The following is a 210,000-nucleotide window of genomic DNA, read 5'->3' as shown; positions in this document are numbered from 1 at the left end:
AGCTTGGCACTGAACATTGAACCTACATGTGTAGGATAGGTGGGAGGCTTTGAAGGCGTGACGCCAGTTGCGCTGGAGCCGTCCTTGAAATACCACCCTTGTATGTTTGATGTTCTAACGCAGGCCCATGAATCTGGGCCGCGGACAGTGCCTGGTGGGTAGTTTGACTGGGGCGGTCTCCTCCCAAAGAGTAACGGAGGAGCACGAAGGTTGGCTAATCCTGGTCGGACATCAGGAGGTTAGTGCAATGGCATAAGCCAGCTTAACTGCGAGACGGACAGGTCGAGCAGGTACGAAAGTAGGTCATAGTGATCCGGTGGTTCTGAATGGAAGGGCCATCGCTCAACGGATAAAAGGTACTCCGGGGATAACAGGCTGATACCGCCCAAGAGTTCATATCGACGGCGGTGTTTGGCACCTCGATGTCGGCTCATCACATCCTGGGGCTGAAGTCGGTCCCAAGGGTATGGCTGTTCGCCATTTAAAGTGGTACGCGAGCTGGGTTCAGAACGTCGTGAGACAGTTCGGTCCCTATCTGCCGTGGGCGTTGGATGATTGAAGGGAGTTGCTCCTAGTACGAGAGGACCGGAGTGAACGAACCTCTGGTGTTCGGGTTGTCACGCCAGTGGCACTGCCCGGTAGCTAAGTTCGGAATCGATAACCGCTGAAAGCATCTAAGCGGGAAGCGAGCCCTGAGATGAGTCATCCCTGACCCCTTGAGGGTCCTAAAGGGCCGTTGGAGACCACAACGTTGATAGGTGGGGTGTGTAAGCGTAGCGATACGTTGAGCTAACCCATACTAATTACCCGTGAGGCTTAACCATACAACACCCAAGAAGTGTTCTAAGGCTTGTAGCAAATACGAACGAATTACTTACATCAGCTTTCTCAGATTGAAGATTTTGCCTGGCGGCAATAGCGCAGTGGAACCACCTGACCCCATGCCGAACTCAGAAGTGAAACGCTGTAGCGCCGATGGTAGTGTGGCATTCGCCATGCGAGAGTAGGACACTGCCAGGCACCCAATACAAGAAACCCCGCTCACTCGAGCGGGGTTTTTTATTGCCTGAAATTCACGTTATCCATCCATATCTGGTTGATTTACCACCACGATTGTATCGTTATACAACCTGATCAGCACAGGGCAGCTCCATGTTGACTATCCCATCTTCCAGCTGAATATCGATCTTGAAACCGAGCCGTTTGGCCAGATTGATCATGCCGCGATTGCTGGGCATGGTCATGCCAGAGAGCTGGCCTATGCCACGCTCTCTGGCGTAGCGCACGATCTTTTCCATCATCAACTTGCCGAGTCCTAGCCCTTTCAAGTCTGAGCGGACCAGGATGGCAAACTCCGCATCCGATTGATCCGGGCTGGCAATGGCTCGCACCACTCCCAGGATCTGCTGGCTGAAAGGGCCGTCCTGACCCACGGCGACGAAGGCCATTTCCCGGTCATAATCGATCTGGGTCATGCGGGCCAGCTCCTCATGCCCCAGCTCCCCCACATCGGCGAAAAAGCGTTTGTACCTGTCTTCATCAGACACCTGCCGCACGAACTGCTTGTGGGCGGGCTCGTCTTCGGGGCGGATGGGGCGCAGCAGCACATGACTCTGATCTTTCAGCCAGGCACCCTCTTCCAGCTCGGTGGGATAGGGGCGAATGGCCAGTGGCAGCACTTGTTGCCCTCGCTCTGCCAAGACGAGCCGGGCATCCAGGATCACCATCCCTTCGCCACAGGCCTGCAGCGGGTGCAGATCCAGTTCTTGTATCTCGGGGAAGGCCAGCAGCAGCTCGGAGAGCTGGCACAGCACCTGGCCGAGGGCGTCGATATCGAGCCGTACCGGACTGGCCTGCTCGCGGATCTTGCCATCCTTGAGGGCACCAATGATCTGGTAGCGAGCCAGTGCCTGGTTGAGGGGAGGAAGAGCCGCGACCATGTCGCGGGGCTCGGCGCCGGATTCCCCGAGCAGGATGACGGGGCCGAAGACCGGATCCTGCTGCAAGCGGATCCGTAGCTCCAGACCCCCGCTGCGGCGTGCCATGCGTTGTACCAGCAGCCCTTCTATGCGGGCGCCAGGATCATGCTGACGTACCCTGTCCAGAATGGCATCCGCCGCCTGGGCGACTTCCGCCGAGGTGCGCAGGTTCAGCATGACACCGTGTACATCGGATTTGTGGGCTATGTCGGGAGATCGCAGCTTCACCGCTACGGGGTAGCCAATCTGTTCTGCAGTCAGTGCGGCCTCGATGGCATCGGAAACGATCCAGGTCGCGAGGGTGGATAGCCCGGCTGCCTGCAAGATGGGATGGGCCAGGTGGGTGTCCAGCACCCGCTGCTGGCGGTCCAGCGCTTGCCCAAGGAGCTGCTGGCAGCGCTCGACATCGAGCCTGTTGCCCTGCAGGGAGGCCGGTGTTTCCATCAACTGTTTCTGGTTGCGGCGATATTCCACCATGTGCATGAAGGCCGTGACGGCGCTTTCCGGGGTGCGATAGGTCGGGATGCCCGCCTCGTTGAACAGGCGTCTCCCCTCTTGGGCGGAGTATTCGCCTGCCCAGTTGGTCAGTATGTTGAATCGTCTGGCCCTGGGATGCTGCTTGATGAAGTCGATCAGGTTGCTGGCGAGGGTGACACCTCGGGCGGTGAGGGACGGTGCATGGATCAGCAGGATGGCATCGGCACTGTCCCCTTGGAGCAGCGTCTCGAGTGCACTCTTGTAGGCCTCGATATCTGCATCGCTGCCGATGTCGAGGGGTGGCATCGCCAGCTTGCCTCCCCGAGACAGCAGTACGTCTGCGGCCATGTTGGCGAGACCGCGCCCGTTGGAGAGGATGGCGAGCCGCTCCCCCTTGAGGGTCAGGGAGTGGCTCAGGGTCTCGACAGTGGCAAACAGTTCGTGGGTATCCCGGACGCGCAGCATGCCAGCCCGGCGGATGGCGGCATCATAGACATTGTCGAGACCGTTGGCCGGGTCGTGCCGACCGCTCTTGAGGATCAGGATGGGTTTGTTACGCGAGGCGGCACGGGCGGCGGAGAGAAAGTGCCTGGCATCGTGCAGCTTGTCCATGTAGATCAGGATGGCGCGGGTCGTCCCGTCCCGGGAGAGCTGATCCAGCAGTTGGCCAAAGTCGATGTCGCAATGATCGCCCAGGGAGATGAAGGCCGAGAAGCCGATTTCGCGCTGCTTGGCCCAATCCAGGATGGTGGTGCTGACCGCTGCAGACTGGGAGAGAAACGCCACCTGTCCCGGAGTCGCTGCAATGGGGGAAAAGCTGGCGTTGATACCCTGCCCGGGGAGCAGCATGCCCATGCTGTTGGGGCCGAGCAGCCGGATGCCGTATTGCTGGCACAGATGCTTGAGCCGCAGGCGCTCGTCAGTGGAGAACTGGGCGGCCAGTATGATGGCGGCTCCGGTTCCTTTCTTGCCGAGCTCCTCGATGAGCGGCAGTACCCGTTCGCGCCGGGTACAGACGATGGCGAGATCGGGGGAGAGGGGAAGGCTCTCTATGTCCGGATAAGCGAGCACGCCAGCGATGGCCTGGCTGCGGGGGGCTACGGGTAGTATAGGGCCCTGGAACTGACCCGCCAGCAGGTGCCGGATGACCACATGGCCTGCCTTCTGCGGATCACTGGAGGCGCCGATGACGGCGATCGAGTGAGGTTTGAAGAGCCGATCCAGGCCGCTTTGTTTCATGGGCACTCCTCGTGGTGGCCCCCGGGGCGAGGGGGACGGATGGTGCCAGTCTAATACGCTTTGCGTGCGGGTTCTGTGACCGATTGCGGATCACGATCTGGCCAGTGCGCTGGCGCGCAGATAAAAGCGCAGCTCCCCCTGAATGCATTGCACCGTGGCGAGGTGCTTGTCCTGGAGATAGATCTCCTGCTCCCGATCGAGTTCATGGCGCTGGACCCCGAGGCTTTGCAGATATTCTGCGAACAGGATGGCACTGCGGATTTCGACAAGATGCTGGCTCACGCTCTATTCCTTGATGGTGGCTGGATGGTGCCGGCCAGTGTCCCCTCTTCTCCCCCACTTTCATACTGATACATTTGACACTCACCGTGGCTCTGACGCCTGTCGGATCAGCGAAGGCCTCCCTGGCCGCGTGCGGTGTCCCAGAAGGCGCGGATCAGCGGCTCTTCCAGCCGCTTCTTGAGCACGGCGATGCCGACGTCGAACGCCTTGAGCGCCGGTTTGGGCTCGACCACACGCACCTTGTCCCCCATGGGGCTGTGATCGATGACGGCGGCAGGCACGACACCCACACCGAAGCCGAGGGCCACCATGGCGACGATGCCCTCGTTGCCCGCCACTTCTGCATAGATGTTGGGAGCTATCCCCTTGTTGCGAAACCATTGATCACAGCGCTTTCGGGCCAGCCCCTGTTCGGAGAGGATCAGCGGCAGGCGCTCCCAGTCAGGTTCGCCCTGGGGGAACCACTGACCCTGCTGGGGGGCATTGCGGGGGGCGATGAACACCAGAGGGACTTGTTGCAGGCTGGCGAATTCCAGCTTGGACGAGAGCGCATCCGGCCTCGCTGCGATGGCGAGATCGGCTTCGTCAGCCAGGATCTTGTCCACTGCCAGTGCAGGGTCGCCGGTCTCCAGCTTGATCTCCAGTTGGGGATAACGGCGACGAAAGCGTTCCAGTACCTCGGGCAGCAGAAAGTAGCTGGCGGTGACCGAGCAGAACACCCGCAGCCGCCCTTGCAGCGGCTCGTCGCTGCGTTTGAGCTCCTGTTTGAGTTGGCGCCACTCCTGCAGCAAGGCACCGCCAAACTCCCGCAGCTTGTCACCAGCAGGGGTGAGCCGCACCGAGCGGTTGTCCCGCTCGAACAGCACGCAGCCGGTCTCCTGCTCCAGTCGCTGGATGGCGCGGCTCAGGGTGGAGGGGCTGACCGCCATGGCATCGGCGCTTTTGCCGAAGTGGAGGGAGTCGGCGAGGTGTAGAAACAGTTCGAGATTGCGAAGGTCCATCTTTTTATTCCTGCGGCGTTGTCAGGCGCCCTGTAGCACGATGGCTCGGCGGCGGGAGATTGCGGGAAATCACATTTCAATTCCTGCAACGTACTGTTTCGAATATATCAGTTCAGGCAATAAGTGTCCCGCGCTATAGTGGTTTCGACAACGCCGCTATCCGGCATGGAATCAATCGAACGGAGCAATCACCATGGCTAACTATTTCAACACCTTGAACCTGCGTCAGCAGTTGGCCCAACTGGGCAAGTGTCGTTTCATGCAGCGCGAAGAGTTCGCGGACGGCTGCAACGTGCTGAAGGGCAAGAAGGTGGTGATTGTGGGCTGTGGCGCCCAGGGCCTGAACCAGGGTCTGAACATGCGCGACTCCGGGTTGGACATCTCCTACGCCCTGCGCAAGGCCGCCATCACCGAGAAGCGCGCCTCCTGGCAGAAGGCCACCGACAACGGCTTCGTGGTCGGCACCTATGAAGAGCTGATCCCGACCGCCGATCTGGTGCTGAACCTGACTCCGGACAAACAGCACTCCGACGTCGTCAAAACCGTGATGCCGCTGATGAAGCAGGGCGCTGCGCTGGGCTACTCCCACGGCTTCAACGTGGTGGAAGAGGGGCAGCAGATCCGTTCCGACATCACCGTCGTGATGGTTGCACCCAAATGCCCGGGCACCGAAGTGCGTGAAGAGTACAAGCGTGGTTTCGGCGTACCGACCCTGATCGCCGTCCACCCGGAGAACGATCCCCAGGGTGAAGGCATGGCCATCGCCAAGGCGTGGGCCTCTGCTACCGGTGGCGACCGTGCCGGCGTGCTGGAATCTTCCTTCGTCGCGGAAGTGAAATCCGACCTGATGGGCGAGCAGACCATTCTGTGCGGCATGCTGCAGGCCGGTTCCCTGCTCTGCTACGACAAGCTGGTTGCCGAGGGCACCGACCCGGCCTATGCCGGCAAGCTGATCCAGTTCGGCTGGGAGACCATCACCGAGGCCCTGAAGCAGGGCGGCATCAGTCTGATGATGGACCGTCTCTCCAACCCGGCCAAGCTGCGTGCCTTCGAGCTCTCCGAGCAACTGCGCACCCTGATGCGTCCGCTGTTCGAGAAACACATGGATGACATCATCGCCGGCGAGTTCTCCCGCGGCATGATGGCTGACTGGGCCGAAGACGATGCCAAGCTGTTCGGCTGGCGCGAAGAGACCGGTAAGTCCGCCTTCGAGAATGCTCCTGCCTATGCCGGCAAGATCGCCGAGCAGGAGTACTTCGACAATGGCGTGGTCATGGTGGCCATGGTCAAGGCGGGTGTCGAGCTGGCGTTCGAAACCATGGTGGCCTCCGGCATCTATGAAGAGTCCGCCTACTACGAGTCTTTGCACGAGCTGCCGCTGATCGCCAACACCGTCGCCCGCAAGCGTCTGTACGAGATGAACGTGGTCATCTCCGATACCGCGGAGTACGGTAACTACCTGTTCGCCAACGCTGCCGTGCCGCTGCTGCGTGAGCACTTCATGCCGACCCTGCAAGCAGGGGACCTGGGCAGTGCCCGTGCCGAGAGCAAGGCGGTGGACAACCTGGCCTTGCTGGCTGCCAACGAAGCGACCCGCAACCACCCGATCGAGAAGATCGGCCAGACCCTGCGTGGTTACATGAAGGACATGAAGCGTATTGCCGTCGGCGGTTAAGCCTTCGCTGAGCGGCATCGGAAGGGGCGGGGATGACGATCCCCGTTACTGGCTGGCTTAGACACCCGGCCTGTCGTCCGGATGATGCAAACAGACCGATTGATAGCAATAAAAAAGCCCCACTCATCGAGCGGGGCTTTTGCATTCTGGAGGGCGGGAGAATCAGGCCTTCCAGGCTTTCCAGGTGTTGATCAGGCCGTTGGTGGAGCCGTCGTGGCTGGTGACGGCCTCATCGGTGCCCAGCTCCGGCAGGATCTTGTTGGCCAGCTGTTTGCCCAGCTCCACACCCCACTGGTCGAAGGAGAAGATGTTCCAGATTGCGCCTTGTACGAAGATCTTGTGCTCGTACATGGCGATCAGGGAGCCGAGGGTTTTCGGGGTCAGCTGCTTGAACAGGATGGAGTTGGTCGGGCGGTTGCCTTCGAACACCTTGAACGGCACCAGATCCTTGACCTGCTCCAGCGTCTTGCCGGCGGCCAGGAACTCGGCCTCCACCGCTTCCTTGCTCTTGCCGAAGGCCAGGGCCTCGGTCTGGGCGAAGAAGTTGGCCAGGAGCTTCGGATGGTGGTCACCGATGGGGTTATGGCTGATGGCCGGCGCCAGGAAGTCGCAGGGGATCAGCTTGGTGCCCTGATGGATCAGCTGGTAGAAGGCGTGCTGGCCGTTGGTACCCGGCTCACCCCAGATGATGGGGCCGGTCTGGTAGTCCACCGGATTGCCGTCGCGGTCCACGTACTTGCCGTTGGACTCCATGTTGCCTTGCTGGAAGTAGGCAGGGAAGCGGTGCATGTACTGATCGTACGGCAGGATAGCTTCGGACTCGGCACCATGGAAGTTGTTGTACCACAGGCCGATCAGGGCCAGCAGTACGGGCACGTTCTGTTCATAGGCGGCAGTGGCGAAGTGCATGTCCATCTCGAAGGCGCCTTGCAGCAGGGCCTCGAAGTGCTCGAAGCCGAGGGAGAGGGCGATGGGCATGCCGATGGCGGACCAGGAGGAGTAGCGGCCGCCGACCCAGTCCCAGAACTCGAACATGTTGTCGGTGTCGATGCCGAACTCGGCAACGGCCTTGCCGTTGGTCGAGAGGGCGGCGAAGTGCTTGGCAACGTGGGCCTTGTCACCGGCATGACCGAGGAACCAGTCGCGGGCGGTCAGGGCATTGGTCATGGTCTCCTGGGTGGTGAAGGTCTTTGAGGCCACCAGGAACAGGGTGGTTTCCGGATCGATCTTCTTGAGCGTCTCGGCGATGTGGGTGCCGTCGACGTTGGAGACGAAGTGCATCTCCAGGTGATTCTTGTAGGGGCGCAGGGCCTCGGTGATCATGACGGGGCCCAGATCGGAGCCACCAATGCCGATGTTGACCACGTGCTGGATGGCCTTGCCGGTATAGCCCTTCCACTCGCCACCGATGACCTTCTCGCAGAAGCCCTTCATCTTGGCCAGTACGGCGTTCACTTCCGGCATCACGTCCTTGCCGTCAACCTCGATGGGACGGTCGGAGCGGTTGCGCAGGGCGGTGTGCAGTACGGCGCGTCCTTCGGTCATGTTGATCTTGTCGCCGTTGAACATGGCGTCGATGGCGCTGCGCAGATCGGTCTCGCCAGCCAGGTTCACCAGCAGCTTGAGGGTCTCTTCGGTGATCAGGTTCTTGGAGTAGTCGACCAGGATGTCGCCACCGAAGGTGAGGGAGAACTTGTCAAAACGCTTGGGATCCTGTGCGAACAGATCCTTGAGACGCATCTCCTTGTTGGCTGCAAAATGGGCTTCCAGTGCCTGCCAGGCCTGGGTCCGGGTTGGATTGATATTTTTCATAGGATTATCAGTCTTCCAAGTTGTGTTTGAACCTTGCAGGCAAGGCTCCCGCCAAACCTTATTATGCGAGCATTATACCGGGCACTCCGTGCGCCCCGTGTAACAGAGCATTACCAATTGTCTGCAACGAGGGAGTGTACAACCAAAACAGTGCGATTATGAGTCACTCAGTACCCCGGGATCTTGCGTTCGCGCATGCTTGTTCGGGTTGAAAAGGCTTTCATTTCAAGGGGAGCGCGGCCGTGGCTCTGGAAAGCTGGCGTGACAGATCAAAGGGTATTCAACAGACGCTCATCGGACGGTTTTTTGAGCAGGCGCAAATGGTGGGCAACAGACGCTGGCTACCATATGAGCCGAATGGACGAGATCTCCCAGGGATGGCCAAGGTATGGAATCAATGGTGTGGAATGAGGAGATCGAGATGAAAGCCCTGTTATCCCTGTTTGCCCTGAGCCTGATCGCCACCGGCCTCATCGGTTTGCTGACCCTGACGCTGGCCAATGCGGCGCCGACGCTGGAGATCCGCGTGTTGGCGGTGATCGGAGCCGTGCTGGGGGGCTATGTGCTGATGCAGCCCCTGCTCAACCGGGTCGCATGTCGGCTGGGGTGAGAACGCAGTGCTATCTGGTGCGCAAGACCGGCCTGTGGCCGGTTTTTTTCATGTCACAGAAGGCAGAAACGACAGTGCCAGCCCGAAGGCTGGCACTGGAGAACGCACACCGAGGATCAATCCGCCGTCTTTTGCATGTGGACCACACGCTGGGGGAAGGGGATCTCGATGCCCTCGGCGTCGAAGGTGAGCTTCACCTTCTCGTGGAAGTCGAACCAGACACCCCAGTAATCACCGGTCTTGACCCAGGGACGCACCACGATGTTGACTGAGGAGTCGGCCAGCGCGGCAACGGCAATGGTGGCTGCCGGCTCCTTCAGGATGCGGGGCTCTTCGCTCACCAGCCGCTCCAGGATCTGTTTGGCCTTGCGGAGATCCGAGCCGTAGCCGATGCCGAAGGTCATGTCGACGCGGCGGGTATCCATGCGCGAGTAGTTGACGATGGTGCCGTTGAGGATGGCGGAGTTGGGCACTACCACCATCTTGTTGTCACCCGAGGTGAGGGTGGTGGTGAAGAGCTGGACCGATTGCACAACGCCATTGGTGCCTGCCACCTCGATGAATTCCCCAGCCTTGATGGGGCGGAAGATGATGAGCAGGAAACCAGCGGCAAAGTTGGAGAGAGAGCCCTGCAGCGCCAGACCGATGGCCAGACCGGCGGCACCGATAATGGCGACGAAGGAGGCGGTCTGCACCCCGACCCGGCCCAGGGCGGCGATCACTACGAACACCAGGATGGTGTATTTGAGGATGCTGCCGACGAAGTGGGTGACGGTGGTGTCCAGCTTGCGGGTCTGCATCACCTTGACCACGCCACCGCTGAGAAGGTTGGCGGCAATGTAACCGACCAGCAGGGTGATCAGGGCGGCGGCGATGTTGACCGCATACTCGATGATCAGTCCCTGGTTGTTGGTCAGCCAGGTCTGTGCTTCGGTAATGATCTCGGGTTCCATAGGATGTCCTGTTGGTGTGAAGATTTATGGCAGATGAATCTAACACTTGAGCGCGACAAGCTGGGTCGCATCTGGTGCTTGTCTCTTCTTTTGTGCCACAAAAAGCAAGGGAGGCCAAGGCCTCCCGTTTTCTCACAACCCTGCTGGCGCAGGGACGCTCGGCATGTGCGCACTCAGCTTTGCAGCTGCTGGCTGCGGATGAACTGCCACTGATCTTCAAACCCGGCGGTGGGGTTGATTGTGAGCTCGGAGCAGACGTGCATTGGTTGATGCGGTCTGCTGGCTCAGCTTTGCAGCTGCTGGCTGCGGATAAACTGCCACTGATCTTCAAAGCCGGCAGTGGGTTTGATTTTGAACTCGGAGCGGACGTGCATTGGTTGATGCGGTCTGCTGGCTCAGCTTTGCAGCAGCTGGCTGCGGATAAACTGCCACTGATCTTCAAACCCGGCGGTGGGCTTGATTTTGAACTCGGAGCGGACGTGCATTGGTTGATGCGGTCTGCTGGCTCAGCTTTGCAGCAGCTGGCTGCGGATAAACTGCCACTGATCTTCAAAGCCTGCAGTGGGCTTGATTTTGAACTCCGAGCGGACGAACTGGCTGATGCGGCCCTCGGTATAGGCCAGCAGCAGGTTGGCCAGCATGGTCTCGTCGAGCTGGAAGCCCTGGCCTTCCCGCAGCCGTTTCTCGCGCAGTACCTGCTTGATCTGGGTCTCCAGCTTGTCGAACAGAATGCTGATGCGATCCCGCAGCCGATCGTGTTCGCCCAGCAGGGCATCGCCATTGAGAATGCGGGTGATGCCGGGGTTGCGCTCGGCGAACACCAGCAGCAGCTGCAGTATGTGATGGCAGCGGGCCATGGTGTCCTTCTCTTCGGCCATGATCAGGTTGACCCGTGACAGCAGGGAATCCTCGATAAAGTCGATCAGCCCCTCGAACATCCTCGCCTTGCTGGGAAAATGCCGGTAGAGGGCCGCCTCGGACACGCCCACCTCGGCCGCGAGGCGTGCCGTGGTGATACGCTGGCCCGGGCTGGTTTCCAGCATGTGGGCGAGTGCCTGCAGGATCTGATCGCGCCGACTCTGTTTCTGGTTACTGCTTGCCATGGATTCCCCTAAAAAAAACAATGGCTTGATTCTATTATTTGGCACGTGCCCCAGGGGGCCGTGTGGTCTTGTTATTGACGACCAGAAGAACCAAACCCGCCTTCACCCCGTTCACTCTGATTGAATTCGTCGACCAGTTGGAAGCTGGCCTGTACCACCGGCAGGATCACCAGCTGGGCGATGCGCTCGCCAGGCTGCATGGTGAAGCTGTCGTTGCCACGGTTCCAGACCGAGACCATCAACTGACCCTGGTAGTCGGAGTCGATGAGGCCGACCAGGTTGCCCAGCACGATGCCGTGCTTATGGCCGAGGCCGGAGCGGGGCAGGATGGTGGCGCACAGACCCGGATCCTGGATGTGAATGGCCAGCCCGGTCGGCACCAGCGCGGTGTCACCCGGGGCCAGGGTCAACGGTGCATCCAGCAGGGCGCGCAAGTCCATGCCAGCGGAGCCCGGTGTGGCGTAGGCGGGCAGCGGGAAGTCGGTGCCGATGCGGGTATCCAGGATTTTCAGTTCAATTTGTGTCGTCATGAATCTTTTTCAATTGGATCGCCTGGCGATCGGGTGGTACTGCGGGAGCCTGCGGGTTCCCGGCATGTTCAATGGGCTCAGGGTCGATAATGGCGTGCAATCAGGGCGACAAGATGACGGGCCAGCGTCAGCTTATCGGCCAGGGGCAGGGCGGCTTGACCCCCTTGCCAGAAGACGGTCAGGGCGTTGTCATCGGCATTGAAGCCCTGGCCTGCACGGGACACATCGTTGGCGGCGATCATGTCCAGCCGCTTACGTCGAAGTTTGTCGAGGGCGTATTGTTCCACATCCACGGTTTCGGCGGCAAATCCGACGGTGAAGGGTTTGTCTGACAACGCCCCCACATCGGCGATGATGTCGGGGTTTTTGACCAGGGTCAGCTGCATTTGGTCGTTGTCGCCGGTCTTCTTGATCTTTTGCTCGGCCACCTGGGCGGGACGGTAGTCGGCGACGGCAGCGCAGCCGATAAAGAGGTCGCACTCACCGACCCGGCTCATCACCGCTTCGTGCATCTGCAGGGCACTCTCCACATCGATGCGGGTAACGCCGGCCGGGGTGGCCAGTGCCACCGGGCCGCTCACCAGGGTCACCTCCGCGCCCGCTTCGCGCGCGGCGCGGGCGATGGCGTAGCCCATCTTGCCGGAGCTGTGGTTGCTGATATAGCGCACCGGATCCAGCGCCTCGCGGGTCGGCCCGGCTGTGAGCAGCAGCCTGACGCCTGCCAGGAGTGGCTCGGCGGCGAGCTGCTGGCAGCAGCGTTCCACCAGTTCCAGGGGATCCAGCATCCGGCCCGGGCCCACATCGCCGCAGGCCTGGCTGCCGGAATCCGGCCCCCACAGCTGAATGCCGCGTTCGGCGAGGGTCTGGAGGTTGGCCTGGGTGGCGGCGTTGCGGTACATCTGCTGGTTCATGGCTGGCGCCAGGGCGACAGTCGCCGGGGTGGCAAGGCAGAGGGTGGTGAGCAGCTCGTCCGCCATGCCGGCGGCCATGCGGGCCATCAGGTTGGCGCTGGCGGGGGCGATCAGCACCAGATCGGCCCACTTGGCCAGTTCGATGTGGCCCATGCCCGCCTCGGCAGCCGGGTCCAGCAGACTGTCGGCCACCGGGTGGCCTGAGACGGCTTGCAGGGTCAGCGGGGTGATGAACTCCTTGGCGGAGCGGGTCATCACCACTCGCACCTCGGCCCCCTGATCTTTCAGGCGACGTACCAGTTCGGCACTCTTGTAGGCGGCGATCCCGCCACTGACACCCAACAGGATGCGTTTATCGGCCAATCTCATCTGCTGCTTCTCTTCCGGCTCACTCTGACTGGTCGGCTAAGATAGCACAGGCAATGGGTGGCGACAGAGGCTGACATGGGGGAGTTGTGGTCGGGCTCGCGGGATTCTTTGCTATGTTTTCTCTCAATAGCAATGAGGGAGAGACAAATGAGCATCAAGGAGTGGCCAGAAGAGGAGCGCCCGAGGGAAAAGCTGCTGCGCCGAGGGGCGGCGACGCTCTCCGATGCCGAACTGCTGGCCATCTTCCTGCGCACCGGGGTCAGTGGGTTGAGTGCGGTGGATCTCTCCCGCCAGTTGTTGCAGCAGTTTGGTTCCCTGCGGGCACTGCTGGGAGCCGAGCAGCAGGATTTTTGTGGCGCTCACGGGCTGGGACCTGCCAAGTATGCCCAGTTGCAGGCGGTGCTGGAGATGGGGCGGCGCCATCTGGCCGAACAGTTGCAACGGGGAGAGGCGCTCACCTCGCCAGGGCTCACCCGTGACTTTCTGCAAGCCCAGTTGCGGGATCGGGGGCGGGAGGTGTTCGCCCTGCTGCTGCTCGACAACCAGCACAGGGTCATCCGGTTTGTCGAACTTTTTTACGGCACCCTCGACTCGGCGAGCGTCTGGCCCAGAGAAATCGTGCAGATCGCGCTCAAACATAATGCAGCCGCCGTGATTCTGGCGCATAATCACCCGTCCGGCGTGGCCGAGCCCAGTCGGGCGGACCGCCAGATCACGGATCGGATCCTGGCCGCCCTGGCCCTGGTCGATATCAGAGTGCTTGATCACCTGGTGATCGGTGATGGCATCACGGTTTCTTTCGCAGAGCGTGGTTGGTTGTGACTGGGCTCTGGCACTGTATTAGTTGATCTTTGATCACGGATGCTGTATAAAATGCCGCCTTCTGTTTGCCCCGCAATCGAAGGCCAGCGGGGCAGATATTTGCTCGAGCAATGAAGTAAGATTTGGAGAGACTGACATGTCTAGAGTATGCCAAGTAACCGGCAAGCGCCCGGCAGTTGGTAACAACCGTTCGCACGCTAACAACGCTACCAAGCGTCGTTTCCTGCCGAACCTGCACACTCACCGTTTCTGGGTTGAGAGTGAAAAACGCTTCGTGAGCCTGCGCGTATCCGCAAAAGGCATGCGTATCATCGACAAGCGCGGCGTTGAAGTGGTTCTGGCTGAACTGCGTGCCAGCGGCGTTAAGGTATAAGGAATTAGATCATGGCTAAAGGTATTCGCGATAAGATTCGCCTGAACTCCAGCGCCGGTACTGGTCACTTCTATACCACTACCAAGAACAAGCGCACCATGCCCGAAAAAATGGAGATCAAGAAATTTGATCCCGTGATTCGTCAGCATGTGATCTACAAAGAAGGCAAAATCAAGTAATTACTTGGTTTCGCTGCAAAAACCCGGCCTCGTGCCGGGTTTTTTTATGGCTGGAATTCAGTACACTGCCGATTCGAAGGGAGGCTAGCCATGTTCAAACTGAGCCGCAAAGGCTGGAACAACGTGATCATCGTGGTCGTGTTGATCGTCATTACCCTGTTGCACCGGCTGGAGCAGGCCCAGCAGGAGAACAGTGCCAAACGCGCGCGTCCGCTGTTGCCGGAGAGTGCCGTGGTGCTGACCTGGCAGGGGCCGAGCTGGCAGATAGAGCGTATCGGCCAGGGCTGGCGCAGCGCGCCGGATCTGGGGCTTGGCAGCACCCAGCTGGCGGCCCGCATCGAGGCGTGGCAAGGCTGGCTGCTGCCCCCCGGCGAGCCCGTGCGCGGCACCCCGGTGACCCTCAAGATCTGGATCGCCGGACAGAGCGATCCGGTGGAAGTCGGGCTCTATCAGGACGACGGCAAGTTTGCCGCCCTGCTGCCCTCCTCGACCTGGCTCAGCTTGAGTCAGGCGCAATACCGTGACCTGATGCGTCCCATTCCCTGAACGAGAGATCGCCCATGCCTGAATTACCGGAAGTCGAAGTCAGCAGCCAGGGCATCTCCCCCTGGCTTACCGGCATCAAGGTGACCCGCGTGGTGGTGCGGGACGGCCGCCTGCGCTGGCCCGTGCCCGGCGAGATCCAGGAGCTGGTGGATCTCGTCATCCACCGCGTCAGCCGCCGCGCCAAATACCTGTTGCTGGAGACCGACTTCGGCACCGCCATCCTGCATCTCGGGATGTCCGGCAGCCTGCGGGTGCTGGACATCGGCACCCCGGCCGAGAAGCACGATCACGTGGATATCGAGCTGGCCAACGGCAAGCTGCTGCGGCTCAACGATCCGCGCCGTTTTGGCGCCCTGCTGTGGACCCGCGAACCGGCCGAGGCCCATGCCCTGCTCGTCAAGCTGGGGCCGGAACCCCTCACCGATGCCTTCCATGCCGATTACCTGCGGGAGAGGGCGAAGGGGCGCAGCACCGCCATCAAGCAGTTCCTGATGGACAACCACGTGGTGGTCGGGGTGGGCAACATCTACGCCAACGAGGCGCTCTATGCCGCCGGCATTCATCCCAGGCGGGCGGCGGGCAACATCAGCGCCGAGCGGCTGGGCACCCTGGTGAGCGAGATCAAACGGGTGCTGGCCGAAGCCATTCGCCAGGGGGGCACCACCCTCAAGGATTTCACCAGCGCCGACGGCAAGCCGGGCTATTTCGTCCAGCAGTTGCAGGTCTATGGCCGCGGGGGGCAGCCCTGTTTCCACTGCCATACCCTGCTCACCGAGGTGAAGATGGGCCAGCGAACCACGGTGTTCTGCTCCCACTGCCAACGCTGAAAGAGGGATTTTTGAGCCGGAACCGGCCAAGTTGTAAGAGAGTATTTCCGGTCTGTTGATGCGGCGTCAGCCCATGACTACTATCTCGCCAGTTCAGGCTGCGAGGTAATAAAATGACAGCTAAATCAATAGACTGGGAACAGTTATCCCGGCAGGGACACTATTGTGCCCACGATATGGCCCGCTTCCTCTATCCCGAAGACAGCGCCCGCAAGACCTTCAATCGCGGCAAGTTTTTGCTGCGCAGTCTGCTCTACCGTGCGCAGTTGAACCGGGTATTCGAGCTGTTCCAGAGCGCCCCCCTGCGGGCGCTTCCCGCCCGCCACCCCGAGCTGCTCGACAAGCCGATGCGCCCCTATCGCTTCGCCTGCTCGACGGTGAACCAGCGGGTCAAGATGGTGGAGGATCACTACCGCCTGCTGCTGGGCCTGTACCCCGAGCTCATCGACCCGCTCTATCTGGGGGAGGGGATAGTGCTGGGCCATTATCCCGATGGCGGCTGGCGCATCGTGCTGCGTCACGACGGCACCTTCCGCCGGGAGGCGGAGCTGGCGCTCTCCATCGTCAACGCGCGGGGGGAGCGACTCTACAGCTGTGCCTTCTCCCTGGCGGGCAGCGAACAGGAGCTGGCCCTGGTGATCGGGTCGGTGCAGGGGCCGGAGCCCTGTGTCGAGCAGCCCCAGGAGCAGGTGCGGGCATTGACCCGGGCGGGTCAGGGTCTGAGACCCAAGTCGCTGGTGGTGATGCTGGTGATGGCGCTGGCCGGGGCCATGGGGGCCCACCGGGTCTGTGCGGTGCGCATGAAGGCCCACATCTTCCAGGCAAGACGGTACAGCAAGAAGAAGAAAGCCTGCCTGCAGGCGGACTACGACGAGCTGTGGCAGGAGTTTGGCGCCCTCGATCAGGATGCCAACTTCGTGCGGCTGCAACCCGTGGTGCGCAAGCCGCTGGAGGAGGTGGCCGCCAAGAAGCGGGCCATGTACCGGCGTCGCTACGAGTGGCTGGACGGGCTGGAGCGGGCGATCCGCCAGCAGTTTGCCCACGGCTAGGCGTGCAGTGCGTTGATGCAACAAGGGCTACCCGCGGGTAGCCCTTGTTCGTTTCGGCCCATCAGGGGAGGGGATTAGCGCTGCTGCTTGGCGGCAATGGCCTGAGCCACCAGGGGGTCGACGAACTGGTGGATGTCGCCACCGTGCAGCGCCACCTCCTTCACCAGGGTGGAGGAAATGAAGGAGTTCTCCTCGGCCGGGGTGAGGAAGACGCTCTCCAGCTCCGGCATCAGGCGGCGGTTCATGTTGGCGAGCTGGAACTCGTATTCGAAGTCGGAGACGGCGCGCAGGCCGCGGATCAGCACGTTGGCCTGCTGCTCCCTGGCAAAATCCACCAGCAGGCCGGAGAAGCCCACCACCTTGACGTTGGGCAGGTGAGCCGTCACCTGCCGGGCCAGTTGAACGCGCTCCTCGAGATCGAACAGCGGCCGTTTGCTCGGGCTGTTGGCCACCCCGACCACCACCTCGTCGAACAGTCTGGCGGCGCGGCCAATGAGATCGGTATGGCCGTTGGTGATGGGATCGAAGGTGCCGGGATAGATTACCTTGTTGGTCATGCTGCTGATTCCTGAAACCGGAAAACTGGTCGCATTATAGGGGTTGTTGTCGGTTTGTCGCGACCGGGATGGCGCGGATTTCTGGCGCTGATCGGCGGCCGGGGTCGCACAAATCGGGGCCCCGTGGTGTCTTCGCTTGAGAATCGCCCTGCATCAGGCAAGAATACCCGCATCGCGCATCAAGCCTCCTTCGCTGGTGACAGGGAGCATAGGGATTTTTTATGAAACGTATTCTGGTAGTCCGCAATGACAAGATTGGTGACTTCATGCTGGCGTGGCCGAGCTTTGCCATGCTCAAGCGCTCCATGGAGTGTCATGTGACTGCCCTGGTTCCCGCCTACACGGCGCCCTTGGCCCGCCTCTGCCCCTGGATCGACGAGATCATCCTGGATCCGGGTGCCCGGGCCGACAAGGAGCAGCAACGCGCCCTGCTGGCGCGTATCAAGGCGGCCGCCTTCGATGCCTCCATCTGCCTCTTCTCCAACACCCGCAATGCCAAGCTGGTGTGGAAGGCGCATATTCCCTACCGGCTGGCCCCGGCCACCAAGCTGGCCCAGGTGCTCTACAACCAGCGCCTGGTGCAGCGCCGCTCCCGCTCCCAGAAGCCGGAGTACGAATACAACCTGGATCTGGTGCGCCGCTTCCTCGCCGATCAGCATCAGACCGTGGTAGAGCCACAGGGCCCCTACCTCGGCTTCGACCCCGAGAGCCTGCTGCAGGTGCGCGAGCAGGTCGCCGCCCGTCTCAGGCTCGACGCCAGCCGCCCCTGGCTGATGGTGCATGCGGGCAGCGGTGGCTCGGCCAACAACCTCTCCATCGAGCAGTACTCGCGCCTCATCATCAAGCTCAACCAGGCCTGTCCCGAGTTGCAGTGCGTGCTGACGGCAGGCCCGGGGGAGGAGGGGAAGGCGGAGCAGTTGGCGGCCGAACTGCTGGCCCATGGGGGCAACGGCTGGATCTATCGCTCCGACGAGGGGCTGCCGAAGTTCTGCCAGGTGATGGCCAACGCCGCCCTGTTCGTGGCGGGCAGCACGGGCCCCCTGCACATCGCCGCGGCCATGGACGTGCCGACCGTCGGCTTCTTCCCGGCACACCGTTCGGCGACGCCGCTGCGCTGGCGGCCGCTCAACGGCGAGGGGCGCCATCTGCCCTTCAGCCCGCCGGAAGACAGTGACCACCCGGAGGACATGAGCCAGCTCGATCCCAAGGCCATGGCGGCAGAGATCGCCCGCTGGGCCCCGCCCTTCTGGCGCGCCGAGCGCTGAGAGCGCACACAGAACATACAGACAGGGTCCCGCGGGGCCCTCTCTTGTATGGGGATGCGCCCTGCAGGCAGACCGGCCGACCGGGCGTGGCTCCCGACAGCCCATTGATGGGCCTGCCCGGGCTCCGGGCAGGGGAAACCTGTCGGTATAAGCCGGAGTCGGGTCATGTTGCCAATATCCATGCATTCGGCTTATAGCGGCCAGTTTTCGTCCGTGGCGCCCGGGTTTGCGCCGTGAGCGGCCCCGCGAGGGCTGCGCCCGCTCCATGGCAATGGGGTTCGCCCCTTGTCCCGCTGGAATAAGGGGTGAGTGATTAATGGGATGTTTGAGGCGCGATGCCCTATTTCGGCTGCTGGGGCTGCTGGCGAACCCAGAGATCGGCGTATTTGACGAAGGTGGAGTGGGCGGAGAGGATGGCCAGCAGCAGGCCCTGCTTGCCGTCGAGGAAACCGGCCTTGAGCAGGTACATCTTGAGGAAGCAGCCGACGGCGTGGACCAGTCCCTGGCCGAGGGATCCCTTCTTGCCGCGGGCGGTGCGCTGATCGGCCCATGCGCGGGCATAGCCGGCGGATTTGACCAGGTAGTGTTCCAGATCCCGGTAGGTGTAGTGGAGGAGGTCGCCCTGCAGGTTGACGATCTTCATGTTGGCGCGCACCTCCACCTTCTCGTGTACCAGCGCCTCGTTGTAGCCGGTCAGCGCCTTGGGGTAGAGGCGCAGCACCCGATCCGGGTACCAGCCGCTGTGGCGGATGAAGCGGCCGAACACCCAGGAGAGGCGCGGGATGGAGTAGATGGTGTCGCTGGCCGGGTTGGCCATGACCCCCTGGATGGCTTCCCTGAGTTCGGGGGTGAGCCGCTCGTCCGCGTCCAGCCACAGCACCCATTCCGACTGGACATGGGACTGGGCGAGGCGGCGCTGACGGCCGAAACCGGGCCAGGTGGTGTTGACGAAGAAGCGGGCGCCAAATTCGGCGGCGATGGCCGGGGTGTCATCCTGACTGCCGGAGTCCAGGATGACGATTTCATCCGCCAGGCCTTCGAGGGAGGCGAGGCAGGCACGGAGGTTGTCGGCTTCGTTCTTGACGATCAGGACGGCCGCCAGGGTCGGTTTTTTCACAGGCAAGGGACTCTTGTTGGTGCCCGGCGGGCGGGTCATGCTCGGATTGGCGCCCATTCTAGCCTAAAACCTCGCGCGGGGCATGACCCGAGGGCCCGGTGGGCCCGCTTTTGAATGCGGGGGAAGGGGGATCTCTGCTACCCGGCAGTCGGTGGCCCAGGGCACGCCGTGTCCGGGTCGAAGAGGGCCTCAGGAGGGATGCGCGGGGGAGCAGATCCTGCCAGGGAGGCGGTTTGCGGGAGCAGACGGGTATCTTCTGTTATTTCTTCGGCCTTTCTTGGGGCATAATCTCGCCCAGTAATGATCAACAGCCGGGCCAGTCCCGAGAGAAGACGCGCGATGAAGATATTGGTGATCGGCCCCTCCTGGGTCGGCGACATGGTGATGTCCCAGAGCCTCTACAAGGCGCTCAAGAGCAACCACCCGGGCAGCGAGCTCCATGTGATGGCGCCGGCCTGGTGCGTTGCGCTGCTGGAGCGCATGCCCGAGGTGGACAAGACCATCCCCATGCCGCTTGGCCACGGTGACTTCAAGCTGGGGGCACGCCGCCGCCTTGGCAAGCAGTTGGCCACGGAGCAGTACGATCAGGCCATCATCCAGCCCAACTCCATGAAGTCGGCCCTCATCCCCTGGTTTGCCAGGATCCCGGTGCGCACCGGCTGGAAGGGGGAGCACCGCTTCGGTCTGCTCAACGACATGCGCAGCAACAAGCAGGCCTTCCCGCTGATGGTGGAAGGCTATGTGGCTCTGGCCTACCCCAAGGGGCAGATGAAGAGTCGGGACGACATTCCCGCTATTCCCCATCCCTCCCTGCACGTGGATCTCATCAACCAGGGCAAGGCGCTGGAGCGGCTCGGCCTGAATCGTGCCCGCCCCGTGCTGGTACTCTGTCCGGGGGCCGAGTTCGGCCCGGCCAAACGTTGGCCGGAAGGGCACTACGCCGTGGTGGCGCAAAAGCACCTCGACGAGGGATGGCAGGTGTGGATCTTCGGTTCGGGCAAGGACGTGGACGTGGCCAACACCATCCGCGATCGGATCAACCCCCTGTCGCGCCCCAACTGCCACGTGCTGGCGGGCAAGACCAGCCTGCACGAGGCGATCGACCTGATGGCGCTGGCCGGTCGGGTCATTGCCAACGACTCGGGCCTGATGCACGTGGCGGCCGCCCTCAACCGGCCGCTGATCGGCGTCTATGGCTCCACCTCGCCCCTCTATACCCCACCGCTGGCGGACAGGGTCGAGATCGTCCACACCGACATCGAGTGCCGCCCCTGCTTCAAGCGCACCTGCAAGTTCGGCCACCTCAAGTGCCTGATCGAGCTAATGCCGGAACAGGTCATCGAGGCGGGAAATCGGCTGGAGCGTGGGGAAACGGCAGATCTGACCATAGTGCTGCAGCCGGTGGAATCCTCCGCTGCTGAACCAGGTAATAGCTAGCATGATCTACCGGTTGCTCTACAACCTGCTGATTCACCTGGGGTTGCCCCTGGCGTTGCTGGCGCTCTACAAGCCCAAAAAAGGCAAGCCAGGCTTCGGGGCGCGCTGGGCCGAGCATCTGGGACGATTGCCGCCGACCGGACAGGAGTCTCCCCTCTGGATCCATGCGGTGAGCGTGGGGGAGACCCTGGCCATCACCCCCTTCATCCGCGCCCTCAAGGCCGAGCGCCCCGAGCTGCCCATCCTGCTCACCACCACCACCCGCACCGGCGCTGAACAGGCGGCCAAGCTAGGGGATCTGGTGGTGCACCGCTATGCGCCTCTCGACTATCCCTGGGCCGTCTCGGCGTTTCTGAGCACCGTCAAGCCCCGCGCCCTCTGGGTGATGGAGACCGAGCTGTGGCCGAACTGGCTGGCGGCCTGCGAGGCACGGCACCTGCCAGTGACCATCCTCAATGCCCGCCTCTCGGAGCGATCCTGTCAGCGCTATGGTCGCTTCCAGGGCGCCTTCGATGCCCTGAGCCGCCCGCTGACCCACCTGCTCTGCCAGCATCAGGACGATGCGGATCGCTTCCATCGGCTGGGCATAGCGCGCAACCGGCTGGCGGTGACCGGCTCCATCAAGTTCGACATCCAGTTTGGCGACGAGGTACAGGCCAGGGGCCGCGCCCTGCGCCAGCAGCTGGGGGAGACACGACCTGTCTGGATCGCCGCCAGTACCCACCAGGGGGAAGACGAGCAGGTGCTGGCCGCCTTCGATCGGGTGCTCAAGGCACATCCCTCCGCCCTGCTCATCCTGGTGCCGCGCCATCCCGAGCGTTTCGATCGGGTGGCCGAGCTGTGCGCCCCCTACGGTTGCGTGCGGCGTACGGCGGGCAGTGCGGTCGGCGAGAGCGACAAGGTTTACCTGGGTGACACCATGGGCGAGCTGCCACTGATGCTGGCGGCGGCGGATCTCGCTTTTGTCGGTGGCAGCCTGGTGCCCGTGGGCGGTCACAACCTGCTGGAACCGGCGGCGCTGGGCAAACCCTGCCTGACCGGCCCCGTCTATTTCAACTTCAGCGACATCACCCGCCAGCTGGTGGCCCAGGGTGGGGCTGCCGTGGTGGCGGACGCCGAGGCGCTCGGCCACCGGGTGAGCACCCTGCTCGGCGATGCCCCTGCTCGCCGCGAGATGGGGGAGCAGGCCCGCGCCGTGGTGCTGCGCAACCAGGGGGCGCTGGCGCGCACCCTCTCCCATTGCCTCGCCAGCCTGGAAAGTGACGACTGAGGCGGGGCGGCGTGGTGGCCGCCCCGCCAGCATGTCTGCCAAACCCCGGGAGACAATCCGCGCCTCTTTCCTTTATGCTCTGCCCTTTGCCCCTGACCCTGTGATGCCCCGATGAACCGCGCTCCCCTGCTGTTGATGATACTGGTCACCCTGCTGGCCGCCGCTGGCTGGCTCTTCTCGAAAGAGGCGATTCGCGAACTGCCCACCGCCGCCTTTATCGGCAGCCGCTTCCTGTTGGCCGCCCTGCTGCTGTTGCCGCTCGCCTGGTTGCGCGAGCCGCCCCCCAATGGCTCACAACTGCTGCGTGCCGCCGGGTGCGGCACCTTGCTCGGGGCCAGCCTGCTGTTCTGGGTTACCGCCATCAGCCAGAGCGATGCGCTCGGCAGCGGCGCCTTCATCATGAGCGTGGCCACCCTGATGGCGCCGCTCGCCGCCTGGGCCACCTTCAAGGCCAGACCGGGCCGCCACTACTGGCTCACCCTGCCCGTCGCCGTGGCTGGCCTGCTGCTGCTCTCCAGCAGCACCCACTGGGGTGTGTCACTCTCCCTGTTCTGGTTTCTGGCGGCGGCCGCCACTCTGGGGGTCCAGCTCGCGGTGCACCGCCACTTCGCCCAGTCCATTCCCCCTACTTGGCTCACCTGCATCCAGTTGGCGGTGACCGGACTGCTCGGCACCCTGCTCTCCCTGTTGACCGAGCAGTGGCCCGCCAGCATCGGCACTGGCATCTGGGGCTGGTTTGCGGCCAGCGTCCTGATCGCCACCACATTGCGTTACTGGCTGCTCACCCACGCCCTGAGCCGGATGACCACGGCCCACGCCGCCCTGCTGATGTTGCTCGAACCGGTCTGGACCCTGATCTTAAGCACCCTCTTCTATGACGAACCGCTGGGCCCCGCCAAGCTGGCCGGCGTCGGCCTGGTGCTGGGCGCTCTGGTGCTCTACCAGCTCCCCCTGCTGCTGCGCAGCCGAAGGCTGAAGTCACCGGTCTAGCCTGCACCGGTGGGGGATGGATCAAAAAGAAGGAGAGGGTCTGCATGGCAGACCCTCTTTGCGTGATGGCACATGTCGGGCTCCCTTTGCTCGAGCCTGCCATCAGTCAGGCGGCTGAGCGCTGCGGGAAACGAGCATAAAAAAGCCCCCGGGTGGCGGGGGCTGGTGCATCGATGAGGGAGATCACTCGATGTTCTGGATCTGCTCGCGCATCTGCTCGATGAGCACCTTCAGCTCGACGGCGGACTGGGTCACCTCGGCGTTGATCGATTTGGAGCCGAGGGTGTTCGACTCGCGGTTGAACTCTTGCATCATGAAGTCGAGGCGACGGCCGCAGGCGCCACCCTTCTTCATGATCTTGTTGGTTTCGCTGATGTGCATCTCCAGACGATCCAGCTCTTCGGCCACGTCGATCTTCTGGGCCAGCAGCACGATCTCCTGCTCGATGCGGGCCGGATCCAGCTCCACCTTGGCTTCGGCCAGCCGGTCGGTGAGCTTCTGGCGCTGCCACTCGATGATCTGCGGCAGGTGGGCGCGCACCTTGGTGACTTCCACCTGGATGCCGGCCAGACGCTGCTCGATCAGCGCCTTGAGGTTGGCCCCTTCACTGGCGCGGGAGGCGAGGAAGTCGTCCAGGGTCAAGTCGAAACCGCCCATCAGTTCGGTGGCGACCGCGTCCATGTCCTGCTCGGCGGCGGCCATGACGCCCGGCCAGCGCAGCACGTCGACCGGGTTGAGTTGGCCCTGGCCCGCCTCTTTCATCACCCAGTTGGCGCTCTCGATGATGAGCTTGGCCAGCTCTTCATTGATGTGCAGCTGGCTGGCGGCGGCCTGGGCGGCCTCGAAGCGCAGGTTGCACTCCACCTTGCCGCGCTGCAGCTTGGCCCGGAAGCGCTCACGCAGAACCGGCTCCAGGCTGCGCAGTTGTTCCGGCAGGCGAATGTAGGTCTCCAGATAGCGCTGGTTGACCGAACGAATTTCCCAAACGGCTGTGCCCCAGTCGCCCTTGAGTTCCTTGCGGGCGTAGGCGGTCATGCTGTGAATCATTGATTGTTCCGGGCTTGATGAAGTGTGCGGCCAGTATACTCAGCCTGGCCTGCTCCGTCAGCCGACGAGGTGGTTTTAGCGGCTGATATTTGAGTAGCGATCGCTTATACTCCTGCGCCAATTCAGCCAGCCCAGAGGTCAGTCCCATGTCCCGTCCCAGCGATCGCAGCGCCGCCCAGGTGCGTCCGGTAACCATCACCCGCCACTTCACCAAGCATGCTGAAGGGTCCGTGCTGGTGGAATTCGGCCACACCCGCGTGCTCTGCACCGCCAGCGTCGACACCAGCGTGCCGCGCTTCCTCAAAGGCAAGGGGCAGGGGTGGGTCACTGCCGAGTACGGCATGCTGCCGCGCTCCACCCACTCCCGGATGAACCGCGAAGCGGCCTCCGGCAAGCAGAGCGGCCGTACCCTGGAGATCTCCCGTCTGATCGCCCGCTCCCTGCGCGCGGCGGTGGACTTGAGTGCCCTGGGCGAGCACACCATTACCGTTGACTGCGACGTGTTGCAAGCCGACGGTGGTACCCGCACCGCCGCCATCACCGGGGCCTGCGTGGCGCTGGTGGATGCGCTGAACTGGATGGTGGAGAAGGGGCTGATCAAACAGAGCCCGCTCAAGCAGATGATCGCGGCCGTCTCCGTCGGTATGTTCGAAGGGGAGGCCATCTGCGATCTGGAGTACATCGAAGACTCCGCCGCTGAGACCGACATGAACGTGGTGATGACCGAAGATGGTCGCATCATCGAGGTGCAGGGCACCGCGGAGGCCGAACCCTTCACCCACGAGGAGCTGCTGGCCATGCTGGCCCTCGCCAAGGGCGGCATCGCCGACATCATTGCGCTGCAGAAGCAGTCACTTGCATGATTTTAAAAACGCGGCATTGACCGCGTTTTTTTATACCCCACACAAGTAAACGACAAGCCAAGCAAGGAGCCAGAATGAAAGCCTACCAGCGTCAATTTATCGAGTTCGCCCTGGAGAAACAGGTCCTCAAATTCGGTGAATTTACCCTGAAATCCGGTCGTAAAAGCCCCTACTTCTTCAACGCCGGCCTGTTCAACAGCGGCCGCGATCTGGCCCGTCTCGGCCGCTTCTACGCCGCCGCCCTGATGGATGCCGGCATCGAGTTCGACGTGCTGTTTGGCCCGGCCTACAAGGGGATCCCCATCGCCTCCGCCACCGCGGTGCAGCTGGTGGAGCAGCACGACGTGGACGTGCCCTGGTGCTTCAACCGCAAGGAGGCCAAGGATCACGGCGAGGGTGGCAATCTGGTGGGCAGCCCGCTCAAGGGGCGCATCATGCTGGTGGACGATGTCATCACTGCCGGCACCGCCATCCGCGAATCCATGGATCTGATCCAGGCCAACGGCGCCTCCCTGGCTGGCGTGCTGATCGCGCTGGACCGTCAGGAGAAGGGCAAGGGCGAGCTCTCCGCCATTCAGGAAGTGGAGCGTGACTACGGCGCTCACATCATCGCCATCATCCAGATGAGCGACTTGATCCAGTATCTGGAAGAGAAGCAGGCCGAACAGCCGGAGCTGGCGGCGCAACTGGCCGCCATGAAGGCTTACCGCGCCCAGTACGGTATCTGAGCCGCCGCGTATACCGCGCAATAGTTGAAGGCGGCGCCCGTTTGTTCTCTGGCAGCAAACGGGCGCCGTTTTTCCATCTGCAAAAAGTGGATCATGTGGCTTGAGCTTACCCTTACAGTAAAGGTTAGGGTTTGCCAGTCGGCGTTTTGTGGTGCCGACGGGTTCCGGGGAGGAACAACATGACCACTCATCTTCAATCACCCATTCATCTGCAGTTGCCGCTGAGCGGCATGAGCTGCGCCAACTGCGCCGGCCGCATCACGACCGCCCTCAACAAGCTGGAGGGGGTCGAGGCGACCGTCAACTTCGCACTGGAGCAAGCCGCCATCGACCTTGCCAGCCCCGATCGTTTGCCGGCGGTGCTGGAGAGCATCAAGGCGCAGGGTTATGACTACGGCAGTGAGACCATATTGTTTCAAATCACCGGCATGACCTGTGCCGGTTGCTCGGCCCGCCTGAACAAGATGCTGGCGGCGCTGCCCGGCGTCATCTCCGCCGACGTCAACTTCTCCATCGAGCAGGCTCGTATCGTGCTGGTACCCGGGATGCAGACGCCAGCGGCCCTGCGCGAGCAGATCGAGGCCCTCGGCTTTGGCGCCCAACTGGCGCAGGGCTCGGCCAGCGGCCGCCGCCAGCAGTTGCTGGCGCGGGAAGCGCAGGAGGCCGCCAGCGCCCGTCAGGCGCAAACCCGGGTCATCGTCTCGGCGCTGCTTACCCTGCCGCTGCTGGTGGGGATGCTGGCCATGGCCGGGTTGTTCCCCTGGCATCTGCCCGCCTGGCTGGAGCTGCTGCTCGCCACCCCGGTGCAGTTCTGGATCGGGGCCCGCTTCTATCGCGGCGCCTGGCTCGCCATCAAGAACCGCTCCGCCAACATGGATGTGCTGGTGGCCACCGGCACCAGCGCCGCCTACTTCTACAGTCTCTATCTGTTGTTGACGCTGGGGATGGCTGCCAGCGGCCAGCTCTATTTCGAGGCGAGCGCCATCATCATTACCCTGATCTCCCTCGGCAAGTTGCTGGAAGCGCGAGCTAGACGCAGCACCCAGTCCGCCATTCGCGAACTGATGGCGCTGCGGCCGGAAACCGCCACCGTCTGGCGCGGCGAGCGCTGGCAGAGCGTCGCCATCGACGAGGTGCTGCGCGGCGACAGGCTGCTGGTGCTGGTGGGGGAGCGGGTGCCGGTGGATGGCAGAATAGTGAGCGGCGAGAGCGAGCTGGACGAGTCAATCCTCACCGGCGAGAGCCTGCCGGTGCCGCGCGGTGAGAGCGACAAGGTGCTGGGCGGCGCCATCAACCGCTCCGGCGTGCTGGAAATTGAAGCCACCACGGTGGGGGAGGACTCCAGCCTCAGCAAGATCATCGCATTGGTGGAGAACGCCCAGATGGGCAAGGCGCCGTTGCAGCAGCTGGTGGACAAGGTCTCCGCCGTGTTCGTGCCGGTGGTGATGGCCATCGCCCTGTTCACCCTGCTGGTATGGTACGCCATCACCAGCGACTTCGGTCAGGCGCTGCTGGCGGCGGTAGCCGTGCTGGTGATCGCCTGTCCCTGTGCGCTGGGGCTGGCGACGCCGGCGGCCATCGTCACCGGTACCGGGGTGGCGGCGCGCCACGGCATTCTGATAAAAGATGTCGATACCCTGCAGAAGGCCCACGCCATCAAGGCGCTCATCTTCGACAAGACAGGTACGCTCACTCAGGGCAGGCCCGTGCTGGCGAGCTGGAGCGGCAACGATGAGCAACTGCGCCTCGCTGCCGCTCTGCAGCAGGCGAGCGAACACCCGCTGGCGCTGGCCATGCGCGAGGCGGTCGGCAAAGAGGCGATGCTGCCCCAGCCCGACGCGGTCGAGGTGCGGGTCGGTGCCGGTATTGTCGGTCAGGTCGCCGGTCACGCAGTCGCCATCGGCAATGGATCCCTGCTGGCCCAGCTCGGTATTGAGGTGCCCGCGCAGGATCAACAGCCTGCCGACGGCGCGACCCGGGTCTGGGTGGCCATCGACGGCGTGGTGGCTGGCATCGCCGCGCTGGCCGATACCCTGCGCCCCGAGAGCCCGGATGCCATCGCCACCCTGCGCCAGCGCGGCATCGCCAGCTGGCTGGTGAGCGGAGATGCGCCGGCGCCGGTGGCCCATATCGCCGCCAAACTGGGGCTGGACGGGGCCTTTGACTCCGTGCTGCCAGCCGGCAAGGTGGAAAAAGTCGAGGCGCTGCGGGCGCAAACCCGCGGGCTGGTCGCCATGGTGGGAGACGGGGTGAACGACGCCCCGGCGCTGGCGGCGGCGGATGTGGGTATCGCCATGGGCTCCGGCTCCGACGTGGCGATGGAGACCGCCTCCATCACCCTCATGCGGTCTGATCCGCGGCTGGTGGCCGATGCCATCGACATCTCGGCGGCCACTTGGCGCACCATCCAGCAGAACCTGTTCTGGGCCTTCGTGTTCAACATCATCGGCATTCCGCTGGCGGCACTGGGTTACCTCAGTCCCGAGCTGGCGGGGGCGGCCATGGCCCTGAGCAGCATCACCGTCTTGAGCAATTCCCTGTTATTGAAGCGCTGGCAGCCCCGGGCGGGCAGCCTGCGTGCATCTGAATCCCAAAGGAGTCATTCATGAACATCAGCAAGGTCGCCAAGGCCACCGGCCTGACCGCCAAGACCATCCGCTACTACGAGAGCATCGGCCTCATCTCGTCGCCGGTCCGCAGCGACAATGGGTATCGCAGTTATACGGATGCCTCCTTGCGGGAGCTGCGGTTCGTCAAGCGGGCGCGGGAGACCGGCTTCAATCTGGAGGAGTGTCAGGAGCTGCTGGCGCTCTATCGGGACGAGCACAGAACCAGTGCCCAGGTGAAGAAGCTGGCCCAGGAGAAAATTGTCGATCTGCGCTCCCGCATCGCCGGTTTGCAAGCCATGCTCAGCGCCCTCGAGGAGGTGGTGAGCTGCTGTCACGGAGATGCGAATCCCCAGTGCCCCATCCTCGACGAGCTGGAGAAAGGGTGAGGGAGGGCTGCGCCATTCGACCCTGCAGAAAAGGGTCTGTCGGGGCCTGTGCGGGAGAGGACGCGCTGAGTGGCAGCTTAATAGCGGTCGATTGATTGTTGAGCAGGAAAGGGGAGTGTTAAACTGTGCGGCTCTTGTACAGGGAGTACCCAGTTGACACAGAGTGTGAAATATCAGGTGCGGCGGGCCATCATGGTCCAGCTCTATACCCACGCCTCCTTCAGCCTGCCTTGCCTGGGGCTGCTGGCGATCAGCTGGAGCCTGCTGTTCCACGATTACCTGCCGGCCAGCGAGTCGCTGGGCTGGCTCGGTCTGGTCCTGCTGCTGTTGCTGGGGCGCTGGTGGCATTTGCGCTGGCGCCAGCCCAGGCTGGCGGAGCTTCCGCTGCCGGTGCTCGAGCGCGAACTCTTTGTCGGGGTGACCATCACCTCCATCGTCTGGGCACTGGGCGTGCTGCTCTATATGGACAAGCTGCCCGACACCTATCGTGCCGCCATGATGATGCTCTCCAGCCTGATCCTGACCGGCAGCGCCATCATGCTGTTCGGCAGCCGTCGTACCCTCTATGGGGCCGTGCTGCCCCTCGGGTTTGCCATGTTGTTCGAGCTCAGTGGCGGCAACACCCAGGAGCGTATCGTCTCCTGCATGCTGGCGGGGTATCTGTTCGTCTTTCTGCCCACCCTGCTGCGGCGCCTGCGGCGGGATCAGGTGGCCTCTCTCTACCACAGTTTTTCCAATGCGGATCTGGTGGCCGAGCTGAAGGCGGTCTCCGAGCACCTCAAGCTCACGTCCCGCCTCGACGGTCTGACCGGCATCGCCAACCGGGCCCATCTCGACGACTCCCTGGCGCGCGCCTGGCGTCGCTGCCACCGTGCCAGGGCGCCTCTTTCTCTGGTGCTGGTGGATGTGGACTACTTCAAGCAGTTCAATGATCACTATGGTCATCAGGTGGGGGACCAGTGCCTGCAGCAGGTGGCGAGCCTGCTGGCCGAAGTGCTGCGGCGGGAAGACGATCTCGCTGCCCGTTACGGCGGAGAGGAGTTCGCCCTGCTGCTGCCCTGCACCACCTTGCAGGGGGCCATGCAGATCGCCGAGCAGGTGCGTACCTCGTTACGAGCCCTCGGCATTCCCCACCACAAATCCCGGGTCTCGGGGCGGGTCAGTTGCAGCTTCGGGGTGGCGACCCTGGTGCCGGATCAGCATCACTCCATTGCCGAGCTTATCCAGAAAGCGGATGCGGCGCTCTATCAGGCCAAGCATAATGGCCGGGATCGTATCGAAGTAGCCTTGATGGGTAAGGTTGCCTGAGTTTCACAAGACAGATTAAAGAGGTCGTCTATGCAATGTCATCGTATCGAAGAGCTGCTGGAACTGCTGCAGCCTGCCTGGATCAAGGAGCAGGATCTCAGCCTGGTGCAGTTTGTTGCCAAACTGGCCGAGGAGGCGGGATTTGACGGTCCCCTGTCCGCACTGACCGACGACATGCTGATCTACCACCTCAAGATGCGGGAATCCGACAAGCAGGCGATGATCCCGGGGCTGGCCAAGGATCACGTGCCCGACTTCAAGGAGGCCCTGCTCAAGGCCCGCGGCATCAAGTAATCCGGCCGTCACATCGCCATCAGAGAAAGGTTTCAAGAGAATCTGTGAAAAGGCGCATAGTCAACTGGCTATGGGCCTTTTTTGTTGCCTGAAATTGCGACGGGACTCGAACTATAGATACATTTAACCCACACAATTAGCAGGTTGTTTAAGATATAATCGCTTTCATAACAATATGAGTGGAGCGATGTGTTGCAATGGCCGACAAGGACAAGATCGACATCAAGGATGTGACCGGTGACGTCACCGGGACTTTCAATCCCAACACCTTCAAGGCGGGAGATGACAGGTTCAACCCCCGCAACCGCATCTATGTCCGCTCCCAGACCGGCTACTGGCAGCGGGTGCGCAAGGCCATGGGCTGGTTCTTCGTCGCGCTCTTTGTCCTCCTGCCCTGGCTGCGTTATGACGGCCGTCAGGCGGTGCTGTTCGATCTGGAGCACCAGCAGTTCCATATCTTCGGTGCCACCATCTGGCCGCAGGATCTCACCCTGCTGGCCTGGGTCTTCATGATCGCGGCCTTCGCCCTCTTCTTTGTGACCACCTTCCTGGGCCGGGTCTGGTGCGGCTACCTCTGTCCCCAGACGGTGTGGACCTTCCTGTTCATCTGGTTCGAGGAGAAGCTGGAAGGGGCCGCCAACAAGCGTCGCAAGCTGGATGCGGCGCCCTGGAGCGGCGAGAAGCTGGCCCGGAAGGGCGCCAAGCACCTGGCCTGGATCCTGCTGTCGCTGGGCACGGGGCTGACCTTCGTCGCCTACTTCCAGGATGTCTTCCACCTGGTGCCCGATTTCTTCACCCTGCAGGCGGGAGGCTGGGTTATCTTCTGGGTGCTGTTCTTTGCCGCCTGCACCTATGGCAACGCCGGCTGGATGCGCGCCATCATGTGTATCCACATGTGCCCCTATGCCCGATTCCAGTCCGCCATGTTCGACAAGGACACCTACATCGTCGGCTATGACAGCCAGCGTGGCGAGACCCGCGGCGCCCGTGGTCGCAAGGCCGATCCCAAGGCTCTGGGGCTGGGGGACTGCATCGACTGCGACCTCTGCGTGCAGGTCTGCCCGACCGGTATCGACATCCGTGACGGTCTGCAGTACGAGTGCATCAACTGCGGCGCCTGTGTCGACGCCTGCGACCAGACCATGGAGCGGATGGGGTATCCGAAAGGGCTCATCAGTTACACCACCGAGCACAAGCTGGCCCACAGTGAAACCCAGGTGGCGCGGCCCAAGCTGATTGGCTATGGCCTGGTGATGGTCGTCATGCTGGGGGTCTTCGTCTACAACGCTATGTCCATCATGCCCATGGGGCTCGACATCCTGCGGGATCGCAACCAGCTGTTCCGGGAAAACAGCGAGGGGCTCATCGAGAACACCTATACCCTGAAGATCCTCAACAAGACCCTGAACTCCCAGACCTACCGGCTGGATGTGGAAGGGCTGCCGGAGTACCAGTGGTTCGGACCCCGCGAGGTGACACTGAAGGCGGGCGAGATCTATACCCTGCCGGTGAGCCTGGCGGTGGATCCCTTCAACCTGAAGCGCCCCACTCTGGACGTCCAGTTCGTGCTCAAGCGGGAAGGCGCGGCGCCGGACGACAGCAAGGGGACCTTGCGCCAACCGAGCAAGTTTATCAGCAGGTTGTGACGGCAAGGCGCACCGCCATGCACGGCAACGGCAGACAGTGGTGATAGAATGGGGCGCAACAGCGCCCCTTTTCTATGGTGGATGACATGCGTTTCAACTATTCCGACCTCAATCCCGATCTCATCATGGATGCCATCGATCTCAGCGGCTTGCGCATCGACTCCGGCCTTATCGAGCTCAACAGTTACGAGAACCGCGTCTATCAGTTCCAGGATGAGGATCGCCGTCGCTACGTGGTGAAGTTCTACCGCCCCGGTCGCTGGAGCCGGGCACAGATCCTGGAAGAGCACGCGTTTGCCGCTCGCCTCTGTGAAGCTGAGATCCCGGTCGCCGCTCCCATTGCCTTTGCCGGCGAGACCCTGCTGGACCATCAGGGCTACCCGTTTGCCATCTGGCAGAGCGTCGGGGGGCGTCAGTTCGAGGTGGACAACCTGGACCAGCTGGAGTGGGTGGGGCGTTACCTCGGCCGCATCCACAGCGTCGGTGCCAGCCATGCCTTTCATCACCGGGTTCCGCTGGATGTGGAGAGCATGCTGCACGAGCCGCGTCAGTTGCTGGCGGCAGGCGAGTGGTTGCCGAGCGGGCTGGCCAAGTCCTTCTTCGGGGTGCTGGACGAGCTGATCCGGCACGTATGCGACGCCATGACCCTGGATGTGGCGCGCATCTCCCTGCATGGGGACTGCCACCCGGGCAACATCCTGTGGCGTGACGGCCCCCTGTTTGTCGACCTCGACGATTGCCGCACCGGCCCCGCCATCCAGGATCTCTGGATGATGCTGAACGGGGAGCGTCATGAGCAGCAGATCCAGCTCGATACCCTGCTGGCGGGGTATGAGGAGTTCATGGAGTTCGACCCGCGGGAGCTGGCGCTCATCGAGCCGCTGCGTGCCATGCGCATCGTCCACTACATGGCCTGGCTGGCAAGACGCTGGGAAGATCCCGCCTTCCCCCGCCACTTCTCCTGGTTCAACACCGAACACTACTGGCGCCAGCAGATTGCGACCCTGCATGATCAGATCGAGGCATTGAAGGCCCCGCCGCTCAGCCTGATGCCGCAGTGGTAGGGGTGTGAACCCGGCAGATCGCCACACCACGGGGCGTCCGCTGGTGGTGTTGCTCGTACCATTGCCACAGCGGCAAGGTGCCCGTGGGAGGCGGGATGGCGGTCCCGCCTGTCTGCCTTTGCCATTGACGGCACGAGGGTGAGGCAATAGGCTTGGACTGCTTCGGTTCGCCGGGCGTGCCTCACAGTGATCCCTTAACAGGAAACGTCATGAAAAAAGTACTATTTTTCCTCGCTGCCATGCTGATGATCCCCATGGTTCACGCCGCCCCGCAATTCAAGGAAGGTGTCAACTATGACGTGGTCAGCCAGACCGGCAGCACCCAGCCGGAAGTGATGGAGTTCTTCTCCTATTTCTGCCCGCACTGCGCCAAGTTCGAGCCGATTGCCGAGGATCTGAAGAAGAGCCTGCCGGAAGGCGTGCCGATGAAGAAGAACCCGGTGGCCTTCCTGGGCCGTGAAATGGGCCCCGAGATGCAGCGTGCCTACGCCGTCGCCAATCTGCTGAACGTGGAAGGCAAGCTGACCCCGGCCATCTTCGACAAGATCCACACCCAGCGCCAGATCCCCCAGAGCCGCGCCGACGTGAAGCAGGTCTTCGTGGACAATGGCGTGCCGGCCGAGGAGTTCGACGGTGCCGTCGACAGCTTCGCCGTCTCCGGCATGGTCTCCCAGTTCGATCGCAACACCGAGAGCTACAATGTGCGCGGTGTGCCGGCCTTCCTGGTGAACGGCAAGTACATGGTGAAAATCGAATCCATCACCTCCCAGGAACAGTTCAACCAGCTGGTGCAATTCCTGCTGGCGAAGAAAGACTGATCCAGACTGACCTCGTGAAAAAAAGCCCGCCGGTGCAAACCGGCGGGCTTTTTGTTTATCAGGGCCATGCAAGGCGGGCCTCAGATCTGGCAATCCCGCTGGCTGGGGGCCGGGCGAGGCAAACGGGTGCGGCGGCTGAGGGCCTCCGCCAGCCAGACCAGCAGCAGTATGGCCAGCAGCAGGGTGGCGGTCTGGTCGTAGCGGAACAGGCTGAGCGAGACATAGAGCTGCTGTCCCAGGCCGCCGGCGCCAACCACGCCGAGTATGGTGGCGGCCCTCAGGTTCATCTCGCCGCGATAGAGGCTGTAGGCCAGCCACTGGCGCGCCACCAGGGGGAACACCCCGTACCAGAAGCAGGCCGTAGGGCCGGCCCCGCTCAGCTGCAAGGCGAGGCGAGGGGCGGGATCCGCGTTCTCCAGGGTCTCCACGAACAACCGCGCCAGCACCCCGGTGGTGTGCAGGGTCAGCGCCAGTATGCCCGCCACCGGCCCCAGTCCGACCGCGATCACCAGCAGGCTGGCGAAGATGAGTTCGGGCACGGAGCGCAGCAGGTTGAACAGCAGCCGCAGCGGCCAGCAGTGGCGCGCGAGGCAGGCCAGCGGCAGGGCCAGCAGGGCGCTGAAGAGGGTGCTTAGCAGCGCCATCTGCACCGTATCGAGCAGGCCCATAGCCACTGTCTTGAGGAAGGGCCATGACCAGTCCGGTCGCAAAAACTCTCCCAGGAAGGTGCCCAGGCCCCCCAGTGAGAAGCTCAGCATGCGCCAGTCGAGCTGATACAGCGCGAGGACAGCGGCCAGCCCCAGGCAGATCAGCAACAGCAGGCCGGGGGAGCGGCTGTGGCGCAGCCAGGCGCTGAGGCCATCCGCGAGCGTCACCAGCAGGATGAAGGCCAGCAGCAGGGTCACCACCTCGCCACCGGCAAACATGCGCAGGGAGAGTTCGAGCTGCTGACCGAGCCCGCCGGCGCCGACGAAGCCCATGATGACGGAGGCGCGCAGGGCGCACTCCCAGCGGTAGACGGTGTAGGAGAGCAGTTCCTGACGCACCGCAGGCAGCACGCCGTACCAGAGCGCCTGCAGCCGGCCGCTACCGCCCAGCAGCAGGGCGCGGGCCGGTTGCAGGGCACCGCTCTCCATGATCTCGTTGTAGACCTTGGCCAGCATGCCGCCGTAGCTGACGGCGATGGCCAGGATGGCGGCGAGCGGCCCGAGCCCCGACAGACGCACGAACAGCAGCGCCCAGATGAGCTCGGGCAGGCTGCGCAGCACGATGGCGACGAGGCGCGAGAGGGCCCGCAAGGCGCCGCGCAGCGTGCTGGGCACCGGCCCCAGTTCGGCCAGCGACAGGGCGCGGGAGCCGAGCAGGGCGAACGGCACGCCGAGCAGCAGGGCGCCCGCCAGTCCCAATGTCGCCACCGCCAGACTCTCCAGGGTCGCGGTCAGGGTCAGGACGAGGAAGTCCCGATCCATGCGGGGCGGCCAGCTGGTGGCGAGGAAGTTGCCCATCTGCCGCCAGCTCTGGCCGTCGAACAGGCCGAGCCAGCCGTCGGCCTGTTGCCACAGGCTGTAGCCGATGAGCAGCAGCAACCAGGGCAGGGGATGGCGCCAGCGGCTAGTCAAATTGAACACGCCGCCGCCTCGTCATCACCGGCGTAGAGCTCGGCCAGCATGGCCGGGGTGACGGCCGCCGCCGGACAGTCGAACAGCACTCGCCCCTCCCGCAGGCCGATGATGCGGGGGAAACGGCCGAGCGCCAGCTCGACCGCATGCAGGTTGGCGATGAGTGTGCTGCCCCGGGCGCGGGCCTGTGCCAGCAGGGCATCCAGGCTGCCTTGGGCGAGCACGGGATCGAGGGCGGAGACGGGCTCGTCCGCCAGGATCAGATCCGGCTGCTGATAGAGCACCCGTGCGATGCCGACCCGCTGCAACTGGCCACCGGAGAGCTCGCCGCAGCGCTGTTGCCACTTGTCGGCGAGGCCGAGGCGCGCCAGCTCGGCTAGCGCGCCTTCGGGGTCGCAGGGGCGCAGCAGGGAGAGTAAGGAACGGCCGAGGGACCACTGACCGAGCCGGCCGGCCAGCACGGCGGTCACCACCTGCTGGGAGGCGGGCAGCGGCGGTTGCTGCCAGACCATGCCGATCCGGCTGCGCAGCCGCTGGCGGTCCCGGGTGGAGAGGGTCCAGGGATCCTGGTCCCAGAGGGTGAGCCTGCCTTCGCCGCGCAGCTCGGTGCCGAGCAGCCGCAGCAGGCTGGTCTTGCCCGCGCCGCTCGGCCCTATGATGGCCACGCACTCGCCTGCCGTTATCTGCAGGTTGAACGGCTGCAGGATGCGGCTCTGGCCGAGCCGCAATCCTTCCCCGTCCAGCGCGACGGCGATCACTTCAGCAGGCCGGCCTGGGTGGCGGCGGCTTCGATGCCCAGGTAATTCTCGGGCTTGGTCTCGATGAAGCGGGTAGCGCGTTGCAGCTTGAGGATCTCGGCCTGGGCGGGCACCGCCGGATCCAGGCTGAGGAAGGCTTGCTTGATCTTCTCTTGCAGGGCCGGATCCATATCACCGCGTACTGTCCAGTTGTAGTCAAAGTAGGTCGGGGTGGTCCAGATCACCTTGACCTTGGTGGTGTCGACCTTGCCCTCTTCCACCAGTTTCTCCCACACGGAGGCGTTGAGCGCACCGGCCGGCACCTTGCCGGAGGCGACCCAGGCGACGGTGGCGTCGTGGGCGCCGGAGAAGGCGACGTGGGCGAAGTCACGTTCCGGGTTGATGCCCTGCTCGGCCAGGAAGTGGCGTGGCATCAGGTGACCGGAGGTGGAGGAGGGGGAGCCGAACGCGAAGTCCTTGCCCTTGGTGTCGGCCAGGGTCTTGATGCCGCTGTCGGCATTGGCGATGAACTTGGAGGTGAACTGGGCATCTTCCTGACGCTGCACCAGGGGTACCACCTTGTCGGCACGGCGGTGTGCCTGCACATAGGTGAAGCCCCCGAGCCAGGCCATGTCCAGCTTGCCGGCGGCCAGCGCCTCGACCACGGCGGCGTAGTCGTTGACCGGCACGAACACCACCTCGCGGCCTGTTTTCTCGGCCAGGTAGTCACCCAGGGGGGCAAACTTGCGCTGCAGCTCGGTGGGGGCTTCGTCCGGGATGGCGGAGACCCGCAGCGGTTCGGCGGCGACGGCGCTCAGGCTGGCGAGCAGGGTGGTGAGGGCGAATATCCATCTGGAGGTCATGAGTGGTTCCTTGTGGTCTGGCGTTCGAACAAGCGAAAGGTCCGACGGGGGCCGGACCTTTCAGGTGAGTCATGGTAGGGGGCCATCGGCGCAGTGCGCAAGATGGGACACTCAAAAAGGCGTCTTATACCCCGACGTGGAAGGCCTGCTTGAGGTTGCGGATGAAGTCCGCGTCCCGGCACAGGGTCTTGCCCGGGCTGTCGGAGATCTTGGCAACCGGGCCGCCGTTGCACTCCATCAGCTTGAACACGATGTTCATCGGGCTGACGCCGGGCAGATCGCAGGTGAGCTTGGTGCCGATGCCGAAGCTGGTGTTGATGCGGCCGCGGAAGTGGCGCAGCAGCTCGACGGCCTTGTCGAGGTTGAGCCCGTCGGAGAAGACCAACGTCTTCTCGGCAGGGTCGATGCCGAGCCGCTGATAGTGGCTGATGGCTTTCTCGCCCCACACCACGGGATCACCGGAGTCGTGGCGCAGCCCCTGGTAGCGGCTCGCCAGCTCGAAGTCGAAGTCACGCAGGAAAGCATCCATGGTGATGCAGTCGGTGAGCGCGATACCGAGGTGGTTGGTGAATTCGTCCAGCCAGCTGGTGAGGGCGGCGCGCTGGCTGAGCTCCAGCGGGAAGCCGAGCTGCTGGTGGGCCTGGAACCACTCGTGAGCCTGGGTACCCACCGCGGGCAACCGGTACTTCTGGGCCAGCAGGTAGTTGCTGGTGCCGCGAAACGCCGGCAGCCGCTCCTTGAGGCGACCCACCACGGCGTCTTGTACCGCGAGGGAGAAGCGGCGACGGGTGCCGAAGTCGATGAGGTTGAACTCGCTCATCTCCTCCCGGCTCAGCTCCCGCTCCAGCTTGTCGATCTTCTGATCGAGCCGCTCCAGTGCCTGGCTGACGCCGAACTGGGGGTAGCGGAAGCGGTTACGCATTTCGCTGATGATGGCGAGTACCGGGATCTCCCACAGGATCACGTCCTGCCAGGGGCCTTCGACCCGCACATTGATGCGGCCATCCTGCTCGAACACCTTGAGCAGGGAGGCGTCCAGCGGCTTGCGGCGCAGGTGGTCCAGGTAGTCGGGCGTGAAGAAGGGGCGTTCGGCCAGAAAGTCGAGTTCGGACCGGGTCAGGCGCAGGGAGCCGGCGAGGCGCAGTTGTTCCTCGATCTGGCCCATCATGGGCAGCAGGTCTTCTTCGTTGCGGCTGTGGAACTCGGCGACGACGTCGGCATCCGGATAGCGATGGAACACCGCCTGCTGCATGTGCAGCTTGTAGGCATCGGTGTCGAGCAGGCTGTGGAGGATGGGAGGCATATCAGGCTCCTGTGATGAGTGCTGCGCGGGCAACGCACTCTGGCTGCATCTGTGACGGGTGGGCGCCGGTGTCGGGTGGGCAGTGGAAAATGGAAGGCATATCAGGCATCCAGCAGGCGTTGAATGTCGGCCAGGGTCTGGGCCAGCTCGGCGCCGGCCTCGAGCATCCGGGTGCGGGCCTGGTCGATTGTCTCGGGGGCGATGCCGCGGCAGGCGTCGAGGTGGACGATGACCCGGAAACCGGCGCGACGCAGTTGCAGCACGCTGGTCTTGACGCAGTAGTCGGTGGCGAGGCCGCCGACCAGCACGGTAGTGACGCCGCGGGCGTGCAGAAACTCGATAAGCCCGGTGCTGCGCCGCTCCGCCAGGTCGTGATAGCAGGCGCCATAGGGATGCAGGTCCGGCTCGACCCCCTTCCAGACGAAGAAGTCGTAGTCGATGGGGGCGGGCAGGCCGTCGAGCAGCTCGAACCCAGGTGTGCCGGGCACGCAGTGGGCCGGCCAGGTGAGATCGGCATTCGCCAGTGCAAGGGGTTGCAACATGGCGCCGGGTTCGGTCACCACCCAGGGGGCGTTCGCGGGGTGGGCATCCTTGCTGCCGATCCGCAGGCTGGCGAGGGTGGCCTGAGCGTTGAGGGCGGCCACTATCTCGTCCCCGCCCGCGACGGGCAGTTCATTCGGGCAGAGGGGGCTGAACCCCTTCTGCGCATCAATATCCAGGCTGGCGACGATTCCCATGGACGGCTCCTTCACATAGTATTCTTGTGATATTATCTACCAAACATTATTAGAAGGCGAGCAGGTTAACCGGGATGCCGAGAATGAGTCTGGATATGGTGGTGCTGCGGTTGCGCGAGGAGCGGCTCGAGCTGCTTCTCGAGACCCGGGATCGCCCCCCCTTTGCCCACTGCTGGCAGTTGCCGGCCCTGCGCATCGACGAGACCCGGGATCGGGATCTGGACGCGGCTCGCCATCGCCTGCTGGCAGAGTGGGGGCTGGAGCACTGCTACAGCGAGCAGGTCTGCACCCTCGGCAACCTGGAACGGGATCCCCGCGGCTGGTCCACCACCCTCGTCTATCTCTGTCTGGCGGATCCCGATGGGGGGGCGGTGCGCGGTCGCTGGCATCCTCTGGACGATCTGCCCGGCCTGCAACTCGCCTTCGATCACGGCCAGCTGGTCGCCATGGGGCTGGAGCGGCTGCGCATCAAGAGCCGTTACAGCACCCTGCCGCTGCATCTGCTGGGGGCAGAATTCACCCTCTCCGAGGTGCAACGGGCGTTCGAGATCGTCCTGCAGACCCCCATGAACACGGCCGCATTTCGCAAGCGGCTCCACCGTGCCGACATCCTGGTGGACACAGGGCGCAAGCGCACCGGCAAGCAGCGTCCCGCCATCCTCTACCGGCTGGAGAGCCCCTGCTGCGTGATGTTCGACCAGGTGATGAACGGAGCGGAAGCATGAAGGATGTCTGCGTGCACAAGGTGCTGGTGAGCGCGTGTTTGCTGGGTCAGCCGGTGCGCTACGACGGCCGGAGCAAGGGGATTGTCAGCGACTGGCTGAAGGCCCTCGGTGCCGAGGGGCGGGTGCTGGCCTTCTGCCCCGAGGTGGCGGGCGGTCTGCCGACCCCGCGTCCACCCGCCGAGCGGCAGGGGGAGAGGGTCGTGACCGAGGGCGGGCTGGATGTGACGGAGGCGTTCGATCGGGGTGCCCTGCTGGCACTCGAGCTCTGCCAAGCCCAGGGCATCCGCTTCGCCCTGCTGAAAGAAGGGAGCCCCTCCTGCGGCAGCGGTCGCATCTACAACGGCCGCTTCGAGGGGCAATCCGTGGCGGGCGAGGGCAAGACCACGGCCCTGCTGCGCCGCCACGGCATCGCCGTGTTCAGCGAGGATCAGCTGCCCGAGCTGGCGTCGGCGCTCTCCTTGGCGGTCAACGCCGCGGGTGCCTGAGCCTGCTGCCAGCCTTCCAGCATCTCGTCCTTCTCCTGCCAGCGCCGGTTCAGCCACTCCTGGAAGCCGCGTTTGAACTGCTTGTCGTTGAAGTAATCCCCCACCAGCTGCTCGTCCACCGGCAGCTCCTCGATCCGCACCCGGATGCGCTTCATCCGCCCCATCAGGAAGTCCTTGAAGGGGGTCTCGGGGTTGTCCGGGTAGCTGATGGTGACGTTGATCAGGCTGTCGAACTGATCGCCCATGGCCGCCAGGGTGAAGGCGAGCCCCGCCGCCTTGGGGGGCATGAGATGGCGATAGCGGGAGCGGGCGGCCTCGCGCTTCTGATCGGTGAAGCGGGTCCCCTCCACAAAGTTGATGACGGTGGTGGGAATGTGGCGAAACTTCTCGCAGGCGTTGCGGGTGGTCTCGATATCCTTGCCCCGCAGATGCGGATTTCTTAACAGAAACTCTCTCGAATAGCGGCGCATAAAGGGCATGTCCAGCCCCCAGCAGGCGAGCCCCAGCAGCGGGATGTAAATGAGCTCGTGCTTCATGAAGAACTTGGGCACCGGCAGCCGATTGCGAAACAGGTGGCCGAGCACCACGATATCGGTCCAGCTCATGTGGTTGCTGATGATGAGATACCAGCCATCCTTGCGCAGCCGGGTATTGTCCTCAATCTGCCAGTCTATGCGGGTAGTGAGGCGGATCACCAGGGCGTTGCAACTGAGCCACAGGCCCATGAAGCGATTGTTGAGCCGGCTGCAGGCGCGACCAAAGGCCGGTACGGGCAGCAGCAGTTTGGCCAGAGAAACCAGCAGGATCAGGCTGGCACACAGGGCGGTAAACAGTATGGTCAGGCCGGCGCTGATGAACAGCACCAGGGGGCCCGGGAGCAGGTTTGGCATGAGTGTCTTACTGCGTCTTGTCCGCCAGCAGCTTATCCAGGGTCTGGTCCTTCTCGTACCAGATCCCGTTCAACCACTGTTGAAACTCTTGTTGGAACTCGGGGTCATTGAAGTAATCCCCCACCAGATTGCGTTCGATCGGCAGAAAGCGGACCCGAACCTTGATCTCCTTGACCCGACCGCACATAAAGTCCCAGTAGCTGGGGACGCCGCCGGGATAGGCGATGGTCACATCCACCAGCTTGTGCAGTTGATCCCCCATGGCCGCCAGGGTGAAGGCGATGCCCCCTGCTCTCGGGTGCAGCAGATGACGATAGGGTGCCCCTTGCCTGTCGTGCTTGCCGACGGTGAAGCGGGTCCCTTCCACGAAGTTCATCACACTCACCGGCATATGGCGGAAACGGGTACACGCCTTGCGCGTGGTTTCTATGTCTTTTCCCCTCAGATGTGGGTGCTTTTCCAGAAATTTTCGGGAATAACGCCGCATGAATGGGAAATCCAGCGCCCACCAGGCCAGACCGAGAAAAGGTACCCAAATCAGTTCTTTTTTGAGGAAAAACTTCAGGAAGGGGATTTTTTGATTAAAAATCCGCTGCAATACCAGTATGTCGACCCAGGATTGATGGTTGGCAATCACCATATACCACTCATTCCGGCGCCCTTTGTCCACTCCGACCACATCGAAAGGGGTGCTGATGATGGTTTTCTGGATCAGATTGTTAAAACCTATCCAGTGGGTGGCACAGCCGTCCAGGAGGGTGTTGCAGAGACGTCGCCCCCCCTGGAAGGGCAGCAGCAGCTTGATGAGGCCAAGCAGCAGGACGGGGACAAACCAGAACAGGGTGTTGATGAAATAGAGCAGGGTCGAGAGGCTGCCGCGCAGTCGCTCTATCAGCTTGTTGGGCATGGTGGAATCCGTCTTCGTATCGGTGGATGGCAACCAAGTGGTCAGATCTGTTGCCATAATATCAGCCGGCCCACGACTAGACCATGGTGGCGCCCTTTCCGGGTCGGGTGGTGGTTGCTGCCGTTCCCCCGCTCACTGGCCCCCGCGCAGCCGCGACAACAGCCTATCCATGGCACGATAGCCCAGGGCTTCGATCAGATGTGCTCTCTCGATGGTGGCGTGCCCCGCCAGATCGGCGATGGTGCGCGATACCCGCAGGATGCGGTGCCAGGCCCGGATGCTGAGCCCCAGCTTCTGGATGGCACCCTCCAGAAACTCGGCATCCTGCGGTGATAAGCGGCAAATTTCTTCGATTTCACGGCTGTCCAGCAGGTTGTTGAGCTTGCCGTTGCGGGCCAGCATCCGCTCGCGCGCCCCCAGCACCCGTTCGCGTATCTGCTGGCTCGATTCCCCCCGCTCCGCCTTGCCGGTCAGGCTCCCCCTGGGCAAGAGCGGGACCTCTACCGTCAGATCGAACCGATCGAGAAAGGGGCCGGAGAGCTTGCCCAGATAGCGCAAGATCTGATCCGGGCTGGAGCGGGTCTGGCCGTCGCCATAATGGCCGCAGGGGCTGGGATTCATGGCTCCCACCAGCTGGAAGCGGGCGGGAAAATCCACCTGGCGGGCGGCACGACTGATGGTGATGTGCCCGGTCTCCAGCGGCTCGCGAAGGGAGTCGAGCACCTTGCGCTCGAACTCCGGCAGCTCATCCAGAAACAGTACCCCGTTGTGGGCGAGGGAAATTTCGCCAGGCCTGGGATGGGTACCCCCGCCCACCAGCGCCACCGCCGAGGCGCTATGATGGGGCGTGCGATACGGCCTGTGGTGCCAGTGGCCGGCGCGGGGGGTGAGGCCGCCGATGGAGTGGATGGCGGCGGTCTGCTGCGCCTCCTGTTCGCTGAGCGGCGGCAGAATGCCGGGCAGACGGCTGGCCAACATGCTCTTGCCGGTGCCGGGGGGGCCGATGAACAGCAGGTTGTGGCTGCCGGCTGCGGCGATCTCCAGCGCCCGCTTCGCCTGGGACTGACCGATCACGTCCTGTAGATCCGGCACGTCGGGCAGGGTCTCCGCGCTCTGGGGTTCCGGCAGCGGTAGTTCGTACTGGCCCGCCAGCCAGGCGGTGACCGCCAGCAGCTGGTGGGCGGTGCGCACCTCGGCATCCTGTATGAGGGAAGCCTCCGGACCGTTCTCCCGTGGGACCAGCAGGGTGCGCCCCGCGTCGCGGCAGGCGAGCACCGAGGGGAGCACCCCAAGCACGGGGCGGATCTCGCCGGTCAGGGCCAATTCCCCTAAAAATTCGTGATCGAGTAGGTATTTTGCAGGTATCTGCTTGGATGCGGCGAGAATGCCGATGGCGATGGCCAGGTCGAAACGGCCCCCCTCCTTGGGCAGATCCGCAGGTGCCAGGTTGACGGTGATGTGCTTGGCCGGAAATTCGAAATTGCCGTTGAGCAGGGCGCTGCGCACCCGATCCCGCGACTCCTTCACCGAGGTTTCCGGCAACCCCACCATGTTGAAGGCGGGCAGGCCGTTGGAGAGGTGCACCTCCACCGTGACTTGTGGCGCCGCTATCCCCAGGCTGGCACGGCTATAAACAACAGCTAATGACATAAATACCGTCCTTGGTTTGATGTATATGCTGGTTAACCGTTTTTTATTAGTTTTTTGTTCCAGTTGTCAGGTTTCAGAGCAGTTAAAATCAGAGTCTTGTCAGGTAAAAAGTGCTTGCCCAATAAAAATCACCGTGCTAGTTCTAATAGCCATTCGCGGCAAGCTCCGCTCCCATTTCACAGGATTTCCGGTTGTAACTATGAACATGGCCTCCCGTTTCGTCAGCATTATTGTGGTCCTAGTGGTGATTATTATCTCACCGCTCGGGGCTCGTTTGGCTGCACGGAACAAGGGATAGACCCACCACCGGACAGAACGAAACAAGCGACCCCCGAGCCTCACGGCCCGGGGGTTTTTTTTCGACCAAAGGACAGGATTTTCCACATGAACGGCGCGCAGTTTTTGGTACAGGCTCTCAAAAAACAGGGTGTGACCCAGGTGTTTGGTTACCCGGGCGGGGCCATCATGCCGGTCTATGACGCCCTGTATGACGGTGGCCTGGCCCATCAGCTCTGCCGCCACGAGCAGGGTGCCGCCATGGCTGCGGTGGGTTATGCCCGCGCTTCCGGTCAGGTGGGGGTCTGCATCGCCACCTCTGGCCCCGGCGCCACCAACCTGGTCACCGGCCTCGCGGAGGCACTGCTCGATTCGGTACCGCTGGTGGCCATCAGCGGCCAGGTGCCCTGCGCCGCCGTCGGTACCGATGCCTTTCAGGAAGTGGACGTGCTCGGCATGTCCCTTTCCTGCACCAAGCACTCCTTCATGGTGACTGACCCGGCGGATCTGGGACGGGTCATTGCCGAAGCCTTCGCCATCGCCACCGAAGGGCGTCCGGGCCCCGTGCTCATCGACCTGCCCAAGGATGTGCAACTGGCCGCCGTTCCCTCTCAAAGCCCGCTGTTTGCCGTGGAGGAACCCGCCCCCCTGAATCCGGCCGAACTGACGGTCGCCCGTACCCTGCTGGCCGGAGCTGAGCGTCCGGTACTCTACGTCGGCGGCGGGGTGGGCATGGCCAATGCCGAGCAGCAGCTGCGCGACTTTGCCGCCACCACGGGGATGCCGGCGGTCACCACCCTCAAGGGGATAGGTGCCCTCGACCCCGACAGCCCCGTTTATCTGGGCATGCTCGGCATGCACGGTACCAAGGCCGCCAACCTGGCGGTACAGCAGTGCGATCTGCTGGTGGTGGTAGGCGCCCGTTTCGATGATCGGGTGACCGGCAAGCTGGAGGAATTTGCCCCCGAAGCCAAGGTGATCCACCTGGATGTGGACGCCGCCGAGTTCGGCAAGCGCCGCGCCGCCGATGTGGGCATCACCACGGATCTCAAGCGTGTGCTGCCCGCCCTGGCGATGACGCTGACCCTCGACCCCTGGCGCGAGCACTGCGCCACCATGGCTCGGGAATACGCCTTCCGCTACGACCATCCTGGTCAGGCCATCTACGCCCCGGCCCTGCTCAAAGAGCTTTCAAGCCAGCTGCCTGACACCAGCGTGGTGGCCTGCGACGTGGGTCAGCACCAGATGTGGGTGGCCCAGCACATGCGTTTCACCAGCCCGCGCAACCACCTCTCCAGTGCCGGCCTCGGCACCATGGGCTTCGGCCTGCCCGCCGCCATCGGCGCCAAGATGTCGCGCCCCGATGACGAGGTGGTGCTGGTGAGCGGGGACGGCTCCTTCATGATGAACGTGCAGGAGCTCGGCACCATCCGCCGGGCCCGGCTCAAGGTGAAGATGGTGCTGCTGGACAACCAGCGCCTCGGCATGGTGCGCCAATGGCAGGAGCTGTTCTTCGACGGTCGCTACAGCGAGACCAATCTGTCCGACAACCCCGATTTCGTCGCCCTGGCTGCCGCCTTCGGCATTCCCGGCGAGACCATCACATGCAAGGAAGAGATAGGTCCGGCACTGGATCGCCTGCTGGCGAGCGAGAGTGCCTATCTGCTGCATGTGGCTATTTCAGAGGAAGAAAATGTCTGGCCCCTGGTTCCGCCAGGAGTCGCCAACCACAAGATGATGGAGCAACGCCCATGAACCAGCTCAATACCAGCACCCTGGAAATCCATGCCCAACCCAGACCCGAAGTGATGGAACGGGTGCTGCGGGTGGTCCGTCACCGCGGTTTCAATCTCTGCGCCCTCAACATGGAGCAGGATTGCCAACAGTTGCGGATCACGGTTACTGTCGAATCGGTACGTCCCATCCAGCAGTTGTGGAGCCAGCTGGTGAAGCTGGTGGATGTCTCCCGGGTCGATGCACTGGAACAGCAACCCCGGATCAGAGCTTAAGGAGCCAAGCCAATGTCACAGCCTTCCCAATCCGCCGCCCACCCCCAATACATCTGGTTCAACGGCAAGCTGGTCCCCTGGCAGGATGCCCAGGTGCATGTCATGAGCCATGCCCTGCACTATGGCTCCTCGGTGTTCGAGGGGGTGCGGGCCTATGACACTCCCAAGGGGACCTGCATCTTCCGCCTGCAGGAGCACACCCGACGCCTGTTCGACTCCGCCAAGATCTACTGGATGGACGTCCCCTACAGCGAGACCGAAGTGAATGAAGCCTGCCGCACCGTGGTGCGCGAGAACGGCCTGAAGAGCGGCTACCTGCGCCCGCTGGCCTTTGTCGGCAACGTGGGGCTGGGGCTGCATCCGCCGCTGGATGCCAAGGCCGACCTCATGGTCGCGGCCCTGCCCTGGGGCGCCTACCTCGGAGAAGAGGGGCTGAAAAACGGGGTGGATGTGTGCGTCACCTCCTGGAACCGGCTCGCTCCCAACACCATCCCGACCGGTGCCAAGGCGGGGGGCAACTATCTCTCTTCCCAGCTCATCAGCCGCGAGGCCAAGCGCAACGGCTTCGCCGAGGGGCTGGCGCTGGACGTGAACGGCTATCTGAGCGAAGGGGCGGGGGAGAACCTGTTTCTGGTGAAGAACGGCGTGCTGTTCACCCCGCCCGCCACCGCTGCCATCCTGCCCGGCATCACCCGCGACACCATCATGACGCTGGCGCGCGACTTGGGTTACGAGGTGCGCGAGCAGGCGCTGCCCCGTGAGGCGCTCTATGTCGCAGACGAAATCTTCATGACCGGCACGGCGGCCGAGGTGACCCCGGTGCGCTCGGTGGATCGGATGAAGGTGGGCGCCGGTTGCCGTGGCCCGGTGACCGAGCAGTTGCAGAACGCCTTCTTCGGCCTGTTCAACGGCAAGACCGAAGACAAGTGGGGCTGGCTGACGCCGGTCAACGACTGATGAGAGCTGGGAGGCGTCACGCCTCCCCGAGTCGCTTCCGGTGAAGGCTCCCCGAGGTGCCTTCACCAGGATCGATTCCCGATCCGCGAATCACACATTCATGTTGAAAGACAATGCGCCCCAGGGGCATTCAGGGAGTAGAGACAATGCCGAAGTTGAGATCCGCCACCACCACCCACGGACGTAACATGGCCGGGGCCCGCGCCCTCTGGCGTGCCACCGGCATGACCGATCAGGATTTCGGCAAGCCCATCATCGCCGTGGTCAACTCTTTCACCCAGTTCGTGCCGGGCCACGTCCACCTCAAGGATCTGGGCCAGCTGGTCGCCCGCGAAATCGAGGCGGCTGGCGGGGTCGCGAAGGAGTTCAACACCATCGCCGTGGATGACGGCATCGCCATGGGCCACGGTGGCATGCTCTATTCCCTGCCGTCCCGGGAGCTCATCGCCGACTCGGTGGAGTACATGGTCAACGCCCACTGCGCCGACGCCATGGTCTGCATCTCCAACTGCGACAAGATCACCCCGGGGATGCTGATGGCTGCCCTGCGCATCAACATCCCGGTGATCTTCGTCTCCGGCGGCCCCATGGAAGCGGGCAAGACCAAGCTCTCCGACCAGATCATCAAGCTGGATCTGGTGGACGCCATGATCCAGGGCGCCGACCCCAAGGTCTCCGATGCACAGAGCGATCAGATCGAGCGCAGCGCCTGCCCCACCTGCGGCTCCTGCTCCGGCATGTTCACCGCCAACTCCATGAACTGCCTGACCGAGGCACTGGGTCTCTCCCAGCCGGGCAACGGCTCCCTGCTGGCGACCCACGCCGATCGCGAGCAGCTGTTCAAGCTGGCGGGCCAGCGCATCGTCACTCTGGCCAAGCGCTGGTATGAGCAGGACGATGCCTCGGCACTGCCGCGCAACATCGCCACCAAGGCGGCGTTCGAGAACGCCATGGCGCTCGACATCGCCATGGGCGGCTCCACCAACACCGTGCTGCACCTGCTGGCGGCAGCCCAGGAGGCGGGTGTCGACTTCACCATGGCCGACATCGACCGCATGTCCCGCAAGGTGCCCCAGCTGTGCAAGGTGGCGCCTTCCACCCAGAAGTACCACATGGAAGACGTGCACCGCGCCGGCGGCGTGGTCGCCATCCTGGGTCAGCTGGAAAAAGCGGGCCTGGTGCACGGGGATACCCGCAACGTGCTGGGCACTTCCCTGGTGGAGCTGCTGGCCGAATATGACGTCAGCCGCAGCAATGACAAAGGGGTTCACGACTTCTACCGTGCAGGCCCTGCCGGCATCCGTACCACCAAGGCGTTCAGTCAGGATTGCCGCTGGCCCGAGCTGGATCTGGACCGCGCCGAGGGGTGCATCCGCTCCTTCGATCACGCCTACAGCCAGGAAGGTGGCCTGGCGGTCCTCGCTGGCAACCTCGCCCTCAACGGGGCCATCGTCAAGACCGCCGGGGTGGACGAGGAGAACCTCACCTTCCGCGGCCCGGCCCGGGTATTCGAGAGCCAGGAGAGCGCGGTGAGTGGCATTCTGGACGGCACGGTGAAAGCCGGTGAAGTGGTGGTGATCCGCTACGAGGGCCCGAAAGGGGGCCCCGGCATGCAGGAGATGCTCTATCCCACCACCTATCTCAAGTCCATGGGATTGGGCAAGGCGTGTGCCCTCATCACCGACGGTCGCTTCTCCGGCGGTACCTCGGGTCTCTCCATCGGTCATGTCTCCCCGGAGGCGGCCTCCGGTGGCACTATCGGTCTGGTGGAGGATGGCGACATCATCAACATCGACATCCCGGCCCGCAGCATGGTGCTGGAGGTGGCAGACAGCGTGCTGGCTGCTCGTCGCGCCGCCGTCTCTGCCCGTGGCTGGAAGCCGGTCGATCGTCAGCGCGAGGTCTCCTTTGCCCTGCGCGCCTACGCCATGTTCGCCACCAGCGCCGACAAGGGCGCGGTGCGCGATCGCACCCTGCTGGGGGAGTGAGAGAATGAACTGTCATGATATGGGCGCATTGCGCGCCCTTCGCCACGAGACGGGGGTATAAACCATGGTCTCTGCGGCGGATTATCTACGCAAGGTACTGCTCTCCCCCGTCTACGAGGCGGCGAGAGTCACCCCTTTGCAAACCCTGAAGAAACTCTCCGAGCGGCTCGGCAATCACGTCAGCCTGAAGCGGGAGGATCTGCAACCGGTTCACTCCTTCAAGCTGCGCGGCGCCTACCACAAGATCGCCACCCTGACCCAGGAGCAGAAAGAACGCGGCGTCATCGCCGCCTCCGCCGGCAACCACGCCCAGGGGGTCGCCCTGTCGGCCGCCAAGCTCGGCATCAAGGCGATCATCGTGATGCCCAAGACCACGCCGGACATCAAGATCGACGCGGTGCGCCGTCAGGGCGGCAACGTCATGCTGTTTGGCAACAGCTTCGATGAGGCCTACGGCGAGAGCCGCCGCCTCGCCGAGTTGGAGGGCTACACCCTGATCCCGCCGTTCGACGACGTCGAGGTGATCGCCGGCCAGGGCACCATCGGCAAGGAGCTGCTGGAGCAGGATACCCACCTCACCCACGTCTTCGTGCCGGTGGGCGGCGGCGGCCTGGCCGCCGGGGTGGCGGTCTACATCAAGCAGCTGCTGCCGGATGTAAAGGTGATCGGGGTGGAGGCGGAGGGGTCCGCCTGCCTCAAGGCGGCGCTGGCGGCCGGCGAGCCGGTCAATCTGGAGCGGGTCTCCCTGTTTGCGGACGGGGTGGCGGTCAAGCGCATCGGCGAGGAGACCTTCCGGCTGTGCAACCAGTATCTGGACGAGGTGGTGACCGTCTCCAACGATCAGATTTGCGCCGCACTGAAAGACATCTTTGATGACTGCCGCGCCATCGCCGAGCCGTCGGGGGCCTTGTCCCTGGCGGGACTCAAGGCTTACAGCGAGCGCGAGCAGGTGAAAGGGGGACGGATGGCGGCCATTCTGTCCGGCGCCAACGTCAACTTCCACAGCCTGCGCTACGTCTCCGAGCGCTGCGAGATCGGCGAGAAGCGCGAGGGCATGCTGGCGGTGACCATCCCCGAGCGCAAGGGGGCCTTCCTCGACTTCTGCCGTCAGCTGGGGCCCCGCATGGTGACCGAGTTCAACTATCGCTATGCGGACGCGGAGCAGGCGTCGCTGTTCGTCTCGGTGCGCCTCACCGGCGGTGACGAGGAGCTGGGCCAGATCATCGATCAGCTCGGCGGCAACGGCTATCCGGTGGTCAACATGACCGAGAGCGAGCTGGCCAAGAACCACGTGCGCTACATGATTGGCGGCCGCCCGGCCCGGCCCCTCGGTGAGCGTCTTTACAGCTTCAAGTTCCCGGAGCAGCCGGGGGCCCTGATGCGCTTCCTCGAGACCCTGGGCTGTCGCTGGAACATCAGCCTGTTCCACTACCGCAACCACGGCGCCGACTACGGACGGGTGCTCTGCGCCTTCGAGCTGCCGGACGAGGACGTGGCGGCTTTCCACGACTACCTGCACGAGATTGGCTACGGCTGGAAAGAGGTGAGCGAGGATCCCGCCTACCGGCTGTTCCTGGCGAGCCAGGGCAGTCAGTGAGCGGGGGCCATCCCCTTGCCAGATGAAAAACGAAGAGCCCGGCTCTTCGTTTTTTTATGGGCAACGCGCCGGCCCCCATGATTGGGGGCACGGTGGCTGATAATGTCGCCAATATCACACTCCTGAGTCCCTGGTCGTTTGAGGCTGGTTGCAGATGGGATAATCTGAATGCGGGGCTTGGGTTCAGGGCCCCGTCAGGGAAGAGAGACGCAGCAGCGTCATAACAATTCATTGCAGGGGCTCATCCATGAACAGATCTATGCTCGCCGTCCTGATCGGCGCTTTGATGGCAACAGGGACGGTGCAGGCTGCCGCCCAGGACAACACCTGGTATGTCGGCGGCAAGGCCGGCTGGTCAAATTATTACGGGGTGGATTACAACGCTCAGGTCGAAGAGCTGTTCGATGCGACCAAGGTGAACGAGAGCAGCGATGATCTCGGTCTGGGGCTGTTTGCCGGTTATCAGGTGAACAGAAACGTGGCGGTTGAGCTCGGCTATGACTGGCTCGGCAAGTATCAGGTGGACAAGCACTACTCGGGCAACGGGGTTGATTTCGCACTCGATGGCGAGGCCAAGGCCCAGATGGTGCAGGCCACCATGAAGATCATCCTGCCTGCAACCTCGGCACTGGATATCTACGGCCGTCTCGGGGGGGCCTATGCCTGGACCGAGAGCTCACTCAACGTCCGGGCCAGCGATGGCACCAGCAGCCTCTCCGAATCCCATGAGGGCAACAAATATCATGGTGCCGCCTTTGTCGGGGCGCTGGGGGTCGAATACGCCATCGACAAGGATTGGGCCGCCCGCCTCGAATACCAGTACACCACACCCCTTGGGAAGACTTCCCTCGACGAATCAGGCATCGAGATGGACAACGGCCTGCTGTCGGTCGGCATGCTCTATCGCTTCGGCCAGATAGGCGACGAGCCGGTGGCACCAACGCCTGCGCCCGAACCTGCGCCCGCCCCGGCCCCCGTGCTGGTGGAGAAGCAGTTCAGCCTGGATTCCGATGTGCTGTTCGAGTTCAACAAGGCGACCCTGAAGCCGGCCGCCAGTCAGGCCCTCGACAACCTGTTTGCCCAGATCCTGGCGGCCAATCCGAAAGACGGGGTGGCGACGGTGATCGGTCATACCGACCGCATCGGCTCGGAGGCCTACAACCAGTCCCTCTCCGAACAGCGTGCCCGCACGGTGGCGGATTATCTCATCGCCAAGGGATTGTTTGCCGACAAGGTGCGTGCCGAAGGGCGGGGAGAGTCTTCGCCCGTGACCGGGGGCAGCTGCCCGGATGGCGCCAAGGCGCAGATGATCGCCTGCCTGGCCCCGGATCGCCGGGTCGAGGTGCGCCTGACCGGGGTCTCCCAGGTCGCCGAATAAGCCATCTTTGCCTTGCTATTAAACAACGAGGGGGCCTTGGCCCCCTCGTTGTTTATGTGGGTGTGAGTCGTGACGTTTGCAGCCGCTTGGCGCAATGACTCACCATGATCAGCAGCAAGGCGCCGGGCAGCACTGTTTGCCAGAGGAAAGGCCAGGACTGGGTGGTGAGCAGGATCAACAGTGGATTGGCTCCGGCGGGGGGGTGGATCAGCCCCAGTCCCTGCATGAGTGCAATGGACAGGCCCACACCCAGCGCCAGCTTGAGTTCCATCGGTAGCGGTAGCAATTGCACCACCAATCCCACGGTGGCCGATAACAGGTGGCCTCCCAGCACGTTCTGCGGACGGGCCAGCGGACTGTCCGGCAGGGAGAAGAGCAGCACACAGCTTGCCCCGAACGGTGCCATCAACAGGGTTGACTGCCAGCTCATGTCCAGCCAGCCGAGCAACATTATGGCCAGGCAGGCTCCGAGCCCTGCCAGCCAGGCACTTCGCCATCGTCTTGTTTCCATCTCCTGTCTCCTTGTCTGTGCCGGATCACTTGATCCAGCCTGCGACATTAGGTAGACAGATCGGTGTACTTCAAGAGGAAATTCACCATGAGCGAAAAACGGCAGCAGCTGATGACGACAGCCTATCGGTTGTTCAATCGTCACGGCTTTCACGCCACCGGCATCGATCGCATCTGGGCCGAGGCAGGCAGTACCAAACGTACCCTCTATCGCCACTTCCCCACCAAGGATGCCTTGATCGAAGCGGTGCTGATGGCACGGGATGCGGAGTTCTTTGCCCTGCTCGATGCCAGGATGGATGGGGTATCGGGGCGGGAGGCCAGGTTGCTGGCGCTGCTCGATGGCTTTGCGGACTGGTTTGGCCGCAGCGACTTCTACGGCTGCAACTTCATCAACGCGAGCGCCGAGTTCTCCGATCCTCGCCACCCGGTGCGCAAGCTGGTGGTGGCCCACAAGCGTGCGTTGCTGAACTGGGTCAGGGAGGCCCTCGAATGCACCGAGGTGCAGGCCACCGGGTTATGCCTGCTGCTGGAAGGGGCCGTGGTGATGGCCCACAGCTATGAGCAGCCTCTGGCTCTGGAACAGGCCAGGGTGTTGGCGGAGGCCGTGCTGGCAGAGCCGCGCTAGTTCAGCTCCGTGGGGTCGATATCCAGACTCCAGCGCACCCGCTTGGTCTCGGGCCACCCCTCCAGCTCCGTCACCGCCCAGTCGAGCAACTGGGCCAGCGGTGCCCGGCTGGGCCCCTGCACCAGCAGCTGCATGCGAAACTTGCCCGCCTTGCGCTCCATAAAGCCGCTGATGGGCCCCAGCACCTGCACCTGGGGATAGCGGGCGCTGCGTAGGGTATCGGCGAGACGACTGAGGAACAGCTGTACCTCGTCGCGGCCGTTGGCCTCGGCCCGGAACAGTCCCTGATGGCTGAACGGTGGCAGCCCCAGCAGGCGGCGCTCTTTCAGCGTCGTGTCGGCGAAGTGGCCATAGCCGTTCTGGGTCAGATCCTGCAGCAGGGCGTGTTCGGGATGGTGGCTCTGCAGCACCACCAGCCCGGGTTTGCTGGCGCGACCAGCCCGGCCCGCCACCTGGGTGTAGAGCTGGGCCAGCTTCTCGGCGGCGCGAAAATCGGCGCTGAACAGGGCGCCATCCACGTCCAGCAGGCCCACTAGCGTCACGTCCGGGAAGTGGTGGCCCTTGGCCAGCATCTGGGTGCCGATCAGGATCTTGTACTTGCCCGCCTTGATGTCGCCGAGGTGGGTCTCCAGCTCCCCCTTGCGGCGGGTGTTGTCCCGGTCGATGCGCACCACCGGATATTGCGGGAACACGGTGCCGAGCAGTTGCTCCAGCTGTTCGGTGCCGACCCCGGAGCCGATGAGCTCGCTGCTGCCACACTCGGGACAGTGGTGGGGCAGCGGGCGCACGCTGTCGCAGTGGTGGCAGTGCAGTCGCCGCCCGGCCTGGTGCCAGGTGTACCAGGCGTCACAGCGCTCGCAGGCGGCACTCCAGCCGCACTGGTGGCAGATGAGTGCCGGCGCATAGCCCCGGCGGTTGAGAAACAGCATCACCTGGTTGCCCGCCGCCAGGTGCTCGGCCATCAGCTGTTCCAGCTGGGGGGAGAGCCCGGCCTGCAACCGCACGTTCTTGATATCCAGGATCACCTGGCGAGCGGTCTGGGCGTTGCCGGCGCGCCGGGTCAGGCTGAGGTGGTGATACTTGCCGCTGCGGGCGTTGTGCAGCGTCTCCAGCGACGGGGTGGCAGATCCAAGCAGGATGGGAATGCCGGCGCGATGGGCCCGCATCACCGCCAGATCCCGCGCGTGGTAGCGAAAGCCGTCCTGTTGCTTGAAGGAGCCGTCGTGCTCCTCGTCGATGATGATGATGCCGAGGTCCTTGAACGGCGTGAACACCGCGGATCGGGTGCCGATCAGAATGGCGGCACCACCGTCGCGGCAGGCGAGCCAGGCATCGAGCCGCTCCCTGTCGTTCATGGCGGAGTTCATTGCCACCACGGGTACGTTGAAGCGGCGGCGAAAGCGGTTGATGGTCTGGGGGGTGAGGCCGATTTCCGGCACCATCACCAGCGCCTGCTTGCCCGCCTTGAGCAGGGGCTCGAGGATGCTGAGGTAAACCTCGGTCTTGCCGGAGCCCGTGATGCCGTCCAGCAGGAAGGCACCGAACTTGTTGCTCTGGCTGGTGACGGCGGCCACCGCCAGCGCCTGCTCGCCGTTGAGGCGCAGCCCCTCACCCGGCTCGAAGCGGGTGGCCCAGTCGCCATCATGGCTCGGCTCCAGCGAGCGCTTCTCCAGCAGTCCCTTCTTCTCCAGCGCGGTGAGGGCCGCGCTCTGGATTTCCTCCTGTTTGAGGGCGGAGGGGGTCTGCGGCCCCTTGCGCAGCAAGGCGAGGGCCTGCTGCTGCTTGGCCGCCCGCTTGAGCTCGTTGAGGTCGATGGCCATGCCGGCCTCGGTGGCAAACCAGAACTCCAGCTCCCGATAGGCGGCGGGTTCCCCCTTGCGCACCAGCACCGGCAGGGCGTGGGGCAGTACCTCCCCCAGCGGGTGCTGGTAGTAACCGGCGCTCCAGGCCATCAGCGCCAGGATGTCGGGCCCCAGCACGGGGGCGCTGTCGAGCACCCTCTTCAAGGGCTTTAATTTGTTGCGGGGGACCTGGCTCTCGGTCGGGTGATCCACCACCAGACCGACCAGGGTCTGCGGGCCGAACGGGATCTCGACCCGGCAACCGGGGGCAGGCAAGGGCAGGGGAGAGAGATAGTCGAAATGACGGCGTAACGGCACCGGCACAGCCACACGAACCAGATCCAGCGTTTGGGAAGAATTCACCAGGGGTTGCCTATTTTTTCTGCGAAGCCACTTGCCTGATCTCAGGCGTTTCCTATATTATTCGCAGCCTTTGAAACTGTGTTCAACAATCGTGTGGTGTCCGACAAGAGATCGGATGGCGACACGGCCTGATAATTGAGGTTGTCCATGAAAGCTGGTATCCATCCTGACTACGTAGCCATCACCGCCAAGTGCTCTTGCGGTAACGTCATCAACACCTTCTCTACCATCGGTAAAGATCTGAACCTGGACGTGTGCTCCGAGTGCCACCCGTTCTACACCGGCAAGCAGAAAGAAGTTTCTAGCGGCGGCCGTGTAGACAAGTTCAACAAGCGTTTCGGTGGCTTGACCTCCAAGAAGTAATCTTGCTTCTGAAGAATTCTGAAAAAGGCGCCCATCGGGTGCCTTTTTTATTGGCCGCCATTCTGTAATTCACCGCTTTGCCCTATGGTGTTGGCTCAACCAAGGGAGAAGAGCCGATGCGCACATGTCTGGTGATGGGAGCTGCCGGGTACATAGGATCCTACCTGGTGCCTCATCTGCAGGGTCTGGGGTACAGGGTCATCGCCGGGGCCCGTCGGCCCTGCCGTCTGCCGGAGGGGGTGGCGTTTCGCCTCGCCGACAGCCTCAAGCCTGCCACCCTGCCCCCTGCGCTGGCGGGGGTCGACACCGTCTTCTATCTGGTACACGCCATGGGGGCGGGGGCCGGTTTTCACCGGCTGGAGCAGCAGGGAGTGAAGAACTTCGCCGCTGCCGCCCGTGCCGCCGGGGTGCGCCGCATCGTCTATCTCGGCGCCATCCAGCCCGAGCCCTGCAACAGTCGCCACCTCAACTCCCGGCGCTACTGTGGCGAGCTGTTTCGCAGCGCAGGGGTGCCCACGGTAGAGCTGCGTGCCGGCATCATCATAGGCCCCGGCTCGGCGGCGTTCGAGGTGATGCGGGATCTGGTGTACAACCTGCCCATGATGGTGACGCCCAAGTGGGTGCGTTCCCGCACGCCCCCCATCGCCCTCTCCAACCTCTTGCACTATCTGGGCGGGCTGGTGGAAGCCGACGGGGTGGATGGCCAGATCTTCAATGCGGCCGGCCCCGAGCTGCTCAGCTACCAGCAGCAGCTCCAGAAATTCGCCGCCCATATCGGCAAACGCTGCCCCATCATTCCGATCCCCTTTTTGAGCCCCCGGCTCTCCGCCTGGTGGCTGCAGTTCGCCACCTCGGTTCCCCAACCCATCGCCAAGGCGCTGGTGGGGGGGCTCAAGCACGACATCCCGGCGGATGACGGCCCTTTGCGCGCCCTGCTGCCCCAGCATCTGCTCAGCTTCGACGAGGCGCTGGCGGAGAGCCTGGCGCTGGAGCAGAGGCTCGGTGCCGAGCAGCACGGGGAGGAGACGCCCCTGGGTCTGCGCTGGCGTCATCCCGAGTATGGCTTCTACGACCGCACCGCCAGCGGGGAGGCGGATTGCCTCGCCGCCCCCGAGGTAGTGTGGCAGGTGCTGCAGCAGCTGGGGGGTGAGCAGCGCTACTTCTACATGAACGAGCTGTGGGTGGTGCGCGAATGGATGGATCATCTGATCGGCGGCCCGGCCCGGACCCGGGGGCGCACCAACCCGGATCGCTTCGTGAAGGGGGACATGCTGGACTCCTGGCAGATCCTCGGGGTGGATGAAGGACGCAGGCTGGATCTGCTGTTCAACATGAAGGCCCCCGGCGTCGGTCGGCTGGAGTTCAACATCCAGCCCCTGGAGTCCGGCCTGACCCGGCTGCGAGTGACGGCCCACTGGCATCCGCAGGGGGCCTGGGGGCTGGCCTACTGGCTCGCCATGCTGCCGTTCCACCTCTTCATCTTCCAGGGGATGACGGAGGCCATCGCCCGGCAGGCAGAGGCAAAAGCCGGCATTCCAGTCATGGATTGAAATCGAATTTATAACTAATTGGGTAGTTTTGGGTGGCATGGCATGCTACTGACTAGCCTGTCATTGCTATCCAGCGATATTTTATGCTGTGAAAGGGCGGGGGATTTCTTTATGATCCTCAGCCCTCGCCCGCTGGCGAGCCAACGCATCACTCATTCATTTCCGTATCGGGGTCCCCCATGTCCGATCAGCAGCACGATCTCCGCCAACAGGCACTCGACTACCACGCCCAACCCGTTCCGGGTAAAATCGCCATCGCCCTCACCAAGCCCGCCGAGACCGCTCGCGATCTGGCGCTGGCCTACAGCCCGGGCGTTGCCGAACCGGTACGCGAGATCGCCGCCAATCCGGCCGATGCCTACCGCTACACCGGCAAGGGCAACCTGGTGGCCGTCATCTCCAACGGCACCGCCATCCTGGGGCTGGGCAATCTGGGCCCGCTGGCCTCCAAGCCGGTGATGGAGGGCAAGGCCCTGCTGTTCAAGCGCTTTGCCGGCATCGACGCCATCGACATCGAGGTGAAGCACGAGACCAGCGCCCAGTTCATCGATACGGTGGCCGCCATCGCCGACACCTTTGGCGGCATCAACCTGGAAGACATCAAGGCCCCCGAGTGCTTCGAGATTGAAGAGGCGCTGATCGCCCGCTGCGACATCCCGGTGTTCCACGATGACCAGCACGGTACCGCCATCGTCACCGCCGCCGGGCTGCTCAACGCGCTGGAAGTACAGGGCAAGGAGATTGGCACCAGCCGCATCGTCTGCATGGGCGCCGGTGCCGCCGCCACCGCCTGCATGGATCTGCTGATCAAGTGCGGGGCTGCGCCGCACAACATCTTCATGCTGGACCGCCAGGGTGTGATCCACAGCGGCCGCACCGATCTGAACCAGTACAAGCAGCGTTTCGCCAACGACACCCCCCTGCGCACCCTGATGGAGGTGATCGAGGGGGCTGACGTCTTCGTCGGCGTCTCCGGCCCGGACGTACTGCCCGCCGAGGCGGTGGCCCTGATGGCCCCCAACCCGGTGATCTTCGCCTGCTCCAATCCGGACCCCGAGATCAAGCCTGCCCTGGCTCACGGAGTGCGCGGGGATCTCATCATGGGTACCGGCCGCTCGGACTACCCGAACCAGATCAACAACGTGCTCTGCTTCCCCTTCATCTTCCGCGGCGCCCTGGACGCGCGCGCCAGCCGCATCAACGATGCCATGAAGATCGCGGCAGTGGAGGCTATCCGGGCTCTGGCCAAGGAGCCGGTGCCCGCCGAGGTGCTGACCGCCGCTGGCGTGAGTGAACTCGCCTTCGGCAAGGACTACGTCATTCCCAAGCCCATGGATGCCCGCCTGCTGCCGCGGGTTGCCCGTGCCGTGGCGCTGGCGGCGGTTGCCTCCGGGGTGGCCCGCATCGAACTGCCAGGGGGTTACATGCTGGGTTGAGTCACGGCAAGCGCGCAAAAACAGAAGGGGCCCCCTGTCGGGGGCCCCTTTTTCATGGCGGAAGCGGGCAGCTTACTTGGTCTTGGGGGCAACCTTGACGGCCGGCGCCTTGGCGTGGGCAGCCTTGTGATGCTTTTTCACGACCTTGGTCTGGGTGGCGTGGGGAGCGGCGGCCTTGGTCGGGGTGGCGGCCATGGTGAAGCCGGAGGTCAGGGCGAAGACAGCGGCCAGAGTCAGGGGGATCAGCTTGTTCATATTCCAGTTCCTCGTTCGGTTTGATGACATGGAGCGTTTCTCCATGACTTCATCCTAGGGTTGTTCGACCTGCGGTTCAGTGAGCGACTGGTGACGGTTTGTATCCAAATGTACGGGCAGGGTCAGGCAGAAACGGGCACCGCTGCTGCTTGGCAGCAGTTGCACCTCGCCGCCGTGGTGGTGGGCGATGCTGCGCACGATGGCCAACCCCAGCCCGGCGCCGCCGGTGCGTCTGTCCCGGCTCTGATCCAGGCGCACGAAGGGCTCGAAGATTTGCGGGGCCAGCGCGGGATCGATGCCGGGGCCATCGTCGGCCACCTCCAGCAGATAGTCGTCCCCCTGTCGCGCTATACAGAGGCTTGCCTGGCTGGTGGCATGGCGCAGGGCGTTGCCGATGAGGTTCTCCAGCGCCCGGTCCAGCAATCGGGTGTCGCCGCGCCAGGGCAGAGCCATGGCAGGGCGCACGAAGTCGAGCCGCTTGTCCGGTCGCAGGGCCTGCCAGTCGGCCAGGCGGCTGCCGGCCCAGCTGCCGAGCTCCAGATCGCTGCATTGCAGCGGCAGTTCGGGGCGATCGAGCCTGGCATAGGTCAGCATCTCCTCGATGAGGGCATCGAGGGCGCCGAGGTCCCGCTCCAGCCCCTGCTGCTCCTCGGGTGAGGGAGGCTCGGCCAGCATGGCGAGGCGATAGCGCAGCCGCACCAGGGGGGAGCGCAGCTCGTGGGCGATGGCGTCGGTCAACTGCTTGCGACTGGCCAGCATGGCCTGCAACTGCTCCGCCATCTGGTCGAAGGTGCGGCCGACCCGGCCCAGGCTGCTGCCGGGCGGCAAACCGGTGCGACAGGAGAGATCCCCGTCGCCGACCCGGCGGGCGGTCTGTTCGAGCTGTTGCAGGCCGCGCCAGTGGGGGCGCAGCCAGAGCAGGATGGGCAGGCCGAGGGAAAGGCCGATGAGCAGCAGCAGCCCCACGTCCACCCAGTGCAGCTCGTGCAGGTAGGAGAGGTAGGGGACGGGGCCGACGATCAGCACTTTGTCGGTGTTCGGGATGCGCTGCAGGAAGGTGTCATCCTCCTCGACGATGACGATGTTGCCCGCCTCGAGGAAGGCCTGATCCTCGCTGGCCAGGGGCTGGTTGGCGAGGACGCCGATCTGCAGCGGCAGATTGAGCTGGCGGCTCTGCTCGCCGGTGCGGGTGGCCCAGTGTTCCGGCGGCAGCCGGGCCAGCTCGCCAGTGAGCAGGCCGAGGGAGCCTTGCATCATCCGCTCCAGATAACGGTCCCCCGCCCGCTCTGCACTGACCTGATAGACCAGCCCGATGAGCAGAATGGCGAGGGTGAAGCAGCCTATCAGCAACAGATAGAACTGGATAAACAGGCGTCGCATGGGGGCTCTCCTCTTGCCTGGATTGCGTCTGGACATTGCCTTGTTGCCCCTCATCCCCAACCCTTCTCCCGCAAGGGGAGAAGGCTGAGTGCATCAAGGTCATTCGGCGGGGCTTATTCCCAGGCCTGGGGCACCAGCAGGTAACCTTTTTGGCGCACCGTCTTGATCCAGATCGAGTTGTTGCTGTCATTCCTTGGCTTCTGGTGTGCAGGCGTGTGAGACACCAGCTCATTCCCAAGCCTGGGGTACGAGTAGATAACCCTTCTGGCGCACCGTCTTGATGCGGGTCGGGTTGTTGCTGTCATCCCCGAGCCGGCGGCGCAGACGGGAGATGGCCACGTCCATGCTGCGATCCTGGCCGTCGTAGTCGCGCCCCCGCAGGCTGCGAAACAGCGCCTCCCGCCCCAGGATCTGGCCCGCGTGGCAGGCCAGCTCCCACAGGAGGTCGAAATCGGCGGTGGAGAGGGGAATGCTCTCCCCATCGAGGCGCACGTCCCGACCCGGGCCGTCTATCTGGAGGCGGCCGAACTGCAGGCGCTGGGGCGGGGTGGCGGGGACCACGGCCTGCTGGCTCTGCCCCTGCTGGCGGAATTGGACTCGTAGCCGGGCCAGCAGCACCGGGGGGGGCGTGGTCTTGAGGATGTAGTCGTTGGCCCCCAGCTCCAGGCTCAGGATCTGGTTCATGTCGCTGTCGAGCGAGGTGAGCATGACGATGGGGCCGGCAAAGCGCGGGCGCAGATCCCGGCACAGGGAGAGGCCATCCTGCCCCGGCAGCATGATGTCGAGCAGCACCAGATCCGGCTGCTCGGCCAGGGCCCTGTCGAGTGCCCGGTCACCCCGGGTCTCCAGCATCACCTCGATGTCGTGGCGACCGAGCCAGCTGCTGATGAGCTGGCCTATCTCGGGATCGTCTTCAACAAACAGAACGCGTGGCATGGTGGCGTGGTTCCCCGGTCATGGCGTGAGTGGGCGTGTCGCCAGCATAACGGCTGCGTCCGCGCTCTGCACCGGGATAACTAATCAATACGGGGGTTTTTGCCCCTTCTCCCGGGGGGATGGGGGGCAGAATGAACCGGTTGGCATCGGGCCGCCCCACTTGTCCCGTGGCGGGTCGGTCCGATGAGGCAGGATCCGTGCCCTTCAGTGGCCATAGCGGCTCCGGCTGCCATGGGGCAGCCGGGGAACCGCCCGGATCAGCCGCTCTTGCGCTTCAGGTACACCCCGGCTTCCATGTGGTGGGTCCAGGGGAACTGGTCGAACAGGGCGAAGCGGGCGATCTCGTGGGTTTCACCGAGCACGGCCATGTTGGCCTGCAGGGTCTCGGGGTTGCAGGAGATGTAGAGGATGTTGTCGTAATCCTGCACCAGCTTGACGGTGGCGTCGTCCAGACCGGCCCGGGGCGGGTCGACGAAGATGGTGTTGCACTGGTAGGCGCGAAGATCGACCCCCTTGAGGCGGTTGAACTCCCGCTCGCCGCGCATCGCCATGGTGAACTCCTCCGCCGACATGCGCAGGATGATCAGGTTGTCGACACCGTTGGCGGCGATGTTGAACTGGGCGGAGTCCACGCTCGGCTTGGCGATCTCGGTGGCCAGCACCTTGCGAAAGTTCTGCGCTAGGGCGATGGAGAAGTTGCCGTTACCGCAGTAGAGCTCCAGCAGGTCCCCCTCGCTCCCCTTGGTCACGTCCAGGGCCCAGCCCAGCATCTGTTCGTTGATGGCGGCGTTGGGCTGGGTGAAGCTGTTTTCCACCTGCTTGTAGACCAGCTCGCGCCCCTGCACGGTCAGGCGTTCGATGACGAAGTCATCCCCCAGGCAGATCTTCTGCTTGTGGGCGCGGCCAATCAGTTGCAGCTCGAACCCCTTGGCACGCAGGTCGGCCTGCAGCGCCTCGGCGGCCTGCTGCCACTCGGCTTCCAGCTTGCGGTGGTAGAGCAGGCTGACGCAGATCTGGCCGGACTGGGTGGAGAGATAGTCGATCTGGAACAGCTTCTTGCGCAGCACGGGGTGCGGGCGCAGCCTGGCCAGCAGCACAGGCATCAGCCGGTTGATGAGCAGGCTGGCGGTGGGGAAGCTGTCGACCCGGATAATCTCCTTGGTGGCCGGTGCATACATGCAGTGGAAGAGGTCGTCCCCCTCATGCCAGATCCGGAACTCGGCGCGCATCCGGTAGTGCTCGGCGGGAGAGGCGTGCAGCTCCAGCGCAGGCGGATTGAAGGGGGCGAACAGCTGGGTGAGGCGATCGCGCTTCTCGTCGAGCTGGGCCTGGTAGTCGGCAGGAGTCCGTCTGCCCTGGGCGTCGGCGGAAGATGGCTGGGATTGAGTCATGGATACCTCGCATGCACCGGGTTGAGCCGGGGAAAGACCGGGGGAAGGCCGCAGCCAACCAAAGGGTGGGGATTTTAAAAGGCCGTTGCGGATTGTCCAAGTTTTTTGTGGTCAAGAAGTGGCCAGTCGGGCCGATAACCGATCCACCACTATAGGCGGGAGAGTAATGATGCAAATTGATGGCATGGGCGCAGCCCAACCCAAGGGAGTGGGCATTGCTCCCAAATCGCCTCAACAGACGGAGTCGAAAACGGCGGACAAGGGGGATGAGGTCTCCCTGAACAAGCCCCCGAAATGGGCCCAGGTGCTGATCCAGCAGGCGCTGCAATTTGCGCTGGAGATCAACGGCCAGGGCTACAAGGCACCCAAGGTGCAGGAGCCCCAGGAGATCACCCCGGAGACCCTGTTCGATTTCCAGTCGGTGGCGGACAACGTGTTGCAGTTCGTCACCGGGCGGATAGGCGCGGCCCGTGCGGACGGCAAGTCCGACGACGACCTGACCAAGATGATGGAGCAGGCCCGCAAGGGGGTGGACAAGGGCTTCGGTGACGCCAGGAAGCAGCTCGGTGACTGGGCGGACAACGAGGACATCAAGACCGGCATGGATCAGAGCTACAAGCTGATCCAGAAGGGGCTCGACGAGTTCGAGAAGGAGTTCTTCGGCAAGGTGTCGACCACGGATCTGGGGGATGCCAGGATGGCCAGCCGCCAGCAGGCCCTCCTCGAGATCGAGACCCGGGACGGGGACAAGGTGATGCTGCGCTTCAGCGACAGCTGGCAGTTCAAGTCCCAGAGCGACGGGGGCGGCAGCCAGTTCAGCCTCAAGTCGAGCCAGAGCTTCGACTTCTCCCTGGAGGGGGATCTCGACAGTGCCGAGATGGATGCCATCGGCACCCTGGTCAAGGGGCTGGACGAGCTGGCCGGGCAGTTCTTCAAGGGGGGCGACGGCAAGACCCTGGCGGACGGGCTGAACGGGCTGCAACTGGATGACAGCCAGCTGGTCTCCTACTCCTTCAAGCTCAAGCAATCGGCCAAGTTGAGTCAGACCTACCAGGGGGCCAGTTCCCTGCAGGAGAGCCTCAAGCCCCTGGCGGACTACCTGCCGAGGCTCAGCCGGTTGCAGCAGCAGGCCGACGCCCTGCTGCCCCCTTCCCAGCAGGAGGCGCTGACGCCCACCGTGCTGGCGGCGCGGGGTCAGGACGGGGCGACCCAGGGGGCAGGCTTCATGGGCTTCAACCAGCGGATGCTGGAGGCCATGCGACTGCTTGGCCAGCAGATGGCGACCGGCTAGTCTGGCGACGCCCCCGTGATGCCGGCGGGGGCGGGGTGTTTGCCAGCCCGTCCCCGGGCTGGCACACTGCCCTTTTCCCCAGCCCGGCGATGCCATGAACCCCAAGAAGCCAAGAGACAAGCGCGAGCTCTGCTACCCCTTCATCTTCGAAACCCAGTTTCAGTGCGACTACGAGATCGCCACCGACGAGCTCTGCTGCCAGGTGGGGGCCGTGCTCTCTCATCTGATGCCGGATGAGGATACCCGGCCCGTGATGGCGGATCTGGCGACCCTGCAGCGGCTCATCTACAACCTCAACGGCTCGGTGCGGGGACGGCTCGGCATCTTCGAGGAGGATCTGGACTGGCTGAAGGGGCGGTACGATCACTACAACGAGGCGAGTCGCGGCCGGGTGACCGGCTTCGTGCTGCCCCAGGGGCCCCAGCCCATTCCCACCCTGCACCTGTGCCGCTGTGGCAGCAAGAAGGTGGTGCGTCTGCTGGTACGCCTGGAAGAGAGCGGCGTGCGCTTCGATCCCATCCTCTATCGCTTCGCCAATCTGCTGGCCAACTTCTTCTTCGTGCTCACCGTCTACCTCAAGCAGGCGTGGGATGTGACCGAAGTCCCCTATGTCAGCATCAACTACTGATGAAGAGATGATGTTTGATGTATTCGTCGCATCACACATGGCGACGTAGGGCTATCGGATCGAAAAACAGAGATGAGGCAGCATCCGCCACTTCGGTGGGTGCAGGCATAAAAAAACCGGTGCCCCGAGCGCCGGTTTTCTATTGCCGCGATCCCTAGCTCGACAGCAGTACCCTGGCCGAGTTGGCCGGGATGGTGAGCTGCACCTCCCCCTGCACCACCTCGAACTTGTCGCCGTTGAAGGCGTCGGTGAAGCGGCTGGCGGGGCTGGCGGTCTGCCACAGGGGCAGGCTGATGGTGCGCGGCTCCGTGGGGTGGCGGTTGCAGGCGACCACCACCTGATCGCTTTGCAGGGTACGGGCGAACACATAGCTGTGAGGGCCGGCGTAGAGGGTCTGGATGTCTCCCCGACGCAGGGCCGGGCGCTGGCGGCGCAGCTGGATCAGGCGGCGATAGTGGTCGTGCAGCACGTGATCCCAGTCGGTGGTATCCCAGGGGAAGCAGCGGCGGCAGTCCGGGTCGTTGCCGCCGGAGAGCCCCACCTCGTCGCCGTAGTAGATGGAGGGCACGCCGATGTAGGTGATGAGCAGGGTGGCGGCGAGTCGCATCCGCTGCTTGTCTTCTCCCAGCAGGTGCAGGAAGCGGGCGGTGTCGTGGCTGTCCAGCAGGTTGAACTGGGCCAGCTGGTTCTTGAACGGAATATGGGCCCGCGCCAGCTTGAGCCAGTGATCCAGCTCGGTGGCGCTGATCTTGATGGGGTGATAGGCGATGTCCTGCCCCGCCAGGAAGGCGCGGATGGGGTGGGCGAAGCCGTAGTAGTTCATGGCGCCGTCCTCCTGATCCCCCTGCAGCCACTGGCTCGCCTCGAAGAAGTGCTCGCCCAGCACGTAGGCGTCCGGATTCTCCTGCTTCACCGCGCCGCGAATGGCGCGTACATGGCCGCGATTGCCCTCGGCAGTGCCCCGCTCCCCCAGCATGTGGATGACGTCGAAGCGCCAGCCATCGATCTGGTAGGGGGCGCGCATCCAGTAGCGCAGAATGGCGTTGTCTGCCCGATAAACGGCGTCCTGCACCTGTTCACTTGAGAAATCCAGCTTGGGCAGGCTGCGGATCCCTTTCCAGCTAACATAATCCCCTTCCTGATCGAAGGTGTAGAAGCTGCGCCAGGGGGAATCCGGGTTGCTCTGGGCGCCCAGCGGCGGGCAGAACCAGGGGTGCTCGGTGGAGGTGTGGTTGACCACCGCATCCAGGATGATCCTCATGCCGCGCTGGTGCAGGTTGCGGGTCAGCTCGGCAAACTGGGCATTGGTACCGAGGTGCGCATCCACCTTGAAGTAGTCCTGAGTGTCGTACTTGTGGTTGCTCGGCGAATCGAAGATGGGGTTGAGGTAGAGCGCCGTCACCCCCAGGGATTGCAGGTAATGCAGCTTGGCGTCGATGCCCGCCAGATCCCCGCCGTAGAATTCACAGGCGCCGTGCCCCTCTTCGTGGCGGCTGACCGGCTCGCCCCAGGCCTTGCTGATGACCGCCTTGCCCCTGTACTCGTACTCGTGATGCTTGACGCTCAGCGACGGGTCGCCGTTGCAGAAGCGGTCGGGGAAGATCTGGTAGAACACCTGATCCTGCACCCAGGCCGGGGGCTGGTGATGGCTGTTGAAGCGGAAATGCTGCTCCCGCGGCGGCATGGCGGCGCTGACGCCCGCCCCGTGCAGCCACCACTGCTCCTCGTCGGTGAGGCACTTGAAGCAGTAGAGGTGGATCTCCTGCCCCCTGGCCAGCGGCAGTTCGACCTGCCAGACCTGAAGCCTGTCCCGGGTGGCGACCGGCGTCATGGCGACCAGATACTCCTCGTTGTCCGGCTCGTGGCGCAGCCACACCTCGCGGATGGGGGCGTCCAGCTCGCTGAACAGGGTGAGCTGCAGGGTGTCGGCACTCTCTTTGAACCAGGGTGCCGCCTGGGGGTGAAACAGGAAGGGATGGGTCATGGTATCTACTGTGTCAGAGAGGCTCAGGAGTGGGGGATGGGCGCAGGCCATCTTATCCCGTCCATGGGCGTGTGTATGTGACGACCGGCCAGAATGAGACGGTGCTTCCGGCTTGGCTGGGCGGTCTGCCGTGACGCGATTGGGTCAGCAAATCGGCAAGGGCGTTGCCCTGTTCGTGCAGCTGTTCGAGCTGATCCGCCAGAATGAGACGGGGATCCGGCTCCTGCTGATCGGCCGTTGTACATCTACTGGGTCAGCAAATCGGCCAGGGCGTTGCCCTGCTCGTGGAGCTGCTCCAGCTGATCCGCCAGGCTGGCGGGATCCAGCCCCAGCTGGTCAGCCAGGGTTCTGGGGAAACGGGCGATGATGGCCTGGGCCGGTACGCCGGCCTGCCAGGCGAAGGAGACGAAGACGGCGAGCCGGATGAGCACGGCCTCCTTGCTGACCGGATCGTGGGAGAGGGGGTCGAGCTGCTGGGCGATGGCATCCACGAAGGCGGGCGACAGGTTCCAGCGCCGCGCCAGCTCTGCGCCGAGCTGGGCATAGTCGTAACCCAGCATCTCCCGCTGGGCATCGACCCGGCTGCTGCCTTTCTCGATGGCCAGATTGATGAGCCCCGCCTCTTCCGGCAAGGTGCTCTGGATCAGCAGCTCGCCGATGTTGTGAATGAGGGCGCAGGTGAAGGCGGTCTCGGGATCCACCGAGGTGGTCTGCTGGGCCAGGGTGCGGGCTATGGTGGCGACCTGGAAGGTCTGGGTCCAGAAGTGGTGCTTGTCGAAACCGGGGGGGGCCTTGAAGCTGCTGATGATGCCGGAGGCGACCACCACGGAGCGCAACCGGTTGAAGCCGAGCCGGATCACCGCCTGTTCGATGGAGGTGATTTCATTGCCACGGCGCAGGGCGGCGGAGTTGGCCATCCGCAGTACCTTGACGCTGATCACCTGGTCCATGGCGATCTTGGCCGCGATCTCGTCGATGCGGGCATTCTCGTCGTTGAAACTCTGCATCAGCTCGTGCAGCAGTTTCGGAATTGTGGGCAGTTGCTTGATCTTGCCAAACAGGCGATCCATCGACATGGCTGAGGCAGCCTCCATTGCTAACAATGCCTCATATTGTGCCACAGCCTGGCCAGTTGTTCCTGCTGGCGAGCGGTTTTGTGAGCCCTAGTACACCCAGTCTTGCAGTCTGTATTCCAAACGGTGCCGTTTTCCCTGGAGGATCAGGGTCTGGGTGGAACCGCTCAGTGTGGCCCCCTCCGTCAGGGTGGCGAGCACGGCCTGCTCTATCAGATCGAGTTCGGGGGGGCAGGCCATGGCGGTGCTGCCGAGGCTGGTGACCCAGAGCTTGTTCCCCTTGAGGTGACCCTGGCCGAAGTAGCGGTTGCAACCGGCGATGCCGTTGACGGTGAAGTGCTCACCGATCTCGATGTCGGGGGGATTGCTGCGGCGGCTGGCGATGGCCTGGCCATCCAGCCGATCGAGCACCCAGTGATGGTGTTGCAGGTCTTGCGAGGCAAAGCGGGGAGCACTGCTGCAGGCGCTGAGCAGAAGCAGGGCGAGCAGCAGTAGCAGGTATCTGGGCATTGAAGGGGCTCCGGTGGTGGGTATGACAAGCATACCCGTCCCCGGGCCCGGGCGGCAGGGCGAGGGGGGAGGAGCCCGACCGCTTCTGTCGCCCCGGGGGAAGAGGGGGTGTCGGCAAATGGCAACACCCGCCCCGAGCGAACCTGTCTACCGGTTGCCCATGGCTCCCCTGGCCGTTTCAGTCCGCAAACAGGCGCTCGGCATAGCGGGCGAGGCCCGAGGCCACCGAACCGAAGTCATCACCCCCCTCCAGCGGTACCTTGGGCAGTTTCTGCTGGATGAAGGCCTTGATGAGGGGGGAGCGGGCACTGCCGCCGGTGACGAAGACCCGGTCAGGCTGCACGCCTGCCGCCAGGATAGCCTCGTCCATCAGCTCGCCAATCTTCTCCAGCAAGGGGGCGGAAGCACTGGCCAGCTGGGGGCGGGTGAGTGCCGCCTCCAGCCCTTTTTCCAGCTCGTTCAGGGTCTGGTGATTGTGCTCGTGGTCGGAGAGGGCGATTTTGCCCTGCTCGGCGCGCCACACCAGTTGATGGCTCAGCTTGTGGGCCCGCAGGCTGGCGAGGCGCGGGAGCTTGCTGCCTGGCTGGCTGTCGAGCTGGAGATCCTGCAACTGGCGGGCGGTATCCAGGCTGTAGAAACGGCTCTGGGCACTGACGTCATTGATGGCGGCGGCGTCCCAGAACAGGGGATGGGGCAGCGGCTTGCCGGTCTTGAGGGTCTCGTGCATGCCGAGCAGCGGCATCATGCCCTCCACGGTCAGGCGGATGTCGAAGTCGTTGCCCCCGATGCGCTGGCCGCTGTGACCGAGCAGATCGCCGCTGCGATCCAGCTGGTCACGGTGGCTCGGGCCCATGCGCAGTACGGAGCAGTCGGTGGTCCCGCCCCCGATGTCCACCACCAGCACCACCGCATCCTCGGTGAGGCGCGCTTCGAACTCGAAGCCGGCGGCCACCGGCTCATAGAGGAACTCCACCCGCTCGAACCCGGCGAGGCGTGCCGCCTCGCTCAGGATGGCGATGGCCTGGCGGTTGCTCTCTTCCCCCGCCAGTCCCTGGAAGTTGACCGGTCGGCCGATCACCGCCTGGCGGATGGTGCTGCCCGTCTGCTGCTCCGCCTCCCGGCGCACGTGCAGCATCATGGCGCAGACGATGTCCTCGAACAGGGCGATCTGGGGAGCCTTGAGGCCATAGGCCCCGAGAAAGGATTTGGGGGACTTGATGTAGTAGCCCTCGTCCGGCTCTTCCAGATAGCGCGCCAGCGCCGCACCGCCGAAGCTCAGCTCGTCGATGAGTCCCTCTTCGCGCATCTGGCGGCGCACCGCCTGGGCCCGGGTCACCACGGGACCGCGCAGCTTGAGGTATTCGCTCTGCTGGACGGGGGCCAGCCCTTCGGCCAGGAGGCCTGCGATGGCGTCCCGGTGGGGGGCGTGCAGGGTGGAGGGAAGGTAATGGGAACCGGAGAGGGTCAGCAGCCTGGGGCTGCCCTGTTCCATCACGGCGACGGCACAGTTGGAGGTACCGTAATCAAATCCGATGAACATGCTGGCCAGACTCCTGTACAAAAAAGGGCTGGTAGCCTACCCGATGCCGCCGGGTCTCACAACCCGGCGGCGGGATCAATGGCGTGGCGACAACGCCTCAGGGATCACTCCACTTCGTTGTCAGAGCGGCCCTGGCTCTCGATGGCCTGGATGTTGCTGAGGGTGGTGTCGGCGATGGCGTGCAGCGCCTCCCGGGTCAGGAAGGCCTGGTGACCGGTGAACAGCACGTTGTGGCAGGCAGACAGGCGGCGGAAGACGTCGTCGGTGATCACCTCGTTGGACTTGTCCTCGAAGAAGAGGTCTTCCTCCTCCTCGTAGACGTCCAGCCCCAGGGCGCCGATGCGGGCAGTCTTGAGGGCCTCGATGGCGGCGTTGGAGTCGAGCAGGCCGCCCCGGCTGGTGTTGATGATCATCACCCCGTCCTTCATCTTGGCGAAGGCCTCCTTGTTCAGCAGGTGATAGTTCTCCTTGAACAGGGGGCAGTGCAGGCTGATGACATCGGACTGACGGAATAGGGTGTCGAGATCCACGTACTCGGCGCCCAGATCGATGGCCGCCTGGTTCGGATAGGGATCGCTCACCAGCAGGCGCATGCCGAACCCCTTGAGGATGCGCAAGGTGGCGATGCCGATCTTGCCAGTGCCTATGATGCCGGCGGTGCGGCCATGCATGTTGAAGCCCACCAGCCCCTCCAGGGAGAAGTTGGCGTCCCGGGTGCGCTGATACGCCTTATGGATGCGGCGGTTGAGGGTCATCATCAGGCCCACCGCATGTTCGGCAACGGCCTCGGGGGAGTAGGCAGGCACCCGCACCACCTTGAGTCCCAGCTCCTTGGCGGCGGCCAGATCCACGTTGTTGTAACCGGCGCAGCGCAGGGCGATGACCCTGGTGCCGTACTGCGCCAGCTCGGTCAGCACTTCGCGGTCGGCATCATCGTTGACGAACAGGCAGACCACGGGGAAGCCGTGGGCGAGACGGGCCGTCTTGGCCTCCAGCCGCACGTCGAAGAACTCCAGATCGAAACCGTACTGGGCGTTGGCCTGGTGGAAATGTTCTTTGTCGTAGCTCTTGGTACTGAAAACGGCGACTCTCATGGTGCGCTCTCCGTAGATAATGATGTGGTTAAATTACAACAAATAGTGACCGTCATCACGGGATAAGTGGTGCTGTTTCAACCCCAGGGCATGATGGGAACGGCACTGACCGCACTCTTGTACGAACCATCCACCAACTTGGTGCTGTAAGTCAGATAGACAAGGGCATTGCGCTTCTCGTCGTAAAAACGCACCACCTTCTGCTCCTTGAACACCAGCGAGGTGCTGACGTCGAACACCTCTTCCCCCGCCTTCAGCTTGGCGGGCAGGGTGATGGGGCCGATCTGGTGGCAGGAGAGGGAGGCGTGGGAGGGATCTTCCGCCAGCCCAAGGCCACCCTTGACGCCGCCGGTCTTGGGGCGGGCCAGATAGCAGGCGACACCGGCGATTTTAGGGTCGTCGAACGCCTCCACCAGGATCTTGTGGTTGGGTCCGAGCAGCTTGAAAGCGGTGCTCACCTCGCCGACGGGATCGGCCTTGTCGGCCAGCACCGGGCCGGCCATCAGAGCCCCCAGCAGCAGGGGCAGGGTGCGAGCAAGGGTCTGAAGATGTCTCATGGTCTCTCCTGTTGGCCTCCCTCAGAAAGGGATGCCCAAACGACGATAGAGGCTGGCCAGCACCCAGGCGGGGCCTACCAGCAGAAATTGCAGGTCGGTAAGAAAGGAGGGGCGTTTCCCCTCGATATGGTGACCGACGAACTGGGCTATCCAGAACAGCACGAACCCGATGAGGGCAGGCCACAGCAGCGGCCCCTGCCAGACGTGGCAGAAGGCCAGCCCCAGGGCGGTCAGGGCCGTCATCCCCGTAAAGATCGTCAACGACAGCCGCAGGTAGAAGACCAGCACCGGGATGGCCGCCAGCTCCGCCCAGTTGAGGGACGCTGGCAGGGGACCTGCGGGCAGGCACCAGAGCAGTGCCAGGATGCAGAGGTAGATGCCTGGCACCGCCACCTTGTGGATGGCCACATTGACGGGGTGTTGATGGCTCTGGCCATAGTCGCGAAACCAGTCATCCAGTCGTTTCATGGCACCTCCCTGGTGCGCGTATTGAGGCCGGGCGACCTCGCGTTCCTGTGCGTCTGCGGCGGGCTGCGCCCACCGGATGGGATGATCCGAGGCTGATCACGCTCCCGGCGGTGGATATTCCCAACGCCGGAGGCGGTGTCCGTTCACGCTCGCAGCGGTGGATATTCTCAACGCCGGATATCGTGTCCGTTTACTCCTGCGACGGTGGATATTCCCAATATTGGGCCGGAATGCTTTTGAGCAAGGGGGTCATGTCGGGATTGGGCAGGGCGATGGTGACTCTCTGCTCCAGATTGGCGCTGGCCAGGGCCTCGCGGATCTTGGGGTTCTCCCGAAAGAACGCCATGAAGCTGCCGTCGGCATAGGCACGCTCGAGGCCGGTCTGGATCGCCTTGGCCAGCTTCGGCGACTCCGGGCTGACGAAGAAGAACTCGGCGAAGGGGTAGCGGATCAGCAGGTGCTGATCGATCACCAGGTTGGGATATTGTGCCGCCAGCTCGCTGCGTTCGGCGAAGATTTCCACCAGACCACGGGGGAAGAAGTCCAGCTTGTCGCCGTCATTCATCAGGCGAAACAGGTTGCTGTAGCGCCCGGCATAGGTGGGAATGCCTGCCAGTTCCAGGATCTTGTTGTCGGCCCAGCCCACCCCCTGTGCGGCTTTCAGTTTCTTGAGGTCTGCCAGGGTGTTGATCTGGTTGAACCGCTCCTGGGCATCGGCGTGGATGAAGGAGAGGCGCAGCCCTTCCAGGCCACGAAACAGCGGGATTGGTACTGCGGTGAGGGAGGATTCCAGCGCGCTGGAGGTACCCATCCAGAACACATTGATGACCTTGCCCTTGGCAAGCGCCTGCTGGAGGCTGTACTGGTTGAGATTGAGGTCGACCCGCTCCAGCTTGTAGGGCTGCCCGGCGTGGTTGAGCGCCAGTTCCAGCAGCTTGAGCTGGTATTCGTTGTCGAGATCGTTGATCGGTCGGCTGGGGACCTTGACGGTGAGCGTCTGTGCTTGTGCCAGCAATGGCAGGCACAAGCACAGCCTGATGAGCCATTTCACGCTTTGATCTCCTGTAGGATCCGGGACTTGCCCGGAGTCTAACAGAAGTTGTCACGCTCTTGCTGTGAAAGGGGCCGGGGATCACCCGGCCGCGTCATCTTCGGGCATGGCTTGCCCTGTGCCCGGCTCGTACCGAGGCCGGGCTTGTTCGCCGCATCAGGCGACGCGACGGAACACGTGAGTGTCGTTGAATTCCTTGGTGCTCTGGCATTCAACACAGAAGCGGGACTCGGGACGGGCCTGCAGCCGCTTGAGAGAGATCTCGTCGCCACAGGATTCGCAATAGCCGAAATCCCCTTCATTGATCCGCTTCAACGCCCCTTTCAGCTTGCGCAGGTGCAACTTGTCGTGCTCGATGCGGTTCAGCTCCAGGCGACGGGCCTCCTCGACACTGGCACGGTCAATTTCATCCGCCATCTCGTTGGTATCGGTGGCGATAGCCTGGCTGGCCTGGGAGTTGAGACGTTCTTCGAGCTCAAGGATTTGTCGCTCGATCTGGCCTTTGTAGAAGGTCAGTTGGTCTTCTGTCATGAAATCACACATACGGTTTGCTACCAGTCAGTTTCCCAATGTTACCCATTGATGGGGGCTGTCTGTCGTCAGACCAAGCCCTTGTATCCCGTTTTGCACCAAATCCATGCAGGAGAGTGCAAATCAGGGCGGGCCTTGTACCAAAAAAATGCAGACATGCAAAGGAAATTGGATAAGGAGTGTGCGCCCTTGCAAAGAAATGGGCCTTCTCCGACAGGGTCTGACTGAGTATCGAACGAGATCCCGCCGCCGTTGGCATCGAGCTTGCAGTGGGCTGATCGTGACACAAAGTGTTTAGTATTTGGTGCCGCGCTGGTCATTATACAGGCCGTTGTTTATAGTTTTTTAAACACCGCTGCTTGACAAAGGCCTTTATCACGGGCTTTTATGGTGTGGTCGATTACATTTTTTTAACAAGGGTGTTCCTTATATTAGACACCCTTGACAATGGCAACCGTAAAGTCGGGGTTTAACATGGACAGTATCAAGGGCTGGATGGAGAGCAATCGCATCACGGAAGTGGAGTGCCTGTTTCCGGATTTCACCGGCAATGCCCGAGGCAAGATCATTCCAGCCAACAAGTTTCTGCGCGAGGGGGGCATGCGGCTGCCCGAGGTCATCTTCACCCAGACGGTGACTGGCGAGTACCCGGATGACGACAGCATGATAGACCCGCTGGAGCGGGACATGCAGCTCTATCCCGATCCCAACACCATTCGTTTCGTACCCTGGGCGCTGGAGCCCACCGCCCAGGTGATCCACGACTGCTTTGACGTCAACGGCAAGCTCATCGACATCGCTCCCCGCTCCGTGCTGCGCCGGGTTCTGTCATTCTACGAGAAGCAGGGCTGGAAGCCGGTGGTGGCGCCGGAGCTGGAGTTCTACCTGGTGACCCGCAACGAAGATCCCGACTATCCACTGGTGCCGCCGGTGGGCCGCAACGGCCGCCCGGAAACGGCCCGCCAGTCGTTCAGCATCGATGCGGTGAACGAATTCGACCCCATCTTCGAGGACATGTACGACTACTGCGAGGCCCAGGAGCTGGAGGTGGACACCCTGATCCACGAATCCGGTGCCGCCCAGATGGAGATCAACTTCCTGCACGGGGATGCCATCGATCTCGCCGACCAGGTGTTTCTGTTCAAGCGCACCATGCGCGAGGCCGCCCATCGCCACGGCATCTATGCCACCTTCATGGCCAAGCCCATGAGCAACGAACCGGGTTCCGCCATGCATATCCACCAGAGCCTGGAAGACATGGATGGCAACAACCTGTTTGGTACCAGCGAAGGGGGCAACTCCGATCTGTTCATGCACTTCATCGCCGGCCTGCAGAAATACACCCCGGCAGTGACCGCCCTGCTGGCGCCGAACGTCAACTCCTACCGCCGCCTCACCTTTGGCGAGAGTGCGCCGCGCAACGTGCAGTGGGGTGTGGAAAACCGCACCTGCGGCCTGCGGGTCCCCTTCTCCGAACCGAGTGCACGCCGGGTCGAGAACCGCTTCGCCGGGGCCGATGCCAACCCGTATCTGGCCCTGGCCGCCACCCTGGCCTGCGGCTACCTCGGCATGCTGGAGAAGCTCGAACCCATGCAGGAGATGAAGGCGAGTGCCTATGACCTGCCCTACAGCCTGCCCCGCTCGCTGGAGGAATCGCTGAGCCACCTGGAGCAGTGTGAACCCATCAAGGACATGCTGGGGGAGCGCTTCATCCGCGCCTTTGTGGCCGTCAAACGCAAGGAGTACGAGACCTATTTCGGCGTGATCAGCCGCTGGGAACGGGAATTCCTGCTGCTGAACGTCTGATCTGTCCCCGGGGGAGGCGAGGCCTCTCCCCGTCATATCGCAAGCAAGGGGCCGAAGGCCCGTCTGGCGGGGGCGCCCGCGACCCGGAAGGCACCGAGTAAAGGTGAGGCCCGCTCTCGCAATGGAGAGGGGGGTCACCTGCAATCAACTGGCGACGATGTTCGCCCCATGGAAAGGCATCGAGCAGGCAAGAGAGTGCCAGCCCCGTGAATGGCAGTGACCGGGCAGGCCACCCGTGCCCTCATGAATGGCGACAAGATTCGCCGAATCGAAGGAACCGAGGAGCAAGCAATGCAGCACACCACCCGTGAGTGGCAGCAACTGGAAGCCAGCCATCATCTGCATCCGTTTACCGATTTTCAGGCCCTGAACAAGAAGGGCAGTCGCATCATCACCAAGGCCGAAGGCGTCTATCTGGAAGACTCCGAAGGCAAGCGCATTCTGGACGGGATGGCAGGTCTGTGGTGCGTCAACATGGGCTACGGCCGTCAGGAGCTGGTAGATGCCGCCACTCGCCAGATGCAGCAGCTACCCTACTACAACCTCTTCTTCCAGACCAGCCACCCTCCTGCTGCCGAGCTGGCAACCCTGCTGGCCGAGATCACGCCTTCCCACCTCAACCACGTCTTCTTCACCGGCTCGGGCTCGGAGTGCAACGACACCGTGCTGCGTATGGTGCGCCACTACTGGGCCAGCAAGGGACAACCTGACAAGCAGGTGATAATCAGCCGCCACAATGCCTATCACGGCTCCACCGTGGCGGGGGCCAGTCTGGGGGGCATGAAGGGGATGCACGCCCAGGGCGGCTTGCCCATTCCCGGCATAGTACACATCGACCAGCCCTATCACTTCGGTGAGGGAGAGGGCATGAGCGCCCACGAGTTCGGTCTGGCCCGTGCCCGCCAGCTGGAAGAGAAGATCCTGGCACTGGGGGTGGACAAGGTAGCCGCCTTCATCGGCGAGCCTATCCAGGGTGCGGGGGGGGTCATCATTCCGCCCGAGAGCTACTGGCCCGAGATCCAGCGCATCTGCGACCAGTACGGCATCCTGCTTATCGCCGACGAGGTGATCTGCGGCTTTGGCCGCACCGGCCACTGGTTTGCCAGTGAAGGTTTTGGCATCAAACCCGACCTCATGTGCCTAGCCAAGGGCATTACCTCCGGCTATCTGCCGATGGGCGCCGTGATGGTGGGGGACAGGGTAGCCAGGGTGCTGGTGGAAGAGGGGGGGGAGTTCAACCATGGTTTCACCTATTCCGGTCATCCGGGAGTTATGGTGATTTCTGGTGTACGGAGGGATAGAAGGAGTGGCGTATCCTGCTGATTGATTCCTGCAAGAATCTCAATCAACAGAGCGGATACGCCATGAAACATTCTACCCTCACTGTCCTGCCACAACCAGAAGGCAAGCCCGGCGACATGCTCACCGAGCTGCTACGCGCCGGAGCCAGGGACCTGATTGCACACGCTGTGGAGGCGGAGCTCGCCATCATGCTTGAGCAGCATCGAGAGTTGCGACTCCCTGATGGCCGCCAGGCGGTAGTGCGCAACGGGTATCTGCCCCAGCGGACTATCCAAACCGGCATCGGAGACGTTGAAATCAAAGTGCCCAAGGTACGCGACCGCAGCGGCTCCGGTATCAACTTCACCAGCACCCTGCTGCCGCCCTATCTCAAGCGCTCCCGCAGTATCGAGGAGCTGTTGCCGTGGCTCTACCTCAAGGGGATATCCAGTGGGGACTATCAGGAGGCCCTCTGTGCGCTGCTCGGCGACCAGGCCAAGGGGCTGTCAGCCAACACCGTCTGCCGGCTCAAGCAAGGTTGGATTGATGAGCACCAGCGGTGGCGACAACGAGACCTGACCAAGTCTCGCTATGTCTACTGGTGGGCCGACGGGATATACAGCAACGTGCGCATGGATGACCGGCTCTGTTTGCTGGTCATCATCGGGGTGACCGAGCACGGGCGCAAGGAGCTGGTTGCGGTGGAGGATGGTCACCGGGAGTCAGAGACAAGCTGGACGGAGGTGCTGATGGGACTGCGAGGCAGAGGGCTCACCCTCAGTCCCAAGCTGGCCATCGGGGATGGGGCACTGGGCTTTTGGAAGGCGCTGGCCAAGTGCTACCCGGACACAGCCCATCAGCGCTGCTGGGTTCACAAGACAGCGAATGTCTTGTCGGTGCTGCCCAAGTCGGTACAGCCCAAGGTCAAGGAGGCGCTGCATGATATCTGGATGGCCGAGACGAGAGAGGATGCTCACAAGGCGTTTGATCGCACCCTGACCCGTTTTGAAGCGAAGTATCCAGGGGCCATGGATAAACTGGTTAAAGACCGGGATGAACTGCTGGCGTTCTATGATTTTCCGGCGGAGCACTGGGTCAGTATCCGGACGACTAACCCGATAGAGTCAACGTTTTCGACGGTCCGGTTACGCACCAAGCGAGCGAGAAACTGTGGTTCACGGGAGACCACGCTGGCGATGGTTTATAAGCTGCTGGAGTCGGCCCAAAAGAACTGGAAGCGGCTCAAGGGATTTGCGCTGCTGACGTTGGTGGTAAACAACGTGAAGTTCAAGGACGGAATACAGATGCAGGAAGAGTCAGACAGGAACGCCGCCTGACTCCATACACCACATTTGACAATAACTCGTCATCCGGTCGCCTGCGCCGTGGCCATTGCCAACATCCAGCTTATGCAAAGGGAGAGCATAGTTAAGCGAGTTCATGATAGTATCGGCCCCTATTTGCAGCGCCGCTGGGCTGAGCTGGCGGACCATCCGCTGGTGGGGGAAACCCGTGGAAAAGGCCTGGTCGCCGCGCTGGAAATAGTGCAGGACAAGCAGACGAAACGTCGCTTCCCGGCCGAGCTCCATGCCGGGATGACCTGTCGGGAGTTCTGTTTTAACAATGGCTTGGTGATGAGGGCTGTCGGCGATACCATGATCATATCGCCCCCCTTGGTGATCACCGAGGAACAGGTGGATGAATTGGTCAAACTGGCCAGGCTCAGTCTGGACCTGACGGCTGCAAAGCTGCGGGAATAGGCGGGAACCGGGCAGGTTGGCTTACGCATACAATTTGCTTAGGAGACAAGGACTATGTCTTTTAAAAAGGGAATGATGGCTGCTTCCGTGGCGCTGGTCATGATGAGTACCGGGGCGATGGCCGACGAGAAGGTGCTGCACGTCTACAACTGGAGCGACTATATCGCGCCGGATACGCTGGAAAACTTCCAGAAGGAGACGGGCATCAAGGTGGTCTACGACGTGTTCGACAGCAATGAAGTGCTGGAAGCCAAGTTGCTGGCAGGCAAGTCGGGCTATGACATCGTCGTACCGTCCAACCCCTTCCTGGCCAAGCAGATCAAGGCAGGTGTCTTCCAGAAGCTGGACAAGTCCAAACTCTCCAACTGGCAGAACCTGGACGTCGACCTGCTCAAGGCGCTCGAACCGAGCGATCCGGGCAACCAATACTCCATCCCTTACCTGTGGGGCACCATCGGCTATGCCTACAACGCCGAGAAGGTGAAGGCCGTGCTGGGGGCCGATGCCCCGGTGGACTCCTGGGATCTGGTGTTCAAGCCGGAGAACATGGCCAAGCTGAAGGAGTGCGGTGTCTCCTTCCTCGACTCGCCGACCGAAATGCTGCCGGCCGCCCTGCAATACCTGGGCTTCAAGCCGGACAGCCAGAAGCCGGATGAGCTGAAGAAGGCAGAGGAGCTGTTCCTCTCCATCCGTCCCTATACCGCCTATTTCCACTCCTCCAAGTACATTTCGGATCTGGCCAACGGCAACCTGTGCGTGGCAGTGGGTTACTCCGGTGACCTGCAGCAGTCCAAGGCGCGTGCCGCCGAGGCCAAGAACGGTGTCAGCCTGACTTACACCATTCCGAAAGAGGGGGCAGGCAGCTTCTTCGACATGATCGCCATCCCGGCGGATGCCAAGAACGTCGAGGCGGCCCACACCTTCATCAATTACCTGATGAAGCCGGACGTGATCGCGAACATCACCAACGTGGTGCAGTTCCCGAACGGCAACAAGGCGGCCACGCCGCTGGTGGACGAGGCGATCCGTACCGACCCGGGTATCTACCCGACGCCGGATACCCTCAAGAAGATCTACACCTTCCCGGATCTGCCGGCCAAGGTGCAGCGTCTGATGACCCGCAGCTGGACCAAGATCAAGTCAGGCAAGTAAGAGTGACGAGTACCCCTCCCGGTCCGCAGTTCGGCCGGGAGGGTGGTGACCACCCGACAGGTTGGACGGCGCGTATGGATGCGCGACTGGCAAAATCACACAAATGAGGACTGATAAGTGCACATGACCAAGATGGCAACGCTGGCCCTGACCCTGGGGTTTGCAAATCTGACCCAGGCAGCCCCTGTGGTTCATTTTTACAACTGGTCCGATTATATCGGCGAGACCACCCTCAGTGACTTTCAGCAGAAGACCGGGATCAAGACCGTCTACGACGTGTTTGACTCCAACGAGACGCTGGAAGGCAAGCTGCTGACCGGACGCACCGGCTACGATCTGGTCGTGCCCTCCAACAATTTCCTGGCCAAGCAGATCAAGGCGGGGGCCTTCCAGAAGCTGGACCTCACCCTGCTGCCAAACCTGAGCAACCTGGACCCCATGCTGCTCAAGCAGCTCGAGAAGGTGGATCCGGGCCATCAGTACGCCGTGCCCTACCTCTGGGGTACCAACGGCATCGGCTACAACGTCGACAAGATCAAGGAAGTGCTGGGTGTCGACAAGATTGACTCCTGGGCGACCATTTTCGAGCCGGAAAACATGAAGAAGCTCTCCCATTGCGGCGTGGCCTTCCTCGATTCGGCGGACGAGATGATCCCGGCGGCCCTCAACTACCTGGGGCTCAACCCCAACAGCCATGAGCCGGCGGATATCAAGCGGGCCGAAGAGCAGCTGCTCAAGGTGCGCCCCTATGTGGCCTACTTCCACTCCTCCAAGTACATCGGTGACCTCGCCAACGGCAACATCTGCGTGGCGGCGGGTTTCTCCGGCGACATCCTGCAGGCGGCGTCCCGGGCCGAGGAGGCGGGCAAGGGGATCAAGATTGCCTACAGCATCCCCAAGGAGGGTGGCAATCTCTGGTTCGACATGATGGCGATCCCGGCCGATGCCACCAACGTGAAAGAGGCTCACGCCCTGATCAACTACATTCTCGAACCGCAGGTCATCGCCAAGGTGAGCGACTATGTGGGTTACGCGAACCCGAACATCAAGGCGGGAGAGTTCATGGACAAGGCCGTTCGCGAGGACGAGTCAGTCTATCCCCCCCAGGCGGTGCTTGAGCGTCTGTATGTGCAGGAAGCACATCCCCGTTCGGTGCAGCGCCTGATCACCCGGAGTTGGACCAAGATCAAATCCGGAACCTAACCTTGGTGCCCATCCCGGGGCGCCAGATTGTATTGATGGATCGGCCCAGGCCGGAATCACCTTTGGGAGTTTGGTAATGGCGATAGCCTCCAGTGCCTACAAGAAAGCCCTCGAGGGCAGCCAGCAGCGTAAAGAAGTGCTGGTCAAAATAGACAGGGTAAGCAAGCAGTTCGACGAAACGCTGGCGGTCGACAACGTGTCTCTCAACATCCACAAGGGCGAGATCTTCGCCCTGCTGGGTGGGTCCGGCTCCGGCAAGTCCACCTTGCTGCGGATGCTGGCCGGGTTCGAGCGACCCACGGAAGGACGGCTGTTCCTCGACGGCGTCGACATTACCGACATGCCGCCCTATGAACGCCCCATCAACATGATGTTCCAGTCCTACGCCCTGTTCCCCCACATGACGGTGGCCCAGAACATCGCCTTCGGCCTCAAGCAGGATGGCCTGCCCAAGGCGGAGATCGATGCCCGGGTGGAAGAGATGCTCAAGCTGGTGCAGATGACCCAGTACGCCCGCCGCAAGCCGCACCAGCTCTCCGGTGGTCAGCGTCAGCGGGTGGCCCTGGCCCGTTCCCTGGCCAAGCGTCCCAAGCTGCTGCTGCTGGACGAGCCCATGGGGGCGCTGGACAAGAAGCTGCGCTCCACCATGCAGCTCGAGCTGGTCGAGATCATCGAGCGGGTGGGCGTGACCTGCGTCATGGTGACCCACGATCAGGAAGAAGCCATGACCATGGCCGAGCGGATCGCCATCATGCACCTCGGTTGCATCGAGCAGATCGGCAGCCCGATGGATATCTACGAGACCCCGGCCAGCCGGCTGGTGTGCGAGTTCATCGGCAACGTCAACCTGTTTGACGGCCTGCTGGTGGAGGATGAGCAGGACCACGCCATCATCGCCTGTGCGGATCTGGAGCAGCCCATCTATGTGGGTCACGGCATCAGCTCCCGGGCGGAGAACAAGAAGGTCACCTATGCCCTGCGTCCGGAAAAACTGCTGATGAGCCTGCAAAAGCCGGAAGAGATCGAGCATCCGGACTTCAACTGGACCAAGGGCGAGGTTTATGACATCGCCTATCTGGGCGGCCATTCCGTGTATCACATCCAGTTGCCCTCGGGCAAAATCGTTCAGGCTTTCATCGCCAATGCCGAACGCCACGGCAAACGGCCGACCTGGGATGACCAGGTGTTCCTCTACTGGGAAGATGACAGCGGCGTGGTGCTGCAATCATGAAGGCATTGAGACGACTCAAACAGGTGGGAGGGCGGCAGCTGGTCATCGGCATCCCCTTCTTCTGGCTGTTCCTCTTCTTTCTGCTGCCCTTCATCATCGTCGTGAAGATCAGCTTCGCCGAAGCGGACGTGGCCATCCCGCCCTACACGGACGTGGTGAGCTGGGCAGACAATCAGCTCACCATACTGCTCAACCTGGGCAACTACCTGCTGCTGCAGGAGGATGAGCTCTACATCGCGGCTTATCTGGGGTCCCTCAAGATAGCCCTGGTCAGCACCCTGCTCTGCCTGTTGATCGGTTATCCCATGGCTTACGCCATTTCGCGGGCCAACAAGGAGACTCAGACCGTTCTATTGCTGCTCATCATGATGCCGACCTGGACGGCGATCCTGATCCGGGTATACGCCTGGATGGGGATCCTCAGCAACAACGGCCTGCTCAACAGCGTCCTGCTGGGCATCGGGGTGATCGACGAACCGCTGCAGATCCTCAATACCAACCTGGCGGTCTATATCGGCATCGTATACTCCTACCTGCCGTTCATGGTGCTGCCGCTCTACGCCAACCTGGTCAAGCACGACCAGAGCCTGCTGGAGGCGGCCTCCGACCTGGGTGCCCGCAACCTGACCCGGTTCTGGCAGATCACGGTGCCACTCTCCAAGAACGGCATCATCGCCGGTTGCATGCTGGTCTTCATCCCGGTGGTGGGCGAGTTCGTCATCCCCGAGATGCTGGGTGGTCCGGAGACCCTGATGATCGGCAAGGTGTTGTGGCAGGAGTTCTTCAACAACCGTGACTGGCCGGTGGCCTCCGCCCTGGCGGTGGTGATGCTGGCGGTGCTGATCATTCCCATCATCCTGTTCAACCGCAACCAGGCCAAAGAGCTGGAGGGCAAGGCATGAGACGTTTCGGTTTTGCCAAGCTGATGCTATGGCTGGGTCTGCTGTTCATCTACCTGCCCATGATCATCATGGTCATCTACTCCTTCAACGCCTCCAAGCTGGTGACGGTGTGGGGAGGCTGGTCGCTCAAGTGGTACTTCGGCCTGCTCGACAACAAACAGTTGATCGGGTCCGTGTTCCGCTCCCTGGAGATCGCCTTCTACACCGCCATCGCGGCGGTGGCGCTGGGGACGGTGGCGGCCTTCGTGCTGACCCGGATCCCTCACTTCCGTGGCCGGACCCTGTTCGGCGGCATGGTGACGGCGCCGCTGGTGATGCCCGAGGTGATCACCGGTCTCTCCCTGCTGCTGCTGTTCGTGGCCATGGCCCAGCTGGTGGGTTGGCCCGCGGAGCGGGGCATGCTGACCATCTGGATAGCACATACCACCTTCTGTACCGCCTATGTGGCGATCGTGGTGTCGGCGCGGCTGCGGGAGCTGGATCTCTCCATCGAGGAGGCGGCCATGGACCTGGGTGCCAAGCCCTGGAAGGTGTTCTTCCTGATCACCATCCCGATGATAGCCCCGTCGCTGGCGGCGGGTGGCATGATGTCGTTCGCCCTGTCGCTGGATGATCTGGTGCTGGCGAGCTTCGTCTCCGGCCCGGGTTCGACCACCTTGCCGATGGAAGTGTTTTCGGCGGTGCGCCTCGGCGTGAAGCCCGAGATCAACGCCATCGCGAGCCTGATCCTGCTGTCGGTATCCCTGTTCACCTTCGGTAGCTGGTATCTGATGGCCCGGGCGGAGAAACGCCGCCGTGCCGAAATCGCCATGACCACCCAGATGCAGGCAGTTGCCTGACCTGCCCCGTGATAAGATCCGCATTCCCCCATCCGTCAGGAGAATGGAATGCGGATCTCCCTCTTCATCGGCCAGAGCGCCGAACTGAACCCAGAGCAGGCCCCCGGCCTCATCAGTGCCATCCACAAGCAGCCTGCCGACGCCCCTCTGTGGTGCGATTTCCTCGGCCTTCGCGGGGATGAGCAGAGCGACAGACGCCATCATGGCGGCCCGGATCGGGCCCTGCACCATTACCCTGCGGAGCACTACGCCTGGTGGAAAACCTGGCAAACCGCGCTGGGGCTGCCTGTACCACGCACACCCTGGCAGCCTGCCGCCTTTGGCGAGAATCTCTCTGGTTCGGGGCTGACGGAGGCGCAGGCCTGCATCGGCGATGTCTATCGACTTGGGGAGGCGCTGATCCAGATAAGCCAGCCCAGATCCCCCTGTTTCAAGCTCAACCAGCGCTTTGGCTATGGCCAGCTCTCCCAGGTGATGCAGCTGAGTGGCCGCTGTGGCTGGCTGCTGCGGGTGCTGGAAGAGGGAAGGGTGGAGCCGCAGGGGGAGCTGACACTGGTGGACAGACCCTACCCTGAGCTGACGGTGAAGCGCACCGCCGACATCCTGTTCAACCAGGTTCGCAACAAGGAAGACCTGCAACTGCTGCTGGAGAACCCGGCGCTCTCTCCCAATTGGCGCCAGCATGCGGCTCATTGGCTGGAACATGGAGTGGTGGCGGATTGGAGCCGGCGTTTGCTGGGGCCGACCGAGTTCAGGTTGCCTCGACAGGGCTGAAGGCAGGCGGAAAGATGCCTTGTGGCGATTTTTGCTGCGACTCGCTGAATTATTGAGCGTAAAGCCGTTTTTTTAGAGTGAATGCAAAAAAAGGCTTGTGTCGGGTCGGGGCTTTCGGTAAATTCTCGCCCCGCAGACATCGGTGTGTAGCGCAGCTTGGTAGCGCACTTCGTTCGGGACGAAGGGGTCGGAGGTTCGAATCCTCTCACACCGACCACATTTGAAAAGGCCGCTCAATGAGCGGCCTTTTCGCATTTGGTCTGTTGAAGAAAAGCTGACATTTCCATTGTCGATTGCTGTTCCTGTTCCTGCTCCGATCCCCCTCATTTGCCCAACTAAAAGGGCCACCGCTCGGTGGCCCCACTGGTGGAGTCTGATCCTGACTCCGGCACTCTAGATTGTGACAATCTCGTTATGGGTCTTGTCGATGGTGCCCTCCTTGCGCCCCAGGCGCTCATTCAGATATGCCAGTGTTGATGCCGCAATGCCTTGAAACCGTGTTGGGTTTGCAGGGCCGCATGCTTGGGGTACTCACTAATGAAATGTGCTATTCCCTCCATCAGTTGTGAACGCAGCGAAGACACGGGCTCATGCCAGGCTTGCAGGCAGAGATGACCAGGGATCAGCTGCTCTCGATACGCTTCCAGCAGTGATTCCGGCCAGGGCTCGATATGGGAATCGTGACGCAGTAAATAGTGGGCGGCGGGTTCACGGGCATAGATGAACTGAACTTGGGCCAGGTCGCGTTGGCTTAGCGTTTGGCTGCCGATATGGCAAGTCAGATATTTCCCCGTCTTCAGATTCAGGAAGTGACCGCGTTGCCGACAGGCAATGATGCGATACCAGGGCAGGGGTGAACAGAGAGAATACCCCTCCAGCTCCTGTTCCAACCAGTGACGGCACTCTGGGGTCTGCACTTCTTCGCGCATGGCCTCAAGTCGTGTCAGCAAGGCTCTGGATGGTTGGGTAGCCAGTATCGCGCTCATCGTCTGCAATCCTCCCTCTGCACAGAATCCCGACTTTCAGTATGGACCCTGAGCGGAGGAGGGGGTAAGAATTCTAATGATTAAAATCAGCTTAGAAGCGCACTTTTTATGCAATAAAAACCATTAGCCGACGAGGTAGGTGCCCGTGCCGAAGGCGATGTGGGTGCCCTCTTCGTTGTGCAGCTCCATGCGGGCGACCGCTACCTTGCTGCCTGCCCGGATGATGTGGGCGGTGGCGATGAACTCGTTGCCGCGACCGGGACGAAGATAGTCCACCCGCAGATCGATGGTGCCAAGCCGCGAGAAGCGCTCCTTGAGATAGCTGGGGGAGAAGTCCTCCAGCTCGTCGATGCAGGAGGCGGCGACTATCATGCCGCCCGCCACATCGAGCAGGCTGGCGGTGACGCCGCCGTGCAGTATGTTGTGGAAAGGGTTGCCGATGAGCTTCTGTTCCATCTTGATGCGCAACTCCACCTTGTCGAAGTCGTAGTGGGTGACTTGCATGCCGATCAGCTTGTTGAAGGGCATCCTCTCGGCGAACAGGTTGGCTATGCCACTGAGCGCCATCTTCTTGAGCATCTGTTTCATTCCTTCAGTCCGCCCTGTCATCAAAGCCGAGTAAAAACTCCAGCCAGTCTGCAACACTTCCTTAACACTCGCAATGGCAGGTTTATTGTGGGCGGCGGCTGCTTTAGAATGGCGACCCCAAAGGAGAGCCCATGACCGTCATTGCCGAAACCCTGCCTGACCCTCAGCCAGAGAATCCCCTTGCCCTGTTGCAGGCGGTGTTTGGCTATCAGCAGTTTCGGCCGGGCCAGCTCGAGATCATCGAGCAGATAGTGGCGGGGCGCGATGCCCTGGTGCTCAAACCCACCGGCGGCGGCAAGTCGCTTTGCTACCAGATCCCGGCGCTGCTGCGACCCGGGCTCGGTGTGGTGGTCTCCCCCCTCATCTCGCTGATGAAGGATCAGGTCGACACCCTGCGCGCCAACGGCGTGGCGGCGGTCTACATCAACTCGGCACTGAGCCGGGAAGAGATGATCCAGAACTTCGCCGCCATGCGCCGGGGCGAGATCAAGCTGGTTTATGTTTCCCCCGAGCGTTTGCTGCAGCACGAGTTCATGGACCGGTTGGCGGAGCTGCCCCTCGGCCTGTTCGCCATCGACGAGGCGCACTGCGTCTCCCAGTGGGGGCACGATTTTCGGCCGGAATACGCGGCGCTGGGACGGCTCAAGCAGTGGTTCCCCCAGGTGCCGGTGGTAGCGCTCACCGCCACCGCCGACGAGGCGACCCGCTGCGACATGCTGCACCGGCTGGAACTGAACGATCCCTTCATCCACACCGCCAGCTTCGATCGGCCCAATATCCGCTACAGCCTGGTGGAAAAGTTCAAGGCGGCGGAGCAGCTGCTGCGCTACGTGCAGAGCCAGAAGGGCAACTGCGGCATCGTCTACTGCTCCAGCCGCAATCGGGTGGAGGAGGTGGCCGAGCGGCTATCCCGTCACGGCTGCAAGGCGGCACCCTATCATGCCGGTCTGCCGCTGGAGCTGCGTCAGCAGACCCAGGAGGCCTTCCTCAAGGATGACATCGAGATCGTGGTGGCGACGGTGGCGTTCGGCATGGGCATCGACAAGCCCAACGTGCGCTTCGTGGTGCACTACGACATTCCGAAGAACATCGAATCCTACTATCAGGAAACCGGCCGTGCCGGGCGCGACGGCACCCCGGCCGAGGCGCTGCTGCTCTACGATCCCGCCGACATCGGTCGGGTTCGCCGGCTGCTCGACAACATCGAAAACCCACAGCAGTTGCAGGTGGAGCAGTACAAGCTCAACGTGATGGCGGCCTTCGCCGAGGCGCAGACTTGCCGCCGTCAGGTGCTGCTCAACTACTTCGGCGAGTACAACGACAAGCCGTGCGGCAACTGCGACATCTGCCTCGATCCGCCCCAGAGTTATGACGGCACCGAAGATGCCCAGAAGGCGCTCTCCTGCGTCTGGCGGGTGGGACAGAATTTCGGGGTCGGTTATGTGGTGGAGGTGCTGCGCGGATCGCTGAACCAGCGCATCAAGGATCACGGTCACGACAAGCTGTCGACCTACGGCATCGGCAAGGATCAGAGCCACGAATACTGGATGAGCGTCATCCGCCAGCTGATCCACAAGGGGTTGCTGACCCAGAACATCACCCGCAATCTGGTGTTGCAGCTGACCGAAGCGGCTCGACCCGTGCTGCGTGGCGAGATGAAGCTTGAACTGGCAGTCCCCCGCCTGCAGCCCATCTCCAGTCGCAAGGAGAAGCGCAACGGCCTGCTCGACAACGCCAACTATGACAAGCGGCTGTTCAAGGAGCTGCGCGCCCTGCGCAAGCAGATCGCCGAGGATGAAGAGGTGCCGCCCTATGTGGTGTTCAACGACGCCACCCTGGTGGAGATGGCACAGCTCATGCCGATGACCGAGGAGGAAATGCTGGCGGTCAACGGTGTCGGTCACCGCAAGCTGGAGCGCTTCGGTGAGGCCTTTATGGACCTGATCATCGACTACTGCCGCCGGTAGGGTCGGCCCTGGTAGACCTTGTCATCGACCGCAGCAGGCCCAGGCCGGTAGGCTGGCACAACAAACAGTGGAAAGGCGCCCGTTGGTCGGCGCCATGCATTATTTGAGGTTGGCGTAATAGGCCGCCAGATTCTCCATGTCCGCCTCGGTCAGCATCGCCATGAAGGGAACCATCAGTGGCTCGGTACGGGAACCCTCCTTGAACGCCTTCATCTGCTTGAGCAAATAGGCCTGGTTCTGGCCCGCGAGGTGGGGGTAGGTCGGGACGCTCGCCTTGCCATCCGCGCCATGACAGGCGGCACAGACCACGGATTTGGCCTTGCCTGCGTCTATGTCGGCCGCCTTGGCCTGATGGCCCCAGGCAAGCGCCAGCAGGGGCAGGGTATAGACCCACTTTTGCATCGTCTTCTCCTTGAAATGAATAATCGTGATCGCCTGTTAGCCTCGACGAGCCAACGGCGGTATAAAGAGTGACACGAGCATACGCAGGGACAACCCCCATCACCATGAAATTGATCAACACTTTTGCCACCGAACTCCCCTGGGCTTGCGAGCCTGTTGCCCCGCAGCCGCTGCATGGCCCCAGATTGCTGCATCTGAACCGTGCGCTGCTTGGTGAGCTGGGGCTCGGGGAGGTGAGCGAGGCGCAGTGGCTCGCTTGTTGCGGCCAGGGGCAGCCCCTGCCGGGCATGCAGCCGGTGGCTCAGGTCTATGCGGGCCACCAGTTCGGCGGCTACAGCCCGCGTCTCGGGGATGGCCGCGCCCTGCTGCTGGGGGAGCAGCTGGCGCCTGATGGCAGCCGCTGGGACCTGCACCTCAAAGGGGCGGGCAAGACGCCATTCTCCCGCTTCGGCGACGGCCGTGCCGTGCTGCGATCCAGCATTCGCGAGTACCTGGCTTCCGAGGCGCTGCATGCCCTCGGCATTCCCACCACCCGGGCTCTGGTGCTGCTGGGCAGTGACGAGCCTGTCTACCGGGAGCAGGTGGAGAGCGGGGCGACCGTGCTGCGCACCGCGCCGAGCCATCTGCGCTTCGGTCACTTCGAGTATTTCGCATGGAGCGGACAGGGGGAGAAGATCCCGGCCCTCATCGACTATGCGCGGCGTTACCACTTCCCCGAGCTGACCGATGGCGCCGAGCTGTTTGCCGAAGTAGTGCGCCGCACCGCGCGGCTCATCGCCAAGTGGCAGGCGGCGGGGTTCTGTCACGGGGTGATGAACACCGACAACATGTCCCTGCTCGGGCTGACCCTGGATTACGGCCCCTACGGTTTCATCGACGCCTATGTGCCGGACTTCGTCTGCAACCACTCGGATCCGGATGGTCGCTATGCGCTGGATCAGCAGCCTGCGGTCGGATACTGGAACCTGCAGAAGCTGGCACAGGCGCTGGCCGGCCATGTGGATGGCGACGCGCTCGCGTCGGCCCTGGCCCAGTACGAGCACCAGTTGATGTTGCACTACTCCGAGCTGATGCGCGCCAAGCTGGGGCTGGCGGTGTGGGAAGAGGAGGATCCGGCGCTGTTCCGCGAGTTGTTCCGGCTGCTGGCGGCGCACAAGGTGGATTACCACCTCTTCCTGCGACGTCTCGGTGAGGTGACGCGAGAGGGAGCGTGGCCCGCCCGCCTGCTGGCCCTGCTGCCCGATCCTGCCGTCTGGCAGGGGTGGCTTGAGGCCTATCGGGCGCGCCTCGCCCGGGAAGGGAGCGTGGATGGCGTGCGCAAGGGGCAGATGGACGCTGTCAATCCCAAGTATGTGCTGCGCAACGCCCTGGCCCAGCAGGTGATCGAGGCGGCAGAACAGGGCGACATGGCGCCGTTCGAGCGGCTGTTTGCGGCCCTGCAGCACCCCTATGATGACCAACCCGAATACGAGGGTCTCGCCACCCCGCATCCGGGCTGGTATTGCGGGGGCGAGCTCTCGTGCAGCAGTTGAGGAGCAACGGATGAACTGGCATATCACGCAGACAGACAGGGAAGCCGGGGTGGTGATGCTGACCTGCCCGTGCCTTGACTGGGACAGCTTCCCGACTCTGGCCGAGGCCCTGTTGCAGGAGTGGGAGCTAGCGGCACTCGAGCGGGAGTGGGGGGCGGATCGCCACAGCTGGCTGCTGGAGTTTGAAGGCAGCCGCTTTCGGCTCGAGTACGAACATTACAGCGGCTGCTGGCTGGCGGCGGTGCAGCCGGACGACGCGGAGGCGCTGCTCTGGCTGGCTCGGCAGTCCCGGGAGTGAGCTTGGCGTGCGATGCGAGTCAATCTCTTGAGATAACCGCATAAAGATTGAACTATCAATTTTGGGGCGTATAATCTCGCCCCTTGATTATCGCCATGGTGGCGATATGGGTTCCCTAACCCCATTAACCAAAAAGGTCACAATATGAACCTGACTCCGGCTCAGTACCAGACGGCACTGATGCGTCTCTCGTTGTTCCACATCCTGATCATTGCCAGCAGCAACTACCTGGTGCAGCTGCCGATCACCATCTTTGGCTTCCACACCACCTGGGGTGCCTTCAGCTTCCCGTTCATTTTCCTGGCCACCGATCTGACGGTGCGGATCTTCGGCGCAGGCCTGGCGCGCAAGATCATCCAGACCGTGATGCTGCCGGCATTGACCGTGTCCTACGTGCTCTCGGTGCTCTTTTTCGAAGGGAGCTTCCAGGGGGTGGGCAATCTGGCAGAGTTCAATCTCTTTGTTGCCCGGATCGCGTTAGCCAGCTTTATGGCCTATCTGGTGGGCCAGTTCATGGACGTGGTGGTGTTCAACCGCCTGCGCCTGTTGAAAGCTTGGTGGGTGGCACCGGCAGCCTCCACCCTGTTCGGCAATCTGGTGGATACCATCGCCTTCTTCAGCATCGCCTTCTGGCGCAGCACAGATCCCTTCATGGCCGAGCACTGGGTCGAGATCGCGACCGTAGATTACGTATTCAAGTTGCTGATAAGTCTGGGGTTGTTTGTGCCGCTTTACGGTGTGCTGCTGCGCTATCTCAGCCGCAAGCTGGTGGGGGAGGCCGGATTGGCTGGCCTGCAAGCTGCTACGCGACAAGCCTGATGAGATTGACCACCCCCATGGGTGGTCAATTTTTTTGTGATCTTCACAAATAAGGCTTGCACAGTTAAATGAGAATGATTATTGTTACCTTGTTTTCCGGGAAAGACTTCATTCGTTCCAACGTGATGGACTTCTTGTGAAGGCACGACATTGCTCACATTGCTTCCAGTTAAGGGGCCAGTAGTTTACTGGCCCTCTTTTTTTTGCGTCTTTTCCGCCATCAGCGGGCATAAAAAATGGGAGCCAGGGCTCCCATTATCACTCAGCGCTGTTTACTCGATGTCGAGGGCATCGGGGGAGAGGATCACCCCTGTGGTATCGGCATAGAGGTGGTCATCCGGCAGGAAGGTGACGCCGCCGAAGTTGACCGGCAGATCGGTTTCCCCGATATCCTTGCTGTCGGCGCCCACCGGAATGGCCGCCAGGGCCTGAATGCCGATGTCGAGATCTTCCAGGATATCGACCTCACGGACGCAACCGTAGCAGACGATCCCTTCCCACTCATTTTCCGCCGCCGTGGTGGCGATCTCGCTGTCGATCAGGGCACGACGCATGGAGCCGCCACCGTCGATCAACAGCACGCGACCAACGCCGTTCTCCTTGACCAGTTCACGGATAAGACCGTTCGATTCGAAGCACTTGACCGTGGTGATGACGCCGCCGAAAGAGGCGCGGCCGCCGAAGGAGCAGAGCATGGGTTCGAGTACATCCACCATGTCCTGATAGATGTCGCACAGTTCTGAAGTGTTGTATTCCATTGTGTCAGATCCACCGCTGGAAACAGGTGGATCCAGTATAAGGAGTGGGGTTGGCATTTCAACGACTATTCCTTGCCCAGTGGCGGGAAATGCCGTTTTTGCGCGAAAGCGGCCCCGCGCCATGGCAGGCGCCGCAGACGGTCAGCCTCGGGCCCTAGAGCAGAAACAGGGTCGCCAGCCCCAGGAAGATGAAGAAGCCGCCGGTGTCGGTGATGGCGGTGATCATCACGCTGGCCCCCACCGCCGGGTCGCGCCCCAGCCGACTCATGGTCATGGGGATGATGACCCCCATCAGGGCCGCCACCAGCAGGTTGAGCATCATGGCGAGCGTCATCACCGCGCCCAGCGCCGCATCCTGATAGAGGATGTAGGTGGCCACCCCCATGGTGCCGCCCCACACCAGGCCGTTGATCAGGGCCACCCCCAGCTCGCGCCACAGCAGGAAGGAGACATTGCCGGTCTGGATATGCTGCAGCGCCAGCGCCCGCACTATCATGGTGATGGTCTGGTTGCCGGTGTTGCCGCCGATGCCGGCGACGATGGGCATCAGGGCCGCCAGCGCCACCAGCTGGGAGATGGTGTGCTCGAACAGGCCGATCACCCGCGACGCCACGAAGGCGGTGCAGAGGTTGATGGCGAGCCAGGCCCAGCGGGTCTTGACCGCCTTGGAGACGGGGGCGAACACGTCTTCTTCCTCGCTGATCCCCCCCATGCGGCGCAGGTCGGTGTCGCTCTCTTCATAGACCAGGTCCACCACCTCGGCGACGGTGAGCCGTCCCATCAGCTTGCCCCTGGCATCCACCACGGCGGCGGAGACCAGGTCGTCCCGCTCGAAGGTGCGGGCGGCGGCCTCGTCGTTGTCTTCCGGATCGAAGGTGACCGGATCCTTCTCCATCGCGTTGCTCACCAGGGTTTCGGGCTTGTGCAGCAGCACGGCGGTGAGGAGCAGCTCCCCCTGCAGCCGGTTGCGCCGATCGGTGACGAACAGCTTGTCGGTGTTCTCGGGGATCTGGCCGCGCAGGCGCAGATAGCGCTGGACGGTGGCCAGGGTCACGTCGGGCCGCACCGTGATGAGCTCGAAGTCCATCATGGCGCCGACCGTGTGCTTGCCGTAGCGGATCACCTCGCGCACCTTGTCCCTGTCCATCGGCGCCATGGAGGTGAGCAGCCGTCCCATCAGGTTGCGGGGCAGGTACTGACCCAGGTAGATCTGGTCGTCGATGTCGAGGGTGCTCAGGGCGTGCAGGAGTTCTTTGTCGCTCATGCCGCTGATGAGGCTGTCCCACACCGTCTCCGACGCCTCTACCAGGATCTGGCCGTGCTTGTCTGCATCCACCTGCTGCCACAGCACATGGCGCTCGTCCGGCGGCAGGGATTCCAGCGCATCGGCGATATCGGCGGCGGGCAGGCTGTTGACCAGCCGGGTCAGCTCGCTGGTCTGGTCCCGAAGCTCTGCGTCCTGCTCCCCTTGCGGGTCGAGCAGGCTCTCGGTGAGGGCGTCATCGGCCAGCAGCAGCGTGAGGATGCGGGCTCTGTCGTGTTCACGCTGTTTGGCGCTGTTCTTGGGGGGGAGGGACATGAAGCAGAATTCCTGAATTCGGTGGTCCGGCTGACACACCCCATAGGATACCAGACTCAAAACAAGAGGTTATGACAGTAAATGCAGAAAAAGAAACGCCACCCGAGGGTGGCGTTGGAATGGATGCAGCGATCAGGCCGAGGCCAGGGCCACGTCTGTGGCGCCTCCTTGCCCGAACCAGGCAAGCTGGTCGGCCAGGGTCACCACCGAGCCCACCATGATCAGCGCCGGACTCTCGACCCCTACCGCCAGCTCGGGCAGCTCATCAAGGGTGCCGCGAATGACCCGCTGGCAGGGCTGGGTGCCGCGCTCGATCAGCGCCACCGGGGTGTCGCCTGCCTTGCCGTGGGCCAGCAGCTGTTCACGGATGGTGGTGCAGGATGAGAGCCCCATGTAGAAGACCAGCGTTTGCCGATCTTTGGCCAGCAGCGGCCAGTCGAGATCCCGGGCACCCCCCTTGCCGTGGGCGGTGACGAAGCGCACGCTCTGGGCGTGGTCGCGGTGGGTCAGCGGAATGCCGGCGTAGGCGGCGCAGCCGCTGGCCGCCGTGATCCCCGGCACCACCTGAAAGCCGATGCCAGTGCCGACCAGTGTCTCCAGCTCCTCGCCGCCACGGCCGAAGATAAAGGGGTCGCCCCCCTTCAGCCGCACCACCCGCTGTCCCTTCTTCGCCTCCTCCAGCAACAGCTGGTTGATCCCCTCCTGCGGCACGCAGTGGTTGCCCGCCTGCTTGCCGACGAAGATGCGTTTGGCGTCGCGGCGCACCAGCGCCATCACCTCGTCGGAGACCAGCCGGTCATAGACCACCACGTCCGCCTGCTGCATCTGGCGCAGGGCGTGCAGGGTGAGCAGACCCGGATCGCCAGGGCCGGCACCGACCAGCACCACCTCGCCAGCGCTCTGGCTTTCGTCGGCAAACAGATTGTCGGCCAGCTGGTGGGCAGAGGCGCTATCCCCCCGAGCCAGCGCCTGACCGAGCCGATCCGCCCCGAGCAGCCGTTCCCAGAAGCGGCGCCGCTCGCCCATGCTGGCGAAGCGGGTCTTGACCCGCTCCCGCAGGCTGCCGGCGAAGGCCGCGACGGCACCCAGATGCTGGGGCAGCAGGGCTTCGAGTTTCTCCCGCAGCAGTCGGGCCAGCACCGGGGCCTTGCCGCCGGAGGAGATGGCCACCATCAGCGGCGAGCGGTCGATGATCGACGGCATGATGAAGCTGGAACGTTTCGGGTCGTCCACCACGTTGGCAAAGATCCGCGCCTGATTGGCGCTCTGGTAGACCAGGGCGTTCACCTCGCGCCTGTCGGTGGCGGCCACCACCAGCCACTTGCCCGTCAGCTGTGCCGGCGCGAATTCACCGGCCAGCCACTCGATGGTTCCGTTGGTAGCCAGTTCCGCCAGCTCGGGATCGAGCTCGGGGGCGACCACGGTGAGCTGGGCACCGGCATCCAGCAGCAGGCGCGCCTTGCGCTCTGCTACCTCGCCGCCGCCGACCAGCAGCACAGGTTTGTTGTCGAGTCGGCAAAAGATAGGCAAGTAGTCCATGGGGCCTCCTGATCAGGCGGTTTGGGTCTGGCTGGTGGTGGCGCTGGCGTCTATAGCCGCGACCGGGCGCTCCGCCTTGGGGGTGGCATACCAGTAGCCGAGGCCCATGAAGAGGGCGCCGGAGACTGTGTTGCCCAGGGTCACCCACAGCAGGTTGTGGCCTATGCCACCCAGGGTGTAGGCATCCGAGTGGGCGCCGAACCAGGAGAGGGCGAACAGTGTCATGTTGGCGACCGAGTGCTCATAGCCGGAGGCGATGAAGGCCAGCAGGCACCACCAGATGGCGATGAACTTGGCGGCACCCTCGGTGCGCAGCGCCATCCAGATGGCGAGGCAGACCAGCCAGTTGCAGAGCACCCCCTTCATGAACAGGGTCAGGGCCGGAGCCTGGGTCTTGGCCAGCGCCACCTTGTGGGCCAGGCTGCCCGCGTCCGGCAGCAGGCTGCCGCCGTAGGAGTAGATCAGCGCGACGAAGATGGAGCCGAGCAGGTTGCCGGCCCAGGTCTGGGGCAGGATGCGCAGCAGATCGGCCATGGCGATCTTGCCGGTCTTCACCCCGAAGGTGAGGAACATGGTGTGGCCGGTGAACAGCTCGGAGCCTGCGATGATGACCAGGGTCAGGGCGATGCCGAAGGTGGCCCCCATCACCAGCGGACGCACGCTGGCATCCACCAGGTTGCCCAGGGTGAAGATGAGGATGATGCCAAGGCCCACATAGGCCCCCGCCATGGCGGAGCTGAGCCAGAAGCCGAGCTTGTCGCTGCGCTCGAAGCGGTTGATGCGGGCCGCGTTGGCGGCGCACTTGTTGATGGTGTCGGTATACATATGGATTCTCTTTAGAGGGGCCGCCCACGGGCAGCCCTGACTGTTTTTTAACCCCCTCCCTGCCTCCCCCTTGTCAAGGGGGAGGGGCTTTTTGCTCCCTCCCCTGTGAAGGGGAGGGCCGGGGTGGGGTCTGGTGTTAGACGGCGACCCAGACCTGCTGGTCGCGCACTTCAACGGGGTAGCTCTGTACCGACATCTCAGGGTTGTCGAAACAGTGGCCGTCGCTCAGGCGAAAGCGCTGCTTCTTGAGCGGGCTGGCCACCCAGAGCTCGCCGTCGTGTTCGCAAATCAGGCCCCGCGACAGCACGTTGGCGGCGAAGAAGGGATCCCGGTTGTCGATGGCGAACACCTCGGCGGCCGCGCTCGGGCGGAACAGAGCGATCTGACGACCCTCGATCAGGGCGCAGACGCCGGTGCCCGGCAGGATGTCGTTGAGTTGGCAGGCAAGTTTCATCATTTGGTTTCCACCTCGATCTGGTAGACGGGGATGCGCTCGGCCGGAGTGGCGGGTCTGTGCTGGTCGCGCTCGGCGACGAACTGGACGTCCGGATCGCGCTTGTCGCTGTTGATGAAGTGGCTGAAGCGCTTGAGCGCTTCCTCTTCGTTGAGGGTGCGCGACCATTCGCACTCGTAACTGTCGATGAGGGTCTGGATATCGCGTTCCAGCGTCTCGGCCAGTCCCAGCTTGTCGTCGACGATCACCTCGCGCAGGTAGTCGACGCCCCCTTCCAGATTGCCGAGCCAGACCGAGGTGCGCTGCAGTTTGTCGGCGCTGGTGACGTAGAACATCATGAAGCGGTCGATCAGCTTGATCAGGGTCTCGCGGTCGAGGTCAGACGCCAGCAGGTCGGCGTGGCGCGGCTTCATGCCGCCGTTGCCGCCCACATAGAGGTTCCAGCCAGCATCGGTGGCGATGATGCCGACGTCCTTGCCCTGGGCTTCCGCACATTCGCGGGTGCAGCCGGAGACGCCGAACTTCATCTTGTGCGGGGTGCGAATGCCCTTGTAGCGGTTCTCGAGGAAGACCCCGAGGCCGACGCTGTCCTGTACGCCGAAGCGGCACCAGGTGCTGCCGACGCAGGTCTTGGCCATGCGCAGTGCCTTGGCGTAGGCCTGACCGGTCTCGAAGCCCGCTGCCAGCAGCTTGCGCCAGATGGCGGGCAGATCATCCTTCTGGGCCCCGAACAGGCCGATGCGCTGGGCGCCGGTGATCTTGGTGTAGAGCTTGTAGTCGCGGGCCACTTCGGCCACCGCCAGCAGCCCTTCCGGGGTCACTTCACCACCGGCCATGCGCGGGATGACGGAGTAGCTGCCGTCCTTTTGCATGTTGCCGAGGAAGATATCGTTGGTGTCCTGCAGCGGGATATTGCGCGGGCTCAGCACATGCTCGTTCCAGCAGGAGGCGAGGATGGAGGCGACGGTCGGTTTGCACACCTCGCAGCCATAGCCCTGGCCATGTTTGGCCAGCAGCTCGTCGAAGCTCTTGATCCCCTCCACCTTGACCAGATGGAACAGCTCCTGACGGGAGTGGGGGAAGTGGGCGCAGAGGTGGTTGTTGACCTCGATGCCCTGCTTCACCAGTTCGGCGTTGAGCACCTGACTGATGAGCGGCACACAGCCGCCGCAGCCGGTACCGGCCTTGGTGTGCTGCTTGATGGCTGCCAGGGTGGTGTGGCCCTCGGCCACCGCCTTGGCGATGTAGCCCTTGGAGACGTCGAAGCAGGAGCAGATCTGGGCGGTTGAAGGCAGGGCATCCACCCCCAGGGTCGGCTTGGCACCGGCGTAGGCGGGCAGGATCAGGGTATCCGGGTGGCTCGGCAGCGGCAGGGCATTGAGCATCATCTGCAGCAGGTTGCCGTAATCTTCCACGTCACCCACCAGCACGGCGCCGAGCAATCGGCTGTTGTCCTCGCTCACCACGATCTTCTTGTAGACGCCGGCCTGATCGTCCTGAAACACATAGCTGTGGCTGCCCGGGGTGCGGCCGTGGGCATCGCCGATGGAGCCGACGGAGACGCCGAGCAGCTTGAGCTTGGCGCTCATGTCAGCCCCTTCGAAACGGCTGTCGCCGCCGAGCAGATGGTCGACGGTGATCTGGGCCATCTTGTAGCCCGGCGCCACCAGCCCGAAGAAGCGGCCCTGCCAGGCGGCGCATTCGCCGATGGCATAGATGTCGGGGTCTGAGGTGAGGCAGTGATCGTCGATGACGATGCCGCCGCGCTCGGCGATGGCGAGATCACCGTAACGGCCGAGGGTATCTTGCGGGCGAATGCCGGTGGAGAAGACCACCACATCCACTTCCAGCTGGCTGCCATCGGCAAAGGCGAGGCGGTGTTTCGCCTGCTCACCGCCATGCATCAGGATCTCGCTGGTGCTCTTGCTGGTGTGTACCTGCACGCCCATGGATTCAATCTTGCGGCGCAGCAGCTGGCCGCCCTGACCGTCGAGCTGCTCGGCCATCAGCACAGGAGCAAACTCCACCACGTGGGTTTCGAGACCCAGCGCCTTGAGGGCACCGGCGGCCTCGAGGCCAAGCAGACCTCCCCCGATCACCACCCCGCTCTTGCCGCTCTTGGCAGCGCTGCGGATGGCTTTCAGATCCTCGATGGTGCGATAGACGAAGCACTCGTGGTGCTGACTGCCCTGGATGGGCGGCACCCAGGGGTAGGAGCCGGTGGCCAGCACCAGCTTGTCGTACTCGACCACAGTGCCCTTGTTGGAGTGCACTTCGCGGTTGGCCCTGTCGATTTTTTTCACCGCTTCGCCGAGCAGCAGGCGGATGCCGTGCTTGTCGTAGAAGCCGGGTTTGACGAGGGAGAGATCTTCGCTGGTGTGATGGGAGAAATAGGAGGAGAGATGGACGCGATCGTAGGCGGGACGGGGTTCTGCACCGAAGACGGTGATCTCGTAGCGGCCCGGATCGGCCCGCTCGATCAGCTCTTCGATGAAGCGGTGCCCCACCATGCCGTTGCCCACAACGACCAGTCTGACTTTGCTCATAGTTGCCTCAAGTTTGGAGTAATAAAACATCATTCTGGGGCTAGGCTACCCAGTCGGCAGGGGTGGGCGATTGATGCAAATCAAGTGTCTATTTATATATCTCCTCAGGGGTAATTCGAGAAAATTCAACACTATACAAAAATAGGTATACCAGTTAATGATTTCTGGGCTGGCTCGGGGTGAGGGATGGTGGAGGGAAAGCCCGGTTTACCCACGGCCGGGGAGTGAAAACTTATGTCGGAAAAAGGCCGGTCTCGCACTGGGCGAGACCGGCATCAGCTGAACAAGGTGGCGCGTCAGGCGATATGGCGGCGGAACATGGCGAGCGCCAGCGACAGGGTGACGCCGGCGATGGCGAGCAGGGGCCAGAGCAGGGGCCAGGCCGCCGACCAGCCGAGATCCTTGAGGAAGACCCCCTTGAGCAGCAGGATGAAGTGGCTGAGGGGATCCACGGCCGCCAGCCACTGGAACAACAGCGGCATGTTCTCGATGGGGGAGACATAGCCCGAGAGGATCACCGCCGGCACCATGAAGGAGAAGACCCCGAGAAACGCCTGCTGCTGGGTCGAACAGAGGGACGAGACGAAGAGCCCTATCCCCGCCAGCGCCAGGCCGTAGCAGACCATGCCCGCCATCAGCAGCGTGGTGCTGCCGCCAAACGGCACCTGATAGAGGAAGCGGGCCGCCAGCGCGACTATGGTGCCCTGGCCCACCGCCACCAGGATGCCGGGCACCGCCTTGCCCGCCATGATCCAGCCCGCGGTGAGGGGGGAGACCAGCAACTGGTCGAAGGTGCCCTCTTCCCGCTCCCGCGCCACCGACAGGGCCGTGACGATGAGGCAGCCTATGGTGGTGATGATGGCCACCAGGGAGGGCAGTATGTGCCAGCTGAACTCTATGTTGGGGTTGTAGAGGTGGCGCACCGTGAGCTCCGGCGGCCCCTTGCCCTCGCTCTGCCAGCGGGCGATCACCTCATTGATGTAGCCCGCCGCCACCTGACCGCCGTTGGATCGGCGCCCGTCGATGATGAGCTGCAATTTGGCCTGCTCGCCCCTGGCCAGCCGGCGGGAGAAATCCTGGGGGATGATGAGGCCGATCAGGGCCTGCTGCCCCGTGATGGCCTCTGTCATCCCCGCCTCGCCCTTCACCGGAATGATGGTGGTGAAGGCGGGCATGTGGGTGAGGCGCTCGATGAGCTCCCGGCTCTGGGCCCCCCCATCCTGGTCGTAGATGGCGAGCGTGTTGCCGGTCACCTCCAGGGTGGCGGCGAAGGGGAACAGGGCGGTTTGCAGCAGCACCGGCATGATGAGCAGAAAGCGTCCCTGGGTATTGCCCATCAGGGCCTGCAACTCTTTTCGGATCAGCCACCAGAGTCGGATCAGCATGGGTTACTCCAGAGTGCGCCGCGTCTTGCGGGCGGTCAGGGCCAGCCAGAAACCGGCCAGCAGCAGCAGACAGAAACCGTTGACCAGCAGGATCGAGAAGACGCTGCCCGCCTGATAGAGGGTCTGCAGGGAGCTCGCGAAGTAGCGGGCCGGAATGAGGTGAGTGATGGCCCGCAGCAGCGGTGGCATGCTGGCGATCTCGAACACAAAGCCCGAGAGCATCATGGCCGGCAGAAACGCCGCCGTCAGGGCGGCCTGGGCGGCGTTGAACTGGCTGCGCATCACGGTAGAGAGAAAGAGCCCGAGCCCGAGGGCGCTGCCGAGAAACAGGGTGGTGAGCACGAACAGGGTGATCAGCGAGCCGCGCCAGGGCACCCCCATCACGGCCACCGAGAAGAGCAGGCAGATGAGCATGGCGGCGATGCCGAGCCCGTAGTAGGGCAGCAGCTTGGAGAGCAGCAGCTCTGTCCTGGTCACCGGGGTGGCGAGCAGGGCCTCCATGGTGCCGCGCTCCCACTCCCGGGCCACCACCAGGGAGGTGAGCAGGGCGCCTATGATGGTCATCACCACGGCGATGGAGCCGGGCACCAGGAAGTTGCGGCTCACCAGGGCCGGGTTGAACCAGGCGCGGCTCTCCACCGCCACCGGCAGGGAGGTCCCTTCCCTGACGAGCCACCCCTGCCAGATCCCCTGCACGTAGTGGGTGACGAAGTTTGCCGTGTTGGGTTCGGAGCCGTCGGTGAGCAGCAAGACCCTGGGGGTGCTGCCGCCCTGGCCCGCCATGGCGCGGGAGAACCCCTCGTCGATCACCAGCAGGCCGCGGATCTCGCCGCGCTCCAGGCTCCCCAGCAGCGCCGCCTTGCTCGGGCCGCCGTGGATCTCCAGCGCCGTGGAGCCGCGCAGGGCCTGCTCCAGCCGCACCGCCGGGGCGCCGCCGTCGGTGCGCCAGATGCCGAGTCGCAGGTGGTCCACGTCCAGGTTGATGGCGTAGCCCATCACCACCAGCAGCACCACGGGCATGATGAAGGCGATGAGGATGCTGCTGGGGTCGCGCACGATTTGCAGGGACTCCTTGTGGCACAGGGCCAGCAGACGGCGGCGGTTGATGCTCATGCGTCCTCCTCGCTGGCCTGCTCGACTAGCGTGATAAAGGCCTCTTCCATTGTTGGCAAAGAACAGGTCGGCAAGGAGCCGGTTGGCAAAGAGGTCGCCGCCTCTTTGGCGGCCAGCCCCTTGAGATCGTCCGGGGTGCCGAGGGCCAGCAGCTTGCCGCGATAGATGAGGGCGATGCGGTCGCAATACTCCGCCTCGTCCATAAAGTGGGTGGTGACCAGCACGGTGACGCCGTGGTCGGCCAGCGCGTTGATGTGCGACCAGAACTCGCGCCGGGTCACCGGATCGACCCCGGAGGTGGGCTCGTCGAGAAACAGCAGCGGCGGCTCGTGCAGCAGGGCGCAGGCGAGTGAAAGACGCTGGCGCAGGCCGAGCGGCAGGGATTCCGCCTTCTGATCGAGCCAGGGGGTGAGGGCAAAGGCAGTCACCATGGCGTCGATCCGCGTCTGCTGGTGGCGGCCGAACAGGCCGTAGATACCGGCGAAGAAGGAGAGGTTCTGGGCCACGGTAAGCTGCTTGTAGAGGGAGAACTTCTGCGCCATGTAGCCGAGGCGCTGACGCGCCGCCGAGGGGCTGTGGGCCAGATCGATGCCGGTCACCAGCGCCTGCCCCTCGCTCGGGCGCAGCAGGCCGCACTCCATCTTGAAGGTGGTGGACTTGCCCGCTCCGTTGGGGCCGAGCAGGCCGAAGATCTCGCCGCGGCGCACCGCAAAGCTGACATCATCGGTGGCGGCAAAATCGCCGAAGCGCTTGGTGAGGTGGCGCGCCTCGATCACCGCCTCGGGGGAGACCCCCTGCGGCAGTTCGGCTTCCCGCATCCCGGCTGCCAGACTCGACTCCCCGCCGGGGCCGCCGCCGAGCAGGTCGATAAAGGCATCCTCCAGCCGGGGCTGGGCCGGTTGAAAGGCGCCGTTGGCCAGTTGCAGCTCCGCCAGCGGTGGGGGCGTCATGCCCGGGTGCAGCAGCAGGCGAACCCGCTCCCCCGCCACCGCGCCATCCATCACCGACGGGTGAGCCAGTGCCCGGCGCAGCAGGGCGCGTCGCTCGCGGCCATCCAGCTGCCCCGCCTCCAGCAGCCAGCAGCGGCTGGCCATGGCCCCCATCAGATCGGCCGGGGTGCCGCTGGTGCGCACCTCGCCATCTGCCATCAGCAGCACGTGGTCGCACAGCTCCGCCTCATCGAGATAGGCGGTACTCCAGAGCACCGTCATCCCCCCTTTTGCCAGCTCGCGTACCATCTGCCAGAGGGCGCGGCGGGAGATGGGATCGACCCCGACCCCGGGTTCGTCGAGCAGCAGCACATCCGGGGTGCCGAGCAGGGCGCAGGCCAGCCCGAGTTTCTGCTTCATCCCGCCAGAGAGCTTGCCGGCTGGCCGTGCGGTGAAGCGGGCAAGATCGGTGAAGGCGAGCAGCCGCGCGAAGGTGGGCGTGCGTTCGGGCTCCAGTACACCGCGTAGGTCGGCATAGAGGGTGAGGTTCTCCAGCACGCTGAGATCTTCGTAGAGGCCGAACTGCTGGGGCATGTAGCCGAGGCGCTGACGCAGCAGATCCCCCTCGCTCACCGGATCCAGCCCCAGCACCCGGATGGTGCCCGCTTCCGGGATCAGCAGACCGGCCAGCAGGCGCAGCAAAGTGCTCTTGCCGGCGCCGTCGGGGCCGACCAGCCCGGTGATGCCGCCAGCCGGAATGGTGGCCGAGATGGCGTTGAGGGCGACCCGCTCGCCAAAGCGTTTGGTGAGCCCCTCAAGGGAGATGGCGCAGCTCATGGCGCCAGCCTGACGGTGACCGGCATCCCCTGGCGCAGGGCCGGGTCGGGATCCTGCACCACGATGCGCAGCCGGTAGACGAGGTGGGTGCGAAGATCCGGCGTCTCCACCGATTTCGGGGTGAACTCGGCGGTCGGCGAGACAAAGCCCACCACCCCGTGATAGGGCTTGTCCGGCCGCGAGTCGGTGGTGAGGGTTACTTTGGCGCCGCTCGGGAAGTGGCCGAGCCAGGGCTCCTCCACATAGGCGCGCACCCAGACTGGCGCAGTCAGGGAGAGGTTGAAGGCGGTCGCTCCACTCTGCACCATGCTGCCGTTCTCGATGGCGCGACTGATGATGATGCCATCGCTGGGGGCGGTCAGGTTGGCATCTGCCAGCGCCAGTTCGGCACTGGCGAGCGCCGCTTTGGCCCCTTCCAGTTGGGCATCGGACTGGGCAATCTCTTCCGGGCGGTAGCCGGTTTCGAGCTGGGCGAGCTGTTCGCGGGCGGAGCGTACCTGCGCCTGGGTCTGATCCCGCTGGGAGCGGGCAGTATCGAGCTGACCGCGGGAGATGGCGCCGGTGGCGGCCAATGCGCTCTGGCGGCGCCACTGTTGGTCGGCTTCCAGCGCAGCGGCTTCGGCGGCGGCCAGTGCGGCTCGGGCGCGGTCGGTCTCTTCGCTGCGATAGCCTTTGTGGATCAAGGTGTTGGCGGCAGTGAGCGCGGCCAGATTGGCGCGGGCGCTGTCGCGGCTGTGGGTGAGGGGAACCGGATCGAGGCGGGCCAGCAGTTGACCGGCTTTTACCCTATCCCCCTCATCAACCAGCACCTGATCGACGCGGCCGCCGACCCGAAAGGCCAGATTGACGTCGCGAATATCGACGTTGCCGTAGAGGATGGAGCCGTCAGCCGGGCGCCCCTGCCACCAGAGGTAGCCACCGATAACGGTTAGCAGCAGGGCCACGATTGCAATGGGTTGTTTCATGCTGCTTCTCCTTGAGGATGGCTCTGCCACCAGAGGTCACCACCGAAAACGGCCAGCAGCAGAGCTAGCATCGCGATGGGTTGTTTCATGCCGTTTCTCCTTCCTTGATGCCGGTGGGGCGCAGGCCGCGCAGGGCCCATACCAGTCGCTGTCTGGCGGCCTCGGGGTTGTCTATCTGGCTGAGAAAGGGGGCGGCCTGTTCGGGCAGCCAGCCAAGCTGGCGACCGCTGCCGGCGATCACCAGCGGCAGGCCGACCGACCCCATGATGAAGATCATCAGCTGGAGCGGGTGACCCGCGACCAGCGACCCTTCCGCCTGTGCCATCCGTACCTGCTCGATCAGCAGCAGGGGATGACGGCGCGGCAGGCTGAGCAGAAAGCGCTGGGCCGCCCCTTCACCCGCCAGGGCATCGCCAAAGAGGTGGTTGATGAAGCCGCGCTGGCGCGCCACCAGCCCGATCAGCGCCTCCATGGTCGCCTCGAACATGGCGATGGCAGAGGAGTAGGAGCCTTTGGCTGCCACCGCCTTGAGCTCGTCATAGAGGGGGGCGTACCAGAGCTCCACCAACTCGTCGATAAAGGCGTCGCGGTTGCCGAAGTGGTAGACGAAGGAGCCGAGGTTCACCTCGGCCGCCGCCGCCAGCTCGTGCACCGTCAGGCCGCGCAGCCCTTTCTCGGTGGCGATGGCGAGGCCGCTATCGAGCAGTTTCTGACGGGTGGGGTGCATCTGGCTGGCGCTCCTTGTGTATGCATTTTGTACGCAATTATACGACCGTATAAAAAATGCGGAAGCGGGCAGCAGGATCTTTTTGCCCGCAATGTGATCCGCCCCGCTCTAAGGGGCCGTGATCCCCGTCCGGCAGGGGGAAGGATCCATCGCTTGTGCCCAAGCCACGGGCATGTCGGTGTGATGGGGTGGTGAAAGGCGCTTCTGGTCCCGGGTGCGGGCGCCCGGGCCACAAGGGGCCTGTGATGGAGCCGGGCGCTGCCTGACCCGGATCAGGGGGTGTCGGTGGCCCCGGTGTGGTAGGGGGGCCGGGCACAGGTGTCCCGTATCAGGGCGCGCAGCCAGCGGTGGCCCGGATCGGCATCCTGACTGGGGTGCCAGAGCAGGGCGACCCGGATCCCTGGCAGAGCGAAGGGCAGGGGCAGGGTGACCAGATCGCCGAGCAGGCTGGCGCAGTGCAGGCGCGGCACCGTCGCCACCAGATTGCTCTCCCTGACCAGGGCCAGCGCCGTCGCAAACCCGGGAACCAGGGTGGTGATGGTGCGCCGCTTCCCCTGGCCTGCGAGGATCTCGTCGATGAGGCTGTGTGGCTGGCCCCGGCGGGAGACCAGCACGTGGCGGGCGGCGGCATAGCGCGCCACGGTCAGGGTGCCGTCGCAGAGGGGGTGGTCCGGGTGCACCACGGCGACGAAGTGGTCCTGGAACAGGGCCTGGGTGCGCAGCTCGGGGGCCGTGGTGGCGCCGATGACCCCGGTCTCGAAGTCCAGCTCGCCACGGCGCAGGGGGCCGCTCTCCTTGTCGGGTTTGGCCAGAAAGTGCAGCCGCACCCCGGGGGCCTCGACGGCGAGGCGCGCCAGCAGGGCGGGGCCTACCGCCTCCACGAAGCCGTCGCTGGATCGCAGGCGGAAGGTGCGCTCCAGGCTCGCCGGGTCTACTTCCTGCTGGGGGCGCAGCACGGCCCGGGTCTCCTGAACCAGGCGGGCGACCTCATCCCGCAGGATCTGCGCCCGAGGTGTGGGGATCAGGCCGCGTCCCGCCCGCACGAGCAGCGGATCCCCCGTGGTCTCCCGCAGCCTTGCCAGGGCCCGGCTCATGGCGGAAGCACTCAGGCCTAGCCGTCTGGCGGCGCCCGCCACACTGCCCTCTTCCAGCAGGGCATCCAGGGTGATCAGCAGGTTGAAATCCGGGGTCATGGTCGTCTCCTCGCAGGCGGCGCCTGACGGGCCGACCCCTTCATGATACGCGAGTTGCCGTCTCTTCATATGGCGTCTGGTGCAACTATAAGCTGCAATCCGTGCGTCTTCCGCCTTGTCACTACCCCCGCTAGCCTGGGTGCATCATCACTTGCCGGAGAGACTGCCATGTCCACACCACTTCTTGTTTCCCCTCCCGTGACGCGCCGTCTTGGTCTCGCGGGGCTCGGGCTCGCCACCCTGCTGCCCATGCTGGCGGGCAGCATGGCCAACCTGGTGCTGCCTGCCCTGGGGCAGGACTTCGGCGTGCCCTTCGCCAGCCTGCAATGGGTGCTGGTGGCCTACCTGCTTGGGATCACCAGTCTGACGGTGGTGGCGGGCCGGCTCGGGGATCGTCTGGGGCGGCGTCGCCTGCTGCTCTGGGGGACCGGGGTCTTTGCGCTGGCTTCCCTGCTGTGCGCCCTGGCCCCTTCCATTGGCTGGCTCATTGCAGCTCGCACCCTGCAAGGGGCGGGTGCGGCCTGCATGCTGGTGCTCTCGCTGGCCATGGCAGGAGAGCTGGTGCCGCCAGCCCGACGGGGCTGGAGCATGGGATTGCTCGGCACCCTGTCGGCCTGCGGCACGGCGCTCGGCCCCTCCTTTGGCGGCCTGTCGATCGGCGGATTTGGCTGGCAGGCTCCCTTCCTGCTGCTGCTCCCCCTGACGTTGCTGGCGCTGGGGTGTGCCTGGCGGGATCTGCCCCGGGATGAGGCGGGCTCTGCCGAGGGAGGCCTCCCGCTCACCAGTCTGTTGCTGCTGGTGACGGCGCTGCTCTGCTACGGGCTGGCACTGACCCGGGGCAGCCCGCTCGGGGGCTGGCCGGGGATAGGGGCGCTCGTCGCCATGGTGCTCTTCGTGCGTGCCGACTCGGGCGCCCGTCGCCCCCTGCTGCCCCTGGCGCTGTTGGGGGCGTCCAGGCGAAGAGGCGGGATCATCGCCAGTGCGCTGGTGGCCAGCGTCATGGTGGCGACTTTGCTGATCGGTCCTTTCTACCTGCACGGCGCCTTTGCTCTCGACATGGGGACGGTGGGGCTGATGATCTCCATGGGCCCCCTGCTGGCGGCGCTGTCCGGCATGCCCGCTGGCTGGTTGGTGGACAGGGTGGGGGCGACCCCTGTGGTGCGCCTCGGCCTGGGGCTCATGGTGGTGGCCGCCGTCTTGCTGGCCTTGCTTGACAGGGCGCTCGGGCCCCTCGGCTACCTGCTGCCCATCCTGCTGCTCACCGCCGGCTATGCCCTGTTCCAGACCGCCAACAACAGCGCCGTGGTGGGGGAGGTGGAGGGGGCGAGCCGTGGCGCCGTGGCCGGGCTGCTGACCCTGTCGCGCAACCTGGGCCAGCTGACGGGGGCGGCGGGACTGGGGGGCCTGTTCGCCGCCCTGGCGGGGCGGCCCGATCTCGCCCTCGCGACGGCGGACGAGCTGGCGTTTGCCACCCGGGTCACCTTCGCCCTGACGGCCTTGCTGCTGATGAGTGCGCTCTGGCTGGCGGGAAGGGAGGAGCGTGCCGTGCAGGGTGATGTGGCCCGGGACGGCTGCGAGTCGGGAGAACGCTGAAAACGAAGACGCCTCCACAGGGGAGGCGTCTTGCTATGGGGTTGAGCAGGATAGTAAACCGCTCAGCACCTCGTTATCGATCAACCTGTTACAGAATGAAGCGGCTCAGATCCTCGTCTTCAATCAGCTTGCCGAGGTGGGCGTTGACGTAGTCGGTGTTGATGACGAAGGTCTCGCCGGACTTCTCGGAGGCGTCGTAGGAGATGTCTTCCATCAGCCGCTCCATCACGGTGTGCAGGCGGCGGGCACCGATGTTCTCGGTGCGCTCGTTGACCTGCCAGGCCGCTTCGGCCAGACGGCGGATGCCATCCTGGGTGAACTCGATGTTGACCCCTTCGGTGGCCATCAGCGCCTTGTACTGATCGGTCAGGGAGGCGTTCGGCTCGGTCAGGATGCGCTCGAAGTCTTCGGTGGTCAGGGCGGTCAGCTCGACCCGGATCGGCAGACGGCCCTGCAGCTCGGGGATGAGGTCGGACGGCTTGGCGATCTGGAAGGCACCGGAGGCGACAAACAGGATGTGATCGGTCTTGACCATGCCGTGCTTGGTGTTGACGGTGCAGCCCTCGACCAGCGGCAGCAGGTCGCGCTGAACCCCTTCACGGGAAACGTCCGGGCCCGAGCTCTCGCCGCGCTTGCAGATCTTGTCGATCTCGTCGAGGAAGACGATGCCATTGTTCTCGACGGAGGCGATGGCCTTCTGCTTCAGCTCTTCCGGGTTGACCAGGCGGGCCGCTTCCTCTTCGATCAGCGCCTTCATGGCCTCCTTGACCTTGATCTTGCGCTTCTTCTTCTGGTTCTGGCCCAGGTTCTGGAACAGTCCCTGCAACTGGTTGGCCATCTCTTCCATGCCCGGCGGGGTCATGATTTCGACACCCATGGGGGAGGCGGCCAGATCCAGCTCGATCTCTTTGTCATCCAGCTGACCTTCCCGCAGTTTCTTGCGGAAAATCTGGCGGGTGTTGGAGTTGTCGGCTTTCTCTTCCTCACCCCAGCTGTTGCGCGGGTTGGGCAGCAGGGCGTCGAGGATGCGCTCTTCGGCGGCTTCCTCGGCGCGGTATTTCATCTTCTCCATCTCGGTCTCGCGCACCAGCTTGATGGCGACATCGGTCAGATCGCGGATGATGCTGTCCACTTCCTTGCCCACATAGCCCACTTCGGTGAACTTGGTCGCTTCCACCTTGATGAAGGGGGCGTTGGCCAGCTTGGCCAGGCGGCGGGCGATCTCGGTCTTGCCGACACCGGTCGGGCCGATCATCAGGATGTTCTTCGGGGTCACCTCGTGGCGCATCTCCTCGGAGAGCTGCATCCGACGCCAGCGGTTGCGCAGGGCGACGGCGACCGCGCGCTTGGCGTCGGCCTGACCAATGATGTGTCTGTCCAGCTCGTGGACGATTTCTCTCGGGGTCATCTCGGACATGATGGCGTTCCTGTATCCGGGGCGGGCAGGGCCCACCCCTTGGAAAATGGGGTTTGGCTGGCGGCCTTATTTGGCGGCCCTATTTCGCCGACTTATTTAGCTGAATAATCCAGCACTTCGATGGTGTGGTTGCCGTTGGTGAACACACAGATGTCGCCCGCAATCTTGAGGGACTTCTCGACAATGCTCTTGGCGTCGAGCTCGGTGTTCTCCAGCAGGGCGATGGCGGCGGACTGCGCAAAGTTGCCGCCGCTGCCGATGGCGATGAGATCGTGCTCCGGCTGCACCACGTCACCGTTGCCGGTGATGATGAAGGATTTGTGCTCGTCGGCGACGGCCAGCAGGGCTTCGAGGCGGCGCAGGGCGCGATCGGTGCGCCAGTCCTTGGCCAGCGCCACGGCGGCGCGCTCCAGGTTGCCCTGATGGGCCTGCAGTTTGGCTTCGAAGCGCTCGAGCAGGGTGAAGGCGTCGGCGGTGCCGCCGGCGAAACCAGCCAGTACCTTGCCGTTGTAGAGGCGATGAACCTTGCGGGCGTTGCCCTTCATGACGGTGTTGCCAAGAGAAACCTGGCCATCGCCACCGATGACGACCTGACCGTTGCGGCGAACTGAAACTATGGTAGTCACTTTACTTACCTCGCTTGAGCCGAATGACGGCCTGACTGTGCATGGAGGAAAAGATGGGGATGGCAAAACGGCTTTTCAAGCCTGTGCCGAGCACGGATCGCGGAGGAGGGATCGGGTGGGCGCGGGATGGCGCCAAAAGAAACAGGGCCAGGTGTTGCCACCCGGCCCTGTGCATGAACGCGGCGATCACCCCTTCTTGGGGATGCAGCCGCTGATGCCCGAGCCCTGCAGCTTGCGGTTGGCCGCGTCGGCCGCCGCCTTGCCGTTGAAGGGGCCCACCATCACCTTGTAGACGGCGCCACCGGCCCCGTTCACCACCTGCAGACTGGAGGAGAGCCCGGCGGTGAAGGCGATGCGCGCCTTGAGGGATTCTGCGGAATCCTGGGAGCGTAGGGCGGCACACTGCATCATGTAGCGGCCGCCGTCGGCGGCTGCGGTCTGTGCAGTCTGGGTCGCCGCCTTGGCCCTGGCGGCCTCGGCACGCTCCCGCTCCAGTTCGGCGCGGATCTCCCGCTCCATCCGCTCACGCTCGGCCTTCTGGTCGATCACCTGCTCCCGGGCGCTGGCGACCGGGGCGCCGGTGGCCGGCTTGGTCGGCTGCACCGGTTGCGGCTGATACGGCTTCACCTGACCGATGGGGGTCCCCGGCTGGGGAATGTCGGTCGCGACCGGCTTGGGCAGCTTCTCCGGTTGCAGGGTCATGGTCTCGGCGGGCGGGGGCGGCAGCACGCCCGGCTGGGGCGGCGGCTCTATGATGTCCACCTGCTTGTTCTCCAGCCGCTCGATGTAGCTCCACTTCTCCTGGGGCAGGGTATTGCCCTGTGCCTTGGGTTTGTTGGCCTTCACCTGCTCTTCGATGGTGGGGGCATCGGCGCCCTTGCCGTTGATGAGGTAGAGGAAGGCGCCGAAACCGACGACCAGGGCCCCGGCCAGCAGTGCCGGGATAACAGGAAAGCGGCGAGGGGCCGCTTTCTTGATGTTACGGCCACCCGCCCGTCGTCTCGGGCTGTTGCCGACGTAATCCCGGGTCGCCATCTATTACATGCGCTCCAGGGTGTGGATGCCCAGCACGCCCAGGCCCAGCTTGAGCACCTTGGCGGTGGCGGCGCACAGCAGCAGACGGCTCTGGCGGGTCGCTTCGTCCACGCCGTCCTTGTTGATCGGGCAGGCTTCGTAGAAGGTCATGAAGTTGCCGGAGAGCTCGTACAGATAGGTACAGAGCAGGTGCGGCATCCCCTTGTCCGCCACGCCGTTGACCGCGTCGGAGAACTGGATCAGCTTCTGGGCCAGGGTCTCTTCGGCGTCTTCGCTCAGGACCACCTTGCCGCTCAGGGTGTCGGCATCGACGCCGGCCTTGCGGAAGATGGACTGGATGCGGGTGTAGGCGTATTGCAGGTAGGGGGCGGTGTTGCCTTCAAACGACAGCATCAGATCCCAGTCGAAGATGTAGTCGGTGGTGCGGTTCTTGGAGAGATCCGCATACTTGACCGCGCCCATGGCGATGGCGTGCACCACCTGGGCCTTCTCTTCGGCAGAGAGGTCGCTGTTGCGGCTCTCCAGCAGGGCGCTGGCGCGCTCTTCCGCTTCGTTCAGCAGGTCAACCAGCTTGACGGTGCCGCCGGAGCGGGTCTTGTAGGGACGGCCGTCCTTGCCCAGCATCATGCCGAAGGCGTGGTGCTCGAGGGGAACGGACTCCGGCACATAGCCTGCCTTGCGGGTGATGGTCCAGGCCTGCATCAGGTGCTGGTGCTGACGGGAGTCGATGAAGTACATGACCCGGTCGGCGCCCAGGCTCTCGTAACGGTATTTGGCGCAGGCGATGTCGGTGGTGGTGTAGAGGAAACCGCCGTCGCTCTTCTGGATGATGACGCCCATGGGCTCCCCATCCTTGTTCTTGAACTCGTCCAGGAAGACCACGGTGGCCCCTTCGCTCTCGACTGCCAGCCCCTTGGCTTTCAGGTCGGCAACGATCTGCGGCAGCATGTCGTTGTACATGGACTCGCCCATGATGTCCTTGTTGGACAGGGAGATGTTCAGACGGTCGTAGTTGCGCTGGTTCTGCTCCATGGTCATGTCGACCAGCTTCTTCCACATGGTGCGGCAGTACTCATCGCCACCTTGCAGTTTCACCACGTAGTTGCGGGCGCGTTCGGCGAAGGCTTCGTCTTCGTCGTAGTGACGCTTGGCCTGGGTGTAGAAGGCTTCCAGGTCCTTGAGCTCCATGTCGGAGGCGTGCTCGTTGGCCATCTTCTCCAGATAGGCGATCAGCATGCCGAACTGGGTGCCCCAGTCGCCGATGTGGTTGGCACGCACCACCTTGTGGCCCAGGAATTCGAGGGCGCGGGCGGCCACGTCACCGAGCACGGTGGAGCGGATGTGGTGCACCGCCATCTCCTTGGCCACGTTGGGGGCGGAGTAGTCCACCACCACGGTCTGCGGCGCCGGCAGCTTCACGTTGGCGTTGTCGGAGGTCACCATGGCTTCCACCTGACCGGCCAGCCAGCTCGGGTCGAAGAAGAAGTTGATGAAGCCGGGGCCGGCGATCTCGACCTTGGCGATCAGATCGGAGGCAGGCAGGTGCTCGATGATGGCAGCGGCCAGCTCGCGGGGATTCTTGCGGGCCGGTTTGGCCAGCAGCATGGCCAGGTTGGTGGCCAGGTCGCCGTGAGCCTTCTCCTTGCATCGGTCTACTTGCACCCGGGCTTCCAGGTCGGCGGGCAGGACGCCTGCGGACTTGAGATTGGCTACCGTTTGTTCAAGTAGATGATGAATATGCTCTTTCATAACTGACCACCGAGGTTGCGCGTCGAAAAGTGACTGACTGGATAAGGGCGTGAATTTTACCCGCATCGGGCCGAGAAAACTATAGGAACGGCCCGCACCCGTGGGCGTGGCGGATATTTCACTGCATTTTCCACCACATTGCAGGATATTGATTTGGGTTAAGTGGTGGTTATCCATTTCTACTGCATAACGAAACGGCTTGTCCAGGCTATTTTCCCCTGATTATGACAGGGTTATTTATACCGATTCGGTCTGAATGATCCCGCTTCCCGTGGCGGTCGTATCCTTTGAGGACGCCGTTGGAGGATGATTCCCATGACACTGGTACTGTTTCCACTCTCCGCTCACCTGCTGCCTGGCGGCATCATGCCGCTGCGCATCTTCGAGCCCAGATACCAGCGCATGATCGCCGAGTCCCGGGAGCGGGAGTTCGCGCTCTGCATGCTGGACCCCCGCCAGCCCGACGCGCTGCGCAACATGTACCCCATCGCCACCCGGGTGCGCATCATCGATTTCGATCTGCTGCCCGATGGTCTGCTCGGCATCACGGTGCTCGGGGTGGAGCGGGTGCGCATCACGGATCTCTGGCAGGAAGAGGACGGTCTGCGGGTCGGCGAGGTGGAGCCCCTTCCCCCCTGGCAGAGCGGCAGGCTCCAGGCGGATCAGCACTCCCTGGCCAAGGCGTTGCAGGATGTGTTCAACGACTATCCGGAGTACGCGGCCCTCTATCCGGAGCCGGACTGGGAGGATGCGAGCTGGGTCGCCCAGCGCTGGCTGGAGGTGCTGCCCATCCCGGTGGAGCAAAAACAGTGGCTGGTGGCGGCCAAGGACAACCAGCCCACCCTCTCCCTGCTGAGCGGTCTGCTGGTCGCGAGCCATTGAATTCCCCTTCCCGGTGATCCTTTTTCCTCGCTCACCGTATTGGGGGTGAACACCACACGCGAGGGATGGCGCAATGGCATATACTGGCCAACCACAATCGGCTCCACGCAGGACATCGCCCCCCATGGACAACCCAGACGGCGACCTCACATCTTTGCTGGTCCGGGTGGCCGAGCGTGCCGACAAGGCTGCCTTCGCCACCCTGTTCCACCACTTCGCGCCGCGCATCCGCAGCTACGGGCTGCGCCACCTCGGCAGCGAAGCCAACGCCATGGAACTGGTGCAGGAGACCATGCTGCTGGTCTGGCAGAAGGCACGGCTCTATCACCCCGACAAGGGCGCCGCCACCACCTGGATCTACACAGTGATGCGCAACCAGAGCTTTGACATGCTGCGTCGCCGCCGCGCCAGCAAGGAGGAGCTCTGCGCCGAGGAGATCTGGCCGCTGCTGGAGTTCCGGGCCGAAGAGGAGCACCTGAGCGGCGGTGAAGACGCGGTGCTGACCCGCCAGATGGCCCACTATGTCGCCACGCTGCCGGAGCCGCAGCAGCAGGTGGTGCGCGGCATCTACCTGCAGGAGCTCTCCCAGCAGGAGCTGGCCGACCGGCTCGGCGTGCCCCTTGGCACCATCAAGTCCCGGCTGCGGCTGGCACTACAGAAACTGAAGGAACAAGTGGAGCAAGGCCATGATTAAGACCCATCCGACTGAACCCATGCTGCGCGCCTTCGCCGCCGACGAGCTGCCTCTGCCGCTGGCCGTCGGTGTCTCCGCCCATTGCGAGTTCTGCCCCGAGTGCGCCGCCCGGGTGAAGGAATTTGAAGAGGCGCTGGCGTGCCAGCATCTCGCCCCTGACGCGCCGGACGAGGCGCTGCCCGCCGGATTCGATGCCATGCTGGCGGGCATACTGCAACAGCCGGTGGCGACGGAGGCGGCGCTCGCCCTTCCCGAGAGCCCGAGGCCAGAGCTCAGGGTGGCGGGTCACAGTTACCGGCTGCCGCGGGCATTGGCACGGCATCATGCCCCCAGGTGGCGTCATCTCGGGGCCATCCGTCAGGTCAGCCTGCCCCTGGACGAGATGGGGGCGCGGGCCAACCTGCTCCACATCGAGGCGGGGGGGCGGATCCCGGAGCACACCCACAAGGGATATGAGCTGACCCTGCTGCTGGCGGGCACCATCGAGGATGGCGACACCCGCTATCAGGTGGGGGATTTCATCTGGCGTGACGCCAGCCACGCCCACAGCCCCCGTACCCCGGACGGCTGCCTCTGTTACACGGTGCAGGATGCCCCCGTGCAGTTCACCAAGGGGTTGTCACGGCTGCTCAACGGCATCAGCCAGCACCTCTATTGAGTTGGGTCACGGCTGCCCGGTGATCGCGGGCTGCCGCGCGACTGAGGCGGTATAACGGCATGAAAAAAGGGACCCTCGGGTCCCTTTTGTGTTGCTTGGGGGCGAAGCCCATCAGGCCACGAAGACCAGGTAGACGACGAAGGCCAGCAGGAAGCGGTAGATGGCGAACGGGATGAAGTCGAGACGACGGATCAGCGCCAGGAAGGTCTTGATGGCGACCATGGCCACCACGAAGGCGGTGACGAAGCCCACCGCAAACATGGGGAAGTCCGCCATGGAGAGGAAATCGCGGCTCTTGTAGAGATCCAGGCCGCTGGCCGCGATCATCATGGGTACCGCCATGATGAAGGAGAATTCCGCTGCCGCGTGGCGGCTGATGCCCATCAGCATGCCGCCGCTGATGGTGGCGCCGGAGCGGGAGAAACCGGGCCAGAGTGCCAGGCACTGGAACAGGCCGATGCCGAAGGCCTGCTTGTAGCTGATGTCGTCCAGGGTCTCCGCGGTCACGGCGGGGCGGAACTTTTCGGCGATGATGAGCAGGATGCCACCAGCCACCAGGGCATACATCACGGTTTCCGGCCCGAACAGATTGGCCTTGATCCAGCTGTGGATAGCCAGCCCGACGACCACGGCAGGCAGCATGCCGAGGATGACGTGCACCAGGGAGAGGGTCGCGTGGCCCGGGGTCGGTTTCTGACCGAAGTGAATGCCGATGAGCCCGAACAGGCGGCGCCAGAACATGACGACCACTGCCAGGATGGAGCCGAGCTGGATCACCACCTCGAAGGTGGCGGCCTTGGGTCCTTCAAACCCGAGGAGGTGGCCGACGATGATCATGTGGCCAGTGGAGGAGACGGGGAGGAACTCGGTCAGGCCTTCCACTATGCCCAGCACAAAGGCGACGAACAGGGCGTAGGATTCGGTCATGGTGCAGATCTCTTGGTTATGGGGTCTGGATAAAATCACCCCGAACGGGTCGGGGCGGCCAATGATGGCGGAAAATCGCGCGGGCAACCAGTGAATATTGGGGATTTCAGCGCCCTGTTCCGGCCGGAAAAGGGCGCTGGCGGACCATGCAGGGCGCGGCTTGCCACATGCTGTCAGAAGCCATGACGGCCCCGTCACGTTCTGACAGTTCAGTCACGCCAGTTGACCTCTGTTTTATGATCTCTTTGTGCTGTCAGGCCAGTATGGACAGGATTTTCTGTTGAAGATCATCGTCCAGGGGGGGCTGCCCCAGGGCGTCGACGGCGCTCGTTATCTGTTGGGGATGGCTGGCGCCGATCAGGGCGCAGCTCACCACGGGGTCGCGCAGCACCCATTGCAGTGCGAGTTGCGACAGGGACTGACCCCGTTGCAGGGCCAGTGCATGCAGGGCGCGGACGGTGGCGAGCTTCTCCTCGGTGATCTGGTCCGCCGTGAGGAAGAGGCTGGCACTGGCGGCGCGGGAATCCGCGGGAATGCCCGCCAGGTAGCGATCGCTCAGCAGCCCCCCCGCCAGGGGCGAGAAGGCGACCACCCCCATGCCGTGCTCCCGGCAGGCCGGCAGGGTGTCGGGCTCAATATCGCGTTGGAACAGGGAGTATTTGAGCTGGTTGACCAGGCAGGGGGTGCCGAGCTCTGCCAGCCGGGCGGCAGCCTTGGCCGCGAGCGGGGCCGGGTAGTTGGAGAGGCCGATGTAGAGCGCCTTGCCCTGGCGCACCATCAGGGCCAGGGCCTGGCAGGTCTCCTCGAGCGGGGTGCGGGGATCCGGCCTGTGGTGATAGAAGATGTCCACGTAGTCGAGGCCCAGACGGCGCAGGCTCTGGTGCAGGCTGGCGAAGAGGTACTTGGCGCTGCCGCCATCGCCGTAGGGGCCGTCCCACATCACGTAGCCCGCCTTGCTGGCGATGATGAGCTCGTCCCGATAGGGAGCCAGGCTCCTCTTGAGCAGCGTGCCGAAGGTCAGTTCGGCAGATCCCGGCGGCGGCCCGTAGTTGTTGGCGAGATCGAAGTGGGTGATCCCCAGATCGAACGCCTGGTGCACCATGGCCTTCGCGGTGGCGGGATCGCTCCCGGCGCCGAAGTTGTGCCAAAGCCCGAGGCCGATGCCGGGCAGGCGCAGGCCGTGGCGGCCCGCCGGTCGGTAGGGCTGGCGCTGGTAGCGGTCGGGGGCGGCGAGGTAGTTGTCATCCATCACGGTGCGGTTCCTTGGGCTGGTGTGCAATGAGGAGCGACGTGCCCTGCGGCGGGCCTCACCCCGGCTGATTCGGTGGTGCCATCGGGGCCGGGGCCGCCATGACGTGGCGGCGCGCCCGGGCCCCTTCGTCTGCCCGAGCGGGGCTGTCAGGGGGCAGGAATAAAGCGATAGCGGGTCTGGTGGCGATAACGCTGCCCCGGCAGCAACCAGGGATCGCCGAGGGCGGGCCGGTTCGGGCTGTCGGGCAATTGCTGGGCCTCCAGGCAGAAGCCGTCGTAATCCCGGTAGGGTCGGCCCTGACGATCCGGTGTGCCGGTCAGCCAGTTGCCGCTGTAGAACTGCAGGGAGGGCTGGTTGGTGTAGACCGCCATGGCCAGCTTGCCATCCCCCGAGATCACCCGGGCGGCCCATGGCTGATTGGACCCACCAAACGGCTCATCAGCAGGCTCAAAATCGCTGTTGTTGAGCAGAAATGCGTGATCGTACCCCTTGGCCAACTGCTGCTGGGGGTGGTCCAGCCACGCCTGGCCGATGGGGCGGGGGGCGCGCAGATCGAAGGGGCCTTCCACCGGGGCGATGGCCAGCGGCAGGCTCTGGTCATCCGTGGGCAGGTAGCGGTCGGCGTCTAGGCTGATGGTGTGGTGGCGGATGTCGCCACCGCCATCCAGGTTGAAGTAGGCGTGGCTGGTGAGGCTGACCGGGCTGGGGGCGTCCGTGCTGGCGCAGAAGTCGACCACCAGATCGCACTGCTCCAGCCGATACTCCAGGCTCACCCTCAGATTGCCGGGAAAGCCCTGATCCCCCGCCCGGGAGAGGAGCGCCAGCTTGACCCTGTCCGCCTCCTGCTCCTTGATCTGCCAGGTGCGGCGATGGAACCCGTCGCGCCCGCCGTGCAGGCAGTTGGCCCCCTGGTTGGCGTCCAGCGTCCAGCACTGGCCTTCCCGCTCAAGGCGGGCGCCGCCGATGCGGTTGGCAAAGCGCCCCGCCACGGCCCCCAGCCATACCTGCTGGGTGAGGTAGGCCTCGTCGGCGCAGCCCAGCAACACCTCCCGCCGCTCTCCCGCCACCGGCAGGGTGAGGGAGGTGAGGGTGGCCCCGTATGTGAGACCGCGCAGCCGCAGTCCCTCCTCGTTTTCCAGCTCGAATCTCATCATGGTTTGCGGTTCCCCGTCGTGATCCCGTCGCCCCCTGCCGACGTCGCGAGTGCCGGGCAGGGGGCGTCACCCGTTGTCAGGCGTGCGTTACAGTCTGCCGGCCCCTGCGCTGGCACGGCAGACGTAGCAGTCCGCCTTGAGGCCGAAACGGGCCGGGTATTCCGCCTCCACCACGGCGATCACCTCGGCCACCTTCTCGGGGCGCAGCAGGGCGACCACGCAGCCGCCAAAACCGCCGCCGGTCATGCGCACACCGCCTTCGCTGCCGAGCCGGGCCTTGATGATCTCCACCAGGCCGTCGATGGGGGGCACGGTGATCTCGAAGTCATCGCGCATGGCGGCGTGGGACTGGCCCATCAGCTCGCCGAGGCGCACCAGATCGCCCTGTGCCAGCGCATCGGCCGCCGCCAGAGTGCGGGCGTTCTCGCCGACCACGTGGCGGGCACGGCGATAGCAGGCCTCGTCCAGACCGGCCTTGCCCGCTTCCAGCGTGGCCAGATCCAGGTCGCGCAGGGCCTTGACCCCGTAGTGACGGGCGGCGGTTTCGCACTGCTGGCGACGGGTGTTGTATTCGCTGTCCACCAGGCCGCGGCGCACGTTGGAGTTGACGATGAGCACCGCCAGATCGGTGGGCATGGGGATGAGCCGGGTCTCCAGGGAACGGCAATCGAGCAGCAGGGCGTGATCCTGCCTGCCGCTCGCGGAGATCATTTGATCCATGATGCCGCAGTTGCAGCCGACGAACTGGTTCTCTGCCTGCTGGCCGTTGAGGGCGATTTCCGCCTGGCTGATGGCCAGCCCCTGGGCCTCCTTGAAGGCCTGGCCGATGGCTACCTCCAGGGAAGCGGAGGAGGAGAGACCCGTCCCCTGAGGCACGTTGCCGGAGACCACCAGATTGAGGCCGCGCAGGGCGTGGCCCCGTGCCTGCAGGTGTTTCACCACGCCGCGGATGTAGTCGCTCCAGCGCTGGCTGGGGTGGTGCTCGATGGGTTGATCGAGACTGAATCGGTCGCGCTGGTTGTCGTAGTCGGCGGCGATCACTTCGACCAGGTTGTCGCCGCGCAGGCCGATGGCGACGCAGGTCTCGTAGTCGATGGCGCAGGGCAGCACGAAGCCGTCGTTGTAGTCTGTGTGCTCGCCGATGAGGTTGACGCGGCCTGGAGCCCGAACCAGCAGGTCGGGTTGTTGCTCAAACTGCTCGGCAAACACGGCGCTGACGCGCTGGCTCGGGGTCATAGGGCCTCCTCGTTGGCCTGGTTCTGGTCGTTGTAGTGGATGGGACTGAGGGCACGCAGCCGTTCGGCCGCCTGTTCCGGGGTGAGATCGCGCTGGGTTTCGGCCAGCATCTCGAAGCCCACCATGAATTTGCGCACCGTGGCGGAGCGCAGCAGGGGCGGATAGAAGTGGGCGTGCAGTTGCCACGCCTCGGGGCAGTCGGAACGGGGCGGGGCGAAGTGCCAGCCCATGGAGTAGGGGAAGCTGCACTGGAACAGGTTGTCGTAGCGGCTGGTGAGCTCCTTGAGCGCGATGGCCAGGTCCTGTTGCTGTTCCCGGGTGAGATCCAGCATGGAGGGGACATGGGCCTTGGGCAGCAGCAGGGTCTCGAACGGCCAGGCTGCCCAGAAGGGCACCACCGCCAGCCAGTGGGCCGTCTCCACCACGATGCGGGAGCGATCCGCCAGCTCCCGCTCCACATAGTCCAGCAGCAGGGGGCGGCCGTGTTCGGCCAGCCAGGCGCGCTGGTGCGCCTCTTCCCGGGCAATCTCGTTGGGCAGGAAGTCGCTGCCCCAGAGCTGGCCATGAGGGTGCGGGTTGGAGCAGCCCATGACGGCGCCCTTGTTTTCAAAGACTTGCACCCATTCCCACTGGTCAGAGAGCTCGGCCACCTGGTCCATCCAGGTGGTGATCACCCCTTCGATGGCGGGCAGGGGCAGCTCGGGCAGGGTCTTGCCGTGATCCGGCGAGAAGCAGATGACCCGGCTGGTGCCCCGGGCGGCTTCCAGCTTCAGCAGGGGATCCGGCGCCGCGTCAGCGGCCGGGGTGTCCTGCATCAGGGCGGCGAAGTCGTTGGTAAAGACGAAGGTGCCCTGATAGTCGGGGTTGATATCGCCGGTCACCCGGGTGTTGCCCGCACAGAGGAAGCAGTCGGGATCATGGGCCTGGCTCGGCGCCTGGCTCACCTTCTCGACCTGGCCTTGCCAGGGGCGCTTGGCCCTGTGAGGGGAGACCAGCACGTACTGGCCGGTGAGCGGGTTGAAGCGGCGGTGGGGGTGATCAACGGGGTTGAACATCATCACTCCAGTGTGTGAGTTGAATACATCCGAAGGCGCAGGCCAGGGCCTACGCCTCGTAACCATTGGGGTTGGCGGACTGCCAGCGCCAGCTGTCGGCGCACATGGCAGCGAGATCCCGGCTGGCGTGCCAGCCCAGTTCCCGAGCGGCCTTGGCGGGATCGGCCCAGCACTCGGCGATGTCGCCGGGGCGCCGTGGCTCGATCCGGTAGGGAAGGGGCCGACCGCAGGCAGCCTCGAACGCTGCGACCATCTGCAACACGCTCTGGCCCTGGCCCGTGCCCAGGTTGTAGGCGTGGACACCGCCCCGTCCGGCGCAGTGTTCCAGAGCCTTGACGTGCCCTTCGGCGAGATCCATCACATGGATGTAGTCGCGCACCCCGGTGCCGTCGATGGTTGGGTAATCGTTACCAAAGACCGAGAGGCAGTCGCGCCGGCCGATGGCGACCTGGGTCAAAAACGGCATCAGATTGTTGGGGATGCCCTGGGGATCCTCCCCCAGAGTGCCGGACTCGTGGGCGCCGACGGGGTTGAAATAGCGCAGCAGGGTCATGCTCCAGTGGGGCTCGGCCCGCTGCAGATCCTCGAGGATCTCCTCGATGATCAGCTTGGATCGGCCATAGGGGTTGGTGGCGCTGCGGGGGAAATCCTCCCGGATCGGGGTGCTGGCGGGATCGCCGTAGACGGTGGCCGACGAGCTGAACACCAGATTGCGTACCCCGGCCCGTTTCATCGCCTGCAGCAATACCAGGGTGCCGCTCAGGTTGTTCTCGTAGTAGTCCAGCGGGATGCGGGTCGACTCGCCGACCGCCTTGAGGGCGGCGAAGTGGATCACGGCGTCGATGTGCTGCTCGCTGAAGATGCGATCCAGCAGGGCCGGGTCACGGATGTCCCCCTCGTAGAAGCGGGGCTCGCGCCCGCTGATGGCGGCGACACGGGTCAGGACGCCCGCCTTACTGTTGCAGAGGTTGTCTACCACCACGGGCTCCATGCCTGCGGCCTGCAAGGCCAGACAGGTGTGGCTGCCGATGTAGCCGCAACCGCCGGTGACCAGTACTTTCATCCGTTGTTCCACCCTCAACTCCTCGCATCAGGAAAGCCTGAGCAGGAGTCTAGCCGAGGGGCTGACGGGCAAACTGTGAGCTGCTTAACAAATATGTGTAAACGATTACACTTGTTTTCATCGACCAATGTGGCAAGTTCTGATTTTTCCCCCTGTTATCAGTGACATTGAACGGTATAATGCGGCCAGTTGCAGCGTGAAATAAGTGAAAACAGCATGAGCACCATCAAGGATGTCGCCCGTTTGGCCAATGTGTCAGTGGCAACGGTTTCACGGGTGATGAACAACTCACCCAAGGCCAGTGCCGCCTCCCGCGAGGTGGTGCTGAAGGCCATGGCCGAGCTGGGCTATACCCCCAACGCCAACGCGCGGGCCCTGGTCAGCCAGACCTGTGACACCATGGGAGTGGTGGTGGGCGACGTGGCGGATCCTTTCTTCGGCGCCCTGGTCAAAGGGGTCGCTGCGGTGGCAGTGGAGCAGGGCTTGCACCTGTTGATGGGTAATGGTTTTCACCGCGCCCAGCAGGAGCGGGAGGCCATCGAGTTGCTCATCGGCAAACGCTGCGAGGCACTGGTGGTGCACAGCAAGGCGCTCGGCGACGAGGAGCTGGTCGACTACGCCCTGCGCGCCCCCGGCATGGTGCTGATCAACCGCGACATTCCGAGTCTGAGGGGGCGCTGCATCGCTCTCAACAACCGCCAGGGTGCGGCGACTGCCACCCGTCATCTGCTGGATCTCGGCCACCGCCATATCGCCTTCCTGAGCTCGGATCACGCCATCGAGGATGCGCTGTTGCGCCACCAAGGCTATCAGGATGCCCTGGCGGAGGCGGAGGTCTTCGCCGATCCCGAGCTGGTGGAGAGCGGCATGCCCAATGAAGAGGGGGGCGAGCGCGCCATGCTCAACCTGCTGGCCAAGGGGTTGCCCATCACGGCGGTGGTGGCCTACAACGACGCCATGGCGGCAGGGGCCATCTCTGTGCTGGCGGACAACGGCCTCAAGGTGCCGGAAGAGGTGTCGGTGGTAGGGTTCGATGACATCATCTACGCCAGATACCTGAGACCCAAGCTCTCCACCATGCGCTATCCCATCGAGCTGATGGCGGCCCAGGCGGCCAAGCTGGCGCTGCAACTCGCCGCAGGGGAGAGCGAATCGGTGCAGAGCCGCATCTATACCCCCACCCTGATCAACCGCCATTCGGTCGCTCCCGTCAGGTCCTGATCGCAGCGCTTGCGCCCCGTCGGCGCAAGCGCTGCACCTGGCGAACCCGTACTGCAGCATATAAAGCGCCCCCATAGCTCAGACGATAGATAGCTCAGAGCATGGCTAGCGCAGACCATAAAGGACTGTCTGAGGAGTGACAACGGTCCCCTCACGCTCCCTGCCTGCCGAACTCGGCAGCTCTTCCCGCTCGTCTGTCACGAGCCCCTCTCCCCCGGCCTGCCGAGCCTCACTTCCGGCCAGATCCTGCCAGACGCCCGTCATGGCTTTTCTCTGCGCCGGGCAGGGCGATCGTGGCCTCTGCACGCTCCTTCGAGAGGCCCGGCTGCGTGCCCGGAACCGGGTTGAGGCGCTCCAGCGCCTGATGAGGCGAGGGGGGCGCGATGTCGGGTCTTTGCCATGGCTTGCTCCGCTGGCTCGGCCATTGCCTCCCGGTTTCACACTCCCGGGCATCTTTTGCCCTTCCGAAGGTTCGCTTTTTCCCCCGTGGGGTCATTTACCCGGATTTATCCGATTTTTACTCCGTTTTACTTAACAAAATGAGTGTAATCGTTTACATCTGTGTGAGCGGGATCGCCGATCACCGGGCAAAACTCTCCTACACTGCAGTGGTTTTCAGCGTGAATGCAGGGAGAAGTGAAGCATGCTCAGGGAGATAGTGGCCCGTCAGGATTGGCAGACCCAGGGGATCACCGCCGTGAACCGGTTGCCAGCCCATACCCCCTTGTCCAGTTGGCGCAGTGAAGGGGAAGCCAGGATGGGGGGGTTGTCACCTTCCCGCCTGCTGCTGGACGGCGAGTGGCAGTTCTCCTGGTTCGAGGCCCCGGAGCGGGTGCCGGAGCAGTGGCTGGTGGAGGATCTGCCGGATGCCTGTCCCATCAAGGTGCCGGGCAACTGGCAACTGGCTGCGGCCTACCCGGGGGCGCGGCCCGTCACGGATGTACCCATCTACACCAACATCAAATACCCCTTTCCCTGCGACCCGCCCCGGGTGCCTGCCGAGAATCCCACCGGTTGCTACTCCCGCGAGTTCACCGTTGCTGCGGACTGGCTGGCCGAGGGGCAGACCCGGATCATCTTCGACGGGGTGGACAGCGCGTTTCACCTCTTCTGCAACGGCCGCTGGGTCGGTTACTCCCAGGACAGCCGGCTGCCGGCGGAATTCGATCTGACCCCCTTCCTTCAGGTCGGGGCCAACCGCCTCGCCGTCCTGGTGCTGCGCTGGTCTGACGGCTCCTATCTGGAAGATCAGGACATGTGGCGCATGAGCGGCATCTTCCGCTCAGTCAGCCTGCTGCACAAACCGGCCCGTCATCTGATGGATATCCGGGTGACGCCCGAGCTCGACGCCTGCTACCGGGATGCCCTCCTCAAGGTTGAATTGCAGGCGGCCAACGGAGCCGGTCTGTCGGTGGAGGCCAACCTCTATGATGGCGACGAGCGGGTGGCGACCCTGCGCCAGCAGATTGGCACCCAGGCCATCGACGAGAAAGGGGTGTATGACGATCGCGCCGAGTTGTGGCTGACGGTAACGGCGCCACACAAGTGGAGCGCCGAGACCCCGCACCTCTATCGCCTGACCTTGACTCTGCTGGACGAGCAGGGAAGCGTCCTCGAGAGCGAGGCCCATGACGTGGGCTTTCGGGCGGTGGAGATCCGTGGCGGCCTGCTGCGGGTCAACGGCCAGCCCCTGCTGATTCGTGGTGCCAATCGCCATGAACACCATCCCGCCACGGGTCACGTGGTGACCCCGGCCGACATGGAGCAGGATCTGCTGCTGATGAAGCGGCACAACTTCAACGCGGTGCGCTGCTCCCACTATCCCAATCAACCCGAACTCTATCGCCTGTGCGACCGGCTCGGCCTCTATGTGGTGGACGAGGCGAACCTGGAGACCCACGGCATGACCCCCATGGGGCGGCTGGCGCGGGATCCCGCCTGGAGCAACGCCTTTCTGGAGCGGGTCACCCGTATGGTGGCCCGGGACTTCAACCACCCCTGCATCATCATCTGGTCCCTGGGGAACGAATCAGGTTATGGCCCGGCCCACGACGCTATGTATCGCTGGGTGAAGGGGGCTGATCCCAGCCGCCCGGTGCAGTACGAAGGGGGCGGGGCCGACACCCCGGCCACCGACATCATCTGCCCCATGTATGCCCGTACCCATCAGGATCAACCCTTCCCGGCGGTGCCCAAGTGGGCACTGGCCAAGTGGATCGGCCTGCCGGAAGAGACCCGGCCGTTGATCCTGTGCGAATACGCCCACGCCATGGGCAACAGCCTGGGGGGCTATGCCCATTACTGGCAGGCATTTCGCGATCATCCGCGGCTGCAGGGTGGGTTTGTCTGGGATTGGGTCGATCAGGGGCTGGACAAGCAGGCCGACGATGGCCGCCATTTCTGGGCCTATGGTGGCGATTTCGGCGACACTCCCAACGATCGCCAGTTCTGCTGCAACGGCCTGCTGTTCCCCGATCGCACCCCCCATCCCTCCCTGTTTGAAGCCCGGCGTGCCCAGCAGCCCTTTGTTCTTACCCTGCAGGGTCGCCAGCCGCTGACGGTGGAGATCCGCAGCGAATACCTGTTCCGCGAGACGGATAACGAGACTCTGCAGTGGCGTCTGTGTGAAGACGGCGTGGTGGTGAGCCAGGGTGAATGCCCGCTCGCGCTGGCCCCCCGGGGGAGCGTGACGCTGACCCTGCTGGAGCAACTGCCGGCCTTTGCGCCGGGGGCGCTCGCCTGGCTGGATCTCGCCATCGTGCAGCCCACCGCCACGGCCTGGGCCGGAGCGGGTCACGAGGTGGCTCGCCAGCAATGCCTGTTGCCCGCGCCCCTGGCGCTGCCGTCGGCCTGCCTGGCGGTCAGCCTGACCGAGCAGCGCGATCACTGGGTGCTTGGCGCCGCAGATTCCCTGTGGCAGCTCGACAAGGCCAGTGGTCGCATCGTCAGCTGGCAGAAGCAGGGCCGCGAGCGGCTGCGCGACGCCATCGCCGATCATTTCTATCGGGCGCCGCTCGACAACGATATCGGCACCAGCGAGGCGGATCACGCCGATCCCAACGCCTGGATTGCCCGCTGGCAGGAGGCCGGACTCAATGATCTGCAGCACCGCTGTCTCGGCCTGGAGGCGAGTCCGGAGCTGGGTCTCATCACGGCGCACCACGGCTACTTCGTGGGTGACGAACCGAAGATCCTGACCCGCTGGCATCACAGGGTGGACGGGGAGGGCGCCATGCACCTCGCCATCGAGGTGGAGGTGGCCGCCGACATGCCCTCCCTGCCGCGCATCGGTGCCCGGCTCTGGCTGGCTGATGAACCGGCCGAAGGTGCCCCGGTGAGCTGGCTGGGGCTTGGCCCCCACGAGAATTACCCGGATCGCCGGCTCGCCGCCGATCTCGGTCGCTGGCAATTGCCCATCGAGGCGTTGCACACCCCTTATGTCTTCCCGACCGACAACGGACTGCGCTGCGATACCCGCGCACTGCAACTGGGGGATCTGGCGGTGGAGGGGCGCTTCCACTTCAGTGTCAGCCGCTACAGTCAGCAGCAGCTGGCCGAAGCCCGTCACCAGACCGATCTGGCGGCCCTGGGGGGCACGCACCTGTGCCTCGATGGCTTCCACATGGGGGTGGGAGGCGACGACTCCTGGAGCCAGAGCGTGCGGCCCGAGTTCTGGCTGTTGCCGGGGCGTTATCAGTGGCACTGCCGTCTGCGCTAGCCGGACCCGCCGTCGCGAGATGGCGAGACTCAAAGGCGGTTTCTCACGTAACTATTTAATTTTTAACAATATTACGGCTATGTAACAGAGTGTAAACGTTTTCATTTTGTTGCCAGGATCACAGACCGCCTCACAACAAACTGATTACATTAGGCTGGCGCCAGCTCAAACGGTGTACAGCATTCCCTACAAAAAACAGATAGAGATCGGAGCATAACAATGAAAAAACTCACGACAGTTGCCACCTTGCTGATGGGACTGATGGCGGGAGCCCAAGCCCAGGCCGATACCCGTATCGGGGTCACCGTCTACAAGTACGACGACAACTTCATGGCCGTGGTGCGCAAGGCCATCGAGAAAGAAGCGGCGGCCACCCCGGGTGTGGAACTGCTGATGAACGACTCCCAGAACGACCAGTCCAAGCAGAACGACCAGATCGATGTACTGCTGGCCAAGGGCGTGAAGGCCCTGGCCATCAACCTGGTTGACCCGGCGGCGGCCCCTGTCGTGATTGAGAAAGCCCGTGCGGACGAGATCCCCGTGGTCTTCTACAACAAGGAACCGAGCGCGGCCGACCTGGCCAGCTATGACAAGGCCTACTACGTGGGCACCGACTCCAAGGAGTCCGGCATCATCCAGGGCCAGCTGATCGCCAAGCACTGGAAAGCGCACCCCGAGTGGGATCTGAACAAGGATGGCGTCATCCAGTTCGTGCTGCTCAAGGGTGAGCCTGGCCACCCGGATGCGGAAGCACGCACCACCTACGTCGTCAAGACCCTGAACGATGGCGGCATCAAGACCGAGCAACTGCACATGGATACCGGTATGTGGGATACCGCCATGGCCAAGGACAAGATGGACGCCTGGATCTCCGGTCCGAACGCCAACAAGATCGAAGTGGTCATCGCCAACAACGACGGCATGGCGATGGGCGCCGTGGAATCCCTGAAGGCCCAGGGCAAGACCGCCATCCCGGTGTTCGGTGTTGATGCCCTGCCGGAAGCCCTGGCCATGGTCAAGAGCGGTGCCATGGCTGGTACCGTGCTGAACGATGCGGCCAACCAGGCCAAGGCCACCTTCGAGCTGACCAAGAACCTGGCCGAAGGCAAGCCGGCCGGTGAAGGCACCAACTGGAAGATCGACAACAAGGTCGTCCGCGTTGCCTACGTGGGCGTAGACAAAGACAACCTGTCCCAATTCGAGTAATTCCTCCCCTCAGGGCAAGGGAGATCCCCTTGCCCTCTTTTCAACCAGATGTGATGGCTGATATGACAACACGGCAACAATCAGAATGGCTGTTGGAGATGATTGACGTCAGTAAGAGCTTTCCTGGCGTCAAGGCACTCGATAATGTCAATTTACGGGTCCGTCCTCATTCTGTGCATGCGTTGATGGGCGAGAATGGCGCAGGGAAGTCCACGCTGCTCAAGTGCCTGTTCGGCATCTACGAGAAGGATCAGGGCAAGATCTTCTTCAAGGGACAGGAGATCAACTTCACCTCGTCCAAAGAGGCGCTGGAGAATGGCGTTTCCATGGTGCACCAGGAGCTGAACCTGGTACTGCAACGCACCGTGATGGACAACATGTGGCTCGGCCGCTATCCCACCAAGGGACTGTTTGTCGACCACGGCAAGATGTATCAGGACACCAAGCATATCTTCGAGGAGCTGGACATCGACATCGACCCCAGGGTCAAGGTCGGCACCCTGTCGGTTTCCCAGATGCAGATGATCGAGATTGCCAAGGCATTCTCCTATGACGCCAAGATCGTCATCATGGACGAACCCACCTCCTCCCTGACCGAGAAAGAGGTCAACCACCTCTTCAAGATCATCAACAAGCTCAAGGAGAAGGGGTGCGGCATCGTCTACATCTCCCACAAGATGGAAGAAATCTTCCAGCTCTGTGACGAGATCACCATATTGCGGGATGGCCAGTGGGTGGCGACCCAGCCCCTCAAGGGCATGACCATGGATCAGATCATCGGCATGATGGTCGGCCGCGAGCTCACCCAGCGCTTCCCGGAAAAAACCAACCAGCCCAAAGAGGTGATCCTCGAGGTCGAGCACCTGACGGCCAAGAACCAGCCTTCCATCAAGGACGTGACCTTCAACCTGCACAAGGGGGAGATCCTCGGCATCGCCGGTCTGGTGGGGGCCAAGCGCACCGACATCGTGGAGACCCTGTTCGGCATCCGCGATCGCAGCGAAGGGACCATCAAGCTGCACGGCAAAGAGGTGGCGAACCACAACGCCCACGAGGCGATCCAGAACGGCTTCGCCCTGGTGACCGAGGAGCGCCGCTCTACCGGGATCTATTCACGCCTCGACATCGCCTTCAACTCCCTGATCGCCAACATGGACAACTACAAGGGATCCATGGGGCTGCTCAGCGACAACAAGATGAAGAGCGATACCCAGTGGGTCATCGACTCCATGCGGGTCAAGACACCGACCCAGCAGACCCAGATCGGCTCCCTCTCCGGTGGCAACCAGCAGAAGGTGATCATCGGTCGCTGGCTGCTGACCCAGCCCGAGATCCTGATGCTGGATGAACCGACCCGGGGTATCGACGTCGGCGCCAAGTTCGAGATCTACCAGCTCATCCTGGAGCTGGCGAAGAAGGACAAGGGCATCGTCATCATCTCCTCCGAAATGCCGGAACTGCTCGGCATCACGGACCGCATCATGGTCATGAGCAATGGCCGGGTCGCGGGGATCGTCAACACCAAAGAAACTGACCAGAGCGAGATCCTGCGCCTGGCATCTCTGTACCTATAAAGACAGGAAGACATTATGGAGTCGGCTAAAAATTTCAATCTGATGCAGGCGCTCAAAGAGAACGGCATCTATGTGGTGTTGCTGGTGTTGCTCATGATCATCGTGATCAAGGAGCCCTCCTTCCTCAGCCTCACCAACCTCAGCAACATCCTGACCCAGTCCTCGGTACGGGTCATCATCGCCCTCGGGGTGGCGGGCATCATCATCACCCAGGGTACTGACCTGTCGGCCGGTCGCCAGGTCGGCCTGGCAGCGCTGATCGCGGCCACCATGCTGCAGGCCCTGACCAACGTCAACAAGGTCTTCCCCACCCTGGGGGAGGTGCCCATTCCGGCGGTGATCCTGCTGGTGTGCGTGGTGGGGGCCCTGATTGGTCTGGTCAACGGCCTGATTGTCGCCTACCTGAACGTGACGCCCTTCATCACCACCCTGGGCACCATGATCATCGTCTACGGCATCAACTCCCTCTATTTTGACTCCGTGGGGGCTTCCCCGGTAGCCGGGTTTGATCCTCGCTTCTCCAACTTTGCGCAGGGCTTCATCCGGATTGGCGGGTTCAAGCTCTCGTACCTGACCTTCTATGCGGCCATCGCCAGCGTCTTCGTCTGGGTGCTGTGGAACAAGACCCGCTTTGGCAAGAACATCTTCGCCATCGGTGGCAACCCGGAAGCGGCCAAGGTGTCCGGCGTCAACGTCGCCGTCAACCTGGTGGTCATCTATGCCCTGGCCGGTGTCTTCTACGCCTTCGGCGGCATGCTGGAAGCGGGGCGGATCGGCAGTGCCACCAACAACCTCGGCTTCATGTACGAGCTGGATGCCATCGCGGCCTGCGTGGTGGGGGGCGTTTCGTTTGCCGGCGGTGTGGGAACTGTCGCGGGTGTGATCACCGGCGTACTTATCTTCACGCTGATCAACTATGGTTTGACCTACATCGGTGTCAGCCCTTACTGGCAGTTCATCATCAAGGGCGGCATCATCATCCTGGCGGTAGCCCTGGACTCCATGAAGTACGCCAAGAAGAAATAAGCATTGGCAGGGAGGGCCGGGTCATCCCGGCCCTTTCTCTTTGGAGGGACCCATACCATGGCATTCAAAGTCAAAATCAACGTACTGTTGCTGCTCGCCATTCTGGTCACCATCGGTACCGCCTGGTTCAGCGTCAACCATTTCATCAGCGGCTACATCCGCATCCAGGCCACCCAGAACATCAACGAGCAGATCACCCTGGTCAGGGAGAAGCTGGCGGGTGACATCACCCAGAAGGTGCTGCTGGCCGCCAACCTGAACCTCGGGGTGACCAGCGTCAAGAAGGCGCTGCAGGAGACCGGCTTTCACAACATCGTCAAGCTCATTGGCGACATGGCATTCGACGCGAACGGGGTCATCGACGACAAGGCCAGGGTTGACGCCCTGCGCAAGCTGATCCCCGCCGCCAACAACCAGATCACCGTCAGCCCGCTGGAGCAGCTGGACGGCAAACCCGTCATCTCCATCCTGGTGCCGCGCGGTGCAGACTCCGCCTACCTCTACTACCTCGACATGAGCGAGTTCAAGACGCTGCTGACCAAGGTAAGCGGGGAAGGGCGTTACTTCTCCCTCACCGACAGTCAGGGACAGGTGCTCTACAGCAGCAAGCCCCAGGGAGAGAGCGAGAGCCGCCCCAACAAGCTGGATATTCGCGGCAGCGAGTGGACCCTGACCGGTTATGTGGATCTCGACTATATCCGGGCCATGACCCAGGCGCTCAACGGCAAGATCACCCTGGCCCTGCTCGGGGTGGCGGCGCTGGTACTGGCCCTCTCCATGGTGGCCCTCAACCTGGCCTATAGACCCATCCTCTCCTTGCGCGACCTGGTGCAGGAGCTCTCCCAGGGCAATGGGGATCTGACCCGCCGGCTCACGGTGACCAGCAAGGATGATCTCGGCCAGATCTCGGCGGGCATCAACCGTTTCATCGAGCAGTTGCAGAGCATGATGGGGGAGGTGAGACAAGCGAGCGGCCAGCTCAATGAAGGGATATCGGCATTGGCGAGGCAGACGGGGTCAGCCCAGGGCCTGCTGGCGGAGCATGTGCGGGAGACCGAACAGGTGGTCACCGCCATCAACGAGATGAGCCGTACTGCCGTCTCGGTATCGGAGAGCGCGGCCAATACTGCCCAGCTGACCGGCCAGAGCCAGCAACTGGCCAACCAGTCGCGTCAGGTGGTGGATCAGGCCATGGCCAGCGTCACTGCGCTGGTGACGGAGGTGGAGACCACGGCACACTCCATCGAAGCCATGCAGCAGGATGTGCAGCAGATAGGCTCGATTCTCGGGGTCATCGGTGGCATCGCAGAGCAGACCAACCTGCTGGCCCTCAACGCCGCCATCGAGGCGGCCCGGGCCGGGGAGCAGGGGCGGGGGTTTGCGGTGGTGGCGGACGAAGTGCGCTCTCTGGCGGGACGCACCCAGAAGAGCACTGCCGAGATCCAGACCATGCTGACCCGGCTGCAACGGGGCACCCAGACCGTGGTGGCCGCCATGGGCAACACCCGGCAGAGCTGCCAGGATGCGGCGGAAAACACCAGCAAGGTGAATGCGTCGCTGGATCTGATGGCGGGAGAAGTGGTGGAGATCAACGATCTCATCAGCCATATCGCCACGGCCGCGGAGGAGCAGAGTGCCGTCGCCGAGGAGATCAATCGCAACATGAGTGCCATCGCCGAGGTGATCACCCAGCTCAAGGGGAATGGCGAGCGCACCGTGGACAGCTCAAACGCCATGCAGCGCACCTATGACAGGCTGCGGGAGATAGTGGGACACTTCCGGCTGGAATAGCGCCGGCTGGGCGAGTCCCGGTTACCCTGGCCAGCAATGCCGTGATCGGGGTGACCCATCAGCGGGTAGACGTGAAAAATACCCAAAAAAGATGGGGGCGACTTGCGTCGCCCCCGATAGTCTTATCGCTCATATCCTTGAACGAAGTTGCTCCCTGCAATCCCTGACTATACCTCTTCCTTTAGGTTTCCCCTTCCCAATCCTTTGGGGTGTCCTTTAGCCATCATGGCCTGACGAGTCATCCGTTCCCGTCGCACTTTCTCCGTCCTGGGAGGTGTCCTTTACCACATCCTGTGGTGAGTCCATTTGCCCAACCCTGGCAGCCAGTCTTCCTGACCGACTTCATTGCGTCCGTGCAGGAGTAACTATAAGGATTTCGCGCAGGGCGACAATGACATGCTGAAAAACGTTTTATTCAAACTGGTTTCCCGCGAAAGGATAATGAAGTTATCTTTTTTAAAATCATGGTTTTAATGATCTCTCATGCTGTTTTTTTACGCGCATCTTCCGACTATGGCGAGAATTTTGTTGGCACTTTGCTTACGCAGTCGATAGCGAATGTCTCACAAGGCGTTTAACTGCGGTTCAGAATCCGGGGAGACCGGTCAGTGTCGATCGCAGATGAGGGTGGAGGAGGGCAACGGGCATGATGCAGGTGGCGTGGTCCGGATCCCATTCAGGAGATAAAGGAGGTAAAGGAGGGAAAGCTGAGATGACCCAAGAGGAGATCGCCTCCCCTTGGGCGAGAGGGTCAGGGATGCTGGCTGCCACCGTGCCATTGGCATAGGTAGGCGGGGACCAGCATCTGGGGTGCCTGGTCAACGTGACAGACCACCAGCGGCATGGCGGGGGCTCCCTGGGCATGCACCAGGGCCGGTGTCATGGGCAGGACCAGGGCGATGAGCAGAAACAGCGACGGGATCTTCATGGTTATCTCCTTGGTGACGGGAACGAATGTAACAAGCATCACTTTTTGAGTTAAGGCGAACCCGAAATCGGCGCAAGGTGACTGAAAAAATTCAACTAATGAAAAAACTTTGAATCCCGGTTGCACTCCGGTCGGTGAAAAAGCCGCCATCAGGATGCGTGCAAAATGCATATCCATATAAAAGAGATAGTGCACACGACTTGGCAATGAGGCTCGCCATCTGGCCCGGGCAGGCCGCCATGATCTGGGACAATAGATGGATTATTCAGCGATAAAGGAGCAGGTGATTATTTATGTGAGAGCAAACGGGATGATAAGCGAGGATAAATTCAAAGGTGGGTGAAGTTTATTCAAAAAATGAGCGATTTGATTTTAATGTAATGATTTATTTGATATTTTTTATTGGTGACTATCCATTTGTGGATATCATGGATGAATGGAATTGCGTTCTTTGTGGAATATATTGGGGATTTATTGCGTATTTATGCCGGATGGAGGGTGAGGGAAATGTCAGATATGTAAACTCCATCATAAATTAACTTCTGAATTTATGCAGTCTCGGGTGAATGTGATCAATGTCCAAGTTTGGTGGAGTTGCCAGACCTAATCTCTGCGTCGAAAGGCAAGGGCAGGATAGAACACAAGCCGAGTACCCTACATAAAGAATATCCCGCCTTAGCCACGAGCCTGAATAGAAGGAATCTATTCAATCACTCGCAGGGACCACTGCTAGACGGAATATCATCATGAGCAAATTTTATGTAGGTTCTGAATGTACAGATCTAGTTATCACCTGACACCGGCCTCAAACCGGTGTCTTGTTTACGCTACTTTAGTGCGCACTTCCTTCGGTATCAATTTCAGACCCTTCTTGAACATGCTGTAGGGGGTCTGACCCTCCATCATCCTGCCCTGATGTGGCCGCTGGGTGTTGTAGTGTCCCAGGTAGCTATCCAGGTCTGTCTGCATCTGTTCTACCGACTCATACCAGGTCGTTCTCCCCTTGATACGGAAGTGTTCATCCAGCAGGGTGCGATGTAGCCGCTCGATAAAGCCGTTGCTCTGCGGCCTGCGTACCTTGGTGGTCCGGTGCTCAATCCCCTCCAGTTGCAGGAACAGCTCGTAGGGGTGATGGTCAGGGCGCCCGCAGAACTCGCGCCCGTTATCTGACAGGATGGTATAGACCCGCGCCTCGTGAGCCTCGAAGAACGGCAGGACCGTTTCGTTGAGCACATGGACCGAGGTCACCGGCAGCTTGCTGGTGTAGAGCCGTCCCCAGGCGTGGCGGCTGTAGCAGTCCAGTACGGTTTGCAGATACACCTTGCCCACCCCCTTGAGTGCGCCGACGAAGAAGGTGTCGACCGCCACCAGTTCCCCGGTGTAGTGAACCTCAATTTGGCGTTCGCGAAACTCGGGGCTGAAGCGCTCGAGCAGGCGGATCTGCTCGTCATTGAGCTCAATCGTCTGTTCCCTGTGGGTTTTCTCGAGGCGCAACAAGCGGTCATGCTTGGAGAGCAAGTCGTGACGTTGCCACACGCCACGCACACCGCCCGCACTGACGTTGATGCCTTGCAGAGCCAGTTCTTGCGCGACCCGCAGCGGGCCATGGGTTGGTCTGGTGAGAGAGTAATCGAGGATAGCCTGTTCAATCTCGGGAGCGACCCGGTTGGGATGCGCCCCTTTACAGCCGGGTAGTTTGTCGAGCAAGCCCTCGGCGCCATAGGTCTGATAGTTACGGCGAATTTCGTAGAACTGCTGACGGCTGTAGCCGATGAGCTTGCAGGCTTTGCTGACGTTATTGAGCTCTTTGGCGAGCTCTAGCAGGCTGAGTTTGCGACGTGCTACTTTCTCGTTGGTGGTCATACGGTGACTCCGGATAACACGGTAGGGGTACCGTTTTGTTATCCGGTTTGAAGCCGTATGACCACTCCCTTTTGTGGGCAACTGTCAGGTGAATACCATCTCCATACATTCTGAAGTTGGCCAGTTGCGCCGTGTCATGTTGCACCGCCCCAACCTCAGTCTGAAGCGTCTGACCCCTTCCAACTGCCAGGATCTGCTGTTTGACGACGTCCTGTCCGTGGAACGTGCCGGTCAGGAGCACGACAAATTCGCTCAGGTACTGCGCGATCAGAATGTCGAAGTCTTCCTCCTGACCAATCTGCTGGCGGAAACCCTGGACGTGCCGGAAGCCAAAGCCTGGCTGCTGCAACACCAGGTCTCCGACTATCGCCTCGGCACTGCCCTGGCCAACGACGTGCGCTGCTTCCTGGCGGACATGCCTCACCGCGAGCTGGCCCGCATCCTCTCCGGCGGCCTCACCTACTCCGAGATGCCCTACAGCGGCGTCAACATGGTGGTCGGCATGCATGCCCCGACCGATTTCATCATCGAACCGCTGCCCAACCACCTCTTCACCCGCGACACCTCCTGCTGGGTCTATGGCGGCGTCTCCATCAACCCCATGGCCAAGGCTGCCCGTCGTCGCGAGACCAACCACGTGAAGGCCATCTACCGCTGGCACCCGCATTTTGCCGGTCAGGAGTTCATCAAGTACTTCGGTGACGAGGAGCGCGACTACGACAACTCCACCATCGAAGGGGGCGACGTTCTGGTCATCGGCCGTGGCGCCGTGCTCATCGGCATGTCCGAGCGCACCACGCCGCAAGGGGTGGAGCATCTGGCCCGCAGCCTGTTCAAGCACGGTCAGGCCAAGCAGGTCATCGCCATGGAGCTGCCGAAACACCGTAGCTGCATGCACCTCGACACCGTCATGACCCACATGGATGTCGACACCTTCTCCGTCTATCCGGAAGTCATCCGCAAGGATGTGAACTGCTGGAGCCTGACCCCGGGCGGTGCCACCGGGATGAACATCAAGGAAGAGGGTTACTTCGTGACCGCTATCGAGAAGGCGCTGGGGGTGGATCAGCTCAGGCTCATCACCACCGGCGGCGACAGCTTCGAGGCCGAGCGGGAGCAGTGGAACGACGCCAACAACGTGCTGACCGTGCGCCCCGGCGTGGTGGTGGGTTACGAGCGCAACACCTACACCAACGAGAAGTACGACAAGGCCGGCATCACTGTGCTGCCCATCCCGGGTGAAGAGCTGGGACGTGGCCGCGGCGGCGCCCGCTGCATGAGCTGCCCGATGGAACGCGACGGCATCTGACAAGACGGCGTGGCGCCGGCAGAGGCTGGCGCCACACACACCAGAATTCGAGAGTAACACCCATGAAAAAACCAACTGTCGTCGTCGCCCTGGGGGGCAATGCCCTGCTCCGCCGCGGTGAACCTCTGGAAGCCGACATCCAGCGCAAGAACATCGCTACCGCCGCCAAGACCATCGCCCGCATCGCCGAGGATTACAACGTGGTGCTGGTGCACGGCAATGGCCCGCAAGTCGGCCTGCTGGCCCTGCAGAACAGCGCCTACACCAAGGTCTCCCCCTATCCCCTGGATGTGCTGGGTGCCGAGTCCCAGGGCATGATCGGTTACATGCTGATCCAGGAATTGAAGAACCTGATGCCGAGCCGCAACGTCACCGCCCTGCTGACCCAGGTGCAGGTCGATCCCGAGGATCCGGCGTTTGCCAACCCGACCAAGTTCATCGGTCCCGTCTACGAAGAGGCGGAAGCCCGCACCCTGGCTGCCGAGAAGCACTGGGTGGTCAAGGCCGACGGCAAGTTCTTCCGCCGCGTGGTGCCGTCCCCGCTGCCCCAGCGCATCGTCGAAGGCGACGCCATCGAAACCCTGATTGCCCAGGGTCACCTCATCATCTGTACCGGTGGTGGTGGCATCCCGGTGACCTGGGATGGCCAGAGTCTGACCGGCATCGAGGCCGTCATCGACAAGGACATGTCTGCCGCCTACCTGGCCAAGCAGATCAAGGCCGACGCCCTGCTGATCCTGACCGACGCCGATGCAGTGTATCTGGATTGGGGCAAGCCGACCCAGCGTCCGCTGCGGGTCACCAGCCCGGACGAGCTGGCCGGGGTCAAGTTCGATGCCGGCTCCATGGGGCCCAAGGTCGAAGCCTCCTGTGAATTCGTCAAGGCGACCGGCGGCATGGTCGGCATCGGTTCCCTGGAAGATGGCCTCGCCATCCTCAAGGGGGAGGTCGGTACCAATATCGTCGCCACCCATACCGTCAATGCCTGAGCCAAGGCTCTGGTCTGAACAACTGCGTAGTCAATGACACTGCCAAATTGGTCTGAACAAAGATAGAGAGAACTCATCATGGCTTTTAATCTGCGTAACCGTAACTTCCTGAAACTGCTGGACTTCACCCCTCGCGAAATCCAATACATGATTGACTTGGCCATCGACCTGAAGAAAGCCAAATACGGTGGCTATGAGCGCAAGCATCTGGTCGGCAAGAATATCGCCCTGATCTTCGAGAAGACCTCCACCCGCACCCGCTGTGCCTTCGAAGTGGCGGCCTTCGACCAGGGCGCCCAGGTCTCCTACCTCGGCCCGAGCGGTTCCCAAATCGGTCACAAGGAGTCCATGAAGGACACCGCCCAGGTGCTGGGCCGAATGTATGACGGCATCGAATACCGCGGCTACGGCCAGGAGATCGTCGAAGAGCTGGGGGCCCACGCCGGTGTGCCGGTCTGGAACGGCCTGACCAACGAATTCCACCCGACCCAGATCCTGGCCGACTTCATGACCATGCTGGAGCACGGCAAGGGCAAACGTCTGGATCAGATCAAGTTCGCCTACCTGGGTGACGCCCGCAACAACATGGGCAACTCCCTGATGGTGGGTGCCGCCAAAATGGGCATGGACATCCGCCTGGTGGCGCCGAAAGCCTTCTGGCCGGAAGAGGAGCTGGTTGCCACCTGCCGCCTCATCGCCGAAGAGACCGGTGCGCGCATCCACCTGACCGAAGACGTGAAAGAGGGTGTGCTGGGTGCCGACTTCCTCTACACCGACGTCTGGGTCTCCATGGGTGAAGCGAAGGAAGCCTGGGATCAACGGGTGAAACTGATGACCCCGTATCAGGTCAACATGGACGTCATCAACGCGACCAAGAACCCGGATGTGAAGTTCATGCACTGCCTGCCGGCGTTCCACAACGACGAGACCACCATGGGCAAGGAAGTGGCCGACAAATATGGCATGAAGGGCCTGGAAGTGACCGAGGACGTGTTCGAATCCGAGCACAGCATCGTGTTCGACGAGGCGGAAAACCGGATGCACACCATCAAGGCAGTGATGGTGGCTACGCTGGGCGACTGACGTCGTCAGTGGTGCCGGGGGGTGACCCCCGGCTTTTCAACCATGTGACAGCGGCATAATACCTCCAACCCTACGACCCGCAGCCTGCATGGATACCACACCCACAGAAGGAAGCTGGACCATGACCAAATTCAAGTTCCCGTCAGCCTACACGATACTGTTTGTGCTGATCGCCCTGGTGGCCGCCCTGAGCTGGATAGTGCCGGCCGGCAAATACGAGATGACCATGAACGAGGCCCTCGGCAAGGAAGTGCCGGTGGCCGGTACCTACAAACTGGTGGATGCCAATCCCCAGGGGATCGTCGACGTGCTGCTGGCACCCATCGACGGTCTCTACAACCACGACACCTATGAGGCTGGCGCCATCGACGTCTCCCTCTTCATCCTGATCATCGGTGGCTTCCTTGGCATCGTGACCAAGACAGGTGCCATTGATGCAGGTATCGAGCGCGTCACCGATCGCCTGCGTGGCCGTGAAGAGTGGATGATCCCGATCCTGATGGCGCTGTTCGCCGCAGGGGGCACCATCTACGGCATGGCGGAAGAGTCCCTGCCGTTCTACACCCTGCTGGTGCCGGTGATGATGGCCGCCCGCTTCGACCCCGTGGTCGCTGCCGCGACCGTGCTGCTGGGGGCCGGTATCGGTACCCTGGGCTCCACCATCAACCCGTTCGCCACCGTGATCGCCGCCAACGCGGCCGGCATCTCCTTCACCGACGGCATCTGGTTGCGGGTCGCCATGCTGGTGGCCGGCTGGCTGACCTGCGTGGCCTATGTGATGCGTTACGCCAAGATGGTGCGAAGCGATCCCAGCAAGTCCCTGGTGGCCGACAAGTGGGAAGAGAACCGAGCCCACTTCCTCGGCAACAAGAGCGACCAGATGCTGGAGTTCACCACCACCCGCAAGATTGTGCTGGGCATCTTCGTCGCCGCCTTCGCCGTGATGATCTACGGGGTGGCCGTGCTGGGCTGGTGGATGGCGCAGATCTCCGGCGTCTTCCTGGCTGCCGCCATCATCGTCGGCGTCATCTCACGCATGAGCGAGGAGGAGCTGACCTCCAACTTCATCGACGGTGCCCGCGATCTGCTCGGCGTGGCCCTCATCATCGGTATCGCCCGCGGTATCGTGGTGGTGATGGACAACGGCATGATCACCCACACCATCTTGCACAGTGCAGAGGGGATAGTGACCGGCCTCTCCACCATCGTCTTCATCAACGTGATGTTCGTGCTGGAAGTGGTGCTCTCCTTCCTGGTGCCCTCTTCCTCCGGTCTGGCGGTGCTGACCATGCCGATCATGGCGCCGCTTGCCGACTTCGCCAACGTGGGCCGCGAGCTGGTGGTCACCGCCTACCAGTCCGCCTCCGGCCTGGTGAACCTGGTGACCCCGACCTCCGCCGTGGTCATGGGGGGGCTGGCCATCGCCAAGGTGCCCTATGTGCGCTGGCTGAAGTGGGTGGCCCCGCTGCTCGGCATGCTGACTGTGCTGATCGTGCTCTGCCTGAGCCTGGGTGCCGTGCTGGCATGAATGCCGACAGACATAGGGACAACAACGGGAGCCTGGGGCTCCCGTTTTTTATGACAGGCAAGGCGGGGCGCCCGGGCTCTCCCGTGGTCTGTCTCCTTGCCGCGCGGGCAACAAAAAGGCGACCCCGGGGTCGCCTTCTGGCATCCAGCAGGGGTCAGCGGGCGTTTTCCAGGGTGCGCACCACGGCGGCGTGAGCCTGGCGGGTTCGGCTGATGTGGCGCGGGGCGATCAGTACCACGTCGTTGCCGGCCACGGCCCCCAGGATCTCGGGATTGGCGTTGCGATCCAGCAGGCGAGCCACCACGGTAGCGGCCCCCGGGGTGGTATGCACCAGCACCATCTGCTGGTTGTGGACCACGGCGCGCACCATGTCGTGGATGGAGCGGGTGCTGCCGGCGGGCTCCAGCTGCTCGTCCACCAGGGTGTAGACCTTCTTGCCGTTGGCGTTCTGGGCCTTGGCGACCCCGAGACGGCGCAGCAGGCGGGAGATGGTGGACTGGCTGATGTCCGCAAAACCGCGGGCGGAGAGCTCGCGGCGGATCTCCTCCTGGGTGCTGTAGCAGTGCTGGCCGATGATCTGGCGGCAGGCGTCGAGCTGGGCCAGGTCGGACTCTGGTTCTGCTGGGCGGCTGAGGGTGTTGACCATGGCGACTTCCTTTGGCGATGAGCGATGGCGGTCTCGCCCAGTCTGTCGTTCCGGCTTTTCATAGCGAAAAACACTAATGAGGAGCACTCAAGCAGGGGATGAGCGAGGTATATCCATTACGGGATGGCAAATTATAACCAAAGGGGGAATAAGTGATGTGACAGGGTTCAAAAATGGGCCCGATGGGGCCCACATGGATATCTTTTGTCGGCAGGAAATCAGTAGCGTTCGCTGACGATGTCCTGGGTGAAGGACTTCTCGCAGTATTTGCACTTCATCCGCACCGCCCCTTTCACCTCGCGCACCCGGAAGTAGCTTTCCACCGGTTCGTTGTGGGAAATGCAGTTGGAGTTGGGGCAGTGGAAGACCCCTTCGATGAACTCCGGCAGCGCCAGTTGGTGCTTCTTCACCACCACGAAGTCTTCGATGATGTTGACGGTCGCCTTGGGGGCGAACAGGGCAAGCTGGTTGGCCTGCTGCTCGGTCAGACGGGTGTTCTCGATCTTGATGAGATCTTTCTTGCCGAGGGCGCCGGATTTGAGGTTGAAGCCGACGGTGATCCGCTCCTGGGTCTCGATCAGCTGGAATAGCTTGAGGATCTTGATGCCCTGGCCGGCGGGGACGTGGTCGATGACGGAGCCGTGGCGGATGGCTTCGACTTGCAGTTGGTTCTTCTCGGACATGATGTTCCCCTTTCCCTTAGACGGTTTCGTTCAGTACCAGTGCCAGCAGTGCCTGGCGGGCATAGACCCCGTTCTCCGCCTGCTGGAAGTAGTAGGCGTGGGGGGTCTTGTCGACGGCGACCTCGATCTCGTCAACCCGGGGCAGGGGATGGAGGATCTTCATGGTGGGCTTGGCCCCTTCCAGGGTCGCCAGCTCCAGCACGAACTTGGCAGCCATGTGCTTGTACTCGGTCTCGTCGAAGCGCTCCTTCTGGACGCGGGTCATGTAGAGGATGTCGAGCTCCGGCATCACCTCTTCCATGGTCTCGTGCACGCTGAAGCGGATGCCCTTCTCTTCCAGCTCCTCGCAGAGGTAGTCCGGCATGGCCAGCGCCTCCGGCGAGATGAAGAAGAAGCGGCAGTTGAACAGGCTCAGGGCCTGGGCCAGGGAGTGGACGGTGCGGCCGTACTTCAGGTCACCGACGAAGGCGACGTTGAGGCCGTCCAGCTTGCCTTGGGTCTCGTGGATGGAGAAGAGGTCGAGCAGGGTCTGGGTGGGATGCTGGTTGGAGCCGTCACCGCCGTTGATGACCGGCACCCGGGAGAACTCGGAGGCCAGACGGGCTGCCCCTTCCTTCGGGTGGCGCATCACCACCGCATCGGTGTAGGAGCTGATGATCTTGATGGAGTCGGCCAGAGTCTCGCCCTTCTTGGCGCTGGTGTTGCCGCCGTCGGCGAAGCCGATGATGTTGCCGCCCAGGCGCTGGACCGCGGTCTCAAAGGAGAGACGGGTGCGGGTGGAGGCTTCGAAGAAGCAACTGGCGACCAGCTTGTCTTTCAGCAGGCGGCTGTCGGGTTCGGCCTTCAACCGCTGTGCGGTGGCGACCACCAGTTCCATGTCGGACCGGGTCAGATCCGAGATGGAGATGACGTGTTTGTTATAGAGTGGATTGGTCATCGTCTGCATTCCCTTTGGCATCAATGAAGGTTTTTCCGGCACAAAAAAAAGCCCCTGAAACAGGGGCTCTTTTCAAAAAAAACGGGGGATCTGTGGGACGGGAACCGGAAACAACGGGGCCGCTCTGGTGCGCTCCACCCGTCTGCAAGGCTGCTTTTTTCATCAAAAACGGCATTGTCCTGTCCCGACCTTTTTCAAAACCGCACCGATTATAGGGCTGGTTTTTGAATTGTCAAAAATTTATTTCAGAGGCAGGATTTGCCTAGAAAAACGTTTGAGTGTCGCGAACGGGTCGACAAATCCAGAGTGCGTGTTGCGCCTGCAAGGGGGCGCCATCGGCGGCCATGCTGCGCAGGTAGCCGAGCCTGTGGTGCCCCTCCAGCAGGCAGTAGGGATGGGGCAGGGGGTGACCGTCCGGGTAGCAGGTTCCCGGGGCGGTGGCGAGGACGATGACAGGCTCGGACCAGGTGCCTCGGCGCAGCATGTCATCGCCGAGCCAGGAGCGGCGCACGTAGCGGTTGCTGCGCAGCATCTCGCCCCAGCGATCGATCACCTCCATGTGGCGGGAGTCTATCTGCTCGATAATCTGCGCGGTGGGCCAGTGCTCGCACTCGAACTGGTGGCTGGCGAGATCGATAAAGCTCCAGTTGGATTCAAAACCGCGCCAATGACGGTAAATCCACTGGGCGAGCACATTGGAGGGAATGGAGGGCACCAGGGGAGAGACTCTGTCCAGATAGTCGGCCAGGGTCTCCGTCTTGCGCTCATCCCGGAAGTTGAGGGGCGCAAGCTGTTGCAGCAGTCGGTAATTGAGCATGGGCAGCCTCCCTGAGCCTGGTTTCACCCTACCCCCATTTGTGTCCCATTCCTACCCCGTCGGGGCTGCAAATACAGCAGCTTACCCCCGCTCCTTGTTGGAATTGCGGGGATCTGCTCGTCATTTGTTCGATCGCATCGAAAGTAAGAAAAAAAGCCTTTACCTTTGACCTCCGCTTTGTATACTACGCCTCGTTTGTTGCAGGGGCGTAGTTCCAATTGGTAGAACAGCGGTCTCCAAAACCGATGGTTGCGGGTTCGAGTCCTGCCGCCCCTGCCATTTTTCAGAAAGGCCAGCTCATTGAGCTGGCCTTTCGCATTTTCGGCGTTTGCCACCGCCTCCCTTAGCCTCTTTTTCCCCGCTTCGCCGCTGCCATTTCTGCCAATGGAGGCCGCTTTTCCCCTGTGCTACACCTTGCTTCCTGCCAGATGGCGCCCTCAGGCGCATCGCATCCGGCGGGCCCAAGGCGCTTCAACAAGGAGAGAGCGATGAACAAGGCAGTGGATACGCGTCACCCCCATGCCCATGCCGGTGGCTGGGTCCCCCGGGATCAGGCCCATGTGGCGCGCTGGGTACAGCGGCTGCGTCAGGCGGTCACCCGCCAGCCTCGCCCGCTGGTGGCCCCGATCGCCGGATTGAAGGCGCTGGTGGAGCAGGATCCCCTCCTGCATCAGCAGGCCCAGGGGATGTTTGACGAGGCGTGGCAGCATGAGCACAGCACGCCGCTCGGTCAGGTCCAGGTGCACAGCTTCGATGAGTTCCTGCAGCTGCTCAACGGCATCATGACCACGGCCCCGGAAGCCTATCAGAATGTGCAGACCCAGGAGCCCGCCGGGCTGATCGGATTCCCCATCAATGCCCTGCTCAACTGGCCCATGGCGACGGCCGCCGGGTACGACTTCTTCGCCAATGCGCTGGTGAACCAGCAACTGCGCAAGATCCTCGGCTACTGGGCCGATTTCCTGCAAGGTCCCGCGTCCCGCTATGTGCTGACCGAGTCGGTGAGCCCCCTGGATCGCCAGACCCTGATCGTCCCCTGGCTCGGGGAGGTGGCGAAACGGGAGATGGTCAAGGTGGCGCAGGGGGCGCTCGGGGCCGGCGACAACCCCACCCCAGAGCGCTTCGAGGGGATCTTCCACACCGCGCCGGGAGAGGAATACGAGGGCTTCGCCAGCTGGGACGACTTCTTCACCCGCCGCTTCTGCCCCGGCGTGCGGCCGGTGACGGCCCCGGACGATGACAGCGTGATCGCCAACACCTGCGAGTCGGCCCCGCTGCAGGTGGTGACCGGGGTAAGGCGGCAGGACGCCTTCTGGCTCAAGGGGCAGCCCTATTCTCTGGACAACCTGCTGGACTTCGACCCGCGCGCCGCCGCGTTCGAGGGGGGCACCCTCTATCAGGCCTTCCTCAGCGCCCTCAGCTATCACCGCTGGCACAGCCCGGTGAGCGGCACGGTGCGCTCGGTCAAGGTGGTCAACGGCAGCTACTACCTGGCCAACCGCCACCAGGGTTTCGACAGCCCGGCGGGGCCCGACCCCAGCGCCCCGAACCAGTCCCAGCCCTTCCTCACCGCGGTGGCGACCCGGGCACTCATCTTCATCGAGGCGGACAACCCCAGGATCGGCCTGATGTGCGTGGTGCCGGTGGGCATGGCGGAGGTGTCGAGCTGCGAGGTGACGGGGCAGCCGGGGCAGCGGATCGCGAAGGGGGAGCAGCTCGGCATGTTCCACTTCGGCGGCTCCACCCACTGCCTGCTGTTTCGCCCCGGTGTCGAGCTGGCGTTCGACTTCTACGGCCAGCAGCCGGGGCTGGAGGCGACCAACCTGAGGATCAACACGGCGCTGGCGCGGGTCAAATAACCCAGCTGCCGGACAGTAAAGGCCGCCCTTGAGGCGGCCTTGTTGTTGTGAATCCCTCAGGGTTGTCGTTGCAGCAGGAGATCCAGATAGGCGCCTTCGATCAACCGGGAGGGTTCGATACCGAGACGCGCCATGATGTCGTGAGCTTCCTGCATCCCCACCTCGCGCGGTTCGTCATCTTCCAGCACCACTTCCAGTTCGAGGAAGTGACCCAGCCCTTCAACCCGGTCGAGATGGATCCGGGTTCTGCCCACCAGAAACAGGGTCCGCTGTTTTCGCACTCTGCCAATCTGGCCGCAAGCCAGGGTGAGCGTTTCCCGCAGCTTGTCCGGCTCGTTCGTTGGCGTGATGTGGTAGTAGCTCTCCTTCGGACCCTGTTGATCAGGCCTGCGGTAGAAGATGAGCTGGCCTGCCGACGGGGAGAGCGTCCGCAATTTGAAGCGGCCCGATTCACAGCGAAAGAAGGTATCATCCTGGGCGATGTCGACGGGGCCCTTGTCGGCGATGGCCGCAGCTTTGGAGATAAGGTCATCGACCCCGACTATGCGGGCTTTGATCTCGATATTTCGTGGCATGGCAGCGGGTTCTCCTTGAAAACGGGATACCCAATCTAGCACAGCCCACGTTGCCGAGAGGGGGGCAACAGGGGGAGCACCAGTTCGGTTCCTGATGGATGCTCAACCCTGCCCGCCAACCCTCTTTCAGACGCCTGAAACCGCCCTCAAGAGACAGGTCAGCGGGTGCTGACCTGCTCTGCCGGTGCCTGCCCGTCATCCGCGATATGACCTCATGGCCGCCTTAGGGCGGCCTTGTGGTGCCTGCGGGTGTCAGCATGGAATAGTGAACAGTCTGTTGCTGGTAGTGCGTTCTGTTGTTGATAGATGAAAAAATATCAGGATTCACTAAAGACCGTTCATCATTGTGCCGATAGAACTACCAAGATGGGGGTATTCCCGGCCCCCGGCTACCACAAGGATTCGTTGTCATGACTCTCTCGTTGCGCGGCAAGCTGCTCGCGGCCAGCCTGGGGGTAGTGCTGCTGATGGCAGCCCTGCTCGGTATTGTCGCCTTCCACACCCTCAAATCCCGCACCCTTGACACCATCCAGAGCGAGGCGGTCAACTACGGCCACGCCCACTCAGTGGCCATCGGCAACTGGCTTGAGGATCGCAAGCACGCGGTCGACGCCCTGGCCGCCGTCATTGCGCGCGACCCCGACACGGCCCTGGTGCCCCACCTGTTGCAGACCCGCACCTCCGGCGGTTTCGGCCTCACCTATTTTGGTTCGGCGCAGGGGGAGATGACCCGCCACGATCCCGCCCTCAACACCGCCAACTATGACCCCAGGGCCCGCCCCTGGTACCAGAACGCCGACAAGGCGGGCAAGCTCATCGTCACGTCGCCCTATGTCAGCGTGACCATGCAGCAGATGGTGGTGACCCTGGCCGAGCCGGTGAGCCACCAGGGCCGGGTGATCGGGGTGGCAGGGGCGGATCTCTCCCTCGACGCCCTCATCGACGAGGTGCTGGCCATGAAGGTGCAGGGAGAGGGCTACGCCATGCTGCTCGACCGCACCGGCCTCATCGTCGGCCACCCGAACAAGGAGCTGGCGCTCAAGCAGGTGGCGGAGCTGGATCCCGGTCTCACCGGGGCGGCGCTGGATGCGTGGAGCCGCGACGGCGAACTGCACGGCGCCAACCTGAACGGGCGCGAGGTGCTGCTCTCGGTGCAGGGAGTGCCCGGCACCGACTGGCTGCTCGCCATGGTGATGTACAAGGAGGTGCTGGAGGCGCCGCTCGCCTCCCTGTTGTGGCAACTGGTGGGGCTGACCCTGGTGCTGCTGCTGGTGTTCGGTGCCCTGCTCATCGCCATGTTCAACTACCTGTTCGCGGATCTGGGGCGGGTCTCCAGGGCGCTTGCCGACATCGCCCACGGGGAGGGGGATCTCACGGTGCAGATCGCCACCCGCAGCCAGGATGAGGTGGGGCAGCTGGCCCAGAACTTCAACCAGTTCGTGGCGCGACTGCACGGCATCGTCAGCCGGTTGCGGGACGTCACCGTCGAGCTGGCGGCCCAGTCCCGCACCCAGGCGGCGGGGGCCGAGGCCCGCAGCCAGCGGGTGCGCCAGCAGCAGGACGAGATCGTCATGGTGGCCACCGCGGTGACCGAGATGGCCTCCGCCACCCAGGAGATCGCCGGCAACGCCGAGTTTGCCGCCAACACCGCCGGTGATGCGGTGCGCCTCGCGGTGGCCGGCCAGTCCCAGGTCGGCCAGAGCCAGCGCAGCATCACGGGGCTGGCGGGGGAGGTCTCCGACGCCAGCCAGACCATCCACGAGCTGGATGGCCACGCCCAGCAGATCAGCGGCATTCTGGCCACCATCAGCGGCATCGCCGAGCAGACCAACCTGCTGGCCCTGAACGCCGCCATCGAGGCGGCCCGGGCCGGGGAGCAGGGGCGCGGCTTTGCCGTGGTGGCGGATGAGGTGCGGGTGCTGTCGCGCCGCACCCACGACTCCACCGCCGAGATCCAGCAGATGATCGAGGCGCTGCAGCAGACCACCCGCAAGGCGGTGGGCGGCATGGAGACCAGCCGCCAGCTGGCGGGCACCAGCGTGGAGGACGCCGAAGCGGCGAATCTCAGCCTGGGCAGGATCAACGAGGCCATCGGCGCCATCAGCGACATGGCGACCCAGATCGCGGCGGCGGCCGAGGAGCAGACCTCGGTGACCGGCGAGATCAGCCGCAACACCGAGAATATCCGCCACGTCTCCCAGGCGCTGGCGGCCCAGGCTGGCGAAGAGGCCGCCCAGGCGGCCCAGCTCAAGTCTCTCACCGAGCGGCTGGAGCAGGAGATCGGGCGCTTCCGGCTCTAGGCTGCGACCCGGATGTGACAAAGGCGACCCCGGGGTCGCCTTTATTCATCCTGTGTATGGATATTAATTCGTCATGCACCCGCTGAATAATGCCGGGTCCTGGCCCTGCAACGGGTGCAGGCAGAGGCTCAGAGGGGCTTGATGTAGCTGTAGAACTCGTTGTCCCGCTGGTAGCCGTGCCCTTCGTAGAGGGCCTGAGCCTGCCGGTTGTCGGTGGCGGTGCTCAGCATCAGGAAGGCGGCGCCCGTCTCCTGGCCGTGGCGATCGGCCCGCGCCAGCAGCGCCTGGGCCACCCCCTGCTGGCGGGCCGCCGGCGCCACGAACAGATCGTACAGCAGCCAGACGGGCTTCAGGGCGAGGGAGCAGAACAGGGGATAGAGGTGGGCAAATCCCAGCACCTCTCCCGCCTCGCTCTGGGCCACGAAGAGCACCGACTCCCCGGCGGTGCAGCGCTCCAGCAGGAAGGCTTCGGCGGCCTCGGGCCGGGCAGGCAGCCGGTAGAACGCCCGGTATTGCACGAACAGGGGGGTGACCAGGGGAATGTCCCCGGGGGTGGCCTGGAAGATCCTCATGGGGCGTTCCCCGCCGGATCCTGGCTGACCCAGATCAGCCGGTCGGTGGCAAAGCCGAGCCCCCGGGCCCGCTCGACCAGGGCCTCTACCTTCTCTTTGGGGGGATGGGGCGTGCGGGAGAGGATCCAGAGGTACTGGAGGTTGTAACTGCTCACCAGGGAGAGCTCATAGTCCGTCGCCAGCACGTTGTAGCTGCCGTAGAAGGGGCCGAAGAAGCTCACCTTGAGGCGCCCCTCGTCGCTGTCACCCACGAAGTAGGCGCGCCCCTCGGCCTCGCGCCACTCCCCCTGTTCGTCCTGCCCCCGGTTGATCACCCTGACACCACCGTCATCCCGCAGGCTGTAGGTGGCGGTGACCCGGTTCAGGCCGCGCTCGAAACCGTGATCGAGGCGGGCCACCTCGTACCAGGTGCCCAGGTAGCGGTCGAGCTGGAAGGGCTTGACCACCTGGTGTCCCGGTGGAATGCCGGTGCAGGCGGTGGCCAGCAGGGTCAGAACGAGCAGGATCAGTGTGCGCATGTCATCCCTCCACGATACGCAGTTGTCCCGAGCGGAAGCGTGCCGCGTGTTCGCTCGGGGTGTTGCCAAAGAAGCGTTTGTATTCGCGGCTGAACTGGGAGCCGCTCTCGTAGCCTACCTTGTCCGCCGCCACCCCGGCCTTGAGGCCGTCATGCAGCATCATCAGCCGCGCCCGGTGCAGGCGCAGGGTCTTGATGTACTGCAGGGGCGAGGTGGCGGTGGCCGCCTTGAAGTGGTGGTGGAAGGCCGAGACGCTCATGTTCGCCTCCCGGGCCAGCTCCTCCACCGTCAGGTTCTCGGTAAAGCGCTGCTCCATGATACGCAGCACCCGGGCGATCTGGCTCACCTGGCTGTGACGGCTGGCCATGGCCAGCAGGGCGGGGGCCCCCCCTTCGTGCAGGGCGTGGAACAGGATTTCGCGCACGATCTGGGGCCCCAGCACCCGGGCGTGGAGCGGCTTGTCCATCACGTCGATGAGGCGCTCCACCGCGCAGAGCATGGTCTCGGAGAGGGGCACGGAGACGACGCCGCGACCCGGTTCCGCCGGGGCGGGGGCCGCGTCCCCCATCTCCAGCAGCAGGGCCTGCAGCGCCGCCACGTCGATCTCTACCGAGAGCCCCACCAGAGGGGATTCGGGGGAGGCGAAGCACTCGCACTCGCAGGGCAGCGGCAGGGTCATCATCAGGTAGTGCTCGGGGTCGTAGCGGAAGGTGAAGTCCGAGAGATAGCCCACCTTGTGCCCCTGCAGGATGATGATCATGCGCGGGCGGTAGAGCACCGGGATGCGGTCGTGATGCTCCGTGGTGTAGATGAGGTGCACGCCGGGCACGGGGGCGGCGGTGATCCCCGGGTGGGGAGCCAGGGCGGCGAGTCGGCTGGCGAGGGCGGACTGATGGGTCGCCGCGATGGGCTGATTTGTACTCATTTATCCAGGCTCAGTAGAAATAGGCAATAAATCGGCAGAAAGCTCCCTTGATGGTAGGGGGTTATAAGAGAAAAATGCAACCCATACCTTACCGACTACGACCACCCCGGGAGATCCCATGAACAACTTCATCCTGCACACCCCCACCAAGGTGCTGTTCGGCAAGGGCCAGGTGGCCCAGCTGCGCGGCCAGATCCCCAGCGACGCCCGCATCCTCGTCACCTACGGCGGTGGCAGCGTGGTGCGCAGCGGCCTGCTGGACCAGATCCGCCGCGAGCTGGCCGGCCTGACCCTGTTTGAATTTGGCGGCATCGAGCCCAACCCTACCTACGAGACCCTGATGGGCGCCGTCGAACTGGCCCGCGCCGAGAAGATCGACTTCCTGCTGGCAGTGGGTGGCGGCTCCGTGCTGGACGGCTCCAAGTTCATCGCCGCGGCCGCTCACTACGATCCGGCCAGGGATCCCTGGCACATCCTCGAGACCGTCGGGGGCGAGGTGGCCTCCGCCATTCCCCTGGGCAGCGTGCTGACCCTGCCAGCCACCGGTTCCGAGATGAACATGGGCGCCGTCATCACCCGCAAGAGCTCTGGGGACAAGCAGCACTTCTTCTCGCCCTTCGTGATGCCGCGCTTCGCCGTGCTCGACCCCGTGCTCACCTACACCCTGCCCGCCCGTCAGGTGGCCAATGGGGTGGTGGATGCCTTCATCCACACCCTGGAGCAGTACCTCACCTACCCGGTGGATGCCAAGGTGCAGGATCGCTTCGCAGAAGGGCTGCTGCTGACCCTGGCGGAAGAGGGGCCCAAGGCGCTGGTGGAGCCGGAAAACTACGACGTGCGTGCCAACATCATGTGGAGCGCCACCCTGGCGCTGAACGGCCTGATCGGAGCCGGCGTGCCCCAGGACTGGGCCACCCACATGCTGGGCCACGAGATCACCGCCCTGCACGGTCTGGACCACGCCCAGACCCTGGCGGTGGTGCTGCCCGCCCTGCTGCAGGCCAAGCGCGAGCAGAAGCGCGCCAAGCTGCTGCAATACGCCGAGCGGGTCTGGGATCTGCGCAGCGGCAGTGACGAGGCGCGTATCGACGGTGCCATCGCCGCCACCCGCGATTTCTTCGAGCGGATGGGGATCAAGACCCGGCTGCGGGATTACGTGGCCGACGCCCGGATCGACGCCCTGCTGGCCAAGCTCGAAGAGCACGGCATGACCGCCCTGGGTGAGCACGGCGACATCGACCTGGCCCAGAGCCGGCATATTTATGAGGCTGCCTGGTAAGCAGAGCACGCCTGAACCGGGCCCAAGGCCCGGTTGCACCAGGGGGCCCGAACCCGCCAGCAGGCGGGGACGCGGCCCCCTGATCGTTGCAAAATGGTTACTTTTTCCCTTTTCATCTCATCAGATGAGCCAACGGCAGATTTCGTAAGAACAAAAAACGCTAAGGTAGAGGCCGGGTTAAACATTTTTTTTGACTGGTTGGATCACTTTTTTTAGCGCTTTTTGCTGGTATAAGCCCCTAATTTGGTTTGTTTTTTTTAATCATGGTCCGGGATGGGCTGAATTCTGTACCCGCCCGCCCGGGGCCGTGGTTGTAATAAAACTCCAAAATTTGATACTAATCACCCTCGCGCCTGAAAAGCGGGGGCCTGACCGTGACAGGAGGTCGAGGTGAAGCCTGCTGATTTTCATAACAAAGGGCCCGTGACCTGCACTTTGATCATGCCTTGTCCCCTCAGACATGAGAGACTTGGCGATGATTGTTTATTAACCATCAGGGAATAGTCATGCAGATTGGAATACCGAGAGAGAGTCTCGCCGGTGAGACCCGGGTCGCAGCGACCCCGGCCACTGTCGAGCAGCTGAAAAAGCTCGGCTTCGAGGTTGCCATCGAGGCCGGTGCCGGCCTACGAGCCAGCTTCGATGATGCCGCCTTCGAGGCTGCCGGTGCCAGCGTGGTACCGAACGTCTGGCAAGCCGACCTTGTCTTCAAGGTCAACGCGCCGACCGAGGCCGAAATCGCACAAATTAAGGATGGTGCCACCCTGGTGAGCTTCATCTGGCCCGCCCAGAACCCCGAGCTGGTCAAGAAGCTTTCCGAGCGCAACATCAATGTGATGGCGATGGACATGGTGCCGCGGATCTCCCGTGCCCAGTCCCTCGACGCCCTCTCTTCCATGGCCAACATCGGTGGCTATCGCGCCGTCGTGGAAGCCGCGCACCAGTTCGGTCGCTTCTTCACCGGCCAGATCACCGCCGCCGGTAAAGTTCCGCCCGCCAAGGTGCTGGTCATCGGTGCCGGTGTGGCCGGTCTGGCCGCCATCGGGACCGCCGGTTCCCTCGGTGCCATCGTGCGTGCCTTCGATACCCGTCTGGAAGTGGCCGAGCAGATCGAGTCCATGGGTGGGGAATTCCTCAAGCTGGACTTCGGCGGCGAAGATGGCGCTTCCAGCGACGGTTACGCCAAGGTGATGAGCGAAGAGTTCATCAAGGCCGAGATGGAGCTGTTCGCCCAGCAGGCCAAGGAAGTGGACATCATCATCACTACCGCCCTGATCCCGGGCAAGCCGGCACCCAAGCTCATCACCAAGGAAATGGTGGACAGCATGAAGCCGGGCTCCGTCATCGTGGACATGGCGGCCCAGGCCGGCGGCAACTGCGAATACACGGTACCGGGTGAACTGCATGTCACCGACAACGGCGTCAAGGTGATCGGTTACACCGATCTGCCGGGCCGCCTGCCTGCCCAATCCTCCCAGCTCTACGGCACCAACCTGGTGAACCTGATGAAGCTGATGTGCAAGGAGAAGGACGGCAACGTCGCCATCGACTTCGAAGACGTGGTACAGCGCAACATGACGGTGGTCCAGGCCGGTGAAGTGACCTTCCCGCCCCCCGCCATCTCCGTCTCTGCCGCCCCGCAGAAACCCGCTGCCGCCAAACCGGCCGCCAAGAAGGAAGAGGCCAAGCCCTCCAACAAGAAGTTCGTGTTCGGTGCCCTCGGCATCGCCGCCTTCGGTTGGGTGGCCGCCGTGGCGCCTGCCGCCTTCCTCTCCCACTTCACCGTCTTCATCCTGGCCTGCGTGGTCGGTTACTACGTGGTGTGGAACGTCTCTCACGCCCTGCACACGCCGCTGATGTCGGTCACCAATGCCATCTCCGGCATCATCGTGGTCGGTGCGCTGTTGCAGATTGGACAAGGGTCGACCCTGGTCACCGTGCTGGCCTTTGTCGCCGTGCTGATTGCCAGTATCAACATCTTCGGTGGCTTCACCGTCACTCAGCGCATGCTGAAGATGTTCCGTAAGGATTAAGGGGGTTTAACGTGTCTCAAGGACTGGTAACAGCATCCTATATCGTTGCCGCCGTGCTCTTCATCCTCAGTCTCGCGGGACTGTCGAAGCAAGAAACGGCCAAGCATGGCAACCTGTTCGGTATCGCGGGGATGGCCATCGCCCTGCTCGCCACCGTCTTCAACCCGGAAACCAGTGGCGTCCACTGGATCATCCTGGCCATGGCCATCGGTGGCGCCATCGGCGTGCGTCTGGCCCTCAAGGTCGAGATGACCGAGATGCCCGAACTGGTGGCCGTGCTGCACAGCTTCGTGGGCATGGCAGCGGTGCTGGTGGGCTTCAACAGCTTCATCGATCTGCACCCCTCCGCCCCCGCTGAAGTGGTGGTCTCTGTCGGCTCCAACCTGGATGCGACCCTGGCAGCCGCCCGGGCGGCGTTCGAGCAGGCGGCAAGCGTCGCCCAGGTCGAGCACCTCTCCGGCGCCATGCTGAACATCCATCTGGTGGAAGTGTTCCTGGGCGTCTTCATCGGTGCCGTGACCTTCACCGGTTCCGTGGTGGCGTTCGGCAAGCTGCGTGGCCTCATCTCTTCCAAGCCGCTGATGCTGCCGCACCGCCACAAGCTGAACCTGCTGGCCGTGGTGGTCTCCATCGCGCTGATGATCCACTTCGTCAACGCCGGTGGCTCCACCTTCGCCCTGCTGGTGATGACCCTGATCGCCTTCGCCTTCGGCTGGCACCTGGTCGCCTCCATCGGTGGTGCGGACATGCCGGTGGTGGTCTCCATGCTGAACTCCTACTCCGGTTGGGCGGCGGCGGCGGCGGGCTTCATGCTCTCCAATGACCTGCTGATCGTCACCGGTGCCCTGGTGGGTTCCTCCGGTGCCATCCTCTCCTACATCATGTGCAAGGCGATGAACCGCTCCTTCATCTCCGTGATCGCCGGTGGCTTTGGCTCCGACGGCGTGGCCTCCACCGCCGAGCAGGAGCTGGGCGAATACCGCGAGACCAACGCCGAAGACGTGGCCGACATGCTGAAGAACGCCAGCTCCGTCATCATCACCCCGGGCTACGGCATGGCGGTGGCGCAGGCCCAGTACCCGGTGGCCGAGATCACCCAGAAGCTGCGTGATCGCGGCGTCAAGGTGCGCTTCGGCATCCACCCGGTGGCCGGTCGTCTGCCTGGTCACATGAACGTGCTGCTGGCGGAAGCGAAAGTCCCCTATGACATCGTGCTGGAAATGGACGAGATCAACGATGACTTCGCCGACACCGACGTGGTGCTGGTGATCGGTGCCAACGACACCGTCAACCCGGCCGCCATGGAAGATCCGGGCAGCCCCATCGCCGGCATGCCGGTGCTGGAAGTGTGGAAGGCGCAGAACGTCATCGGCTTCAAGCGCTCCATGAACACTGGCTACGCCGGTGTCCAGAACCCGCTGTTCTTCAAGGAGAACACCCAGATGCTGTTTGGCGATGCCAAGGCCAGCGTCGAGGCCATCCTGAAGGCGCTGTAAGCGTTGACCGGATGAGACAAAAAGGGGGCTTCTGCCCCCTTTTTTTATGACCAGGGTGGATGACCGTGGCAGGGAACAGACAGACGGTGGTGCCTGCCTGTCCGGACTGACTGACGAGCCCTGGCTCAATTAAAGTTGAGCAAAAGCACCAAAAAACCACCTTGAAGGCCTCTCATGGGGCCTTTTTGTCATTTTCGTCGTGATTTTGCTCACATTTTGTGGTGTTGTCTCACCAGTCGGGCATAATGCCCGCGCAAAAAGCGGATTTGCTCAATTTTATTTGAGTCCGCTTCGAATATCCTTACCCAACGTTGACCGGATGACCCCATGACCGAGGTAGCCCCCTTGCGCGACGCCAGCACACTGACCGATGAAGAGCGCCATCTGATTGCCAGCTTCGAGCCTGCGGTGGCGGCGCTGTCCGCCCTGTTTGGCCCGGGCTGCGAGGTGGTGCTGCACGCCTTTGACAGTCTGCACGCCTCCGTCATCAAGATTGCCAACGGCCACATCACCGGCCGCCAGGAGGGAGCGCCGGTCACCGACTTCGCGCTCGACAAGTTGCACAGTGCCGCCGGCAGCCAGTGGAGCAGCTATTTCTCCCGCACCCGGGAGGGCTCCCTGCTGAAATCCTCGTCCATCACCATCAGCAACCGCGAGGGCAAACCCATCGGCATGCTGTGCGTGAATTTCAGCCTGGACACGCCCCTTGGCAGCCTGCTCGACACCTTTGCCCCGCCCGCAGTGCCCCCTGCCCACGGCACCGAGACCTTCGCCAGCTCGGTGGATGATCTGGTGGCGCAGGTGATCGCCAAGGTGGACAGGGATCCCGGGCTGGGCAGCAGCGTGCGCAACAAGGCGATCGTGCACCGGCTTTACGACATGGGCATCTTCGAGATCAAGGATGCCGCCCAGCTGGTGGCCGAGCTGCTCGGCATCTCCCGCCATACCGTTTACCTGCATATCCGCAATCACAAGGCGGAACTGGCCGAACAACAATGACGAGCCCGCACGCGGGCGTCATGAACATGAGACACATCGCAATGAACGCACAATGGACCGACTTTATTACCCTGCTCAAGCGTGAAGTGGTGCCGGCCCTCGGCTGCACCGAGCCCATGTCGGTCGCCTTGGCGGCGGCCAACTGCCGCAAGCTGCTGGGGCAGGTACCGACTCGCACCCGCGTCTGGGTCAGCGGCAATCTGTTCAAGAACGGCATGGGGGTCGGGGTGCCGGGTACCGGCATGATCGGCCTGCCGGTGGCCGCCGCCGTCGGCATCACCGGTGGCAACCCGGATGCCGGGCTGGAGGTGCTCAAGAGCCTCACGCCGGATCAGGTCGAGGCGGCCAAGGGGCTGCTGCCCACCATAGAGGTGGATGTGAAGGATGTGCCCGACGTGCTCTACGCCGAGGTGCTGGCCGAAGTGGAGGGGCACAGCGCCCGGGTGGTGATCTGTACCGACCATACCCGCATCGTGCTGATGGAGAAGGATGGCGAGGTGCTGATGGTGCAGGACAGCGCCCCCGGGGTGCAGATCCAGCCAGCCAAGGCCGGCAAGCCCGCCATGACCCTGAAGGAGATCGTGGCCTTCGCCCTGGAGGTGCCGCTGGCCGAGATCGACTTCATCCGCGAGGCGGCCACCATGAACCAGGCGCTGGCGGACGAAGGGCTGCAGGGCTATGGCCTGCGCATCGGCAAGATCCTCACCGACCAGGTGGAACGCAAGCTGCTTTCCGACGATCTGATGACCCTGGCCATGCGCCTGTCGTCTGCCGCCTCCGATGCGCGGATGGATGGCGCCATGCTGCCCGCCATGTCCAACTCCGGTTCCGGCAACCAGGGCATTGCCGCCACCATGCCGGTGGTCGCCGCCGCCCGCTTCCTCAAGGCCGATGACGAGCAGCTGGCCCGTGCCCTGGTGATGAGCCACCTGGTGGCCATCTATATCAAGGCCTACCAGAACAAGCTCTCCGCCCTGTGTGCAGCCAGTACCGCCGCCATGGGATCGGGGGCCGCCATCACCTGGCTGCTGGGGGGCCAGTTCGAGCAGATCAGCCACTGCATCAACAACATGATTGGGGATGTTTCCGGCATCATCTGCGACGGCGCCGGCAGCGCCTGCTCCATGAAGGTCTCCACCTCCACCTCGGCGGCGGTGAAATCCTCGCTGATGGCCATCAACAACCTGCGCGTGCCCCAGAGCGAGGGGATCGTCTCGGACGATGTGGACCAGACCATCGCCAACCTGGGTCGCCTCTCCAGGGAGGGGATGCTGGATACCGACATCGAGATCATCAACATCATGCGGGCCAAGCAGCAGGGTAAGCACCAGTGACCCCGGAGTGCCGCCGTCGGCCATAAAAAAACCGGAGCCAGTGGCTCCGGTTTTTCATTGTCCGTTCGCTACTCAGCCGCGACCGAGACGGTTGTCTGGGTAGTTCTTGGCCAGCACTTCTCGGGCATGCTGGGCCAGGGTCGGCATCTTCAGCGTGTCATAGGCGTTGACCATGATTTCCAGCGCCTTCTCGGTCTCCACCGTGTCGGGATAGGTCTCGACGATCAGCTTGGCGCGGTTGGCGGCGGCGATCAGGGCGTCACGCTTGACGTAGTACTCGGCTACCCCCAGGTCATAGCGGGCAAGACGGTTCTTCAGGCCGATCATGCGGGCACGGGCATCGGCTGCATAGCTGCTGTTGGGGTAATTCTGCAGCAGGGTCTTGAAGTCCTGGAAGGCCTGACGGGCGTAGGAGGGGTCCTTGTCATCCCGATTGATGCCGAGGAAATCCTGGAAGAAGTTGTAATCCGCCGCCATGTTGGTCAGGCCGCGCATGTAGAAGACGTAATCGATGTTCTTGTGCGCCGGGTTCAGGCGGATAAAACGGTCGATGTTGGCGATCGCCTGGGCGGTATCATCCTGCTTGTAGTAGGCATAGATGAGATCGAGCTGAACCTGGTTGGAGTAGGCGCCGAACGGGTAACGAGAGTCCAGCGCTTCCAGCAGTTCGATGGCATTGAGGTAGTTGCCGGTATCCAGTTTGATGCGGGCTTTCTGGTACAGAACTTCCGGCGGTTCGTCGGGAACCTTGGGTTTGGTGCTGGAACAGCCAGTGATCAGGGTAGCGACCAAGGCGAGCGACATCAGCAGGTGAGACTTCTTTCCCATCAACAACATCCGGTCCATTTCCACGAAATTGGCAAAGTATCCGTTATGCTTGGCTAAAAGAAAAGCTAGAATACCCGGATTATTTCGAATTGATACCCCCGCTCAAGAGACCATACATGAGCCAGCATATTGAACTGACAGGCGAATTTCAGGATCACCAATTCGGGCAACGACTCGACCAGGCCCTGGCCGAATTGTTTCCCGACTACTCCCGGACCCGCATCAAGGAGTGGATTTTACAGGACAGAGTGACCCTGGACGGTCAGGTTGCCAATACCCCGCGCGAGAAAGTGGTGGCCGGGCAGCAGGTACATGTGAATGTGGAACTGGCAGACGACACCCGCTGGGATGCCCAGAACATCGAGCTGAACATCGTCTATGAAGATGAACACATCCTGGTGATCGACAAGCCGGCCGGCCTGGTGGTTCACCCGGGCGCCGGTACGCCGGACGGCACCGTGCTCAACGCCCTGCTGCACCGCTACCCCGGCATCGCCGAGGTCCCCCGCGCCGGTATCGTGCACCGTCTGGACAAAGACACCACGGGGTTGATGGTGGTGGCCAAGACCATTCCCGCCCAGACCCACCTGGTGGAAGCCCTGCAGGCACGCCAGATCACCCGTGAGTACGAGGCGATTGCCATCGGTCACATGACCGCCGGCGGCACCGTCGATGCCCCCATCGGTCGTCACCCGACCCAGCGTACCCACATGGCCGTGGTGCCCAACGGGCGCGAGTCCGTCACCCACTACCGGGTGCACGAGAAGTTCCGTGGGCACACCCGTCTGCGGTTGCGGCTGGAGACCGGTCGTACGCACCAGATCCGTGTCCACATGGCCCACATCAAGCATCCGCTGGTGGGGGATCCCGCCTACGGCGGTCGTCTGCGTCTGCTGCGCAACGCCACCCCCGAACTGACGGAGGCCCTGCGCGGTTTCCACCGTCAGGCGCTGCACGCCACCATGCTGAAGCTGGCGCACCCCATCACGGGTGAAGTGATGGAGTGGCACTCCCCCACGCCGCAGGACATGGTGGCGCTGATGGAAGTGCTGCGGGCGGATACCCTGGCCAATCCGGACGATCTGGTCTGGAACTGATCCCGGGGGTGGCCTTGCGACGATTCCTGCCGTAACCTGCCCTCCATGATCTGATGCGGGGCCCCTTGACTGGTTGCAGCCAAGGGGCCCCGTTTTCATATGAACGAAAGGAGCCACAGATGAACTGGATCGCACCCGACTGGCCCGCACCGGGCAATGTCAGGGCTCTCTCGACCACCCGGGACGGCGGCATCAGCGAAGGGGTCTTTGCTGGTCTTAACCTCGGGGCCCATGTGGGCGATGCACTGGCCAGGGTCGAGGCCAACCGCGCCCGACTGCAGCAGGTGGCGGGGATCCCCGGCACTCTCAACTGGCTCAACCAGGTACATGGCATCGCCGTCCATCCGGTGAGCGACCGTTATGAGCGCGCACCGGATGCCGATGCCGCCTGTGCGCATGAGACGGGGCAGGCCTGCATCGTGATGACTGCCGACTGCCTGCCGGTGCTGTTCTGCGATCGGGCAGGCACCGTAGTGGCGGCGGCCCATGCCGGTTGGCGCGGACTGCAGGGGGGCGTATTGGAGGCAAGCATCGCCGCCATGGGCTGCGAGCCTGGCGAGATCCTGGCCTGGCTGGGCCCGGCCATCGGTCCCGCCGCGTTCGAAGTGGGTGGCGAAGTGCGTGAGGCCTTCATGGCGGAGCAGGCCGAGGCGGCGGCTGCGTTCGCCCCTTCGTCCATCGAGGGGAAATGGCTGGCGGATATCTACCAGCTGGCCCGACTGCGCCTCGCCCGCGCCGGTGTCACCGCCATCTATGGCGGCGAATACTGCACTTTCAGCGACAGCGAGCGCTTCTACTCCTATCGCCGCGACGGGCAGACGGGTCGCATGGCCTCCCTTGTGTGGCTGGAAAAATAGCCGAAGAGGCGCTCGCGAGTGGCCGCATGCGCCTCTTCACTCCTTGGTGATGGCCCTTTGGCGACTATGTCTTGCTGCCGAGCAGGCTCAGGGTGCAGGCTGCCATTGCGAGGTCGTTTTCCCTCGGTCACCGCTATTGAGGAAAAAATAAACAGTCACCCCTTGAAATTGCCCTTCAAGACCACATCTTCCTTGTCAGAAAGCGATGTTGTTGCCGCGCATGCGGCGTCTGTCTTGAAGGGGGAGTGCAATGCGCCTCGATCGCCTGACCAGCAAATTCCAGATTGCCATTTCCGATGCCCAGTCTCTTGCACTGGGTCGTGACCACCAATTCATCGAACCCGTCCATCTGATGAGCGCCTTGCTCAATCAGGACGGCGGATCCATTCGTCCGCTGCTCACCTTGACCGGGCTCGACATCAATACCCTGCGCTCGCGCCTCGGCGAGGAGCTGGATCGCCTGCCCCGCGTCAGCGGGGTGGAAGGGGACGTACAGCTCTCCAACGGCCTCGGCCGCCTGCTCAACGTCTGCGACAAGCTGGCCCAGCAGCGCAAGGATCAGTTCATCTCGTCCGAGCTGTTCGTGCTGGCGGCCCTGGACGAGAAGGGGACGCTGGGCGAGCTGCTGCGTGCCCAGGGGCTGACCAAGGAAAGACTCGAGGCAGCCATCGACAAGGTCCGTGGCGGCAAGAAGGTGGAGGATGCCAACGCCGAGGAGAATCGCCAGGCGCTGGAGAAGTACACCATCGATCTCACCGAGCGGGCAGAACTCGGCAAGCTCGACCCGGTGATCGGCCGGGATGACGAAATTCGCCGCACCATCCAGGTGCTGCAACGCCGCACCAAGAACAACCCGGTGCTGATCGGTGCCCCCGGCGTCGGCAAGACCGCCATCGTCGAGGGGCTGGCCCAGCGCATCATCAATGGCGAAGTGCCGGAAGGGCTCAAGAACAAGCGGGTGCTGTCGCTCGACATGGGGGCCCTGGTGGCCGGTGCCAAGTATCGCGGCGAGTTCGAGGAGCGGCTCAAGGCGGTCCTGAACGATCTCGCCAAGGAGGAGGGCAGCGTCATCCTCTTCGTGGACGAGCTGCACACCATGGTCGGCGCCGGCAAGGGCGAGGGTGCCATGGATGCGGGCAACATGCTCAAGCCCGCCCTGGCCCGCGGCGAGCTGCACTGCGTCGGGGCCACCACCCTCGATGAGTACAGGCAGTACGTGGAGAAGGATGCCGCGCTGGAGCGCCGTTTCCAGAAGGTGCTGGTGGAGGAGCCCTCGGTGGAGGACACCATCGCCATCCTGCGTGGCCTGAAGGAGCGCTACGAGCTGCACCACCATGTGCAGATCACCGACCCCGCCATCGTCGCGGCGGCCCAGCTCTCCCACCGCTACATCGCGGATCGCCAGCTGCCTGACAAGGCCATCGACCTCATCGACGAGGCGGCGGCCAGCATCCGGCTCCAGATCGACTCCAAGCCGGAATCCCTGGACCGGCTCGAGCGGCGCATCATCCAGCTCAAGCTGGAGCAGCAGGCGCTGATGAAGGAGGACGATGACGCCAGCCGCAAGCGCCTCGATCTGCTCAATCAGGAGCTGACGGAAAAAGAGCGGGAATACAACGAGCTGGAAGAGGTGTGGAAGGCCGAGAAGGCTGCCCTCGCCGGGACCCAGCACATCAAGGCTGCACTGGAGCAGGCCCGTCAGGATCTCGATGTGGCGCGCCGCGCAGGGGACTTGGGCCGCATGTCCGAGTTGCAGTACGGCCGCATCCCGGAGCTGGAGAAACAGCTGGATCTCGCCACCCAGGCTGAGATGCAGGAGACCAGCCTGCTGCGCAACCGGGTCACCGACGTGGAGATCGCCGACGTCCTGGCCCGCTGGACCGGCATTCCGGTGGCCCGCATGCTGGAAGGGGAACGGGAGAAGCTGCTGCGGATGGAAGATCAGCTGCACAGCCGGGTGATCGGCCAGGAAGAGGCGGTGGACGCCGTCTCCAACGCCATTCGCCGCTCTCGTGCCGGGCTGTCCGACCCGAACCGCCCCATCGGCTCCTTCCTCTTCCTCGGCCCCACCGGGGTGGGCAAGACCGAGCTGTGCAAGGCGCTGGCGGAGTTCCTGTTCGATACCCAGGATGCCATGGTGCGGATCGACATGTCCGAGTTCATGGAGAAACACAGCGTGGCCCGTCTGGTGGGGGCGCCTCCGGGATACGTGGGTTACGAGGAAGGGGGGTATCTCACCGAGGCAGTGCGCCGTCGCCCCTATTCGGTGATCCTGCTGGACGAGGTGGAGAAGGCGCATCCCGATGTCTTCAACATCCTGTTGCAGGTGCTGGACGATGGCCGCCTGACCGACGGTCAGGGGCGTACCGTGGACTTCCGCAACACCGTGGTGATCATGACCTCCAACCTCGGGTCTGATCTCATCCAGGAGCACCACTCCGAGAAGGATTACGACGAGATGAAGGTCATGCTGATGGAGGTGCTGAGCCGCAGCTTCCGGCCGGAGTTCATCAACCGGATCGACGAGACCGTGGTGTTCCACCCGCTCGGTGAGGAGCACATCAAGTCCATTGCCCGCATCCAGCTCAAGAGCCTGATGAGCCGTCTGGAGTCCCAGGGCTTCGAGGTGGAGGTGAGCGAGGAGCTGCTGACCAAGCTGGTTCATGCCGGGTTCGATCCCGTCTACGGGGCGCGCCCCCTCAAGCGGGCGATCCAGCAGAAGGTGGAGAACCCGCTGGCCCAGGCCCTGCTCAGCGGTCGGGTCATCCCTGGCAAGACACTGCGGCTGGGGGCCGACAGCAACGGCCTCACCATGACCCAGTAATGGGATTGTCGATGAAAAGCGCAGGCCTCGTGCCTGCGTTTTGTTTTCAGGGTGATTGAGATGCTGACGTTTTCCGTTTTGGTGGATGATGATGTTCATCTACCCGGCTGCCTGCCTGAAAAGGGACTGTCGTTGCTGTTGGAGTGCGATGGACTCAAGGTGCTGTTCGACAGTGGTCGGGGCCGGGCGCTGCGGCACAATGCCGAGGTGATGGGGGTAGATCTTGGCTCTCTCACCCATGTGGTGCTGTCCCACGGTCATTACGACCATGTGGGAGGCATCGGCTCCCTGCCCGTCTATTCCGATCCTATTCCATTGATCGCTTGTCCGGATGTGTTCAATGAGCGGGGCTACTTCCTGCCGTTGCTGCCCCGACGCTACAACCTCTACCGCCTCTCGGGCGACCTGGATCCGCGACAACTGGCGACGAGAGGGCTGCTCCCTCACTGTTCAGCTGAGCCGGTCTGGCTGTCCGAGCGGCTGGTGTTCCTGGGAACCATACTGCGACGGGAGCAGGCCAAATCCTCCTTGCTTGGTTACATGGTGCGGGGCGGGCGGGTGGAGAAAGACCTCATCAGCGACGACTCGGCGCTGGCCTACAAGAGCGAGCAGGGGCTCATCGTCTTTATCGGCTGCGGTCACGCCGGGGTCGAGAACATCATCGAGTGTGCCAAGGAGGTGTGTGGCGACGAGCGGATCCACGCCGTCATCGGCGGCCTGCACCTGAAGTTTTCCGGCACAGAGCGGGCGGTGGCGCTCGGAGCCTATCTGCAGGAAGAGGCGGTGGAGCGGTTGTTTGCCTGCCACTGCACCGGCAGCAGAAAGGCGGGGCTGCCGCGCCAGCACCAGATCGGGGCGGGTTTTGAGCACAGTTTTTCGGCGTAAAAAAAGCGGCAATCCGAAGATTGCCGGGAGGAATGTATTCGATGCGATCTGACGTGGGTTGAGCGGATCGCAGGGGCAAGCCCCAGGGTCGGCAGGCACAGTCAGCGACCATGCCCGCCTTACAGTCAGTCGGGATACGCTCTCCACCCCGGCTGACCAGCTTCGCTATCGCGTCTGTCCCGCGCCGTGTTGCCGCGATAGGAGGACAGAGGCAATCAAATCAATTCGTTACAGCATGTCCGCAATGGCGGCCTTCATCTCGGCCGGCCAGACGCCGACCTGGACCTGACCGATGTGCTCTTTTTGCAGCAGCAGCATGGCCAGACGGGATTGGCCGATGCCGCCGCCGATGGTTTGCGGCATCCGTGCTGCCAGCAGATCCTGATGCCAGTCGTACTGCAGGCGATCTTCGTCCCCGGTGATGGCGAGCTGGCGGCGCAGCGCCTCTGCGTCCACCCGGATCCCCATGGAGGAGATCTCGAAGCTGTCTTCCAGCACCGGGTTCCACACCAGGATGTCACCGTTCAGACCCGCCAGCCCGAGCTCGCTCTCGCTGCTCCAGTCGTCGTAGTCCGGGGCTCGCACGTCGTGGCGTTCGCCGTGGGAGAGGGCGCCACCGATACCGATGAGGAAGACCGCTCCCAGCTCTTTGGCGATGGCGCGCTCGCGTCCCTTGGCATCGAGGTCCGGGTAGCGGGTCAGCAGCTCTTCACTGTGCAGGAACTGGATATCCGCCGGCAGGAAGGGGGTCAGGTCGTGCTCGGCACAGACCGCGCGCTCGGTGGCCTTGATGGCGGCCCAGATGCTGCGCACCGTCTCCTGCAGATAGGCCAGATCCCGGCGCTCGCCCGGCATCACCTTCTCCCAGTCCCACTGGTCGACGTAGACGGAGTGAATGGGGCTGAGACGATCCTCGTCCGGACGCAGTGCCTTCATGTGGGTGTAGATGCCTTCACCCGGGCCGAAACCGAAGCGACCCAGGGTCTGGCGCTTCCACTTGGCCAGGGAGTGGACCACTTCATAGCTGTGCTCCGGCAGGGTTTTCACCTTGACCTGCACTGCATGCTCGCAGCCGGAGAGGTTGTCCTGGGTGCCGTCACCGACCCGGCTCAGAATGGGGGCTTGTACCTCCATCAGGCCGAGTTGCAGTGCGAGTTGGCGGGAGAACATCTCTTTGACGAAGCTGATCTGCTGTTGGCTGCGGATATAGTGCTGTTTCATGCTGAATTACCTGTCGTGAATCCGTTGAATGCGGTGATTCTTCAACAGAATGCCAACTAAATTCAATATTCGATAATTGAAATAGGCTTTGTGTGTTTTTTTCTTCAAAATAAGCCATCAATTAATGATGAATCATTAAAAGGAGCGCAAAAAAGTGTCAGAAAATTATCGGATCGATAATCTCGATCAGGCCATCCTCTCCGCCCTGATGGAGAATGCGCGCCTGCCTTACGCCGAGCTGGCCAAACAACTGCTGGTGAGCCCGGGCACCATCCACGTGCGGGTAGAGAAGATGAAGCAGGCGGGCATCATCGAGGGAACGCGGGTGCAGGTGAACCCCAAGAAGCTGGGCTACGACGTCTGCTGCTTCATCGGGATCAACCTCAAGAGCGCCAAGGATTACCCGTCGGCCCTGGCCAAACTGCAGGCGCTGGACGAGGTGGTGGAGGCCTACTACACCACGGGCCACTACAGCATCTTCATGAAGGTGATGACCCGTTCCATCGACGAGTTGCAGACGGTACTGATCCACAAGATCCAGACCATCGACGAGATCCAGTCCACCGAGACGCTGATTTCGCTGCAAAACCCGATCCTGCGGGATGTGAAGCCCTGAGTCGGGTGGTCTGAGGGGGGCGTAGAGATCCCTCTCCCGTGCGAGACCCTGTTCGCGCAGCAGAATGCGACCCTGTGGGAGATGACACCCTGAACGGTGGATCAGGGTTCGATATAGGGGATGCCGTATTTGTCGTAGAGGGCTTTGAGCCGGCCGTCCCGCTTCATGTGCAGCAGTTCGGCATCATAGGCGGCCATCAGGGCCGGGGTGTCGGCATCGGCCCGGGAACGGGTCCAGGCATTGAAGTAGGGGCTGGTCTTGAGGGGTTTTGGCAGGTAGTCGAGCTTGCCTTCCAGTCCCTCCTCTCTTATCTGGGTGAAGGCGGTGACCAGGGACATGGGCACCACGTCGATACGACCGGCAATGAGTTTTCGCAGTTGCAGCTGGTTGATGGGGATCTCCTGGAAGTGATAGCTCGGGTCTGTCATGGCTGCCGCGAGCTCGGGGGTATAGGAGAAATCCCGGGTGACACCGATACGCCAGGGTTTGAGATCCGTCAGATGGTCATAGTGGATCAGGCCTGCGGACTCCTTGCGTATGAAGAAGTGCCAGCTATGGAGCATATGGGCCTGTTTGGGGTAGAGCAGATAGGCCTCCCGCTCCGGTTTGTAGGAGTGGGCCAGCAGCAGATCATAGAAGCCGCTTTCGGCATTGCGGGTGAGCCTGGCTCCCGAATCGATGAGCTCAATCCTGATGGGGGTATGGAGCGTGCCGAAGATGGCGGTGACGAGATCCACATCCAGCCCGCGAGGGTGTCCTTGTGCATCCAGCCACTTGAGAGGGGGCTCCTGGATGCCACCAATGACCAACTCCCTAGCTGACAGCCAGCAGGGCAGCAGAAAGCAGAATACGAGCAAGCGTCGCACGTTACATCTCCTGAGCACTCGGGACGGGGTCGCATCCGGCAGGGACTGTGACCGGCACCTATCTAACTAGAGACGACCACGGATGGCAAACCCTGAAATGGGGAGGGGACAAACGAACGGTGCCGGTGGGAGGAGGGCGGCGCTGCCTCGACAGGCCGCCCCGTGGCAGAGTCGGGCGGGATGGACCAGCCACTCGCCGGCTGTGGGCGGGAGGGTAGTCGGCATGAAACGTGTGCGAGGTGGCCTGACTCAGGTTGCCTGACACTGTTTCATCTGGGTGTTGAGGGCCTGCATCACCTGACGACGGCTGATGATGTCCGTCACCTTGCCTCCCTCCATTACCGGATAGACCTTGGGTCTGGCCCCGGCCATCTGGCGGGCGAGATCAACGATGTTGTCATCAGGAGAGACGAACAGCGGGGTCCGGCTCATCAGATCTTCGACCAGAGTACGGGTGTCGCAGTGATAGCTGCCCGTGAGCAGGGCGGGAATGCAATCCTGCTCGGAGAGAAATCCGACGAGGTGCTGATGGTCATCCAGTACCGGCAGGCCCCCCAGGTTTGCCCGATGGAGTCTGTCCAGCGCCTCGGCCAGACCGAGGCCGGGGTGCAGTGAGTGGGTCAATGGCTGCATATGATCGCGAATTTGTAGCATGATGGTGGCTCCATGGGGGTCGATGGGACCACTATGCCCGGTGGCCATGACAGGGGGCCAATGGGTTTTGCCTAGGACATCGATAGGTCATGGCCGATGAATGGGCCCTCCGTGCGATCCTGAATGGATCGGGGAGGGCGACAACCACAAGGAGAGGGTATGCGTGCATTGGTAACGGGCTGTGGCCGTCGCCTGGGATTCTATCTGTGCGAACAGCTGGTGGCCGCTGGCTGGCAGGTGACGGGCAGCTATCGCAGCGAACGGCCCGAGCTGGATCGTCTGCGAGACGTGGGCGTCGAGCTGGTACAGGCGGACTTCACCCGGGAAGAGGAGGTGGGCGCCGTGGTGACGGCGCTGGCGGCCCATGAGGATCTTGCCCTGATCATCCACAATGCCTCCGCCTTCGAGCCCCAGGCGGCGGATCCTGCGGTGCAGCTGGCCCAGTTTGATCAGTTCTACCGGGTACACATGGCGGCTCCCTTCCAGCTCAACCGGGCGCTGGCGCCCGCCCTTGCCCGCCAGCCCAACGGGGGCATCATCCACATCACCGATATCTACATCCATGCCCCGGCGCCCCAGTTTGCCGCCTACGTGGCCACCAAGGCGGGAGCCCATTCCCTGGCCATGAGCTTTGCCCGCGAACTGGCACCCGCCGTGCGGGTCAACACCATAGAGCCTGGCCCCATCCTGTTTCTCGACGAGCACGGGGATGACTGGCGCCAGCAGGTGCTGGCGAAGACGCCGCTGGCGCGGGAAGGGGGTCTGGAGCCCATCTGGCAGGCGGTACAGATGCTGATGAAGAACGACTACATGACCGGGGCCAGCATCCGGGTGGACGGGGGGCGCGCCCTCGCCGTCATCTAGGGCAAGGCGGGCCGCCATGACATGAGGCGCCTTTGGGCGCCTCATGTGTGTGAACGGCTCAAGGGTGCCGGATGGCGGCGTGCCGGGAAGGGGGGCCGGGGTGGCCGTTGCCGGGAAGCAGGGCCTCGTCTTGCTGGCAGAGATGGATGGGGGCCTGACCGATGCGCTGCTTCGCAAACACCTTGCTGCCCGGCAGGCCGAGGGTCACCTTGCCGGAGTCCACACTGCCGCCCTGATACATCTCCGCCAGCAGATCCCCCAGGTAGGCATCCACCCCGGCCTCGGCGAAGTCATCCCGTTCGCCGCAGGCCAGTATGTCGATGTCCAGTGGCCTGTCCGCCACCTTGCACAGGGGGTTGTTGCGATCCCGGCCATGAGCCAGCTCCATGGTGACAAACTCGGCCTTGAGCTGGACGGGGGAGAGGTCGCTCTGGACGACGAACAGGCAGTTGAGGAAGTCGTGGCGCGAATGCATGCACACGGGCTTGGTCTGGATGACGGAACTCAGGTGAAGGCGACCAAAGCGGGCCAGCAATTCGGCGACGGCCTGACTGACGTGCAGGGCGGGGTCGAGATTGGATCCAATGCTACAGAGGTAAAACATGCTTTCCATTCCTTGGGTTGGGCTCGTCTGAAATATATACGCAGCTCACGGTTATGGGATTCACTATGAATTAACATGTCGTTATCTGTTGTGATCCAACGCTGATTGGCAGAAAGGAGGTTTGCATGAGCGTAGAAATGAAATGGGCACTGTTGGCCGCGTCAGGGGCCCTTGCTATGATCATTGTCATCTGTGTGGCGTCCGTCGGCCTGGCGTGAATCCGGCCTCGGTGAGCAATCAAACCGGCTTTATGGCCGGTTTTGCTTTTTGGGGCAGTGCGGATATGCTGGCTCCCCCATGACGAATCGAGACCGCAGAAGATGACCAAGGTTCGGCCCCGCTCCCTGCTCCAGGTAGTACTGATGGGCTTCGTGCTGGTGCTGATGCCCCTGGGGGGCATGATCTGGCACGACAGTCAGGCTCTCTCCCACCTGGGCCAGCTCACCAGCGACGAGATGGAACGTGCGGTGCGGGACACTCGCCGGGCGACGCTGCTCTCCACCCAGGCCATCGATCTGGAGCGCACCCTGCGCCGCTATGCGGTCCTGGGTGATGATCGCATCCTGGCCAGCTATCGGCAGCAGCTGGTGCGCTACCGGGAACTGCTCGCGACCCATCAGGACTCCATTCCGGATGCCGAGGTCTACGGAGATCTCGAGGCGACGTTGGTCTGGCTCGACGGCCTGCAGGATCTGCGCAAGGCCAGGCAGGAGGCGACCAGCCCCCGTTTCACCGACTTCAACGAACTGAACCAGCAACTGGAAGTGGTCACCCGCAGCCAGGTGGATGATCACGTGACCCGCATGCGGGGCGCCATCGTGGAGCTGAAGCAGCAGATCTGGTGGGTCAGCGGCTTCGTGGTCGGGCTCAGCCTGCTGCTGGTGTTGCTCTTTACCTACCTCATCATCCACCCGGTACGTCAGATTGAGTCGCGGATCCTGAGTCTGGGCGCAGGTGTCGAGCCGGATCAGCGCCCGGTGGATGGCCCGGCCGAACTGGTGCTGCTGGGGGAGCGGATCAGCTGGCTGCACGACAAGCTCAAGGAGCTGGAACAGCAGAAATACCAGTTCCTGCGCCACGTATCCCACGAGCTGAAAACCCCCCTTGCCGTGCTGCGGGAGGGGGCTGATCTGCTCTCGGAGCAGCTGGTGGGGCCCCTCAACGGGGATCAGCAGGAGATCTGCCAGATGCTGGAGGAGAACAGCCGCCGTCTGCAGACCCTGATCGAGCGGCTGCTCGACTTCAATCGCCTCAGCCAGCAGGAGGTGTTCACCCTGTCCGAGGTGCCCCTGGCGCCCTTGTTGTCAGACTTGTCCGAAGAGTACCGGCTCGCGCTGGAATCCAAGCAAATCAGTGTACACTTGCCGCCCGAGCCCATCAGCCTGCGGGCAGAGCCCTACCGCCTGCGACTCATCCTCGACAATCTCTTTTCCAACGCGGTCAGCTATGGCGCCAGGGGCGGACAGATCTGGATCCGCGCCGGGGCGGGAGCGGGCGGCGGCTGGCTGGAGGTGGCCAACGAAGGGCCTGTCATCCCGCCAGACGAGCGGGAGCGCATCTTCGAGCCCTTTGAACAGGGCAGCATAGTGCGCCAGGGATTGCTGAAAGGCTCCGGCATGGGCCTCTCCATTGCCCGTGAGTCTGCCATGAGTCTGGGCGGCGAGCTCAGGCTGATCGAGGATGCCCAGGCGGATGTCTGTTTCCGGCTGGATTTGAACGTGCGCCCGAGCTGACGGGCGTGGCGGCGACCCCGCAGGTGCGGGTGGCGCCTTGACACCGAATATTGAGAGGAGCGGGCAGGTGCCTGTTTCCCACCAGGATCTGAAGTGACATTCAAGATGAAACGATTTGTGATTCCCGTATTGATGATAGGCCTGCTCGCTGGCTGTTCCCTGCTGCCTTCTACCAGCCTCACCGAGCCTTCCCAGGAGGCGATCGCCAGGCGGATGGAGTTTGCCAACAAGGAGATGCAGGTGCGCCTGCAATACTCGGACTGGCTGCTGGCCAGCCATCCCCAGCAGCGGATGCAGGAGCGCCAGCGACTGGCCGGCGCCACCGACCTCGAGAGCCGGGTCAGTCTGGCCATGGTCAACACCCACCCGTCCGAATCGGTGGCCAGCCGCCGGGCCGGGCTGGATCAGCTGAAAGCTCTGTTGCCGGAGCTCGGTCTCGATGCCCAGGCCTTCCTGCGCAGCTGGATCGCCCTCGGGGAGGAGCTGCTGGTGCGAGACAGCCGCCGCGACGATCAGAGTCAGGAGGTGAAGCGTCTGCGCCAGCAGATAGAGCAGCTCTCCGCCATCGACGAGCAGCTCAACCAGCGTAAGCTCAATGGGGGAGGTCAGCCATGACAGCTCCGGACCGCGCCGCAATGATCGCGTTTTTCGCCAAGAGGAGGTGAGAGCATGAGCCGTATTCTGCTGGTGGACGATGATGCCAGCCTGCTCAAGCTGATGAGCATGCGCCTGCGCAGCCAGGGTTACGAGGTGGATACCGCCGACAGCGCCGAAGGAGCGCTGGACAGGCTGCGCCAGCAGCGGGCCGACCTGGTGCTGAGCGATCTGCGCATGGGGGGCATGGACGGGCTGGCGCTGTTCGAGCGGATCCAGTCCCAGTGGCTCGGCATGCCGGTGATCATCATGACCGCCCACGGCACCATTCCCGACGCCATCCAGGCGACCCGCTCCGGGGTGTTCAGCTTCCTCACCAAGCCCATCGACAAGGACGAGCTGCTGGTCACCATAGAACATGCTCTCAGCCTGACCCGTCCGAAGCAGCAGCAGGAGTGGCAGTCCCTCATCCAGACCCGCAACCCGCAGATGGAGCAGTTGCTGATCCAGGCGAGCAGCATCGCCACCATGGACGTGCCCGTGCTGATCCTGGGCCCCTCCGGCGCCGGCAAGGGGGTGATGACCCAGGCGCTGCACCAGGCCAGCCACCGCCGCGACAAGCCGCTGCATACCATCAACTGTGCGGCTCTGCCCTGGCCCGCGCTGGACTTGCAGCTGTTTGGCGAGGATGGCCAGTCCGGCCTGTTTGCCGAGGCCAAAGGCGGCACCCTCTTCCTCGACGAGATAGGGGATCTGTCGGAGTCACTCCAGGCCAAGTTGCTCCAGGTGCTGGCGGAGTATGGTCAGGGTACCCCCGAGGTGCGGGTCATCAGCTCCAGCCATCAGGATCTGGTGACCGCCATGGAAGAGGGGCGTTTTCGCGAGGATCTCTTCTACCGCCTCAACGTGGCCAACATCACTCTGCCGCCTCTGAGCGCCCGCAGCGAGGACATCCCCCTGCTGGCCCGTCAGGCGCTGGACGATTACCGCAACCGTCACCCCGATTGCGCCGCCCTCGGCTTCTCGCCGGAGGCGCTGGCCCTGCTGGCCGCCGCGGCCTGGCCGGGCAACGTGCGCCAGCTCTGCGGGGTGGTGGAGCAGCTCGCGAGCCTCTGCTGCAGCCCGGTGATAGGCGCGGCCATGGTGGAGTCGGCCCTGAGTGGCGGCGGTGGCGGCATTCCCTCGTTCAACGAGGCGCGGGCCGAGTTTGAAAAGGAGTACCTGATCCGGCTGCTGCGCACCACGGAAGGCAATGTGACCCTGGCGGCCAACATGGCGGGGAGAAACCGCACCGACTTCTACAAGCTATTGAATCGGCACGGCATCGAGGCGGCCAACTTCAAGTCGAAGGGATAGAAGGGATAAATGACAGAGGGGCGGCCCGTCGATGACGGGCCGCCCCTCTGGTTTCCGACCGAATCGGTTACCTTGTCAGGCTCAGGCTCAGGCTCAGGCTCAGGCTCAGGCCGGGTCGCTGACGCCGTCGGTGGAGAGGGTCTTCTGGGAGAGCCAGAGGCCGCTCGCCTTCATCAGATAGCCAAACAGGGCGCCGATGATGAGGGAGGGCAGAATGAGCCGCCACTCGCCTGCGGCGCCGAAGGTGGCACAGCAACCGGCGAAGGTGCCGGGAATGTAGGCGAGCCACTGCTGCCTGGCCTGCACGCACATCAGGGTGGCCACCACCCCTGTCATCAGATAACCCGCCATGCCGGCCCCCCACCAGGTCTCCCCGTGGATCAGCAGGAGTGCCCACAGCATGCCGGTGGTGTTGCACAGCAAGGTCTGTAACAGCGCCTTGTAACCGCCACTCGAGGCGAAGTAGCTGGTGCAGCCGAGGAAGCCGACCCAGGAGATGAGACCGAGTGCGGCGGCCAGTCCACCCCAGACGGCGGAGAGGATCCCGGTCGTGATGGCGATGGCGAACAGTGGGCTCATGGCGTGACTCTCAGTGGTTGAATCCGGAAAAGGAGGCAGCCTACTCCGCGGTGGAGCGGCAGCAAGCGGGGGCCGGATTGTGTGTGATCCCGGTCACTCTTTGCAACTCTGGAATACGCTTGCGCTCGCGAAAAAAATTCATTGGAGGCGCCGCAGACCTTGTTCCATAGTTAGAGGCCCTGTCCTGCTCATGGAGTGAGTCTGATGGTGCCAAACGTGATCGTTCCTCTGCTGGTGTTCGTAGTGCTCTTCCTGGCCGGTACCATGGCCAAGGCACTGCCCCTTTACCAACTCATGTAATTCTGTGTGAAATAAAACTCGGCCGGGGCGGGTCTTATGGTTGTCAACCTCATCGTCCCGGGAGTTTTTTCATGTTGATCAAGCGCCGTACTTCTCATCACCCCACCGAACAGGATGTCACGCCGGAAACCGTCTATCAGGATCGTCGCCGCATTCTGAAAGGGCTGGGCCTGGGCGTCGGTGCCGCCACCCTGGCGTTTCCGGTGAAGGCCAGCCTGCTGGATCTCTTCGCATCGGACAAGCCGGCCACCGTGGCCCCCACCAGACCCCTCGACATCCGTGCCGCGACCCGACCAGAGGGATTGATCCTCACCCCGGAGGAGAAGGCCACCACCCACAACAATTTCTACGAGCTGGGGACCGACAAGGGGGACCCGGCCCGCAACGGCCATTACCTCAGGCCCGAGCCCTGGACCCTGAAGGTGGAAGGGGAGGTGGCCAAACCCTTCACCCTGGATGTGTGGGATCTCATCAACAAGAGCACGCTGGAGGAGCGCATCTATCGGCTGCGCTGCGTGGAGGCCTGGTCCATGGTATTGCCCTGGAGCGGCATTGCGCTGGCGGATCTGATCCGCCGTGCCGAGCCCACCAGTCGCGCCAAGTTCGTGGCCTTCGAGACGCTCTATGATCCGGAACAGTTGCCGGGGCAGGCCTCCCGTGCCCTGGGGGGCGGCATCGATTATCCCTATGTGGAGGGCTTGCGCCTCGACGAGGCCATGCACCCCCTCTCCTTCCTCGCCATGGGGCTCTATGGCAAGACCCTGCCCGCCCAGAACGGGGCTCCCATCCGGCTGGTGGTGCCCTGGAAGTACGGCTTCAAGAGCATCAAGAGCATCCTCTCCATCCGCCTGGTGGAGGAGATGCCCCCCACCACCTGGAACCTGCTGGCCCCCAACGAATATGGCTTCTACGCCAACGTCAACCCGAACGTGGATCACCCGCGCTGGAGCCAGGCGAGCGAGCGTTTCATCGGCGAGGGGGGCATCTTCGGGGCCAAGCGCCAGCCGACCCTGATGTTCAATGGCTACGGCGACGAGGTGGCGTCCCTCTATCAGGGGATGGATCTGCGTAAATGGTATTGAGACTGACGCTCTGCCCGACTGATCTCTTGCCTCCTTTTCCCCTGGTGGGAGAGGGGATGAGAAGTGGGAAAAACATGACGGGAGCTGCAATATGATGCCGAGACTGAAAACAGCCCATGTCAACGGCTTGCGGGCGCTGGTGCACTTTGGTTCGATCGGCTTTTTGCTCTGGCTGGGCTATGCCGTGCCAGCCGGGCTGCTGGGGGGGGATCCGGTCCAGGGGCTGACCCATTACCTTGGCAAGGGGGCCCTCCACCTGCTGTTGCTGACCCTGCTGGTGTCGCCGCTCGCCAAGCGCTGGCGCCAGGGGCAGCTCATCAAGTTGCGCCGCCCCCTCGGGCTCTGGTGCGCCGCCTGGGCGTCCCTGCACTTCATGGTCTGGCTGGGGCTGGATCTGCAGTTCGACTGGGGGCTGATTGGCGGCGAGCTGGTGAAGCGCAGCTACATAGTGGTGGGCATGGTGGCGCTGCTGCTGTTGCTGGCGCTCGGCATCACCTCGATCCCGGCCCTGTTGCGGCGCATGGGGCCTGCCTGGCAGAAGCTGCACAACTGGATCTACGGGGTGGCTCTACTGGTGCCGGTACACTACTGGTGGTCGGTCAAGAGCGGGTGGCAGGAGCCCCTCATCTATCTGGTGCTGGCCTGCGCCCTGCTGTGGCCACGGCGAGAGAAGCTGCTGCGCCCCTGGCGTAGGCGAGCGCAAGTAGCCGGGAGGGGGGCGGCGCAACAGCCGTCACGCCCATAGCAAAAGAGGCCTATTCGGCCTCTTTTTTGGTGATCTCGCCGGTGTTGGCATCGACCTGCAACTGGACGCGCTGATCGTCGGCATTCAGGGTATCGACCTCGAATTTGTCCCCTTCCAGCTCCACTTCCCGAATGTCGTGATACCCTTGTGCCAGCAACAACTTGACCAGTCCGGCCATGTCGAGACGTGTCTGCGCCGCCCAGCCAAAGGTGGAAAAGAGGCACAAGATCAGCAGGATACTGCGTGGGATCATATTCATTCCGGATTCATGGCTGGCACACTATAAACGGCATTATGTTAGGTTTTGAGAGATGAATCACCCATGAATAGCGCGCTGCCCCTGCTTGGATTGCTGCTGCCGATGCTGGTTCAGGCGGCCCAGCCGAACGAGGCCTTGCTGCAACAGGCGGTCAGCGAGGGGCGGGTCCGTCCTTTTCATGATCTGATGGCGGTGGCCTCCCGCCTGCCGGTGCGGGTGCTGCGGGTCGATCTGGGTGAGGAGGATGGCGTCTGGCTCTACGAGCTCAGGCTCATCGACGAGGAGAACAGCGTCATCAAGGTGGGCTACCGGGCTGACAACCTGGAGATGGTGTGGCTCAAGGGCCACCATCTGGAACGCCTGTTCGCTCCGCGCCCGCCCCCGGAAGAGGAGTAACGGCGTGAGTCCGTGAACCTACCGTCGTCCGGTTCGTCCCCCCAACCGTTGCCGGTGCCGGCACAACTCTGTTTTGGATACCCATGTATGCGCATTCTGATAGTTGAAGATGAAAAGATCCTCGCGGGCCAGCTGGCGGAACAGCTGCGTCTGTCCGGTTTCGTCACCGATCTCTGCCACGATGGCAACGAGGCGGGCTTTCTCGGCGAGACCGAACCCTATGACGCCATCATCCTGGATCTCGGCCTGCCCGGTCGCGACGGCCTGAGCGTACTGAAGGAGTGGCGCAGCAAGGGGATGGACACCCCGGTGCTGGTGCTGACCGCCCGTGGACAGTTGCACGAGAAGATTGAAGGGCTCAACGCCGGGGCGGACGACTACCTCACCAAGCCCTTCCAGGTGGCGGAGCTGGTGGCGAGGGTGCAGGCGCTGGTGCGCCGGGCGGCGGGGAACGCCAGCTCCATCCTCGAGATCGGTGGCGTGCGTCTCGACATGGCGGCCTCCCAGGTGTGGTACGAAGGGACCCCCATCAAGCTCACCGCCCACGAGTTCCGGGTGCTGGGCTACCTGATGCAGCACAGGGGCAAGGTGGTGTCCCGCAGCGAGCTGATCGACCACATCTATGCCCAGGATTTCGATCGCGACTCCAACACCGTGGAGGTGTTCATCGGCCGCATCCGCAAGAAGACCCACGCCGATCTCATCGAGACGGTGCGCGGCCTCGGTTACCGGATCAACGAATGACACCCTCGCAACCGATGGCGGGGTGGGTTGAATGAGGCTGGTACGCACCCTGCGAGGTCGGCTGGTGGTGATCGCCATGGTCTGGTGCGGTCTCTTCCTGTTCGCCACCGGCTTCAGCCTGCAGACCATGATGCGCAACTACTGGCAGGAGGCGGAGGCCGATGGCCTGCGCCTGCAGCTCTACGATCTGCTCTCCCGCCTCGAGATCCAGCCGGACGGCATGCCGGTGGTCACCGAGCCCATGGCCGATCCCCGTTATCGCCAGCCCTACTCCGGCTACTACTGGCAACTGGAGCTGGGGGAGACGGTGGTCAGTCGCTCCCGCTCCCTGTGGGATGCCCATTTGAGCGCCCACGGCCTGAAGTCGGCCTTCGGCGATCCGGATCTCTTTGTCGGCAAGGGGCCCAACAAGGAGCCCCTGCTCATCATGACCCGTACCGTGCTGCTGCCGGGGTCTGATCGGGTCTTTACCCTGGTGATGGCCAAGGACAGCAGCGCCCTGACCCAGACCCTGAAGAAGACCCGCATCAGCCTGTTCCTCGGCCTCGGCTTCGCCGCCACCGGCCTGGTGCTCGGCTTCATGTTCCAGATCCTCTACGGCCTGCGCCCGCTGCACCTGCTGCGCCGCGAGCTGAGCCGCGTCCATCAGGGTCATCAGGAGGGGTTCCGGCTGCGCTACCCCCTGGAGATCCAGCCGCTGGTGGAGGACATCAACCGCCTGCTGCACCACTATGGCGAGCTGCTGCAACGAGCCCGCTCCCACACCGGCAACCTGGCCCACGCCCTCAAGACGCCGCTCAGCATCATGCGCAACCAGGTGACCCAGTTGCCGCCGGAGGATCAAGCCGCCCTCGGCGAGCAGCTCGACCAGATCCAGCGCCACATCGACTACCACCTCGGCAAGGCGCGAGTGACCGGCGCCGCCAAGATCCTCGGGGTGTCGACCCCGGTGCGGGCCCGGGTGGAGTACATCTGCCGCGCCTTCTCCCGCCTCTATCCCGGCAAGACGGTGGACTTGCAGGTGCCGGTCAATCTGGCGGTCGGGGTGGAGGAGCAGGACTTCGACGAGATGGTGGGCAACCTGCTGGAGAACGCCTTCAAGTGGTCCGCCAGCGAGTTGCGCATCTCCAGTGCCGAGCTGGGGGGCTGGATCACCCTGCGCATCGAGGACGACGGCCCCGGCATGAGCGAGGATCAGATCGCCAAGGCGGTGCTGCGGGGGGTGCGCCTCGACGAGAAGGTGCCGGGCTCGGGCCTTGGCCTCAACATCGTCTCGGATCTCGCGGAAGCCTATCGCGGCAGCCTCATCATGGGACGGGCCGAGCTGGGGGGGCTCGCCGCTTCCCTCTCCCTGCCCAAGGTGGCCAGGGTCGAGTGATGGGGCGCCCCGTCGGGGGGCCCCTTTTGTGCCGCCGTGCTGGCAAGGGTGCGGCACCCGGCATAAGATACGTCTCTTGTTTCAGGTGTAGGAAGGGTAGCAATGACTGACGATCCTTGGGCTTTGTGCCATCTCGATGATTCGTTCGATGCCTCGGTGCTGGGCACCAAGGGGGCCCAGATCCAGTGGTTCGAGGACAGGGATGCCCTGATCCAGTTCCTGCTGGAGGACTTTGTCGACCTGCTGGCCGATGTGGGCGAGCTGGACGAGGATCAGACCGAGAGCGCCCGCGAGCGCTTCACCCTGCTGGTGGAGCAGAGCCTGGATGATCGCACCCTGATGGATGCCATCAACGATCTCGCCTCCGGCCTGCGCCGTATTGCCTGGCTGGGGCCCCTCTCCGAACTGGCGGAGTTGAGCGACGATTTCGCAAGCGGGCTGCGTGCCTTCTTCTGGAGCCAGTATGACGGTGACGAGGATGACCCCGAGGCCTGGGTGCCGGAAGATCTCTGGCCCCAGCTGGTCGAGTGTGCGGAAGAATATATGGTTGAGGGCGACTTCTGATCCCCCTTGTCCGCGCTCTGGCTGCAAGGCGGGTGGAGTATGCGGAAGAGTATATGGTTGAGGGTGACTTGTGATTCTGAGCCACACCACAAACTGCGATAAGAAAACGGCGCCATGATGGCGCCGTTTTGTCCGGTAGCAACAGCCTTAGCCGTTGGCCGGTACCTCGTGCGCCGTGTTGGCGAGCACTGGCCCGATATACTTCTCTATCTGCAATTGGGCCATGTGGCCGCAGTTGCCCTGGGCCAGACTGGACGAGCCCTCGTCGAAGGTGAGGCAGTTGACGTTGCCGTTCTTGCAGATGCTGCCCGCTTCGCCCGGCTTGGCCGGATCGTACCAGGCCCCTTCACACACCCGCACTACCCCGGGCCGGATATCGGCGGAGAGCAGGGCACCCACCAGGATCTGGCCGCGCTCGTTGAAGGCCCGCACCAGATCGCCATCCTGGATGCCGCGCGCTTTGGCGTCGTCCGGATGGATCAGGATCGCCTCCCGATCGGCGATGGCGAACTTGTCCCGCAGCGGGGTGTTGTCGAGCTGGGAGTGCAGCCGCTGGGTCGGGTGGGAGGTGTTGAGCGACAGCGGATAGCGCGCTGCTATCTCGCTCTTCACCCACTCCTTGGGCTCATACCACTTGGGATGACCGGCGCAGTCGGCATAATCCATCCCCGCCACCGTGTTGGAGAAGATCTCGATCTTGCCGGACGGGGTACCGAGCGGGTTGAGCAGCGGGTTCTCGCGAAAATCGGCGTGACGGATCCACTGGCGGTTGGCCTCCGGGATCGGGAAGCGGATGTAGTTGTTGGCCTCCCAGAACATGTTGAACGGCGGCAGCGCCACCCGGGCACCGCGAGCCTGGGCCGCCATGCCGTCGTACATCTGCTTGAGCCACAGCATCTCGTCCTTCCCTTCGGTGTACTGCTCCTGCACGCCCAGCTTGGCGGCGATGGCGCTGAAGATGTCGAAGTCGTTGCGGGACTCATGCTGGGGGGGGACGCACTGGTGCATGGGGAAGACGTAGCGCTGGGAGTAGTCGCCCCCCATCTCCAGATCGTTGCGCTCATAGCTGGTGGTGGCCGGCAGCACGATGTCGGCGTGTTTGGCGGTGGCCGTCCAGTAGGGCTCGTGGACGATCACGGTCTGCGGCTTGCGCCACGCCTGCAGCAGGTTGTTGGTGTCCTGATGGTGGTGGAAGGGGTTGCCCCCCGCCACGTAGACCAGCTTGATGTCCGGATAGGTCACCTTGCGGCCGTTGAAGTCGATGGTCTTGCCCGGGTTGGCGAGGCAGTCGGCGATGCGGGCCACCGGGATGGGGGCCGGGCTGTTCTTCGGTGCGCTGCCAGCGGAGATGCCCGCCAGAATGCCGCCCTTGGCGGTGGGGCTGCCACCGGAGGAGTAGTGGTAACTGAAGCCGTAGCCACCCCCCGGCAGGCCGATCTGGCCCAGCATGGAGGCCAGAGTGACCAGCATCCAGTTGGGCTGCTCCCCGTGGTGCTGACGCTGCATGCCCCAACCGGCCATGATCATGGTGCGCTTGGCGGCCATGTCGAGTGCCAGCTGGCGAATCACCTTGGCCTCGACGCCGCAGATGGCGCTCGCCCACTCGGCGCTCTTGGGCTGACCGTCATCCTTGCCGAGCAGGTAGGCGAGGAAGGTGTCGAAGCCGACGGTGTAGCGATCGAGGAAGGCCTGATCGTGCTTCTTCTCGCTGTAGAGGGTGTGAGCGACACCCAACATCATGGCCACGTCGGTATAGGCGTTCGGGGCAATCCACTCGGCATTGGCCTGCTTGGCGGTCTCGTTGTAGACGGGGTCGATGCTGATGACCCGGGTGCCTTTCTCTTTCAGCGCCTTGAAGCCGGCCTGCCCCTCGTGATCCGGCATGTTCCAGCTGTTCTTCAGGGTCACCTGGGCGTTGACCCCCCAGAGCACCACCAGTTCGGCGTGCTCCACCACGTTGGGCCAGGCGGTCTGCTGCTCGTACACCTCGATGGAGCCCATCACGTGGGACATGATCACCTGGGCCGCGCCGGTGGAGTAGTCCCCGGCATAGCCGGTGAAACCCCCGGCCAGGTTCATCAGGCGGTGCAGAAGGGTGCGGCTGTTGTGGAACATGCCCACGCTCTTCCAGCCGTAGGATCCGGCGTGGATCGCCTGGGGGCCGAAATCAGACTGGACGCTCTGGATCTCGCCGGCCACCAGTTCGATGGCCTTCTCCCAGCTCACCCGTACCCACTCGTCGGCTCCGCGCAGCTCCGGTCTGGCACCCGGGCCGTGCTCCAGCCAGCTTTTGCGCACCATGGGGTACTTGATGCGGTTCTTGGCGTGGACCTGGAACGGCGCCATGTCGATGAGGTCATTCGGTGCCGGATCGTCGGCCACCGGCTGGACCCGCACCATGCGGCCCTCGGAGACGATGGCCTCGAAGGCCCCCCAGTGGGCGCCGGTCAGGATGCCTTTCTGGGCGGGCACCAGGGTGGGGAACTGCTCAAGGGCCGTGCTGACGGCCTTGGCCAGGGCGCTTTTCGGGAAGAGACCAGCCAGCAGGGGCAGGGCGGCACAGGCCCCCAGCCCCTTGAGCAGAGTACGGCGGGAGAGGTTGGTCTGTTGGTCATTGAAAAAAGTCATGGGAGAGTCCTCTGTTCCTGCCTTAATGGGCCGCGCTCATGTCGCTGGCGTGTTTCTGCACGTATTGGGTGAGCATGCGCGCCTGCTCCGGGGTGAGGGAGGTACGAGACTCCATCCCCTTGATAACGCCGATCCACTGGTTGGCGTTGAAGTGATCCAGCGCGGTGAGGCCGTGACAGCCGGTGCAGTTGTTGGACATCAGGGTGGAGGCGTATTGCCACAGCTTGCCCTGGTCGCCGATGAGCTGGCTCTGGTCGACCCAGGCGGTCAGGCTGACCTGATGCCAGGTGAGGTTGGTGGCGCTGTCGGTTTCGCTCTTGCCGGTCACGAGGGCTTTTCTGGCGGCTTCGCCGACCAGCACGCTCAGGATCCGTTTGCCGGGGGCGGCGTAGAACACCTCGCTCACACCGTCCTGCTGCCAGCCGTCGATGCGCACCTGGGTGCGGCCGTTGTCGTTGGCCAGCACTTCCACCTGGGTGGAGGGCATCAGGGTGCCTTCGTCAGTCTTGGCGCCAGCATCCAGATAGAGCGGGGTGGTGGCGATGGCATAGCGGGTGGTGACGGTTACCGGGGTCTGGGCCGCGGCGGCGGCCAGTTCGCTGGCACCGGCGGCGGCCAGGCCGCTCATGTCCGGCATGATGTGGGCAACGCCGCGGTGACAGTCGATGCAGGTCTGACCCTCCTTGATGGCGACCGGGTGCTCGGCGCGGGCATTGGGGCGTTGGGCCAGGATGTCCATGGCGGCGTAGCTGTGGCAACTGCGACAGGTGGCGGAGTCATTGGCCTTGAGCTGATCCCACACGGTCTGGGCCATGCGCAGCTTGTGGGCCTCGTATTTCTCCGGGGTGTCGAGGGTGCCGATCGCCTCGTGATAGATGTCCTTCACGGCGCGGATCTTGGTCCAGAGATAGGCGGCGGGTTCACTGGGGATGTGGCAGTCGGCGCACTCGGCGCGGATCCCCTTCACGTTCTGGAAGTGGACGCTGCCCTGATATTCGGCGAGCGGGGTCTGCATGGAGTGGCAGGAGACGCAGAACTCGGTGGAGCTGGTCTTGTGCAGCACGGTGACGGTGACGCCCAGTGCGGCGATCCCCAGCAGGGCCCCGAGCAGCAGAAGCCAGAACCAGGTCTTTCTCAACAGTTTTCCAAGCATGGTGACGGTGTCCTTCGAATTCGGGTATTACCAATATAGTAGTAGTCCCAGGATTCAAAGGGTTGACCTCGGTCATGGTTTTTATTTCGTCATATAATTGATTTTTGGTTTTGTTATTTGTTTTGGCATGATTTATTGAATTTAAATCGCATTTTTCCCATACAGCGGGAGCGGGATGTGCTGTGGTGAGAGCGATGCCCAAGCCGGGGCGAGGAGGCAGTACGCCACCCCGGGGCTTGGGGTTTGTGGCGAGAGGATTGTATACTGTTCACATATACAGTATTCAGGTGTATCCACCATGCGACTCTTTATCGCCGAGAAACCCAGCCTTGGCCGCGCCATCGCCGATGTCCTCCCCAAACCGCACAAGAAGGGGGAGGGTTTCATCGAGACGGCGCAGGGAGACGTGGTGACCTGGTGCATCGGCCACCTGCTGGAGCAGGCCGAGCCCGATGCCTACGATGCCGCCTACAAGCAGTGGCGCATGGAATCCCTTCCCATTGTCCCGACCCAGTGGCAGCTGGTGGCCAAACCCAAGACCAAGGCCCAGCTGGCCGTCATCAAGGGGCTTATCAAGCAGGCGGACTGCGTGGTCAACGCCGGTGACCCGGACAGGGAAGGGCAACTGCTGGTGGACGAGGTGATCGACTTTCTCGGCTATCCCAAGACCAAACCGGTTCAGCGCTGCCTCATCAGCGATCTCAATCCCCCCGCCGTGCGCCGCGCCCTCGACAAGCTCAGGGACAACAAGGAGTTCGTGCCGCTGGCGGTGTCGGCGCTGGCCCGTAGCCGTGCCGACTGGCTCTATGGCATCAACATGACCCGGGCTTATACCCTGCTTGGCCGCAAGGGGGGTTGCAGCGAGCTGCTGTCGGTGGGCCGGGTACAGACCCCCTTGCTCGGTCTGGTGGTGCGCCGGGATCTCGAGATCGAGGCCTTCGTTCCCAAGCCGTTCTACGAGGTGATGGCCCATTTGCTGACCCAGGGCAACGAACGCTTCACCGCCAGGTGGCTGCCATCGGAGGCCTGTCTGCCCTGGCAGGATGAGGAGGGACGGGTGCTCAACCGGGCGCTGGCCGCCAAGGTGGTGGAGCGGATCCAGGGGCAGCCCGCCCGGGTGGAAGCGGTGGAGGAGCAGGCGCGCAAGCAGGCGGCGCCGCTCCCCTACAACCTCTCCAGCCTGCAAATCGATGCGGCCAAGCGCTTTGGCATGGATGCCAAGCGGGTGCTGGATATCTGCCAGAGCCTCTACGAGCGGCACAAGCTCATCACCTATCCCAGATCCGACAGCCGCCATCTGCCGAGCGAGCACTTCAACCGGGCCGGCCAGGTGCGGGAGGCCATCGCCAGCACGGCCCCTGCGCTGGCCAGGGCGGTCGCCGAAGCGGATGGCAGGATCCGCAGCAAGGCGTGGAACGACAGCAAGGTGGATGCCCACCACGCCATCATTCCCACCGAGAAGAGGGGGAACGAGGGGAGCCTGGGGGCCGACGAGGCGAAGCTTTACGGCCTGATTGCCCGCCAGTATCTGCTGCAGTTCTACCCGCCGTTCGAGTACAACGACAGCAAGGTGTTGCTGCGCATCGCCGGAGGGCTGTTCCAGGCCAAGGCGCGCCGCATCCTCAAGGCGGGCTGGAAGGCGCTGCTCGGAGTGGAAGAGGATGACGAGGAGGAGGCGGGAACCCTGCCTGCCCTGAAAGAAGGGGAGGAACTGCTGTGCGAGCGGGGGGAGCTGCTGGAGAAGATGACCCAGCCCCCCAAGCCGTTTACCGATGCCACCCTGCTGGCCGCCATGACCGGCATCGCCCGTTATGTGCAAGATCCCGAGATCCGCAAGACCCTACGGGAGACCGACGGTCTGGGCACCGAGGCGACCCGGGCCGGGATCATCGATCTGCTGTTCAAGCGCCGCTTCCTGGTGCGCCAGGGCAAGAGTATCAAGGCCACCCCGACCGGGCGAGCCCTGGTCCAGGCGCTGCCCACGACCGCCACGACACCGGACATGACGGCACTGTGGGAGCAGAGTCTGGGTCAGATCGCCGAACGTCACGGCAGCTACCAGCAGTTCATGGGGCCGCTCACCGAGCAGCTCAACGGCCTGATCGAGGGGGCGCGGCAGGATTCCGGCGCCAGCTTCAGCGCGCTGCCCAAGGCGGCGCCCGGTGACAGCAAGCAACGCTTTGCCCGCCGCAAGCGGACTGGGTCCACCGCCGCACGCCCCCGCACGAGCACGGGCAAGAGTGCTCGTGCGGGGAAGAGCCCTGGAAAGAGCACTGGTAAGGGGACGACCAGGGGCAAGGCTGCCTGAGGCTGGCGAGCGCCGTGATCACATAAAAATAAGAAGAGGGGCCAGTGGCCCCTCTTTGCATGGATGGAGCGGCTTACCCCGTGTAGACGCTCTCTTCCGGATAACGGATGCGGGTCTCCACCGGGCGGGCCAGCATGATCGCCAGGGTGAGGGGCCCCAGACGGCCGCAGATCATCACCAGCACCAGGATCAGTTTGCCCGGTTCGCTCAGAGAAGCGGTGATGCCGGTGGACAGTCCCACGGTGGCAAAGGCCGAGATGGTCTCGAACATGATCTTGTCGAATGATTGCGACTCCGTGAGCATCAGCAGGAACATCGCCAGCATCAGCACCATGGTACTGACGATGATGATGGCCAGGGAGCGGGTCACTATCTGGGGTGACAGGGTGCGGCCGAAGGCGGTGACATGGGGGCGCTTGGTCAGAAACGCCCGGGTCGCCAGCAGGACGACGGCAAAGGTGGTGACCTTGATACCGCCCCCGGTGGAGGTTGCCCCGGCACCGATGAACATCAGCAGCATCATGAACAGCAGGGAGGCCGGTACCATCTGGCCGATATCCACCGTGTTGAAGCCCGCCGTGCGCGCGGTGGCCGACTGGAAGAAGGCTGCCAGCCACTGGCTCCCGAAGGAGGCGTTGCCCAGGGTGCCCGGGTTGTTGTGCTCCAGCAGCCAGAACATCAGGGTCCCCAGCAGCAGCAGGGCAGGGGTCATCAGCAGCATCAGCTTGCTGTGCAGTTTCAGCTTGCGCCAGCGGCGGTTGCGCACCAGGTCGACGATGACGGTGAAGCCTACCCCCCCCAGGATCAGCAGGGCCGGTATGGTCAGGCTGATGATGGGGTCATCCCGGTAGTCCATGAGGTTGTTGGCAAACAGCGAGAAGCCGGCGTTGTTGAAAGCTGACACCGCGTGGAAGAAGCTGACGTAGAGGCCGTGGCCCCAGCCCATGTCGGGCACCCAGCGAATGGCCATGATGGCGGTGCCGATCAGCTGGGCAATCAGGGCGAACAGGACGATGCGCTTCACCAGCTGGACGATGTTGACGGATCCCTCCTGGCCCAGCGCCTCCTTGGCCAGCACCTGCTGGCGCAGCCCGACCCGCTTGCTGAACATGGCGATGAGCAGCAGTGTCATGGTCATCTGGCCGAGACCACCAATCTCCATCAATATCAACAGGATGATCTGCCCCTGCAGGGTGAAGGCGGTGCCGGTATCTACCACCCCGAGGCCGGTCACGCTGATGGCGGAGGTGGCGGTGAACAGGGCGTTGATGACGGTGACCTCACCCTTGTGGCTGGAGGGCTGGACCAGAAACAGGGTGCCAACCAGCAGGATGATGAGGAAACTGCCCAGGATGAGCTTGGCCTCGCTCCAGCGGGAGTTGTCTTCCCGATGCAGGGTGAAGGCGTAGTTGCTGCGCCAGTTGATCATAGGGTGTCGAGCCAGTGATCGATGGCGTGCTTGTTGCCGGCCAGGATCAGGATGTCACCGAGTTGCAGCTCCATCTTGCCGGTCAGGACGTTGTGCAGCACCTCACCCCGCTTGATGGCCAACAGCTGGAAATCGCTTTGCTGCAGCAGGCGTAAGTCGGCCAGGGTGCGGGTGTTTTGCTGCAAGCCGATCACGAACTCGGTCAGCACCATGTCGTGACCCAGCTCCAGGTAGTCGAACAGCCGGTTGTCCAGCATGCTCTGGGCCACCCGGCGGCCCATGTCCCACTCCGGGTTGATCACCTTGTCCGCGCCTACCTTCTGCAGGATCTTGGCGTGGAACTTGTCGCGGGCCTTGACCCAGACCTTCTTCACGCCCGCCTCTTTCAGCACCAGCGTGGTCAGGATGCTGGTCTCCAGGTTGTCGCCGATGGCGACAAAGACGATGTCGAAATTCGCCAGGCCCAGTTCGGCGACTGTGGCCTCGTCGGTGGCATCGGCCACGATGACGTGGTTGCAGAGGGTGGCTATCTGGCGGGTCTTGCTCTCGTCGATGTCGATGGCCAGTACCTCGGCATTCTGGCGCTGCAACTCTTCGCACAAGGCGCTGCCAAACAGGCCCAGGCCGATGACGGCGAATTGATTGTTCATACATGCTTCCTCAGCGGGATGAAGGGGTTACTCTACTCCAGAGCCCTGAGTCCGAAAAGTGTCCGGGTTTTTTGTCCCGGGGGATCTGGGGTAAACTGCGCCCTTGTCCTTGTCGGAACACACAGATGAAACTCACCCCCCACGCCTCCCTGTCGACCCTCAATACCCTGGGCCTGGATGCACACTGCCTCTGGCTGGCCGATGTGACCCGGCCGGATGATCTCGCGCAACTGCGGACCAACCCGGAGTTGGCCACCTTGCCGCGCCTGGTGCTGGGAGGAGGAAGCAACATCCTGTTCTGCGATGACTTTGCCGGTCTGGTGGTCCACAACGGCCTGAAAGGGATCACGCTGCACGAGGAGTCCGAGCACTGGCTGCTACACGTGGCGGCAGGTGAAAACTGGCACGAGCTGGTATGTCACGCCCTGCAACAGGGCTGGCACGGGCTGGAGAATCTGGCACTCATTCCCGGGACGGTCGGGGCGGCCCCGGTACAGAACATCGGTGCCTACGGGGTCGAGCTGGCCAGCGTCTGTGCCTACGTGGAGGCGTTCAACTGGCAGAGTGGCGAGGTTGAGCGCATCGCGGCGGCCGACTGCCGGTTCGGTTACCGTGACAGCATCTTCAAGCACGACTATCAGGACTCCCACTTCATCATCGCCGTCGGTCTGCGCCTGCCCAAGGCATGGCGCCCGGTCGCCGGCTATGGCCCGCTGGCGGCGCTGGGGGATGCCCCTTCGCCACAGGCCATTTTCGACACCGTCTGTGCCACCCGCATGGCCAAGCTGCCGGATCCGGCGGTGCTGGGCAACGCGGGCAGTTTCTTCAAAAACCCTGTGGTGCCCGCCGCCCTGGCCGAGACCCTGAAACAGCAATACCCGCAGATGCCCAGCTACCCGGCCGGCGACGGTCAGGTGAAGCTGGCGGCGGGCTGGCTGATCGAACAGTGCGGCCTCAAGGGGTTCGCCATCGGCCGTGCCGCCGTCCATCAGGAGCAGGCGTTGGTGCTGGTTAACCTGGGAGGCGCCAGCGCCATGGAGCTGATCGCCCTGGCGGCCCATGTCCGCGACAGCGTGGAGCACCAGTTCGGTGTGGTGCTGGAACACGAGGTGCGCTTCATGGGGCGCAGCGGTGAAACCTGGCTCGATGAGGTACTGGCATGACCCTGACCCCCGTCAGACAGACCCTGATCACCCTGCTGAGCGATGGTCAGTTTCATTCCGGCGAGCAGCTGGGCGAGCGCCTTGGCATCAGCCGGGCTGCGGTGAGCAAGCACATGGCCGCGCTCAAGGATCTGGGGCTGGATCTCTTCAGCCTGACCGGCAAGGGCTATCGGCTGGCGGTGCCCATGGCCCTCTATGACGAGGGGCGGCTGCAGGCAGAGGCACCGATGGCGCCGGTGCACTGCTTCCCTGTCATCGACTCCACCAACCAGTACCTGCTGGAGCGGGTCAATACCCTGAGCTCCGGGGAAAGCTGTCTGGCCGAGTGCCAGACCGCCGGGCGGGGACGTCGTGGCAAACCCTGGGTTTCCCCCTTCGGTTGCCAGCTGATCCTGAGCATGTACTGGCGGCTTGAGCAAGGCATGGCGGCCGCCATGGGACTGAGTCTCGCGGTCGGCGTGGCGGTGGTCGAGGCGCTGGAGTCCCTCGGTTATCCCGGGGTGGCGCTCAAGTGGCCGAACGACCTCTATTACCAGGGCCGCAAGCTGGCGGGCATCCTGGTGGAGATGAGCGGCAGTGCGGGTGCCAGCTGCCATCTGGTGATCGGGGTCGGCCTCAATCTGGCGATGCCGAGTCGGGAGGGGGAGAAGATCGATCAGGCCTGGTCCGAGCTGCGCCATATCCAGCCCGAGCTGGTGGATCGCAACGAGCTGGCCGCCTGCGTGCTGCTGCACCTGCAGCAGGCCATGCAGACCTTCGAACAGACGGGACTGGCGAGTTTCGTCGAGAGCTGGAATCGGCTTGACCACTTCGCCGGCCAGCCGGTGAAGCTGCTGATGGGAGAGCAGGTGATCCGCGGGATTGCCCGGGGGATCGACGAACGCGGAGCCCTGCGTCTGGAGACGGAAGAAGGGCTCAAGCTTTATCTGGGAGGGGAACTCTCCTTGCGGCGGGGGGACTGAACCCATACGCTCATGACGACTGAATGAAAGAGGGGGCCTGCGGGCCCCCTCTTTCATGTATGCACTGCGACAGTGATCACTTGCGCAGCTTGATCTGCTCGATGGCGTGCTCGTTGCCCTTGGTGAGGATGAGGTTGGCCCGCTCCCGGGTCGGCAAGATGTTCTCTTGCAGATTCAGGTAGTTGATATCCTGCCAGATGTTGTTGGCGATCTCGGTCGCCTCGCTCTCGGCCAGCTTGGCGTAGTGGTGGAAATAGGAGTCGGGATCCGAGAAGGCGCCGCTGCGGAATTTGAGAAAACGATCGATGTACCAGGTGCGCAGCAGCTCGGCGTCAGCATCCACATAGATGGAGAAGTCGACGAAGTCCGACACGAACACACGATGGGGGTCCTGGGGATAGTCCATGCCGCTTTGCAGCACATTGAGCCCCTCCAGGATCAGGATGTCCGGCTGCTCCACCACCTTCTTCTCGTCGGGCAGGATGTCATAGATCAGGTGGGAGTACACGGGGGCCTCGACCTTCTCGTGGCCGGCGCGGATATTGGCGACAAACTCCACCAGATGGCGGATGTCATAAGACTCGGGGAACCCCTTGCGACGCATCAGGCCACGGGCTTCCAGCTCCTTGTTGGGAAACAGGAAGCCGTCGGTGGTGACCAGCTCCACCCTGGGGTGCTCCGGCCAGCGCTCCAGCAGTGCCTGAAGGATACGGGCCGTGGTGCTCTTGCCCCCCGCCACGCTGCCGGCGATGCTGATGATATAGGTGCCCTTGCCGCGGGACTGACCGAGAAACTGCTCCAGCACCCGGCTGCGGCGCTGCTTGGCCTTGACGTAGAGATTGAGGAGACGGGAGAGGGGCAGATAGATCTCTTCCACTTCCCGCAATGACACCTTCTCGTTGATCCCGCGCAGGGTCTGCAGATCGTGCTCGGTCAGGGTCAGGGGGACCGCATCGCGCAATAACGCCCATTGTTCGCGGGTGAATTGCAAATAGGGGTTATGCTCTGTCGTCATGGTGTCATCACTGTTTCTTGGGCAGGGCGACCATACACCAAGGGATCGGGAGCGACAAGGGACGCGTCCGGTCGGGACGGAGAAGGAGCGTTTTTTTGCCTGGATCCCGGCATAAATGCACATTTTGCAAGGTGCAATGGTTGCATCCCCAAAATCCTTACCATAAAATGCGCGACGCTTGGATGTCTGTCGTCTATTTGCCCAGCAAAAGCGACAAAAACAACGGGTGCAAGCAGAATTACCGTTGTGGCATTTATGCAACTGGAGGGGTTCCCGAGCGGCCAAAGGGATCAGACTGTAAATCTGACGGCTCTGCCTTCGAAGGTTCGAATCCTTCTCCCTCCACCATATTTCTCTGCGGTTTGAGTTCTTTGGGTTAGAGAAATGCGGGCATCGTATAATGGCTATTACCTCAGCCTTCCAAGCTGATGATGCGGGTTCGATTCCCGCTGCCCGCTCCAAGATGCTGATATGGCTCAGGTAATTCTGATAGCCACACCTTAGGGTGAGTTCGGCAATCGAACCAGCCTGTCAGCACCAACCTCTCTACTCCCCTTGATTCAAATCCATCATATAAACTGTTCTGTGGTTAGCTTGCCACCGCGTACTCAGCGTTAGTTTAGAGGGACGATCATGTCTAAAGAAAAATTTGAGCGTAATAAACCGCACGTTAACGTGGGTACCATCGGCCACGTTGACCACGGTAAAACCACCCTGACCGCCGCCATCACCAACGTGCTGGCCAAGCACTTCGGTGGTAAAGCTTTCGCCTTCGACCAGATCGACAAGGCGCCGGAAGAGCGTGAGCGTGGTATCACCATCAACACCTCCCACGTAGAATACGACACTGCTACCCGCCACTACGCTCACGTAGATTGCCCGGGTCACGCCGACTACGTTAAAAACATGATCACCGGTGCTGCCCAGATGGACGGCGCAATCCTGGTAGTAGCAGCGACTGACGGCCCGATGCCGCAGACTCGTGAGCACATCCTGCTGGGTCGTCAGGTAGGCGTTCCGTACATCATCGTGTTCATGAACAAGTGCGACATGGTAGATGACGAAGAGCTGCTGGAACTGGTCGAGATGGAAGTTCGCGAACTGCTGTCCGAGTACGACTTCCCGGGTGATGACCTGCCGGTAGTACGTGGTTCCGCGCTGAAAGCGCTGGAAGGCGAAGCTCAGTGGGAAGAGAAGATCCTGGAACTGGCTGGCCACCTGGACACCTACATTCCGGAGCCGGAGCGTGCCATTGACCAGCCGTTCCTGATGCCTATCGAAGACGTCTTCTCCATCGCAGGCCGTGGTACCGTAGTTACCGGTCGTGTAGAGCGCGGTATCGTCAAGGTTGGTGAAGAAGTGGAAATCGTTGGTATCAAAGATACCACCAAGACCACCTGTACTGGCGTTGAAATGTTCCGCAAACTGCTGGACGAAGGTCGTGCTGGTGAGAACGTTGGTGCACTGCTGCGTGGCGTGAAGCGTGAAGACGTAGAGCGTGGTCAGGTACTGGCCAAGCCGGGCACCATCAAGCCGCACACCAAGTTCGAATCCGAAGTGTACGTGCTGTCCAAAGAAGAAGGTGGTCGTCACACCCCGTTCTTCAAGGGCTACCGTCCGCAGTTCTACTTCCGTACTACCGACGTGACCGGTACCATCGAACTGCCGGAAGGCGTAGAGATGGTCATGCCGGGCGACAACATCAAGATGGTTGTTACCCTGATTGCCCCGATCGCGATGGACGACGGCCTGCGTTTCGCCATCCGTGAAGGTGGCCGTACCGTAGGTGCTGGTGTTGTAGCCAAAGTTATCGCTTAATCTTGGCTTACATAAATAAAGCAAAGCCCCTATAATAGGGGCTTTCTTATGCAGGGGCGTAGTTCGAATTGGTAGAACAGCGGTCTCCAAAACCGATGGTTGCGGGTTCGAGTCCTGCCGCCCCTGCCATATACCTCGTCTCGTACGGGGCTTTTGTGTCTTTGGTTACGTCAGATACAGGTGGGTTGTATGAGTGTTAGTTCTGAGGGTCAGGGCGGAAGCAAGGATACCCTGCTTTGGGGCCTGGTTTTCATCATCCTGGCGGCCGCTGTAGTGGGCAATTACCTGCTGAGCGACGTTATTGCTGCCGTCCGCGCCCTGGGTGTGGTCGTTGTCATCGCTGCTGCCGGTGCAGTGGCCCTGCAAACCACCAAGGGCAAGGCAACACTGGCGTTTGCCCGTGAGTCTCGCCTGGAAGTCCGCAAGGTCGTATGGCCGACCCGTCAGGAAGCCATTCAGACAACCCTGATTGTGCTGGCGGTGACTGCCGTGATGGGGCTGCTGCTGTTCGTGTTGGACGGCGCCTTGGTCTGGTTGGTCAACCTGATTACCGGTGTGTAAGGATAAGCCATGACTGAACAACGTGAACAGCGTATGAGATGGTATGTCGTGCAGGCATTTTCCGGCTACGAAGGCCGTGTTGCCAAATCCCTGCGTGAACATATCAAGATGCATGGCATGGAAGAGCTGTTTGGTGAAGTGCTGGTCCCGACCGAAGAAGTGGTCGAGATGCGTGCTGGCCAGAAGCGCAAGAGTGAGCGCAAATTTTTCCCAGGATACGTCCTGGTCCAGATGGTGATGGATGAAACCACATGGCACCTCGTACGCAATGTACCGCGCGTCATGGGCTTCATCGGCGGTACCTCCGATCGCCCTGCTCCGATCTCCGATAAAGAAGCGGATGCCATCCTCAACCGTCTGCAAGATGCCCACGACAAACCGCGTCCGAAAACCCTGTTTGAACCGGGTGAGATGGTCCGGGTTGCCGATGGTCCGTTCGCCGACTTCAACGGTACCGTTGAAGAGGTGGACTACGAAAAGAGCCGCGTGAAGGTCTCCGTACTGATCTTCGGCCGCTCAACGCCGGTAGAACTGGATTTTGGTCAGGTCGAAAAAGGCTGATTAATCTCTGTACGTTTAACGGTTGTCAGGGGCAGCGATTATCTCTATAATTCGCTGCCCCTTTATTTGTTGGGGAGCCGTTTGCAGGAGCATGTCTCCGAGGCGTTAGAACCCATTTTTGAGGTATTTTTGTAATGGCTAAGAAAGTCACAGCTTATATCAAGCTGCAAGTTAAGGCTGGCAGTGCTAACCCCAGCCCTCCCGTTGGTCCTGCTCTGGGTCAGCACGGTGTGAACATCATGGAATTCTGTAAGGCATTCAACGCCCGTACAGAAAAGCTGGAAAAAGGTTCTCCGACTCCGGTCGTGATCACCGTTTACAGCGACCGTTCCTTCACCTTCGAAACCAAGACTCCGCCCGCTTCCTTCCTGCTGAAGAAAGCCGCTGGTATCCAGTCTGGTTCCGCCAAGCCGAACAAAGACAAGGTTGGTAAGGTGACTGTGGCTCAGCTGCAAGAAATCGCCAAGACCAAAGAGCCGGATATGACTGGTGCCGATCTGGATGCAAAAGTACGTTGCATCGCCGGTTCCGCTCGTTCCATGGGCCTGGTAGTGGAGGAGTAAGACAATGGCTAAACTGTCCAAGCGTATGCGCGTTATTCGCGAAAAAGTTGACGGTACCAAAGAGTACTCCATCAACGAAGCCATTGCCCTGCTGAAAGAACTGGCTACTGCCAAGTTCGTTGAAAGCGTTGACGTTGCCGTTAACCTGGGTATCGATGCTCGTAAATCCGACCAGAACGTACGTGGTGCAACTGTACTGCCGCACGGTACCGGTCGTGACATCCGTGTCGCCGTGTTCACCCAGGGTGCCAACGCCGAAGCCGCCAAGGCTGCCGGTGCTGAACTGGTTGGTATGGATGACCTGGCTGAGCTGGTCAAGAAAGGCGAGATGAACTTCGACGTCGTCATCGCATCCCCGGATGCCATGCGTGTTGTTGGTCAACTGGGTCAAATCCTGGGCCCGCGCGGTCTGATGCCGAACCCGAAAGTGGGTACCGTCACTCCGAACGTAGCCGAAGCCGTCAAGAACGCCAAGGCTGGTCAGGTTCGTTACCGTAACGATAAGAACGGTATCATTCATACCACTCTGGGCAAGGTCTCTTTCAACGAAGTTCAGCTGAAAGAAAACCTGGAAGCTCTGCTGGTTGCCTTGAAGAAGGCCAAGCCGTCCTCCGCCAAGGGTGTATTCATCAAGAAAGTCAGCATCTCCACCACCATGGGTGCCGGTGTTGCCGTAGACCAAGCTTCCCTGGAAGCTCAGGCCTAATTGATGGGTTTTACAAGGCGCACAATTTAATCTATAATTTTGCGCCTTGATTGGTTGGGGGTTTCGACCTCCGTCCAAGACCGCAGGAGGCCGCAAAGCCTTAATTTTTCCTGCGTAGACGGTGCCGGAAACCCAGCGAGAAAGATTCTTTCTCTTCTGGAATCCTGCTACCGCATCGTTCCCCTCTGTTGTAAAGGTAGGGGGGATGTGTCAGTACTGGGTCAACAGACCCGGATTCAATCCAGGAGTTAAGCCAATGGCATTGGGACTCGAAGACAAAAAGGCAATTGTTGCTGAAGTCAACGAAGCTGCCAAAGGCGCTCTTTCTGCAGTTGTAGCCGATTCTCGCGGCGTCACTGTAGACAAGATGACCGTCCTGCGTAAGACCGCTCGTGAAGCTGGTGTGTACATGCGCGTTGTGCGTAACACCCTGCTGCGTCGCGCGGTAGAAGGTACCGAATACGAGTGCCTGAACGACGCATTTACCGGTCCTACCTTGATTGCTTTCTCTAACGAACACCCGGGCGCTGCCGCTCGTCTGTTCAAAGAGTTTGCCAAAGCGAACCAAAAGTTCGAAATCAAGGCTGGCGCTTTTAACGGTGAGTTTATCGCCGCAGCACAAATTGATCGTCTGGCCACGCTGCCGACTTACGAAGAAGCAATTGCGAAGTTGATGGCTACCATGAAGGAAGCCTCTGCTGGCAAGCTGGTTCGTACTATCGCTGCTGTTCGCGACCAGAAACAAGCTGCTGCTTGATTCTCGCCTATCTAGGCTGTTTGAGTTTATTCAACATCAGGAATTTTTGTCATGTCTATCACTAAAGACCAAATCATCGAAGCCGTTGCTTCCATGTCCGTAATGGAAGTTGTTGAGCTGATCGAAGCTATGGAAGAGAAGTTCGGTGTTTCTGCCGCTGCTGCCGTCATGGCTGGCCCGGCTGCTGCTGAAGCAGTAGAAGAGAAGACCGAGTTCGACGTAGTTCTGACTGCTGCTGGCGCCAACAAAGTTGCCGTCATCAAGGCCGTTCGTGGCGCTACCGGTCTGGGCCTGAAAGAAGCCAAGGACCTGGTAGAAGCTGCTCCGACCAATCTGAAAGAAGCCGTGTCCAAGGACGAAGCTGAAGCTCTGAAGAAAGAGCTGGAAGCTGCCGGTGCTTCTGTTGAGATCAAATAATCTGCATTTATGTAGATTAGCCTGATAAAACAGGCTAAGGCTGGTGAATCTTTATTCACCAGCCTTTTTGCGCTGTAGACTGAGAGTATTTCACACCGTTCACGACTCTCGGTGCACCAGCAATCCGGACCGCCTCATCGTCCGGGCCAACACAAAACGGTGTTGAGACAGAGCTGTCCCGTGGGGACAGAGTGGGTCACTTATCAGCGAGCTGAGGAACCCTATGGTTTACTCTTATACCGAAAAAAAACGCATACGTAAGGACTTCGGTAAGCGAGACCAGGTACTGGACACGCCTTATCTGTTGTCCATTCAGCTGGACTCCTTCAAGCAGTTCATCGAGGCTGACCCGGAAGGTGAGTACGGCCTAGAAGCCGCCTTCCGTAGCGTTTTCCCGATCACCAGTTACTCCGGTAGTGCTGAGCTTCAGTATGTCAGCTATCGCCTGGGTGAGCCGGTATTTGACGTAAAAGAATGCCAGATCCGTGGAGTGACCTACTCCGCGCCGCTGCGTGTCAAGCTTCGTATGGTTCTGTACGACCGTGAAGCAGCTGCCGGCACCGTCAAAGACATCAAGGAACAAGAAGTTTACATGGGCGAAATTCCGCTCATGACCGAAAACGGCACCTTTGTCATCAATGGTACCGAGCGGGTCATCGTCTCCCAGCTGCACCGCAGCCCGGGCGTCTTCTTCGACCACGATAAAGGCAAAACACATTCATCCGGTAAGGTGCTTTATAACGCTCGCGTTATCCCCTACCGTGGCTCCTGGCTGGACTTCGAGTTCGATGCGAAAGACAACCTGTTTGTCCGTATCGACCGTCGTCGTAAACTGCCGGCCTCCATTATTCTGCGCGCCCTGGACTTCAGTTCCGAAGAAATCCTGGCCACCTTCTTCGAGACCATCGGTTTCGAGGTCAAGGATGGCAAGTTGATGATGGATCTGGTGCCCGAGCGCCTGCGTGGCGAGACCGCGACCTTCGACATCATTGCCAATGGCGCCGTGGTGGTTGAAACCGGTCGTCGTGTCACTGCCCGTCACATCCGTCAGCTGGAAAAAGACGGCATCACCCAGATCGAGGTGCCGGTAGAGTATGTTGTTGGCAAAGTTGCAGCCAAGAACTATGCACATCCGCAGACTGGTGAAATGGTCGTGGCTGCCAACCAGGCCCTGAGCCTGGAAGCAGTTGCCAACCTGTCCCAAGCCGGCTTCAAGCACTTCGAGGTTCTGTTCACCAACGAACTGGACCACGGTGCCTACATGTCCGAGACCCTGCGTATCGACTCCAGCTCCAGCCGCCTAGAAGCCCTGGTCGAGATCTATCGCATGATGCGTCCGGGCGAGCCGCCCACTCGCGAAGCGGCCGAGCAGCTGTTCGAGAACCTGTTCTTCTCTTCCGAGCGTTACGACCTGTCTACCGTAGGTCGGATGAAGTTCAACCGCCGTTTGGGTCGTGAAGACGAGACAGGCGTTGGCGTGCTGACCAAGGACGATATCGTCGAGGTCATGAAGCGCCTGATCGATATCCGTAACGGTAACGACGAAGTGGACGATATCGACCACCTTGGTAACCGTCGTATCCGTTCTGTCGGTGAAATGGCCGAGAACCAGTTCCGTGTTGGTCTGGTCCGTGTCGAGCGTGCGGTGAAGGAGCGCCTGTCTCTGGGCGATCTGGACACCCTGATGCCGCAGGATCTGATCAACGCCAAGCCGATCTCCGCCGCGGTCAAAGAGTTCTTTGGTTCCAGCCAGCTGTCCCAGTTCATGGACCAGAACAACCCGCTGTCCGAAGTGACCCACAAGCGCCGTATCTCCGCGCTGGGCCCGGGCGGTCTGACCCGTGAGCGTGCCGGTTTCGAAGTGCGAGACGTACACCCGACCCACTACGGTCGTCTGTGCCCCATCGAAACGCCGGAAGGTCCGAACATCGGTCTGATCAACTCGCTGTCCGTGTATTCCCGCACCAACGAGTACGGTTTCCTCGAGACCCCGTACCGCAAGGTGATCGACGGTGTGATCACCGACGAAGTGGATTACCTGTCTGCGATTGAAGAAGGCAAGTACGTGATCGCACAGGCCAACGCCGCGACCACCGAAGATGGCCGTCTGAAAGATGAATTGATCCCGTGCCGTCACAAAGGTGAATCCACCTTTATGAACGCCGACCAGATCCAGTACATGGACGTGAGCCCGCAACAGATCGTCTCTGTGGCAGCGGCCCTGATCCCGTTCCTGGAACACGATGACGCGAACCGCGCATTGATGGGTTCAAACATGCAACGTCAGGCTGTACCGACCCTGCGAGCTGACAAGCCGCTGGTAGGTACCGGTATGGAACGCGCAGTGGCCGTTGACTCCGGTGTGACCGTAGTGGCCAAGCGTGGCGGCATGATCGACTATGTCGATGCCTCCCGTATCGTTATCAAGGTCAACGAAGATGAGCTGCTGCCTGGCGAAGCCGGCATCGACATCTACAGCCTGACCAAATACACCCGTTCCAACCAGAACACCTGTATCAACCAGCGTCCGTGCGTGATGTTGGGTGAGCCGGTGATGGCGGGCGACGTACTGGCTGACGGCCCGTCCACCGATCTCGGTGAACTGGCGCTGGGTCAGAACCTGCGCGTCGCGTTCATGCCGTGGAACGGTTACAACTTCGAAGACTCGATCCTGGTGAACGAGCGTGTTGTTCAGGAAGATCGCCTGACCACCATTCACATCCAGGAACTGGCCTGTATCTCCCGTGACACCAAGCTGGGTCCGGAAGAGATCACTGCTGACATCCCGAACGTGGGTGAAGCCGCTCTGTCCAAGCTGGACGAGTCCGGGATCGTCTACGTGGGTGCGGAAGTGAAGGGCGGCGACATTCTGGTCGGCAAGGTGACTCCGAAAGGTGAAACCCAGCTGACTCCGGAAGAGAAGCTGCTGCGCGCCATCTTCGGTGAGAAGGCGTCCGACGTGAAGGACTCTTCCCTGCGAGTGCCGAACGGTGTGTACGGTACCGTGGTTGACGTGCAGGTCTTTACCCGCGATGGCGTGGAAAAAGACAAGCGCGCCAAAGAAATCGAAGAGATGCAGTTGAAGGAAGCGAAGAAGGACTTGACCGAAGAGTTCAAGATCCTGGAAGACGGCATTTTCGGCCGTTCCCGCAACCTGCTGCTGGCCGCCGGTTACAGCGAAGATCGTCTGAACAAGCTTGATCGTTCCAAGTGGTTTGAGCTGGCCATCGAAGATGAAGCCAAGCAAATCGAGCTGGAGCAGATCGCTGAACAGCACGTTGAGCTGAAGGCCGAGTTCGACAAGAAATTCGAGAACAAGCGTCGCAAGATCATCCAGGGCGATGACCTGGCGCCGGGCGTACTGAAGATCGTCAAGGTCTATCTGGCCGTCAAGCGTCGCATCCAGCCGGGTGACAAGATGGCGGGCCGTCACGGTAACAAGGGTGTTATCTCCAAGATCTGTCCGGTCGAGGATATGCCCCATGACGAGTACGGCCGTCCGGTCGACATCGTACTGAACCCGCTGGGTGTACCATCTCGTATGAACATCGGTCAGATCCTCGAAGTGCACCTGGGCCTCGCGGCCAAGGGCATCGGCGAGAAGATCGACCGCATGATCAAAGAACAGCGCGAGCTGCACGAGATGCGCGAGTTCCTGCAACAGGTCTATGACCTGGGCGAGAAGGACTCCCAGCAAGTGAACATTGCTGAACTGTCTGACGACGACGTGCGTACCCTGGTGGGTAACCTGCGTAAGGGTCTGCCGGTGGCTACACCTGTCTTTGATGGTGCCAAAGAGCGCGAAATCAAAGCCTTGCTGAAGCTGGCCGATCTGCCGGAATCCGGTCAGATCTCCCTGTTCGACGGTCGTACCGGTAACGCCTTCGAGCGCAAGGTCACCGTGGGTTACATGTACATGCTGAAGCTGAACCACCTGGTAGACGACAAGATGCACGCGCGTTCTACCGGTTCCTACAGCCTGGTTACCCAGCAGCCGCTGGGTGGTAAGGCGCAGTTCGGTGGTCAGCGGTTCGGTGAGATGGAAGTGTGGGCCCTGGAGGCTTACGGTGCGGCATATACCCTGCAGGAAATGCTGACCGTCAAGTCTGACGATGTGAACGGCCGTACCAAGATGTACAAGAACATCGTGGATGGCGACCACCGTATGGAGCCGGGCATGCCCGAATCCTTCAACGTATTGCTGAAGGAAATCCGCTCTCTGGGTATCAACATCGAGCTGGACGAAGAGTAAGAGCTCGCTCTTATTGTTCGAGAATTGACGTGGGCGCCCCGCTGTTTCGGCAGCCGGGGCGCCGAGGTTAGACTCCTGACAGGGGAAACACGTGAAAGACTTACTCAAGTTTTTGAAGGCTCAGACCAAGACCGAAGAGTTTGACAGTATCAAGATCGGTCTGGCCTCTCCTGACATGATCCGCTCCTGGTCATTCGGTGAGGTCAAAAAGCCTGAGACCATCAACTACCGGACTTTCAAGCCGGAGCGTGATGGTCTGTTCTGCGCCCGTATCTTCGGACCGGTGAAGGACTACGAGTGTCTGTGCGGCAAGTACAAGCGCCTGAAACACCGTGGTGTGATCTGCGAGAAGTGCGGTGTAGAAGTGACCCAGACCAAGGTCCGTCGTGAGCGCATGGGCCACATCGAGCTGGCCAGCCCGACTGCCCACATCTGGTTCCTGAAGTCCCTGCCGTCCCGTATCGGTCTGCTGCTGGACATGACCCTGCGTGACATCGAGCGCGTGCTGTATTTCGAATCCTATGTAGTGATCGAACCCGGCATGACTAACCTCGAGCGCAGCCAGATGCTGTCCGAAGAGAACTATCTGGACGCACTGGAAGAGTGGGGCGACGAATTCGACGCCAAGATGGGTGCCGAGGCCATTCTGGCCCTGCTGCGCGCCATCGATCTGGAAGGTGAAGTCAAAGCCATGCGTGAGGAGCTGGATCAGACCAACTCCGAGACCAAGCGCAAGAAGACCACCAAGCGTCTGAAGCTGATGGAAGCCTTCCTGCAATCCGGCAACAAGCCGGAGTGGATGATCATGACAGTGCTGCCCGTGCTGCCGCCGGACCTGCGTCCGCTGGTACCGCTGGACGGCGGCCGTTTCGCGACCTCCGATCTGAACGATCTGTACCGTCGCGTGATCAACCGTAACAACCGCTTGAAGCGTCTGCTGGATCTGGCTGCGCCGGACATCATCGTGCGCAACGAAAAGCGCATGCTGCAAGAGTCCGTGGACGCCCTGCTGGACAACGGCCGTCGTGGTCGTGCCATCACCGGTTCCAACAAGCGCCCGCTGAAATCCCTGGCCGACATGATCAAGGGTAAGCAAGGTCGTTTCCGTCAGAACCTGCTGGGTAAGCGTGTCGACTACTCTGGTCGTTCCGTTATCACCGTAGGTCCGACCCTGCGTCTGCATCAATGCGGTCTGCCGAAGAAGATGGCACTTGAGCTGTTCAAGCCCTTCATCTACGGCAAGCTGGAATCCCGCGGTCTGGCGACCACCATCAAGGCCGCCAAGAAGATGGTGGAGCGCGAGGAAGCCGTCGTTTGGGACATCCTGGACGAAGTGATCCGCGAACACCCGGTTCTGCTGAACCGTGCGCCGACCCTGCACCGTCTGGGTATCCAGGCGTTTGAACCGACCCTGATCGAAGGCAAGGCCATCCAGCTGCACCCGCTCGTCTGTGCCGCCTATAACGCGGACTTCGACGGTGACCAGATGGCGGTCCACGTACCGCTGACCCTGGAAGCCCAGCTGGAAGCGCGTGCCCTGATGATGTCCACCAACAACATCCTGTCGCCTGCCTCCGGTGAGCCGATCATCGTTCCTTCCCAGGACGTGGTCTTGGGTCTGTACTACATGACCCGTGCCCGTATCAACGCCAAGGGCGAAGGTATGGTGCTGTCCGGCCCGAAAGAGGCCGAGAAGGTCTACCGTGCCGGTCTGGCCGACCTGCATGCTCGCGTCAAGTGCCGCATCACCGAGTACGTGAAGAACGAAGCCGGTGAGCTGGTTGCCAAGACCGAGATGAAGAATACCACCGTTGGTCGTGCGATCTTGAGCCTGATCCTGCCCAAAGGCATGGAATACGCTCTGATCGACGAGCCGAAGGTACTGACTGCTGCAGAGCAGGCTGACCTGGACGCCAACCCGCAGAACTGGATCAAGTGCGTCTCCAACAAGGCGCTGGGCAAAAAGCTCATCTCCCGTCTGCTGAACACCTGCTATCGCAAGCAGGGCCTGAAGGATACCGTCATCTTCGCTGACCAGCTGATGTATACCGGTTTCCACTACGCGGCCCTGTCCGGTGCCTCTGTTGGTATCGATGACATGGTCATCCCGGATGCCAAGAAAGACATCATCGCTGCTGCAGAAGCTGAAGTTGCCGAGATCCAGGACCAGTTCCTGTCCGGTCTGGTGACCGCGGGCGAACGCTACAACAAGGTTATCGATATCTGGGCCAGCGCGAACGATCGCGTCTCCAAGGCCATGATGGACAACCTTTCCAAGGAGCGTAACGTCAACTCCCTGGGCGATGAGGAAGAGCAAGCCTCCTTCAACAGCATCTTCATGATGGCCGACTCTGGTGCGCGGGGTTCCGCCGCCCAGATCCGTCAGCTGGCCGGTATGCGTGGCCTGATGGCCAAGCCGGATGGCTCCATCATCGAAACGCCGATCGTGGCGAACTTCCGTGAAGGTCTGAACGTACTGCAGTACTTCATCTCCACTCACGGTGCTCGTAAAGGTCTGGCGGATACCGCGCTGAAGACAGCGAACTCCGGTTACCTGACCCGTCGTCTGGTTGACGTGGCCCAGGACATGGTGATCACCGAGGACGATTGCGGCACTACCGACGGTCTGTGGATGACTCCGCTGATCGAGGGTGGCGACGTGGTCGAGCCGCTGCGTGAGCGCGTGTTGGGTCGTGTGGTGGCCGAAGACGTGATCAAGCCGGGTACCGAGGATGAAGTGCTGGTAGCGCGCAACACCCTGCTCGACGAGCAGCTGTGTGACCTGCTGGAGCGCAACTCCGTCGACCGCGTGAAGGTACGTTCTGCCATCACCTGTGAGACCGACTTCGGTAACTGTGCTCACTGCTACGGCCGTGATCTGGCCCGTGGTCACCTGGTTAACAAGGGTGAGGCTGTCGGTGTTATCGCCGCTCAGTCCATCGGTGAACCGGGCACCCAGCTGACGATGCGTACCTTCCACATCGGTGGTGCCGCATCCCGAGCGGCTGCCGAGAGCAGCATCCAGGTGAAGAACACCGGTAGCATCAAGTTGCAGAACGCCAAGTTCGTTCTGAACAACTCTGACAAGCTGGTTATCACCTCCCGTTCTACCGAGCTGACCATCATGGACGAGATGGGCCGTACCAAGGAAAGCCACAAGCTGCCTTACGGTTCCGTGCTGGAAGTGAAGGATGGCGAAGCGGTGAACGCCGGTGATACCGTCGCGAACTGGGACCCGCACACCCACCCGATCATCACCGAAGTAGCGGGTCGCCTGCACTTCGAACACATGATCGACGGTGTGACCATCACTCGTCAGACCGACGAGCTGACCGGTCTCTCTTCCATCGTCGTGCTGGATGTCAACGAGCGTCCGAGCGCCGGTAAAGAGATGCGTCCGACCGTGAAACTGGTCGATCTGAACGGCAAGGATGTGATGATCCCGGGCACCGACGTTCCCGCCCAGTACTTCCTGCCGGGCAAGGCGATCGTGAACCTGGAAGATGGTGCCAACGTGGGCGTGGGTGACGCGGTTGCGCGTATCCCGCAAGAGTCCAGCGGTACCAAGGACATCACCGGTGGTCTGCCGCGCGTTGCGGATCTGTTCGAAGCACGTCAGCCGAAAGAGCCGGCCATCTTGGCCGAGATCTCCGGTACCATCTCCTTCGGGAAAGAGACCAAGGGCAAACGCCGTCTGGTCATCACCCCGACCGATGGTGGCGAGATCTATGAAGAGATGATTCCGAAATGGCGTCACCTCAACGTGTTCGAAGGTGAAAAAGTTGAGAAGGGTGAAGTGCTGGCGGACGGTCCCGAGTCTGCTCACGATATCCTGCGTCTGCGCGGTATCAGCCCGGTCGCCAACTACATCGCCAACGAAGTGCAGGACGTTTACCGTCTGCAAGGCGTTAAGATCAACGACAAGCACATCGAAGTCATCGTGCGTCAGATGCTTCGCAAGTGCGAGATCCTGAGCGCTGGCGACACCGACCTGATCGAAGGTGAGCAGGTTGAAGTGGCCCGTGTGAAGATTGCCAACCGTAAACTGGTTGCCGAAGGCAAGACCCCGGCTACCTACCGTCATATCCTGATGGGTATTACCAAGGCATCTCTGAGCACCGAGTCCTTCATCTCCGCGGCTTCCTTCCAGGAGACCACCCGCGTGCTGACCGAAGCAGCCGTTGGTGGCAAGCGTGATGAACTGCGCGGCCTGAAAGAGAACGTGATCGTTGGTCGTCTGATCCCGGCGGGTACCGGCTTTGCCTACCATCACAGCCGCATCAACCAGCGTGCCGCCGCAGCCCGTGCTGTCGGTGTGCCGCAGGTGACTGCCGATGAAGCTCAGCAAAACCTGGCGGATCTGCTCAACGCAGCCGGCAGTTTTGACGAAGAGTAATCTTCCGCAGCAGTGATCGAAAAGGGCCCCTTCTAGGGGCCCTTTTTTTATTTCCCATCCGGCGCCCAGCGTGCACTGGGCTGGGGCAGGGGGATGATCCAGTGCAAGGTTATAGAGCAAAAAATCAAAAAAAGTTGACATTGCCCCGTCGCAACTGAAAACTCGGGAAAGTTGAATGGGTATTACAGGGGTAGAACATGGCTGTCGGTATCGAGGAAGTACTGCTTCCCGAAGAGCAACTGAGCGGTCGCGCTTTTACAGACGAAGACAGGGAGCTGTTGCGTTCATATGGGGGCCTTATCGAAGGCCTGGCCGATCTGTTCGGCAAGCACTGCGAGGTGGTGCTCCACTCCCTGGAAAATCTGCATGAGTCCGTGATCCAAATCGCGAATGGTTTCAATACGGGTCGAACTCTGGGGGCGCCGATCACCGATCTCGCCCTGCGGATGCTCAAGGACATCGAGAGCACGGGTCAGGATCACACCCAGAGTTATTTTGCCCGCAGTCGGACCGGTGCCTTGATGAAGTCGAGCACCATCGCCATCCGTAACCGAAACAAGCAGGTGATCGGCCTTATCTGCATCAACCTGCACATCAATGCACCTTTCCACGAGTTCGTGGCCGAATTCTTCCCGACGCCACAGCAGGTGGAGCGGCAATCACCGGAGACCTTCGCCAACAGCGTCGAAGAGCTGGTTGCCCAGACGGTGGACAACACCATCGACGAGATCAATCGTGATCCCTCCGTGGCCAACAATGCCAAGAACCGTTTTATCGTGACCCAGTTGTTCGAGAAGGGCATATTTGATATCAAGGACTCGATCAACCTGGTCGCCGACAAGCTGAATATTTCCAAACATACCGTGTATCTCTACATCCGACAGCGCAAGCAGGGTGAAGAAGAGAGCGAGTAAGCGCCATAGATAGGGGATAGATAACAATGGCTAAAGAAGTGATTGCAACCGACAAGGCGCCTGCCGCAATTGGCCCTTATGTCCAGGCTACCAAGCTGGGTGAGCTGGTCTTTACCTCCGGGCAGATCCCGCTCGATCCGGCCACCATGGACATCGTTGCCGGTGGCATCGAGGCTCAGGCAGAGCAGGTGATGAAGAATCTGGTTGCCGTCTTGAAAGCCGCAGGGGCCGATACCAGCAAGGTGCTGAAGACCACCTGCTTCCTGAGTGACATGAACAACTTCGTGGCCTTCAACCAGGTGTATGCCCGCTACTTTGGCGAGTCCGCCCCGGCACGTTCCTGCGTGGAAGTTGCTCGTCTGCCCAAGGATGTACTGGTCGAAGTCGAAGCCATCGCCTACGTCTGAGCCTGTTTCATTGGAAAAGCCCCTCCCAGGAGGGGCTTTTGCGTCTGTGAGGTAGAATGGATACACCGCTGTGCAGGAGTGCGATCATGAGTCTGAATTTTGCTCTGCTGGTCACCGGGCCCGCCTATGGCACCCAGACGGCCAGCACGGCCTATCGTTTTGCCCTGAGTCTGGTCGAGCAGGGACACCGCTTGTCCCACCTCTTCTTCTATCAGGAGGGGGTGTGCAATGCCAATGGCCTCCATGCGCCAGCCAGCGATGAGACCGACCTGGTGGCGTTGTGGCGCGAGTTGGCCATCCAGCAGGGCATCCGCATCGATGTGTGTGTGGCTGCGGCCATGCGCCGTGGCGTGCTGGATGAGCAGGAGGCCAAGGGAATGGGACGGGAGCATTTCAATCTGGAAGCCCCATTCTGCCTGAGCGGGCTCGGTCAGTTGGCGGAAGCCGCACTGACCGCTGATCGCTTCGTACAGTTCTAGGGGGACAAGATGACCAGAATAGCGTTTATCTCACGGCGTGGTCCCCATGGTTCGGCGAGTGGTCGGGAGGGGCTGGATGCCCTGCTGGCCACCTCTGCATTGACGGAGTCCCTGGCACTCTTTCTGGTGGGCGATGGCGTGATGCAACTGGTGAGGGAGCAATCGCCACACGCCATATTGCAGCGTCACTACGCCCCGACCTTCAAGATGCTGGAGCTGTATGACATCGAGGAGATCTATGTCTGTGCGGTGTCACTGGCTGAGCGAGGACTGACGGCGGCGGATTTGCTAATCCCAGTTATTTCGCTCTCTCCTGCGGAAATTCGCCGTAGCTGGGCGGGTTTCACCACCCACATCTGCTTCTGAGGTGCCCGTGATACAGCTGATATTGAACTCTCCCTTCATGAGCCAGGATCTCGAGTTGGCGTTGCGTTACCGCATGGAAGGGGATCTGGTGGTGTTGATGCAGGATGCCGTGATGGCGGCTGCTGCCCCCGGGTGGTGCAAGCGCTTGGCAGACGTCCCCCTTTACGTCATGAAGGAAGACTTGAAAGCGAGAGGCTTGTCATCCGGGATCGGGATGGAACTCGATATGCCGGGTTTGATCAGGTTGATCGCCGAGCACGGATCACCGCAGACCTGGGGCGGTTAGGCTTGGTTTTCCTTTTTATCTCAGTTGCTTAGCATAATGTCATTCGACTGTCATTTGCCATTTCGGTGTGCAAATTGTATAAATCTTGACTCCCCAGACAACAGGGCATAAAATTTCGCGTCCCCGTATCTGCGGGGAGGATTTTTCACACGTTTATGAAGTCATTATCAGGAGCCTTTTGATGGCAACTATTAACCAGTTGGTTCGCAAGCCACGCATCAAGCTCGTTGTGAAAAGCAACGTGCCGGCGCTGGAAGCGTGCCCTCAGAAGCGTGGCGTATGCACCCGTGTATACACCACCACCCCGAAGAAGCCTAACTCTGCACTGCGTAAAGTATGCCGTGTACGTCTGACCAACGGCTTCGAAGTCACCTCCTACATCGGTGGTGAAGGTCACAACCTGCAAGAGCACTCTGTTGTTCTGATCCGTGGCGGTCGTGTAAAAGACTTGCCAGGTGTTCGTTATCACACCGTTCGTGGTGCGTTGGACTGTGCCGGTGTTAAAGACCGTAAGCAGGCTCGCTCCAAGTACGGCGTGAAGCGTCCGAAAGCTTAATGGTTCTCCGTTAAGTAAGGCCAAACGTTAATTCGTTTCTAGTTAGATAACTTTCTAGTTTTGGGTAACCCCTGAAGTTACGGAGAATTTGAAATGCCAAGACGTCGTGTTGTTGGTCAGCGTAAAATCCTGCCGGATCCCAAGTTCGGATCTGAGCTGCTGGCTAAATTTGTCAACGTAGTAATGGTTGACGGTAAGAAATCTGTTGCAGAAGCCATCGTATATGGCGCCCTGGACATCATTGCCACCAAATCTGGCAAAGAGCACCTGGCCCTGTTCGAAGTCGCTCTGGACAACATTCGTCCGGCGGTCGAGGTTAAATCTCGTCGCGTCGGTGGTGCAACCTATCAGGTGCCGGTAGAAGTTCGTCCGGTACGTCGCAATGCTCTGGCAATGCGCTGGTTGGTTGATGCCGCTCGTAAACGTGGTGAAAAATCAATGGCTCAGCGTTTGGCTGGCGAGCTGCTGGATGCCGCTGACAATAAGGGTTCGTCTGTCAAGAAACGTGAAGACGTTCACCGTATGGCTGAAGCGAACAAGGCCTTCGCTCACTTCCGCTGGTAATCCGCTTGCGCAGGGTCTTCTGACTCTGCGCACCTTTAATTATCTGGGGACAAGCGCCCTAGTAAGAGGATGACAATGGCTCGTACAACCCCCATTGAGCGTTATCGTAATATCGGTATCTCCGCTCACATCGACGCCGGTAAGACTACTACTACCGAGCGCGTTCTGTTTTACACCGGTGTAAGTCACAAGATCGGTGAAGTTCACGATGGCGCCGCCACCATGGACTGGATGGAACAGGAACAAGAGCGTGGTATCACCATCACCTCCGCCGCGACCACCGCTTTCTGGTCCGGTATGGGTAAACAGTTCCAACCGCACCGTATCAACATCATCGATACCCCGGGCCACGTTGACTTTACTATCGAAGTAGAGCGTTCCATGCGTGTTCTGGATGGCGCCGTGATGGTGTACTGTGCCGTAGGTGGCGTACAGCCCCAGTCTGAAACCGTATGGCGTCAGGCTAACAAGTACAAGGTTCCCCGTATCGCGTTCGTCAACAAGATGGACCGTACCGGTGCCAACTTCCTGCGCTGCGTTGAGCACATCAAGACCCGTCTGAAAGGTAACCCGGTTCCTCTGCAACTGAACATCGGTTCCGAAGAGAACTTCAAGGGCGTTATCGACCTGGTCAAGATGAAAGCCATCAACTGGAGCGAAGCTGACCAGGGCGTATCCTTCGACTACGAAGACGTCCCGGCTGAGCTGCTGGAACAGGCGCAAGAAATGCGCATGAACCTGGTTGAAGCCGCTGCTGAAGCGTCTGAAGACCTGATGGAAAAATACCTGGGTGGTGAAGAACTGACTGAAGAAGAGATCAAGAAAGCTCTGCGTCAGCGTGTTCTGAACAACGAAATCATCCTGGTTACCTGTGGCTCCGCGTTCAAGAACAAGGGCGTACAGGCCATGCTGGATGCCGTGGTCGAGTACCTGCCGGCTCCGACCGACGTTGCTGCTATCGACGGTCTGAAGCTGGATGGCGAGACCAAGGACGAGCGTCACGCTTCCGATGACGAGCCGTTCTCTGCTCTGGCATTCAAGATTGCTACCGACCCGTTCGTGGGCAACCTGACCTTCTTCCGTGTTTACTCCGGTGTGGTCAACTCCGGTGACTCCGTGCTGAACTCCGTTAAAGAGAAGCGCGAGCGTTTCGGCCGTATCGTTCAGATGCACGCCAACAAGCGTGAAGAGATCAAAGAAGTTCGCGCAGGCGACATCGCTGCTGCCATCGGCCTGAAGGACGTCACCACCGGTGACACCCTGTGTGACGAAAGCGCACCGATCATCCTGGAGCGTATGGAATTCCCGGAACCGGTAATCTCCATCGCCGTTGAGCCGAAATCCAAGGCTGACCAGGAGAAGATGGGCCTGGCTCTGGGCCGTCTGGCTCAGGAAGATCCGTCCTTCCGCGTATGGACCGACGAAGAATCTGGCCAAACCATCATCGCCGGTATGGGTGAGCTGCACCTGGACATCATCGTTGACCGTATGCGTCGCGAGTTCAAGGTAGAAGCCAACGTAGGTAAGCCGCAGGTTGCCTACCGTGAAACCATCCGCAACACCGTCAAGGACATCGAAGGCAAGCATGCCAAGCAGTCCGGTGGTCGTGGTCAGTACGGTCACGTCGTTATCGACATGTACCCGCTGGAAGAAGGCAAAGCCTACGAATTCGTCAACGACATCAAGGGTGGCGTGATTCCGGGCGAATTCATCCCGGGTGTTGACAAGGGTATCCGCGAGCAGCTGAAGTCCGGCCCGCTGGCAGGCTATCCGGTAATGGATCTGGGTGTGCGTCTGCACTTCGGTTCCTACCACGATGTCGACTCTTCCGAACTGGCGTTCAAGATCGCTGCTTCTCTGGCGTTCAAGGCTGGCTTCATGAAGGCCAACCCGGTACTGCTCGAGCCGATCATGAAGGTCGAAGTCGAGACTCCGGAAGACTACATGGGCGACGTGATCGGTGACCTGAACCGTCGTCGCGGCCTGATCGAAGGCATGGAAGATGGCCCGTCCGGCAAGATCGTACGTGCGCTGGTGCCGCTGGCCGAAATGTTCGGTTACGCCACCTCCCTGCGTTCTGCTACTCAGGGTCGTGCTTCCTACGCCATGGAATTCGCCAAGTATCACGATGCCCCGACCAACGTCGCCCAGGCCGTGATCGAAGAGCGCAAATCCAAGTAATTTAAGATTCCCCGCCTACGACGGTAGGCGGGTTTAACCTAGAAGGACTACGTCGTGTCTAAAGAAAAATTTGAGCGTAATAAACCGCACGTAAACGTCGGCACCATCGGCCACGTTGACCACGGTAAAACCACCCTGACCGCCGCCATCACCAACGTGCTGGCCAAGCACTTCGGTGGTAAAGCTTTCGCCTTCGACCAGATCGACAAGGCACCTGAAGAGCGTGAGCGTGGTATCACCATCAACACCTCCCACGTAGAATACGACACTGCTACCCGCCACTACGCCCACGTAGATTGCCCGGGTCACGCCGACTACGTTAAAAACATGATCACCGGTGCTGCCCAGATGGACGGCGCAATCCTGGTAGTAGCAGCGACTGACGGCCCGATGCCGCAGACTCGTGAGCACATCCTGCTGGGTCGTCAGGTAGGCGTTCCGTACATCATCGTGTTCATGAACAAGTGCGACATGGTAGATGACGAAGAGCTGCTGGAACTGGTCGAGATGGAAGTTCGCGAACTGCTGTCCGAGTACGACTTCCCGGGTGATGACCTGCCGGTAGTCCGTGGTTCCGCACTGAAAGCGCTGGAAGGCGAAGCTCAGTGGGAAGAGAAGATCCTGGAACTGGCTGGCCACCTGGACACCTACATTCCGGAGCCGGAGCGTGCGATTGACCAGCCGTTCCTGATGCCTATCGAAGACGTATTCTCCATCGCAGGCCGTGGTACCGTAGTAACCGGTCGTGTAGAGCGCGGTATCGTCAAGGTTGGTGAAGAAGTGGAAATCGTTGGTATCAAAGATACCACCAAGACCACCTGTACCGGCGTTGAAATGTTCCGCAAACTGCTGGACGAAGGTCGTGCAGGTGAGAACGTTGGCGCACTGCTGCGTGGCGTGAAGCGTGAAGACGTAGAGCGTGGTCAGGTACTGGCCAAGCCGGGCACCATCAAGCCGCACACCAAGTTCGAATCCGAAGTGTACGTGCTGTCCAAAGAAGAAGGTGGTCGTCACACCCCGTTCTTCAAGGGCTACCGTCCGCAGTTCTACTTCCGTACTACCGACGTGACCGGTACCATCGAACTGCCGGAAGGCGTAGAGATGGTAATGCCGGGCGACAACATCAAGATGGTTGTTACCCTGATTGCGCCGATCGCGATGGACGACGGCCTGCGTTTCGCCATCCGTGAAGGTGGCCGTACCGTAGGTGCTGGTGTTGTAGCTAAAGTTATCGCTTAATCGATACTTTATATGCACACATGAAAGGGGTGGCTTCGGCCACCCC

185 protein-coding genes, 5 tRNA genes, 2 rRNA genes and 3 pseudogenes (1 of these 195 running past the window's edge) are annotated in these 210,000 nt (G+C 62.5%); 114 read left to right on the top strand and 81 right to left on the bottom strand.

Translation table 11 applies throughout. From position 1 onward, the window contains the following. Together ACPW74_RS19375 and rrf are read left to right on the top strand one after the other, a co-directional pair. Positions 1-824: ribosomal RNA gene (locus tag ACPW74_RS19375) — 23S ribosomal RNA — on the top strand; it begins 2,065 nt to the left of the window's first position. Positions 825-905: 81 nt separating this feature from the next. Continuing rightward, positions 906-1,020 (top strand): 5S ribosomal RNA (gene rrf, locus ACPW74_RS19370). Positions 1,021-1,121: 101 nt separating this feature from the next. On the opposite strand, the gene ACPW74_RS19365 is transcribed toward rrf, so the two are convergent. The 3 genes from ACPW74_RS19365 to ilvY form a co-directional block, all read right to left on the bottom strand. Next, complete coding sequence (locus tag ACPW74_RS19365) at positions 1,122-3,695, bottom strand: GNAT family N-acetyltransferase (protein ID WP_425858442.1); 2,574 nt, start codon at positions 3,693-3,695, stop codon at positions 1,122-1,124. Between the two features lie 90 nt (positions 3,696-3,785). Beyond that, positions 3,786-3,977: a hypothetical protein gene (locus ACPW74_RS19360; RefSeq protein WP_042878337.1), complete on the bottom strand. Its 192-nt coding sequence runs from the start codon at positions 3,975-3,977 to the stop codon at positions 3,786-3,788. A gap of 107 nt (positions 3,978-4,084) precedes the next feature. Beyond that, entirely contained in the window at positions 4,085-4,978 is an 894-nt protein-coding gene (ilvY, locus tag ACPW74_RS19355; protein ID WP_010676123.1) for an HTH-type transcriptional activator IlvY, read from the bottom strand. A 193-nt stretch (positions 4,979-5,171) separates the two neighbouring features. Here ilvY and ilvC point away from each other — a divergent pair, with 193 nt between their 5' ends. Beyond that, positions 5,172-6,653, top strand: coding sequence for a ketol-acid reductoisomerase (gene ilvC / locus ACPW74_RS19350; protein WP_039041087.1), 1,482 nt, complete (start codon positions 5,172-5,174; stop codon positions 6,651-6,653). Positions 6,654-6,815: 162 nt separating this feature from the next. On the opposite strand, the gene pgi is transcribed toward ilvC, so the two are convergent. After that, positions 6,816-8,465, bottom strand: a complete 1,650-nt coding sequence (gene pgi, locus ACPW74_RS19345; RefSeq protein ID WP_039040994.1) for a glucose-6-phosphate isomerase — start codon at positions 8,463-8,465, stop codon at positions 6,816-6,818. Positions 8,466-8,886: 421 nt separating this feature from the next. Between pgi and ACPW74_RS19340 the strand changes: the two genes are divergently transcribed. Next, entirely contained in the window at positions 8,887-9,075 is a 189-nt protein-coding gene (locus tag ACPW74_RS19340; RefSeq protein ID WP_201902076.1) for a holin, read from the top strand. Between the two features lie 116 nt (positions 9,076-9,191). Here the strand turns inward: ACPW74_RS19340 and ACPW74_RS19335 are convergent, their stop codons facing one another. The 4 genes and pseudogenes from ACPW74_RS19335 to coaBC form a co-directional block, all read right to left on the bottom strand. Next, positions 9,192-10,028, bottom strand: a complete 837-nt coding sequence (locus ACPW74_RS19335) for a mechanosensitive ion channel domain-containing protein (protein ID WP_039040993.1) — start codon at positions 10,026-10,028, stop codon at positions 9,192-9,194. Between the two features lie 395 nt (positions 10,029-10,423). Beyond that, positions 10,424-11,131: pseudogene (gene slmA / locus ACPW74_RS19330) on the bottom strand (nucleoid occlusion factor SlmA). A 71-nt stretch (positions 11,132-11,202) separates the two neighbouring features. Continuing rightward, the gene (dut, locus tag ACPW74_RS19325; protein WP_324041000.1) at positions 11,203-11,661 is read right to left on the bottom strand and encodes a dUTP diphosphatase; all 459 of its coding nucleotides are present in this window, start codon (positions 11,659-11,661) and stop codon (positions 11,203-11,205) included. 77 nt (positions 11,662-11,738) lie between these two features. Continuing rightward, positions 11,739-12,941: a bifunctional phosphopantothenoylcysteine decarboxylase/phosphopantothenate--cysteine ligase CoaBC gene (gene coaBC / locus ACPW74_RS19320; protein ID WP_042879081.1), complete on the bottom strand. Its 1,203-nt coding sequence runs from the start codon at positions 12,939-12,941 to the stop codon at positions 11,739-11,741. Positions 12,942-13,088: 147 nt separating this feature from the next. Here coaBC and radC point away from each other — a divergent pair, with 147 nt between their 5' ends. From radC to ACPW74_RS19290, 6 genes are all read left to right on the top strand, one after another. Beyond that, the gene (gene radC / locus ACPW74_RS19315) at positions 13,089-13,763 is read left to right on the top strand and encodes a RadC family protein (protein ID WP_039040991.1); all 675 of its coding nucleotides are present in this window, start codon (positions 13,089-13,091) and stop codon (positions 13,761-13,763) included. Positions 13,764-13,899: 136 nt separating this feature from the next. Beyond that, positions 13,900-14,136 carry a 50S ribosomal protein L28 gene (gene rpmB, locus ACPW74_RS19310; RefSeq protein ID WP_005307492.1) on the top strand — a complete coding sequence of 79 codons (237 nt, stop codon included), beginning with the start codon at positions 13,900-13,902 and terminating at the stop codon, positions 14,134-14,136. An 11-nt stretch (positions 14,137-14,147) separates the two neighbouring features. Beyond that, complete coding sequence (gene rpmG, locus ACPW74_RS19305; protein WP_005323752.1) at positions 14,148-14,315, top strand: 50S ribosomal protein L33; 168 nt, start codon at positions 14,148-14,150, stop codon at positions 14,313-14,315. Positions 14,316-14,405: 90 nt separating this feature from the next. Continuing rightward, entirely contained in the window at positions 14,406-14,861 is a 456-nt protein-coding gene (locus ACPW74_RS19300; RefSeq protein ID WP_041212007.1) for a hypothetical protein, read from the top strand. 14 nt (positions 14,862-14,875) lie between these two features. Beyond that, the gene (mutM, locus tag ACPW74_RS19295) at positions 14,876-15,688 is read left to right on the top strand and encodes a bifunctional DNA-formamidopyrimidine glycosylase/DNA-(apurinic or apyrimidinic site) lyase (protein WP_425858441.1); all 813 of its coding nucleotides are present in this window, start codon (positions 14,876-14,878) and stop codon (positions 15,686-15,688) included. A gap of 176 nt (positions 15,689-15,864) precedes the next feature. Further along, positions 15,865-16,737: a VirK/YbjX family protein gene (locus ACPW74_RS19290; protein ID WP_160838236.1), complete on the top strand. Its 873-nt coding sequence runs from the start codon at positions 15,865-15,867 to the stop codon at positions 16,735-16,737. 74 nt (positions 16,738-16,811) lie between these two features. Here ACPW74_RS19290 and coaD read toward each other — a convergent pair whose 3' ends face one another. Next, entirely contained in the window at positions 16,812-17,294 is a 483-nt protein-coding gene (gene coaD, locus ACPW74_RS19285; protein WP_045522755.1) for a pantetheine-phosphate adenylyltransferase, read from the bottom strand. A gap of 221 nt (positions 17,295-17,515) precedes the next feature. Here coaD and ACPW74_RS19280 point away from each other — a divergent pair, with 221 nt between their 5' ends. Next, positions 17,516-18,559, top strand: coding sequence for a glycosyltransferase family 9 protein (locus tag ACPW74_RS19280; RefSeq protein WP_010676109.1), 1,044 nt, complete (start codon positions 17,516-17,518; stop codon positions 18,557-18,559). Between the two features lie 340 nt (positions 18,560-18,899). Here ACPW74_RS19280 and ACPW74_RS19275 read toward each other — a convergent pair whose 3' ends face one another. Beyond that, entirely contained in the window at positions 18,900-19,676 is a 777-nt protein-coding gene (locus ACPW74_RS19275; protein ID WP_010676108.1) for a glycosyltransferase family 2 protein, read from the bottom strand. 339 nt (positions 19,677-20,015) lie between these two features. Between ACPW74_RS19275 and waaF the strand changes: the two genes are divergently transcribed. The 3 genes from waaF to ACPW74_RS19260 all read left to right on the top strand — a co-directional run bounded on the left by waaF (position 20,016) and on the right by ACPW74_RS19260 (position 23,373). Continuing rightward, a complete protein-coding gene (gene waaF / locus ACPW74_RS19270) occupies positions 20,016-21,113 on the top strand; it encodes a lipopolysaccharide heptosyltransferase II (protein WP_160838224.1) in 1,098 nt (365 codons plus the stop codon). Position 21,114: 1 nt separating this feature from the next. Next, on the top strand, positions 21,115-22,383 hold the full coding sequence (gene waaA, locus ACPW74_RS19265) for a lipid IV(A) 3-deoxy-D-manno-octulosonic acid transferase (RefSeq protein ID WP_279982176.1): 1,269 nt from the start codon (positions 21,115-21,117) through the stop codon (positions 22,381-22,383). A gap of 111 nt (positions 22,384-22,494) precedes the next feature. Beyond that, entirely contained in the window at positions 22,495-23,373 is an 879-nt protein-coding gene (locus ACPW74_RS19260; protein WP_279982173.1) for a DMT family transporter, read from the top strand. Positions 23,374-23,556: 183 nt separating this feature from the next. On the opposite strand, the gene ACPW74_RS19255 is transcribed toward ACPW74_RS19260, so the two are convergent. Next, positions 23,557-24,420 (bottom strand): YicC/YloC family endoribonuclease, encoded by an 864-nt coding sequence (locus ACPW74_RS19255; RefSeq protein WP_270807409.1) that lies wholly within the window; start codon positions 24,418-24,420, stop codon positions 23,557-23,559. Positions 24,421-24,566: 146 nt separating this feature from the next. On the opposite strand from ACPW74_RS19255, the gene rph reads away from it, so the two are divergent. The 9 genes from rph (at position 24,567) to ACPW74_RS19210 (ending at position 34,136) form a co-directional block, all read left to right on the top strand. After that, positions 24,567-25,283 (top strand): ribonuclease PH, encoded by a 717-nt coding sequence (rph, locus tag ACPW74_RS19250; protein ID WP_010676103.1) that lies wholly within the window; start codon positions 24,567-24,569, stop codon positions 25,281-25,283. A 74-nt stretch (positions 25,284-25,357) separates the two neighbouring features. Further along, positions 25,358-26,011: an orotate phosphoribosyltransferase gene (gene pyrE / locus ACPW74_RS19245; protein WP_010676102.1), complete on the top strand. Its 654-nt coding sequence runs from the start codon at positions 25,358-25,360 to the stop codon at positions 26,009-26,011. Between the two features lie 179 nt (positions 26,012-26,190). Then, complete coding sequence (locus ACPW74_RS19240; protein ID WP_104452101.1) at positions 26,191-28,620, top strand: heavy metal translocating P-type ATPase; 2,430 nt, start codon at positions 26,191-26,193, stop codon at positions 28,618-28,620. Further along, complete coding sequence (gene cueR / locus ACPW74_RS19235) at positions 28,617-29,006, top strand: Cu(I)-responsive transcriptional regulator (protein WP_010676100.1); 390 nt, start codon at positions 28,617-28,619, stop codon at positions 29,004-29,006. The genes ACPW74_RS19240 and cueR overlap by 4 nt, the downstream gene beginning before the upstream one ends. Positions 29,007-29,159: 153 nt before the next feature. Beyond that, a complete protein-coding gene (locus ACPW74_RS19230; protein WP_039039690.1) occupies positions 29,160-30,314 on the top strand; it encodes a GGDEF domain-containing protein in 1,155 nt (384 codons plus the stop codon). A 30-nt stretch (positions 30,315-30,344) separates the two neighbouring features. Next, a complete protein-coding gene (locus tag ACPW74_RS19225; RefSeq protein ID WP_010676098.1) occupies positions 30,345-30,608 on the top strand; it encodes a YihD family protein in 264 nt (87 codons plus the stop codon). A 197-nt stretch (positions 30,609-30,805) separates the two neighbouring features. After that, positions 30,806-32,254: a cytochrome c oxidase accessory protein CcoG gene (gene ccoG, locus ACPW74_RS19220; protein ID WP_279982157.1), complete on the top strand. Its 1,449-nt coding sequence runs from the start codon at positions 30,806-30,808 to the stop codon at positions 32,252-32,254. Between the two features lie 74 nt (positions 32,255-32,328). Next, on the top strand, positions 32,329-33,318 hold the full coding sequence (locus ACPW74_RS19215) for a serine/threonine protein kinase (protein WP_279982156.1): 990 nt from the start codon (positions 32,329-32,331) through the stop codon (positions 33,316-33,318). A gap of 209 nt (positions 33,319-33,527) precedes the next feature. Next, positions 33,528-34,136: a thiol:disulfide interchange protein DsbA/DsbL gene (locus tag ACPW74_RS19210; RefSeq protein WP_279982155.1), complete on the top strand. Its 609-nt coding sequence runs from the start codon at positions 33,528-33,530 to the stop codon at positions 34,134-34,136. Between the two features lie 80 nt (positions 34,137-34,216). On the opposite strand, the gene phnE is transcribed toward ACPW74_RS19210, so the two are convergent. The 5 genes from phnE to ACPW74_RS19185 all read right to left on the bottom strand — a co-directional run bounded on the left by phnE (position 34,217) and on the right by ACPW74_RS19185 (position 39,395). Beyond that, positions 34,217-35,764 (bottom strand): phosphonate ABC transporter, permease protein PhnE, encoded by a 1,548-nt coding sequence (gene phnE / locus ACPW74_RS19205; RefSeq protein WP_279982154.1) that lies wholly within the window; start codon positions 35,762-35,764, stop codon positions 34,217-34,219. Continuing rightward, on the bottom strand, positions 35,752-36,513 hold the full coding sequence (locus ACPW74_RS19200; protein WP_043153387.1) for a phosphonate ABC transporter ATP-binding protein: 762 nt from the start codon (positions 36,511-36,513) through the stop codon (positions 35,752-35,754). The genes phnE and ACPW74_RS19200 overlap by 13 nt, the downstream gene beginning before the upstream one ends. Further along, positions 36,510-37,355, bottom strand: a complete 846-nt coding sequence (locus tag ACPW74_RS19195) for a putative selenate ABC transporter substrate-binding protein (RefSeq protein WP_043153390.1) — start codon at positions 37,353-37,355, stop codon at positions 36,510-36,512. The genes ACPW74_RS19200 and ACPW74_RS19195 overlap by 4 nt, the downstream gene beginning before the upstream one ends. A gap of 124 nt (positions 37,356-37,479) precedes the next feature. Beyond that, the gene (gene pncB / locus ACPW74_RS19190) at positions 37,480-38,658 is read right to left on the bottom strand and encodes a nicotinate phosphoribosyltransferase (protein ID WP_010676094.1); all 1,179 of its coding nucleotides are present in this window, start codon (positions 38,656-38,658) and stop codon (positions 37,480-37,482) included. Between the two features lie 101 nt (positions 38,659-38,759). After that, positions 38,760-39,395, bottom strand: a complete 636-nt coding sequence (locus ACPW74_RS19185) for a nicotinamidase (protein ID WP_279982151.1) — start codon at positions 39,393-39,395, stop codon at positions 38,760-38,762. Positions 39,396-39,469: 74 nt separating this feature from the next. Here ACPW74_RS19185 and ACPW74_RS19180 point away from each other — a divergent pair, with 74 nt between their 5' ends. Both ACPW74_RS19180 and ACPW74_RS19175 read left to right on the top strand, forming a co-directional pair. After that, on the top strand, positions 39,470-40,120 hold the full coding sequence (locus ACPW74_RS19180) for an NUDIX hydrolase (protein ID WP_279982149.1): 651 nt from the start codon (positions 39,470-39,472) through the stop codon (positions 40,118-40,120). Beyond that, positions 40,117-40,605 (top strand): DUF523 domain-containing protein, encoded by a 489-nt coding sequence (locus ACPW74_RS19175; RefSeq protein ID WP_219143125.1) that lies wholly within the window; start codon positions 40,117-40,119, stop codon positions 40,603-40,605. Before ACPW74_RS19180 ends, ACPW74_RS19175 begins: the two co-directional genes overlap by 4 nt. Here ACPW74_RS19175 and ACPW74_RS19170 read toward each other — a convergent pair. From ACPW74_RS19170 to ACPW74_RS19160, 3 genes are all read right to left on the bottom strand, one after another. After that, positions 40,548-41,495, bottom strand: coding sequence for an acyltransferase (locus ACPW74_RS19170; RefSeq protein ID WP_279982148.1), 948 nt, complete (start codon positions 41,493-41,495; stop codon positions 40,548-40,550). The genes ACPW74_RS19175 and ACPW74_RS19170 overlap by 58 nt on opposite strands. Before the next feature lie 7 nt (positions 41,496-41,502). Next, positions 41,503-42,402 carry an acyltransferase gene (locus tag ACPW74_RS19165; protein WP_279982146.1) on the bottom strand — a complete coding sequence of 300 codons (900 nt, stop codon included), beginning with the start codon at positions 42,400-42,402 and terminating at the stop codon, positions 41,503-41,505. Between the two features lie 132 nt (positions 42,403-42,534). After that, positions 42,535-44,052: a YifB family Mg chelatase-like AAA ATPase gene (locus ACPW74_RS19160; protein ID WP_279982144.1), complete on the bottom strand. Its 1,518-nt coding sequence runs from the start codon at positions 44,050-44,052 to the stop codon at positions 42,535-42,537. 384 nt (positions 44,053-44,436) lie between these two features. Between ACPW74_RS19160 and ilvG the strand changes: the two genes are divergently transcribed. From ilvG to ompA, 6 genes are all read left to right on the top strand, one after another. Continuing rightward, positions 44,437-46,083 carry an acetolactate synthase 2 catalytic subunit gene (ilvG, locus tag ACPW74_RS19155; RefSeq protein WP_266142246.1) on the top strand — a complete coding sequence of 549 codons (1,647 nt, stop codon included), beginning with the start codon at positions 44,437-44,439 and terminating at the stop codon, positions 46,081-46,083. Further along, a complete protein-coding gene (gene ilvM, locus ACPW74_RS19150; RefSeq protein ID WP_010676086.1) occupies positions 46,080-46,337 on the top strand; it encodes an acetolactate synthase 2 small subunit in 258 nt (85 codons plus the stop codon). The genes ilvG and ilvM overlap by 4 nt, the downstream gene beginning before the upstream one ends. Before the next feature lie 12 nt (positions 46,338-46,349). After that, positions 46,350-47,294: a branched-chain amino acid transaminase gene (locus ACPW74_RS19145; protein WP_052815778.1), complete on the top strand. Its 945-nt coding sequence runs from the start codon at positions 46,350-46,352 to the stop codon at positions 47,292-47,294. Between the two features lie 146 nt (positions 47,295-47,440). Continuing rightward, entirely contained in the window at positions 47,441-49,282 is a 1,842-nt protein-coding gene (gene ilvD, locus ACPW74_RS19140) for a dihydroxy-acid dehydratase (protein ID WP_043153414.1), read from the top strand. 64 nt (positions 49,283-49,346) lie between these two features. Next, on the top strand, positions 49,347-50,879 hold the full coding sequence (gene ilvA, locus ACPW74_RS19135; RefSeq protein ID WP_041211987.1) for a threonine ammonia-lyase, biosynthetic: 1,533 nt from the start codon (positions 49,347-49,349) through the stop codon (positions 50,877-50,879). 247 nt (positions 50,880-51,126) lie between these two features. After that, a complete protein-coding gene (ompA, locus tag ACPW74_RS19130) occupies positions 51,127-52,257 on the top strand; it encodes a porin OmpA (protein WP_425858440.1) in 1,131 nt (376 codons plus the stop codon). A gap of 52 nt (positions 52,258-52,309) precedes the next feature. Here the strand turns inward: ompA and ACPW74_RS19125 are convergent, their stop codons facing one another. Next, on the bottom strand, positions 52,310-52,768 hold the full coding sequence (locus ACPW74_RS19125) for an HPP family protein (protein WP_419188813.1): 459 nt from the start codon (positions 52,766-52,768) through the stop codon (positions 52,310-52,312). 87 nt (positions 52,769-52,855) lie between these two features. Between ACPW74_RS19125 and ACPW74_RS19120 the strand changes: the two genes are divergently transcribed. Continuing rightward, positions 52,856-53,395, top strand: coding sequence for a TetR/AcrR family transcriptional regulator (locus tag ACPW74_RS19120; RefSeq protein WP_103859075.1), 540 nt, complete (start codon positions 52,856-52,858; stop codon positions 53,393-53,395). Here the strand turns inward: ACPW74_RS19120 and priA are convergent. Further along, complete coding sequence (priA, locus tag ACPW74_RS19115) at positions 53,392-55,599, bottom strand: primosomal protein N' (RefSeq protein WP_103859074.1); 2,208 nt, start codon at positions 55,597-55,599, stop codon at positions 53,392-53,394. The two genes, ACPW74_RS19120 and priA, sit on opposite strands and share 4 nt — an antisense overlap. A 147-nt stretch (positions 55,600-55,746) precedes the next feature. On the opposite strand from priA, the gene rpmE reads away from it, so the two are divergent. The 3 genes from rpmE to ACPW74_RS19100 all read left to right on the top strand — a co-directional run bounded on the left by rpmE (position 55,747) and on the right by ACPW74_RS19100 (position 58,948). After that, positions 55,747-55,962, top strand: coding sequence for a 50S ribosomal protein L31 (gene rpmE, locus ACPW74_RS19110; protein ID WP_010676078.1), 216 nt, complete (start codon positions 55,747-55,749; stop codon positions 55,960-55,962). Positions 55,963-56,078: 116 nt separating this feature from the next. After that, complete coding sequence (locus ACPW74_RS19105) at positions 56,079-57,512, top strand: DUF2867 domain-containing protein (RefSeq protein ID WP_010676077.1); 1,434 nt, start codon at positions 56,079-56,081, stop codon at positions 57,510-57,512. Between the two features lie 179 nt (positions 57,513-57,691). Beyond that, entirely contained in the window at positions 57,692-58,948 is a 1,257-nt protein-coding gene (locus ACPW74_RS19100) for a malic enzyme-like NAD(P)-binding protein (protein ID WP_201890754.1), read from the top strand. 72 nt (positions 58,949-59,020) lie between these two features. Here the strand turns inward: ACPW74_RS19100 and ACPW74_RS19095 are convergent, their stop codons facing one another. From ACPW74_RS19095 to trmA, 4 genes are all read right to left on the bottom strand, one after another. Then, a complete protein-coding gene (locus ACPW74_RS19095) occupies positions 59,021-59,203 on the bottom strand; it encodes a hypothetical protein (RefSeq protein ID WP_010676075.1) in 183 nt (60 codons plus the stop codon). A 54-nt stretch (positions 59,204-59,257) separates the two neighbouring features. Then, positions 59,258-60,583 carry a two-component system sensor histidine kinase RstB gene (gene rstB / locus ACPW74_RS19090; protein ID WP_048209594.1) on the bottom strand — a complete coding sequence of 442 codons (1,326 nt, stop codon included), beginning with the start codon at positions 60,581-60,583 and terminating at the stop codon, positions 59,258-59,260. A gap of 228 nt (positions 60,584-60,811) precedes the next feature. Continuing rightward, on the bottom strand, positions 60,812-61,519 hold the full coding sequence (rstA, locus tag ACPW74_RS19085) for a two-component system response regulator RstA (protein WP_201933588.1): 708 nt from the start codon (positions 61,517-61,519) through the stop codon (positions 60,812-60,814). A gap of 257 nt (positions 61,520-61,776) precedes the next feature. Beyond that, a complete protein-coding gene (gene trmA / locus ACPW74_RS19080; protein WP_201933589.1) occupies positions 61,777-62,910 on the bottom strand; it encodes a tRNA (uridine(54)-C5)-methyltransferase TrmA in 1,134 nt (377 codons plus the stop codon). 169 nt (positions 62,911-63,079) lie between these two features. On the opposite strand from trmA, the gene ACPW74_RS19075 reads away from it, so the two are divergent. Together ACPW74_RS19075 and ACPW74_RS19070 are read left to right on the top strand one after the other, a co-directional pair. Then, positions 63,080-64,201, top strand: coding sequence for a DUF5610 domain-containing protein (locus ACPW74_RS19075; protein ID WP_279982313.1), 1,122 nt, complete (start codon positions 63,080-63,082; stop codon positions 64,199-64,201). A 94-nt stretch (positions 64,202-64,295) separates the two neighbouring features. Next, positions 64,296-64,829, top strand: a complete 534-nt coding sequence (locus ACPW74_RS19070) for an ATP--cob(I)alamin adenosyltransferase (RefSeq protein ID WP_042016441.1) — start codon at positions 64,296-64,298, stop codon at positions 64,827-64,829. Between the two features lie 154 nt (positions 64,830-64,983). Here the strand turns inward: ACPW74_RS19070 and malZ are convergent, their stop codons facing one another. The 9 genes from malZ to ACPW74_RS19025 all read right to left on the bottom strand — a co-directional run bounded on the left by malZ (position 64,984) and on the right by ACPW74_RS19025 (position 73,649). After that, positions 64,984-66,813, bottom strand: coding sequence for a maltodextrin glucosidase (gene malZ / locus ACPW74_RS19065; protein ID WP_029314873.1), 1,830 nt, complete (start codon positions 66,811-66,813; stop codon positions 64,984-64,986). 245 nt (positions 66,814-67,058) lie between these two features. Next, positions 67,059-67,907: an HDOD domain-containing protein gene (locus ACPW74_RS19060; RefSeq protein ID WP_223915181.1), complete on the bottom strand. Its 849-nt coding sequence runs from the start codon at positions 67,905-67,907 to the stop codon at positions 67,059-67,061. 69 nt (positions 67,908-67,976) lie between these two features. Then, positions 67,977-68,396, bottom strand: a complete 420-nt coding sequence (locus ACPW74_RS19055; protein ID WP_010676067.1) for an META domain-containing protein — start codon at positions 68,394-68,396, stop codon at positions 67,977-67,979. Positions 68,397-68,574: 178 nt separating this feature from the next. Next, a complete protein-coding gene (gene yegD / locus ACPW74_RS19050) occupies positions 68,575-69,936 on the bottom strand; it encodes a molecular chaperone (RefSeq protein ID WP_042878606.1) in 1,362 nt (453 codons plus the stop codon). 104 nt (positions 69,937-70,040) lie between these two features. After that, entirely contained in the window at positions 70,041-71,030 is a 990-nt protein-coding gene (locus ACPW74_RS19045; RefSeq protein WP_042864752.1) for a 2-hydroxyacid dehydrogenase, read from the bottom strand. 77 nt (positions 71,031-71,107) lie between these two features. Further along, positions 71,108-71,587, bottom strand: a complete 480-nt coding sequence (locus ACPW74_RS19040) for a CreA family protein (RefSeq protein ID WP_041214236.1) — start codon at positions 71,585-71,587, stop codon at positions 71,108-71,110. A 21-nt stretch (positions 71,588-71,608) separates the two neighbouring features. After that, on the bottom strand, positions 71,609-72,055 hold the full coding sequence (locus tag ACPW74_RS19035) for a DUF962 domain-containing protein (protein WP_043153437.1): 447 nt from the start codon (positions 72,053-72,055) through the stop codon (positions 71,609-71,611). Positions 72,056-72,245: 190 nt separating this feature from the next. Then, on the bottom strand, positions 72,246-73,106 hold the full coding sequence (locus ACPW74_RS19030) for a hypothetical protein (protein WP_010676062.1): 861 nt from the start codon (positions 73,104-73,106) through the stop codon (positions 72,246-72,248). 156 nt (positions 73,107-73,262) lie between these two features. Next, the gene (locus ACPW74_RS19025) at positions 73,263-73,649 is read right to left on the bottom strand and encodes a TraR/DksA family transcriptional regulator (RefSeq protein ID WP_010676061.1); all 387 of its coding nucleotides are present in this window, start codon (positions 73,647-73,649) and stop codon (positions 73,263-73,265) included. A gap of 462 nt (positions 73,650-74,111) precedes the next feature. Between ACPW74_RS19025 and ACPW74_RS19020 the strand changes: the two genes are divergently transcribed. From ACPW74_RS19020 to ACPW74_RS18970, 11 genes and pseudogenes are all read left to right on the top strand, one after another. Next, positions 74,112-75,443, top strand: a complete 1,332-nt coding sequence (locus tag ACPW74_RS19020; RefSeq protein WP_010676060.1) for a glutamine synthetase family protein — start codon at positions 74,112-74,114, stop codon at positions 75,441-75,443. A gap of 291 nt (positions 75,444-75,734) precedes the next feature. Next, positions 75,735-76,727 (top strand): annotated as a pseudogene (locus ACPW74_RS19015) (aminotransferase); the annotation flags it as partial. Between the two features lie 80 nt (positions 76,728-76,807). Continuing rightward, positions 76,808-78,061 (top strand): IS256 family transposase, encoded by a 1,254-nt coding sequence (locus tag ACPW74_RS19010; protein WP_113069873.1) that lies wholly within the window; start codon positions 76,808-76,810, stop codon positions 78,059-78,061. A gap of 18 nt (positions 78,062-78,079) precedes the next feature. Further along, positions 78,080-78,484: pseudogene (locus ACPW74_RS19005) on the top strand (aminotransferase class III-fold pyridoxal phosphate-dependent enzyme); the annotation flags it as partial. 54 nt (positions 78,485-78,538) lie between these two features. After that, positions 78,539-79,636: a polyamine ABC transporter substrate-binding protein gene (locus tag ACPW74_RS19000; protein WP_039039663.1), complete on the top strand. Its 1,098-nt coding sequence runs from the start codon at positions 78,539-78,541 to the stop codon at positions 79,634-79,636. A 123-nt stretch (positions 79,637-79,759) separates the two neighbouring features. Next, positions 79,760-80,839, top strand: coding sequence for a polyamine ABC transporter substrate-binding protein (locus ACPW74_RS18995; RefSeq protein ID WP_273542015.1), 1,080 nt, complete (start codon positions 79,760-79,762; stop codon positions 80,837-80,839). Between the two features lie 76 nt (positions 80,840-80,915). Continuing rightward, positions 80,916-82,070 (top strand): polyamine ABC transporter ATP-binding protein, encoded by a 1,155-nt coding sequence (gene potA, locus ACPW74_RS18990; RefSeq protein ID WP_010676056.1) that lies wholly within the window; start codon positions 80,916-80,918, stop codon positions 82,068-82,070. Continuing rightward, positions 82,067-82,972 (top strand): ABC transporter permease subunit, encoded by a 906-nt coding sequence (locus ACPW74_RS18985; RefSeq protein ID WP_010676055.1) that lies wholly within the window; start codon positions 82,067-82,069, stop codon positions 82,970-82,972. The genes potA and ACPW74_RS18985 overlap by 4 nt, the downstream gene beginning before the upstream one ends. Beyond that, a complete protein-coding gene (locus ACPW74_RS18980; RefSeq protein WP_010676054.1) occupies positions 82,969-83,811 on the top strand; it encodes an ABC transporter permease subunit in 843 nt (280 codons plus the stop codon). The genes ACPW74_RS18985 and ACPW74_RS18980 overlap by 4 nt, the downstream gene beginning before the upstream one ends. Before the next feature lie 48 nt (positions 83,812-83,859). Next, positions 83,860-84,585, top strand: coding sequence for an MOSC domain-containing protein (locus tag ACPW74_RS18975; protein ID WP_279982133.1), 726 nt, complete (start codon positions 83,860-83,862; stop codon positions 84,583-84,585). 140 nt (positions 84,586-84,725) lie between these two features. After that, positions 84,726-84,802: transfer RNA gene (locus ACPW74_RS18970), tRNA-Pro, on the top strand. Between the two features lie 241 nt (positions 84,803-85,043). On the opposite strand, the gene ACPW74_RS18965 is transcribed toward ACPW74_RS18970, so the two are convergent. Both ACPW74_RS18965 and ACPW74_RS18960 read right to left on the bottom strand, forming a co-directional pair. Then, positions 85,044-85,571: a hypothetical protein gene (locus ACPW74_RS18965; protein WP_010676052.1), complete on the bottom strand. Its 528-nt coding sequence runs from the start codon at positions 85,569-85,571 to the stop codon at positions 85,044-85,046. 123 nt (positions 85,572-85,694) lie between these two features. Beyond that, entirely contained in the window at positions 85,695-86,159 is a 465-nt protein-coding gene (locus ACPW74_RS18960) for a thioesterase family protein (RefSeq protein ID WP_069784940.1), read from the bottom strand. Between the two features lie 131 nt (positions 86,160-86,290). Between ACPW74_RS18960 and recQ the strand changes: the two genes are divergently transcribed. Beyond that, complete coding sequence (gene recQ, locus ACPW74_RS18955; protein ID WP_069784941.1) at positions 86,291-88,126, top strand: ATP-dependent DNA helicase RecQ; 1,836 nt, start codon at positions 86,291-86,293, stop codon at positions 88,124-88,126. A 99-nt stretch (positions 88,127-88,225) separates the two neighbouring features. Here recQ and ACPW74_RS18950 read toward each other — a convergent pair whose 3' ends face one another. Continuing rightward, complete coding sequence (locus tag ACPW74_RS18950; protein WP_041211966.1) at positions 88,226-88,528, bottom strand: c-type cytochrome; 303 nt, start codon at positions 88,526-88,528, stop codon at positions 88,226-88,228. A gap of 104 nt (positions 88,529-88,632) precedes the next feature. On the opposite strand from ACPW74_RS18950, the gene ACPW74_RS18945 reads away from it, so the two are divergent. From ACPW74_RS18945 to ACPW74_RS18935, 3 genes are all read left to right on the top strand, one after another. Then, a complete protein-coding gene (locus ACPW74_RS18945; RefSeq protein WP_103827613.1) occupies positions 88,633-90,060 on the top strand; it encodes a protein adenylyltransferase SelO in 1,428 nt (475 codons plus the stop codon). Positions 90,061-90,070: 10 nt separating this feature from the next. Then, complete coding sequence (locus ACPW74_RS18940) at positions 90,071-90,358, top strand: DUF3630 family protein (RefSeq protein ID WP_182956258.1); 288 nt, start codon at positions 90,071-90,073, stop codon at positions 90,356-90,358. A 144-nt stretch (positions 90,359-90,502) separates the two neighbouring features. Further along, positions 90,503-91,177 (top strand): 7-cyano-7-deazaguanine/7-aminomethyl-7-deazaguanine transporter, encoded by a 675-nt coding sequence (locus ACPW74_RS18935; RefSeq protein WP_010676046.1) that lies wholly within the window; start codon positions 90,503-90,505, stop codon positions 91,175-91,177. Positions 91,178-91,449: 272 nt separating this feature from the next. Here the strand turns inward: ACPW74_RS18935 and rraA are convergent, their stop codons facing one another. The 12 genes from rraA to ACPW74_RS18875 form a co-directional block, all read right to left on the bottom strand. Next, positions 91,450-91,935: a ribonuclease E activity regulator RraA gene (gene rraA / locus ACPW74_RS18930; protein ID WP_010676045.1), complete on the bottom strand. Its 486-nt coding sequence runs from the start codon at positions 91,933-91,935 to the stop codon at positions 91,450-91,452. Between the two features lie 154 nt (positions 91,936-92,089). Next, positions 92,090-93,514, bottom strand: a complete 1,425-nt coding sequence (mgtE, locus tag ACPW74_RS18925; protein ID WP_425858439.1) for a magnesium transporter — start codon at positions 93,512-93,514, stop codon at positions 92,090-92,092. Positions 93,515-93,646: 132 nt separating this feature from the next. Then, positions 93,647-95,053, bottom strand: coding sequence for a siroheme synthase CysG (gene cysG / locus ACPW74_RS18920; RefSeq protein ID WP_425858438.1), 1,407 nt, complete (start codon positions 95,051-95,053; stop codon positions 93,647-93,649). 12 nt (positions 95,054-95,065) lie between these two features. Next, complete coding sequence (nirC, locus tag ACPW74_RS18915) at positions 95,066-95,878, bottom strand: nitrite transporter NirC (RefSeq protein WP_279982609.1); 813 nt, start codon at positions 95,876-95,878, stop codon at positions 95,066-95,068. A gap of 136 nt (positions 95,879-96,014) precedes the next feature. Next, positions 96,015-96,332, bottom strand: coding sequence for a nitrite reductase small subunit NirD (gene nirD, locus ACPW74_RS18910; protein WP_029314869.1), 318 nt, complete (start codon positions 96,330-96,332; stop codon positions 96,015-96,017). Further along, positions 96,332-98,878, bottom strand: coding sequence for a nitrite reductase large subunit NirB (nirB, locus tag ACPW74_RS18905; protein WP_425858437.1), 2,547 nt, complete (start codon positions 98,876-98,878; stop codon positions 96,332-96,334). The genes nirD and nirB overlap by 1 nt, the downstream gene beginning before the upstream one ends. A gap of 296 nt (positions 98,879-99,174) precedes the next feature. After that, a complete protein-coding gene (locus tag ACPW74_RS18900; protein WP_268452515.1) occupies positions 99,175-100,263 on the bottom strand; it encodes an ABC transporter permease in 1,089 nt (362 codons plus the stop codon). 3 nt (positions 100,264-100,266) lie between these two features. After that, the gene (locus ACPW74_RS18895) at positions 100,267-101,376 is read right to left on the bottom strand and encodes an ABC transporter permease (protein WP_425858436.1); all 1,110 of its coding nucleotides are present in this window, start codon (positions 101,374-101,376) and stop codon (positions 100,267-100,269) included. Next, positions 101,373-103,142, bottom strand: a complete 1,770-nt coding sequence (locus ACPW74_RS18890; RefSeq protein ID WP_425858435.1) for an ATP-binding cassette domain-containing protein — start codon at positions 103,140-103,142, stop codon at positions 101,373-101,375. The genes ACPW74_RS18895 and ACPW74_RS18890 overlap by 4 nt, the downstream gene beginning before the upstream one ends. Further along, positions 103,139-104,107, bottom strand: coding sequence for a secretion protein HlyD (gene hlyD / locus ACPW74_RS18885; protein WP_425858434.1), 969 nt, complete (start codon positions 104,105-104,107; stop codon positions 103,139-103,141). The genes ACPW74_RS18890 and hlyD overlap by 4 nt, the downstream gene beginning before the upstream one ends. An 85-nt stretch (positions 104,108-104,192) precedes the next feature. Beyond that, the gene (locus ACPW74_RS18880) at positions 104,193-104,834 is read right to left on the bottom strand and encodes a TetR/AcrR family transcriptional regulator (protein ID WP_425858433.1); all 642 of its coding nucleotides are present in this window, start codon (positions 104,832-104,834) and stop codon (positions 104,193-104,195) included. A gap of 272 nt (positions 104,835-105,106) precedes the next feature. Then, the gene (locus tag ACPW74_RS18875; protein WP_114522921.1) at positions 105,107-106,027 is read right to left on the bottom strand and encodes a LysR family transcriptional regulator; all 921 of its coding nucleotides are present in this window, start codon (positions 106,025-106,027) and stop codon (positions 105,107-105,109) included. A gap of 168 nt (positions 106,028-106,195) precedes the next feature. Between ACPW74_RS18875 and ACPW74_RS18870 the strand changes: the two genes are divergently transcribed. Next, positions 106,196-107,620 carry an MFS transporter gene (locus ACPW74_RS18870; RefSeq protein ID WP_425858432.1) on the top strand — a complete coding sequence of 475 codons (1,425 nt, stop codon included), beginning with the start codon at positions 106,196-106,198 and terminating at the stop codon, positions 107,618-107,620. 88 nt (positions 107,621-107,708) lie between these two features. Here the strand turns inward: ACPW74_RS18870 and hslU are convergent, their stop codons facing one another. The 4 genes from hslU to argS form a co-directional block, all read right to left on the bottom strand. Continuing rightward, on the bottom strand, positions 107,709-109,037 hold the full coding sequence (gene hslU / locus ACPW74_RS18865; RefSeq protein WP_010676031.1) for an HslU--HslV peptidase ATPase subunit: 1,329 nt from the start codon (positions 109,035-109,037) through the stop codon (positions 107,709-107,711). 92 nt (positions 109,038-109,129) lie between these two features. Then, positions 109,130-109,663 (bottom strand): ATP-dependent protease subunit HslV, encoded by a 534-nt coding sequence (hslV, locus tag ACPW74_RS18860; protein WP_005306539.1) that lies wholly within the window; start codon positions 109,661-109,663, stop codon positions 109,130-109,132. Between the two features lie 186 nt (positions 109,664-109,849). Then, entirely contained in the window at positions 109,850-110,698 is an 849-nt protein-coding gene (locus ACPW74_RS18855) for an SPOR domain-containing protein (protein ID WP_010676029.1), read from the bottom strand. 3 nt (positions 110,699-110,701) lie between these two features. Next, positions 110,702-112,447: an arginine--tRNA ligase gene (gene argS, locus ACPW74_RS18850; RefSeq protein ID WP_139700638.1), complete on the bottom strand. Its 1,746-nt coding sequence runs from the start codon at positions 112,445-112,447 to the stop codon at positions 110,702-110,704. Between the two features lie 315 nt (positions 112,448-112,762). Here argS and ACPW74_RS18845 point away from each other — a divergent pair, with 315 nt between their 5' ends. From ACPW74_RS18845 to ACPW74_RS18835, 3 genes are all read left to right on the top strand, one after another. Further along, positions 112,763-113,329 (top strand): LON peptidase substrate-binding domain-containing protein, encoded by a 567-nt coding sequence (locus ACPW74_RS18845; RefSeq protein WP_010676027.1) that lies wholly within the window; start codon positions 112,763-112,765, stop codon positions 113,327-113,329. A gap of 124 nt (positions 113,330-113,453) precedes the next feature. After that, on the top strand, positions 113,454-114,023 hold the full coding sequence (locus ACPW74_RS18840; protein ID WP_010676026.1) for a sigma-70 family RNA polymerase sigma factor: 570 nt from the start codon (positions 113,454-113,456) through the stop codon (positions 114,021-114,023). Beyond that, a complete protein-coding gene (locus ACPW74_RS18835) occupies positions 114,016-114,681 on the top strand; it encodes a ChrR family anti-sigma-E factor (RefSeq protein ID WP_425858431.1) in 666 nt (221 codons plus the stop codon). The genes ACPW74_RS18840 and ACPW74_RS18835 overlap by 8 nt, the downstream gene beginning before the upstream one ends. Before the next feature lie 111 nt (positions 114,682-114,792). Here the strand turns inward: ACPW74_RS18835 and bacA are convergent, their stop codons facing one another. The 6 genes from bacA to galE all read right to left on the bottom strand — a co-directional run bounded on the left by bacA (position 114,793) and on the right by galE (position 121,368). Next, on the bottom strand, positions 114,793-115,608 hold the full coding sequence (gene bacA / locus ACPW74_RS18830) for an undecaprenyl-diphosphate phosphatase (protein WP_010676024.1): 816 nt from the start codon (positions 115,606-115,608) through the stop codon (positions 114,793-114,795). Between the two features lie 253 nt (positions 115,609-115,861). Further along, complete coding sequence (locus ACPW74_RS18825; protein WP_279982118.1) at positions 115,862-116,857, bottom strand: aldo/keto reductase; 996 nt, start codon at positions 116,855-116,857, stop codon at positions 115,862-115,864. A 149-nt stretch (positions 116,858-117,006) separates the two neighbouring features. Then, positions 117,007-118,014 (bottom strand): galactose-1-epimerase, encoded by a 1,008-nt coding sequence (locus tag ACPW74_RS18820; RefSeq protein WP_410487742.1) that lies wholly within the window; start codon positions 118,012-118,014, stop codon positions 117,007-117,009. 87 nt (positions 118,015-118,101) lie between these two features. Next, the gene (gene galK / locus ACPW74_RS18815; protein WP_279982116.1) at positions 118,102-119,250 is read right to left on the bottom strand and encodes a galactokinase; all 1,149 of its coding nucleotides are present in this window, start codon (positions 119,248-119,250) and stop codon (positions 118,102-118,104) included. Then, positions 119,247-120,305: a UDP-glucose--hexose-1-phosphate uridylyltransferase gene (locus ACPW74_RS18810; RefSeq protein ID WP_202040182.1), complete on the bottom strand. Its 1,059-nt coding sequence runs from the start codon at positions 120,303-120,305 to the stop codon at positions 119,247-119,249. The genes galK and ACPW74_RS18810 overlap by 4 nt, the downstream gene beginning before the upstream one ends. Positions 120,306-120,354: 49 nt before the next feature. Continuing rightward, positions 120,355-121,368, bottom strand: coding sequence for a UDP-glucose 4-epimerase GalE (gene galE, locus ACPW74_RS18805; RefSeq protein WP_279982114.1), 1,014 nt, complete (start codon positions 121,366-121,368; stop codon positions 120,355-120,357). Between the two features lie 216 nt (positions 121,369-121,584). Here galE and ACPW74_RS18800 point away from each other — a divergent pair, with 216 nt between their 5' ends. The 6 genes from ACPW74_RS18800 to ACPW74_RS18775 all read left to right on the top strand — a co-directional run bounded on the left by ACPW74_RS18800 (position 121,585) and on the right by ACPW74_RS18775 (position 131,904). Continuing rightward, positions 121,585-122,589: a substrate-binding domain-containing protein gene (locus ACPW74_RS18800; RefSeq protein WP_010676018.1), complete on the top strand. Its 1,005-nt coding sequence runs from the start codon at positions 121,585-121,587 to the stop codon at positions 122,587-122,589. A gap of 643 nt (positions 122,590-123,232) precedes the next feature. Next, a complete protein-coding gene (locus ACPW74_RS18795; RefSeq protein WP_279982113.1) occupies positions 123,233-126,307 on the top strand; it encodes a beta-galactosidase in 3,075 nt (1,024 codons plus the stop codon). 219 nt (positions 126,308-126,526) lie between these two features. After that, positions 126,527-127,513, top strand: a complete 987-nt coding sequence (mglB, locus tag ACPW74_RS18790; RefSeq protein ID WP_010676016.1) for a galactose/glucose ABC transporter substrate-binding protein MglB — start codon at positions 126,527-126,529, stop codon at positions 127,511-127,513. A gap of 53 nt (positions 127,514-127,566) precedes the next feature. Beyond that, entirely contained in the window at positions 127,567-129,087 is a 1,521-nt protein-coding gene (mglA, locus tag ACPW74_RS18785; protein ID WP_010676015.1) for a galactose/methyl galactoside ABC transporter ATP-binding protein MglA, read from the top strand. A 15-nt stretch (positions 129,088-129,102) separates the two neighbouring features. Further along, positions 129,103-130,113 (top strand): galactose/methyl galactoside ABC transporter permease MglC, encoded by a 1,011-nt coding sequence (mglC, locus tag ACPW74_RS18780; protein ID WP_010676014.1) that lies wholly within the window; start codon positions 129,103-129,105, stop codon positions 130,111-130,113. A 57-nt stretch (positions 130,114-130,170) separates the two neighbouring features. Beyond that, positions 130,171-131,904, top strand: a complete 1,734-nt coding sequence (locus ACPW74_RS18775; RefSeq protein ID WP_279982111.1) for a methyl-accepting chemotaxis protein — start codon at positions 130,171-130,173, stop codon at positions 131,902-131,904. A gap of 751 nt (positions 131,905-132,655) precedes the next feature. Here the strand turns inward: ACPW74_RS18775 and ACPW74_RS18770 are convergent. Together ACPW74_RS18770 and ACPW74_RS18765 are read right to left on the bottom strand one after the other, a co-directional pair. Further along, complete coding sequence (locus ACPW74_RS18770) at positions 132,656-132,832, bottom strand: hypothetical protein (protein ID WP_174213875.1); 177 nt, start codon at positions 132,830-132,832, stop codon at positions 132,656-132,658. An 822-nt stretch (positions 132,833-133,654) separates the two neighbouring features. Then, on the bottom strand, positions 133,655-134,695 hold the full coding sequence (locus ACPW74_RS18765) for an IS481-like element ISAs19 family transposase (RefSeq protein ID WP_104452167.1): 1,041 nt from the start codon (positions 134,693-134,695) through the stop codon (positions 133,655-133,657). Positions 134,696-134,831: 136 nt separating this feature from the next. On the opposite strand from ACPW74_RS18765, the gene arcA reads away from it, so the two are divergent. From arcA to ACPW74_RS18745, 4 genes are all read left to right on the top strand, one after another. Continuing rightward, a complete protein-coding gene (gene arcA / locus ACPW74_RS18760; RefSeq protein ID WP_425858430.1) occupies positions 134,832-136,004 on the top strand; it encodes an arginine deiminase in 1,173 nt (390 codons plus the stop codon). 62 nt (positions 136,005-136,066) lie between these two features. Beyond that, complete coding sequence (gene arcC, locus ACPW74_RS18755) at positions 136,067-136,993, top strand: carbamate kinase (RefSeq protein WP_279982108.1); 927 nt, start codon at positions 136,067-136,069, stop codon at positions 136,991-136,993. A gap of 78 nt (positions 136,994-137,071) precedes the next feature. Continuing rightward, entirely contained in the window at positions 137,072-138,076 is a 1,005-nt protein-coding gene (argF, locus tag ACPW74_RS18750; protein WP_279982106.1) for an ornithine carbamoyltransferase, read from the top strand. A gap of 121 nt (positions 138,077-138,197) precedes the next feature. Then, positions 138,198-139,604, top strand: a complete 1,407-nt coding sequence (locus ACPW74_RS18745) for a YfcC family protein (RefSeq protein ID WP_279982105.1) — start codon at positions 138,198-138,200, stop codon at positions 139,602-139,604. A 154-nt stretch (positions 139,605-139,758) separates the two neighbouring features. Here the strand turns inward: ACPW74_RS18745 and ACPW74_RS18740 are convergent, their stop codons facing one another. From ACPW74_RS18740 to ACPW74_RS18725, 4 genes are all read right to left on the bottom strand, one after another. Beyond that, positions 139,759-140,250: an arginine repressor gene (locus ACPW74_RS18740; protein WP_039039633.1), complete on the bottom strand. Its 492-nt coding sequence runs from the start codon at positions 140,248-140,250 to the stop codon at positions 139,759-139,761. A 218-nt stretch (positions 140,251-140,468) separates the two neighbouring features. Then, on the bottom strand, positions 140,469-140,933 hold the full coding sequence (gene pyrI, locus ACPW74_RS18735) for an aspartate carbamoyltransferase regulatory subunit (RefSeq protein ID WP_010676006.1): 465 nt from the start codon (positions 140,931-140,933) through the stop codon (positions 140,469-140,471). A gap of 16 nt (positions 140,934-140,949) precedes the next feature. Next, a complete protein-coding gene (gene pyrB, locus ACPW74_RS18730) occupies positions 140,950-141,870 on the bottom strand; it encodes an aspartate carbamoyltransferase (protein ID WP_010676005.1) in 921 nt (306 codons plus the stop codon). A 262-nt stretch (positions 141,871-142,132) separates the two neighbouring features. Continuing rightward, positions 142,133-142,687: a hypothetical protein gene (locus tag ACPW74_RS18725; RefSeq protein ID WP_279982104.1), complete on the bottom strand. Its 555-nt coding sequence runs from the start codon at positions 142,685-142,687 to the stop codon at positions 142,133-142,135. Between the two features lie 202 nt (positions 142,688-142,889). On the opposite strand from ACPW74_RS18725, the gene ACPW74_RS18720 reads away from it, so the two are divergent. Together ACPW74_RS18720 and ACPW74_RS18715 are read left to right on the top strand one after the other, a co-directional pair. Then, positions 142,890-142,966: transfer RNA gene (locus ACPW74_RS18720), tRNA-Trp, on the top strand. A 209-nt stretch (positions 142,967-143,175) separates the two neighbouring features. After that, on the top strand, positions 143,176-144,546 hold the full coding sequence (locus ACPW74_RS18715; RefSeq protein ID WP_425858429.1) for a phosphatidylserine decarboxylase family protein: 1,371 nt from the start codon (positions 143,176-143,178) through the stop codon (positions 144,544-144,546). Between the two features lie 56 nt (positions 144,547-144,602). Here ACPW74_RS18715 and ACPW74_RS18710 read toward each other — a convergent pair whose 3' ends face one another. Then, positions 144,603-145,121, bottom strand: coding sequence for a class IV adenylate cyclase (locus ACPW74_RS18710; RefSeq protein WP_279982101.1), 519 nt, complete (start codon positions 145,119-145,121; stop codon positions 144,603-144,605). A gap of 410 nt (positions 145,122-145,531) precedes the next feature. Here ACPW74_RS18710 and ACPW74_RS18705 point away from each other — a divergent pair, with 410 nt between their 5' ends. Then, positions 145,532-147,421, top strand: a complete 1,890-nt coding sequence (locus ACPW74_RS18705) for a methyl-accepting chemotaxis protein (protein WP_425858428.1) — start codon at positions 145,532-145,534, stop codon at positions 147,419-147,421. Positions 147,422-147,549: 128 nt separating this feature from the next. Here ACPW74_RS18705 and ACPW74_RS18700 read toward each other — a convergent pair whose 3' ends face one another. From ACPW74_RS18700 to ACPW74_RS18690, 3 genes are read right to left on the bottom strand one after another with little or no spacing between them, the layout of a single operon-like run. After that, on the bottom strand, positions 147,550-147,993 hold the full coding sequence (locus ACPW74_RS18700) for a GNAT family N-acetyltransferase (protein WP_425858427.1): 444 nt from the start codon (positions 147,991-147,993) through the stop codon (positions 147,550-147,552). After that, complete coding sequence (locus ACPW74_RS18695) at positions 147,990-148,511, bottom strand: lipocalin family protein (protein WP_041211937.1); 522 nt, start codon at positions 148,509-148,511, stop codon at positions 147,990-147,992. The genes ACPW74_RS18700 and ACPW74_RS18695 overlap by 4 nt, the downstream gene beginning before the upstream one ends. A 1-nt stretch (position 148,512) precedes the next feature. Then, complete coding sequence (locus ACPW74_RS18690) at positions 148,513-149,436, bottom strand: AraC family transcriptional regulator (RefSeq protein ID WP_010675998.1); 924 nt, start codon at positions 149,434-149,436, stop codon at positions 148,513-148,515. Between the two features lie 118 nt (positions 149,437-149,554). On the opposite strand from ACPW74_RS18690, the gene yqhD reads away from it, so the two are divergent. The 5 genes from yqhD (at position 149,555) to ACPW74_RS18665 (ending at position 156,577) form a co-directional block, all read left to right on the top strand. Beyond that, positions 149,555-150,715 (top strand): alcohol dehydrogenase, encoded by a 1,161-nt coding sequence (gene yqhD / locus ACPW74_RS18685; RefSeq protein ID WP_223953864.1) that lies wholly within the window; start codon positions 149,555-149,557, stop codon positions 150,713-150,715. Positions 150,716-151,221: 506 nt separating this feature from the next. Further along, a complete protein-coding gene (locus tag ACPW74_RS18680; RefSeq protein ID WP_010675996.1) occupies positions 151,222-152,748 on the top strand; it encodes a Re/Si-specific NAD(P)(+) transhydrogenase subunit alpha in 1,527 nt (508 codons plus the stop codon). A gap of 11 nt (positions 152,749-152,759) precedes the next feature. Beyond that, positions 152,760-154,244: a Re/Si-specific NAD(P)(+) transhydrogenase subunit beta gene (gene pntB / locus ACPW74_RS18675; RefSeq protein WP_010675995.1), complete on the top strand. Its 1,485-nt coding sequence runs from the start codon at positions 152,760-152,762 to the stop codon at positions 154,242-154,244. Positions 154,245-154,571: 327 nt separating this feature from the next. Continuing rightward, entirely contained in the window at positions 154,572-155,243 is a 672-nt protein-coding gene (locus ACPW74_RS18670) for a helix-turn-helix transcriptional regulator (protein WP_041211936.1), read from the top strand. Between the two features lie 26 nt (positions 155,244-155,269). Continuing rightward, entirely contained in the window at positions 155,270-156,577 is a 1,308-nt protein-coding gene (locus ACPW74_RS18665; RefSeq protein ID WP_049636093.1) for a serine dehydratase subunit alpha family protein, read from the top strand. Between the two features lie 72 nt (positions 156,578-156,649). On the opposite strand, the gene ACPW74_RS18660 is transcribed toward ACPW74_RS18665, so the two are convergent. Then, positions 156,650-157,405 carry an outer membrane protein assembly factor BamD gene (locus ACPW74_RS18660; protein WP_039039695.1) on the bottom strand — a complete coding sequence of 252 codons (756 nt, stop codon included), beginning with the start codon at positions 157,403-157,405 and terminating at the stop codon, positions 156,650-156,652. A 116-nt stretch (positions 157,406-157,521) separates the two neighbouring features. Here ACPW74_RS18660 and rluD point away from each other — a divergent pair, with 116 nt between their 5' ends. The 4 genes from rluD to ACPW74_RS18640 all read left to right on the top strand — a co-directional run bounded on the left by rluD (position 157,522) and on the right by ACPW74_RS18640 (position 163,068). Further along, complete coding sequence (rluD, locus tag ACPW74_RS18655; RefSeq protein WP_010675991.1) at positions 157,522-158,502, top strand: 23S rRNA pseudouridine(1911/1915/1917) synthase RluD; 981 nt, start codon at positions 157,522-157,524, stop codon at positions 158,500-158,502. 119 nt (positions 158,503-158,621) lie between these two features. Then, entirely contained in the window at positions 158,622-159,359 is a 738-nt protein-coding gene (pgeF, locus tag ACPW74_RS18650; protein WP_104452130.1) for a peptidoglycan editing factor PgeF, read from the top strand. Between the two features lie 250 nt (positions 159,360-159,609). Then, positions 159,610-162,183 (top strand): ATP-dependent chaperone ClpB, encoded by a 2,574-nt coding sequence (gene clpB, locus ACPW74_RS18645; protein ID WP_279982093.1) that lies wholly within the window; start codon positions 159,610-159,612, stop codon positions 162,181-162,183. A gap of 60 nt (positions 162,184-162,243) precedes the next feature. Continuing rightward, positions 162,244-163,068, top strand: a complete 825-nt coding sequence (locus ACPW74_RS18640; protein WP_279982092.1) for an MBL fold metallo-hydrolase — start codon at positions 162,244-162,246, stop codon at positions 163,066-163,068. A gap of 228 nt (positions 163,069-163,296) precedes the next feature. Here the strand turns inward: ACPW74_RS18640 and asnA are convergent, their stop codons facing one another. Beyond that, a complete protein-coding gene (asnA, locus tag ACPW74_RS18635; protein WP_279982091.1) occupies positions 163,297-164,289 on the bottom strand; it encodes an aspartate--ammonia ligase in 993 nt (330 codons plus the stop codon). A gap of 154 nt (positions 164,290-164,443) precedes the next feature. Between asnA and asnC the strand changes: the two genes are divergently transcribed. Then, positions 164,444-164,905 carry a transcriptional regulator AsnC gene (asnC, locus tag ACPW74_RS18630; RefSeq protein WP_041214272.1) on the top strand — a complete coding sequence of 154 codons (462 nt, stop codon included), beginning with the start codon at positions 164,444-164,446 and terminating at the stop codon, positions 164,903-164,905. Positions 164,906-165,006: 101 nt separating this feature from the next. On the opposite strand, the gene ACPW74_RS18625 is transcribed toward asnC, so the two are convergent. Beyond that, positions 165,007-165,762, bottom strand: coding sequence for a substrate-binding periplasmic protein (locus tag ACPW74_RS18625; protein ID WP_234922631.1), 756 nt, complete (start codon positions 165,760-165,762; stop codon positions 165,007-165,009). 258 nt (positions 165,763-166,020) lie between these two features. After that, entirely contained in the window at positions 166,021-166,425 is a 405-nt protein-coding gene (locus ACPW74_RS18620; RefSeq protein WP_425858426.1) for a CBS domain-containing protein, read from the bottom strand. A 159-nt stretch (positions 166,426-166,584) separates the two neighbouring features. On the opposite strand from ACPW74_RS18620, the gene ACPW74_RS18615 reads away from it, so the two are divergent. Further along, positions 166,585-167,289, top strand: a complete 705-nt coding sequence (locus ACPW74_RS18615; protein WP_039039618.1) for an SDR family oxidoreductase — start codon at positions 166,585-166,587, stop codon at positions 167,287-167,289. A gap of 58 nt (positions 167,290-167,347) precedes the next feature. Here the strand turns inward: ACPW74_RS18615 and ACPW74_RS18610 are convergent, their stop codons facing one another. Continuing rightward, positions 167,348-167,893, bottom strand: a complete 546-nt coding sequence (locus ACPW74_RS18610) for a 2-amino-4-hydroxy-6-hydroxymethyldihydropteridine diphosphokinase (RefSeq protein ID WP_104452135.1) — start codon at positions 167,891-167,893, stop codon at positions 167,348-167,350. Between the two features lie 125 nt (positions 167,894-168,018). Here ACPW74_RS18610 and ACPW74_RS18605 point away from each other — a divergent pair, with 125 nt between their 5' ends. From ACPW74_RS18605 to ACPW74_RS18590, 4 genes are all read left to right on the top strand, one after another. After that, a complete protein-coding gene (locus ACPW74_RS18605; RefSeq protein ID WP_010675981.1) occupies positions 168,019-168,111 on the top strand; it encodes a YnhF family membrane protein in 93 nt (30 codons plus the stop codon). A gap of 102 nt (positions 168,112-168,213) precedes the next feature. Then, positions 168,214-169,626: a sensor histidine kinase gene (locus ACPW74_RS18600; protein WP_045522797.1), complete on the top strand. Its 1,413-nt coding sequence runs from the start codon at positions 168,214-168,216 to the stop codon at positions 169,624-169,626. 105 nt (positions 169,627-169,731) lie between these two features. After that, positions 169,732-170,241: a hypothetical protein gene (locus tag ACPW74_RS18595; protein ID WP_039039694.1), complete on the top strand. Its 510-nt coding sequence runs from the start codon at positions 169,732-169,734 to the stop codon at positions 170,239-170,241. A gap of 54 nt (positions 170,242-170,295) precedes the next feature. Beyond that, the gene (locus ACPW74_RS18590; RefSeq protein WP_010675978.1) at positions 170,296-171,576 is read left to right on the top strand and encodes a sigma 54-interacting transcriptional regulator; all 1,281 of its coding nucleotides are present in this window, start codon (positions 170,296-170,298) and stop codon (positions 171,574-171,576) included. Positions 171,577-171,681: 105 nt separating this feature from the next. Here ACPW74_RS18590 and ACPW74_RS18585 read toward each other — a convergent pair whose 3' ends face one another. Further along, a complete protein-coding gene (locus ACPW74_RS18585) occupies positions 171,682-172,155 on the bottom strand; it encodes a DUF1097 domain-containing protein (RefSeq protein ID WP_039039614.1) in 474 nt (157 codons plus the stop codon). A 371-nt stretch (positions 172,156-172,526) separates the two neighbouring features. On the opposite strand from ACPW74_RS18585, the gene msrP reads away from it, so the two are divergent. Continuing rightward, a complete protein-coding gene (gene msrP, locus ACPW74_RS18580; RefSeq protein WP_279982090.1) occupies positions 172,527-173,537 on the top strand; it encodes a protein-methionine-sulfoxide reductase catalytic subunit MsrP in 1,011 nt (336 codons plus the stop codon). A 91-nt stretch (positions 173,538-173,628) separates the two neighbouring features. Continuing rightward, entirely contained in the window at positions 173,629-174,282 is a 654-nt protein-coding gene (locus ACPW74_RS18575; RefSeq protein ID WP_104452139.1) for a protein-methionine-sulfoxide reductase heme-binding subunit MsrQ, read from the top strand. 10 nt (positions 174,283-174,292) lie between these two features. Here ACPW74_RS18575 and ACPW74_RS18570 read toward each other — a convergent pair whose 3' ends face one another. Then, positions 174,293-174,541: a PepSY domain-containing protein gene (locus ACPW74_RS18570; RefSeq protein WP_010675973.1), complete on the bottom strand. Its 249-nt coding sequence runs from the start codon at positions 174,539-174,541 to the stop codon at positions 174,293-174,295. Between the two features lie 63 nt (positions 174,542-174,604). On the opposite strand from ACPW74_RS18570, the gene ACPW74_RS18565 reads away from it, so the two are divergent. The 4 genes from ACPW74_RS18565 to ACPW74_RS18550 all read left to right on the top strand — a co-directional run bounded on the left by ACPW74_RS18565 (position 174,605) and on the right by ACPW74_RS18550 (position 177,623). Next, positions 174,605-174,937: a PepSY domain-containing protein gene (locus ACPW74_RS18565; protein WP_279982089.1), complete on the top strand. Its 333-nt coding sequence runs from the start codon at positions 174,605-174,607 to the stop codon at positions 174,935-174,937. Positions 174,938-175,024: 87 nt separating this feature from the next. After that, positions 175,025-175,681, top strand: a complete 657-nt coding sequence (locus tag ACPW74_RS18560) for a response regulator transcription factor (RefSeq protein ID WP_005332666.1) — start codon at positions 175,025-175,027, stop codon at positions 175,679-175,681. Between the two features lie 31 nt (positions 175,682-175,712). Then, positions 175,713-177,059 carry a sensor histidine kinase gene (locus ACPW74_RS18555; RefSeq protein ID WP_010675971.1) on the top strand — a complete coding sequence of 449 codons (1,347 nt, stop codon included), beginning with the start codon at positions 175,713-175,715 and terminating at the stop codon, positions 177,057-177,059. Between the two features lie 102 nt (positions 177,060-177,161). Further along, complete coding sequence (locus ACPW74_RS18550) at positions 177,162-177,623, top strand: hypothetical protein (protein WP_010675970.1); 462 nt, start codon at positions 177,162-177,164, stop codon at positions 177,621-177,623. 147 nt (positions 177,624-177,770) lie between these two features. Here the strand turns inward: ACPW74_RS18550 and torA are convergent, their stop codons facing one another. Both torA and ACPW74_RS18540 read right to left on the bottom strand, forming a co-directional pair. After that, positions 177,771-180,251 carry a trimethylamine-N-oxide reductase TorA gene (torA, locus tag ACPW74_RS18545; protein WP_053288041.1) on the bottom strand — a complete coding sequence of 827 codons (2,481 nt, stop codon included), beginning with the start codon at positions 180,249-180,251 and terminating at the stop codon, positions 177,771-177,773. 22 nt (positions 180,252-180,273) lie between these two features. Continuing rightward, positions 180,274-181,404 carry a NapC/NirT family cytochrome c gene (locus ACPW74_RS18540; RefSeq protein ID WP_041211923.1) on the bottom strand — a complete coding sequence of 377 codons (1,131 nt, stop codon included), beginning with the start codon at positions 181,402-181,404 and terminating at the stop codon, positions 180,274-180,276. A gap of 298 nt (positions 181,405-181,702) precedes the next feature. On the opposite strand from ACPW74_RS18540, the gene ACPW74_RS18535 reads away from it, so the two are divergent. Next, positions 181,703-183,712 (top strand): DNA topoisomerase III, encoded by a 2,010-nt coding sequence (locus ACPW74_RS18535; protein WP_053288042.1) that lies wholly within the window; start codon positions 181,703-181,705, stop codon positions 183,710-183,712. 73 nt (positions 183,713-183,785) lie between these two features. Here ACPW74_RS18535 and ACPW74_RS18530 read toward each other — a convergent pair whose 3' ends face one another. Both ACPW74_RS18530 and ACPW74_RS18525 read right to left on the bottom strand, forming a co-directional pair. Next, the gene (locus tag ACPW74_RS18530; RefSeq protein ID WP_053288043.1) at positions 183,786-185,141 is read right to left on the bottom strand and encodes a TrkH family potassium uptake protein; all 1,356 of its coding nucleotides are present in this window, start codon (positions 185,139-185,141) and stop codon (positions 183,786-183,788) included. Continuing rightward, a complete protein-coding gene (locus ACPW74_RS18525; protein WP_010675965.1) occupies positions 185,138-185,791 on the bottom strand; it encodes a potassium channel family protein in 654 nt (217 codons plus the stop codon). The genes ACPW74_RS18530 and ACPW74_RS18525 overlap by 4 nt, the downstream gene beginning before the upstream one ends. Positions 185,792-185,916: 125 nt before the next feature. Here ACPW74_RS18525 and murB point away from each other — a divergent pair, with 125 nt between their 5' ends. Then, positions 185,917-186,954 (top strand): UDP-N-acetylmuramate dehydrogenase, encoded by a 1,038-nt coding sequence (gene murB / locus ACPW74_RS18520; protein ID WP_053288044.1) that lies wholly within the window; start codon positions 185,917-185,919, stop codon positions 186,952-186,954. Further along, positions 186,951-187,916: a bifunctional biotin--[acetyl-CoA-carboxylase] ligase/biotin operon repressor BirA gene (gene birA, locus ACPW74_RS18515; RefSeq protein ID WP_042016250.1), complete on the top strand. Its 966-nt coding sequence runs from the start codon at positions 186,951-186,953 to the stop codon at positions 187,914-187,916. Before murB ends, birA begins: the two co-directional genes overlap by 4 nt. 76 nt (positions 187,917-187,992) lie before the next feature. Here the strand turns inward: birA and coaA are convergent, their stop codons facing one another. Beyond that, a complete protein-coding gene (coaA, locus tag ACPW74_RS18510) occupies positions 187,993-188,931 on the bottom strand; it encodes a type I pantothenate kinase (RefSeq protein ID WP_029314861.1) in 939 nt (312 codons plus the stop codon). A 263-nt stretch (positions 188,932-189,194) separates the two neighbouring features. Here coaA and ACPW74_RS18505 point away from each other — a divergent pair. From ACPW74_RS18505 to tuf (ACPW74_RS18405), 21 genes are all read left to right on the top strand, one after another. Beyond that, positions 189,195-189,279, top strand: a tRNA-Tyr gene (locus ACPW74_RS18505). Positions 189,280-189,317: 38 nt separating this feature from the next. Continuing rightward, positions 189,318-189,392 (top strand) — tRNA-Gly (locus tag ACPW74_RS18500). Positions 189,393-189,564: 172 nt separating this feature from the next. Next, positions 189,565-190,749: an elongation factor Tu gene (gene tuf, locus ACPW74_RS18495; RefSeq protein WP_005306325.1), complete on the top strand. Its 1,185-nt coding sequence runs from the start codon at positions 189,565-189,567 to the stop codon at positions 190,747-190,749. A gap of 52 nt (positions 190,750-190,801) precedes the next feature. Further along, positions 190,802-190,878, top strand: a tRNA-Trp gene (locus ACPW74_RS18490). 60 nt (positions 190,879-190,938) lie between these two features. Next, positions 190,939-191,310, top strand: a complete 372-nt coding sequence (gene secE / locus ACPW74_RS18485; protein ID WP_010675960.1) for a preprotein translocase subunit SecE — start codon at positions 190,939-190,941, stop codon at positions 191,308-191,310. Positions 191,311-191,319: 9 nt separating this feature from the next. Beyond that, complete coding sequence (nusG, locus tag ACPW74_RS18480) at positions 191,320-191,871, top strand: transcription termination/antitermination protein NusG (protein ID WP_010675959.1); 552 nt, start codon at positions 191,320-191,322, stop codon at positions 191,869-191,871. Between the two features lie 134 nt (positions 191,872-192,005). After that, positions 192,006-192,434, top strand: coding sequence for a 50S ribosomal protein L11 (gene rplK, locus ACPW74_RS18475; RefSeq protein ID WP_005306313.1), 429 nt, complete (start codon positions 192,006-192,008; stop codon positions 192,432-192,434). Positions 192,435-192,438: 4 nt separating this feature from the next. Continuing rightward, on the top strand, positions 192,439-193,140 hold the full coding sequence (gene rplA, locus ACPW74_RS18470; RefSeq protein WP_010675958.1) for a 50S ribosomal protein L1: 702 nt from the start codon (positions 192,439-192,441) through the stop codon (positions 193,138-193,140). Between the two features lie 256 nt (positions 193,141-193,396). Beyond that, on the top strand, positions 193,397-193,897 hold the full coding sequence (gene rplJ, locus ACPW74_RS18465) for a 50S ribosomal protein L10 (protein WP_005339895.1): 501 nt from the start codon (positions 193,397-193,399) through the stop codon (positions 193,895-193,897). A gap of 51 nt (positions 193,898-193,948) precedes the next feature. After that, positions 193,949-194,314: a 50S ribosomal protein L7/L12 gene (gene rplL, locus ACPW74_RS18460; protein ID WP_010675957.1), complete on the top strand. Its 366-nt coding sequence runs from the start codon at positions 193,949-193,951 to the stop codon at positions 194,312-194,314. Between the two features lie 223 nt (positions 194,315-194,537). Then, positions 194,538-198,566, top strand: coding sequence for a DNA-directed RNA polymerase subunit beta (rpoB, locus tag ACPW74_RS18455; protein ID WP_279982085.1), 4,029 nt, complete (start codon positions 194,538-194,540; stop codon positions 198,564-198,566). A 91-nt stretch (positions 198,567-198,657) separates the two neighbouring features. Then, positions 198,658-202,962 (top strand): DNA-directed RNA polymerase subunit beta', encoded by a 4,305-nt coding sequence (rpoC, locus tag ACPW74_RS18450; RefSeq protein ID WP_010675955.1) that lies wholly within the window; start codon positions 198,658-198,660, stop codon positions 202,960-202,962. A 197-nt stretch (positions 202,963-203,159) separates the two neighbouring features. After that, complete coding sequence (locus ACPW74_RS18445; protein WP_279982083.1) at positions 203,160-203,876, top strand: helix-turn-helix transcriptional regulator; 717 nt, start codon at positions 203,160-203,162, stop codon at positions 203,874-203,876. Positions 203,877-203,902: 26 nt separating this feature from the next. Next, a complete protein-coding gene (locus tag ACPW74_RS18440) occupies positions 203,903-204,283 on the top strand; it encodes a RidA family protein (protein ID WP_010675953.1) in 381 nt (126 codons plus the stop codon). Positions 204,284-204,369: 86 nt separating this feature from the next. After that, the gene (gene tusD, locus ACPW74_RS18435) at positions 204,370-204,762 is read left to right on the top strand and encodes a sulfurtransferase complex subunit TusD (RefSeq protein WP_010675952.1); all 393 of its coding nucleotides are present in this window, start codon (positions 204,370-204,372) and stop codon (positions 204,760-204,762) included. A gap of 9 nt (positions 204,763-204,771) precedes the next feature. Continuing rightward, the gene (gene tusC / locus ACPW74_RS18430) at positions 204,772-205,128 is read left to right on the top strand and encodes a sulfurtransferase complex subunit TusC (protein WP_253583690.1); all 357 of its coding nucleotides are present in this window, start codon (positions 204,772-204,774) and stop codon (positions 205,126-205,128) included. 7 nt (positions 205,129-205,135) lie between these two features. After that, a complete protein-coding gene (tusB, locus tag ACPW74_RS18425; protein ID WP_109112497.1) occupies positions 205,136-205,414 on the top strand; it encodes a sulfurtransferase complex subunit TusB in 279 nt (92 codons plus the stop codon). 181 nt (positions 205,415-205,595) lie between these two features. Further along, positions 205,596-205,970, top strand: coding sequence for a 30S ribosomal protein S12 (gene rpsL / locus ACPW74_RS18420; protein WP_005306278.1), 375 nt, complete (start codon positions 205,596-205,598; stop codon positions 205,968-205,970). Positions 205,971-206,063: 93 nt separating this feature from the next. Further along, positions 206,064-206,534, top strand: a complete 471-nt coding sequence (gene rpsG, locus ACPW74_RS18415) for a 30S ribosomal protein S7 (RefSeq protein ID WP_010675949.1) — start codon at positions 206,064-206,066, stop codon at positions 206,532-206,534. Between the two features lie 75 nt (positions 206,535-206,609). Beyond that, a complete protein-coding gene (fusA, locus tag ACPW74_RS18410; protein ID WP_010675948.1) occupies positions 206,610-208,715 on the top strand; it encodes an elongation factor G in 2,106 nt (701 codons plus the stop codon). A 54-nt stretch (positions 208,716-208,769) separates the two neighbouring features. Further along, a complete protein-coding gene (gene tuf / locus ACPW74_RS18405) occupies positions 208,770-209,954 on the top strand; it encodes an elongation factor Tu (protein ID WP_005306325.1) in 1,185 nt (394 codons plus the stop codon). The last annotated feature ends 46 nt before the right edge of the window (positions 209,955-210,000 follow it).

Origin of the sequence: Aeromonas sp. INTO2, from assembly GCF_049860605.1 — a bacterium.
Lineage (GTDB): Bacteria > Pseudomonadota > Gammaproteobacteria > Enterobacterales > Aeromonadaceae > Aeromonas > Aeromonas caviae.
Note: the sequence above shows the minus strand (reverse complement) of the source record. Positions and strands in the feature narration are given on the sequence as shown.

What these genes read in the sequence shown, in the direction of transcription:
- coaA (WP_029314861.1), bottom strand. Translation starts at nt 188,931, where the DNA reads ATGACGACAGAGCATAACCCCTATTTGCAATTCACCCGCGAACAATGG.
- ACPW74_RS19210 (WP_279982155.1), top strand. Translation starts at nt 33,528, where the DNA reads ATGAAAAAAGTACTATTTTTCCTCGCTGCCATGCTGATGATCCCCATG.
- ACPW74_RS18945 (WP_103827613.1), top strand. Translation starts at nt 88,633, where the DNA reads ATGAAATTGATCAACACTTTTGCCACCGAACTCCCCTGGGCTTGCGAG.
- trmA (WP_201933589.1), bottom strand. Translation starts at nt 62,910, where the DNA reads ATGACTCAATCCCAGCCATCTTCCGCCGACGCCCAGGGCAGACGGACT.
- ACPW74_RS18895 (WP_425858436.1), bottom strand. Translation starts at nt 101,376, where the DNA reads ATGAGCATCAACCGCCGCCGTCTGCTGGCCCTGTGCCACAAGGAGTCC.
- ACPW74_RS19280 (WP_010676109.1), top strand. Translation starts at nt 17,516, where the DNA reads ATGAAACGTATTCTGGTAGTCCGCAATGACAAGATTGGTGACTTCATG.
- ACPW74_RS18960 (WP_069784940.1), bottom strand. Translation starts at nt 86,159, where the DNA reads ATGAAACAGATGCTCAAGAAGATGGCGCTCAGTGGCATAGCCAACCTG.
- ACPW74_RS18535 (WP_053288042.1), top strand. Translation starts at nt 181,703, where the DNA reads ATGCGACTCTTTATCGCCGAGAAACCCAGCCTTGGCCGCGCCATCGCC.
- rstB (WP_048209594.1), bottom strand. Translation starts at nt 60,583, where the DNA reads ATGCGACGCCTGTTTATCCAGTTCTATCTGTTGCTGATAGGCTGCTTC.
- rplK (WP_005306313.1), top strand. Translation starts at nt 192,006, where the DNA reads ATGGCTAAGAAAGTCACAGCTTATATCAAGCTGCAAGTTAAGGCTGGC.
- ACPW74_RS19035 (WP_043153437.1), bottom strand. Translation starts at nt 72,055, where the DNA reads ATGAAACGACTGGATGACTGGTTTCGCGACTATGGCCAGAGCCATCAA.
- ACPW74_RS18575 (WP_104452139.1), top strand. Translation starts at nt 173,629, where the DNA reads ATGATGCCGAGACTGAAAACAGCCCATGTCAACGGCTTGCGGGCGCTG.
- mgtE (WP_425858439.1), bottom strand. Translation starts at nt 93,514, where the DNA reads ATGTCCCTCCCCCCCAAGAACAGCGCCAAACAGCGTGAACACGACAGA.
- ACPW74_RS18770 (WP_174213875.1), bottom strand. Translation starts at nt 132,832, where the DNA reads ATGAAGATCCCGTCGCTGTTTCTGCTCATCGCCCTGGTCCTGCCCATG.
- ACPW74_RS18700 (WP_425858427.1), bottom strand. Translation starts at nt 147,993, where the DNA reads ATGAGGATCTTCCAGGCCACCCCCGGGGACATTCCCCTGGTCACCCCC.
- ACPW74_RS18880 (WP_425858433.1), bottom strand. Translation starts at nt 104,834, where the DNA reads ATGCACCCCACCCGTCAGAAACTGCTCGATAGCGGCCTCGCCATCGCC.
- ACPW74_RS19180 (WP_279982149.1), top strand. Translation starts at nt 39,470, where the DNA reads ATGCCGAGAATGAGTCTGGATATGGTGGTGCTGCGGTTGCGCGAGGAG.
- ACPW74_RS18540 (WP_041211923.1), bottom strand. Translation starts at nt 181,404, where the DNA reads ATGCTTGGAAAACTGTTGAGAAAGACCTGGTTCTGGCTTCTGCTGCTC.
- ACPW74_RS19145 (WP_052815778.1), top strand. Translation starts at nt 46,350, where the DNA reads ATGTCACAGCCTTCCCAATCCGCCGCCCACCCCCAATACATCTGGTTC.
- ilvM (WP_010676086.1), top strand. Translation starts at nt 46,080, where the DNA reads ATGAACCAGCTCAATACCAGCACCCTGGAAATCCATGCCCAACCCAGA.
- argS (WP_139700638.1), bottom strand. Translation starts at nt 112,447, where the DNA reads ATGAAAGAGCATATTCATCATCTACTTGAACAAACGGTAGCCAATCTC.
- ACPW74_RS18820 (WP_410487742.1), bottom strand. Translation starts at nt 118,014, where the DNA reads ATGATGAGATTCGAGCTGGAAAACGAGGAGGGACTGCGGCTGCGCGGT.
- ACPW74_RS18680 (WP_010675996.1), top strand. Translation starts at nt 151,222, where the DNA reads ATGCAGATTGGAATACCGAGAGAGAGTCTCGCCGGTGAGACCCGGGTC.
- ACPW74_RS18835 (WP_425858431.1), top strand. Translation starts at nt 114,016, where the DNA reads ATGATTAAGACCCATCCGACTGAACCCATGCTGCGCGCCTTCGCCGCC.
- rpmB (WP_005307492.1), top strand. Translation starts at nt 13,900, where the DNA reads ATGTCTAGAGTATGCCAAGTAACCGGCAAGCGCCCGGCAGTTGGTAAC.
- dut (WP_324041000.1), bottom strand. Translation starts at nt 11,661, where the DNA reads ATGACGACACAAATTGAACTGAAAATCCTGGATACCCGCATCGGCACC.
- mglB (WP_010676016.1), top strand. Translation starts at nt 126,527, where the DNA reads ATGAAAAAACTCACGACAGTTGCCACCTTGCTGATGGGACTGATGGCG.
- ACPW74_RS19165 (WP_279982146.1), bottom strand. Translation starts at nt 42,402, where the DNA reads ATGCCCAACAAGCTGATAGAGCGACTGCGCGGCAGCCTCTCGACCCTG.
- ACPW74_RS19215 (WP_279982156.1), top strand. Translation starts at nt 32,329, where the DNA reads ATGGTGGATGACATGCGTTTCAACTATTCCGACCTCAATCCCGATCTC.
- asnA (WP_279982091.1), bottom strand. Translation starts at nt 164,289, where the DNA reads ATGAAACAGCACTATATCCGCAGCCAACAGCAGATCAGCTTCGTCAAA.
- tusD (WP_010675952.1), top strand. Translation starts at nt 204,370, where the DNA reads ATGAGTCTGAATTTTGCTCTGCTGGTCACCGGGCCCGCCTATGGCACC.
- radC (WP_039040991.1), top strand. Translation starts at nt 13,089, where the DNA reads ATGAGCATCAAGGAGTGGCCAGAAGAGGAGCGCCCGAGGGAAAAGCTG.
- arcA (WP_425858430.1), top strand. Translation starts at nt 134,832, where the DNA reads ATGTTGCACCGCCCCAACCTCAGTCTGAAGCGTCTGACCCCTTCCAAC.
- ACPW74_RS18595 (WP_039039694.1), top strand. Translation starts at nt 169,732, where the DNA reads ATGAAACGATTTGTGATTCCCGTATTGATGATAGGCCTGCTCGCTGGC.
- ompA (WP_425858440.1), top strand. Translation starts at nt 51,127, where the DNA reads ATGAACAGATCTATGCTCGCCGTCCTGATCGGCGCTTTGATGGCAACA.
- ACPW74_RS19075 (WP_279982313.1), top strand. Translation starts at nt 63,080, where the DNA reads ATGCAAATTGATGGCATGGGCGCAGCCCAACCCAAGGGAGTGGGCATT.
- ACPW74_RS19025 (WP_010676061.1), bottom strand. Translation starts at nt 73,649, where the DNA reads ATGTGTGATTTCATGACAGAAGACCAACTGACCTTCTACAAAGGCCAG.
- yegD (WP_042878606.1), bottom strand. Translation starts at nt 69,936, where the DNA reads ATGTTCATCGGATTTGATTACGGTACCTCCAACTGTGCCGTCGCCGTG.
- torA (WP_053288041.1), bottom strand. Translation starts at nt 180,251, where the DNA reads ATGACTTTTTTCAATGACCAACAGACCAACCTCTCCCGCCGTACTCTG.
- pncB (WP_010676094.1), bottom strand. Translation starts at nt 38,658, where the DNA reads ATGCCTCCCATCCTCCACAGCCTGCTCGACACCGATGCCTACAAGCTG.
- ACPW74_RS19240 (WP_104452101.1), top strand. Translation starts at nt 26,191, where the DNA reads ATGACCACTCATCTTCAATCACCCATTCATCTGCAGTTGCCGCTGAGC.
- ACPW74_RS18900 (WP_268452515.1), bottom strand. Translation starts at nt 100,263, where the DNA reads ATGCTGATCCGACTCTGGTGGCTGATCCGAAAAGAGTTGCAGGCCCTG.
- birA (WP_042016250.1), top strand. Translation starts at nt 186,951, where the DNA reads ATGACCCTGACCCCCGTCAGACAGACCCTGATCACCCTGCTGAGCGAT.
- pyrB (WP_010676005.1), bottom strand. Translation starts at nt 141,870, where the DNA reads ATGACCAATCCACTCTATAACAAACACGTCATCTCCATCTCGGATCTG.
- ACPW74_RS19100 (WP_201890754.1), top strand. Translation starts at nt 57,692, where the DNA reads ATGTCCGATCAGCAGCACGATCTCCGCCAACAGGCACTCGACTACCAC.
- ACPW74_RS19170 (WP_279982148.1), bottom strand. Translation starts at nt 41,495, where the DNA reads ATGCCAAACCTGCTCCCGGGCCCCCTGGTGCTGTTCATCAGCGCCGGC.
- ACPW74_RS18725 (WP_279982104.1), bottom strand. Translation starts at nt 142,687, where the DNA reads ATGCTCAATTACCGACTGCTGCAACAGCTTGCGCCCCTCAACTTCCGG.
- ilvA (WP_041211987.1), top strand. Translation starts at nt 49,347, where the DNA reads ATGGTCTCTGCGGCGGATTATCTACGCAAGGTACTGCTCTCCCCCGTC.
- ACPW74_RS18980 (WP_010676054.1), top strand. Translation starts at nt 82,969, where the DNA reads ATGAGACGTTTCGGTTTTGCCAAGCTGATGCTATGGCTGGGTCTGCTG.
- galK (WP_279982116.1), bottom strand. Translation starts at nt 119,250, where the DNA reads ATGACCCCGAGCCAGCGCGTCAGCGCCGTGTTTGCCGAGCAGTTTGAG.
- ACPW74_RS19045 (WP_042864752.1), bottom strand. Translation starts at nt 71,030, where the DNA reads ATGAGAGTCGCCGTTTTCAGTACCAAGAGCTACGACAAAGAACATTTC.
- potA (WP_010676056.1), top strand. Translation starts at nt 80,916, where the DNA reads ATGGCGATAGCCTCCAGTGCCTACAAGAAAGCCCTCGAGGGCAGCCAG.
- mutM (WP_425858441.1), top strand. Translation starts at nt 14,876, where the DNA reads ATGCCTGAATTACCGGAAGTCGAAGTCAGCAGCCAGGGCATCTCCCCC.
- ACPW74_RS18935 (WP_010676046.1), top strand. Translation starts at nt 90,503, where the DNA reads ATGAACCTGACTCCGGCTCAGTACCAGACGGCACTGATGCGTCTCTCG.
- nirC (WP_279982609.1), bottom strand. Translation starts at nt 95,878, where the DNA reads ATGTATACCGACACCATCAACAAGTGCGCCGCCAACGCGGCCCGCATC.
- recQ (WP_069784941.1), top strand. Translation starts at nt 86,291, where the DNA reads ATGACCGTCATTGCCGAAACCCTGCCTGACCCTCAGCCAGAGAATCCC.
- coaBC (WP_042879081.1), bottom strand. Translation starts at nt 12,941, where the DNA reads ATGAGATTGGCCGATAAACGCATCCTGTTGGGTGTCAGTGGCGGGATC.
- ACPW74_RS18845 (WP_010676027.1), top strand. Translation starts at nt 112,763, where the DNA reads ATGACACTGGTACTGTTTCCACTCTCCGCTCACCTGCTGCCTGGCGGC.
- ilvG (WP_266142246.1), top strand. Translation starts at nt 44,437, where the DNA reads ATGAACGGCGCGCAGTTTTTGGTACAGGCTCTCAAAAAACAGGGTGTG.
- ACPW74_RS18840 (WP_010676026.1), top strand. Translation starts at nt 113,454, where the DNA reads ATGGACAACCCAGACGGCGACCTCACATCTTTGCTGGTCCGGGTGGCC.
- ACPW74_RS19000 (WP_039039663.1), top strand. Translation starts at nt 78,539, where the DNA reads ATGTCTTTTAAAAAGGGAATGATGGCTGCTTCCGTGGCGCTGGTCATG.
- ilvC (WP_039041087.1), top strand. Translation starts at nt 5,172, where the DNA reads ATGGCTAACTATTTCAACACCTTGAACCTGCGTCAGCAGTTGGCCCAA.
- ACPW74_RS19335 (WP_039040993.1), bottom strand. Translation starts at nt 10,028, where the DNA reads ATGGAACCCGAGATCATTACCGAAGCACAGACCTGGCTGACCAACAAC.
- pyrE (WP_010676102.1), top strand. Translation starts at nt 25,358, where the DNA reads ATGAAAGCCTACCAGCGTCAATTTATCGAGTTCGCCCTGGAGAAACAG.
- rplA (WP_010675958.1), top strand. Translation starts at nt 192,439, where the DNA reads ATGGCTAAACTGTCCAAGCGTATGCGCGTTATTCGCGAAAAAGTTGAC.
- ACPW74_RS19095 (WP_010676075.1), bottom strand. Translation starts at nt 59,203, where the DNA reads ATGAACAAGCTGATCCCCCTGACTCTGGCCGCTGTCTTCGCCCTGACC.
- hslU (WP_010676031.1), bottom strand. Translation starts at nt 109,037, where the DNA reads ATGTCCGAGATGACCCCGAGAGAAATCGTCCACGAGCTGGACAGACAC.
- ACPW74_RS18615 (WP_039039618.1), top strand. Translation starts at nt 166,585, where the DNA reads ATGCGTGCATTGGTAACGGGCTGTGGCCGTCGCCTGGGATTCTATCTG.
- coaD (WP_045522755.1), bottom strand. Translation starts at nt 17,294, where the DNA reads ATGACCAACAAGGTAATCTATCCCGGCACCTTCGATCCCATCACCAAC.
- ACPW74_RS18775 (WP_279982111.1), top strand. Translation starts at nt 130,171, where the DNA reads ATGGCATTCAAAGTCAAAATCAACGTACTGTTGCTGCTCGCCATTCTG.
- pyrI (WP_010676006.1), bottom strand. Translation starts at nt 140,933, where the DNA reads ATGTCCGAGAAGAACCAACTGCAAGTCGAAGCCATCCGCCACGGCTCC.
- pgeF (WP_104452130.1), top strand. Translation starts at nt 158,622, where the DNA reads ATGAACTGGATCGCACCCGACTGGCCCGCACCGGGCAATGTCAGGGCT.
- ACPW74_RS19055 (WP_010676067.1), bottom strand. Translation starts at nt 68,396, where the DNA reads ATGCCCAGATACCTGCTACTGCTGCTCGCCCTGCTTCTGCTCAGCGCC.
- ACPW74_RS18555 (WP_010675971.1), top strand. Translation starts at nt 175,713, where the DNA reads ATGAGGCTGGTACGCACCCTGCGAGGTCGGCTGGTGGTGATCGCCATG.
- ACPW74_RS18640 (WP_279982092.1), top strand. Translation starts at nt 162,244, where the DNA reads ATGCTGACGTTTTCCGTTTTGGTGGATGATGATGTTCATCTACCCGGC.
- ilvD (WP_043153414.1), top strand. Translation starts at nt 47,441, where the DNA reads ATGCCGAAGTTGAGATCCGCCACCACCACCCACGGACGTAACATGGCC.
- galE (WP_279982114.1), bottom strand. Translation starts at nt 121,368, where the DNA reads ATGAAAGTACTGGTCACCGGCGGTTGCGGCTACATCGGCAGCCACACC.
- rph (WP_010676103.1), top strand. Translation starts at nt 24,567, where the DNA reads ATGTCCCGTCCCAGCGATCGCAGCGCCGCCCAGGTGCGTCCGGTAACC.
- ACPW74_RS18670 (WP_041211936.1), top strand. Translation starts at nt 154,572, where the DNA reads ATGACCGAGGTAGCCCCCTTGCGCGACGCCAGCACACTGACCGATGAA.
- secE (WP_010675960.1), top strand. Translation starts at nt 190,939, where the DNA reads ATGAGTGTTAGTTCTGAGGGTCAGGGCGGAAGCAAGGATACCCTGCTT.
- mglA (WP_010676015.1), top strand. Translation starts at nt 127,567, where the DNA reads ATGGCTGATATGACAACACGGCAACAATCAGAATGGCTGTTGGAGATG.
- ACPW74_RS18705 (WP_425858428.1), top strand. Translation starts at nt 145,532, where the DNA reads ATGACTCTCTCGTTGCGCGGCAAGCTGCTCGCGGCCAGCCTGGGGGTA.
- ACPW74_RS18560 (WP_005332666.1), top strand. Translation starts at nt 175,025, where the DNA reads ATGCGCATTCTGATAGTTGAAGATGAAAAGATCCTCGCGGGCCAGCTG.
- ACPW74_RS18585 (WP_039039614.1), bottom strand. Translation starts at nt 172,155, where the DNA reads ATGAGCCCACTGTTCGCCATCGCCATCACGACCGGGATCCTCTCCGCC.
- ACPW74_RS18995 (WP_273542015.1), top strand. Translation starts at nt 79,760, where the DNA reads ATGACCAAGATGGCAACGCTGGCCCTGACCCTGGGGTTTGCAAATCTG.
- ACPW74_RS19255 (WP_270807409.1), bottom strand. Translation starts at nt 24,420, where the DNA reads ATGATTCACAGCATGACCGCCTACGCCCGCAAGGAACTCAAGGGCGAC.
- cueR (WP_010676100.1), top strand. Translation starts at nt 28,617, where the DNA reads ATGAACATCAGCAAGGTCGCCAAGGCCACCGGCCTGACCGCCAAGACC.
- ACPW74_RS18825 (WP_279982118.1), bottom strand. Translation starts at nt 116,857, where the DNA reads ATGGATGACAACTACCTCGCCGCCCCCGACCGCTACCAGCGCCAGCCC.
- tuf (WP_005306325.1), top strand. Translation starts at nt 189,565, where the DNA reads ATGTCTAAAGAAAAATTTGAGCGTAATAAACCGCACGTTAACGTGGGT.
- ACPW74_RS19340 (WP_201902076.1), top strand. Translation starts at nt 8,887, where the DNA reads ATGAAAGCCCTGTTATCCCTGTTTGCCCTGAGCCTGATCGCCACCGGC.
- ccoG (WP_279982157.1), top strand. Translation starts at nt 30,806, where the DNA reads ATGGCCGACAAGGACAAGATCGACATCAAGGATGTGACCGGTGACGTC.
- malZ (WP_029314873.1), bottom strand. Translation starts at nt 66,813, where the DNA reads ATGACCCATCCCTTCCTGTTTCACCCCCAGGCGGCACCCTGGTTCAAA.
- clpB (WP_279982093.1), top strand. Translation starts at nt 159,610, where the DNA reads ATGCGCCTCGATCGCCTGACCAGCAAATTCCAGATTGCCATTTCCGAT.
- rplL (WP_010675957.1), top strand. Translation starts at nt 193,949, where the DNA reads ATGTCTATCACTAAAGACCAAATCATCGAAGCCGTTGCTTCCATGTCC.
- rpsG (WP_010675949.1), top strand. Translation starts at nt 206,064, where the DNA reads ATGCCAAGACGTCGTGTTGTTGGTCAGCGTAAAATCCTGCCGGATCCC.
- ACPW74_RS19010 (WP_113069873.1), top strand. Translation starts at nt 76,808, where the DNA reads ATGAAACATTCTACCCTCACTGTCCTGCCACAACCAGAAGGCAAGCCC.
- rraA (WP_010676045.1), bottom strand. Translation starts at nt 91,935, where the DNA reads ATGGAATACAACACTTCAGAACTGTGCGACATCTATCAGGACATGGTG.
- ACPW74_RS18800 (WP_010676018.1), top strand. Translation starts at nt 121,585, where the DNA reads ATGAGCACCATCAAGGATGTCGCCCGTTTGGCCAATGTGTCAGTGGCA.
- ACPW74_RS18665 (WP_049636093.1), top strand. Translation starts at nt 155,270, where the DNA reads ATGAGACACATCGCAATGAACGCACAATGGACCGACTTTATTACCCTG.
- rluD (WP_010675991.1), top strand. Translation starts at nt 157,522, where the DNA reads ATGAGCCAGCATATTGAACTGACAGGCGAATTTCAGGATCACCAATTC.
- ACPW74_RS18660 (WP_039039695.1), bottom strand. Translation starts at nt 157,405, where the DNA reads ATGGGAAAGAAGTCTCACCTGCTGATGTCGCTCGCCTTGGTCGCTACC.
- ACPW74_RS18940 (WP_182956258.1), top strand. Translation starts at nt 90,071, where the DNA reads ATGAACTGGCATATCACGCAGACAGACAGGGAAGCCGGGGTGGTGATG.
- ACPW74_RS19105 (WP_010676077.1), top strand. Translation starts at nt 56,079, where the DNA reads ATGCGCACATGTCTGGTGATGGGAGCTGCCGGGTACATAGGATCCTAC.
- ACPW74_RS18605 (WP_010675981.1), top strand. Translation starts at nt 168,019, where the DNA reads ATGAGCGTAGAAATGAAATGGGCACTGTTGGCCGCGTCAGGGGCCCTT.
- ACPW74_RS19120 (WP_103859075.1), top strand. Translation starts at nt 52,856, where the DNA reads ATGAGCGAAAAACGGCAGCAGCTGATGACGACAGCCTATCGGTTGTTC.
- nusG (WP_010675959.1), top strand. Translation starts at nt 191,320, where the DNA reads ATGACTGAACAACGTGAACAGCGTATGAGATGGTATGTCGTGCAGGCA.
- ACPW74_RS18620 (WP_425858426.1), bottom strand. Translation starts at nt 166,425, where the DNA reads ATGCTACAAATTCGCGATCATATGCAGCCATTGACCCACTCACTGCAC.
- ACPW74_RS19290 (WP_160838236.1), top strand. Translation starts at nt 15,865, where the DNA reads ATGGCCCGCTTCCTCTATCCCGAAGACAGCGCCCGCAAGACCTTCAAT.
- ilvY (WP_010676123.1), bottom strand. Translation starts at nt 4,978, where the DNA reads ATGGACCTTCGCAATCTCGAACTGTTTCTACACCTCGCCGACTCCCTC.
- ACPW74_RS18610 (WP_104452135.1), bottom strand. Translation starts at nt 167,893, where the DNA reads ATGTTTTACCTCTGTAGCATTGGATCCAATCTCGACCCCGCCCTGCAC.
- ACPW74_RS18745 (WP_279982105.1), top strand. Translation starts at nt 138,198, where the DNA reads ATGACCAAATTCAAGTTCCCGTCAGCCTACACGATACTGTTTGTGCTG.
- waaA (WP_279982176.1), top strand. Translation starts at nt 21,115, where the DNA reads ATGATCTACCGGTTGCTCTACAACCTGCTGATTCACCTGGGGTTGCCC.
- ACPW74_RS18600 (WP_045522797.1), top strand. Translation starts at nt 168,214, where the DNA reads ATGACCAAGGTTCGGCCCCGCTCCCTGCTCCAGGTAGTACTGATGGGC.
- ACPW74_RS18890 (WP_425858435.1), bottom strand. Translation starts at nt 103,142, where the DNA reads ATGAGCTGCGCCATCTCCCTTGAGGGGCTCACCAAACGCTTTGGCGAG.
- yqhD (WP_223953864.1), top strand. Translation starts at nt 149,555, where the DNA reads ATGAACAACTTCATCCTGCACACCCCCACCAAGGTGCTGTTCGGCAAG.
- ACPW74_RS19125 (WP_419188813.1), bottom strand. Translation starts at nt 52,768, where the DNA reads ATGGAAACAAGACGATGGCGAAGTGCCTGGCTGGCAGGGCTCGGAGCC.
- ACPW74_RS18740 (WP_039039633.1), bottom strand. Translation starts at nt 140,250, where the DNA reads ATGGTCAACACCCTCAGCCGCCCAGCAGAACCAGAGTCCGACCTGGCC.
- rplJ (WP_005339895.1), top strand. Translation starts at nt 193,397, where the DNA reads ATGGCATTGGGACTCGAAGACAAAAAGGCAATTGTTGCTGAAGTCAAC.
- ACPW74_RS18710 (WP_279982101.1), bottom strand. Translation starts at nt 145,121, where the DNA reads ATGCCACGAAATATCGAGATCAAAGCCCGCATAGTCGGGGTCGATGAC.
- nirD (WP_029314869.1), bottom strand. Translation starts at nt 96,332, where the DNA reads ATGAAACTTGCCTGCCAACTCAACGACATCCTGCCGGGCACCGGCGTC.
- rpmG (WP_005323752.1), top strand. Translation starts at nt 14,148, where the DNA reads ATGGCTAAAGGTATTCGCGATAAGATTCGCCTGAACTCCAGCGCCGGT.
- murB (WP_053288044.1), top strand. Translation starts at nt 185,917, where the DNA reads ATGAAACTCACCCCCCACGCCTCCCTGTCGACCCTCAATACCCTGGGC.
- bacA (WP_010676024.1), bottom strand. Translation starts at nt 115,608, where the DNA reads ATGACCGAATCCTACGCCCTGTTCGTCGCCTTTGTGCTGGGCATAGTG.
- ACPW74_RS18985 (WP_010676055.1), top strand. Translation starts at nt 82,067, where the DNA reads ATGAAGGCATTGAGACGACTCAAACAGGTGGGAGGGCGGCAGCTGGTC.
- nirB (WP_425858437.1), bottom strand. Translation starts at nt 98,878, where the DNA reads ATGAGCAAAGTCAGACTGGTCGTTGTGGGCAACGGCATGGTGGGGCAC.
- ACPW74_RS19160 (WP_279982144.1), bottom strand. Translation starts at nt 44,052, where the DNA reads ATGTCATTAGCTGTTGTTTATAGCCGTGCCAGCCTGGGGATAGCGGCG.
- ACPW74_RS19225 (WP_010676098.1), top strand. Translation starts at nt 30,345, where the DNA reads ATGCAATGTCATCGTATCGAAGAGCTGCTGGAACTGCTGCAGCCTGCC.
- rpsL (WP_005306278.1), top strand. Translation starts at nt 205,596, where the DNA reads ATGGCAACTATTAACCAGTTGGTTCGCAAGCCACGCATCAAGCTCGTT.
- ACPW74_RS18870 (WP_425858432.1), top strand. Translation starts at nt 106,196, where the DNA reads ATGTCCACACCACTTCTTGTTTCCCCTCCCGTGACGCGCCGTCTTGGT.
- ACPW74_RS19300 (WP_041212007.1), top strand. Translation starts at nt 14,406, where the DNA reads ATGTTCAAACTGAGCCGCAAAGGCTGGAACAACGTGATCATCGTGGTC.
- mglC (WP_010676014.1), top strand. Translation starts at nt 129,103, where the DNA reads ATGGAGTCGGCTAAAAATTTCAATCTGATGCAGGCGCTCAAAGAGAAC.
- ACPW74_RS18695 (WP_041211937.1), bottom strand. Translation starts at nt 148,511, where the DNA reads ATGCGCACACTGATCCTGCTCGTTCTGACCCTGCTGGCCACCGCCTGC.
- ACPW74_RS19365 (WP_425858442.1), bottom strand. Translation starts at nt 3,695, where the DNA reads ATGAAACAAAGCGGCCTGGATCGGCTCTTCAAACCTCACTCGATCGCC.
- ACPW74_RS18965 (WP_010676052.1), bottom strand. Translation starts at nt 85,571, where the DNA reads ATGAGCGCGATACTGGCTACCCAACCATCCAGAGCCTTGCTGACACGA.
- ACPW74_RS18715 (WP_425858429.1), top strand. Translation starts at nt 143,176, where the DNA reads ATGAACAAGGCAGTGGATACGCGTCACCCCCATGCCCATGCCGGTGGC.
- ACPW74_RS19195 (WP_043153390.1), bottom strand. Translation starts at nt 37,355, where the DNA reads ATGACCTCCAGATGGATATTCGCCCTCACCACCCTGCTCGCCAGCCTG.
- ACPW74_RS19020 (WP_010676060.1), top strand. Translation starts at nt 74,112, where the DNA reads ATGGACAGTATCAAGGGCTGGATGGAGAGCAATCGCATCACGGAAGTG.
- ACPW74_RS18440 (WP_010675953.1), top strand. Translation starts at nt 203,903, where the DNA reads ATGGCTAAAGAAGTGATTGCAACCGACAAGGCGCCTGCCGCAATTGGC.
- ACPW74_RS18810 (WP_202040182.1), bottom strand. Translation starts at nt 120,305, where the DNA reads ATGTTCAACCCCGTTGATCACCCCCACCGCCGCTTCAACCCGCTCACC.
- ACPW74_RS19260 (WP_279982173.1), top strand. Translation starts at nt 22,495, where the DNA reads ATGAACCGCGCTCCCCTGCTGTTGATGATACTGGTCACCCTGCTGGCC.
- ACPW74_RS18525 (WP_010675965.1), bottom strand. Translation starts at nt 185,791, where the DNA reads ATGAACAATCAATTCGCCGTCATCGGCCTGGGCCTGTTTGGCAGCGCC.
- waaF (WP_160838224.1), top strand. Translation starts at nt 20,016, where the DNA reads ATGAAGATATTGGTGATCGGCCCCTCCTGGGTCGGCGACATGGTGATG.
- ACPW74_RS18875 (WP_114522921.1), bottom strand. Translation starts at nt 106,027, where the DNA reads ATGACCCCGGATTTCAACCTGCTGATCACCCTGGATGCCCTGCTGGAA.
- tusC (WP_253583690.1), top strand. Translation starts at nt 204,772, where the DNA reads ATGACCAGAATAGCGTTTATCTCACGGCGTGGTCCCCATGGTTCGGCG.
- ACPW74_RS18950 (WP_041211966.1), bottom strand. Translation starts at nt 88,528, where the DNA reads ATGCAAAAGTGGGTCTATACCCTGCCCCTGCTGGCGCTTGCCTGGGGC.
- ACPW74_RS18765 (WP_104452167.1), bottom strand. Translation starts at nt 134,695, where the DNA reads ATGACCACCAACGAGAAAGTAGCACGTCGCAAACTCAGCCTGCTAGAG.
- ACPW74_RS19175 (WP_219143125.1), top strand. Translation starts at nt 40,117, where the DNA reads ATGAAGGATGTCTGCGTGCACAAGGTGCTGGTGAGCGCGTGTTTGCTG.
- ACPW74_RS18565 (WP_279982089.1), top strand. Translation starts at nt 174,605, where the DNA reads ATGAATAGCGCGCTGCCCCTGCTTGGATTGCTGCTGCCGATGCTGGTT.
- rpoB (WP_279982085.1), top strand. Translation starts at nt 194,538, where the DNA reads ATGGTTTACTCTTATACCGAAAAAAAACGCATACGTAAGGACTTCGGT.
- ACPW74_RS19185 (WP_279982151.1), bottom strand. Translation starts at nt 39,395, where the DNA reads ATGGGAATCGTCGCCAGCCTGGATATTGATGCGCAGAAGGGGTTCAGC.
- msrP (WP_279982090.1), top strand. Translation starts at nt 172,527, where the DNA reads ATGTTGATCAAGCGCCGTACTTCTCATCACCCCACCGAACAGGATGTC.
- fusA (WP_010675948.1), top strand. Translation starts at nt 206,610, where the DNA reads ATGGCTCGTACAACCCCCATTGAGCGTTATCGTAATATCGGTATCTCC.
- ACPW74_RS19070 (WP_042016441.1), top strand. Translation starts at nt 64,296, where the DNA reads ATGAACCCCAAGAAGCCAAGAGACAAGCGCGAGCTCTGCTACCCCTTC.
- arcC (WP_279982108.1), top strand. Translation starts at nt 136,067, where the DNA reads ATGAAAAAACCAACTGTCGTCGTCGCCCTGGGGGGCAATGCCCTGCTC.
- ACPW74_RS18795 (WP_279982113.1), top strand. Translation starts at nt 123,233, where the DNA reads ATGCTCAGGGAGATAGTGGCCCGTCAGGATTGGCAGACCCAGGGGATC.
- ACPW74_RS18690 (WP_010675998.1), bottom strand. Translation starts at nt 149,436, where the DNA reads ATGAGTACAAATCAGCCCATCGCGGCGACCCATCAGTCCGCCCTCGCC.
- ACPW74_RS18445 (WP_279982083.1), top strand. Translation starts at nt 203,160, where the DNA reads ATGGCTGTCGGTATCGAGGAAGTACTGCTTCCCGAAGAGCAACTGAGC.
- rstA (WP_201933588.1), bottom strand. Translation starts at nt 61,519, where the DNA reads ATGCCACGCGTTCTGTTTGTTGAAGACGATCCCGAGATAGGCCAGCTC.
- ACPW74_RS18550 (WP_010675970.1), top strand. Translation starts at nt 177,162, where the DNA reads ATGACTGACGATCCTTGGGCTTTGTGCCATCTCGATGATTCGTTCGAT.
- rpmE (WP_010676078.1), top strand. Translation starts at nt 55,747, where the DNA reads ATGAAAGCTGGTATCCATCCTGACTACGTAGCCATCACCGCCAAGTGC.
- ACPW74_RS18855 (WP_010676029.1), bottom strand. Translation starts at nt 110,698, where the DNA reads ATGGCGACCCGGGATTACGTCGGCAACAGCCCGAGACGACGGGCGGGT.
- pgi (WP_039040994.1), bottom strand. Translation starts at nt 8,465, where the DNA reads ATGAAAAATATCAATCCAACCCGGACCCAGGCCTGGCAGGCACTGGAA.
- ACPW74_RS19040 (WP_041214236.1), bottom strand. Translation starts at nt 71,587, where the DNA reads ATGAGACATCTTCAGACCCTTGCTCGCACCCTGCCCCTGCTGCTGGGG.
- argF (WP_279982106.1), top strand. Translation starts at nt 137,072, where the DNA reads ATGGCTTTTAATCTGCGTAACCGTAACTTCCTGAAACTGCTGGACTTC.
- ACPW74_RS18590 (WP_010675978.1), top strand. Translation starts at nt 170,296, where the DNA reads ATGAGCCGTATTCTGCTGGTGGACGATGATGCCAGCCTGCTCAAGCTG.
- ACPW74_RS19060 (WP_223915181.1), bottom strand. Translation starts at nt 67,907, where the DNA reads ATGGAGGCTGCCTCAGCCATGTCGATGGATCGCCTGTTTGGCAAGATC.
- hlyD (WP_425858434.1), bottom strand. Translation starts at nt 104,107, where the DNA reads ATGAAACAACCCATTGCAATCGTGGCCCTGCTGCTAACCGTTATCGGT.
- ACPW74_RS18570 (WP_010675973.1), bottom strand. Translation starts at nt 174,541, where the DNA reads ATGAATATGATCCCACGCAGTATCCTGCTGATCTTGTGCCTCTTTTCC.
- ACPW74_RS18975 (WP_279982133.1), top strand. Translation starts at nt 83,860, where the DNA reads ATGCGGATCTCCCTCTTCATCGGCCAGAGCGCCGAACTGAACCCAGAG.
- ACPW74_RS18530 (WP_053288043.1), bottom strand. Translation starts at nt 185,141, where the DNA reads ATGATCAACTGGCGCAGCAACTACGCCTTCACCCTGCATCGGGAAGAC.
- cysG (WP_425858438.1), bottom strand. Translation starts at nt 95,053, where the DNA reads ATGGACTACTTGCCTATCTTTTGCCGACTCGACAACAAACCTGTGCTG.